General features: G+C 38.4%; 203 protein-coding genes, 2 pseudogenes and 2 riboswitches (1 of these 207 cut by a window edge). Of the genes and pseudogenes, 95 read left to right on the top strand and 110 right to left on the bottom strand.

Annotated elements, in window-relative coordinates:
• Positions 1-425 carry the 3' portion of a DUF4252 domain-containing protein gene (locus H4J70_RS07470; RefSeq protein WP_182214501.1) on the top strand. Its footprint begins 163 nt before the window's first position, so the window shows 425 of its 588 coding nt (coding positions 164-588); the start codon falls outside the window, past its left edge; it ends in the stop codon at positions 423-425.
• Between the two features lie 63 nt (positions 426-488).
• Here H4J70_RS07470 and H4J70_RS07465 read toward each other — a convergent pair whose 3' ends face one another.
• From H4J70_RS07465 to H4J70_RS07445, 5 genes are all read right to left on the bottom strand, one after another.
• Positions 489-2,030 carry a S10 family peptidase gene (locus tag H4J70_RS07465; RefSeq protein ID WP_182221335.1) on the bottom strand — a complete coding sequence of 514 codons (1,542 nt, stop codon included), beginning with the start codon at positions 2,028-2,030 and terminating at the stop codon, positions 489-491.
• Between the two features lie 127 nt (positions 2,031-2,157).
• Positions 2,158-2,730, bottom strand: a complete 573-nt coding sequence (locus H4J70_RS07460; protein ID WP_182214504.1) for a HutD family protein — start codon at positions 2,728-2,730, stop codon at positions 2,158-2,160.
• Positions 2,730-3,575: an S-formylglutathione hydrolase gene (fghA, locus tag H4J70_RS07455; protein ID WP_182221337.1), complete on the bottom strand. Its 846-nt coding sequence runs from the start codon at positions 3,573-3,575 to the stop codon at positions 2,730-2,732. The genes H4J70_RS07460 and fghA overlap by 1 nt, the downstream gene beginning before the upstream one ends.
• Before the next feature lie 21 nt (positions 3,576-3,596).
• On the bottom strand, positions 3,597-4,745 hold the full coding sequence (locus tag H4J70_RS07450) for an S-(hydroxymethyl)glutathione dehydrogenase/class III alcohol dehydrogenase (protein WP_220465219.1): 1,149 nt from the start codon (positions 4,743-4,745) through the stop codon (positions 3,597-3,599).
• A gap of 194 nt (positions 4,746-4,939) precedes the next feature.
• A complete protein-coding gene (locus tag H4J70_RS07445) occupies positions 4,940-5,881 on the bottom strand; it encodes a tetratricopeptide repeat protein (protein WP_182214507.1) in 942 nt (313 codons plus the stop codon).
• Between the two features lie 154 nt (positions 5,882-6,035).
• On the opposite strand from H4J70_RS07445, the gene H4J70_RS07440 reads away from it, so the two are divergent.
• Positions 6,036-6,545 (top strand): outer membrane beta-barrel protein, encoded by a 510-nt coding sequence (locus tag H4J70_RS07440; protein WP_182214509.1) that lies wholly within the window; start codon positions 6,036-6,038, stop codon positions 6,543-6,545.
• Positions 6,546-6,625: 80 nt separating this feature from the next.
• On the opposite strand, the gene H4J70_RS07435 is transcribed toward H4J70_RS07440, so the two are convergent.
• Positions 6,626-8,302, bottom strand: a complete 1,677-nt coding sequence (locus H4J70_RS07435; protein ID WP_220465220.1) for a M1 family metallopeptidase — start codon at positions 8,300-8,302, stop codon at positions 6,626-6,628.
• Positions 8,303-8,476: 174 nt separating this feature from the next.
• Positions 8,477-8,598: riboswitch (TPP riboswitch) on the top strand.
• A gap of 105 nt (positions 8,599-8,703) precedes the next feature.
• On the opposite strand from H4J70_RS07435, the gene thiC reads away from it, so the two are divergent.
• The 5 genes from thiC (at position 8,704) to thiE (ending at position 14,599) form a co-directional block, all read left to right on the top strand.
• A complete protein-coding gene (gene thiC / locus H4J70_RS07430) occupies positions 8,704-10,665 on the top strand; it encodes a phosphomethylpyrimidine synthase ThiC (protein WP_182221338.1) in 1,962 nt (653 codons plus the stop codon).
• A 7-nt stretch (positions 10,666-10,672) separates the two neighbouring features.
• Positions 10,673-11,893, top strand: a complete 1,221-nt coding sequence (locus tag H4J70_RS07425; protein ID WP_220470364.1) for an FAD-dependent oxidoreductase — start codon at positions 10,673-10,675, stop codon at positions 11,891-11,893.
• Positions 11,883-12,116, top strand: a complete 234-nt coding sequence (thiS, locus tag H4J70_RS07420) for a sulfur carrier protein ThiS (protein WP_182214512.1) — start codon at positions 11,883-11,885, stop codon at positions 12,114-12,116. Before H4J70_RS07425 ends, thiS begins: the two co-directional genes overlap by 11 nt.
• A 2-nt stretch (positions 12,117-12,118) precedes the next feature.
• Positions 12,119-12,922 carry a thiazole synthase gene (locus H4J70_RS07415; RefSeq protein ID WP_182214620.1) on the top strand — a complete coding sequence of 268 codons (804 nt, stop codon included), beginning with the start codon at positions 12,119-12,121 and terminating at the stop codon, positions 12,920-12,922.
• 153 nt (positions 12,923-13,075) lie between these two features.
• Positions 13,076-14,599, top strand: a complete 1,524-nt coding sequence (gene thiE, locus H4J70_RS07410) for a thiamine phosphate synthase (protein ID WP_182214514.1) — start codon at positions 13,076-13,078, stop codon at positions 14,597-14,599.
• 16 nt (positions 14,600-14,615) lie between these two features.
• On the opposite strand, the gene H4J70_RS07405 is transcribed toward thiE, so the two are convergent.
• The 7 genes and pseudogenes from H4J70_RS07405 to H4J70_RS21005 form a co-directional block, all read right to left on the bottom strand.
• Positions 14,616-16,163 (bottom strand): DUF418 domain-containing protein, encoded by a 1,548-nt coding sequence (locus H4J70_RS07405; RefSeq protein WP_182214516.1) that lies wholly within the window; start codon positions 16,161-16,163, stop codon positions 14,616-14,618.
• Between the two features lie 226 nt (positions 16,164-16,389).
• Positions 16,390-19,410: a PqiB family protein gene (locus tag H4J70_RS07400; RefSeq protein ID WP_182221340.1), complete on the bottom strand. Its 3,021-nt coding sequence runs from the start codon at positions 19,408-19,410 to the stop codon at positions 16,390-16,392.
• Positions 19,400-20,071 carry a paraquat-inducible protein A gene (locus tag H4J70_RS07395; protein WP_182214519.1) on the bottom strand — a complete coding sequence of 224 codons (672 nt, stop codon included), beginning with the start codon at positions 20,069-20,071 and terminating at the stop codon, positions 19,400-19,402. Before H4J70_RS07395 ends, H4J70_RS07400 begins: the two co-directional genes overlap by 11 nt.
• Positions 20,061-20,687, bottom strand: coding sequence for a paraquat-inducible protein A (locus H4J70_RS07390; RefSeq protein WP_182221341.1), 627 nt, complete (start codon positions 20,685-20,687; stop codon positions 20,061-20,063). Before H4J70_RS07390 ends, H4J70_RS07395 begins: the two co-directional genes overlap by 11 nt.
• A 257-nt stretch (positions 20,688-20,944) precedes the next feature.
• Positions 20,945-21,568, bottom strand: coding sequence for a cytochrome c (locus H4J70_RS07385; protein ID WP_070375442.1), 624 nt, complete (start codon positions 21,566-21,568; stop codon positions 20,945-20,947).
• 197 nt (positions 21,569-21,765) lie between these two features.
• A complete protein-coding gene (locus H4J70_RS21010; RefSeq protein ID WP_220470368.1) occupies positions 21,766-22,377 on the bottom strand; it encodes a c-type cytochrome in 612 nt (203 codons plus the stop codon).
• A pseudogene (locus tag H4J70_RS21005) lies at positions 22,372-22,998 on the bottom strand (c-type cytochrome); the annotation flags it as partial. The pseudogene H4J70_RS21005 and the gene H4J70_RS21010, both read right to left, overlap by 6 nt.
• Before the next feature lie 203 nt (positions 22,999-23,201).
• Between H4J70_RS21005 and yihA the strand changes: the two are divergent.
• Positions 23,202-23,843 (top strand): ribosome biogenesis GTP-binding protein YihA/YsxC, encoded by a 642-nt coding sequence (gene yihA, locus H4J70_RS07375; protein WP_220465222.1) that lies wholly within the window; start codon positions 23,202-23,204, stop codon positions 23,841-23,843.
• Between the two features lie 198 nt (positions 23,844-24,041).
• Positions 24,042-26,390 (top strand): Tex family protein, encoded by a 2,349-nt coding sequence (locus tag H4J70_RS07370; protein WP_182250815.1) that lies wholly within the window; start codon positions 24,042-24,044, stop codon positions 26,388-26,390.
• A 1,008-nt stretch (positions 26,391-27,398) separates the two neighbouring features.
• On the opposite strand, the gene H4J70_RS07365 is transcribed toward H4J70_RS07370, so the two are convergent.
• Entirely contained in the window at positions 27,399-28,445 is a 1,047-nt protein-coding gene (locus H4J70_RS07365; RefSeq protein ID WP_070375439.1) for a DcaP family trimeric outer membrane transporter, read from the bottom strand.
• 300 nt (positions 28,446-28,745) lie between these two features.
• On the opposite strand from H4J70_RS07365, the gene H4J70_RS07360 reads away from it, so the two are divergent.
• The 4 genes from H4J70_RS07360 to H4J70_RS07345 all read left to right on the top strand — a co-directional run bounded on the left by H4J70_RS07360 (position 28,746) and on the right by H4J70_RS07345 (position 32,295).
• Positions 28,746-31,034, top strand: a complete 2,289-nt coding sequence (locus H4J70_RS07360; RefSeq protein WP_182221344.1) for a DPP IV N-terminal domain-containing protein — start codon at positions 28,746-28,748, stop codon at positions 31,032-31,034.
• A gap of 175 nt (positions 31,035-31,209) precedes the next feature.
• On the top strand, positions 31,210-31,524 hold the full coding sequence (locus tag H4J70_RS07355) for a TraR/DksA C4-type zinc finger protein (RefSeq protein ID WP_070375437.1): 315 nt from the start codon (positions 31,210-31,212) through the stop codon (positions 31,522-31,524).
• A gap of 10 nt (positions 31,525-31,534) precedes the next feature.
• Positions 31,535-31,786 carry a YdcH family protein gene (locus tag H4J70_RS07350; RefSeq protein WP_070375436.1) on the top strand — a complete coding sequence of 84 codons (252 nt, stop codon included), beginning with the start codon at positions 31,535-31,537 and terminating at the stop codon, positions 31,784-31,786.
• A gap of 209 nt (positions 31,787-31,995) precedes the next feature.
• Positions 31,996-32,295, top strand: a complete 300-nt coding sequence (locus tag H4J70_RS07345; protein WP_070375435.1) for a hypothetical protein — start codon at positions 31,996-31,998, stop codon at positions 32,293-32,295.
• Between the two features lie 143 nt (positions 32,296-32,438).
• On the opposite strand, the gene H4J70_RS07340 is transcribed toward H4J70_RS07345, so the two are convergent.
• Complete coding sequence (locus H4J70_RS07340; protein WP_182250814.1) at positions 32,439-33,143, bottom strand: exonuclease domain-containing protein; 705 nt, start codon at positions 33,141-33,143, stop codon at positions 32,439-32,441.
• An 8-nt stretch (positions 33,144-33,151) separates the two neighbouring features.
• A complete protein-coding gene (locus tag H4J70_RS07335) occupies positions 33,152-35,029 on the bottom strand; it encodes a putative nucleotidyltransferase substrate binding domain-containing protein (RefSeq protein ID WP_182221345.1) in 1,878 nt (625 codons plus the stop codon).
• A gap of 314 nt (positions 35,030-35,343) precedes the next feature.
• Between H4J70_RS07335 and H4J70_RS07330 the strand changes: the two genes are divergently transcribed.
• The 4 genes from H4J70_RS07330 (at position 35,344) to H4J70_RS07315 (ending at position 38,895) form a co-directional block, all read left to right on the top strand.
• On the top strand, positions 35,344-35,595 hold the full coding sequence (locus H4J70_RS07330; protein ID WP_070375432.1) for a DUF4212 domain-containing protein: 252 nt from the start codon (positions 35,344-35,346) through the stop codon (positions 35,593-35,595).
• Entirely contained in the window at positions 35,595-37,334 is a 1,740-nt protein-coding gene (locus H4J70_RS07325) for a sodium:solute symporter family protein (RefSeq protein ID WP_070375431.1), read from the top strand. Before H4J70_RS07330 ends, H4J70_RS07325 begins: the two co-directional genes overlap by 1 nt.
• A 299-nt stretch (positions 37,335-37,633) precedes the next feature.
• The gene (locus H4J70_RS07320; RefSeq protein ID WP_182221346.1) at positions 37,634-38,074 is read left to right on the top strand and encodes a hypothetical protein; all 441 of its coding nucleotides are present in this window, start codon (positions 37,634-37,636) and stop codon (positions 38,072-38,074) included.
• A 398-nt stretch (positions 38,075-38,472) separates the two neighbouring features.
• Positions 38,473-38,895, top strand: coding sequence for a VOC family protein (locus H4J70_RS07315; protein WP_182221347.1), 423 nt, complete (start codon positions 38,473-38,475; stop codon positions 38,893-38,895).
• Between the two features lie 92 nt (positions 38,896-38,987).
• Here H4J70_RS07315 and H4J70_RS07310 read toward each other — a convergent pair whose 3' ends face one another.
• From H4J70_RS07310 to H4J70_RS07300, 3 genes are read right to left on the bottom strand one after another with little or no spacing between them, the layout of a single operon-like run.
• A complete protein-coding gene (locus H4J70_RS07310) occupies positions 38,988-42,095 on the bottom strand; it encodes an efflux RND transporter permease subunit (RefSeq protein ID WP_259368013.1) in 3,108 nt (1,035 codons plus the stop codon).
• A 6-nt stretch (positions 42,096-42,101) separates the two neighbouring features.
• Positions 42,102-43,199: an efflux RND transporter periplasmic adaptor subunit gene (locus tag H4J70_RS07305; RefSeq protein WP_182214539.1), complete on the bottom strand. Its 1,098-nt coding sequence runs from the start codon at positions 43,197-43,199 to the stop codon at positions 42,102-42,104.
• A gap of 28 nt (positions 43,200-43,227) precedes the next feature.
• A complete protein-coding gene (locus tag H4J70_RS07300; protein WP_182250812.1) occupies positions 43,228-43,950 on the bottom strand; it encodes a TetR/AcrR family transcriptional regulator in 723 nt (240 codons plus the stop codon).
• A gap of 184 nt (positions 43,951-44,134) precedes the next feature.
• Here H4J70_RS07300 and H4J70_RS07295 point away from each other — a divergent pair, with 184 nt between their 5' ends.
• Positions 44,135-47,572 carry a PAS-domain containing protein gene (locus H4J70_RS07295; protein WP_182214542.1) on the top strand — a complete coding sequence of 1,146 codons (3,438 nt, stop codon included), beginning with the start codon at positions 44,135-44,137 and terminating at the stop codon, positions 47,570-47,572.
• A 139-nt stretch (positions 47,573-47,711) separates the two neighbouring features.
• Here H4J70_RS07295 and H4J70_RS07290 read toward each other — a convergent pair whose 3' ends face one another.
• The 4 genes from H4J70_RS07290 to coaBC all read right to left on the bottom strand — a co-directional run bounded on the left by H4J70_RS07290 (position 47,712) and on the right by coaBC (position 51,919).
• Positions 47,712-48,371, bottom strand: coding sequence for a response regulator (locus H4J70_RS07290; RefSeq protein ID WP_404842394.1), 660 nt, complete (start codon positions 48,369-48,371; stop codon positions 47,712-47,714).
• A 163-nt stretch (positions 48,372-48,534) separates the two neighbouring features.
• A complete protein-coding gene (locus H4J70_RS07285) occupies positions 48,535-50,007 on the bottom strand; it encodes an aminoacyl-histidine dipeptidase (protein WP_182214544.1) in 1,473 nt (490 codons plus the stop codon).
• Between the two features lie 95 nt (positions 50,008-50,102).
• Positions 50,103-50,687, bottom strand: a complete 585-nt coding sequence (gene slmA / locus H4J70_RS07280) for a nucleoid occlusion factor SlmA (RefSeq protein ID WP_070375422.1) — start codon at positions 50,685-50,687, stop codon at positions 50,103-50,105.
• Positions 50,688-50,698: 11 nt separating this feature from the next.
• Positions 50,699-51,919, bottom strand: a complete 1,221-nt coding sequence (coaBC, locus tag H4J70_RS07275; RefSeq protein ID WP_182250811.1) for a bifunctional phosphopantothenoylcysteine decarboxylase/phosphopantothenate--cysteine ligase CoaBC — start codon at positions 51,917-51,919, stop codon at positions 50,699-50,701.
• Between the two features lie 81 nt (positions 51,920-52,000).
• Here coaBC and radC point away from each other — a divergent pair, with 81 nt between their 5' ends.
• The 9 genes from radC to mutM all read left to right on the top strand — a co-directional run bounded on the left by radC (position 52,001) and on the right by mutM (position 57,158).
• Positions 52,001-52,675, top strand: coding sequence for a DNA repair protein RadC (gene radC / locus H4J70_RS07270; RefSeq protein ID WP_070375420.1), 675 nt, complete (start codon positions 52,001-52,003; stop codon positions 52,673-52,675).
• A gap of 26 nt (positions 52,676-52,701) precedes the next feature.
• Positions 52,702-53,028, top strand: a complete 327-nt coding sequence (locus H4J70_RS07265; RefSeq protein WP_182214547.1) for a PilZ domain-containing protein — start codon at positions 52,702-52,704, stop codon at positions 53,026-53,028.
• A gap of 80 nt (positions 53,029-53,108) precedes the next feature.
• Entirely contained in the window at positions 53,109-53,777 is a 669-nt protein-coding gene (locus tag H4J70_RS07260) for an AAA family ATPase (RefSeq protein ID WP_070375418.1), read from the top strand.
• Positions 53,764-54,144 (top strand): hypothetical protein, encoded by a 381-nt coding sequence (locus H4J70_RS07255; protein WP_070375417.1) that lies wholly within the window; start codon positions 53,764-53,766, stop codon positions 54,142-54,144. Before H4J70_RS07260 ends, H4J70_RS07255 begins: the two co-directional genes overlap by 14 nt.
• Positions 54,145-54,377: 233 nt before the next feature.
• On the top strand, positions 54,378-54,614 hold the full coding sequence (rpmB, locus tag H4J70_RS07250; RefSeq protein ID WP_070375416.1) for a 50S ribosomal protein L28: 237 nt from the start codon (positions 54,378-54,380) through the stop codon (positions 54,612-54,614).
• A gap of 24 nt (positions 54,615-54,638) precedes the next feature.
• Positions 54,639-54,794, top strand: a complete 156-nt coding sequence (rpmG, locus tag H4J70_RS07245) for a 50S ribosomal protein L33 (protein WP_070375415.1) — start codon at positions 54,639-54,641, stop codon at positions 54,792-54,794.
• Between the two features lie 96 nt (positions 54,795-54,890).
• The gene (locus H4J70_RS07240) at positions 54,891-55,376 is read left to right on the top strand and encodes a hypothetical protein (RefSeq protein ID WP_182214549.1); all 486 of its coding nucleotides are present in this window, start codon (positions 54,891-54,893) and stop codon (positions 55,374-55,376) included.
• A gap of 32 nt (positions 55,377-55,408) precedes the next feature.
• Positions 55,409-56,314, top strand: a complete 906-nt coding sequence (locus tag H4J70_RS07235; RefSeq protein WP_259368012.1) for a RimK family alpha-L-glutamate ligase — start codon at positions 55,409-55,411, stop codon at positions 56,312-56,314.
• Between the two features lie 28 nt (positions 56,315-56,342).
• On the top strand, positions 56,343-57,158 hold the full coding sequence (gene mutM / locus H4J70_RS07230; protein WP_182250810.1) for a bifunctional DNA-formamidopyrimidine glycosylase/DNA-(apurinic or apyrimidinic site) lyase: 816 nt from the start codon (positions 56,343-56,345) through the stop codon (positions 57,156-57,158).
• Here mutM and coaD read toward each other — a convergent pair.
• Complete coding sequence (gene coaD, locus H4J70_RS07225) at positions 57,155-57,628, bottom strand: pantetheine-phosphate adenylyltransferase (protein ID WP_070375412.1); 474 nt, start codon at positions 57,626-57,628, stop codon at positions 57,155-57,157. The genes mutM and coaD overlap by 4 nt on opposite strands.
• Positions 57,629-57,772: 144 nt before the next feature.
• Between coaD and H4J70_RS07220 the strand changes: the two genes are divergently transcribed.
• Positions 57,773-58,453, top strand: a complete 681-nt coding sequence (locus tag H4J70_RS07220) for a TetR/AcrR family transcriptional regulator (protein ID WP_231907340.1) — start codon at positions 57,773-57,775, stop codon at positions 58,451-58,453.
• Between the two features lie 70 nt (positions 58,454-58,523).
• Here the strand turns inward: H4J70_RS07220 and H4J70_RS07215 are convergent, their stop codons facing one another.
• Positions 58,524-59,297: a 3-deoxy-D-manno-octulosonic acid kinase gene (locus H4J70_RS07215; RefSeq protein WP_220470363.1), complete on the bottom strand. Its 774-nt coding sequence runs from the start codon at positions 59,295-59,297 to the stop codon at positions 58,524-58,526.
• A gap of 52 nt (positions 59,298-59,349) precedes the next feature.
• Here H4J70_RS07215 and H4J70_RS07210 point away from each other — a divergent pair, with 52 nt between their 5' ends.
• The 5 genes from H4J70_RS07210 (at position 59,350) to H4J70_RS07190 (ending at position 64,842) form a co-directional block, all read left to right on the top strand.
• Positions 59,350-60,423: a glycosyltransferase family 9 protein gene (locus H4J70_RS07210; RefSeq protein ID WP_182250809.1), complete on the top strand. Its 1,074-nt coding sequence runs from the start codon at positions 59,350-59,352 to the stop codon at positions 60,421-60,423.
• A 232-nt stretch (positions 60,424-60,655) separates the two neighbouring features.
• Positions 60,656-62,749 (top strand): TonB-dependent siderophore receptor, encoded by a 2,094-nt coding sequence (locus H4J70_RS07205; protein WP_182250808.1) that lies wholly within the window; start codon positions 60,656-60,658, stop codon positions 62,747-62,749.
• 72 nt (positions 62,750-62,821) lie between these two features.
• Positions 62,822-63,412, top strand: coding sequence for a PepSY-associated TM helix domain-containing protein (locus tag H4J70_RS07200; RefSeq protein ID WP_182250807.1), 591 nt, complete (start codon positions 62,822-62,824; stop codon positions 63,410-63,412).
• Positions 63,413-63,465: 53 nt separating this feature from the next.
• On the top strand, positions 63,466-63,984 hold the full coding sequence (locus tag H4J70_RS07195; RefSeq protein WP_182250806.1) for a DUF2271 domain-containing protein: 519 nt from the start codon (positions 63,466-63,468) through the stop codon (positions 63,982-63,984).
• A 51-nt stretch (positions 63,985-64,035) separates the two neighbouring features.
• Positions 64,036-64,842, top strand: coding sequence for a DUF4198 domain-containing protein (locus H4J70_RS07190; protein WP_182250805.1), 807 nt, complete (start codon positions 64,036-64,038; stop codon positions 64,840-64,842).
• Between the two features lies 1 nt (position 64,843).
• Here H4J70_RS07190 and waaA read toward each other — a convergent pair whose 3' ends face one another.
• Complete coding sequence (waaA, locus tag H4J70_RS07185; RefSeq protein ID WP_182250804.1) at positions 64,844-66,136, bottom strand: lipid IV(A) 3-deoxy-D-manno-octulosonic acid transferase; 1,293 nt, start codon at positions 66,134-66,136, stop codon at positions 64,844-64,846.
• Between the two features lie 173 nt (positions 66,137-66,309).
• Here waaA and H4J70_RS07180 point away from each other — a divergent pair, with 173 nt between their 5' ends.
• Entirely contained in the window at positions 66,310-67,092 is a 783-nt protein-coding gene (locus H4J70_RS07180) for a serine aminopeptidase domain-containing protein (protein WP_182250803.1), read from the top strand.
• 14 nt (positions 67,093-67,106) lie between these two features.
• Here H4J70_RS07180 and H4J70_RS07175 read toward each other — a convergent pair whose 3' ends face one another.
• Positions 67,107-67,538, bottom strand: a complete 432-nt coding sequence (locus tag H4J70_RS07175) for an Lrp/AsnC family transcriptional regulator (RefSeq protein ID WP_404842490.1) — start codon at positions 67,536-67,538, stop codon at positions 67,107-67,109.
• A 174-nt stretch (positions 67,539-67,712) separates the two neighbouring features.
• Between H4J70_RS07175 and H4J70_RS07170 the strand changes: the two genes are divergently transcribed.
• From H4J70_RS07170 to recG, 8 genes are all read left to right on the top strand, one after another.
• Entirely contained in the window at positions 67,713-68,924 is a 1,212-nt protein-coding gene (locus tag H4J70_RS07170) for a glycine C-acetyltransferase (RefSeq protein WP_070375405.1), read from the top strand.
• Between the two features lie 22 nt (positions 68,925-68,946).
• Positions 68,947-69,975 (top strand): L-threonine 3-dehydrogenase, encoded by a 1,029-nt coding sequence (gene tdh / locus H4J70_RS07165; RefSeq protein ID WP_182250802.1) that lies wholly within the window; start codon positions 68,947-68,949, stop codon positions 69,973-69,975.
• A gap of 176 nt (positions 69,976-70,151) precedes the next feature.
• Positions 70,152-70,778, top strand: coding sequence for a guanylate kinase (gmk, locus tag H4J70_RS07160; RefSeq protein WP_070375403.1), 627 nt, complete (start codon positions 70,152-70,154; stop codon positions 70,776-70,778).
• Positions 70,779-70,883: 105 nt separating this feature from the next.
• Positions 70,884-71,168: a DNA-directed RNA polymerase subunit omega gene (rpoZ, locus tag H4J70_RS07155; protein ID WP_070375402.1), complete on the top strand. Its 285-nt coding sequence runs from the start codon at positions 70,884-70,886 to the stop codon at positions 71,166-71,168.
• Positions 71,169-71,338: 170 nt separating this feature from the next.
• Positions 71,339-73,456 (top strand): bifunctional GTP diphosphokinase/guanosine-3',5'-bis pyrophosphate 3'-pyrophosphohydrolase, encoded by a 2,118-nt coding sequence (spoT, locus tag H4J70_RS07150; RefSeq protein WP_070375401.1) that lies wholly within the window; start codon positions 71,339-71,341, stop codon positions 73,454-73,456.
• Between the two features lie 38 nt (positions 73,457-73,494).
• Positions 73,495-73,884: a RidA family protein gene (locus H4J70_RS07145; protein WP_070375400.1), complete on the top strand. Its 390-nt coding sequence runs from the start codon at positions 73,495-73,497 to the stop codon at positions 73,882-73,884.
• Positions 73,885-74,049: 165 nt separating this feature from the next.
• Positions 74,050-74,757 carry a tRNA (guanosine(18)-2'-O)-methyltransferase TrmH gene (gene trmH / locus H4J70_RS07140; RefSeq protein WP_182221356.1) on the top strand — a complete coding sequence of 236 codons (708 nt, stop codon included), beginning with the start codon at positions 74,050-74,052 and terminating at the stop codon, positions 74,755-74,757.
• Positions 74,758-74,843: 86 nt separating this feature from the next.
• The gene (gene recG, locus H4J70_RS07135; RefSeq protein ID WP_182214574.1) at positions 74,844-76,934 is read left to right on the top strand and encodes an ATP-dependent DNA helicase RecG; all 2,091 of its coding nucleotides are present in this window, start codon (positions 74,844-74,846) and stop codon (positions 76,932-76,934) included.
• Between the two features lie 49 nt (positions 76,935-76,983).
• Here recG and H4J70_RS07130 read toward each other — a convergent pair whose 3' ends face one another.
• Together H4J70_RS07130 and H4J70_RS07125 are read right to left on the bottom strand one after the other, a co-directional pair.
• Positions 76,984-79,605 (bottom strand): immune inhibitor A domain-containing protein, encoded by a 2,622-nt coding sequence (locus H4J70_RS07130; protein WP_182250801.1) that lies wholly within the window; start codon positions 79,603-79,605, stop codon positions 76,984-76,986.
• Between the two features lie 21 nt (positions 79,606-79,626).
• On the bottom strand, positions 79,627-79,902 hold the full coding sequence (locus H4J70_RS07125; RefSeq protein ID WP_182244376.1) for a hypothetical protein: 276 nt from the start codon (positions 79,900-79,902) through the stop codon (positions 79,627-79,629).
• A 173-nt stretch (positions 79,903-80,075) separates the two neighbouring features.
• On the opposite strand from H4J70_RS07125, the gene ubiE reads away from it, so the two are divergent.
• The 4 genes from ubiE (at position 80,076) to H4J70_RS20625 (ending at position 84,767) form a co-directional block, all read left to right on the top strand.
• Positions 80,076-80,867 carry a bifunctional demethylmenaquinone methyltransferase/2-methoxy-6-polyprenyl-1,4-benzoquinol methylase UbiE gene (ubiE, locus tag H4J70_RS07120; RefSeq protein WP_070375394.1) on the top strand — a complete coding sequence of 264 codons (792 nt, stop codon included), beginning with the start codon at positions 80,076-80,078 and terminating at the stop codon, positions 80,865-80,867.
• A 2-nt stretch (positions 80,868-80,869) separates the two neighbouring features.
• The gene (locus tag H4J70_RS07115; RefSeq protein ID WP_182250800.1) at positions 80,870-81,508 is read left to right on the top strand and encodes an SCP2 domain-containing protein; all 639 of its coding nucleotides are present in this window, start codon (positions 80,870-80,872) and stop codon (positions 81,506-81,508) included.
• A 15-nt stretch (positions 81,509-81,523) separates the two neighbouring features.
• Positions 81,524-83,089 carry a ubiquinone biosynthesis regulatory protein kinase UbiB gene (gene ubiB / locus H4J70_RS07110; protein WP_182250799.1) on the top strand — a complete coding sequence of 522 codons (1,566 nt, stop codon included), beginning with the start codon at positions 81,524-81,526 and terminating at the stop codon, positions 83,087-83,089.
• 1,108 nt (positions 83,090-84,197) lie between these two features.
• A complete protein-coding gene (locus H4J70_RS20625) occupies positions 84,198-84,767 on the top strand; it encodes a PEP-CTERM sorting domain-containing protein (RefSeq protein ID WP_259368011.1) in 570 nt (189 codons plus the stop codon).
• Positions 84,768-85,913: 1,146 nt separating this feature from the next.
• Here the strand turns inward: H4J70_RS20625 and rep are convergent.
• Positions 85,914-87,935 (bottom strand): DNA helicase Rep, encoded by a 2,022-nt coding sequence (gene rep, locus H4J70_RS07100; RefSeq protein ID WP_182221364.1) that lies wholly within the window; start codon positions 87,933-87,935, stop codon positions 85,914-85,916.
• A 186-nt stretch (positions 87,936-88,121) separates the two neighbouring features.
• Between rep and H4J70_RS07095 the strand changes: the two genes are divergently transcribed.
• Positions 88,122-88,370, top strand: coding sequence for a ubiquinone biosynthesis accessory factor UbiK (locus H4J70_RS07095; protein ID WP_070375387.1), 249 nt, complete (start codon positions 88,122-88,124; stop codon positions 88,368-88,370).
• Between the two features lie 60 nt (positions 88,371-88,430).
• On the opposite strand, the gene H4J70_RS07090 is transcribed toward H4J70_RS07095, so the two are convergent.
• The 8 genes from H4J70_RS07090 to ilvG all read right to left on the bottom strand — a co-directional run bounded on the left by H4J70_RS07090 (position 88,431) and on the right by ilvG (position 98,599).
• A complete protein-coding gene (locus H4J70_RS07090) occupies positions 88,431-89,153 on the bottom strand; it encodes a helix-turn-helix domain-containing protein (protein ID WP_182250798.1) in 723 nt (240 codons plus the stop codon).
• A 209-nt stretch (positions 89,154-89,362) separates the two neighbouring features.
• On the bottom strand, positions 89,363-90,133 hold the full coding sequence (locus tag H4J70_RS07085; protein ID WP_070375385.1) for a response regulator: 771 nt from the start codon (positions 90,131-90,133) through the stop codon (positions 89,363-89,365).
• 235 nt (positions 90,134-90,368) lie between these two features.
• Positions 90,369-91,802: a DUF418 domain-containing protein gene (locus H4J70_RS20620; RefSeq protein ID WP_259368010.1), complete on the bottom strand. Its 1,434-nt coding sequence runs from the start codon at positions 91,800-91,802 to the stop codon at positions 90,369-90,371.
• 137 nt (positions 91,803-91,939) lie between these two features.
• On the bottom strand, positions 91,940-93,511 hold the full coding sequence (ilvA, locus tag H4J70_RS07075) for a threonine ammonia-lyase, biosynthetic (protein WP_070375384.1): 1,572 nt from the start codon (positions 93,509-93,511) through the stop codon (positions 91,940-91,942).
• A 35-nt stretch (positions 93,512-93,546) separates the two neighbouring features.
• Complete coding sequence (gene ilvD / locus H4J70_RS07070; RefSeq protein ID WP_070375383.1) at positions 93,547-95,409, bottom strand: dihydroxy-acid dehydratase; 1,863 nt, start codon at positions 95,407-95,409, stop codon at positions 93,547-93,549.
• A 236-nt stretch (positions 95,410-95,645) separates the two neighbouring features.
• A complete protein-coding gene (locus H4J70_RS07065; protein ID WP_070375382.1) occupies positions 95,646-96,572 on the bottom strand; it encodes a branched-chain amino acid transaminase in 927 nt (308 codons plus the stop codon).
• Positions 96,573-96,687: 115 nt separating this feature from the next.
• Positions 96,688-96,933: an acetolactate synthase 2 small subunit gene (ilvM, locus tag H4J70_RS07060; RefSeq protein ID WP_070375381.1), complete on the bottom strand. Its 246-nt coding sequence runs from the start codon at positions 96,931-96,933 to the stop codon at positions 96,688-96,690.
• A 1-nt stretch (position 96,934) separates the two neighbouring features.
• A complete protein-coding gene (gene ilvG, locus H4J70_RS07055) occupies positions 96,935-98,599 on the bottom strand; it encodes an acetolactate synthase 2 catalytic subunit (RefSeq protein ID WP_070377107.1) in 1,665 nt (554 codons plus the stop codon).
• Between the two features lie 500 nt (positions 98,600-99,099).
• On the opposite strand from ilvG, the gene H4J70_RS07050 reads away from it, so the two are divergent.
• A complete protein-coding gene (locus H4J70_RS07050; RefSeq protein WP_182250797.1) occupies positions 99,100-100,623 on the top strand; it encodes a YifB family Mg chelatase-like AAA ATPase in 1,524 nt (507 codons plus the stop codon).
• 123 nt (positions 100,624-100,746) lie between these two features.
• Here the strand turns inward: H4J70_RS07050 and ilvY are convergent, their stop codons facing one another.
• A complete protein-coding gene (gene ilvY / locus H4J70_RS07045; protein ID WP_070375379.1) occupies positions 100,747-101,625 on the bottom strand; it encodes an HTH-type transcriptional activator IlvY in 879 nt (292 codons plus the stop codon).
• A 199-nt stretch (positions 101,626-101,824) separates the two neighbouring features.
• On the opposite strand from ilvY, the gene ilvC reads away from it, so the two are divergent.
• The 3 genes from ilvC to H4J70_RS07030 all read left to right on the top strand — a co-directional run bounded on the left by ilvC (position 101,825) and on the right by H4J70_RS07030 (position 104,432).
• Complete coding sequence (ilvC, locus tag H4J70_RS07040; RefSeq protein WP_182214592.1) at positions 101,825-103,309, top strand: ketol-acid reductoisomerase; 1,485 nt, start codon at positions 101,825-101,827, stop codon at positions 103,307-103,309.
• A gap of 124 nt (positions 103,310-103,433) precedes the next feature.
• On the top strand, positions 103,434-103,751 hold the full coding sequence (locus H4J70_RS07035) for a pyrimidine/purine nucleoside phosphorylase (protein WP_070375377.1): 318 nt from the start codon (positions 103,434-103,436) through the stop codon (positions 103,749-103,751).
• Positions 103,752-104,036: 285 nt separating this feature from the next.
• Positions 104,037-104,432: a Fis family transcriptional regulator gene (locus tag H4J70_RS07030; RefSeq protein ID WP_182214593.1), complete on the top strand. Its 396-nt coding sequence runs from the start codon at positions 104,037-104,039 to the stop codon at positions 104,430-104,432.
• A gap of 30 nt (positions 104,433-104,462) precedes the next feature.
• Here H4J70_RS07030 and proB read toward each other — a convergent pair whose 3' ends face one another.
• Positions 104,463-105,560, bottom strand: a complete 1,098-nt coding sequence (gene proB / locus H4J70_RS07025) for a glutamate 5-kinase (protein ID WP_182214595.1) — start codon at positions 105,558-105,560, stop codon at positions 104,463-104,465.
• Positions 105,561-105,980: 420 nt separating this feature from the next.
• Here proB and H4J70_RS07020 point away from each other — a divergent pair, with 420 nt between their 5' ends.
• Positions 105,981-106,883, top strand: a complete 903-nt coding sequence (locus H4J70_RS07020; RefSeq protein WP_182214597.1) for an acyltransferase — start codon at positions 105,981-105,983, stop codon at positions 106,881-106,883.
• 26 nt (positions 106,884-106,909) lie between these two features.
• Positions 106,910-108,163, top strand: a complete 1,254-nt coding sequence (locus H4J70_RS07015) for a mechanosensitive ion channel family protein (RefSeq protein WP_182217116.1) — start codon at positions 106,910-106,912, stop codon at positions 108,161-108,163.
• On the opposite strand, the gene tesB is transcribed toward H4J70_RS07015, so the two are convergent.
• Positions 108,160-109,017: an acyl-CoA thioesterase II gene (gene tesB, locus H4J70_RS07010; RefSeq protein WP_182217117.1), complete on the bottom strand. Its 858-nt coding sequence runs from the start codon at positions 109,015-109,017 to the stop codon at positions 108,160-108,162. The two genes, H4J70_RS07015 and tesB, sit on opposite strands and share 4 nt — an antisense overlap.
• Positions 109,018-109,169: 152 nt before the next feature.
• On the opposite strand from tesB, the gene H4J70_RS07005 reads away from it, so the two are divergent.
• Positions 109,170-109,424: a hypothetical protein gene (locus tag H4J70_RS07005; RefSeq protein ID WP_070375371.1), complete on the top strand. Its 255-nt coding sequence runs from the start codon at positions 109,170-109,172 to the stop codon at positions 109,422-109,424.
• Positions 109,425-109,490: 66 nt separating this feature from the next.
• On the opposite strand, the gene H4J70_RS07000 is transcribed toward H4J70_RS07005, so the two are convergent.
• The gene (locus H4J70_RS07000) at positions 109,491-109,976 is read right to left on the bottom strand and encodes a hypothetical protein (protein ID WP_182230320.1); all 486 of its coding nucleotides are present in this window, start codon (positions 109,974-109,976) and stop codon (positions 109,491-109,493) included.
• A gap of 32 nt (positions 109,977-110,008) precedes the next feature.
• A complete protein-coding gene (locus H4J70_RS06995; protein WP_182244642.1) occupies positions 110,009-111,841 on the bottom strand; it encodes a hypothetical protein in 1,833 nt (610 codons plus the stop codon).
• A 159-nt stretch (positions 111,842-112,000) separates the two neighbouring features.
• Positions 112,001-112,083, top strand: a riboswitch (cyclic di-GMP riboswitch).
• A 230-nt stretch (positions 112,084-112,313) separates the two neighbouring features.
• On the opposite strand from H4J70_RS06995, the gene H4J70_RS06990 reads away from it, so the two are divergent.
• Together H4J70_RS06990 and H4J70_RS06985 are read left to right on the top strand one after the other, a co-directional pair.
• Positions 112,314-113,315, top strand: a complete 1,002-nt coding sequence (locus H4J70_RS06990; RefSeq protein ID WP_182230318.1) for a GGDEF domain-containing protein — start codon at positions 112,314-112,316, stop codon at positions 113,313-113,315.
• 250 nt (positions 113,316-113,565) lie between these two features.
• Complete coding sequence (locus H4J70_RS06985; protein WP_182217124.1) at positions 113,566-113,865, top strand: cytochrome c; 300 nt, start codon at positions 113,566-113,568, stop codon at positions 113,863-113,865.
• A 72-nt stretch (positions 113,866-113,937) separates the two neighbouring features.
• On the opposite strand, the gene recQ is transcribed toward H4J70_RS06985, so the two are convergent.
• A complete protein-coding gene (gene recQ / locus H4J70_RS06980) occupies positions 113,938-115,749 on the bottom strand; it encodes a DNA helicase RecQ (protein WP_182217126.1) in 1,812 nt (603 codons plus the stop codon).
• Between the two features lie 165 nt (positions 115,750-115,914).
• On the opposite strand from recQ, the gene H4J70_RS06975 reads away from it, so the two are divergent.
• Positions 115,915-116,382: a thioesterase family protein gene (locus H4J70_RS06975; RefSeq protein WP_182230316.1), complete on the top strand. Its 468-nt coding sequence runs from the start codon at positions 115,915-115,917 to the stop codon at positions 116,380-116,382.
• 253 nt (positions 116,383-116,635) lie between these two features.
• A complete protein-coding gene (rarD, locus tag H4J70_RS06970; RefSeq protein WP_182217127.1) occupies positions 116,636-117,559 on the top strand; it encodes an EamA family transporter RarD in 924 nt (307 codons plus the stop codon).
• A 233-nt stretch (positions 117,560-117,792) separates the two neighbouring features.
• Here rarD and H4J70_RS06965 read toward each other — a convergent pair whose 3' ends face one another.
• The 8 genes from H4J70_RS06965 to H4J70_RS06930 form a co-directional block, all read right to left on the bottom strand.
• Positions 117,793-119,703: a YfiR/HmsC family protein gene (locus H4J70_RS06965; protein ID WP_182250796.1), complete on the bottom strand. Its 1,911-nt coding sequence runs from the start codon at positions 119,701-119,703 to the stop codon at positions 117,793-117,795.
• Between the two features lie 116 nt (positions 119,704-119,819).
• A complete protein-coding gene (locus H4J70_RS06960) occupies positions 119,820-121,073 on the bottom strand; it encodes a diguanylate cyclase (RefSeq protein WP_182250795.1) in 1,254 nt (417 codons plus the stop codon).
• Between the two features lie 63 nt (positions 121,074-121,136).
• Positions 121,137-123,311 carry a DNA helicase II gene (gene uvrD / locus H4J70_RS06955; RefSeq protein ID WP_182221375.1) on the bottom strand — a complete coding sequence of 725 codons (2,175 nt, stop codon included), beginning with the start codon at positions 123,309-123,311 and terminating at the stop codon, positions 121,137-121,139.
• Between the two features lie 46 nt (positions 123,312-123,357).
• On the bottom strand, positions 123,358-124,119 hold the full coding sequence (locus H4J70_RS06950) for an HAD-IA family hydrolase (RefSeq protein ID WP_182221376.1): 762 nt from the start codon (positions 124,117-124,119) through the stop codon (positions 123,358-123,360).
• 8 nt (positions 124,120-124,127) lie between these two features.
• On the bottom strand, positions 124,128-124,811 hold the full coding sequence (locus H4J70_RS06945; RefSeq protein WP_259364684.1) for a DUF484 family protein: 684 nt from the start codon (positions 124,809-124,811) through the stop codon (positions 124,128-124,130).
• Positions 124,812-124,859: 48 nt separating this feature from the next.
• Complete coding sequence (gene dapF, locus H4J70_RS06940) at positions 124,860-125,690, bottom strand: diaminopimelate epimerase (RefSeq protein WP_182221377.1); 831 nt, start codon at positions 125,688-125,690, stop codon at positions 124,860-124,862.
• A 25-nt stretch (positions 125,691-125,715) separates the two neighbouring features.
• Complete coding sequence (gene lysA, locus H4J70_RS06935) at positions 125,716-126,966, bottom strand: diaminopimelate decarboxylase (RefSeq protein WP_182221378.1); 1,251 nt, start codon at positions 126,964-126,966, stop codon at positions 125,716-125,718.
• A gap of 2 nt (positions 126,967-126,968) precedes the next feature.
• Positions 126,969-127,175 (bottom strand): LPS translocon maturation chaperone LptM, encoded by a 207-nt coding sequence (locus tag H4J70_RS06930; RefSeq protein WP_070375356.1) that lies wholly within the window; start codon positions 127,173-127,175, stop codon positions 126,969-126,971.
• Between the two features lie 81 nt (positions 127,176-127,256).
• On the opposite strand from H4J70_RS06930, the gene cyaY reads away from it, so the two are divergent.
• The 7 genes from cyaY to H4J70_RS06895 are packed head-to-tail and all read left to right on the top strand — an operon-like array spanning position 127,257 to position 133,040.
• The gene (cyaY, locus tag H4J70_RS06925; RefSeq protein WP_070375355.1) at positions 127,257-127,577 is read left to right on the top strand and encodes an iron donor protein CyaY; all 321 of its coding nucleotides are present in this window, start codon (positions 127,257-127,259) and stop codon (positions 127,575-127,577) included.
• Between the two features lie 4 nt (positions 127,578-127,581).
• Positions 127,582-128,517, top strand: a complete 936-nt coding sequence (gene hemC, locus H4J70_RS06920) for a hydroxymethylbilane synthase (RefSeq protein ID WP_182230314.1) — start codon at positions 127,582-127,584, stop codon at positions 128,515-128,517.
• Positions 128,504-129,262 carry a uroporphyrinogen-III synthase gene (locus tag H4J70_RS06915; protein WP_182221380.1) on the top strand — a complete coding sequence of 253 codons (759 nt, stop codon included), beginning with the start codon at positions 128,504-128,506 and terminating at the stop codon, positions 129,260-129,262. The genes hemC and H4J70_RS06915 overlap by 14 nt, the downstream gene beginning before the upstream one ends.
• Positions 129,255-130,679, top strand: coding sequence for a uroporphyrinogen-III C-methyltransferase (locus H4J70_RS06910; protein WP_182230313.1), 1,425 nt, complete (start codon positions 129,255-129,257; stop codon positions 130,677-130,679). The genes H4J70_RS06915 and H4J70_RS06910 overlap by 8 nt, the downstream gene beginning before the upstream one ends.
• A complete protein-coding gene (locus H4J70_RS06905) occupies positions 130,679-131,923 on the top strand; it encodes a heme biosynthesis HemY N-terminal domain-containing protein (RefSeq protein ID WP_182230312.1) in 1,245 nt (414 codons plus the stop codon). Before H4J70_RS06910 ends, H4J70_RS06905 begins: the two co-directional genes overlap by 1 nt.
• Positions 131,920-132,558 carry a hypothetical protein gene (locus tag H4J70_RS06900; protein ID WP_182230311.1) on the top strand — a complete coding sequence of 213 codons (639 nt, stop codon included), beginning with the start codon at positions 131,920-131,922 and terminating at the stop codon, positions 132,556-132,558. The genes H4J70_RS06905 and H4J70_RS06900 overlap by 4 nt, the downstream gene beginning before the upstream one ends.
• Positions 132,559-132,611: 53 nt before the next feature.
• Positions 132,612-133,040, top strand: coding sequence for a hypothetical protein (locus H4J70_RS06895; protein ID WP_182217170.1), 429 nt, complete (start codon positions 132,612-132,614; stop codon positions 133,038-133,040).
• A 100-nt stretch (positions 133,041-133,140) separates the two neighbouring features.
• Here H4J70_RS06895 and arfA read toward each other — a convergent pair whose 3' ends face one another.
• The 5 genes from arfA to trxA form a co-directional block, all read right to left on the bottom strand.
• Positions 133,141-133,344: an alternative ribosome rescue factor ArfA gene (gene arfA, locus H4J70_RS06890; RefSeq protein ID WP_070375348.1), complete on the bottom strand. Its 204-nt coding sequence runs from the start codon at positions 133,342-133,344 to the stop codon at positions 133,141-133,143.
• A 76-nt stretch (positions 133,345-133,420) separates the two neighbouring features.
• Entirely contained in the window at positions 133,421-134,116 is a 696-nt protein-coding gene (fre, locus tag H4J70_RS06885; RefSeq protein WP_070375347.1) for an NAD(P)H-flavin reductase, read from the bottom strand.
• Between the two features lie 53 nt (positions 134,117-134,169).
• Positions 134,170-135,672 (bottom strand): 4-hydroxy-3-polyprenylbenzoate decarboxylase, encoded by a 1,503-nt coding sequence (gene ubiD, locus H4J70_RS06880; protein WP_070375346.1) that lies wholly within the window; start codon positions 135,670-135,672, stop codon positions 134,170-134,172.
• Between the two features lie 138 nt (positions 135,673-135,810).
• Positions 135,811-137,070: a transcription termination factor Rho gene (rho, locus tag H4J70_RS06875; RefSeq protein WP_070375345.1), complete on the bottom strand. Its 1,260-nt coding sequence runs from the start codon at positions 137,068-137,070 to the stop codon at positions 135,811-135,813.
• A gap of 214 nt (positions 137,071-137,284) precedes the next feature.
• A complete protein-coding gene (gene trxA / locus H4J70_RS06870; protein WP_070375344.1) occupies positions 137,285-137,611 on the bottom strand; it encodes a thioredoxin TrxA in 327 nt (108 codons plus the stop codon).
• A gap of 177 nt (positions 137,612-137,788) precedes the next feature.
• Between trxA and rhlB the strand changes: the two genes are divergently transcribed.
• Both rhlB and H4J70_RS06860 read left to right on the top strand, forming a co-directional pair.
• On the top strand, positions 137,789-139,051 hold the full coding sequence (gene rhlB, locus H4J70_RS06865) for an ATP-dependent RNA helicase RhlB (protein WP_070375343.1): 1,263 nt from the start codon (positions 137,789-137,791) through the stop codon (positions 139,049-139,051).
• Between the two features lie 6 nt (positions 139,052-139,057).
• A complete protein-coding gene (locus tag H4J70_RS06860; protein ID WP_182230310.1) occupies positions 139,058-140,596 on the top strand; it encodes a guanosine-5'-triphosphate,3'-diphosphate pyrophosphatase in 1,539 nt (512 codons plus the stop codon).
• Between the two features lie 72 nt (positions 140,597-140,668).
• Here H4J70_RS06860 and H4J70_RS06855 read toward each other — a convergent pair whose 3' ends face one another.
• The 7 genes from H4J70_RS06855 to tatA all read right to left on the bottom strand — a co-directional run bounded on the left by H4J70_RS06855 (position 140,669) and on the right by tatA (position 145,792).
• A complete protein-coding gene (locus H4J70_RS06855) occupies positions 140,669-141,520 on the bottom strand; it encodes a DMT family transporter (protein ID WP_182221386.1) in 852 nt (283 codons plus the stop codon).
• A 154-nt stretch (positions 141,521-141,674) separates the two neighbouring features.
• A complete protein-coding gene (gene hemB / locus H4J70_RS06850; protein WP_070375340.1) occupies positions 141,675-142,694 on the bottom strand; it encodes a porphobilinogen synthase in 1,020 nt (339 codons plus the stop codon).
• Positions 142,695-142,732: 38 nt separating this feature from the next.
• Entirely contained in the window at positions 142,733-143,572 is an 840-nt protein-coding gene (locus H4J70_RS06845) for a GGDEF domain-containing protein (RefSeq protein ID WP_182244645.1), read from the bottom strand.
• A complete protein-coding gene (locus tag H4J70_RS06840) occupies positions 143,572-144,360 on the bottom strand; it encodes a TatD family hydrolase (RefSeq protein WP_182221389.1) in 789 nt (262 codons plus the stop codon). Before H4J70_RS06840 ends, H4J70_RS06845 begins: the two co-directional genes overlap by 1 nt.
• 21 nt (positions 144,361-144,381) lie before the next feature.
• Positions 144,382-145,125 carry a twin-arginine translocase subunit TatC gene (tatC, locus tag H4J70_RS06835; RefSeq protein ID WP_182217156.1) on the bottom strand — a complete coding sequence of 248 codons (744 nt, stop codon included), beginning with the start codon at positions 145,123-145,125 and terminating at the stop codon, positions 144,382-144,384.
• A gap of 4 nt (positions 145,126-145,129) precedes the next feature.
• The gene (tatB, locus tag H4J70_RS06830; RefSeq protein ID WP_182230308.1) at positions 145,130-145,549 is read right to left on the bottom strand and encodes a Sec-independent protein translocase protein TatB; all 420 of its coding nucleotides are present in this window, start codon (positions 145,547-145,549) and stop codon (positions 145,130-145,132) included.
• Between the two features lie 3 nt (positions 145,550-145,552).
• Complete coding sequence (tatA, locus tag H4J70_RS06825; RefSeq protein ID WP_070375334.1) at positions 145,553-145,792, bottom strand: Sec-independent protein translocase subunit TatA; 240 nt, start codon at positions 145,790-145,792, stop codon at positions 145,553-145,555.
• Positions 145,793-145,884: 92 nt separating this feature from the next.
• On the opposite strand from tatA, the gene H4J70_RS06820 reads away from it, so the two are divergent.
• The gene (locus H4J70_RS06820) at positions 145,885-146,907 is read left to right on the top strand and encodes a hypothetical protein (RefSeq protein WP_182244646.1); all 1,023 of its coding nucleotides are present in this window, start codon (positions 145,885-145,887) and stop codon (positions 146,905-146,907) included.
• An 18-nt stretch (positions 146,908-146,925) separates the two neighbouring features.
• Here H4J70_RS06820 and H4J70_RS06815 read toward each other — a convergent pair whose 3' ends face one another.
• Both H4J70_RS06815 and rpoH read right to left on the bottom strand, forming a co-directional pair.
• Positions 146,926-149,559, bottom strand: coding sequence for an EAL domain-containing protein (locus H4J70_RS06815; protein WP_182250794.1), 2,634 nt, complete (start codon positions 149,557-149,559; stop codon positions 146,926-146,928).
• 288 nt (positions 149,560-149,847) lie between these two features.
• Positions 149,848-150,711 carry an RNA polymerase sigma factor RpoH gene (gene rpoH, locus H4J70_RS06810; RefSeq protein ID WP_182175927.1) on the bottom strand — a complete coding sequence of 288 codons (864 nt, stop codon included), beginning with the start codon at positions 150,709-150,711 and terminating at the stop codon, positions 149,848-149,850.
• A gap of 314 nt (positions 150,712-151,025) precedes the next feature.
• Here rpoH and H4J70_RS06805 point away from each other — a divergent pair, with 314 nt between their 5' ends.
• Entirely contained in the window at positions 151,026-152,243 is a 1,218-nt protein-coding gene (locus H4J70_RS06805) for an EAL and HDOD domain-containing protein (protein WP_259367755.1), read from the top strand.
• A 21-nt stretch (positions 152,244-152,264) separates the two neighbouring features.
• On the opposite strand, the gene ftsX is transcribed toward H4J70_RS06805, so the two are convergent.
• The 3 genes and pseudogenes from ftsX to ftsY all read right to left on the bottom strand — a co-directional run.
• Positions 152,265-153,251 carry a permease-like cell division protein FtsX gene (gene ftsX / locus H4J70_RS06800; protein WP_404842489.1) on the bottom strand — a complete coding sequence of 329 codons (987 nt, stop codon included), beginning with the start codon at positions 153,249-153,251 and terminating at the stop codon, positions 152,265-152,267.
• Complete coding sequence (gene ftsE, locus H4J70_RS06795) at positions 153,235-153,933, bottom strand: cell division ATP-binding protein FtsE (protein WP_182217164.1); 699 nt, start codon at positions 153,931-153,933, stop codon at positions 153,235-153,237. The genes ftsX and ftsE overlap by 17 nt, the downstream gene beginning before the upstream one ends.
• Positions 153,934-154,004: 71 nt before the next feature.
• Positions 154,005-154,931: pseudogene (gene ftsY / locus H4J70_RS06790) on the bottom strand (signal recognition particle-docking protein FtsY); the annotation flags it as partial.
• A 341-nt stretch (positions 154,932-155,272) separates the two neighbouring features.
• On the opposite strand from ftsY, the gene rsmD reads away from it, so the two are divergent.
• Complete coding sequence (gene rsmD, locus H4J70_RS06785) at positions 155,273-155,857, top strand: 16S rRNA (guanine(966)-N(2))-methyltransferase RsmD (RefSeq protein ID WP_070375326.1); 585 nt, start codon at positions 155,273-155,275, stop codon at positions 155,855-155,857.
• A 62-nt stretch (positions 155,858-155,919) separates the two neighbouring features.
• Here the strand turns inward: rsmD and H4J70_RS06780 are convergent, their stop codons facing one another.
• The 3 genes from H4J70_RS06780 to H4J70_RS06770 all read right to left on the bottom strand — a co-directional run bounded on the left by H4J70_RS06780 (position 155,920) and on the right by H4J70_RS06770 (position 159,012).
• Entirely contained in the window at positions 155,920-157,488 is a 1,569-nt protein-coding gene (locus H4J70_RS06780) for a serine hydrolase (protein ID WP_182222550.1), read from the bottom strand.
• Between the two features lie 46 nt (positions 157,489-157,534).
• Entirely contained in the window at positions 157,535-158,134 is a 600-nt protein-coding gene (locus H4J70_RS06775; RefSeq protein ID WP_182217821.1) for a YjaG family protein, read from the bottom strand.
• A 113-nt stretch (positions 158,135-158,247) separates the two neighbouring features.
• Positions 158,248-159,012 carry a SapC family protein gene (locus tag H4J70_RS06770; RefSeq protein WP_182217822.1) on the bottom strand — a complete coding sequence of 255 codons (765 nt, stop codon included), beginning with the start codon at positions 159,010-159,012 and terminating at the stop codon, positions 158,248-158,250.
• Between the two features lie 238 nt (positions 159,013-159,250).
• Between H4J70_RS06770 and H4J70_RS06765 the strand changes: the two genes are divergently transcribed.
• Positions 159,251-159,571 carry a hypothetical protein gene (locus H4J70_RS06765; protein WP_182217824.1) on the top strand — a complete coding sequence of 107 codons (321 nt, stop codon included), beginning with the start codon at positions 159,251-159,253 and terminating at the stop codon, positions 159,569-159,571.
• A gap of 107 nt (positions 159,572-159,678) precedes the next feature.
• Here the strand turns inward: H4J70_RS06765 and pgi are convergent, their stop codons facing one another.
• The 9 genes from pgi to H4J70_RS06720 form a co-directional block, all read right to left on the bottom strand.
• Positions 159,679-161,307, bottom strand: coding sequence for a glucose-6-phosphate isomerase (gene pgi, locus H4J70_RS06760; RefSeq protein ID WP_182245072.1), 1,629 nt, complete (start codon positions 161,305-161,307; stop codon positions 159,679-159,681).
• Positions 161,308-161,411: 104 nt separating this feature from the next.
• Positions 161,412-162,389 carry a class 1 fructose-bisphosphatase gene (locus H4J70_RS06755; RefSeq protein WP_182243326.1) on the bottom strand — a complete coding sequence of 326 codons (978 nt, stop codon included), beginning with the start codon at positions 162,387-162,389 and terminating at the stop codon, positions 161,412-161,414.
• Positions 162,386-163,474: a class II fructose-bisphosphate aldolase gene (gene fbaA / locus H4J70_RS06750; RefSeq protein ID WP_182245071.1), complete on the bottom strand. Its 1,089-nt coding sequence runs from the start codon at positions 163,472-163,474 to the stop codon at positions 162,386-162,388. Before fbaA ends, H4J70_RS06755 begins: the two co-directional genes overlap by 4 nt.
• 1 nt (position 163,475) lies before the next feature.
• Positions 163,476-164,099 carry a bifunctional 4-hydroxy-2-oxoglutarate aldolase/2-dehydro-3-deoxy-phosphogluconate aldolase gene (gene eda / locus H4J70_RS06745; protein WP_182217831.1) on the bottom strand — a complete coding sequence of 208 codons (624 nt, stop codon included), beginning with the start codon at positions 164,097-164,099 and terminating at the stop codon, positions 163,476-163,478.
• Positions 164,100-164,119: 20 nt separating this feature from the next.
• Complete coding sequence (locus H4J70_RS06740) at positions 164,120-165,070, bottom strand: sugar kinase (RefSeq protein WP_182222554.1); 951 nt, start codon at positions 165,068-165,070, stop codon at positions 164,120-164,122.
• 63 nt (positions 165,071-165,133) lie between these two features.
• Positions 165,134-166,432, bottom strand: coding sequence for an MFS transporter (locus H4J70_RS06735; protein WP_182217835.1), 1,299 nt, complete (start codon positions 166,430-166,432; stop codon positions 165,134-165,136).
• Positions 166,432-166,809: a cupin domain-containing protein gene (locus H4J70_RS06730; RefSeq protein WP_182217836.1), complete on the bottom strand. Its 378-nt coding sequence runs from the start codon at positions 166,807-166,809 to the stop codon at positions 166,432-166,434. Before H4J70_RS06730 ends, H4J70_RS06735 begins: the two co-directional genes overlap by 1 nt.
• A gap of 9 nt (positions 166,810-166,818) precedes the next feature.
• Positions 166,819-168,984 (bottom strand): heparinase II/III family protein, encoded by a 2,166-nt coding sequence (locus H4J70_RS06725; protein WP_182250819.1) that lies wholly within the window; start codon positions 168,982-168,984, stop codon positions 166,819-166,821.
• 85 nt (positions 168,985-169,069) lie between these two features.
• Positions 169,070-171,340: a polysaccharide lyase 6 family protein gene (locus H4J70_RS06720; protein WP_404842488.1), complete on the bottom strand. Its 2,271-nt coding sequence runs from the start codon at positions 171,338-171,340 to the stop codon at positions 169,070-169,072.
• 429 nt (positions 171,341-171,769) lie between these two features.
• On the opposite strand from H4J70_RS06720, the gene H4J70_RS06715 reads away from it, so the two are divergent.
• On the top strand, positions 171,770-172,510 hold the full coding sequence (locus H4J70_RS06715) for a FadR/GntR family transcriptional regulator (protein ID WP_182217838.1): 741 nt from the start codon (positions 171,770-171,772) through the stop codon (positions 172,508-172,510).
• 171 nt (positions 172,511-172,681) lie between these two features.
• Here the strand turns inward: H4J70_RS06715 and H4J70_RS06710 are convergent, their stop codons facing one another.
• Entirely contained in the window at positions 172,682-173,563 is an 882-nt protein-coding gene (locus tag H4J70_RS06710) for an NAD(P)-dependent oxidoreductase (RefSeq protein ID WP_182222556.1), read from the bottom strand.
• A 1,057-nt stretch (positions 173,564-174,620) separates the two neighbouring features.
• Here H4J70_RS06710 and H4J70_RS06705 point away from each other — a divergent pair.
• A complete protein-coding gene (locus H4J70_RS06705) occupies positions 174,621-177,641 on the top strand; it encodes a TonB-dependent receptor (RefSeq protein ID WP_182250793.1) in 3,021 nt (1,006 codons plus the stop codon).
• Between the two features lie 497 nt (positions 177,642-178,138).
• Here H4J70_RS06705 and glmS read toward each other — a convergent pair whose 3' ends face one another.
• The 22 genes from glmS to rpmH form a co-directional block, all read right to left on the bottom strand.
• A complete protein-coding gene (gene glmS, locus H4J70_RS06700) occupies positions 178,139-179,971 on the bottom strand; it encodes a glutamine--fructose-6-phosphate transaminase (isomerizing) (protein WP_182222558.1) in 1,833 nt (610 codons plus the stop codon).
• Between the two features lie 12 nt (positions 179,972-179,983).
• A complete protein-coding gene (locus tag H4J70_RS06695; RefSeq protein ID WP_182217845.1) occupies positions 179,984-180,745 on the bottom strand; it encodes a DeoR/GlpR family DNA-binding transcription regulator in 762 nt (253 codons plus the stop codon).
• A 191-nt stretch (positions 180,746-180,936) separates the two neighbouring features.
• Positions 180,937-182,310 carry a bifunctional UDP-N-acetylglucosamine diphosphorylase/glucosamine-1-phosphate N-acetyltransferase GlmU gene (gene glmU, locus H4J70_RS06690; protein WP_182250792.1) on the bottom strand — a complete coding sequence of 458 codons (1,374 nt, stop codon included), beginning with the start codon at positions 182,308-182,310 and terminating at the stop codon, positions 180,937-180,939.
• 266 nt (positions 182,311-182,576) lie between these two features.
• Positions 182,577-182,999: a F0F1 ATP synthase subunit epsilon gene (locus tag H4J70_RS06685; RefSeq protein WP_070375313.1), complete on the bottom strand. Its 423-nt coding sequence runs from the start codon at positions 182,997-182,999 to the stop codon at positions 182,577-182,579.
• Positions 183,000-183,073: 74 nt separating this feature from the next.
• Positions 183,074-184,459: a F0F1 ATP synthase subunit beta gene (gene atpD, locus H4J70_RS06680; RefSeq protein WP_070375312.1), complete on the bottom strand. Its 1,386-nt coding sequence runs from the start codon at positions 184,457-184,459 to the stop codon at positions 183,074-183,076.
• A gap of 58 nt (positions 184,460-184,517) precedes the next feature.
• Positions 184,518-185,378, bottom strand: a complete 861-nt coding sequence (atpG, locus tag H4J70_RS06675; protein ID WP_070375311.1) for a F0F1 ATP synthase subunit gamma — start codon at positions 185,376-185,378, stop codon at positions 184,518-184,520.
• Positions 185,379-185,405: 27 nt separating this feature from the next.
• Positions 185,406-186,947 (bottom strand): F0F1 ATP synthase subunit alpha, encoded by a 1,542-nt coding sequence (atpA, locus tag H4J70_RS06670; RefSeq protein WP_070375310.1) that lies wholly within the window; start codon positions 186,945-186,947, stop codon positions 185,406-185,408.
• 16 nt (positions 186,948-186,963) lie between these two features.
• The gene (gene atpH, locus H4J70_RS06665; protein ID WP_070375309.1) at positions 186,964-187,497 is read right to left on the bottom strand and encodes a F0F1 ATP synthase subunit delta; all 534 of its coding nucleotides are present in this window, start codon (positions 187,495-187,497) and stop codon (positions 186,964-186,966) included.
• Positions 187,498-187,511: 14 nt separating this feature from the next.
• Positions 187,512-187,982, bottom strand: coding sequence for a F0F1 ATP synthase subunit B (gene atpF / locus H4J70_RS06660; protein ID WP_070375308.1), 471 nt, complete (start codon positions 187,980-187,982; stop codon positions 187,512-187,514).
• A 40-nt stretch (positions 187,983-188,022) separates the two neighbouring features.
• Positions 188,023-188,250, bottom strand: coding sequence for a F0F1 ATP synthase subunit C (atpE, locus tag H4J70_RS06655; RefSeq protein ID WP_086745850.1), 228 nt, complete (start codon positions 188,248-188,250; stop codon positions 188,023-188,025).
• Between the two features lie 84 nt (positions 188,251-188,334).
• On the bottom strand, positions 188,335-189,189 hold the full coding sequence (gene atpB / locus H4J70_RS06650) for a F0F1 ATP synthase subunit A (RefSeq protein ID WP_182175911.1): 855 nt from the start codon (positions 189,187-189,189) through the stop codon (positions 188,335-188,337).
• A gap of 47 nt (positions 189,190-189,236) precedes the next feature.
• Positions 189,237-189,632, bottom strand: a complete 396-nt coding sequence (locus H4J70_RS06645; RefSeq protein WP_182217504.1) for an ATP synthase subunit I — start codon at positions 189,630-189,632, stop codon at positions 189,237-189,239.
• Positions 189,633-189,943: 311 nt separating this feature from the next.
• The gene (locus H4J70_RS06640) at positions 189,944-190,828 is read right to left on the bottom strand and encodes a ParB/RepB/Spo0J family partition protein (RefSeq protein WP_182217502.1); all 885 of its coding nucleotides are present in this window, start codon (positions 190,826-190,828) and stop codon (positions 189,944-189,946) included.
• A 27-nt stretch (positions 190,829-190,855) separates the two neighbouring features.
• The gene (locus H4J70_RS06635) at positions 190,856-191,653 is read right to left on the bottom strand and encodes a ParA family protein (protein WP_070375304.1); all 798 of its coding nucleotides are present in this window, start codon (positions 191,651-191,653) and stop codon (positions 190,856-190,858) included.
• A 21-nt stretch (positions 191,654-191,674) separates the two neighbouring features.
• Positions 191,675-192,307, bottom strand: a complete 633-nt coding sequence (gene rsmG, locus H4J70_RS06630; RefSeq protein ID WP_182222561.1) for a 16S rRNA (guanine(527)-N(7))-methyltransferase RsmG — start codon at positions 192,305-192,307, stop codon at positions 191,675-191,677.
• A gap of 27 nt (positions 192,308-192,334) precedes the next feature.
• A complete protein-coding gene (mnmG, locus tag H4J70_RS06625) occupies positions 192,335-194,224 on the bottom strand; it encodes a tRNA uridine-5-carboxymethylaminomethyl(34) synthesis enzyme MnmG (protein ID WP_182217500.1) in 1,890 nt (629 codons plus the stop codon).
• Positions 194,225-194,660: 436 nt separating this feature from the next.
• Positions 194,661-195,104 carry a flavodoxin domain-containing protein gene (locus H4J70_RS06620; protein WP_182230302.1) on the bottom strand — a complete coding sequence of 148 codons (444 nt, stop codon included), beginning with the start codon at positions 195,102-195,104 and terminating at the stop codon, positions 194,661-194,663.
• 39 nt (positions 195,105-195,143) lie between these two features.
• Positions 195,144-196,520 carry a tRNA uridine-5-carboxymethylaminomethyl(34) synthesis GTPase MnmE gene (gene mnmE, locus H4J70_RS06615; RefSeq protein WP_182230301.1) on the bottom strand — a complete coding sequence of 459 codons (1,377 nt, stop codon included), beginning with the start codon at positions 196,518-196,520 and terminating at the stop codon, positions 195,144-195,146.
• Between the two features lie 101 nt (positions 196,521-196,621).
• Positions 196,622-198,259 carry a membrane protein insertase YidC gene (gene yidC, locus H4J70_RS06610; RefSeq protein WP_182222564.1) on the bottom strand — a complete coding sequence of 546 codons (1,638 nt, stop codon included), beginning with the start codon at positions 198,257-198,259 and terminating at the stop codon, positions 196,622-196,624.
• Positions 198,260-198,265: 6 nt separating this feature from the next.
• Positions 198,266-198,514, bottom strand: coding sequence for a membrane protein insertion efficiency factor YidD (gene yidD / locus H4J70_RS06605; protein ID WP_070375298.1), 249 nt, complete (start codon positions 198,512-198,514; stop codon positions 198,266-198,268).
• Positions 198,481-198,837 (bottom strand): ribonuclease P protein component, encoded by a 357-nt coding sequence (gene rnpA, locus H4J70_RS06600; RefSeq protein WP_070375297.1) that lies wholly within the window; start codon positions 198,835-198,837, stop codon positions 198,481-198,483. Before rnpA ends, yidD begins: the two co-directional genes overlap by 34 nt.
• Positions 198,838-198,877: 40 nt before the next feature.
• Complete coding sequence (gene rpmH, locus H4J70_RS06595; protein ID WP_070375296.1) at positions 198,878-199,012, bottom strand: 50S ribosomal protein L34; 135 nt, start codon at positions 199,010-199,012, stop codon at positions 198,878-198,880.
• Between the two features lie 475 nt (positions 199,013-199,487).
• Here rpmH and dnaA point away from each other — a divergent pair, with 475 nt between their 5' ends.
• The 6 genes from dnaA to glyS all read left to right on the top strand — a co-directional run bounded on the left by dnaA (position 199,488) and on the right by glyS (position 208,733).
• Positions 199,488-200,843: a chromosomal replication initiator protein DnaA gene (dnaA, locus tag H4J70_RS06590; RefSeq protein ID WP_070375295.1), complete on the top strand. Its 1,356-nt coding sequence runs from the start codon at positions 199,488-199,490 to the stop codon at positions 200,841-200,843.
• A 42-nt stretch (positions 200,844-200,885) separates the two neighbouring features.
• Positions 200,886-201,989, top strand: a complete 1,104-nt coding sequence (gene dnaN / locus H4J70_RS06585; RefSeq protein ID WP_070375294.1) for a DNA polymerase III subunit beta — start codon at positions 200,886-200,888, stop codon at positions 201,987-201,989.
• Positions 201,989-203,077: a DNA replication/repair protein RecF gene (gene recF / locus H4J70_RS06580; RefSeq protein WP_070375293.1), complete on the top strand. Its 1,089-nt coding sequence runs from the start codon at positions 201,989-201,991 to the stop codon at positions 203,075-203,077. The genes dnaN and recF overlap by 1 nt, the downstream gene beginning before the upstream one ends.
• Before the next feature lie 10 nt (positions 203,078-203,087).
• Entirely contained in the window at positions 203,088-205,532 is a 2,445-nt protein-coding gene (gene gyrB, locus H4J70_RS06575; protein ID WP_070375292.1) for a DNA topoisomerase (ATP-hydrolyzing) subunit B, read from the top strand.
• Between the two features lie 211 nt (positions 205,533-205,743).
• Complete coding sequence (gene glyQ / locus H4J70_RS06570) at positions 205,744-206,667, top strand: glycine--tRNA ligase subunit alpha (RefSeq protein ID WP_070375291.1); 924 nt, start codon at positions 205,744-205,746, stop codon at positions 206,665-206,667.
• Positions 206,667-208,733, top strand: a complete 2,067-nt coding sequence (gene glyS, locus H4J70_RS06565) for a glycine--tRNA ligase subunit beta (protein WP_182250791.1) — start codon at positions 206,667-206,669, stop codon at positions 208,731-208,733. The genes glyQ and glyS overlap by 1 nt, the downstream gene beginning before the upstream one ends.
• A 60-nt stretch (positions 208,734-208,793) precedes the next feature.
• Here glyS and tusA read toward each other — a convergent pair whose 3' ends face one another.
• On the bottom strand, positions 208,794-209,054 hold the full coding sequence (gene tusA / locus H4J70_RS06560; RefSeq protein WP_182222566.1) for a sulfurtransferase TusA: 261 nt from the start codon (positions 209,052-209,054) through the stop codon (positions 208,794-208,796).
• A gap of 320 nt (positions 209,055-209,374) precedes the next feature.
• Between tusA and H4J70_RS06555 the strand changes: the two genes are divergently transcribed.
• The 5 genes from H4J70_RS06555 (at position 209,375) to H4J70_RS06535 (ending at position 215,413) form a co-directional block, all read left to right on the top strand.
• Positions 209,375-211,294, top strand: coding sequence for a transglycosylase SLT domain-containing protein (locus H4J70_RS06555; RefSeq protein ID WP_182250790.1), 1,920 nt, complete (start codon positions 209,375-209,377; stop codon positions 211,292-211,294).
• A gap of 56 nt (positions 211,295-211,350) precedes the next feature.
• The gene (gene pepQ / locus H4J70_RS06550) at positions 211,351-212,670 is read left to right on the top strand and encodes a Xaa-Pro dipeptidase (RefSeq protein ID WP_182250789.1); all 1,320 of its coding nucleotides are present in this window, start codon (positions 211,351-211,353) and stop codon (positions 212,668-212,670) included.
• 32 nt (positions 212,671-212,702) lie between these two features.
• Positions 212,703-213,320, top strand: coding sequence for a YigZ family protein (locus H4J70_RS06545; protein WP_182250788.1), 618 nt, complete (start codon positions 212,703-212,705; stop codon positions 213,318-213,320).
• 174 nt (positions 213,321-213,494) lie between these two features.
• Entirely contained in the window at positions 213,495-213,854 is a 360-nt protein-coding gene (locus H4J70_RS06540) for a 5-carboxymethyl-2-hydroxymuconate Delta-isomerase (RefSeq protein WP_182250787.1), read from the top strand.
• A gap of 107 nt (positions 213,855-213,961) precedes the next feature.
• Entirely contained in the window at positions 213,962-215,413 is a 1,452-nt protein-coding gene (locus H4J70_RS06535; RefSeq protein WP_070375276.1) for a TrkH family potassium uptake protein, read from the top strand.
• 82 nt (positions 215,414-215,495) lie between these two features.
• Here H4J70_RS06535 and trkA read toward each other — a convergent pair whose 3' ends face one another.
• Genes trkA through def form a run of 4 tightly spaced genes read right to left on the bottom strand, consistent with a single transcriptional unit; the run spans position 215,496 to position 219,768 of the window.
• Positions 215,496-216,875: a Trk system potassium transporter TrkA gene (trkA, locus tag H4J70_RS06530; protein WP_070375275.1), complete on the bottom strand. Its 1,380-nt coding sequence runs from the start codon at positions 216,873-216,875 to the stop codon at positions 215,496-215,498.
• 54 nt (positions 216,876-216,929) lie between these two features.
• On the bottom strand, positions 216,930-218,231 hold the full coding sequence (rsmB, locus tag H4J70_RS06525) for a 16S rRNA (cytosine(967)-C(5))-methyltransferase RsmB (RefSeq protein ID WP_182250786.1): 1,302 nt from the start codon (positions 218,229-218,231) through the stop codon (positions 216,930-216,932).
• Positions 218,231-219,223, bottom strand: coding sequence for a methionyl-tRNA formyltransferase (fmt, locus tag H4J70_RS06520; RefSeq protein ID WP_182250785.1), 993 nt, complete (start codon positions 219,221-219,223; stop codon positions 218,231-218,233). Before fmt ends, rsmB begins: the two co-directional genes overlap by 1 nt.
• 35 nt (positions 219,224-219,258) lie before the next feature.
• Positions 219,259-219,768, bottom strand: coding sequence for a peptide deformylase (gene def, locus H4J70_RS06515; RefSeq protein WP_070375272.1), 510 nt, complete (start codon positions 219,766-219,768; stop codon positions 219,259-219,261).
• A gap of 124 nt (positions 219,769-219,892) precedes the next feature.
• Here def and H4J70_RS06510 point away from each other — a divergent pair, with 124 nt between their 5' ends.
• From H4J70_RS06510 to H4J70_RS06460, 11 genes are all read left to right on the top strand, one after another.
• Positions 219,893-220,990: a LysM peptidoglycan-binding domain-containing protein gene (locus H4J70_RS06510; RefSeq protein WP_182217480.1), complete on the top strand. Its 1,098-nt coding sequence runs from the start codon at positions 219,893-219,895 to the stop codon at positions 220,988-220,990.
• Positions 220,991-221,047: 57 nt separating this feature from the next.
• Positions 221,048-222,205: a DNA-processing protein DprA gene (gene dprA, locus H4J70_RS06505; RefSeq protein WP_310740317.1), complete on the top strand. Its 1,158-nt coding sequence runs from the start codon at positions 221,048-221,050 to the stop codon at positions 222,203-222,205.
• 9 nt (positions 222,206-222,214) lie between these two features.
• Positions 222,215-222,688, top strand: coding sequence for a DUF494 family protein (locus H4J70_RS06500; protein WP_070375270.1), 474 nt, complete (start codon positions 222,215-222,217; stop codon positions 222,686-222,688).
• Between the two features lie 75 nt (positions 222,689-222,763).
• Positions 222,764-223,339, top strand: coding sequence for a topoisomerase DNA-binding C4 zinc finger domain-containing protein (locus H4J70_RS06495; RefSeq protein WP_070375269.1), 576 nt, complete (start codon positions 222,764-222,766; stop codon positions 223,337-223,339).
• Between the two features lie 38 nt (positions 223,340-223,377).
• A complete protein-coding gene (purE, locus tag H4J70_RS06490) occupies positions 223,378-223,881 on the top strand; it encodes a 5-(carboxyamino)imidazole ribonucleotide mutase (RefSeq protein ID WP_070375268.1) in 504 nt (167 codons plus the stop codon).
• A 244-nt stretch (positions 223,882-224,125) separates the two neighbouring features.
• The gene (locus H4J70_RS06485) at positions 224,126-225,751 is read left to right on the top strand and encodes an acyl-CoA synthetase (RefSeq protein WP_182222573.1); all 1,626 of its coding nucleotides are present in this window, start codon (positions 224,126-224,128) and stop codon (positions 225,749-225,751) included.
• Between the two features lie 119 nt (positions 225,752-225,870).
• Positions 225,871-226,419 (top strand): Sua5/YciO/YrdC/YwlC family protein, encoded by a 549-nt coding sequence (locus tag H4J70_RS06480; RefSeq protein ID WP_182175891.1) that lies wholly within the window; start codon positions 225,871-225,873, stop codon positions 226,417-226,419.
• Positions 226,416-227,327, top strand: a complete 912-nt coding sequence (gene hemF, locus H4J70_RS06475; protein WP_182175890.1) for an oxygen-dependent coproporphyrinogen oxidase — start codon at positions 226,416-226,418, stop codon at positions 227,325-227,327. The genes H4J70_RS06480 and hemF overlap by 4 nt, the downstream gene beginning before the upstream one ends.
• Before the next feature lie 278 nt (positions 227,328-227,605).
• Complete coding sequence (locus tag H4J70_RS06470) at positions 227,606-228,304, top strand: OmpW family protein (protein ID WP_182222574.1); 699 nt, start codon at positions 227,606-227,608, stop codon at positions 228,302-228,304.
• A gap of 135 nt (positions 228,305-228,439) precedes the next feature.
• Entirely contained in the window at positions 228,440-229,246 is an 807-nt protein-coding gene (gene aroE, locus H4J70_RS06465) for a shikimate dehydrogenase (RefSeq protein ID WP_182222575.1), read from the top strand.
• A 1-nt stretch (position 229,247) separates the two neighbouring features.
• Complete coding sequence (locus H4J70_RS06460; protein WP_182204140.1) at positions 229,248-229,475, top strand: hypothetical protein; 228 nt, start codon at positions 229,248-229,250, stop codon at positions 229,473-229,475.
• A 15-nt stretch (positions 229,476-229,490) separates the two neighbouring features.
• Here H4J70_RS06460 and H4J70_RS06455 read toward each other — a convergent pair whose 3' ends face one another.
• Positions 229,491-230,030 carry a gamma carbonic anhydrase family protein gene (locus tag H4J70_RS06455; protein WP_182217472.1) on the bottom strand — a complete coding sequence of 180 codons (540 nt, stop codon included), beginning with the start codon at positions 230,028-230,030 and terminating at the stop codon, positions 229,491-229,493.
• Positions 230,031-230,686 lie beyond the last annotated feature (656 nt).

The raw sequence follows: 230,686 nt of genomic DNA, 5'->3' as shown, positions 1-230,686 counted from the left end.
ATTTGTCTTTAGGTCCATTAGCCATTGGCACAGCACGTTGGGTTATTGATGCCGATGAAGACCCTGAAATTGATGCTTTATTGGATGACGTAGATGGTGTTCGTATAAGTGTTTATAACGTTGAAAAAAACAGTGAGTTGTTTAAAGATAATTTCATTGAAACTCAAGCTAATTTACGTGCCGATGGTTGGCAACATGTAGTAAGAATGAATGATGATGAATCAACTGATTACTCACTGATGTTCATCAAGTCAAACGGTGAAGTAATTGATGGTTTAGTTGTACTGTCACTTTCAGATAATGAGGCGGTATTTGTCAATATTATTGGTAATATCCACCCTAACTCTTTTGAACCTATTATGGAGCAGGTTTATAAGAAAAATGATGTGGCAAAAAGATTTAAAGAAGTAGATGAAGAGGAATAACATATTAGCCGATTAAGTTATAAATGATAACTTAATCGGCTTGCTTTTAAGTGCTAAGATAATTTATCGTGGCGAAGCAGCTTTGTATTTAGCGGCTTGTTTATTATCAGGTAAAGACGCTTTAATAAATTGACGAATATCATCATTCGCCGCTTTTAAATCTTCATAGCGAAGGTACATCATATGACCACTGCGGTAGCCTTTAAAAGACAAGCGGTCTTGCATTTTACCACTTTGATCTAACTGCCACATAGTGTACTTAGCATCAAAATAGTTAGTCGCACCATCGTAGTAACCGGCTTGGAACATGACATTTAAATAAGGGTTTTGTGCCATCGCTAAACGTAAGTTTTTACCGGTATTATTGTTAGTGCGATCCCACGGATGTACATCACCGAACATATTATATTTAATGTCTGTTTTATAGTTTAACTCTTCGCGTAAATAGTAATTAATGGCGGGCGTGAAACTGTGCAGCCATGACGTTAATTCCGCATTGTAGTCAGGACGTGAACCGGTTGTTTTCTCGTCAATACCTAAGTAACGTGAATCTAAACGACCAATTGTTTGCTCACGGTCACGTAATAGTTCTTTCCAAAAATAGGAAGCGCTAATATCTAAATTACTGCGTAATACTTCAGTGACCGAAAGTCCTGAATAATAAGAGACTTTTTCAGCTATCGCCTGTTTTTCTGCTGGGCTAATAAAGCCACCTTTAGCGAGTGCAGGTATGTATTGCTCAATAGTAAACTTTTCAACTTCAGGCAAAATATCCAATAAGTCTTTTTGCTGTAAATCGCTCTTTAGTGCTTGGTGATACCAGGCAGCAGCTGCAAAATAAGGTAGGCGATTTGCGGCCTTTACTGGTCCGTCACGCTTAATACCAATATCGGTTGGCGACACGAGAATCACACCATTTAAATACATCCACTGACGTGATTGTAGTTCTAAAGCTAAACCTGAAACACGGGTAGTACCATAACTTTCACCGATTAAATATTTTGGTGAACGCCAGCGCTCATTCCGGGTCACAAAAGTATTGACCCAATCTGCTAGATATTTGATGTCGGCATTGACACCAAAAAACATCGATTTTTGTTGTTCTTTCGAAGGCATCTTGCCCTCTTTGTCGGGTAAAACTCGTGAATAACCCGTATTAACTGGGTTAACAAAAACAATATCGGCAACATCTAAAATTGAATAGTCATTGGTCTTAACACCGTAAGGCTGCAATGGATATCCTTCGTCATCAACATTTAAAACACGTGGGCCGGTGTAGGCAACATGCATCCAAACAGATGCTGAACCTGGGCCGCCGTTAAAAGAAATTAATAAAGGTCGTGCGCTTTTATTCTTAACATCGCTGCGTTGGTAATAGGTATAAAACAAACTGGCGGTTGGGTTACCCTCACTGTCCCATACGGGTTGAGTACCTGTAGTGGCAGTGTAGTCGAATTTTTTACCATTAACCTTAGTGCTATGTTTTGTGGTTGAGCTTTCGTCGATAGGTAACTTGCGGCTATTGTCAGCAGTATTCTCAGCATTAGCAAACGGTGAGAATATCAGCAACAAGGCGAATACTTTGACTAAATGGTGTGCTTTCATTTTAACGTCCTGTGCATTGAATTTTTATTAATATCTCCATACTCTAAAACAGAAAAAATATTATCGCTGAAATAAAAGTTTAAATGACTATTTTCAGCGATAAACACCTGCTGTCACTAAATTTTGCCTAGGTATTTTGCGTTAAGTAAACCACGATCAGCTTTTGTCCTGTAATCGTCATCTCCCCTGCTTTAAGGGTATTCAATTTCAATAAATGCCCTGCCTTTATTATTTGGTGATTTTGGTATGACGTTAACTGGAATGCACCCGATAAACTGTAAACAAAGCATAAGTCTGCAGCTTTAAGTTCAACTGTTTGTTGAGCTAGCAAGGTTTCCACAACGGCCGAGCACTTTTCTTTATCGGTAATAATATTAAAATCGGTAATTTCGCCTGCAGGTAAATGTCCAACGGTTCGACAACCCCCATCAAAATTGGCGACATCGAGGATATTATTCAACTGATCAGTTTTACGGTTATCGTGTTGTAAATTAATGCCCTTACCGGCAATGAGAATGAGATTACGCTGATAACCTGAAAAATCAGAAAAGACTCCATCTTCAACAACATTCGCCATACTCAAGCGCCAAATAAAGTCAGCTAAAGTACCGCCGTCATTAATCGCCAATTCAATAGTTTCACCTTGGCCATTTTTCCATGGGATAGTCTTAAAATGTTCAGGTGAAATAACTGTAAACATTAAGACTGCCCCAAATGTTTCGCATGGAAACATAAGTGACTTTCAATAAAACTGGCGATGAAAAAGTAACTGTGATCATATCCCTGATGTTGGTTAAGTATTAGTGGATAGTTATTACTCAGCGCCGCTGAAATCAATGATTCTGGCTGAAGTTGCTCTTGCAAAAAGTCATCGGCTAAACCTTGATCAACCAATGCCGGTATATGCTGTGTACTTGCTTTCATCAACACGCTTGCATCATGTTGCTGCCATAAAGCTTTATCATCACCTAAATAAGCGCTAAACGCTTTTTGTCCCCAAGGGCTATTAATTGGATTAGCTATGGGGCTAAAAGCAGATACCGAACAATATTTATCAGGATTTTTTAGCGCTATCGTTAACGCGCCATGCCCACCCATTGAATGACCACTGATTGATTTTTTACTCGATACAGGAAAGTTTTCTGCAATTAACGCTGGCAATTCATTAACAATATAATCATACATTTTATAATGAGTAGACCAAGGTTTCTCGGTGGCATTTATATAGAAACCCGCACCTAACCCTAGATCGTAAGACTGGTTTTCATCATCGGCAACATCATCCCCGCGCGGGCTGGTATCAGGACAAACAATGGCTATACCGAGTGCCGATGCCATGCGCTGTCCTCCTGATTTCTGTACAAAGTTTTCATCGGTACAGGTCAGTCCTGAAAGCCAATATAAAACCGGCACTGGTGAATGCTTGCTGGCACCCTCAGGTAAATAAATAGCGAAACGCATCGGACATTTTAGACTTTCAGCATGATGTTGAAAATGCTCTTGAACGCCACCAAACATTTTATTACTGCTAATTTTTTCTAACATGATCTTCAACCTTTTAGGTACTTACGAATGGTTAAAATGAATAACACTACGAATACTCTTACCTTCGTGCATTAATTCAAAGGCCTCATTAATTTTTTCTAACGACATGGTATGGGTAATAAAGTCGTTTAAAGCAAATTCACCGGCAAGATAGCGTTCAACATACTCAGGTAACTCACTACGACCTTTCACCCCACCAAAGGCAGTACCACGCCATACTCGACCAGTAACCAGTTGAAATGGGCGAGTTGAAATCTCTTGTCCTGCGCCAGCAACACCAATAATAATAGACTCACCCCAGCCTTTATGACAACACTCTAAGGCCGAACGCATCACATTAACATTACCGATACATTCAAAAGAGTAGTCAACACCACCATCGGTTAATTCAACAATAACGTCTTGAATAGGTTTATCGTAATCTTTGGGATTAATACAGTCTGTTGCACCCAGCTTTTTGGCTAACTCAAATTTACTTTCGTTGATATCAATCGCAATAATACGGCTTGCTTTCGCCATAGCAGCGCCAATAATAGCCGACAAACCAATACCACCTAAACCAAAAATAGCCACGGTATCACCTACTTCAACTTTCGCCGTATTCATGACTGCGCCCATGCCGGTAGTTACTCCGCAACCCAATAAACACACTTCTTCAAGCGGTGCTTTAGGGTTAACTTTCGCTAAAGATATTTCAGGTAAAACAGTATATTCAGAGAAAGTAGAACAGCCCATATAGTGAAATATAGCTTTGCCGTTTAATGAAAATCTCGAGGTGCCATCAGGCATTAAGCCTTTACCTTGGGTTTCGCGAATTTTTTGACACAGGTTGGTTTTACCCGATTTACAGAATTTACACTCACCACACTCAGGTGTGTATAAAGGAATGACATGATCGCCAACCGCAACACTGGTGACACCCTCACCTATTTGTTCAACAATTCCGCCACCTTCATGCCCTAAAATGACTGGAAATATTCCTTCAGGGTCTTCGCCTGAAAGCGTGAAAGCATCTGTATGACAAACGCCTGAAGCGATGATTTTAACGAGAACCTCGCCTTTTTTGGGAAGTTCTACATCAATTTCTTCAATTGTTAAGGGTTTATTTGGCCCCCAAGCAATTGCAGCTTTAGATTTGATGGTGTTTAGTTTTTGCGTAACTGCTGACATATGAATTGACCTGATTACATTCTTTAAAGACAATGATAGTGGATAAATATCAGGAATAACAGCCTATTGAAATGGATAAAATTATGTTAACCCGATTAATAAATTGGGCTTTACTATGATGGCGAGATATTCACCATAAGGATTTATCAAACCTTTTTGCAGTATGCTTTGTTATCGACTCCCTCTTAAAGGTTTTATAATTCACCCTTAAGGTCATTAAGCTTTAATAGCAGGTTTGGCGCTAAGAGTTCTTCGTTAATGGCCAGTAATAGCTCCTCGGCTTGTTCTTTATCACCGCCCAGCAACTTTATTTCGGCTAAGTACAATTTTGCATGAGAGGCTTTCACAACATCTAAAGCAATGTCAGCATGCTTAATTGCGGCTAAATAACTTTTTTCAGCCAATGAGAATTGTTCAGCGTGTTGTTGTGCTTGCGCTAAATTAAAATGTACTGTCGCTATTTGTTGTTCATTGCCATATTTATAACTCCAAGGAACGGTTGCATACCAGTGAGCAAGCGCTTCATCATACAATTCAAGTTGCCTAGCGACGTGCCCTAAATGACCAAAAAGATCCATCATAAACTGCGGATTATGACTGTTTTTATATTTTTCTTTTAAAGCATTAAGTGACTCATAGGCTTCAGGTAACTCACCAATAAACATTTGTAAGTTAGCAATTTCAATAAGTTTAATTGGAGATGGATAAACTTCATTCATTATTGCTAATTGTGCTTTTGCTTTATAAATATAACGCTTCCCTTCTACTAAGTCGCCATGACTAAGTAAACACTTAGCATAATACATATAAAGAGTGACTTGAAAAGGGATCGGTAGGTCTTCATCGTTTATCCAACGCTTTGTTTCTTGGTAAAGCTCATCACTGTGTTGCAAAATAAATAGCGAGGATAATTTGAATTGCATTAAGCTAAACCAGATGCGGCTTTTCGGCTGTACTTGGGTTAATTCAATATTAACTTTTTCTAGGCATGATGATGGCGAGCGCTGACATAGCTTTGCTGTGCTCTCACTTTTCATTGCATAACTTTTTGCAACCGGTAAGCAAAAAACCCACAATAATAGTGCTATAAGTCCAAGTAAATAAAGTTTTGAAGAGATAAAAAAATGTTTATTCATCGTTAGATATTGCCACTGATGTTATTAATTGCCAAGTGCCAGACTATAATTTATTAAAGATTATTGAACAAAAAATATCTTGGTGTTAAGCTCTGCGCGAAATCTTCACCTTAATTTAACCTAAAGTTAACCCAAATAAAATAAAGGATTTATTATGTTTAAGAAAACCGCTATTGCACTCACTCTTTTCAGTCTTTCCCTAACAGCCGTAGCTGCTGATTGGCAAGTGGGCGGTGGATTCGGTCAGTTATCTGATAGCTCTGATGGCGACGATATTTCTTTGAACTTTATCTATGGCTCAGTGGCATATAAAATTGAAAATTCAGCGAAAAATTTTTACTTGATGCCTGAACTTCGTCTCGGTTCTGGTGTTGGTGACGACTCACTTTACGGTGCTAAAATTGAAGTAGAAAGCTTACTCGCTTTGTCTTTGCGTGGTCAATACGACTTCAACAATCGCGCATATGTTTATGTGATGCCGTCTTATGCAAACTTAGACCTCAAAGCAAGCTACCGTGGCGAATCGGCGTCTGATGATTCATGGGAGTTTGGTTTCGGCGCTGGTGTTGGTTATAGCCTCAATAAAAAAGTGAGCGTTGAAGCCTCTTATGAAACGTATGACGGTACTAAATTACTTTCTGTTGGTTTTAAATACGCTTTTTAAGCGCAATATTTAACTGACCGTTGACGTATAAGGAGAGCAATAAGCTCTCCTTTTTAATTTTATACCGTTAACTTTTAAAACTAATGACCTAAAACACTGAGTGTCGAAATATAAAAGTTAGCATCAACGGCTATATTTGGATTTTCCTGCTCAAGTTCAACAGTAGTCCAAGTTGCTGTTGGTGCCAGCCACTGTGTTTTACCGGCAATAGTGACGCGTAACGGCATATCAAAACCCTTAACCACGTTACCCCAACGAATTTTCATCACTTTATCTTTGATAAAATATTCGAAAGTGGGAATACGTATATCACGTAAATATTGATCAAATACCTTACTTAAGTCGATACCTGATTGTGTGCTAATGTAGTTTTCAATATCTTGGGTAGTCACTGTTTGATGATAAAAAACTTTACCTAGTCCACGGAGTATTTCTCGCCATTTTCTATCATTATTAATCACTTGGCGAATGGTATGCAGCATATTGCCACCTTTATCGTACATATCACCAGAACCACCGCGATTAGCATTATATTCGCCAATAATAGGGGATTGATTACCAATATTCATCCGTTGACCACGAACGTATTCAAAGGCTTGCTCTTTAGTGAAATGATACTCTAAAAATAGACTTTCTGAGTAGTTAGTAAAGCTCTCATGGATCCACATATCAGCAACATCTTTATTGGTGATGTTATTGGCAAACCACTCGTGACCTGACTCATGAACAATAATAAAATCAAATAATAATCCTGGGCCAGTACTACTTCTATCACGCCCTAAATAACCATTTTGATAACCATTACCATAAGTCACCGAACTTTGATGCTCCATCCCCAAATATGGTGCTTCCACCAGTTTATAACTGTCTTCATAAAACGGATAAGGACCAAACCAATGCTCGAACGCTTCAATGGTTCGTTTTGCTTCTTTAAACTGTTTTCTTGCTTTCGCTAAGTTTTCCCGTAAAACATAGTAGTCCATATCAAGCTGACCTTTTTCACCTTGATACTTTTCACCAAAATGAACATAGTCACCAATGTTAATATTGACCCCATAATTATTAATAGGATTCACAACTTGCCAATGATAAATTTTTGTTTTATCAATTTTATTGTGTTCAACTTTAATTAATCGACCATTAGACACATCCATTAAATGTTCTGGCACTTCAACGCTGATTAACACACCATTGTTGGGCTCGTCGGCAGGATGATCTTTATTTGGCCACCAAATACTAGAGCCAATGCCTTGATTTGAAGTGGCAATAAAGTCGAGGCCATTACTGTCTTTCTTCCAAGTAATACCGCCATCCCATGGGGCGTTTTTTGCGGTAACGGGCTGTCCAGAGAAGTACATAGTTATCTTCTGCTCCGAGCCTATTTCTTGCTTACTGGCTGGGGTAATAAAATAAGAATAGCCATCTTGCTCTACTTCAAGCGCTTTACCATTTTGGTGTACTTTCTCAAGCTTCATTGGCGCCTGTAGTTCTATTTGTAAACGTTCACCTTTAGCTAACACCTTATAAGTCATGGTGTTTTCACCTGAAAAAAGCTTAGTTTCAGGGTCAACTTTTACATTAAGATGATAATGAATTAAATCCCACCACTTTCTTTCTGGTGTAATAGTACCCCGTAATTTTTCTTGGTGCGTTACTTTGCCACTTTCTTGTTGCCAATTACTCGCGCTAACATGCCCAGCAAAAACCATAGCGCAAACTAAGCCAGCAAGTGAAGTCGTTATCCGTTTTTTTATCATTGTTATTGTCCTAACACTCTCTCGTATACAATATACTAGCATTGTGTAATATAAATTGTGAACCCTAAAAAGGGTAAGATCTGTCAACGACTCACATCGTTATCTAAAAATTAATTATAACCAAATACAACATTATGATTGCGTATTTTGAAACTAATACGATAGAATCACCACAATTACTTGTCGGAGTGCTGAGATTATTTCTAAAGAAATATTCAAAGCTGAGATCGCGAAAGCGGGATCCGTAGAACCTGATCAGATTAATATCTGCGTAAGGGAACAAGGTAAAATAAAAGAGTTAAGGGATTAATTCGTCACTTTTTTATTTTTTCCTCACTCTACACTTCGTCTTTTTTATTCGTGCATTTATAACGAAATGCATATTATTAAAAGGCAAAAAAATGACCAAACCAGCTAACAAACTCACTCGCAGAGAACGTCGCGAACAAGCTGAAACATTCTTAAAAAACGTTTCTGATCAATCATTCCCAAATTCTAAAAAAGTTTATGTGCAAGGTAAAATTCACGATATCAAGGTAGGTATGCGCGAAATCACCTTGTCTGATACTTTATTAGCGGGTAATAAAGATAAGCCAACCTACGAAAAAAATGAACCTCTTTGCGTCTACGATACCTCAGGTTTTTATACCGATGAAAGTGTCGAGATAGACGTACACAAAGGTATTCCTCGCCTGCGTGAAAGTTGGATTGATAGTCGTGGTGATGTTGAGCTCTTAACATCAAATAGCTCTACTTATGCTCAACAACGTTTAGCTGACGATGGTGTTGACGCAATACGCTTTGAACACTTACCTAAAATGCGTGTCGCTAAAAAAGGTCAAAACGTTACCCAAATGCACTATGCTCGCCAAGGGATCATTACCCCTGAAATGGAATATATTGCCATTCGTGAAAATTTAAAACGTGAAGAGGTCAAAGATAAAACCTTACTACTACAACATAAAGGTCAGTCATTTGGCGCCAGTATTCCAGCGCAAATTACCGCAGAGTTTGTCCGTGATGAAGTCGCGCGTGGCCGAGCAATTATTCCGGTAAACATTAACCACCCAGAATGTGAGCCGATGATTATTGGTCGTAACTTTTTAATTAAAGTAAATGCCAATATTGGTAATTCGGCGGTGACCTCTTCCATTGAAGAAGAAGTAGAAAAACTGGTTTGGTCGACCAAGTGGGGCGCAGACACGGTAATGGATTTATCAACGGGTCGTAATATTCATGAAACCCGCGAATGGATCATGCGCAACTCGCCAGTGCCCATTGGTACGGTGCCTATCTATCAAGCGCTAGAAAAAGTAAATGGCGTGGCGGAAGATTTAACCTGGGAAATTTTCCGCGATACCCTTATCGAACAAGCCGAGCAAGGTGTTGATTATTTTACCATTCATGCCGGTGTATTATTACGCTATGTTCCAATGACCGCTAAGCGTGTCACCGGTATTGTCTCACGTGGTGGTTCAATTATGGCGAAGTGGTGCTTAGCGCATCATAAAGAAAATTTTTTATACACCCACTTTGAAGATATTTGTGAAATATTAAAGCAATACGATGTCTCGTTTTCACTCGGCGACGGTTTACGCCCGGGCTCGGTTGCTGATGCCAACGATGAAGCACAATTTGCCGAATTACATACCTTAGGCGAATTAACTAAAATTGCTTGGCAGCATGATGTACAAACGATTATTGAAGGCCCCGGGCATGTGCCACTGCATATGATCAAAGCAAATATGGACGAGCAACTTAAACATTGTGGTGAAGCACCTTTTTATACGTTAGGTCCGTTAACGACTGATATTGCACCGGGTTATGACCATATTACTTCGGGTATTGGCGCCGCTAATATTGGTTGGTACGGTTGTGCCATGCTTTGTTATGTTACTCCTAAAGAACATTTAGGCTTACCCAATAAAGAAGATGTTAAAGAAGGTTTAATGACCTATAAAATTGCAGCCCATGCCGGCGATTTAGCAAAAGGTCATCCGGGGGCGCAAATTCGCGATAATGCCATGAGCAAAGCGCGCTTTGAATTTCGTTGGTACGATCAATTTAATATCGGTTTAGACCCTGAAAGAGCCAAGGCTTATCACGATGAAACCTTGCCACAAGAATCGGGTAAAGTTGCCCACTTCTGCTCTATGTGTGGGCCAAAATTCTGTTCGATGAAAATATCTCAGGAAGTACGTGATTATGCCGCGGGTCTTGAAGCCAGCAATAAAATAGAAATACAGTTACTTGACGAAGTCATTGTTTTAGATGCAACGCCAACCGATATTGCACAAGGCATGGCTGAAAAGTCGGCGGAATTTAAAGCGACCGGTAGTGAAATTTACCATCAGGTGAAATAGTCAGCCGATGACTATTTCTCAGCAGTTCCCTAAACCTACTCAAATCTGTGCCAATATCGTTGTTATTGGCGCAGGATTAGTGGGTCGTTTAATGGCATTGTCTTTGGTTAATCAAGGTCATCAAGTGACTTTGGTTGATAAAGATAATAAACAGGGCCACCAAAGTGCCGCTTATGCTGCTGCCGGTTTATTAACGCCGCTAGGTGAAGCTATGCATAGCGATCGTAATATTGTTGAAATGGGCTTTGAGTCATTAGCGCTTTGGCCTGAGATTCTTGCTAAATTGGACAGTTACACTTATTTTCAACAAGCAGGCACCTTAATGGTTAGCCATGAACAAGACCAAGGCGATTATCAGCGTTTCATGGCTTATATCAAAAGTCATTATCCGCAACATCAGCTACAGCAACTGAATCGCCAACAAATACTTGCCCTTGAGCCTGAATTAGCTCATCGCTTTAATCATGGGTTGTTTTTACCTGAAGAAGGGCAAATAGGTAATCGTAAATTACTAAAAGCCCTGCAAAAGCAGCTAGAAAAAAGTAGCGTTACTTGGTTAGAAAGTGCACCTGTCGTTAACATTGAACAGCAAAAATCGAGCTGTTTAGTCACTTACCATGAGGATAGCCCACTAGGCAACAAAGGCAACAAAGGCAATAGGCAAACTAACACGTCAAAGCATATTATTGCTGCTGATTTAGCAATTGACTGTCGCGGTGCAGGCGCACGCAACAGTGCAGGCGAAAACACCGCAGCCCCCTTAAAAGATTTACGAGGAGTACGAGGTGAGATATTTCAGTTATTTGCCCCTGAAGTCAATATTACCCGGCCTATTCGTTTAATGCACCCTCGCTATCAATTATATATAGCCCCTAAAACTAACGGCTTTTATGTCGTGGGAGCAACTGAAATCGAAAGTGAAGACTGCGCGCCAATGACGGTACGTTCTTCAATGGAATTACTCAGCGCGGCTTATAGTGTCCATGCTGGATTTGCTGAAGCCAATATTCATCAACATATTAGCCAGTTAAGACCTGCTTTTAGTGATAACCAAGCTAAAATATCACTGCAAAATCGGCTTATCCAGGTCAATGGACTGTTTCGCCACGGCTACCTTATTGCGCCGGTTGTGTTAAAGCAGTTAGAGTTTACCGTTGCGCATTTTTTCGAGTGTCGCTCATTAACAGAATCTCCTTATCATAAGTGGTTAGCCATCAATGAATACTAAAGCAGCTATAACAACCTATTTTATCAATGGACAAGTAATCACCATTGCCAGTATAACCCCCAATATATCAATGGCATTACTGCATTATTTAACGCCAGAGCAGCAAAAACAAAGTTTTGCCGTAGCCCTTAATGGTGACTTTATTGGTAAAGCTGACTATCAAAAAACCACAATTAATCAAGAGGATAGTATAGATGTACTGTTTCCTATTCAGGGAGGTTAATGATGACATTTTCAACCGAACTAATGATATACGGACAAGCGGTTAATAGTCGTTTATTAATTGGTAGCGCACTTTATCCTTCGCCACAGATCATGAAAAAAGCGATATTAGCCAGTGGCTCAAAAATTGTCACCTTGTCGTTAAAACGCCAAAACCCTGCGCAACAGTCAGGCGCAAAAATTTGGCAGTATATTCAAGAGGTTGTTAAAGAGACTCAGGGATTTTTATTACCCAATACGGCGGGCTGTAAAACAGCTAAAGAAGCGGTAACCCTAGCAAAAATGAGCCGCGAAATTTTTCAAACGGATTGGATAAAATTGGAAGTTATCGGTGATGACTATAATTTACAACCAGACCCTATCGAGCTATTAAAGGCCAGTGAACAGTTGGTAAATGAGGGTTTTAAAGTGCTACCTTATTGCACCGACGATCTAGTGGTGTGTCAGCGTTTATATGACTTAGGTTGTCAGGTGATCATGCCTTGGGCATCGCCAATAGGCACAGGTAAGGGTCTAATGAACCCTTATAATTTAGCAACAATTCGTTCGCGGCTTCCAGATGCAACTCTCATTTTAGATGCGGGTATTGGTAAACCCTCAGATGCTTGTCTAGCTATGGAAATGGGTTACGACGCCGTATTATTAAATTCAGCAATTGCCTTGGCAGATAGTCCGGTACTGATGGCAAAAGCCTTCGCACAAGCCATTGTCGCTGGCGAGCAAGGATACATGGCGGGTGTAATGCAGCAACGACAAACCGCTCACCCATCAACCCCAACCCTAGATACACCTTTTTGGCATCAATAAGGCAGCTTTTTGGCGTCAATAAGGCAATAAGGCAATAAGGCAATAAGGGTTAAACTATGACAGAAAGTGTTAAAGAGAAACCGACTATCTGGACGATCAACGCCAACCCTAGATACACCTTTTTGGCATCAATAAGGCAACAAGGATAAAGCTATGACAGAAAGTGTTAAAGAAAAACCGATTGTATGGACGATTTCTGGCAGCGATTGCTCTGGTGGTGCGGGCATTGCCGCCGATATAAAAACAGGTCATGCCTTGGGTGTTGAAGTTTGTCATTTGATCACCGCGAATACCGTACAAAACGCTAACCGCCTTGTCTCGATAAATCCGGTCGCTAGCGAGACATTACAACAACAAGCTAAGGTATTAATTAGTGATAAACCACCCAGTGTCATTAAGATTGGCTTAATAGCCAATCTTGAACAAGTCACATGGTTAACCGAATTATTAGCGGGCTTTAAAGCTAACTACTCAAAAATAAGTGTCGTTTTTGACCCCGTTGGCCAAGCGAGCGTCGGTGGTCGTTTTTCGACACTACAGCGAGAAGATTTAACCCTATTGTTCAGCTATATTGATGTTATTACCCCCAACCTGATGGAAGCGCAACAATTATCAAACTTATTGATACTTAACCCCGTTGAGCTGGCAATAAAAATTGCCGAATTAGGCGTCGCCAGCGTCATTGTAAAAGGTGGGCACAGTGCCGTGTTAGACAATGATGGTTTACAAGTCAGTGATGACTATTGTTTACATCACGTTGAGCAATCATCGATAAGTTATCAACTCTCTTCACCACGAATAAATACTTCTTACAGTCATGGTGGTGGATGCTCCTTTGCTAGCGCATTAGCGGCTTTTTTAGCACGCGGCTATTTATTACGTGATGCCTTTACCTTAACCAAAGCATTTATTAATCAGGGTTTAGCTAAATCGGTAACTGCTAGCATGAAAAAAACCGATTATTATGGTGCATTTGAACAAACCCATTGGCCTAATAGTGCTGACTTTTTCCCCAGAATATCATCCAACCTAGTCAAGAAATATCAGCAGTTACCGCCTTTTCCATCGTTGGCACTATCAGATAATAAGCTTGGGCTTTACCCTGTGGTTGACTCACTTTATTGGTTAAAACGTTTATTGCCATTAGGCTTAAACATTATTCAACTGCGGTTGAAAAATAAGACGGACATCGAGCTTGAAAAACTAATCATTGCAGCCATAGCCATTAGTCAGCCGTATAAAACGCGCTTGTTTATTAATGATTATTGGCAATTAGCAATAAAGCATCGCGCTTACGGTGTGCATATCGGCCAAGAAGATTTACAAAACGCTAATTTAACTAAGATTCATCAGTCAGGTTTACACTTAGGTATTAGTACTCATGGTTGTTATGAATTTTTATTAGCACAACAATTACAACCCTCTTATTTAGCGATTGGCGCTATATTTCCCACTAAAACTAAAAATATGAGCGGACAAATTCAAGGGGTAGATAACTTACAACAGCTATTGAAATTAGCCAGCAATATTCCGGTTGTAGCCATTGGCGGTATTAATCATCAACGAGCAGAACGTGTTTGGCAGACGGGTGTTGACAGTATAGCGGTTGTTACCGCGATCACTGAAAGTGAAAATGCTGAAATCGCAGTTAAACAATTCCAGCATATTATGCAGTAATTTTTCCCAGTAAAACCTAAGAAGCTATACTTGTATCAAGTTTTTTTTCTAAGCGTAGTGGTTGCCATTTCAGGTACGTAATTGAGCGCCATAACCATTCTAACGGGCCAAATCTAAAGAATTTCAACCATAGTGTACAAAAAACAACTTGGGCAAAAATCACCGCGACGACAATAAGCATTTGTTGTCCGCGGGCTATTTGGCCAAACATACCACCAGCATAGCCATAAAATATTGTCGTTAAGATTATAGAATGACCGATGTAATTAGTAAGCGCCATTTTTCCTAACGGTGCCAACCATGAAAAACCTTTGATAAACCAAGCTTTGCTGGCTAATTTTACAAACAAGCCAATATAACCGGCACAGAGAACAAACTGCCCATAATAAAAAATAGTTTGTCCGCCCGCTCTCACTTCGATAGCACTTTTTGTCACTGGGTGTAGACTAATAAAAGTTCCAGCAATACTTAACAGTAGGCCAATGCTCAATCCGCCCCAGCACATAACACTGAAGAAACTTTGGTGTTGTTGTGGGTTTTTCATTCTGCCACTAGCGACTAACCAATAGCCCACCATGAAAAGAGGTAAACAAACAAAGAAGGCAAAGGTTGGCGTGTTACCTAAAGCTTCAACGGCGCTTTTAGCTCGGTACTTAGTCGCTTCAATATAGCTAGTTTGCGTAAAAGCTGCTGTTTCTTTTGCTTCATCTTGCGCACGGCTTTGTTTTCGTTCAAAACGTTGTTGAGCTTTATAAATAATAAGCTCTTCGTCGGTCATGCTATCTTCATCGACTTCTACAGCTTCTTCTTTTTCTTCTAATGCTTCAACATCACTATCGATGACTGCCGCACTCGCTGCTATTAAGGTACTTTCGTCTTCAATCTCGGTATCTTTACTAACCCATATTTCTTTTGGATTATCTTTTTCTTGTTGCAGTAAAACATTAAGCTGCTGATTAATGCTGACTTCCTGTTGCCAATCGTTGGTTATTACGGTGTTGTCACGGGTAACACCAAAATAAAGAGCGGCAAACATTGAAACCAATAACGGCATCAATAATAGTGAGAAACCCACTTTTGCAAACGTAGCGGGGGTATTAAATCGCGCTAATTTTTTAATGCGTAAAAGTAAAACAAACCCCAGTAAAAGCAAACCTCCTACCGCATAGTCGTGAATAATATCTCCACCCCAAAGAAAAATTAAATGCGCCATACCAAAAACAAATAATGCCAACATACGTCGGGTAAACCATGCGCCAAATTTACGATCTGCCTCTTGCGCCCTAACGAGCATGATGGCAAAACCCATACCAAAAAGTATTGAAAACAACTTATAAAATTTGCCTTCTACAAACACTTTAACTAACCAACTTGATGCCCAATCGAAGCCAGTAAGACTATAATCAAAGCTCAGTAATGCGCTAACAGGGCGATTAAACCATTCGATATTCATCATAATAATGCCAATTAAGGCAAAACCACGAAGTAAGTCCATTACTTGAATACGATTAGAGTTTGTGAGCGGTGTTAGCTCTTTATTAGTGCCGGGGAATTCATTTTCCATAGGTTTTTCCACTGTATTATTATAATGAGTTAATATTGTTTGCATGCTTAATAGCATGAGTCATGCCAATTCGTTACCTATTGGTTTTTAACGAGTTGTATGAACTTTATTATTATAGTTATTAATAAATAGACAACAAATTGTAACTTTAGACCAAATTTACGGCTTTTCCTTAACGCTATCGCCAACAGTGTATTGAACAAAGTTAAGGGGGTATCTCTTGTTCTTATTGCGACAATTCAATTTTAGGTTGCCACTTATGCCAATCGTCATCAACATCTCGTGCTAACTTAAATAGTTGTCCTTGCTCTGCTGGCTGAAAAGTTTCATTAACGTCAACTTCAGGTGTCGCAAAAGCTATACCACCGGCAAGCAGTGTTTCTATAGATTCTGAGTCTATATTGATCCCTGAAAAAAGCCCCGCATCAATACGAATACCGCTGGTATTCCAAAACCGACTGCTTTGACTTACTAAAGGCGCATAACGCGGATAAATATTAATATAGATATTAACGGTGTCGGCAGTAGGTGATAAGTCGACACCAATTACCCGACCAACTTTAACTTGTCGATAGAGCACAGGATTGCCAGTTCTTACTGAACCTAAGTTTTTTGCACTTAATGAAAGATTTAACCCTGAAGGAAGCGTCGTTGTTACAGGCATAATGGCTTTGGCCTCAAAGCGATGACTTATTTCTCCCTTACCTGGCATTAATCCAATAAAGCCCCCCTCTAGAATAGCGCCAACATTTACTGAGCCCACAAGAGCAAGCTCTGGTTTAGCAAACCAAAATTTTGAGTCTGCAACCGCGAACTTTCGGCCACTGTCATTTAGAAAAGCATAAACGGTTGCGCCAAATCCTTGCTGATCAAATTTGATCCGAGAAACTAAGCCAACTTGTTGATCTTGATATTTTATTTTTAAATTATTTTTCAAGCCCTCTACATCACTAAAATGAATTTCTATGGCAACGCCCGCTAATTTTGCATACTCAACATTATCAAATAAGGTAAATTTCTCTCCCTCTTCAACGGTGTCTTGCTCAGGCTTTATTTCTGGGTTTATAAAACTGATCCCCCCCTTTAATATCGCATCAGCAGATTCTGTTTTAACAATAAAATTCCCTAGACCACCGCTTATAGTTACACCACTGGCGTTGTAGAAACGGGTAAAATTAGAAATTAAATGTCGGTATTCTTCATCAACGGTAATATTTATTTCAACGTTATTACCTGTAGTATCGAGAGAAACATTATCCACTTGTCCTACAGCTATGCCTCTAAAGCTAATAGGACTGCCTGGATTAACGACATTCCCTTGCTCTGATTTTAGCGAAAGTTGTAGTCCTTGTGATGATAAGTGTTTTGCCGGTGGTAAGTCAGTGACAATAAAATCATGGGCTTTTTCACCTTCTCCAACGTTAACGCTGATATACGCCCCGCCAAATAAAGCATCGGTATTTGTCATTCCTGACAAGGATAAGTCGGCATTAACGAGCCAAAACTGACTGTTTTCTCGGAGAATATATTCGTAATCAGTTAAGACCCCAACCTGAAGGGTAACTTGGTCTTGCTGGCGAATGACTTTATGAACAGAACCAATTTCTTCACCTCTTAGCATGATACGGGTTTTGTTACTTAAACCATGGGCACTATTCGTATAAAGGTTAAATGTTGAACGTTGTTTAGCCACGTTTTTATCAATAAACAGCTGAAAGCTATCACCATTCTTAGGTGCTGATTTTTCATTATTATCACCTAAGTCAAAAGCAATACCGCCCGCTAACATCGACTGAATAGATTGTGCTTGTATATCAAAATTTTGTAAGCCACCTGAAATATGCAAACCACTGGCGTTCCAAAAGTGACTATCACTAGAAACAAAGCTTTTGTATTTAGGTTCAATGAAAATGTGTACTAAAAATTCATTAGGGCCAATATTTTCAATTGCCTGAATAGTACCTACTTTCTGCTGTTTATAATAAATATTAGAGCTTGTGGTTAAAGAGCCAACATCTTGTGCTTTTAACACTAAATGTAACCCAGGCTCACTATATTGGTAGGCAGGCTCTTGATTATATACGTTAAATTTATTTAACGGTTTACCATCAACTGATGGACGAATACCAATGTGAGCGCCTAGCATTAATGTATGTAAATTTGTAACGCCGCCTAAGTCCAGATTTGGCGCTATAACAAAAAACTGCGAACCACTGGTTAAATAGGGAATGATACGAGGATTGATAATAGCACTGGCTTCGATGATCCTTTCTTCGGGATCAATACGAGTAAAGTCGGTAATCTTTCCTAATGTTAACCCTTGATACATAATCGCTGCATCGCGATCTATACCTGAATTCCAGTTTAACATTAACTGAATTTCATGGCCCATATTGGCGGTTTCATAATCAGAATATAAGGTGAAATTTTGGCCGTTGATAGCTGGTCCCATAACAGCTTCATAATCAGAGTTTCCAAAAGCCACACCTCCAGCAACAACAGATGCCAGTGAATCGGTATGAACAGTAACACCACTAGTTAATGAGCCTGATACTGTTACGCCACTGGTATTCCAAAAACGCGAGTTTTCTTTTACTAAGTTAGCGTACTCAGGTTCAATAAAAAGGTTAATATTGATCAGATCAGAAGTTGCCTCATAGTTAAATCCAGCGACATAACCGACGGTAATTTGTTTAAATAAAACCGGCGATTTCTTGCCTAATGAACCCAAAGTTTTTGTAGTTAATGATACATGTAAACCTGGCGTTGCTTGATCTAATACCGGTTCTTCACTTAAGGCAATAAAGTGACTCCTTGCTTTACCTTCTTCTTCTATATCAGGTATCACATTTATGTAACTCCCTGATAACAAAGTGTCTAATCCGGTAATACCTTGAAATGAAACGTCGGCAGTCACGTACCAAAAACGTGTTTTATCGGTCAACATTTTTTTTGAGCTTGAAATCATTTCAATTTCGACAATAACACTCTGTAAGTCTTCAGATACTTCAACGTCACGAACAATACCTGTGGTAAGTCCTTTATAGCGAACTTGAGTTTTACCAACCACAATACCACTTGCACTTTCAAACTGAACGGTGATAAACGTGCCTCGGTCAGAAACAGCTTTTATAATTAGCCAAGCACCAAATAACAACGCAATAATAGGCACTAACCAGACAGCAGAAATACCTTCTCGACTTTTAATAATAGCTTTTGATTCGGCAAGAATAGTTTTATTTGTCATGATGAGGGACATCCGTTTTGTTATATGTTTTTTCAGAAAGTGACTGATGATTATGCTTCTGATAGTTATCCCATAATAGTCGCGGATCAAAGCTTTCCGCGGCAAAAATGGTAAAAATTACCATTAAAGTAAAGTAGGTAATACCAACTGCTGGTTCAATACTAGATAAAAAGCCTAAATTAACGACCGCAGCCATGACCGTCACCACGAATACATCGAGCATTGACCATGGTCCTAAAAATTCGACAATATGATATAACTTTCCTTGTTGTTTTAACGACAATTGTGTTTTTCTTTTGGTGTTGTACATCAAGGTAAATAGCCCAATAATTTTCCCTAAGGGTATAACAAAGCTAGCAATAAAAATGATGATCGCTACCGGCAACATCCCCATTTGAATAAAAATGGCGATCCCCTCCAAAATGGTTGATGCTTCGGGGTTGCCGAAAGTGTAAAACACCATCATAGGATAAATATTAGCCGGAATAAACATCACTAACGCGGCAATGGTCCAAGCTAACGTGTATTCAATACTTTTAGGTTTTCGAGCAGAAAATAGCGTTAAACAGCGTGAACAGACTTGTCGCTCGCTATGCATAACATTGAGCTTATGACACTTTGGGCAACTGCCTAAACCTGCGGCAAGGGCTTTATTGCTCAAGAGATTTCTCCAGCTCATGCCATATATTGTGCTGATCTATTGTCACCGACACCAATGTTGAACATAACAACAGGAATATTAGGCTAATTAACCCACCATCAATCGTCATATCAGCCAGTGAAGAAAGTTTATACATAGAAACAACAACACCAAGTAAAAAAACGTGGAGCATCGTCCAAGTATCTAAAACATGATAAGAGCGAAAAAACACTAGCAACGAAGGTTTAATTTTTTGAAACTTTATGCACCATGAAATATATAAGGCCGTGATCAGCCTCACTACAGGGATAGCAATGGTAAACATAAAAATAGCAAAGGCGAGTACGTAATTGCGACTATCAATTAAAAGCGTAATACAGTCAACCAGAGAGGCATCATTGTAAAGACCTGCGGCGCCGATGCCAATAATAGGTAATAATGCCGCGGGTAAAAAAAACAATAACCCTGCAATGGCGACAGCAAGGGTTCGATTAATCGCATCCCTCTTCTTTGAAAACAACATCGCGCCACAACAACCACATAAAGCATTTTGTCCTTCTAATAAATACGGCATAGGTAATAACGAATCGCATTGATGACAAGCAATCATATTATTAACAACTGAATGATTTTTCACTAAAGACCCAGTTCCATCAAGATAATTACCCTTACCTTTAAAATCAACAAATTACCAACTAATAATATCTATTTTAGTGTACGACATTAACCTATCTTAGCCAATAAAAAAGCAGCTTATTAAGCTGCTTTATGTTCAGGATGAACGGTATGTCTTGGTGCCATGGATGGCAAATAAAGACGATGTTCAGGATGAACGGTATGTCTTAGTGCCATGGATGGCAGATAAAGACAATGTTCAGAACTCGCTATAAGCGACTATTTTATCGTCGACATGTATTGCACTAAGGCGGCAATATCTGCATCTTCTAGCTTCATAGCAATATTTCGCATCATGCCATTTTTGTCATTGTTGCGAGCTCCCGAACGAAAACTTTCCAACTGAGCAGTTAAGTACATTGCATTTTGTCCGCCCAGAGCTGGGAAACCAGCTTGTGACATGCCTTTTGCATCAGCGCCATGGCAAGCAATACAAGCGGTAATTCCACGCTCTATATCACCACCAAAATATAGCTTTTTACCAACATCACTGGTTGCTCCACCCGCATATTTTGCAGGTTGTGCACTATAATAAGCGCCTAAATCAAGCATATCTTGTTCGCTCAATGCCATGGCCATACCACCCATAATTGCATTAACACGACCTTCTTTTCCGCCCGAAGTTAGCCCCGTTTTAAAGTCAGCTAATTGTTTCGCGATATAGCTACTACCTTGTCCAGCCAGACTAGGATACATAGGTACTAAGCTATTACCATCAACACCGTGACATGCTCCACACATTGCAGATTTTGTTTTACCGGCATCAACATTACCTTGGGCAGCATAGCTGATATTTAGTGCACTTGTTCCTAATAAAACCAAGCTTAGTAGTATTCTTTTCATCAATGAGCTCTCTATATATGTAGATAATTAAATGTGGCTAGCAATGATTGGTAAGGTTATTACCTTAGGCACTGCAGTCTTCAATATCAAACAGTTTACACAAGTTATACCCATCGGACTAATTTATTGATCACTTAGCAGGCATAAAAAAGCAGCTTATTAAGCTGCTTTTTTAAAAATATTCTTTTAACCGTGCTTTATTTCATTGAAGACATGTATTGCGCTAATGCATCCATGTCATTTTTCTTCAAACGTTTAGCTATATTTCCCATCATGCCATTACGATCATTATTGCGTTCACCGGTTTTAAAACTCATTAACTGTGCAGTTAAGTATTCAACACTTTGATTAGCAACAACAGGGAAACCAGCTTTTGCAACACCTTTACCCGTTGCGCCATGACAAGCGATACAAGCGGTAATACCACGAGCTGGGTCTCCACCAAAGTATAATTTGCGCCCTAGTTCAGAGCCATTGCCATTACCTGGCGTCGGTTTTTGACTAGCAAAATATGCGCCTAATTCAGCCATGTCTTGTTCAGACAAGGCTGCAGCCATACCTGCCATTACCGCATTTTCACGCACACCAGATTTAAACTCTTTTAGTTGTTTAGCTGTATATTCCGCATGTTGTCCTGCTAATTTTGGATACATAGGCACTAAACTATTACCGTCCGCACCGTGACAAGCACTACACATTGCTGACTTTGCTTTTCCGGCAATAGCTTCTTCGGTAATAATCGCAACCTTAGTAACACGCTTAGGTTTTACATGAGCAACGGCCTTGGTATCAGCAAAATAGGCGCTCATATCGGCAATATCTTCATCGGTCATCGCACCAGCAAATTGATTCATTGCATAGTTAATGCGCGTTTTATCTTTAAAAGCATATAATTGCTTTTCGATATACTGGGCATGTTGGTTGGCTAAATTAGGGTTGATTAGTACCTGACTATTGCCCTCTTTACCATGGCAGCCGATACAGCTAGCAATATTACGTGAAGCATCACCTAATTCGTAAAGGCTCTTACCTGCACTAGCATTGCCAACATAAGCAACAGTTTCTACTACAGCAGCCGGAGCTGAATGCATGCTAGCAAGTTCAACTGAAACGGTTGCGCCACTTCTATCTAAACTTGAGAAGTAAGCACCGATATCAACCATATCTTGATCGGATAAGCCAGCAGCCATTGGTCCCATCATAGCGTTGACACGTGTACCACTTTTAAAGGCTTGTAGTTGTTTAACAATATAGGCAGCATGCTGACCCGCTAAGTTAGGAAACGCATCACTTGCGCCAATCCCATTAGCACCATGACAAGCACTACACATAGCTGCTTTACTTTTACCTGCATCAACACTTCCGGTTGCTGCGAACGCGACATTAATACTCGTTACGGCAAGAATTAACGAAAAAATAATTTTATTCATTGAATGGCTCTCTGCTCTATTACTATTGATTAAGTATTCACTAAAAAATAAACGGATGAATATAAAAAACTAGTCATATTTTACACTAATATCATCACGGTGTAATAAGCATAGTAAAAATTAAGCTTAAAAAATGACACTTTTTACTGTTTCACGAGAAAAAAAAGATATAATGCTTTTTTTATTTGTTATTGGACACCATTTTGTCATCACCTGTTATTCATTTAAGTAAAGCCACTTTCACTTTAAGTGCGCCGGATATTCGTCGCTTGCCTGAAGACAACGGTATAGAAGTGGCCTTTGCGGGACGTTCAAATGCGGGTAAATCAAGCGCACTAAATACCTTAACTAACCAACGTGGTTTAGCTCGTGTCAGTAAAACACCGGGTCGAACGCAGCTTATTAACATTTTTGAAGTCGCACCTAACAGACGTTTGGTTGACTTACCCGGTTACGGCTTTGCCAAAGTGCCGATTGAAATGAAGAAAAAATGGCAAAAAGCACTTGGCGAATATTTAGAAAAACGTGATTGTTTAAAAGGCCTAGTTATTTTAATGGATATTCGTCATCCGTTAAAAGATCTTGATATGGACTTGATCCAATGGGCCGCGGACAGTGATTTACCGATATTGGCGTTATTAACAAAATGCGACAAGCTTTCACAAGGTAAAAGAAGTGCTGAAGTGCTTCAGGTAAAAAAAGCCTTAGCATCGTTAAATGCAGATATTACCGTACAAGCTTTTTCATCATTAAAATATACGGGGTTAGAAACAGCAAATGACCTAATTTGTAAGTGGTTGTCTGCCGATTTACCAACAGACCTTCCCGAAAGTGAAGAGTTTTAGCATCGCCATTTAATGCCAAGTGACCTTACTAAGGTCTAACTTGGCTAATGTTTTTCATACGAAAAACGCGATAAACAAAACATTCATTTTTCAATCATTAATCTTCACCCACAAACCTAACAAGCAAATTGATGCTGCTATCAAACCATGGCAACATAGTGCTTTAAAACTTATTCTTTCAAAAAGGCTCGTCAATTAATGGCTACCATTGCTGAACTCATCGCAACAGAACTTAACGTTAAAACCGCTCAGATAACTTCAGCAATTAACTTGCTTGATGACGGCGCAACCGTACCTTTTATTGCGCGTTACCGTAAAGAGGTAACTCAAGGGTTAGACGATAATCATCTGCGTCACATTGATCAACGTTTAAGTTATTTACGTGAGCTTGAAGATCGTCGAAAAGTCATTATTACCAGCATCACCCAACAAGATAAATTAACGCCAGCATTAGAAAAAGAATTACAAGCCGCAGACAACAAAACCCGTTTAGAAGATTTATATTTACCGTTTAAACCTAAGCGTCGCACTAAAGGCCAAATAGCCATAGAGTCGGGTTTAGAACCGCTTGCCAATAACCTTTATAATAACTGGGCGTTAACGCCAGAAATTGAAGCAAAAACTTTTATCAATAATGATGCCGGTTTTAGCGATGAAAAATCAGTCCTTGAGGGCGCTATTTATATCCTTATTGAACGTTTTGCTCAAGACGCCAATTTATTACAAAAGCTGCGTAAGCATTTATTAAAGCAAGCACATTTAACCAGTATTGTCGCTAAAGGCAAACAGCAAGAAGGCGCTAAATATCGCGACTATTTCGAGCACTCAGAATTATTAAAAAATGTTCCCTCACATCGTGCTTTAGCGATGTTGCGTGGTCGCAATGAAAAAATATTACAACTCAGTATTAACGTAGACCCAAACCAAGAAGATAGTCAGTACTCAAGTGCCGAACAAATTATTTGTGAGCACTACAATCTGCGTTTAACCGGACAAGCTGGTGCAGAATTTATCACTAAAGTGGTACGCTGGGCATGGAAAATAAAATTAAGCCTAAGCTTAGAAACTGAACTATTGGGTAATTTACGTGAACAAGCAGAAAATGGGGCGATAAAAGTTTTTGCCACCAATTTAAGTGATTTATTAATGGCTGCGCCCGCTGGTGCAAAAACGACACTAGGCTTAGACCCAGGTATGCGAACGGGTTGTAAATTAGCGATTGTTGATGCTACCGGTAAATTATTACAAACCGCGACAATTTTCCCACACGCACCACAGAATCATTGGGAAAAATCAGTACGAACCTTAGTCAATTTATGCCAACAACACAAAGTTGAATTACTCGCGATAGGTAATGGTACTGGCTCACGTGAAAGTGACAAACTCGCGGCAGAGGTTATTCAGGCATTAGAAGCAAATAAACCACAAAAAGTGATGGTCAGTGAGGCAGGTGCTTCTGTTTATTCTGCTTCAGAATTTGCCGCAAAAGAATTTCCAGATTTAGACGTCTCTATTCGTGGCGCGGTTTCTATTGCACGGCGTTTACAAGACCCATTAGCTGAACTAGTGAAAATTGACCCTAAAGCGATTGGCGTTGGTCAATATCAACATGACGTAAGTCAGAGCCAGCTAAGTAAAACCCTCGACAATGTCATAGAAGATTGTGTAAATAATGTCGGTGTTGACTTAAATAGTGCTTCGGCTGCGTTATTAACACGAGTTTCAGGATTAAATAAAACGATGGCTGATAACGTCGTTGCTTATCGCGACGAACATGGTCGTTTTGATGACAGAAAAGAACTCAAGAAAGTAGCGCGTTTGGGTCCTAAAGCCTTTGAACAGGCAGCGGGATTTTTACGTATTTCAGGTGGTAAAAATCCACTAGACAATTCAGGTGTTCATCCAGAAAGCTACCCAGTTATTGAAAAGATCATTGCCCATCTTAATAGCAACATTAGTGATTTAATCGGTAATAGTGAACAATTAAGTAAAATTAATATCACAGATCTCAACGATATTAATATTGGCGAATTAACGCTTAAAGATATTATTAGTGAGCTAGAAAAGCCCGGCCGAGATCCTCGACCTGTTTTTAAAGCTGCACAGTTTAAAGAAGGTGTAAATACCATTAATGACTTAACTGTCGGCATGGTACTTGAAGGTGTTATTTCAAACGTTGCCAATTTTGGTGCCTTTGTCGATTTAGGTGTTCATCAAGATGGCTTAGTACATATTTCATCACTTACTGACAAATTTGTTAGCGACCCACGTGAAATTGTGAAAGCAGGTGATATTGTTAAAGTAAAAGTAATGGAAGTTGATGCGGCTAGAAAACGCATTAGCTTATCTATGCGTTTAGATGAAACAGTGACCACCAAGCCAGAACAAAACCAACAGACGAATAAGCCTCAGCCTCGTTCACAAAATACCACACCCAAAACAGCTAAGCCAAACCCGCAACGTAATACAAAGCCACCCGCTAAAAAGAGTGAAAATGCCGCTATGGGTAACGCTTTTGCTGATGCCTTTGCTAAGTTTAAAAAGTAGTAGAGGGGTGATGTTGGTACTGAAGTTATCAGTATCAACGACTAGATCCTGAAATAAATTCAGGATGACGGTTTTTTATTCTAAAGACTTGGTTATGTTCAATTTATGCTAAAGACCTCGTCATACTGAATTTATTCTAAAGACTGCTTCATGTTGAGTTTATGCTAAAGACTTCGTCATGCTGAACTTATGCTAAAGACCTCGTCATACTGAACTTGTTTCAGTATCTGTGCTTTTTGCTATATTGATAACACTAGATCCTGAAATAAATTCAGGATGACGGTTTTTTATTTTAAAGACTTGGTTATGTTCAATTTATGCTAAAGGCTTCGTCGTGCTGAATTTATGCTAAATACTTCGTCATGCTGAACTTGTTTCAGTATCTGTGCTTCTTTCCATATTCATAACACTAGATCCTGAAATAAATTCAGGATGACGGTCTTTTATTCTAAATAATTGGTTGTGTTGAATTTATGCTAAAGACCTCGTCATACTGAATTTATTCTAAAGACTGCTTCATGTTGAGTTTATGCTAAATACCCCGTCATGCTGAACTTGCTTCAGTATCTGTGCTTCTTGCTATATTCATAACACTAGATCCTGAAATAAATTCAGGATGACGGTTTTTTATTTTAAAGGCTTGGTCATGTTCAATTTATGCTAAAGACTTGGTTATGTTCAATTTATGCTAAAGACCTCGTCATACTGAATTTATTCTAAAGACTGCTTCATGTTGAGTTTATGCTAAAGACTCCGTCATGCTGAACTTGTTTCAGTATCTGTGCTTCTTGCTATATTCATAACACTAGATCCTGAAATAAATTCAGGATGACGGTTTTTGGGACGGTTGTTTTTGTATTAGGATGACATATGCGTTCTTTGGCATCCATGCCACCTCGCTATACTGTACATAAAAAAGGGGAAGCAAAAGCTTCCCCAAAAAACCTCAGAATAGGAGGTCAACTAACGCAAAACGTGTGAATTCTTTGCTTTTATGTAACGGTATACTTATAAAACGTATTTTGCTGAAAATTGTAAGTAGTCAGAATCAACATTTTTATCTGCCATTTCAAAATTACCCACTTCAACACCAAAGGATAATTGCTGAGTAACATTTTTAAATAAATTTACGCCCCAATGTGTACGGTCATAATCTGCAACTTCTGTAGTGGTGTTACCATAAAAGGCCGTGCTTCGTAAATCTTCGGTCCAGAAATGGCGGTATGCAACGCTGATTGAGGTTGTTTCTTCAACTTCTTCGCCAATTAAATCTTTTGATGCGGTTACGCCAATATAGCGACCTACTTCACCACCATGAAATTGAAAACGAAAGTCATCTTTGCCAAAAGTATTAATGCGACCTGAAATACCATAACCTAGTGCTGATTCTTCATTACCACCAACGGTTTGTAATCGTTTGGCTACCGCGGCAATAGCGACATTACCCCAATCGCCTTTAAAATTATAACGAGCAATAACATCAGGCATAGAATCATTGCCACTGACACCACCATATGATTCTGGATTTTCAACAGAGACCTGAAAGTTACCCATAGTGTAACGAACTTGTCCTTGACGAATAAAAGCTGCCGATAACAATGGACCACCAAAATCAGCGGCTTCTGCAAGTGCACTGGTGTTAACAAAAGTTGACCAAGTGTCACCAATTAATAGATCTTTATATTTAATAAATGCATGACGAATACGTGGGTTTGACGAATTTGAGATAATTTCATTACCCCCTCCTCTAACAGCGTCTCCATAGAAATCCATTTCAATAAAACCGGTTAAATCACCATGTTTATATTTAGTATTAATGCGTGATTCATTTACCGCAATACCAAAATTAGAAATACTATTGTCTAGTGCCGTGCCACTACCATACCAATAATCAGTTGCTGCAACAGTACCATCGATGTAACGTGCGTCGGCTTTGATGTAACCACCGAAAGTAATACTATCGTCGTTGTCTAATTTAATTTCGTAAGCCGCATTTGCTGTGCCAGCCAGTGCGAATAATCCTGTTGCTAATAGAAGCTTTTTCTTGTTAAACATTTTGCTATCCCCGTTTGTTGTGTATTAGCCTCAGAAAAACTGCAGATACGATCTTTTGGCTACTTTTTATCGTTTTATTTTTATTTTATGGATATAACTTAAAACGTTAATCGCTATTTAGAAATTAGACATAAGTCTAAAGGGGATGTTTTTTGCCTGTTAAAAACGATTCTTTCATCTTATAAAATTGTATATTTAACGATAATTACACTTGAAGCGGTTAGGAAATGTTAGGCTGATCATAGCTTTGCTTGTATTATCCTCGAGTGAATAACTAATAATGAAAAAAGGTAAATTTAGATGAGAAAATCTCTTATTCTTGCCAGTGGCGTTGCAATTATTTCTGCACTGACACCAACCCTGTTGTCGGCAAAACAACTAAGCGTTGACGACTATAAAAAAGCTGAACAACAATTATCAAGCTATACCAGTAAGTTAGTAACAGGTACTGTTGACTACCCGTTATGGTCAAGCAATGACACTTTGGTATACCGCAGCCATACTGAAGACGGCGATAAATTTTTTAAAGTTGATATTAATAGCCAGAAAAAATCTCTCGCATTCGATCATAAAAAATTAGCAGAATCACTTGCTCGCATTACTGATAGCGAAGTAAATCACGATAAGTTCCCTTTCACTCAAGTAGAGTTTATATCTGCAAACAACATCAAATTTTCAGTAAAGGCAAAGAGTTACCAATGTGATTTAACTCATTATTTATGCCAGCTTGATGAACTAAGCCAAAAAAGTGCGGAAAACTTATCACCTGATGGTAAACGTGCCGTCTTTATTCGCGATCATAATCTATGGTTACGTGATTTAATAACAGATAAAGAAAGCCAACTCACCACTGACGGTATTAAAGACTTTGGCTATGCAACCAATAATGCTGGCTGGGTTCGTCGTGATTCTCCCGTAGTGACTTGGGCGCCTGACTCAAAAAAATTAACCACCTTTAAGCATGATGGCCGCAACGTAGGTGACATGGGCATAGTGTCAACCGCAGTTGGCCATCCAACAATTGACGTTTGGAAGTATCCTTTACCGGGTGATGAACATATATTTGCTATTCATCGTGTCGTTATCGACGTTGAAAGTAAAAAGGTCACGCCACTTGATATGGCACCCGATGCTCACCGTTCAACAATCACCGACCATGTAGCTGGACGTAACGGCGAACTATTAGACATAGATTGGGCTGACGATAGTAAAACATTTGCCTTTGTTTCTTCTACGCGCGATCACAAAACTGCCACGTTGAAAATTGCTGATGCTAAAACCGGTAAAGTTAAGCTTGTTATGTCAGAAACACAAAAAAGCTTTTTTGAATCAGGTGTCGATGGCATTAGTTGGCAGTATTTAGAAAAAAGTAATGAGGCTATTTGGTTTTCTCAGCGCAGTAACTGGGGACATTTATACCTAATAGATTTAGCAACGGGGAAAGTTAAACAACAAATTACCCAAGGTGACTGGACGGTTATCGAATTACTCCATGTTGATCAACAAACGGGTAAGCTTATTTTCACTGGCGCAGGCAAAGAAGGCAGTGACCCTTATTACCATTATCTTTACAGCGTTAACAAAGATGGCTCTGAGTTAACCTTATTAACACCCGAGAAAAAGCACCATCGCATTACGTTAAACAAAGCCGGCACACACTTTTTAGACCGCGCGGCAACACCAACAACCGCTGAAATAAGCCGAGTACGTGCCGTTAGTAATAACAAAGAATTGACCATAGAAACCATGGATATTAGCCAATTAAAAGCGTCTGGCTGGCAAGCACCGGTTGAATTTATTGTTAAAGACAGAAACGGTGAAAATGATATTTATGGTTTAATGTACAAGCCAACAAATTTTGACGCCAGCCAATCTTACCCTGTAGTTAATTATTTATATCCAGGTCCACAAGTAGGTAGTATTCGTGGCCGTCATTTTCGTAGCTCTCGTGGCGATAATCAAGCAATTGCTGAGTTAGGCTTTATTGTTATAGAAATTGATGCTTTGGGTACACCGGGTCGCTCAAAAGCTTTCCATGAATTTTATTATGGCAACATGGGCGACAGTGGTATTCCTGATCAAGTTTCTGCCATTGAACAGTTAGCTAAGCGTCATAATTGGATTGATGTAACACGCGTTGGTATTTGGGGTCATTCTGGCGGTGGTTTCGCATCAACTCGTGCGTTATTAACTTTTCCAAATTTCTACAAAGTAGCCGTATCACAGGCAGGTAATCATGATAACCGTAACTATGCTGATGAATGGGGCGAAAAATACCATGGTCTTGAAGTTATAGATGAAGAAGGCATTAGCAATTACGACAGCCAAGCAAACCAGTTATCGGTTGACAGTTTGCAAGGTAAATTATTGATCGCTCACGGTACAACCGATACCAATGTACCACCTTACAATACTTTAATTGTCGTTGAAGCTTTAATTAAGGCTAACAAAGATTTTGATATGTTGATGTTACCTAATCGCGGCCACGGTTTTGCGCGTGAACCTTACATGATGCGCAAACGTTGGGATTATTTTGTTGAACATTTAATGGGAGCAACGCCACCCAAAGAGTTTCAGTTTTCTAAATAAAACAGCTTTATAACCCAATAAAAAAGACGCTTACTGCGTCTTTTTTATTGGCATTACATTATTTTTATCAGCCCTAGCTTGCCAATTATTCGCTTACACTTGCGCTAGATCAAAACAATTAGCCAACGTTGCCATAAAATAAAGTCATAGCCCTTATCGTTTAAAGGAAAATGACATGACTCATCAAGAAATATTAACCTCCTTAACAGAGAAAAAAGCTCAGCTAGAGCATCGCATAAGTGCTATTGAAGCTGATTTACACCAAGGTCGCTCACAGGACTTTGCTGAACAAGCAACCGAAACCGAAAATGATGAAGTGCTAGATGAAATTCATCACCAAGCAAAAGCTGAACTAAAGTATGTTATTGCCGCATTAAATCGTCTAGAAAATAAAAAATATGGCTTTTGTTCAAGCTGTAACACCTTAATAAACATCGAAAGATTACACGCTTTACCTTACACAACAACTTGTATTAATTGCGCAACATAAGGGATAAAAAATGATAATAGAAAAACATGATTTACACCACGAGTTTCCAGAATTTGCTGATGAAATACGCAGCCTAAAAATGAATGATGCTCATTTTGCTCGCTTATTCAAAAAATATCACGAGCTCGATCAAGAAGTACATCACATTGAACAAGGGGCTGAAAATACTTCGGATGAATATCTCGATCAACAAAAAAAGCAGCGCTTACATTTAAAAGATGAATTATTTACCATCATCAAAAAAGCGAAATTAACCACCTAAAATTTTATCGTCAAGTAAGAGCATGAAACTAAGGTTAGCTATAGGTTCAAGGCAAGATGATAACGTTAACACTACTGCAATCGTTTAATTACTAACGAATAACACTAGACAAAGTTTCAAATCTATTTATTGTAGAAGGGGCCATAGGTGTTTTGATTAATCGTGATAAACACCAATAGGCCCTTAATAACAATAAAATAGGTGGTTACATGGCTAGACTAAAACAAGCAAAAGTAGCATTACAAGAAGCGTACGATACCTTTAATCAAGCAGTTGAAAAACCACTCCCCGCATTAGCACTATCAAATACCGACTCTATTCAGAATTTACTTAACATCGTTATCCGCAGAGAATCACTTTCTGTCGCCAAAAAATGTAGCTTCCCTAACAAGCTCTCTGCTGATTTAAGAAAAAAATTAGCAGACGTTTTATTACTTATTGATAAAGTAGATATTGAAATAATCAAGGCCAATGCTAAGTCTACATCAACCTCCGTTGATAAAGCCTAAACGGTCACCATAAGCCATTTCAAATAAGAGCGGTAGTAAGTTGTCAGGGGTATTGTTCAAAAGTAATATTCACCTTGAAAATATCACGGTTGCCTTCAACAGATTTACTTGCCGTTAGTTTTTATGGGTTCATTGAGCCGAAATTACAATAATAAATCGTGCAATTTAAGTGAGTTGTTATCAGACATTTCACTGACTTGTACCATCAACAGTTCTGCCGTAGCTATAGCGTCATTTAAAGCGTTATGGGCAAAATGATTTGGCAAGCCATGAGCGTGGCGCAAAGTTGACAATCTTAATTCTGAGGGGTCGTAAGCGACATCCTTTTTATCAAGTTGACGCTTTGCTATCATTAGGGTATCTATCATCGGAAAAGGTGGCGCTACTCCATAAAGTTCCAAACAAGCTTGTTGCAAGAATTGTCTTTCAATACGAGCAAAATGTACCAACATTACTTTTCCAGCCAAAGCTTTGAGTAAGGCTTCAACCACCTCTTTTAATGGCGCGCCTTGTTCTTTTTGCTGATCAGTTATTTGATGAATAATAACGTTATCTGCGCTAAGATCATCCTTCGTTTTGATGATTTGATGGTAGCTGTCTTTTAATGATATTTGCTGCTGTTTTATGCCAATAAAGCCAACACTCAGTAACTTATCGTTAATGGCATGAAGGCCAGTGGTTTCAAAATCAACCGACAAAATTTCAATATCATTTAATGGCGTATCAGGTTCAGGAAAACTAACAGCAAGAAAATCTTTTAAGGCTCCTTCTGGCGCTCGCGCCCAAGCACGTTTTCGTTGAGCTTCATAACCGAGTAACCAATAAAGCAAGGGTTGATTGCTGAGCATATTTAACCTTAGTACGTTGACTGTCTGCTATCTTGTAATGCTTTAATGACTTTAAAAGCATCCTTTAAATGTTCACGTTCGAGCTTAGACAATTTTTTCGGTGACAAGTAATTATTTGGCTCTTTACCTGCTTGTAGTAAATTGGCTTGGTGCTCTAAACGCAATATGCCTAAAAATTCATAAGCATCAATTAAGTTAGCCGCCGACTCTTTAGAAATAGAAGGGCTTCCGGCTGCTTTTCTAAGGCGCTCTATAGTGTTCACTGATGCGATCCCTTCGGCTAGCGCATAAATTCTTGCCAGATCAACAATCGGCGCTATACCATTGTGCTTAATATCTAGACTCGATTTATGCTCGCCATCAGAAATTAACACAAAATCCCGAAAAAACCCCAGTGGTGGCCTCAGCATCAAAGCATTTCTAGACAAGTGTGCGAGAAATAAGCTATTACCTTTGGTTTTTGCCAGCAGCTTGCTACGTACTTCGTTAAGTAAAGAATCGTCGCCATGTACTGTAGCAAAATCAAAGAAGACACTACCATTGAGTAACGCCTGTGGGCTTGGAGTATTCACCCATTGCTCAAAATATTGATGCCACATTTTTTGTGGTTGTCGCCATTTAGGGTTTGAAGCCATGATATCGCCAGGACACAAGATAAAACCGCAGGCAGCAAGACCATCACAAACAAACGAGGCGAGGTTTTCAAACCAAGCTTCATGCTCAGGTTGTACCTGATCAGAAATAATTAAAGCATTGTCTTGGTCAGAATGAGCAAGCTGCTCTTGTCTTGCTTGAGAACCACAAGCTACCCATGCATAGGGAACTGGCGCTTTACCATTGATTTTTTCTGACATTTCAATAATTCGAATCGTAAATGCCATCGTTATCGCGCTAATACTTTTACCAATATGATCAGCGCTGGTGCCGAGTTTAGCCATACGAATTTGTAATTTTGGTATTAATTTACTGATACGGATCAAATCGTTAATGGTCGCCGCTTTACGAATAATACTGGTGATATTGACGGCATTGTGGCCTTCATTATTCATTAAGTCCGTGATAGTTACCATCGCCACTAGTTCGCCATACTCTCCAGAATCACTAAAGCCAGTAATAGGAAGGTGGTGAATACGCTTGCTAGTCATCAACATAAGCGCATCATAAGCGCTACTTTGCTCGGGTAACGTTGCCATATCTGTGGTCATAATCTCGCTGACTGGCAGGGTAAAACTTAACCCTTCAGCGACACAACGTCGACGAATATCTTTATCGGTTACTATACCAACGGGTGCACCGACACCACTTTCTTTATCATCGATGACGACTAGGCAAGAAATATCTTTTTCAGTCATTTTTAGCGCCGCTTCTTGTATGCTTTGATGACTTTTAATGGTTAATACTGGTTGATGATAAAATTGACTAATGGGGTTATTAATCAGTGAAGAATTAATAATCGCGTCTTCATTAACCTTGCTCATTTTCCCTTTTAAACGCTCTGCAGCTGTTTGCATGAAAAAAGCGTCTATTTGTGGGTAGTCTGCAACTAAAGACAGCAAAGTTTGATAATCAAGACTGTACAGTAAAGTGTCTTCTTCAGTATTTACCTCCACTTCATTGCGTTGTGCGGGTCGACAAAAAACACTGCAAATTTCACCTTCGGTATATTTTCCCACTAACTGGCCATTATGGTCGGTATAAACCAAAGCACCTTTGCGTAAGATGTAAAGACGCGCCTCCTCGATACCATTAGGTGGCAACGGTTGTTTGGCCCTTACGTAGCAAATATTTATTTCTTTGACTAATTGTAACGTCACCGATTCGGGTAGGGTGTCGAATGGCGGAATCGCTTGAAGGAAAGCACTAATCTCGGCGAGTTCATGATCCATATTCTTTCAGCCTTTAACAAAACATACTTAGTAGATAGCTATTTTTAGTGTATTTAGCCCGCTTACGTCAACCCTAAAGTATAAAATCTAGACTAAAGTGTAATACCTCAATTCGAAAAACCTTGTTAGTGTCAATAATAGTTAAATTTCACTATGAATTTTGATTTTGGTTTTATCGCGATCCGAATTAATAGTAAACGTAACTACTGCCTTAATTGGTAAAACAGGTGATAAATCAAGCGTAAAAAAATAATAAACGCTTCACATAATAACTGGGCTAAAACCCAGATAAGTTAAGTTGCTAGGAGAGGATAATGGAAGAGAAACAGACATATTGGTCAGAAAATCTGCGCCTAATATTTATAAGTCTTGTTATCTGGTTCGTCGTTTCATTTGGGTTCGGTTTGCTATTAGTAGAACCTTTAAATGAAATACGTATCGGTGGCTACAAACTAGGTTTCTGGTTTGCACAGCAAGGTTCAATTTACACTTTTGTCGGTTTAGTTTTTTGGTACACCAAAAAAATGAACGATCTTGATAAAAAATATAACGTCGAGGAATCATAATGGATGAGTTAAAACTCTATACATACATTGCTGTGTTCGGTTCTTTCGCCGTTTACTTTGGTATTGCTTGGTGGGCTCGTGCCGGTTCAACTAGTGACTTTTACGTTGCTGGTGGTGGTGTTACCCCATTACAAAATGGTATGGCAATTGGTGCCGATTGGATGAGTGCCGCGTCATTTATTTCAATGGCAGGGATGATTTCTTTCCTTGGCTATGGTGGCTCAGTTTTCTTAATGGGTTGGACTGGTGGTTATGTACTACTGGCCATGCTACTTGCTCCTTACTTACGTAAGCACGGCAAGTTCACTGTACCTGAATTTATTTTTGACCGTTATTACTCAAAAACAGCACGTGTTGTTGCCGTTGTTTGTTTAATCATAGCGTCATTAACTTACATCATTGGTCAAATGAAAGGTGTGGGTGTTGCTTTCTCTCGCTTCCTAGAAGTTGATTACGATTTAGGTCTTTACATCGGTATGTTCGTTGTTTGGGTTTATGCCGTATTGGGTGGTATGAAAGGTATTACTTACACGCAAATTGCTCAGTACATAGTATTGATTTTTGCTTATACCATTCCTGCAGTCTTTATTTCACTACAGTTAACGGGTAACCCTATTCCACAGTTAGGCTTAGGCTCAACGTTGGCTGACGGTAGCGGTGTTTATTTACTTGATAAATTAGACTTAGTTGTTACTGAATTAGGCTTTAAAGAGTACACCACTGATAACATGGGCGGCTCAGTAAATATGTTCGCATATACTCTATCTCTGATGATAGGTACTGCCGGTTTACCTCACGTTATTATGCGCTTCTTTACCGTTCCTTCAGTTAAAGCTGCACGTCAATCTGCAGGTTACGCATTAGTCTTTATCGCCTTGTTATACACAGTTGCTCCGGCAGTTGGCGCAATGGCTCGTTTAAACCTAATGAACACTATTGAACCCGTAGCCGGTCAGAACCTTGAGTATGCTGAACGTCCACAATGGTTTAAAGATTGGGAAAAAACTGGTCTTTTACAATACGAAGACAAGAATGGCGATGGTAAAATACAATATACTGCTGATAAAGCGACCAATGAAATGGTTAAAGTTGACCGTGACATTATGGTACTTGCTAACCCAGCAATCGCAAACTTACCAAACTGGGTTATTGCTTTAGTTGCCGCCGGTGGTTTAGCTGCTGCGTTATCTACTGCCGCTGGTTTGTTATTAGCGATATCCTCCTCTATCTCCCACGATTTATTGAAAGGTATTTTAACACCTGACATGTCAGAGAAAGATGAGTTACTCGCAGGTCGAATTGTGATGACAATATCAGTGATGGTTGCTGGTTGGCTTGGTTTAAATCCGCCTGGCTTTGCCGCAGGAACGGTGGCGCTAGCCTTTGGTTTAGCCGCATCGTCAATATTCCCTGCACTAATGATGGGTATATTTGCTAAGAAGATGAGTGGTCCAGCAGCAGTTTGGGGCATGTGTTCGGGTATCGGTGTAACTATGTTATACGTGTTCCAACACAAAGGTTTTATGTTTATCCCAGGCACTTCTTTCCTAGGTGACATGGGTCCTAACTGGTTCTTTGGTATTTCTCCTAATGCCTTTGGTGCAGTCGGCGCTGCTGTTAACTTTGCAGTTGCTTTCGCTGTATTAAGAGTAACAGGTCCAGCACCCGCTCATATCCAACAAATGGTTGAAAACTTCCGTACACCGCACGGTGGTGTTTCAGCAGCACATGATCACTAATTAGTCTTACGACAACTTTTTGATTAATAATACTAAAGCCCTATTTAACTTGTATAAATAGGGCTTTATATTTACTTATTACGATATAATGAGTAAATTCTTCTGCTTAAGCAGACATAATACTTAACACCGAACGGGCTAAATGGCCGTTATGATTAAAACTAAACTGACTCAGTGGGCTGCAGAACTAAAACCTAACTAGCTAAGTCGGCGTCATCCTAAATTCATTTCAAGATCTCAAGTTAAACAACTGAAATAAATTCAGCATGACGAAGTAACATATACTCATAGGAAGCTTTATGAACAAACACACTAAAACAGCTATTATCGTTGCCCCTATCCTGACCATTTTAGGCTTTGCCTTAGCTGATTTATGGGAAGAGAATAGTGCTAGTCAAGCGCGCGCTTTTGAATTAGTTCCCTTTGGACATTGTGACGTTAGTCAGCAAAAATGTATTTTAAAATCAGGAGAATTTGAAGTAAATGTTATGGATGATAAGGGTATAACGACCGTTAATTCTACTTTTCCTATCGACACCGCGACTTTATTTCTCGTCGATAAAGAAAACCAAGCAACGTCCTTTCGACTCGGCATGAAAGACTCGCCTTATTACTGGAAGCGCGAAACACCACTTGGTCGTTTGGTTGCAGATAAAGGCCAAAGCTACAAATTACGTTTAATCCTTGAAATTAAGGGCGGTAAATATTTTTCTGAGTTTTATACGCAAACACTTAACTAAGACCACCGATAACCCCACAAGTAGCAGGTCGTTAATTTATCGTTGTCATGGTATTTATGACAACGATTCATTGATAAAAACAACCACTGATAACATGACTAACACCAAGCCAACTCATTATCTGAACAATCATTCGCCACGACATCTTATTACACCCCCAAATTAATCACGCTAAGCCACCATAGGAAGATTATTTTTTGATAAAAAGGTAACCTCGATACTTTTACACTCCAGCGCTTAGCAAGGTTGTCTATGATTAAATTCACTTCTTCAGTGTTCACCCTGTCCATTAGGACTTAATTGGCATAATATAATTTCAAGCTTATTAGAAATAACCTTTTACTTCAGCTTAAGCTGAGTTTTCATCGTTTTTTCACTGTTAGTAAACAAGGATACTTATGCTACACATTGAACACTTAAATTTAGTCGTTAACGACATTCCACAAACACTGACATTTTACCAAGCAGCCTTTCCTCATTGGAAAATAAGAGCTGAGGGCATTTCACAATGGTCTGGCGTAGATCGCAATTGGGTACACTTTGGTGACGACTATCAATACCTTACTTTCAACGATAACGGTATTGGAGAAAATCGAGATTTATTGGGACATCAAGTAGGTTTAGCCCATTTTGCTTTTGTGACTGATAATTTAACAGCAATAAAAAATAGACTAGTAAAGGCGGGCTTTGATGTGCATAAAGAAGGCGTTGAGCATACACACCGAGCTAATTTATATTTTCTTGACCCCAATGGCTTTGAAGTAGAGTTTGTCCAGTACTTTAGTGATATTCCTCAACAACGAAACAGTGGCGACGAGTGATCCCCTTAAAGTATTAACTGCGTTTGTTGCCTAAAAAAAGGGCGTTACTTGATAAAGTAACGCCCTTTTTTACTAAGCAACAACAGCCGTGACTAAGCTTCGCTTTTAGCGATAGCCATCTCGGGTCTATTTTCGACTGAAGCCTGTCGACGCTCGGCGAATAACAAATAGAAACTCGGTAAAACAAACAGCGTGAATAGTGTGCCAATAAACATACCCGCCACTAAAATAATACCGATACTGTTTCGCGCTTCTGCTCCAGCTCCCGTCACCAATACTAAAGGAAAATGTCCTAAAATAGTTGCCGCGGTCGTCATTAATATTGGTCGCAAACGTGTCGTTGCCGCCTCTGTAACCGCCGCTAATTTATCGGCGCCAGCTATTTGAGCATGATTCGCAAATTCGACAATAAGAATACCATTTTTAGCGATTAAACCAATTAAGGTGATCAAACCAATTTGTGAATAAATATTAATGGTGGTTAACTCAATATAAGGTAAAAGTAATGCTCCCGACAACGCTAAGGGTACACAACCTAAAAGCACCACAAGCGGGTCTCTAAAGCTATTAAATTGTACCGCTAAAACTAAAAATACAATCAATAATGAAACACCTAATACCATCACTAGGGTACTGCCTTCTTTGCGAAGCTGACGTGATTCTCCGGCATAGTCAATACTGTAACCTGTAGGTAGCATATTTCTCGCCGCATTTTCTAGTGTTGACAGCGCTTGTTCTTTATTAACGCCTGGCGCAACGCCACCATAAACTTTAAATGAAGCCTGCTGAGCAAAAGTTGATAGTTCACGCGGTACGGTTTTCCATGTTAAATCAGCAACAGCCGAAACGGGGATTAATTCTCCCGAAGGTATCTTAATATTTAACGCTAAGATCTCTTCAGTTTTACCCCGAATATTATTATCAACCATTGGAATAACACGATATGCCTTACCGTTAGCATCGAAACGGTTAACGAAGTTACTCGACAATAGAATGCCCATTTGTTGACTAATATCAGCAACATTAAGCCCCAAATCAGCAATTTTTTCGCGATCTAGTTGTAACTCAACTTGGGGTAAATCTATTTTTAAATCACTGTCTGCAAAAAGAAAATCACCGCTGGCAAACGCTGCTCCCACTAATTGATCAGCATAGTTTTTCATTTCAGCGTAGGATGCCGAAGATTTAACCACCATTTCAATTTCAAATTGTCCCGCGGTTGGCAATGAACCGGGTAATATAGGTAACATATTCAAACCGGGTATTTGCGCCAATTTGCCATACATTTCTGGAATAAGTTCTTGTGTAGAGTAATTACGATCGTCAGCACCGACCAACTCTAAGCCGCCAAAGCCACCAGAAGTAAAGAGTAATTGCCAAACTTTCAAACCACCTTCAATCTCTTGTAAGGTCTCCACCACAGGTCCCATTTGAGCAACGTTGTACGCTAATGAAGAGTCAGGTGGTGACATAACGACAAACATAACACTCGCTTGATCTTCAACAGGCGCTAGCTCTTTCTTTGATTGCAAATAAAAAGGCACTGAAAGCAAAGAAACCACAGCCGCAATTAAAAAAACCTGCCCTTGCCACTTAAAAATACGTTGCAGTAATTTGCCATAAGCCTGTTGAATATTATCAAAGAGTTTATTCACTTTTCGTGTTAACCACCCCTCTTCCCCACCTTTAGGCAAGATATGTGCGCTCATCACCGATGATAAAGTAATCGCGACAATCCCTGAAATAATGACCGCAATAGCCAAGGTAAAAGCAAATTCTTTAAATAAAACCCCGGTTAACCCTGATAAAAATCCAATAGGAGCATAGACCGCAGCTAACGTTAAGGTCATCGAAATAATGGGAACAAGTAGTTGACGTGAACTTTCTAAAGCAGCGTCAAATTTTGAATAACCTTTACGCATTAAACGGGCAACGTTTTCCACCACCACAATCGCATCATCAACCACCAAACCTACCGATAATACAATCGCTAACACGGTTAATAAGTTAAGCGAGAAACCCATAAATGACATCGCTGCTACCGCGCCAAGTATAGATATAGGTATAGTAATAAGTGGTACCATCGCACTTCTAAATGACCCCATTAATAAGACAACGACCAAGCCGACTAAAATAACAGTTTCCATTAAAGTAATGAAAATTTCACTTAACGCATCACGCATATAAAGTGTACCGTCGAAGGCAAAATCTATCGACATACCTAAAGGTAATGTTTTATTCAATTCGGCAATTTTACTATAAAGACTATCGCCAATATCAATTTCATTAGCGCCAGGTAAGGGCCAAATTGAGATATAAACCGTGTCACTATCATTTAGCCTTGCCGTAACGCTGGCATCTTCTGCCGCTATTTCAACACGAGCAATATCAATTAAATGAATGGTAGCACCGTCGATATTTGCCACCACTAATTGCTCAAACTCAGTCACTGACGTTAATTGACTGTTAGCAACAATATCAATGCGCTGTCGGCTATTTTCAGCATAGCCCATAGTTGCAATACTGTTATTGGTTGCTAATGCTTGGTAAACCTCTGTCGAACTTAAGTTAAACACTGCAAGCGCTTCGGTATTCAACCAGATGCGCATTGCTGGCGTTCTTGCCCCTTCAATACCAACACGTTGCACACCTTCTATGGCGTTTAAAACTGGATTAACTTGTCGGGTTAAGTAATCAGTGACTTTTGATAAGTCATTACCATTAGCATTAACATTCAGATAGAAGACAGCAAAAGGACGATCTGCACGACTCACCGAGACTATGGGGTCTTGCGCACCTGTGGGTAATTCATAGCGAATTTGGCTTAAACGTGCGGTTAACTCCGCTAATGCTAAGGTACTATTTTCATTTAAGTTGAGCCACGCGGTAACTTTACTGCTGCCTGAAGTCGTTTTAGACTCAACATACTCAACACCAGGCACCGTTGCGGCAGCTCGCTCTATCGGTTCAGTAACAAAACCTTGCACCACTTCAGCTGAAGCGCCAATGTAATAGGTATCAATAACTAACGAAGCACTCTCTATCTTTGGAAACTGCAACACGGGGATCTTACTGATTGACCAAAGTCCCGCTAAACAAATAATAATAGACAAAACTAACGCGACAACAGGACGGCGAACAAAAATATCCATTACCGATGCTTTACTGTGTGAAATTGGATTTGAAGTTTTTTTCATCATAACTCGCTATTTCTTATCAGCAGTGCTCGCTGACAAAGACTCAGCGAGGTAAACTTTCATTTGTGGGAACAATTTAAATGCACCTTTTGTAGCAATTAATTGTCCTTCATTGAGGCCTGACAACACCATTACCCGGTCATCATTGCGATCACCCAAAGTCACTTTAACTTTTTTAGCCCGATAAGCACCTTCACCCTCAGCTTCAAGTATAAAAACATAACTTCCTAGTGGATCTCGTGTTATGGCGATATCAGGTACTGATATTAGCGAAGCCTCGGCGGCAATGGGTGAATAAACACTGACTAAGGTATTAGGCTTCAATGCTAATAATGAAGACTTTATTTGTGCGCGATACTTCAAGCTACGTGAAGTCCGTTTTAATTGTGGATCAATGGCAATAATCATCGCTTGATATGACTTAAGCTGATTCATCGGTTGAACGTTAACAACAGATCCCACCCCGAGCTCTTGATAAACTTGTGGTAAGTAGAAATCAATCCAGGTAAATTCGTTAATACCAATCAAGGTCAATACTTGACTGTTTTTATCTAAATATTGTCCTATTTCAAGATTGTGAATGGCCACTTTTGCATCAAAAGGTGCGCTCAGTTTTTTCTTGGCGATCATCGTTTCTAATAAGGCTACATCAGACTTAGCCAATGCAACTTCAGCTTCAGCTTGATCAACAAGTTCTGCACTAATTTCATTGTTTTTCTTTAAGACAAGATAGCGACTGTAGGTCTTTTTCGCTAAGGTAAGCTGTGCTTGAGCGGCAATTAACTTCGAGTCTTCATCTCGATGGTCAATTTCAATAAGTACCTGATCTTTTTTCACCAGGCGTCCTGACTGTGCATTTAACAAGGTAATTTGCCCAGCGAATTCATTATTTAATGATAATGATTTAAAGGCTTGTACTTCACCACTGACTTTCAGCATTTCTTGATAATCGACACGAACCGCTTCAGTCGCATTAACCGTTGCTGAAGGCTCAGGCATATTGACTCCCTGCGATGCTTGGGCTTGTAATGATGACTTATAAAAATACAAGCTACTGACCACTGCAACTAAAATTAGAATAATCAGAATCCATTGACGGATTTTCATAGTATTTCCTTTATTATTTCTCATGTTGTTATCTAAGCTCTGACGTAGTTAGCTGTATAGCTACTTTTTCAATATCGTCTTTACTGACTTTTTGTCGCCAATCAAAGGTATTGATAAAGCGTTGTAAATTAAGAATGTGCACATTGTCTGTTGATAAAGAAGTGATACCCTCTTGAGCTTCACTATCTTGTTTGCTGTTTCTATTGTGATGTAATCTTACCGTTTGAAAATAACCGACATTTAAAGACCATGCGCCAATACTTATCTGCTCCATGTCATTAACGCCTGACTGTAGTTCATTAGTATCGACTGCCGTTTGCAACAATACTTTAAATGAATCCTCGCAGACACGACTACAATTAATCATATAATCAAGCCAGCGTTGTGAGCATCGCTTTATAATAGAGCGTGTATTAACAATACTTTCTAGTTGATCATCAAAACTAAACATTTGTACTTTAGAGAAATCGAGTAAGCTTAAAGCAATAATTCGTTCTGGCGTAGTTAGTGGCAGTGCAAGCACTTGACTTACAACCCGATACCTTTCTTGATACATTTTTGTTGCTAAGACAATCAGCAAGTCTTCTTTACATTGCACAAATTTATAGACCGACCCCATAGATAGGCCAGCAGACTTGGCGATTGATGACATTGAAAAATCTAATAAGTTACTTTTTTCTATTGCGGTAACCGCGGCAAACAGAATTAACTTCTCTTGTTCTTCAAGGCTAAATTTTGGTGCGGGTGCCATAGCAACCTCTTTAACTTATTCGTTCGAATGATATTCGAACGCGATTATATCGCAATATTGTTGAAATGCAATGTCCTGAAGTTAATGGCTTAAAAAACTTCGCTTAATTACCCACCAAGTTTTGTATAAATTAGCTTAAAGGCTTGGTATTGTAGAAGTATAAAAATAAAAATTGAGATTTATTATGTTTCCTAATTGGCAATTGTCGGTATTGAGTATTGGTTATATTGGCCTGCTTTTTCTTATTGCCTATTTAGGAAACAAATACCGCCATAAAATTGTTCGTAAGAGTCAGGGGATTATTTATGCGCTAACACTAGGCGTTTACTGTACGTCGTGGAGCTTTTTAGGCACTACGGGCCAGGCCTCAACGAACTTTCTTTCTCATATTCCTATCTATCTAGGACCCATTTTATTATTTGTTTTTGCTTGGCCTTTTATCCAACGTATTGTGCGTGTTAGCTTAAAGTTAAACTTAACTTCTCTCGCTGATTTACTCGCCTCACGTTATGGCAAGTCACACAAGCTAGCGATTATGGTGACCATCGTCGCTTTAATCGGCACCATGCCCTATATCGCTCTACAATTAAAAGCTATTGTCTATTCTTTTCAACAACTTCAAGCTGAACAAACGTTAGTGACTTGGCGCTTTGGACTTATTTCAAGCGTAGTACTTGCTGGCTTCACCGTAATATTTGGTATTCGTCACATCGATGTTACCGAGCGCCACCCAGGTGTAATGCTTGCCATTGCTTTTGAATCGTTAGTCAAACTTTTTGCCTTTCTTGCTGTCGGTATTTTTGTGACTTTTTTTGTCTTCGACTCGCCCATGGACATTTGGTACAAGTCAGGAGCAAGTTTACAGTTAGAGCAGCAACTTAACTTTCCTAATATGATGTCGATGTTAGCGATGTTAGTTATTGTTATGGCGGCATTTTTATCCTTACCTCGACAATTTCAAGTCATGGTCGTTGAACTTAAAGACCCAAAAGATACTAAACTCAGTCGAAAAATATTTCCGCTTTATTTATTAGTTTTTGCGGTTTTCGCTGCGCCACTGGGTATCGCGGGCCAAATGCTCTTGGGTGATAGTGTCCCTTCAGATGCTTATGTTTTATTTTTACCTTGGCATCAACAACAAACCTGGTTAACACTGTTTGCTTTTCTAGGTGCTATTTCTGCTGCCAGCTCTATGGTGATTATTTCTTCGATTGCACTGAGTACGATGTTGAGCAATGAAATAGTTTTCCCTTATATTTTTCGTGCTAGCAAAGCTAAAAACACCGATTTTGATGAATTTAGAATTCGCTTGCTTAACATTCGTAAAGCACTCGTTTTTTTAGTTATTTTACTGGGCTACGGGGTGTTTTTGATGACTTCACCCGATACGCTAAGCTCGTTAGGTGAAATTGCTTTTGGAGCTTTTGCGCAATTGACCCCAGCACTTGTTGCGGCATTTTACTGGCGAAGAGCAAGCTTAACTGGAGTATATGCGGGTATTTTAATTGGTTTTTCAATGTGGTTATTACTTAATTTTATTCCACAATTTGGCTTATACGAGCAGCCTTTTACCGGCGGTTTATTATCGGCTAATACCACCGTTAGCCTACTTAGCTTAACGGTTAATATGTTTGTAATGTGGGCATTATCACAAGTCAGTCGCCAAAGTGTGCAAGAGCGGGTACAGGCATCGCTATTTTTAGAGTGGCAAGCACCTAAACTACTCAATTCACAGAAAAAACGTCATATTGATGAACGTGATTTAGAAGTGCTTGTCTCGCGCTTTGTTGGCGAGGGAAAAGCAAAAATTAGTTTTAAACACTTTAAGCAAGGTGTCGTGAAAAAAGAGGTCAGTCATCAAGATTATAATCAACAGTTATTACTGCATACTGAAAACACACTGGCAAGTGTTATGGGGGCATCTTCAGCACGTTTAGTCTTATCTTCGGCTTTAGATGGACGCGATATTGCCCTAGACGAAATTGCAGTATTAGTTGAAGATGCTTCGAGCCAGCAGCGTAAATTCAGTCAAAATTTATTACAAAGCGCTATAGAAAACGCCAGTGATGGTATTTCTATTGTCGATAATGAGCTAAAACTAGTCGCTTGGAACAATAAATATATTGATTTATTTTCTTACCCTAAAGAGTTAATTTACAAAGGCTGCCCGATAAAGCACCTTATTCGTTACAACGCCACGCGAGGTCTTTGCGGCGAAGGTGAAATTAGTCGGCAAGTTGAAAAACGTTTAGAGTATTTACGAAACGGAAGCCCTCACAGCTCTGAACGTGAAAACCCTGACGGCCAAGTGATCAGAATTCAAGGTAACCCTTTACCCGGTGGTGGCTTTGTCATGTTGTTTTCTGACGTTACCGCCTATAAAAATGCTGAAAGAGTATTAAAAGATACCAATGTTGATTTAGAAGCCATTATTACCGAACGTACTAAAAAATTAGAAAAAACCAATGAAGATTTAGATGCTGCTCGTGAGAAGGCTGAACAAGCACATATTAAAAAAAGCCTCTATCTGAAAGCCTGCAGCCATGATTTAATGCAGCCATTGGAAGCTGCAAGATTATTTACCTCAGCCTTGAGTAGCCAAGGCAGTTTAAGCGAAAGCCAATTAAGACAAGTCAAAAACATCGATCATTCTTTAAAAGTTGCTAACGACTTACTGGCCGACTTAGCTGAAATAGCACGTATTGAAAGCGGTAATATCACCACCCACCTCACCACATTTTCAGTGAATGATTTATTTAAAGATTTGGCGCAAGAATTCTCAGCGACGGCGGCTGAATATCAAGTTGAATTTAAAGTGGTCTCTTGTAAAGCTTGGATTACTTCAGACCGTAATTTATTACGCCGTATTTTACAGAACTTAATTGGCAATGCCTTTCGCTACGCCAGTCCGGGGAAAATTTTATTAGGATCGCGAACTGTTGGTCAGCAAGTTATTCTGCAAGTATTGGACAACGGTCCAGGCATTCCGCTTGAAAAACAAAAAATTGTTTTCGAGCAATTTACTCAACTAGAAAACAATCCAAGTCATGCCAGCAGAGGTTTAGGATTGGGTCTGAATATTACCCAAAGCTTTGCACAATTATTAGGACACCCGCTGTCGTTAACATCAAAAGAGCAGCAAGGGTGTAAGTTCTCACTCGCTATCACCAAAGCACATCGACAATTTAATATTAAAATTGAGCAGCCAGTCACTAAAATAGGTCTAAAAGACGTCACGGTAATGTGTATTGATAACGACCCTGATGTACTTAATGGCATGACAGAACTGCTCAGTGCTTGGCAGTGTAACGTGTTATCGGCTGAGTCTTTTGAGCAGGCAATGGCAATATTTGCACAGCATCAAAATGAAGTTGAAATTTTATTAGTCGACTACCAGCTTAATAACAATCAAGACGGCTTAACCCTTATCAAAGCGCTACGTGCAAGCAGTAATCATTATATTCCGGCAATATTAATTACAGCGACTACCGATAGTGACATTGAAGAAAAAACCCATAAAGCCGATGTTGGCTTTATGAGAAAACTGGTTAAGCCAGCAGCGCTGCGCGCAATGATGAGTGCACTGCTAGCGAAGAAGTTACAAGATAATTATTCTGAGTAATCGTTATCACCAACGGTTGTTGATGATTGATTTTACAAACCGCTGTGAGTGATTAATTAGAGGGTTGGGCGCTAACAAGCAATTGGCAAGCAATAGCCCATTGCTATTACTGGTAATTGTTAATAGTTAATAGTTGCGGTTAGTGATTAATATTTGGCTCAGCAACATTCAGTGGCGCAATAGCAATAACGGCTTGCGTTCTGTTACGAACATTGAGTTTACGAAAGATAGCAGTAGCATGCGCCTTAATAGTCGCTTCTGAGACATTAAGGTCGTAAGCAATTTGTTTGTTTAATAAGCCTTGGGCAAACATCATTAAAATGCGGTATTGCTGCTGAGTTAAACTCGCCACACGTTCGGCAATATTACTTTCTCCATCACCTTTACTCGCTTGAGCAAAGCTTTCTGGCACCCATACTTCTCCCGCTAAGATTTGTTGAATCGCGTAAATAATAGTTTCAACGGGCGTCGATTTAGGTACAAAACCCGCTGCGCCATATTCCATCGCTTTACGAATAGTATCGTTATCTTCATGAGCCGAGATCATCACTACCGGTATTTGCGGAAAATGATTACGCACATGAATTAAAGTGTTAAAACCATGAGCGCCAGGAATATTTAAGTCTAACAAAACTAAATCACTGTCGGTATTATTAGCGAGTTGTTGTTCAAGTTGCTCGATTGTCTGTGCTTCTAACCACTGAGTTTTATTAAACTTAACATCGAGCGCAGCTAATAACGCTTGTCTAAATAAAGGGTGATCGTCAGCAACTATTATTTTTTCTGGCTGGAACATAATTTAATCCTTAAAACTTTCTTCTTCAAGTATACGGTTTTACCAGAAAAAGTTTATTAGACCTTAGCCTAACAACGCTTGTTTTGATTTAAATCACATTATGTTGAAATTATGCACCTTACTTGATTAAAAGTAAGGCAACATCTTCAGCATAACAACAGAAAAACTAAGCTTTTGCTGGAATATTCTTCAATACTTCAACCAGTAACTGCCAATAAAGCCCAACGGCTTCGACATTCACTTTTTCATCAGGTGAATGAGGAAATTTAATGGTGGGGCCAAACGAAACCATATCCCAGTTTGGATAAGCGTTTTTAAATAAACCACATTCTAAACCGGCATGGATAACCATAATCTCAGGCACTTTATTAAAAAGTGACTGGTAAGTATCACGGACAGTTTTCATAATTTTTGAATCTGTATTAGGCTTCCAGCCGGGATAAGCACCAGAAAATTCAACCTTTGCTCCTGCTAATGTAAAGACTGATTTCACCATAGACTCGGCCAGTAATCGGCCATCGTCATGTAAACTACGAATAAGAGACATAGCTACAAAATTACGCCCTTTACAGCGAACAACCCCTAAGTTAAGCGATGTTTCTACAATACCTTCAATATCGTCACTCATGCGAATAACACCATTGGGGCAAGCGTTAAGGGCGTTTAAAATTAACGACTGTGTTTTAAGACTCCAACACTGGTCGAAAACCTCTGGTGAAATAAGTAACATATCAATATCGGTTTCAATACTGCCTAATGTTGCGCGTAACCTGTCCAAATAATCGTCTAGGCTAAGTTTAAAAGCGCTCACATCTTTTGCTGCAATAACAAAACTGGCATCAGCTTCACGAGGAATAGCGTTACGCAAGCTCCCGCCATTTAAATCCACTAAACGCAAATCAAAATTTTGGCTTGCGTCGAGTAAAAATCGCACTAAAAGTTTATTTGCATTGGCACGACCCGTATCAATGTCTACCCCAGAATGTCCACCTTTTAAACCTGAAAGAGATAAGGTAAATGAAGTAAAATCTTGGGTAACATCTTCAAAAATCAATTTAAAGGTAGCTTCGGCGTCAATACCACCGGCGCACCCCATATAGATTTCACCTTCTTGTTCAGAATCGGTATTAATTAGAATATCACCCTCTAACCAGCCTGCCTCCAAGCCAAAAGCGCCGGTCATACCAGCTTCTTCATCTATGGTTACTAAAACTTCTAAAGGACCATGAGCGATATCATCGCTTGCCAAAACGGCTAAAGCTGAGCATAAGCCAATACCATTATCAGCGCCTAAGGTGGTACCTTCTGCTGTAACCCATTGTCCATCAGCTTCTTCAACCGTGTAAGGTTTGATAGCATCGGTTAAAAAATCATGAACGGTATCAGCATTTTTTTGTGGAACCATGTCCATATGCGCTTGTAGAATGACGCCTTGGCAGTTTTCCATACCCGCTGTAGCTGGCTTCTTAATAAAGATATTACCAACGGCGTCTTCTTTTACCGATAAACCTTGCTCTTTTGCCCAAGCTTGGATCCAAGCTGATATTTTTTGCTCATGCTTTGAAGGGTGTGGGATACTGCATATTTTTTCAAATAACTGCCATAAATGCATGGGATGAAGCTGTGATAAATTACTCACATTTTTTCCTTAATTTTATTTTAATACTTATTAGTTTATCAACTTACTGAAATCGGTATTGCTCAGGGTTATGTCGTCGCATTTTTACCCAAAACTTACTTACCCGCCATTAAAAATTGCCATTGATCGTTAAAATCTTCGCTAGGCTTCTTGGTAAAACCTGAACGAACATACTGGCTAATTTTTCCTTCAACATAAGCGCCTAAGATATTTGCTAATGCTTGCTCTGAAATGCTAAAGCTCTTACCTTCACGCAATTTTCGTTCACGTAAGACTTGTTTAAATTGCGTTTCTAATTTTTCAAAATACTGATTGACACGTGTCCGTAATCTTTCGTTTTCGCCCATTAACGCATCACCAGCCAAGATACGACACATGCCAGGATTACGTTCTGAAAAAACCAACAAAACATGCAAAATATGATGACAACGCACCAAGGCTTCTTTGTGATCACTGAGGATTAAATTCACCCGTGAAAACGTTGATTCTTCAATAAAATCAATTAAACCTTCGAACATACGGGCTTTAGAAGGAAAGTGGCGATAAAGCGCAGCTTCTGATACACCCACTTCAGCAGCAAGTTTGGCGGTCGTTATTCTCTGGCCAGGACAAGTTTCTAGCATTTTTGCTAAACACTCTAAAATTTGTTGTTTGCGATTAGGTTTTTGCGCTACGGTCATAAATCGTTCTCTTATTTTTTTTCAACATAATGTTGCGAAATTAGTTGTACTAATTGCTCGGCAAGTATTTTTTTTGATGCTAACGGTAGTTCCGTTTTATTTTTATTGGAGAAAACCGTTAAGGCATTATCATCACTATTAAAGCCTTGCCCTGACAGCGCAACATTGTTGGCAGCAATCATATCAAGATTTTTTCTTTTTAATTTATCAAGCGCATAATGTGCGACATCTTGTGTTTCAGCCGCAAAACCGATGGTAAAAGGTTTTACGGATAAAGCAGCAACATCGGCAACAATATCAGGGTTTTTCACTAAAATAAGTTGCATTTCATCGGCTGATTTTTTAATTTTTTGCGTTGCTACCTCACTGACTCGATAATCAGCAACCGCGGCACAGGCAACAAAAACATCGGCTTTTTTGGCAAGTTCAAGCGCTTGCTGGTGCATTTGCAATGCACTTTCCACCGCTATTTTTTTACAACCATGGGGAACAGCAATACTGACGGGTCCCGATATTATTTGGACTTCTGCGCCCGCTAATTGTGCTGCTTGTGCTATGGCATAACCCATTTTTCCTGAGCTATGATTCGAAATATAGCGCACTGGGTCTATAGCTTCACGCGTTGGTCCTGCTGTGATCACCCAACGTTGGCCCGATAAATCTACCTGAGCAATCTTCGACGCGGGTTGAAAAAATTGACAGACATGGCTGACTAAAGGGTCAACATCTAACATTCGCCCTAAACCAACATCACCACAAGCTTGTGCTCCTGAGCCAGGACCAAATACGGCAACTTTTCGTGAAATAAGTTTAGCAATATTTTCTTGAGTAATTGCCGCATGCCACATTTGTTGATTCATCGCTGGAGCGATAGCAATTGGCGCACTTGTTGCCAAACATAATGTAGTTAATAAATCATTCGCCATACCGCAGGTAATACGGGCAATTGCGTCAGCAGTCGCTGGTGCAACTAGGATAAAGTCTGCCCATTTTGCTAATTCTATATGCCCCATAGCTAATTCTGCTTGGCTATCAAGCAAACTGTCTGAAACGCCATTGGCAGAAACGGCCTGTAATGTTAGTGGAGTGATAAAAGCTTTTGCCGCTGTTGTCATCACTACACGAACATCTGCGCCATTATCTTTTAAACGACGCACTAATTCTGGCGTTTTATAGGCAGCGATACCGCCAGTAATACCCAGAACTATTTTTTTACCCTGTAAAATTTGCATAAACTGCTAGTCTTAATAACGATAAGTGGCGATAAGATACCATTAATTTGCCCATTTACAAATTTGCTTTGCAAGGATGCGGTGATGTTAAAAGATTGGTTAGAAAATGAAAAACCCAGGGAAAAGCTACTACACAAAGGACCTAGCAGTTTAAGTGATGCGGAATTATTGGCTATATTTTTACGCACGGGAGTAAAGGGATGCCATGTAGTTGAGCTAGCTCAGCAGCTTTTAAAAAGTTTTGGCAGCATTGCCGCCATCTATCGCGCAACTGAGCAGGAGTTTTGTCAACATCATGGCTTAGGCGTGGCGAAATATGTACAGTTACAAGCTTGTTTGGAGATGTCAAAGCGTTATCTTAGCGAGCAATTGCAAAAAGGTACTGCGTTAACCTCTTCACAGGTGACACGAGATTACTTGATCAGTGAATTACGTGGTGAAAGCAGAGAAGTCTTTGCAGTAATGTTTCTCGACAGCCAGCATCAAGTATTAACCTTTGAACGATTATTTTTTGGCACCATTAACGCGGCAGCGGTCTACCCGAGAATAGTGGTTGAGCAGGCGCTAAAACAAAAAGCCGTCGCGGTAATTTTAGCGCATAATCATCCTTCGGGTATTGCCGAAGCGAGCATTGCGGATAAACAAATTACCAAAAGACTAGAACAGGCACTAAGCTTAATTGATATACAAGTACTCGATCACATTATTGTTGCCGGTAATCAGTGTTACTCGTTTGCTGAACACGGTGAATTATAAATAATAAATAACAGAAGGAGCTTTAAATGAATGAACCTAAACCCAATCAGAGCAGCGACGACGAGCGACGACAATCTTTTCGTTTAGATATGGAAAAAGAGTTAGTTGATATACGTTGGGTAAATGACCAGCAACAAACCGTGCAACGAAAAATTACTTGTTTGGACTTTTCGCGTGGCGGCTTAAAGCTCGATTGCGACCATGTCATTCCACTACAAACTAAAGTGACCGTCGTTTTTAAGGTAGCCAACCCCAACAGCCAAAATTTATATGGCACAGTGATCCGCTGTCTTAAACAACCGAACGGTTATTTTGAATTGGCATTACGCTTAGAAAATGAAAATGCAAAATAAAATAGTTGCACTATAATTAATTCTCGACGCGAATGTTACAACAGCAAATGTTACAACAAGAGGTAAGGACATTTTATATTATGATGATTTTAGTAGGTGGCGAAAAAGGGGGTAGTGGTAAAAGCTGTTTAGCACAGAATTTAGCCGTTTATTTTGCCCGAGATAAAAAAGCTATCGTGTTGATGGTTGACTGTGATCCACAAAGAACAACCTCTGACTGGATACAAGCAAGAAATTCTGATCCGTCGTTACCCGCGATAAACTGTATTCAATTATACGGTAAAATTCGTAACGATTTACTCAGTTTAGTACAGCATTATGATTATGTAATTGTTGACTGTGGTGGCCAAGATAACTTAGCGCTTCGTGCTGCAATGTCGGTTGCTGACCATGTTATTATTCCGCTGCGCCCTAAACGTCGAGATCTAAAAACCGTGCCGCACATGGAAGATATGCTCAGTACCTGTAAAATGGTTAACCCAAAAATGCTCGCCTCTTTTGTTATCACCCAATGCCCATCGTTGCCCAACCAAGGTAAACGAATATTAGAAGCAAAAGATGTTTGCCGCTCATATGGTATTAACGTATTAAACGCGGTAACCTTTAGTCGTAATGTTTATGATGACAGCGAAGAACAAGGCTCTTCAGTACTCGAAATAGAACCTCAGGGTAAAGCAGCAATAGAAATGACTGCTATAGCTGAAGAATTATTAGCAATGAAACCGGACAACTCACATGAGTTTAACTGACCTAAAGAAAACCACACAAGGAAATAAAAAGAAAAGGGAATTTACTGTTGACGAATTTATTGCTGACGCAGAAAATTACGCGTTAGGGCACCCTGAAATTGTTAATAGCGACAACACCAAAAATGTCTCTATTGAACAAGCCATTCTTGCTGCAAAACAGCAATTGGCGAGTAAGAATATGAAAGGAAATAAGCCCTTTCGTCATGCCACTTTCACTCTCAGTGAACAAGCGATTATCCAATTACAAGATCTCGCCAAAGAAACTAAATTAGCCAAATCACATATTATTCGTATTTTAATTAACGAACTTTGTGACGAAGAACAGCATAATAAACTGAAAAAATTGCTCGACTCAGGCATAAATTAACAACAATTTGATATTTATCTGTGCAATTATCACTCAAACCTTGCATTATACTGCCACAAAAAACAGATAAACCATTGTAAAGTAATACAATATTAAGTTAATATAGTTTTTTCTTATTAAAGGTGGCTTTCATTTTTCAGTTTCACTATAATATGCCACCTTTTTCAGGATCCCGAGGCGACGGTCTTGGGGAATAATAGTTCGACCTGGAATTAATTTTTGGAGTACTCAGAATGTCTAAAGTTTGCCAAGTAACAGGCAAAGTGCCAATGGTTGGAAACAACCGTTCACATGCAAGAAACGCGACTCGTCGTCGTTTTTTACCAAACCTTCAATCTCACCGTTTTTGGGTGGAGAGTGAAAATCGTTTCGTTAAATTACGTTTAACTCCGAAAGGAATGCGTATTATCGATAAGAAAGGTATTGATGTAGTATTAACTGACATCCGTGCCCGTGGCGGAAAAGTTTAACAACTACTTTTAGAGGAAATTATTATGCGCGATAAAATTCGTTTAGTTTCTAGTGCCGGTACTGGTCATTTTTATACTACTGATAAGAATAAAAAGACTATGCCTGAAAAGATGGAGATCAAGAAATTTGATCCACGCATCCGTCAGCACGTAATGTACAAAGAAGCTAAAATTAAGTAATTTAATTCAAGTTTTTAAAAACCCAGCAATTGCTGGGTTTTTTATTGCCTAAAATTTAGTATCATCACTATTATCGTATTTAATAATGAGTCTTTTATGAAGCTCTCTCGTACTGGTTGGAACAACGTTATCATTTTTTCAGTGATGATTTTTATTCTGGTGATTAACGTGACCAATAAAAAATTATATTCATCAACTGACCAACAAGATAATAAACAACAGACCTTATTTGCCAAACATGCTGTTATTCTATCGCTAGCGGTTAACCAGCAAGTGGCGATAGAACGCATCGGACGCACTTGGCGAGCAACACCAGCAAAAATATCAGGACAAGCATTAGAGCAAATGATGCTCACATGGCATGAGATAACAGGTGACATAGTTACTGTTCCACCCGAGCTTGACCACCAAATGGCGTTAGTTGTTACGGTTGAATTAGCCGGTGAAGCGCAAGCTCAATTACTTAATTTGTTTATTACTGATAATGAATTGCTGGTCTTTAATCCTCAGCAAAAAAGATGGTTAGCTTTTCCGTTGGCAATATTTTCACAGCTCATTCCCAATGAAATATTAGCCAGTTAACTTCCCCTTTCACTAAAACTATAAAGAAGATCATGTCGATGACTCATCATAAAATACAAGACTGCGCGATACTGACCATGGACAACCTTGAAAATTTTGAGGCTTACGACCATTTACTTGCAAAGCCACTACTCGCGTTAGGTTGGCAAATGCATATGGTGTCATGGCACGATAAAAGTGTTAATTGGAACGACTATGCTGCCGTTATTATTCGTTCGCCATGGGATTACCAAGACGATGCGGCTGAATTTTTAAAGGTGTTAACTGATATTGAGCAATCTAGTGCTCACCTTGAAAATAGTTTACTAACAGTTGAGTGGAATATTGATAAAAAATATTTACGTGAATTAGTTAGCCTTGATGTAAATATTGTTAAAACATTGTGGCGGAAAAATTTAACGCCGCAACAGCTAGATCAATATTTTACTGAATTAAATGTTGATCAATTAGTCATTAAGCCTCGTATAAGTGCAAATGCTGATAATACTTTTTGGCTAACAAAAGAAAATCATCAAACATTATATCCGCAACTTGCCCAAGCGTTTTCAGCCAGTGAGTTTTTAGTTCAGCCCTTTATGAAAAATGTTATTGATGAAGGTGAGTTTTCACTGTTTTATTTTAATGGCCACTACAGTCACGCCATTTTAAAAACACCAAAAGACGATGACTTTCGCGTTCAAGAAGAACATGGCGGTCGTTTAAGGTCAATAACACCCGAAGCAAGCTTAACAAAGCATGCGGAGCAAGCCCTTAAAGCGATAAAAACGCTAATAGGCATGCCTCTGTATGCTCGCGTTGATTTTGTACGCTGTGAGCAGGGTTTTGCCCTTATGGAAGCTGAGCTAATTGAGCCTTCATTATATTTTAATATGGATGAACAATCAGCAACACGCTTTGCCGATGCTTTTGTTCATCGCATGCAAGCATTAACACTGTAATTTACCATAAACCCGATATAGAGCTACTATGCCCGAATTACCTGAAGTAGAAGTTTGCCGACAAGGCATTAGTCCCCATATTTTAAAGCAAACCGTTTCGCAAGTCGTTGTACGTAATGCAAAATTACGTTGGCCTATTCCTGAAACAGTACAAAGTATGATTGGTCATAGTGTTCATGCTGTTGAACGCCGCTCAAAATATTTATTAATTAAGTTTTCACATGGCACCTTAGTTTTGCATTTAGGCATGTCAGGAACCATTAGAGTTATTGAAGCCGATACACCTATCGCAAAGCATGACCATTTTGATTTAGTCTTCGCACACGGCAAAGCGTTACGTTTGAATGACCCTCGACGTTTTGGCGCGGTATTATGGTTTAAAGACAATATTGACGAGCGAGGTTTATTAAGTAAATTAGGACCCGAGCCATTGAGTGATGACTTCACTTACGGTTATTTATTTACTAAGGCACAGAATCGCAAAGTACCAATAAAAACCTTTTTAATGTCAAACCCTGTTGTGGTCGGTGTCGGTAATATTTACGCAAATGAAGCATTGTTTAAAGCCGGTATTCTACCAACGGCCTTAGCCGGAACAATTTCTGCAGCACGTTTTGATAAGCTTACCGATATTATCAAACAAGTATTAACTGCAGCCATTGCCCAAGGCGGCACAACCTTAAAAGATTTTACTCAAGCAGATGGTCGCCCAGGATATTTTGCACAAGAATTATTAGTTTACGGTCGAGCAGGCAAGCAATGTAATAGCTGCCAAACGATTCTTGAAGAAGTTAGACAATCGAATCGCAGCTCGGTGTTCTGTCCGAACTGCCAAACTGATTAAGTATCGTCGAGTGCGGCTTTTACAATAGGATGAACAAATTGACTCACATCACCATTATGCAAGGATACTTCTTTTACTAAGGTTGACGAGATAAAAGAATTTCCTTCTGATGGTGTCAAAAATACACTTTCGAGCTCAGGGGCTAAACGTCTATTCATATTGGCTAATTGAAATTCATAATCAAAATCAGACACAGCGCGCAAGCCGCGGATCAGTACTTTGGCTTGATTTTTTTTAGCAAAATCGACTAGCAAGCCACTAAAACCAACCACGGTGATATTGGGCAGATGTCGACTCACTTCTTCAATCATAGCAACACGCTGCGCTAAATCAAAACGAGGCTTTTTACTTGGGCTGGCAGCAACACCAACAATAACTTCAGAAAACAAAGCACTCGCACGTTCAATTAAATCTGTGTGGCCGTTAGTGACCGGATCAAAGGTTCCTGGGTAAATCGCTTTTATCGTCATTAGTTGTATCTTCTTTATAAACTTAAAAACATTGTAAAGGCTATTTTTAGTGAATGGAAACTTACAAAGACGAATTTGTTAAAGTATTTACTCGAAAAGCCTTTCCGTCAGTTCAATTTTGATAGTATGATGGAAAATAATACAATGATAAAAACAGAAGTAACTGACATGAAAACCCGTGATAAAATTATTCAAGCCAGCATTGAGCTTTTCAATGAACAAGGCGAGCGCAACGTAACAACCAATCATATTGCAGCGCATTTAAGCATTAGTCCGGGTAACCTCTATTATCATTTTCGCAATAAAGAAGACATTATTCTTTCCATCTACGAAGAATATGCACGTAACCTATTACTAGATACAGTCCCTTTTGTAACGCCCGAAGTAAAGCCCCTCGATACCATCATTTTATATATGGATGCTGTTTTTCAAGCACTTATGAAGTTTAGATTTTTCTACAGTAACCTGCCGGTATTGTTAGCAAAAAATCCTTTATTACATGAAAAGTATGTTGATGTACAATCATCAATAGCTACCCGTGTCAGTGAGATGCTGTTGTCATTACGTAGTACTCATATGATGAAGTTTGCTGATGAAGACTTACCTGATATTGTCAGTATCTTGCGTTTAGTGAACACCTTCTGGTTAAGCTTTTATCAAACCCAAAATAAAAACATTGAAATTACTGATGCTGTTTTTTATGAAGGCGTCTTAAAAATATTAGTGATTATTCAACCTTATATCACTGAATCTGCAATGCCTGAGTTTTTAGAAGCGCGTACCATGTACCGTAAACGTTGTATGGAAGTCGCTGAAATAGCTTAATCACCAACCGCCTGATCAGTTGAAAATCAAAATATTATTCAATTAAATTTTGCATTTTTAATGCCGTTAATCACTCATTTGACTGCAGGTATCCTGCTAATAGAAGTTGCCAGTCTGATTTTTGCCAATTAAAGTTTGGCAATTTTGCTTTTTCTTTTTCAAAAGAACGTAATAATCTTGCCATATTAGCTTGCTGCCATGATTGAGCAACCGCTCGTTGTTCGCCGCGATCAAAATCAATCAACCAAACATTGTTCTCTTCATCGAGCAGAATATTGTGACTATTTAAATCATGATGATAAATGCCAGCATCATGAAAACGACGGATCACCTTGCCCACTTCTCGCCAAATGTGCTCGACTAAGGGTGCTTTTGATAAAACCGCGACTAAATCTTGAGCATGTTCAATTCGAGAAGATAACAAATCAGCTTGATAAAAAAGCCCCTGCTTAATCACTCGAAAAGCAACCGGCTTTGGCGCTGGCAGTGCTAACCCCTGTAGCGTATTCAATAAATGGTATTCTTGGGCGGCTCGAGTACTATTTTGTCCCGTAAAAAAATATTTATCATTAATTATTTTGCCAATTAAACCGCCACGAAAATAATGACGTAACACCCACTGTTGTTTTTCCATGGTGTTTACTTCTGGAGAGTCGTACTGAACAAACCAAGTAGTACCACGCCCTTGGGCACTGCCGGTAATGGCATTATTTTTATGCCAAAAATCACTATTAAGCATTTCAGGAGAAAAGTCATCGATTGCATTGGCGTTATAGCAACAATAAATATTAGCTTGTTGGTAAATTTTTTCTTGGTAAGGTTTTACAATTGCTGACTGTTTCAAGATAATAGACTCAATTCAAATACTTTATATGCTCTATTGTGGTGATTCCTTTATGCTGGGTCAATTAACAGCGCCAAAAAATTTATGTTTATTACGCTTATCTGCTATCGGAGACGTTTGTCACGCCGTAGCTATGGTGCAACAAATTCAACGTTTTTATCCTCAAACAAAAATTACTTGGGTGATAGGCAAAGTAGAGGCGAACTTATTAAAAGGATTGCCACAAGTAAAATTTGTCATATTTGATAAGAAAGCAGGCTTAAAAGGCTATCGGGATTTACGTGCAGAGTTAGCCGATCAAAAATTTGATGTGCTATTACATATGCAAGTAGCCTTGCGTGCCAGTTTAGCGAGTTGCTGTATTAAAGCAAAAGTAAAAATAGGTTTCGACCGTAAACGAGCTAAAGAAGGCCAGTGGCTTTTCACTAATCATCAGATAGCGCCACAACATCAACCACATGTACTTGATGGTTTTATTGGTTTTGCAGAAGCTATCGGTGTTCCCAGCGAAAGTCCTAGCTGGCAAATGCCCATTGGTGACGAAAACGAACTTTGGGCAAGTGAGCGGCTATCGTTAGCATCTGATAAACCTATTGCGGTTATTTCGCCAGCGGCAAGTAAAGCTGAGAGAAATTGGCATGCCGAAGGTTATGCAAAAATGGCCGATTATTTAACAGGGTTAGGTTTTCAAGTGGTTATTTGTGGCGGACCGACCACATTAGAAACATTACTAGCCACTGAGATTATCAGTTTAAGCCAATCCAATCTTGTTAATCTTGTTGGCCAAACCAATTTGAAACAGCTACTTGGTGTGCTTAAAATAGCTCATTTGGTGATAGCTCCTGACACTGGGCCAGCGCACATGGCAGTCACTGTTGGCACACCCGTTATTGGCTTGTACGCGCACAGTAATCCTTGCCGTACCGGGCCATATTTATATCAAAACTATGTAGTAAGTTGCTACCAACATACTGCCCAAGAACAATATAGACAACCTCTTGAACAGCTACCTTGGGGGATTCGCGCCAAAGGTAGTGATTTAATGAATGGTATTACTTTCAGCCAAGTTAAAGAAAAACTGCACCTACTTCTTGATGAACACTACCCTGAGTTTCTCCTTAAATAATAGTGACGGTTAAACTGCCTCACATCAGCTATAAATTCAAAACAAGGTCTTGCATTATTTTAGCGAGACCAGGGATCCTTGCGCCACATTTAACTTAACAAGCAACAACAACCGAATAACAGTTATCGGGAAAAAGACAATAAAGTAAATTTATTTGTTGCAAATGATAATCACTATCATTAGTATTCGCACCAAGTAAATTTATCTCTCAATTTTTCTCTTAGGAATAACAATGAAGTATTCACCTGTCTGCTTAGCAATTTTCGTTGGCTTAACGCCTTTTTCATCAAGTGCCAATGAAAGCGCTACAAATAATAGCTCTGTTGAAGTTATTGAAGTTAAAGGTAGTTATTTTAATAACTATAAAGTTGACCAAGCACATGGCGCAATGCGGACCAATGTTTCTTTATTAGAAACTTCTCAGTCGGTCACCGTTATTCCCAACTCGGTAATAGCAGAACAACTAGCGACAACATTAGGCGAAGTATTAACCAATGACGCAAGTTTAACTGCCGGCTCTAAACAACGTAATCGTGAAGTATTCAATCTACGCGGCTTTGAACTAAGTTCTTCCAATGGCTACCTTAGAGATGGCCACCAGCATTGGTCACACTACCAACAACCTATCGAAATCTTAGAAAATATCGAAGTGATTAAAGGTCCTTCAAGTATTTTATATGGTCAATCAGGGCCTGGTGGATTAGTGAATATGGTGACAAAAAAGCCAACAGCTAAAACATTATTTACGCTAGGTGTTGATGTTGACCAAGAAGGTTCAAGCCGATTATCGTTAGATGCTGGTGGCTCGTTAACTGATGATGAGTCATTACGTTACAGAGGTGTACTGGTTAAACAAGATGCTAAATATCAGCATGAGTACCAAAACAATGAACAACGTCAGCGCGATCGTTTTCTAGGTGCGTTAGTCATTGACTATGATATTTCAGACGATGCCATGGTACGCCTTCATTATGACCGAACGGACGATGAAGCAGGGTTAGATACAGGTTCTTGGTTAGATGAAAAAGGCGATGTTATTGGTCATGATAAAACCATTCGTGATATGTCTTGGGCATTTACTGACATTACCGTTGAAAACATCGGTGTTGATATCAACTATGCATTAAATAATCAGTGGCAAGTTACACTCGGCTACAATGAACAAAGCTTTAAACGCCAACGATTTGAATCGTCTCCTAAAAAACCCACAACTTTTTTAGAGGGTGATAGCTATACCTCTAATCCCTACGACCGTTTTGATGACTGGCAGTTTAAAACTGCTTTTATCGATTTTACTGGAGAATTTACCCTCGCCGGTCTCGATCATCAATTATTAATTGGCGCTAATTCTTTAGACTATTACTACGGACAACGTAAAGTAAATGGCGAGTCAATTGACTACTCCAGCGACCAAGAAGAGCCAGCACGACCTGATATCAGCTACACAACTGACGATTCACTTTACACCAGTGCCTATGATTACTATGGCATTTATTTACAAGACTTAATCACCTTAAATGATCAATGGCAAATATCCGTCGGAGGACGTTACGACAAACAAAGTAAAGAAGGCGCGAACAATGAATCGTTCTTGCCTAAAGCTGGGCTTTTATTTCATCCTGATGCCCAAACCACTTTCTACGCGAGTTATTCAGAAGGGTTTGAACCCCAGAGCAGCGAAACACTCGAAAACGATCGAGATATTAATCATGGCATGAAGCTCGAGGCCATGACATCTAAACAACTTGAAATCGGCTCTAAGTGGCAATTATTTGATGAACGTTTATTAGTAACGACCGCTATTTTTGATATTACCAAAACAGGCAAGTTAATCACTGAAACAATCAACGGCGATCCTAATTTTGATACGCAAACTGAACAGGCAGGTGAGCAGCGTCACAAAGGTTTCGAAGTTGCTGCACAAGGCGCAATAAACGATAAGCTCTTTGTTATGGCATCGTTAATGAACTTAACCGCAAAATACGACAAAGATGAAAATTATCAAGGAAAAACCCCTGTTGATGCTCCCGAGTGGTCAGCATCAATTTGGTCTCGTTATGAATTAACGGACCAACTTGCTCTTAATGCGGGTGCATTTTATCAAGGTGAACGTTTTGCCGATAGCGATAACACTATATCCAAAGATGCTTATACCCGTATCGATGTTGGAGCAACCTATAAGACCACAATAAGTGGCCAAGGTGTTGATTTCCGCTTCAACATACAAAACTTGCTCGATACTGATTACCTTGCTGGTGGTGGTATATCTAGCGTTACCGCAGGCGACGGAATTAGCTACCGATTAGCCGCACAGATATCATTCTAAATTGACTAAAAATAATGGGTAACAAATAGTTATTTGTTACCCATTAATAAATTAAAGACCCTGACACCTGCTATGCAAATAAATAAAAGTACCTTAAGTTTTTCTCGTCTAATTCATGTCTATGTGTCGATGGCATTGTTGAGCTTACTGCTCTTTTTTTCAGTAACCGGCATTACCCTCAATCATCCTGAATGGTTTCGTGACAGCAAAGCTGACGTTGTAGAAAGAGCATTAATGATTGATTTGTCTATGATTAAAAATCCGCCGTTAACACCACTACAAATTGTTAATGTTTCGACAGCTATTGAGCAAAAATTGTCGGTATCGTTAAACAACACGATCCTCGAAAGTAGCCAAGACGAGTTGTTTTTCAGTATAAAACGAGCAGGAAAAAATACCGCTATTACCCTCGATTTAGTCAGTGGAGAGTTGTTTTTTGAAGAAACTGACTACGGTTGGTGGGCGCTAATGAACGATTTACATAAGGGAAGAAATACCAGTGTTTTTTGGGGCTGGATTATTGATATAACCAGTTTACTTTGCATCCTATTTGCCCTAAGTGGCTTTATTTTAGCCATGCCACAAAGACGATTTAATCGTACCTTAACGGTAAGTTTAACCGTGACTGTCGCCATGATTTTCACCGCTATCTGGTGGGTTTAAATCAATTAGCATTATTAACGCTCTCTGCTTGAGTGAGCACAAAAGGAACTTATATGAAGATAAAAAAAATCGGGTTATCACTTATTTTATTAAGCTTGATAAATTTTAATGCCGTTGCCAATCCGAGCAACTCAGCACCAGCACAATTAGAGCTTGAACTGACATTAAAACAGCAACTTGGCGAGTATCATCCGCCCTATGTTGCGAGCTGGATTGAAAACTCACAAGGAAAACCAGTACGTACCTTATTACTTTGGCGAGAAAAAACTAAATGGTTAAAGGACATTCGACGCTGGTGGCGTAAGGTCGGCAAAAAAGATGCTGACTTTGTTGACGGCATAACTTCTGCGACTCGTGCAGCAGGCAAGTATCCTCTGACTTTCTTGGCTGAAGATGATCAGAAAAAGTCACTCATAAAAGGACAATATACGTTATTTATTGAAGTGGTCAGAGAAAATGGTGGACGGGCCATTTTACGCCAACCATTTGTATTAAATAACATAAAATCAACATTTACTTTAGCGGCAAGCCATGAAACTGATGAAATACAATTCACTGTGCTACCAAAATAAACGTATTCAATCCCTTAACTCAAAACGTAAACACTAGACTTGGAATATAAAATGACTTTAAAAAAATTAATCGCGTTCACCTTAACCTGTGCCATTAGTACACAAGCTTTCGCTCATTCTCGCTGGGTTTTACCAAGCCACTTTAATTTGTCTGCTGAACAAGGCGAATGGATCATGGTTGATATAACCGCATCAAATGAAACCTTTAATGTGGATAAAGCTATGGGTGCAGATTTAGTGAGAATTATTACCCCTAATGGCAAGCCATCAAGGGCTTCGTCAAGCTATAAAGGCCATAGAAAAAGTGTCGTTGATTACTTCTTAAAAGATTCTGGGACCTATAAAATCACCAATAACAGTGAGGCTAGCTTTATCACCTCTTATACTATCGACGGCGACCATAAAAGATTATCAGCCAATAAGACAGAACTAGCCGGCAAATTACCGGCCGAAGCTACAGCGATCAAAACCACTTATCGTTATGCAAGAATAGAGAGTTATGTCACTTTAAATGCACCGAGTGATAACTTTAAAACCGAAGGTAAATTATTAGAATTGCTACCGGTTACTCATCCATCAGATATTGCTGAAAATGAAAAGGTGACTTTCAAATTTTTATTTAATGGTAAGGCACAAAAAGATGTTGCCGTAGAAATTACCGCCGACGGCGCACGTTACCGCAATAACCCGCAAACATTAACTTTGCTCTCAAATGAAAAAGGTGAAATCACCTTCACGCCGAACGCTGCAGGTCGATATTTATTAGTTGCTGAGCACAAAGAAGACACACCAAACTCTCCTTTGGCGGACCAGCAAATGGGCAGTGTATTTTTAACATTTGAAGCACAACTTAATTAAACTAAAGTAACGTCAATAATTGTTTTACACTTCGGGCACTAGCTCCTTGGTTTTGTGTTACCACGCGGTAAGCATTTTCTCCCAATGTTTGCTGCGTTTTTTCTGATAACAAAATATCAGCAATGATTTTACTTAGCTCATCAGTCATCTTCGCACTGTCTTGGTCAGTGAGCTGAACAATGCCTTTTTCAGCAACGAGTTGCTGCATAACCTCAACAAAATTACTCATATTAGGGCCAACGACAATCGGTTTTTTAAATAGCGCAGGTTCAAGGGGATTATGCCCACCGATATCCGAAAAACTGCCCCCCATAGTTACAACGCTAGCTAAAGCACACGTCGGTAAGAGCTCCCCTAAACTATCGAGTAACCAAACTTGTTTATCACGAGTTACTTTTTCTTGAGTGCTGCGACGGGCAATATTATAACCTTGCGCTACACATAATGATGCGACATCATTAAAGCGCTCTGGATGGCGCGGTACAATAATGAGTAGTAATTGTGGCAAGCTTTTTAGTAATTCAGCAAACGCATTTAACGCAAGACTTTCATCCCCTTTATGAGTACTAGCAACAACCCAGATTAATCGTTCGGTTACCACAAATTCAGCCAGCTCTTGCTGCTTATCTTTTATTGTTTGATTAACACTGATGTCAAACTTCACATTTCCAGAAACCTTGCAGCGAGCAGCATCGGTACCTAAGGCTAAAAAGTGCTCATAGTTCACTTGGCTTTGACATAACACTTTATCAAAACGGTTAATTGTCGGTGTGATTAACCAAGCTAGCTTGCGATAATTGTTCATCGATTTTTGTGATAAACGGCCATTAATCAATAACAATTTTATTCCTTGATCTGCACTTTGCGCGATTAAGTTTGGCCACAACTCAGTTTCCATAAAAACCATCGCCTGTGGTTTCAATTTATTTAAAAATGCTGCCACACAAAAGGTACTATCTAGGGGTAAATAACAATGTTGAACACGTTCCCCAAACAATTTTTTAACTTGCTCTGAACCCGTGGGAGTAAAAGTAGTGACAGTGACAACACGATGAGGTTTTGTTTCTAGCAGTTGGCTGATAAAACTCTTTAGAGCAATAACTTCACCGACACTCGCCGCATGAACGATAATGCCACCCGCTTTAAATTCTCGAGGTAAAAAACCCAAACGTTCGCTGATTCGTTGTCGATAAGCTTTTTGTTTTACTGAGCGAAACTGAAGTAACAACCAAACGATCGGGAGTAAGCAAAGAAAAACAAGTCGATATAACATTAAAGATAATTGATAACGCACAGAAAAAACTCTTTAGTTGTTGATAAACGCAGTATAGCGACTTAAGCAAACAATAAAAATACCCAAAGCCGATGGAGTTTGTTATCGTCGCGATATTAAAGGAACTAAAATAGTAGTGCAGGAAAATGAGCAAATTTCATTTCATCAAGAACGTATTCAACCATGGGTTCGCCATGGTCAGCTTTATACTACTAGCGCCTTTATTATCCGCACAAGAATATGAAGAACCAACATATAATCAAGTAGATGTTAGCCAAGTAAAGAAAAAAGATACGCCGCAAAAAGTAACGTTTCTCGCTGACGACGATTTTGTCTTATCGGCTAATTATTATCTCGGAGACACGCTTAGTGGCGGCGTATTATTACTCCATGACTGCTCCCACAGTAGCGAAAGCTATAATGTACTGGGTGAATTACTAGCCGAGCAAGGTATTAATGCATTAGCCATTGATTTTAGAGGCTATGGCGCAAGCGAATCTGAAGATTTTTCTCACCAAACGATAAAATACCAAGTAAAAGACATTGTTAGCTACCAAGCTGAAGTTGCCATGCTGACTTCCTATTGGGAAAAAGATGTTCTGGCGGCTTATAATTATTTACGCAATAAAATTGGCGAGCAACAACCTATCTCTCTTGTTGCCAGCGGTTGCTCAGTCAATGAAGCGGTACGCTTAGCAGAAAAGATTCGCATTAATAGCTTTGTTATACTTTCGCCTATTATGGATCATATGGAAAAAGAGCATTATAAAAACTTAATTGATATTTCTACTTACTTCGTCAGTTCAGCAGATCATGCCGATAGCTTTTTAACCGCCCAAGAGCTATTTTCATGGAATGGCGACCGTCACTCAACCAGCCAAGTTTTTCAGGGCGTTGACCAAGGGCATAACTTATTGCGCCGCAATAAGTACCTAGCAATCAACCTGACTTCATGGCTAAACACCACTTTGAACTGATCAGTAAATACGCTTTATTTTTCGAAAACAGTATCGAGAATAATAGAAGAATTTGTCCGTTCGACCCCTTCTAGCGAACAAACTATATTAAGAATTTCATTTAACTTTTTTAATGTTTGTGCCTGAATGGTCGCTAACAAATCATATTGACCGCTAATAGAGTAGATATGACTAATATTGTGTATTTTTCTTAACGCGATACAAATATTTCGCCTAAGATTAGGATTTACTTTTAGTGATACATTTGCCGAAATCAACTGATTACTATATTCACTACCTAAAACAATACTGTAGGCTTTTATCACACCACTATTTTCTAACTTAGTTAGACGATTTTGTATCGCCGTGCGAGATACGCCAGTCGCTCTAGCAATGTCAGAAACACTTGCTCTGGCGTTGCATCGTAAAATAGCGAGTAGCTCTTCATCTTTTTCTGTAATCATCATTATACCCGTCAACCGTTAATAAAACCAATTAGACACTAACAATAGTCATTTTGATAGTGTCACATGTCAATTTAACTAATCAAATAACCATAAAATTAACTAGTGTCACTTTTTTCAATCTTCGTCTAGGATAATAATACTATTATTATCCAAACCTATTAATAAGGAATTGTTGTGAACGACTCTTCAAACAACGCAAGTTTTTATGCACATTTAAATGATCAAATTGAGCAAGTTAAAGAAGACGGTTTATATAAAGCCGAACGTGTTATTACCACAGCACAACAACCAAACATTGCCGTAGCTAGTGGTGAAGCGGTAGTCAACTTTTGTGCTAACAATTACTTAGGTTTGGCCAATCATCCTGAGCTTATCGCTGCAGCAAAAGCAGGCTTAGACGAGCATGGTTTTGGTATGGCATCGGTACGATTTATTTGTGGTACCCAAGATATTCACAAAACACTAGAAGCAAAATTAAGTCAATTTTTAGGCATGGAAGATACTATCCTTTATTCTTCATGTTTTGATGCTAATGCCGGATTATTTGAAACCTTATTGGGCGCCGAAGATGCGATTATCAGTGACTCATTAAACCATGCTTCAATTATTGATGGTGTGCGTTTATGTAAAGCAAAACGTTACCGTTACGCTAACAATGACGCCAGCGATTTAGAGCAACAACTCATTGCAGCTGATGCCGCTGGTGCACGTTTTAAATTAATTGCTACCGATGGCGTATTTTCGATGGACGGCGTTATCGCTAACTTAAAAGCAGTGTGTGATTTAGCTGATAAATATAATGCTTTAGTGATGGTTGATGACTCGCACGCTGTCGGATTTGTCGGTGAAGAAGGCCGAGGTAGCCACGAATATTGTGATGTAATGGGCCGTGTTGATATTATAACAGGCACACTAGGTAAAGCTATGGGTGGCGCTTCAGGTGGTTACACCTCAGGTAAAAAAGAAACGATTGAATGGTTACGTCAACGTTCACGCCCTTACTTATTTTCTAATTCGTTAGCACCCGCTATTGTTAATGCGTCAATTACCGTGATTGATTTATTAGCCGAAGGTGGCAAATTACGTAAAACATTAAAAGATAATGCACGTTACTTTCGCACGAATATGGAAGCTGCTGGATTTACCTGTGCGGGCGCTGATCACGCGATTATCCCAGTGATGTTAGGCGACGCAAAAGTAGCCAGTGAAATGGCGAGCCGCTTATTAGCGGAAGGTATCTACGTGATTGGCTTTTCATTCCCAGTAGTCCCTAAAGGGCAAGCACGTATTCGAACTCAAATCTCAGCCGCTCATACCCAAGAGCAACTTGATAAAGCCATTTCTGCCTTTATTCGTATTGGCAAAGCAATGAACATTATTGGTTAAGGTTAGGATTAAAGGAAATACCATGAAAGCATTAGCAAAGTTAAAAGCCGAACCCGGCATTTGGATGACTGAGAGTGAAAAACCACAACTTGGTCATAATGATTTATTAATTAAAATTAAAAAAACCGCTATTTGTGGCACCGATATCCATATTTACAACTGGGACGAATGGGCACAAAAAACCATTCCCGTTCCTATGGTAGTCGGGCATGAGTACGCAGGCGAAGTGGTCGGTATTGGTCAAGAAGTCAAAGGCTTTACTTTAGGTGACCGGGTGTCTGGCGAAGGTCATATTACCTGTGGTCATTGCCGAAATTGTCGCGGTGGTCGTACACATTTATGCCGAAATACTGTCGGTGTCGGTGTTAACCGAGAAGGCTCATTTGCTGAATATTTAGTGATCCCTGCTTATAATGCGTTTAAATTACCCGATGAAATATCTGACGATTTAGCTGCGATATTCGACCCTTTTGGCAATGCTGTTCATACGGCTTTGTCTTTTGACTTGGTCGGTGAAGATGTACTTATTACTGGCGCAGGTCCTATTGGCATTATGGCAGCAGCCGTCGCTAAACATGTCGGTGCGCGCCATGTTGTTATTACTGACATTAATGAATATCGCTTAGATTTGGCCCGAAAAATGGGCGCCACTCGAGCGGTTAATGTCAGTAAAGAAAGTTTAACTGATGTGATGACCGAACTAGGGATGACTGAAGGCTTTGACGTTGGCATGGAAATGTCGGGCGTACCTATGGCCTTTAAAGCTATGTTAGAAAACATGAATAACGGCGGCAAAATCGCTATGCTCGGTATTCCTGGTCAAGATATGGCCATTGATTGGAGCCAAGTTATTTTTAAAGGCTTAACAATTAAAGGTATTTACGGGCGTGAAATGTTTGAGACTTGGTACAAAATGGCGAGCTTAATTCAGTCAGGTTTAGACTTATCACCGATTATTACTCATCATTTTGATATTGATGATTTTCAAAAAGGCTTTGATACCATGCGTTCAGGCCTTTCGGGTAAAGTTATCTTAAACTGGGAAAGTTAAACCTTTGGGTTTAAGCAACTAACCTGTTAATGACCATATAAAGCCAGCTAAAAAGCTGGCTGTTTTTATTAACCAAGCTGCTCTTGCCATCGGCAAGCAAGTTTAGAGATGAAATACCCCATCAATTCGTTATAATAAACATTATTTATTTTTCACCTCTTTTATAAGGCAATATTGTGACAACTCCCGGTAATTTATTTATTCTTTCCGCACCTAGCGGCGCAGGAAAATCTAGTTTAATTAAAGCCTTATTATCTCAAGAGTCGGCAAGACCGATGCAAGTGTCGGTTTCTCACACCACACGAGCACCTCGTCCGGGTGAAAATAATGCTGAACATTACCATTTTATTAATGTTGAGCAATTTCAAAAGCAGATTAAACAAAATGAGTTTTATGAGTATGCTGAAGTTTTTGGTAACTATTATGGCACTTCAGCATCGGCGATAGATAAACAACTTGCACAAGGTATTGATGTTTTTCTTGATATCGATTGGCAAGGCGCCAAGCAAGTACGGATAAAACAACCCAGTGTCACCACAATTTTTATTAGTCCGCCTTCAAAAGCAGAACTTGAAGACCGTTTAAAAAAACGTGGACAAGATAGCGATGCCACCATTAAATCTCGTATGGCACAAGCAAAAGCAGAATGCTCGCACTACACTGAGTTTGACTATATTATTGTTAATAACGACTTTACTCAAGCGCTGAGCGACTTAACCACCATCGTTAATAACCAACGCCTAAAATGTCAGCAACAAGCGATAACGCATCAGCTGATGTTCGATGAATTATTAAAAGACTAATATTTCTACTGTATTTTCAACTAGTATAGGTATATACCTTGCTTAATCGCCTGTAGCCCAGTAAACTACGGCACTATTTTATAAATTTTAAGTTGGAGTGACCAAATGGCTCGCGTAACTGTTGAAGGTGCTGTAGAAAAAGTAGGCAATCGTTTTGACTTGGTGTTAATCGCATCACGTCGTGCTCGTCAAATTGCCACAGGTGGTAAAGATCCTTTAGTTGACCCTGAAAATGACAAGCCTACCGTTATAGCTTTACGTGAAATTGAAGCCGGTTTAATCACTACTGAAGTAATGAACAATAGCGACCGTCATGAACAAGTTCAGCAAGACTCTGCAGAACTTGCTGCTGTTGCAGCCATTGTTGGTGGCGCTCAGCCACAGCTATAAAATCTTTTGTCGCCTTATAGCGACGAGATATAAACTAAACGCGTAATCATTGTTAATGATACGCGTTTTTTATTGTCAGTATTTAACGAATAACGTATTGTGTTATGCTGACTCAAAGCTTTGACTGGCGGTAATAAGACCGTTCAGCTTAATCATAAAGGATTCAATGCGTGTACCTTTTTGAACCATTAAAAGAACTTGTTTCAAGCTATCTTTCTAAAGTACAAATTGACTTATTAAAGCAAGCTTACCTTGTTGCGCGTGAAGCGCATGAAGGACAAATGCGTTCAAGCGGTGAGCCTTATATTACTCATCCGGTAGCCGTTGCTTTAAACCTAGCAAAAATGCACCTTGACCATGAAACTTTAATGGCGGCATTACTCCATGATGTTATTGAGGATACTCCGGTAACTAAAGACGAACTAGCCGAATTATTTGGTTATACCGTTGCTGAATTAGTTGAAGGTGTCAGTAAGCTTGATAAATTAAAGTTTGATAACAAAGAAGAGATGCAAGCGGAAAACTTCCGTAAAATGATACTTGCCATGGTGCAAGACATACGCGTAATTCTGATTAAGCTTGCCGACCGCACACATAACATGCGCACACTCGAATCTTTACGCCCAGATAAACGTCGACGTATTGCCCGTGAAACATTAGAAATTTACGCACCCATTGCTAACCGTTTGGGTATTCACGATATTAAAAGTGAATTAGAAGTTTTAGGTTTTGAAGCCCTTTACCCGATGCGTGCACGTGCGTTGAAGTCAGCGGTAAAAAAAGCCCGTGGTAATCGCAAAGAAATTATTAATAACATTCAAGAAGAAATTGCGGCTCGTCTTAAAGAAAGTGGGATTGAAGCACAAGTTATTGGCCGAGAAAAGCACCTTTATTCTATCTATCGTAAAATGCTCAATAAAGAATTAATGTTCAATGAAGTCATGGACATTTACGCTTTTCGTGTCATCGTAGAGAATAAGATTGATAATTGTTACCGAACACTTGGCGCTGTGCATAACTTATTCAAACCGATTGAAAGCCGCTTTAAAGATTATATCGCTATTCCCAAAACAAATGGTTATCAATCGCTGCATACTTCACTGATTGGTCCACATGGCATCCCTGTTGAAATTCAAATTCGTACGCAAGATATGGATCAAATGGCAGACAAAGGGGTAGCCGCTCACTGGTTGTACAAACAAGACGGCGATAAGAGTGGCACCACAGCTCAAATGAAAGCTCGTCGTTGGATGCAAAGTTTATTAGAATTACAACAAAGTGCTGGTAGTTCATTTGAGTTTATTGAGAATGTAAAGTCAGACTTATTTCCTGAAGAAATTTATGTCTTCACCCCAGACGGACGCATTATTGAATTACCCATGGGCGCAACTGCTGTCGATTTTGCTTATGCTGTTCACACTGATGTTGGTAATTCATGTGTCGGGGTTAAGGTCGATCGTAAACCTTATCCACTAAGTCGAGCTATTGATTCAGGGCAAACCATTGAGGTTATTACGTCTTCTGCCGCTCGACCGAATGCCACTTGGTTAAACTTTGTTGTTACCGCTAAAGCACGCTTACAAATTCGTACTTATTTACGTTCACAAGAGCAAACAGAATCTTATGGTTTAGGACGACGTTTATTAAGTCATGCCTTAGGCAAAGTCCATATCGAAGACATTGACCAAGCAAAAATTGATCAGGTTGTTAAGGAGACCGGTAATACCAGTCTTGATGGCCTACTCGTCAATATTGGCTTAGGTAATGCGTTAAGCATAGGTATTGCTAGACGATTAACCGATGAATTTACTATAGATAGTGCAGAAAGTGGCTTCGCCGATCCAAACAGTAAAACCAAAATGCCAATAAAAGGCAGCGAAGGTATGTTGGTCAGTTACGGAAAATGTTGCCGTCCTATTCCAGGAGACGCTATATTAGCTTACTTGAGTCCTGGTAAAGGTTTAATGGTGCATCAACAAGGTTGTCGTAACATTAAAAACCATGAACAAGGTAGCTTATTTCCAGTAAAATGGGACAGTGACATTAACCGAGACTTCATTGCAAAATTACGTATTGAAATAATGAATCATCAAGGTGCACTCGCCGCATTGACCAATGTTATTGCTAAATGTGAATCCAATGTTCATGCGTTAAATTCTGGTGAAAAAGACTCGGGACTATATGCGATTGACATGGAAATAACCTGTCGAGACCGCGTTCATTTAGCCGATATTATTCGAAAAATAAAAGTGATGATTGATGTTCAGCGTGTTGTGCGCAATAAGTAGTCAATCGTCTTTAACAAAATTACCATGTAGGAAATACTATGAAAACAATTATCAGTACAGATAACGCACCCAGTGCAATCGGCACATACAGCCAAGCGGTAAAAGTTAATAATACCGTTTACCTTTCAGGCCAGATCCCTCTTATTCCAGAGACAATGACTGTTGTTTCTGAAGACTTTACCGAGCAAACTAATCAGGTATTTAAGAACTTAGTTGCGGTATGTGAAGCCGCAGGCGGTAATATTAACGATATGGTGAAGGTAAATATCTTTATGATGGATCTCGCCAACTTCGCAACAGTAAACGAAGTAATGAGTCAATATTTTCAACAACCCTACCCAGCACGCGCTGCGGTACAAGTTTCTCGTTTACCCAAAGACGTATTAATTGAAATAGATGGCGTGATGGAATTACCTAACGTCGGCTAATTTTCGCTGTTAACTATAAAGTATATTTTCCCTCCTTAAATTTAATGGTTGTACCTAACCGTTAAATTTAAGAGCAAATCGTCAAAAATATGTAAACAATCTCGTATAAAAAATTTGTTTAGCGATTTTTAGACGATGAACCATAAAGTGTAGATGTGAAGTGTAATGACTCCTGAAAGATTAAAAAGAATAAACGCGATGCTCGATAAACGCCAACCAGATTTAACTGTTTGTATGGAAGGTGTTCATAAGTCACATAACCTTGCCGCGGTTGTTCGCACCGCCGATGCTGTTGGCGTTAGTGATGTACATGCCATCTGGAAAAGTGATGAAATGGAAGTACGTGGTGGCAGTGCTGCGGGTAGTCAAAACTGGATTGATGTGCACAACTACACGACAACTAAAGATGCTATTGATGAATTAAAAAAGCAAGGCATGCAAATTTTAGTGACCAACCTTTCTGATAGCGCTGTAGATTTTCGTGAGATCGATTATACCAAACCAACAGCTATTATTTTAGGCCAAGAAAAGTTTGGTGCTTCAGATATTGCACTTGCAATGGCCGATCAAGATATTGTTATTCCTATGGTTGGCATGGTGCAATCGTTAAACGTTTCTGTCGCCTCTTCTGTGGTTTTGTATGAAGCGCAACGTCAGCGTCAATTAGCTGGAATGTATGACACTGCTCGAATTGATGATAATCGCCGTCAGCGTTTCTTATTTGAAGGTGGTCATCCTATTTTTGCTGAAGCATGTAAACGTAAGGGCTTACCTTATCCTGTGATTGATGAAGAGGGACAAATCATTGCCTCTGAATCATGGTGGGAACAGATGCAAATGACTCAAGCGGCTTGGAAAGCATTAGATAATTAATCGACAGCATTGCTGAAATTTTATAGCTAAGCCCTTAAATATGCCGTTTAGGTGATTTGACTATATGATAAAAGGACAATAACTTAGTGTCAAAAGGGCTAGCCAAACTCGCACAAATAGCCATCACCAGCTTAAAAGGTGTTGGTCCAAGCATGGCAGAAAAACTTGAAAAAGTTGGCTTGCGCTCACTACAAGATTTACTTTTTCATTTACCCAATCGTTATGAAGACCGGACTCGTGTTACCGCAATACGAGACTGTTTCCCTGGCGTTTTCACTAATATTATTGGTGAAATCACCGGTAGCCAGATCATTAATGGCAAGGGACGTATGTTACTGGTTACCGTTCAAGATGCTTCAGGAACCGTAAACTTACGTTTTTTTCGCTTTAGCGCTGCACAAAAAAATAGCTTAGCATTAGGGCTGAACATTCGCTGTTATGGTGAAATTAAACGTGGCGCTCGTGGTTTTGAAATAATTCATCCTGAGTATAAATCCCTTGATGAAGACCAAGCTTTAACCGAGGTAGAAGAAACACTAACCCCTGTTTACCCAACGACTGAAGGCTTACGACAAATAACTTTACGTAACTTAACCGAGCAAGCGTTAATTAGATTAGAACGAGGCCAAGTTGAAGAGTTATTACCTGAGGAGTTTAATTTGCAAAATTATTCTCTCGCGCAAGCTTTGGCGCTTATTCATCGTCCGCCCCCTGAAACTTCAGTAATACAGTTGGAAGAGGGTAAGCATCCAGCACAGTTACGATTAATAAAAGAAGAATTATTGGCGCATAATTTAAGTATGCTGAAATTACGCCAGTCTAGTGATGCTCATCGTTCAATATCTTTAATCGATGATAAAGTACTCAGTGATAAGTTTTTAGCCTCATTACCTTTTTCACCCACCAATGCTCAAGTAAGAGTGGTACAAGAAATTCGTCAGGACCTGATGAAAACTCAGCCAATGATGCGCTTAGTACAAGGTGATGTGGGTTCAGGAAAAACCTTAGTTGCGGCACTTGCGGCACTCACTGCTATCAGTAAAGGCTTTCAGGTTGCCTTAATGGCGCCAACAGAAATATTAGCAGAACAACATGCCCTTAATTTTAAAAACTGGTTTGAACCGCTTGATATCAGCGTCGGCTGGCTAGCTGGAAAAACGAAGGCAAAAGCAAGACGTAGCGCACTAGAGCATATCGAAAATGGTAGTATGCAGATGATTGTCGGTACCCATGCTTTATTTCAAGATAAAGTTATCTTTCATAATTTAACACTGATTATTATTGATGAACAACATCGCTTTGGTGTACATCAGCGTTTATCACTGCGCGAGAAAGGCGCTTTTGAGGGTAATTATCCGCATCAATTGATTATGACAGCAACTCCGATCCCTCGCACTTTAGCCATGACTGCCTATGCCGATTTAGACACCTCTATTATTGATGAACTTCCCCCAGGAAGAACCCCGATAAATACCATCGCCTTACCTGACACACGCCGTGAAGATGTAGTTGAACGCATTCGAAAAGGCTGTGTAGAAGACAATCGACAAGCTTATTGGGTATGTACATTAATTGAAGAGTCTGAAGTATTACAATGCCAAGCAGCAGAAGATACGGCGGTGTATTTACAAGAGCAACTAACAGAATTAAAAATTGGTTTAATACACGGAAGAATGAAAGCCGCTGAAAAACAGTCAGTAATGGAAACGTTTAAAAAAGGTGAACTAGACTTATTGGTGGCAACAACCGTTATTGAGGTCGGTGTTGATGTGCCCAATTCGAGCTTAATGGTCATTGAAAATCCTGAACGGTTAGGCTTAGCGCAACTCCATCAGCTACGTGGTCGTGTAGGAAGAGGGACAGTCGCTTCACATTGTGTCTTAATGTATAAAAGCCCACTCTCTAAAACCGCAACCAAACGCTTAGCGGTATTACGTGAAAGTAATGACGGCTTTGTTATCGCACAAAAAGACTTAGAAATACGAGGTCCAGGTGAATTTTTAGGTACCAAGCAAACGGGTCTCGCCGATCTAAAAATAGCAGACTTGCTCAGAGATGCGCATTTAATTCCAGAAGTACAGCAACATGCTTATCTTATTTGGAAAAAACACCCACAAAATGCCCAAGCGATTATTCAGCGTTGGATGGGCGATCGCGAATACTTTACCAATGCTTAAGCTGCTTTATATAGAAATAAAACAACTAAGCAAAAACGAAAAGCCTAAATTACTTTCTTATTATTCTCAATAAACACAAACTCAAAAATAAACCAAAGCTTATTGCTCCTCCACCTGAGGTTTTCACTTTTGCTGGTGCGGTAACAACAACAGCAGGTGCTTTACTAACCGTGATGCTTTTGGTCGTTTTAACGCTAAGGCCTGTGCTATCCATTACCGTTAATTCAACACTATAGTTACCAGCCTGAGAAAAAGTGTGACTAGGGTTTTGTATGTTGCTGGTACTATTATCATCAAAATCCCAAGCATAACTATATTGTGAATCGCCCCCTACTGGCATTGAAGTAAAAGTCACCACTAAATCATTAGCTGAATGAGAAAATGAAACGCTTAAATCGGACGCTTCCGAAGAGCTTGAAAGTGTTACGGTTGCCGAAGTACTATCAGAGCTCTGCAAGTCGACCTTCATGCTAAAGTCGAGTTTGGGTAGTATAACACCAGACTCAGGTTGACTTGGCGAAGAGTAATCATTGGAATCGCTAAAGAAACTCTTTGCAACATTATGCACATCACCGTTAAAAGGTTGTTGGTCGTATAAACTAAATGCCGCGTCGTGTATCTGATATGCCGAATTTCTGTTACTGCCATTAGACGCCATTACTAAGTTTTGATCCGCATCAACCACACCGATAAATAACTGGCCAGCATGCTCGTCTACCTTATTATCAGCAATATTTTCATTACGATACCAAAGCAAAACGCCCGCATCATAGCCGATATTTTTTAAGCGACTATCAACACTGGTATGACTGCGTAATTGAACATAATAGTAATGGGGTAAACCAGCAATTTTATCAGCTAAACGGCTAAAGCCCGCAAGTGTAGCTTGATTTTCTACTTCGCCATCGATAGCAAAGATCTCACTCGCACCATTGAATACTTTGATTTCATCTGCGACAAAGCCATAACCCCCTTCCGCTTGATCGGTAACATAATTAATTTTAATGACAACACTTTGTCCAGCAAAGCTAGCAAGATCAAAGGTTAAATCAGTCCATTTTAAATCACCTTCTGCATTGGCAATATCCGCTGAATTTCCGCTGATATATTCACCTATGCTGGGGTAATATGGATTGCTATTTTGGCTATGATTTCCCTTAATCACGGTGTCGTTTACTAATACCTGCAGGTAATCATAGTCTTGTTCTATTTCCCAGCGCGCTTTCATCGACAATGTCGGGGTACCTGCTGGCAGGTCGACTGAGAACGACATACTGTTTTCCAACATATCACCCTTATTAGAATAAAATTGATATTCTCCCGCGTAAGCTGCTGGAAAATCTAATACAGAGGGCGGTAAGTTCACCTTAATCTGGTTAACCGCAGTATGATCAACGGTACTAACCAAGGAGATACTCTCATTGTTTAATGTCGCAAAATCAACTTGCCGTTGAGTTATCCAGTTGCCTTGATAACGCTCCTGTAGATAATCACGGGCCAAAGGACTAAAAGCAGATGGGCGAGTTCCTGCTGGAGAGCCCAGCCAAGTACCAGAAGCCATAACTGACCATTCTGAAACGGGCGCCCCAATATCACTACTATCGATATCATATTCGTCAAGTAAACCTAAATCATGACCAAATTCATGGACAACAACGCCCGGAGCCGCATCAATCGGATTAATGGTATAACCAAACGCTTTTATCTCAGAGCCAGGAATAGTGGCTGGTTGATCACCCGCATCATTGAGCACAAAACTTCGATGTGACCAAATAGCATCTTCGGCTAAATTACCACCACCGGCTTCCTCACCGATACTCGCATGGAAAAGCATAATATGATCAATAATACCGTCAGGTTCATTAACATTTCCGTCTCCGTCAAAATCAAATAAATCAGTTTTGTCGTAAGGGGATAAATCTAAACCATTAGCAACAAGTTGTGTAACTGCTTCAACAACAAGCGCCTTAACATTTTGATCATTTTCGGTTTCTTCGTCGTTACTACCATAATAACTGGCATTATTCTCTGCAGTCACCCAGCCCTTAACTTGGCCGGTAAAAAAGAATTTCTGACCAGACTCATGTTGATAATATTGATAAGCCGATTCAATATTTTGTCCTGATGGACCATCAAATCCACTCGTAGAAAATAAGAGCTCATTATAATGAGCAGGCGAATAATTCGCATAAAACATATCGGTATCATTCGCTGACAAACCATTATCGTTATGCTTTAAATCATTAAAATCGATCAGTATCGCTAAAATATTAACCGTGGTTTCAACGTCAGTATCCGCTGTTTCTTGTAATAAATAATGGGCTATTTGCGTTTTTTTCAATTGACTATTGAAGCCCATCTTTTCACGGCGTTCTCCACTACTAAAACGTTCAGCGGCTACCACTTTTTTTGATAAGGCCTGAGGCAAAACTTTAGGTTGAAATGACTTTTTTATCAGATAGTTAGACAGTGCTTGTTTTTTTTGTTGGTCAGTGGCGTTTATTGACAATTCGCCTCTTTTTTCTAACCAATAGAGAATACGCTCTTTGTTAATAACACCAGCATCTGCTGGTGCACTTTTTGAAAAACGTTTTATATCATCAATATTTTCTGCTCGTAAAGGCAGCTGACTTATCAAGACCAACAAAGCTAATAGATAGGGTATCTTCATGAGTTTTCCTTGTGTAACTTGTTATTTAGCACAGTTTTTCAAAGCCGCGTTTTTCTTACGAATATAGTTATTAACTGCATGCTCTATTTCTTCATTAGATAATGAGCCATCAATTTTACCATTGGCAATTAACCGCTCTTTTAACTTTTGCGTGTTCTTAAGTGGTGGTATCGTTGACTGACGACAAACAATTTTTTTTATAATAACTTGTTCGCTGCTATTTTTAGCGGTTAGTGGTGCTGATGTTTGCTGACACCCCAGTAATAAAGTCATCACGACCCCTAAATAAAATTTCATAACATCGCCGTATATAACAATAATAATAACCATAATACAGCATATTAATTAGTGGATAAAGTTTAACCAGCACAGTCCATTTAATAAAAAACCCCACCACTTGATTTCAAGTGTTAATAATTGTGAAAAAATACGGTAAACTGTCAGTAATTTTAGTGATAAGTGAATGTTAGATGGCCGCTCAACAAGATAATCATCAAGAAAATGGATCAAATTCTTCAAGTGACAACACCACACATTTTGGCTTTCAAACGGTAGATAAAAACGAGAAAGAGTCAAAGGTTGCCAGTGTATTTCACTCTGTCGCCGCGCAATATGATGTGATGAATGACCTAATGTCTTTTGGTATTCATCGCCTTTGGAAACGCTTCACCATAGATGCTAGTGGCGTACGTCCTGGTAACAAAGTACTAGATTTAGCCGGTGGTACTGGCGATTTAACCGCAAAATTTTCACAGCTAGTTGGTCGTGAAGGTAAGGTTATTCTTGCTGATATTAATAGCTCTATGCTCAATGTTGGTCGAGATAAGTTACGTGACAAAGGTTTAGTACAAAATATTGAATACGTACAAGCCAATGCACAATACTTACCCTTTGAAGACAATACCTTTGATATTGTCACCATAGCTTTTGGTTTACGTAACGTTACGGACAAAGATATGGCGCTAAGGTCTATTTACCGCGTATTAAAACCCGGTGGTCGTTTATTGGTGCTAGAATTTTCAAAACCAGAACATCAGTTAATCAGTAAGGCTTACGACTTTTATTCTTTTAATATTCTTCCTAAAATGGGCGAATTAGTGGCTAAAGATGGTGATAGCTATCAATATTTAGCCGAGTCTATTCGCATGCACCCTGATCAAGAAACATTAAAAGAAATGATGGATTCGGCGGGTTTTGAACAGACAAGTTTCAAAAACCTTACCGGTGGTGTTGTTGCTCTGCACAAAGGGTATAAATTTTAATCGTGACAAACTTCAGTAGTCAGTTAATGTTTCAACAAACGCTTTGTTCAACCGTAGAGTTTGCCTTTAATCAAGCACTCGCAATCAGTGTTAAGGGTGCCGGTGTTTTGCAGACCTTAGAAGAAAAAACATTGACCATTTTATTAACTGAGTTAGGTTTTCCACTAAGTTTCTCTGTTAATAACAACAAAGTGTTAGTGACTGGTCTAACTGAACGTAGCGACTGTACAATAAATACGAGTATAAAAACCTTACGTGAACTAAAGAAAGAGCAACAAATTACGGAGTTAATCAAACAAGAGAAACTCGATGTTCAAGGCGACATTAAAGTTGCTCAACAGTTTGCTAATATTGCCCAATCATTAGATATCGATTGGCAAAGCGAAATTGCTCAGCATATTGGTGATATTCCTACTTATAAGTTGTCTCAGTTAGGTAAGCGCTGGGCGAAGAAAATTAATTTTGCCACACAACAGATACAAGCAGACGCCAGCGAATGGCTAGTGCATGAAAAACGCTTAGTAGTCACAGCCAGTCAACTCGGTAGTTTTAGTGAACAGGTTACTGAAATAACTAAGCAAACAAATACAGTAGCGGAACGTATTCAGCGACTTGCTGAAAAAATAACTCCCTTAACTTAATTCTCAAGGAACATTGTGAGCAGTTTACGACTTTATCGCATCATTAAAACATTTCTTCAATTTGGTCTTGATGAACTGATCCCAAGCCATATGATACCTTGGTATGCAAAATTCATTCGCTTTACATTATTCTGGTTACGTAATAAACACCAAGATAAGCCTTCAGCCTTGCGACTTCGCCTAGCGATTGAATCTTTAGGTCCGGTGTTTGTAAAGTTTGGCCAGATGTTGTCAACCCGTCGTGACTTACTTCCTGAAGATTTTGCCAACGAACTAGCATTGCTGCAAGATCAAGTACCTGCTTTTGATGGTGAATTAGCCAAAGCTATTGTTTTAGAAGCCATAGGTGAAGAAACATTTAATCAGCATTTTAGTGATTTTAATAGTAAACCTCTTGCTTCGGCGTCAATTGCCCAAGTGCATACAGCCACCTTGCTGCAAGACGGACAACCTTTTGAAGTAGTCCTTAAAGTTTTACGCCCCAACATTACTGAGACAATTTTAGCTGACGTAAAAGTCATGTCGCTATTTGCGGGTGTTGTTGCTAAATTTTTACCTGATGGTAAACGACTACGTCCAAAAGAGGTCGTTAATGAATACCGAAAAACGATTGTTGACGAACTAGATCTCAACCGTGAAGCCGCGAATGCAACCTTATTAAAGCACAATTTTTCCCAGGGTAATGCCAGCGATAGCGTATTATATGTCCCCAAGGTTTATAGTGATTTTAGCCATGAAAACGTAATGGTTATGGAACGTATTTATGGTATTGGCGTTGGAGAGATAGCGACACTTCAAGGGCTTGGCGTAGACATGAAATTACTTGCTGAACGTGGTGTTGAAGTGTTTTTTACCCAAGTATTTCGTGACAGTTTTTTTCATGCTGATATGCATCCAGGCAATGTTTTTGTCGATGCAACAAACCCTGCCGATCCAACATGGATAGCGATAGATTGTGGTATCTGTGGTACGTTAAACCGTGAAGATAAACGCTACTTGGCCGAAAATTTTGTCGCGTTTTTTAATAGAGATTATCGGAAAGTTGCCGAGCTTCATGTCGACTCTGGCTGGGTACCAATCGAGACCAGTGTTGATGAGTTTGAATTTGCTATTCGCACTGTTTGCGAACCGATATTCAACAAACCCTTATCAGAAATATCTTTTGGGCAAGTGCTGGTAAGCCTTTTTAACACCGCCAGACGATTCAATATGGAAGTACAACCACAATTGGTTTTATTACAGAAAACCTTACTCTATATTGAAGGCTTAGGCCGACAACTATACCCACAACTAGACTTATGGCAAACCGCTAAACCTTTCTTAGAGAATTGGGTAAAACAGCAAATGGGTGTTAAAGCCGTATTTAAAAAGATAAAAGAGAATCTGCCTTTTTGGAATGAAAAACTGCCTGAAATGCCAGACCTGCTTTATGATTATTTAAAAACGACCCAAGTAACCCGTCAAAAGCAAATGCACTTATTCACTGAATTAAAAACGCAGCAACACAAAAATCATAAAGTTATTATTGGTACTTTGCTTTTTAGTACCTTATGTATTTGTGCAGCCATTATATTTCACTAATACCTGCTTCAACTGTCTGAGTAGATATCAGTAATGAGGTTATCTCACATTAATCTAAGCTGAGATAATTACTTCAGGAGATATCCGTTTGAGGACTAAATCTAAGTTGACGTTATCGGCTTGAGACGACAAAATATTATTATTTTGTGCCTATTTGAGGTCATAACTACTAGTGTTCTAAAGGCCGCTAACCGACAATATAGTCGCTAACGTAACGACCTTTAACGACGGCTAATGCCAAAGCCTACCTATTTTGGCCTTAATTAACCCTAAAAACAGTCCTTTTTACCACCATTGCTGCCAGTCAATTTTGAATTATTAACGATCACTCTGAGCGCAAAGCGGAATAAAAAAATTTAAATTGTTTGTGTAGATCAAAATCGACTGTACACCCGTTAGTTGACCTAAACAGCTCAGATAGCTAACTTTAAAATATTAAACTCAAAGTCTCCAGAGATTTCTGTTACTAGATGCTTAAATGAAACTGAGGTTATCGTTAACGGAATGAAAAATTAAAGGTTGCTTTGCCAATGTCCAACTTTCACGTACAACGGATAAAATTCCGTTAGTACGCAGATATCAAATATTATAATCTTTTTTATTTTAAATTCATAAATACAAATAAATATGGTCGATCATTTAAAAAAATAGCTTAGATCTGTATTGATATCAACGAATAACATCTCAAGCTAACTGATTACAAGTTAGCTGCTTGGTATTAATAATGCATTATTTATATCGACTCTCAGAGTTATTTAAAAGACGAATAACAATAATTAACACTACTAATGTTTAATAAATAGCACTTATGAAGTACATATTTTAGGTGATTAGAAAAACAGTTCTGCTAATTTATATCTAATTGCCAGTAGTATTCAATCACCTAACTGTGTATTTATAGATAACATATCGTTAATTTATGTAATAAATTCATATGATTGATGTCAGGTTATTTTACAGCGCTACATAATTAAAACAGCATAACCCGCCAAAGCATTGAAATTAATAGATATTTTATACTGGCGTGATTTTTGCTATAAGATTGATATCTTATTATTTAATGATTCCCTACCAAAATTAATGGAAAGGGATATAACAGGAAATTCAAATGAAATTCAAATTTTTAAAGATGACTTTTTCGGCTCTAATTATGTCACTCAGTGGTCTTGCTAATGCAGGATTAATAACTCTAGATCCTGATTCGCTTACCACACCTGGAGGAAGTGTTACTTACACTGGACTAATCTCACCAACTACTACTTTTTCAGATGCCATTTTTACGTTAAATATAGCCGGAGATTTTGATAATAATGATAGTTCAGAGAGCGTTTTGATTTCTATCGAAGGTTTTTCTCTTGGTCGAATATTTGATAACATTACTCTTAATGATTTATTTGATTTTTCCAATGACGATTATATTGGAAATCATAGTAATATGGTTAATATGACAGGAGTAGCGGTAATAGCCCAAATCGATTGGGCGACCATCATCGCCGATGGCATGGTTAATATTACCTTTGATTTTTCTTCTGGGGTTAACTGTTGTACACCTCCTTATGCATTTACGAGTGGTAATATAACATTTGATAGTGTGAGCGTTCCAGAGCCATCAACAATTGCTATTTTTGCATTAGGAATGATTGGTTTAGCATCGCGTCGATTTAAGAAACAATCTTAATATAGTCTATTAATATTAGATTCTAGAAAACACCAATTGTCATGATTGGTGTTTTTTTTGTTTCTACTGATAAGTAAATTAGGTTTTTTCATCGTAAAACCATCACCATAGGATACTTAATCCTTTGCTATGCCAAATGTATGAAAGCCTTCAGACACTTTAACTGATTATTCAGCACTACTGGTGTCAGTTTTATAGTTTTTGACAAAAAATCATCCATACATAACCTATCCTTTTTACGAATAATTGTCGAAATTGTCGCAGTTAAATAAGCAAAGGCTTATGTCAGCTGTCGTATCAAAGTGATCGTTATGACGGATGATTTTTATTCGTAAATTTAGACCGCTTTGCCGCAAAATTTAGTGCTCTGAGATGGAAGCCGACTGGCAGCAATGAACTTGAAGCAGACTTTGTAATTTGTGCGTTACTCGCTTTCACAAAGTGCGTAAGTTATTTTTACAAACCCGTAAAATAATGAATAGGAAAACCACCAACAATAAATTATATCTGTTGAGCTGTTTTAATTTTAGATGACCTTATTGTATGTCTAACATTTCAACTTATATTCTGACCAATGCAAAGTATTACCTAACAAAACGACACTGCCAGAAACAATCAAGATTGCTGTACTCAAAATACCCGTCATAATGATACATTCCGCTATACCTCCATCGTCACAATCTCCTAGCTCCCCCATTTGAGTGGATTTTAAGGTTAGTTTTTTTGTCACCATATCGCAGTCATAATAATAAGGCTGGTCAGGTGAAGAAGAGGGAACGAACGCACATGAACTGATGGAAATTCCCATAAAAAAACTCAACAGTACTTTCTTTAAACTCATCAACTGCGATATCCATATAATTAATTTTTCATTAAAAGTTTGACCAATAAAAGACTTATCAGCTTTTATTAAGTTAGAGGTCGAACTTTGTGTAGATTAATTATAATGAAATACAAAACATTAACTGTTCAGTTTTTGTATTTCATTTGTTTAACTTTGTAAGATTATTTTAATTTTCATGGCAAATTTTTAATAAAAAATAACGCCTCATTGAAGCAAAGAGGCGTTATTTTATTATCATTAATGGCGGGCTTAATTGAAGTTTTTCTATTTTAGCTACCTTTAGCCAAAACATAAAAAAGTACTTATTTATTTTTATTCTTGAGCATATCACGCAAATTCGCCACACCCATTTTAGTGGTTTTGTCTTTGTGCTCTTGGCTTTTTTTAGTTTCTGTTAGCTCCCAACTTAAATCGTCTTGCGGTAATTCGTGTAAAAATCGACTCGCTTCGGTGCGAGAAACTTCACCATATTGTCGGCGCTCTTTGGCATAAGTAAAAATCAATTCACGTTGCGCACGGGTAATTCCCACATAAGCCAATCGACGCTCTTCTTCAACATTACCTTCGTCCATACTTGTTTGGTGTGGCAATAAACCTTCTTCCATGCCAATCAAGAAGACATAAGGAAATTCTAGCCCCTTAGAAGCGTGTAGTGTCATTAATTGTACTTGGTCAGCATCGTCTTCATCTTCGCCACGTTCCATCATATCGCGCAAGGTTAAGCGGGTTACAATGGCTGGCAATAACATAGGCTCTTCTTCTTCATCCCCTTCAAGCATATTAGTTACCCAACTAAAAAGTTGCGTAACGTTTTTCATGCGCATTTCTGCCGCTTTTGGGCTAGGCGAAGTGTCGTACAGCCAATCTTCATAATTTATTTCACGGATCATCGCTCTAAGCACGGCAGGTGTATCACCTCGCTCCGCGTGATCGCCAGTTTCAACTAACCAACGAGTAAACCTTTGCACATGCACTAAACCACGACCGGTTAAATGCTGTTCAAGCCCCAACTCAAAACTAGCGGCGAACATACTTATTTGCCGCATATTGGCGTAATTACCCAGTTTTTCTAGTGTCGTGGGTCCAATCTCTCTACGTGGTACATTAACTATTCTTAGAAATGCATTATCATCATCAGGGTTCACCAGAACACGTAAAAATGCCATCATGTCTTTAATTTCGCTGCGTGAGAAGAATGAAGTCCCGCCGCTGATCTTATAAGGAATACGGTTAAGCATTAATGCTTTTTCTAATAAGCGTGATTGATGATTACCACGATACAAGATCGCATAATTTTTAAATTTACTTTTGTTTAAGAACTTATGACCAATTAATTCACCGACCACTCGCTCAATTTCATGCTCTTCATTTTTCGCTTGAATAACGCGCAGTTCAACGCCATAAGCCAACTCACTAAACAACGCTTTGTCATAAACATGAGGGTTGTTCGCGATTAAAGTATTGGCACACTTAAGAATACGACCACTTGAGCGGTAATTTTGTTCTAACTTAATCAACTTAAGTTGCGGAAAATCTTCTCCGAGTAAAACAAGATTTTGCGGTTTCGCACCACGCCATGAATATATAGATTGATCGTCATCGCCAACAACCGTTAACAAGGCCCGTTCACCCGCAATTAATTTTACTAACTCATATTGGCTGGCATTGGTATCTTGATATTCATCAACCAATAAGTACTGAATTTTTTTCTGCCAGCGTGCTTTAACGTCAGGAAAGTTTTTTAATAACAAGGTAGGGATTAAAATTAAGTCATCGAAATCAAGCGCGTTATAGGCCTTCATATGTTTTTGATAGAGCTGGTAAAATTCAGCAAACATCGTGGTATCTGCATCACCAGCCATTTTTATCGCGGAGTCAGGTAACATTAAGTCATTTTTCCAATTGGAAATCATGCTCTGTAATTTACTCAGTAAATCTTTATCACCATCAAGCTCATCATGTGTTAATTCTTTTAATAAAGACAACGTGTCTTGGTCGTCAAATAAGGTAAAACCGGGTTTATAACCTAAGGTTTTAATTTCTTTACGAATAATATCAAGACCCAGCGAGTGAAAAGTCGAAACGGTGAGACCTCGCGTTAAACTTTTGTCCATCATCTTAATCACACGTTCTTTCATTTCTCGTGCGGCTTTATTGGTAAAGGTTACTGCCGCAATATTACGAGCTTTGTAATCACATTTTTCAATAAGATAAGCAATTTTCTTACAGATAACCCCTGTTTTACCACTACCCGCGCCGGCTAAGACTAAGCAGGGGCCAGTAACATATTTTACCGCTTCATTTTGTCCGGGGTTAAGTTTCATAGTGTTCAGTTTTTCAGATAATTAGATTTTCAGGGCGATGATTTTACCTTGTTTGCTCTATATCGTATATACCCGCGCACAGGTCAAACTCTACATTGTTAAATATCTTGTAGTTAATAAATTAGCCATTGGCAAAACCATTAAATACATTACAATGAGCTCATTGATGAACTAAGGATAATGATTATGTTTAACGCTAAAAAGATTGAAGAAATCGCCAAACAAGTTTCTGATGCAATTCCACCTAAATTCAAAGATATAGCTGCAGATATTGAAGAAAAAACCAAAGTGGTGTTACAACGAAAATTAACACAGCTTGACGTAGTTTCTCGTGAAGAGTTTGATGTTCAAACACAAGTATTATTAAAAACACGTCAGAAACTGGCTGAGTTAGAAAATAAGCTCGCTGAAATCGAAACTAAGTTAGCTGAATAAAGTCACAAATAGCGATAAGTTATTATCGGTACAACTAACTTATCGCTTCTAAGAGTATGACTAAGTGACTATTTTATATATACGCCGCTCTAAAATAAAGCCCATAATTCCCATGAAAAACAAGAATACACCCGCTATTCGTAGCCATGCATTTATTGGCTGAGCAATCATTTTTTCACTATCAGCACGATAAAGCCGAAGACCTTTTGGTAATGTTACTACATAGTTTTTCCCTAAGAACTTCTCAGACAATATGAATTTTTCGTCCTTACGTTGTGTCATCTCCATCTTCTTTTTATAGTAAAGCTGGTTTTTTACATCTTCTCGCGGGATCATCTTCTCCCAATCATCAAATATATCTTTTGGCTCTCCAGCTAAAACAACGCCTTGAGAATAGTACCCAAACTGTACCTCTGGAAACAATATTTTACTTTGCCCGACATAGAATAAAGTAAGCGCAAGGACAATCAGTGCACTGCATATATAAAGATAACGCCTTTGATTTAACATTTGTGATTGCTGTTGCTGCTTTAACCAATACTCTATATCAGGTATCTGCTTAAGCTGAGACTCAGCGTAGCGTCTGTCGAATGCAGCTATAAAATCAGCTAAAGATAACTCATAAGCGGCTAATAACCTTCTAAAAACATCATTTGATGGCATTGACTTATCATTTTCTAACTTTGATAAATAAGATTGCTCTATTCCCGTTAAATCAGCTAAATCAGGCTGACTTAATGCTTTTTCATTTCTAAGTTTTTTTAACTGTTCACCAAGCGTCATTTGCTTTTCCTTTTTAGATTAAGTATTAAAATGCCGTCGACAGCAGACTTATTCTTGGTTATTCCTGCAATAATATAAAGGTGAATATTTAAGAATATTGTTGAATATAGAAATGTTGTTAGGGTTATTTGACATAAATGTTTATTGTCATTGCTTACCCATAAAAAAGCAGCCGGTGGCTGCTTTTTTATTTTAAGGATAAACTTAATTTAATTGATATCTTTTAGTTTCTCAATATATTGTAGCTTCTCAATATTTAGCATAACGCGGCAATAGAATTCTTCGGGACAAAAAGGTTTTCGTAGAAAGTCATCGGCACCATTTTTAATGAATCGTGCTGATTGAAAACTCTTTTCTGAACTCGCTACCGCTATAATGATTAACTCATTAATTGGGTGTTTGGCTCTAATTTTATGCACTAATTCTAAGCCACTCACCCCGGTTAAATCTTGCTCAAGGATCACAATTTTTATATCTGGTTGCTCCTCAAGCTTTTTAATTGCTTTGGTACCATCTTCAACATCATAAACTGTAAAGTTTCTTCGTTTAAGTAACTGACAAACATGATTTCTTGAGGCTAAAGAATCATCAACGACTAAAACACCAATTTTTGGGTTATGAAGTTGACCATGAAGGATTCGAAGTAAGTAATGATAAGCCTGAGCATTCGTTTTTGTAATGTAATCAATAATGGGTTGGTTAAGTAATTTCTTATGTGTAGCGTCATCAATTCGGCCCGTCATGATAATACTGGGAATATTGTGTTGAACAATATAGGGAACAACTTCACCATTAGGCGCATCAGGTAAACCATAATCAAGCGTCGCTAAGAAAAAACTATGTTCTTGGGCAAGCAACACTTTAACATGAGCAAAGGTGTGAGCGATGGTCACGGAATACCCTAAGGAAACAGCAATTTTTTCAATAACTAGCGCAATTGACTTACTGTCCTCAACAACGAGCAATCTTTTTTGGGTCATATAAAACTCACTCGCATTAGTAAAACTTAATTATAAATTACTATACCTGAGAGTTTCACTAAGTAAACTTATATTACCCGGTGGCTCTTCTTTGCTTAACTGCTTCTGCTAAACAAAGAGAATTGTCGTCATTAAAGTAAACAATAAAACAAGTTAATCTATCTTCTTTATGTAACAAGCAGCCAATGGCTGCTTGTTAACTTTTAAAGGTAAACTCGCTTAAATCTACCGCAGGTTACAACTTCATTGGCTGCATTTGTTTATAGGTTAGGCTACGCCATAACCATTCCATGGGACCAAAGCGGTAGCGGTTTAACCACCATTTAGATAATATTATTTGAGTCACTATAATGGCTATAACAATAAGCATTTGCGGTGCTCTTGATATCTCACCGTATTGCCCTCCCGCATAACCATAAAAGATACTCGTTAAAATAACTGAGTGCATTAAATAATTGGTTAATGCCATTTGCCCCATGGGTGAAAATGCGACAAAAAACTGCTGCCACTTTTGTTTGTTTAACGCACAAACAACAAGACCTAAATATCCTGCCGAGAGTAAATATTGGCCGATATAAAAAAGTGTTTGCCCAACACCTTGCAGCACGACTGAAATAGCTGCGGCAGGGTGTTGAATAATTAAGATGCTAGCAACATTTAATGGAATACCAACGCATAAACCGACTTTAGCCAAGAGACTAAAAAATTTATGATGCTCTTGGTGTTTGGTTATTTTTTCTGTCACCACCAGCCAAAAACCTAAGATAAATATTGGTATTAAAACGAACAACGACATAATAGGCGTGAACATCAACATAAATCCCAGAAAGCCAAGCCGGTATTCTGTAGCTTGCCAATAACTATTTTGCATAAAGGCACTATCTTCTTCAGCAATATCCGCCTGTAATGCTTTACGTTGCTCAATAGTTTCAGCAATAGTGATTTCTCTCAGTTCTTCATCGGTAAGTATAGCTTCTTCAGCACTAGACTCTTCACTATCAATAGCATCGTTCTTTTCTAATATAACATCAGTATTTGTCAGTAATTGCTGTTCAACTGCTGTATATATATCAAGGTCGTTTTGCCATATTTCTTGGTACTTAGACTCGTTAAAAACCATGCCCAATATAGAACCCAAAAAACTCACCAGAAAAAGAGGGATCATTAGCCACATTAAGGCTAATTTTAAATAAGCTTTTGGGTCTTCTGTTTTTTTATAGGTAACCCAAGCTAATAGGATTAAACCCGCGATAGCGTACTGGTGTAAAATATCACCGCCCCATAAAAAAATCATATGGGCTATACCGATGAGCAGCAATACCAACATACGACGAACAAACCAAGCACCAAAGGGTCGACCTGCATCTTTGGCACGTAACAACATAACAGCAAAGCCCATTCCAAAGATAAGGGCAAATAATTTATAAAATTTACCTTCAACAAAACAACGAATTAACCAACCAATTACATGGTCAATACCAGTTAATGTTGTATCGTGTCCGCCTAAAGAAATAATTGCACGGTTAAACCATTCAATATTCATCAATAAAATACCAACGAGAGCTAGGCCGCGTAAAATATCTAAGGCATCAACACGTTTATGTTTATCCAAGGGTTTTAACTTAGAGGGGTGTATTACCGATTCATCTTCTTGGCTTACTTGCATCATGAATTGTCCATATAGTTTTTATGGATATAGAATAAACTAATTTTTCTGCAATTGAAAAGTATAAAATATAAGAAGCCACTTCAATTAAAGTGGCTTTAGTATATGATCAGTAAAGGTTATTTAAATAATCGCTCGATTTAATTTAAAAATGCTTGATAGGCTTTATTTTCGGTTTCTTCTTGCCACTCATAACCTAAATCTTTTAGATGATTAAAAAAGGCAAGCTGGTCATCATTCTTCACTTCAAAGCCAGCTAATACTTGACCGAAAGCCGCACCATGATTACGGTAATGAAATAAAGTAATATTCCAATGCTCACCTAAGGTATCTAAGAACTTTTCCAATGCACCTGGATATTCAGGAAACTGAAAACGAAAAATACGCTCTGGCGTTGGTGAAGAGTTTTGGCCACCAATCATATAGCGGACATGAAGTTTAGCTAATTCGTTATCAGTAAGATCTGTTGCTCGATAATCTCTTTTAGTTAACTGTGACAGTAAGTGATTTCGATCATCTTCACCACTGGTTCTAACACCTACAAAAATATTAGCACTTTTATGGCTGCCATCGGCTTTTGTTGCATAACGGTAATTAAACTCAGTGATCACTCGTCCATCTAAGGCATGACAGAAGGTTCTAAAACTACCTTTCTTTTCTGGAATTTTTACTGCGAGCACCGCTTCTTTTTGCTCACCTAATTCACATCGCTCTGAAATATATCGTAACGTGTGAAAATTCATATTAGCGCCAGACAGAATAGCAACTAATGCTTCATCTCCAGCGCTGGTTTTACAATACTTCTGTAAGCCCGCCAATGACAATGCACCAGCAGGTTCTGAAATCACGCGTGTCTGTTCAAAGATGTCTTTGATAGAAGTACAAATTTCATCGGTTGTTACCGTGATGACATCATCGCAATAATGTTTAATGACATTGAAGGTGTTTTCACCAATCCTCTTTACGGCAACCCCATCAGCAAACAGTCCCACTTGTTCTAAGTCGACCGGTTTACCGGCTTCCATAGCGGCTTTCAAGCAAGCAGAGTCTTCTGCTTCAACACCGATAACTTTTATATTGGGTCGTAGTTGCTTTAAATAAACCGACATACCTGCTAGTAAACCGCCACCACCGACCGGAACAAAAACAACGTCAATTTTTGGGTGCTGCTGTAAAAGTTCTTTGGCAACCGTGCCTTGTCCAGCGATAATATCGATATCATCAAAAGGAGGAACTATTGTTTTATTTTCATCTCGGGCAAAATCTAATGAAGCAACTTGCGCTTCATTGAAACTTTTACCGACTAAACGCACTTCGGCGCCAAAACGACGTACATTATCAACTTTTATATCAGGTGTTGTTATTGGCATAACAATCGTGGCTTTAATACCGAGCTTATTTGCTGCAAGTGCCAAGCCCTGAGCATGATTACCGGCAGAAGCGGCAATCACCCCATGAATACACTGCTCTTCAGTTAAATTAACAAGCTTATTATAAGCACCACGGATCTTAAAAGAATGAACCGGTTGCTGGTCTTCACGTTTAAGGAAAATTTGATTGCCTAAACGTGATGACAACTTAGTTAATGATGTTAATTCACTTTCTATAGCAACATCATAAACGGGTGCCAATAGAATTCTTCGTAAATAGTCGAGCCCTTGTTCTTGAGTTTCTTTCGCAAGCACTAAAGCTTGCTGTTCAGCTTCAGTCATTATATTTATTCCAAAAGGTCATCAAGAAATTCACCTTACGCCCCAACTAAACCGTCAAGTAAATCACGGTTACGTACAGCACCTTTGTCAGCACTTGTTGCTAACATTGCGTAATTTTTCAAGGCATAGCTAATTGGGCGTACACGGTTAAGTGGTTTCCAAGCATCCTTGCCTTTTGCTTCCATGTTAGTGCGACGTTCAGCTAAAACTGCTTCGCTGACGTTTAATGTAATATCGCGATTAGGAATATCGATATGAATAATGTCACCTTGTTCAACTAAGGCAATCATACCGCCACTGCCAGCTTCAGGAGAAACATGGCCAATAGATAAACCAGAAGTGCCACCAGAGAAACGGCCATCGGTTAATAAGGCACATTCTTTACCTAACCCCATAGATTTTAAGTAAGTGGTTGGGTAAAGCATTTCTTGCATACCAGGACCCCCTTTAGGGCCTTCGTAACGAATAACAACCACTTCGCCAGCAACAACCTTGCCCGCTAAAATACCTGAAACCGCATCATCTTGGCTTTCAAAAACATGAGCTGGACCGGTAAAGACTAAATTATCATCTGATACACCCGCCGTTTTAACAACACAACCATCAGGGGCAATATTACCGGCTAATACCGCTAAGCCACCCTCTAATGAATACGCGTGTTCAAGTGAACGTATACAGCCGTTTTCACGATCGTCATCAACAGTATCCCAACGACAGTCTTGACTAAAAGCTTTCGTGGTACGAATGCCTGCGGGGCCTGCACGGAAAAAGTCGATCACGCTTTGGTCTTTAGTTAACGTTATATCATATTTTTCTAGCATTTCATCAAGTGTTAAACCCAGTACGTTTTTGATGTCCATGGTTAATAAATTAGCGCGAGCTAATTCACCTAAAATTGCAATGACACCACCAGCGCGATGTACGTCTTCCATATGGTATTTAGGTGTAGAAGGAGCAACTTTACATAACTGCGGGACAACTCTTGATAAGCGATCCATATCTTTCATGGTGAAATCAATATCGGCTTCTTGCGCAGCAGCGATTAAATGCAACACGGTATTTGTTGAACCACCCATAGCAATATCTAAACAAGTGGCATTTTCGAACGCCGCTTTGTTAGCAATATTACGTGGTAACGCCGACTCGTCATTTTCTTGATAGTAGCGCTTAGTTAATTTAACAATTTCTTTACCCGCGTTTAAGAACAGTTGTTCACGGTCAGCATGGGTTGCAAGCATTGAACCGTTACCCGGTTGTGCTAAACCTAACGCTTCTGCTAAACAGTTCATTGAATTTGCGGTAAACATACCCGAACAAGAGCCACAAGTAGGACAAGCCGAACGTTCAACTTGGTCACTTTGCGCGTCAGAGACTTTTGGGTCAGCACCTTGGATCATCGCATCAACAAGGTCAAGTTTGATAATTTGGTTAGAAAGCTTAGTTTTACCAGCTTCCATTGGACCACCGGAAACAAAAATCACTGGAATATTTAAGCGCATAGCCGCCATTAACATACCCGGCGTGATTTTGTCACAGTTTGAAATACAGACCATAGCATCAGCACAATGCGCATTAACCATATATTCAACCGAATCGGCAATTAAATCACGCGAAGGTAAACTGTAAAGCATACCGCTGTGACCCATGGCAATACCATCATCAACCGCAATGGTATTAAATTCTTTAGCGACACCACCCGCTTTTTCAATAGCGCCGGCAACAAGCTGTCCCATATCTTTTAAATGAACATGACCGGGTACAAACTGAGTAAAGGAGTTAACAACCGCAATAATTGGTTTGCCAAAATCATTATCCGTCATTCCTGTTGCGCGCCATAAAGCACGAGCCCCAGCCATATTACGGCCTTGAGTAGAAGTTGCAGATCTTAATTTAGGCATGATATTTACATTCCAATTGATAATGTGAATTAATATTGTGAAAAATTTTATTTTGAAAGCTACTGTTCCAAGAAGCTCTTAAAATAAAACCTTATCGGTTTTATTTATAGTTTACGGTGATAGCAACTCTTCAACATTTGCCACTTTAGCAAAGAAGGCGTAACGGGCTTATCGCGAGAAGCGAGTATTGCCGATGCCGATAAAGTGGTAATGACAACGAGTTGCTTTTATTACCGTTATTTAACGGGATCTAACCAATTATCTGGAACAGTAGTCGTTCCGTTGAAAATACCAAAAAATGCTTCTTGAATAGCTTTAGTGATCGGTCCACGGGTACCATTACCGACAAGCATTCCGTCCACTGATTTTACTGGTACAACTTCCGTTGCTGTGCCACACATAAAGAACTCATCAACTAAGTACAATGACTCACGAGAAATTGGCTCTTCACGTACTTCATAACCCAATTGTTCTGCAAGAAAAAATACAGTATCGCGGGTTAAACCTTGTAAAATCGAAGCCGTTCCAGGAGGGGTATAAAGAATACCTTTGCGGATCAAAAATAAGTTTTGACCGGCTCCTTCACTAACCATATTATTGATATCAAGTGCGACACCTTCAGCATAACCATGACGAGCAGCTTCAGCTGAAATCAGTTGTGATGAAAGGTAATTACCACCGGCTTTTGCTGCTGTTGGCATAGTGTTAGGTGCTAATCGATTCCAACTTGACACTCCAACTTCTACACCATTCTCAATAGCATCAGCGCCTAGGTAAGCTTCCCAACTAAATGCAGCAATCATTACATCAGCTTTTGCATCAATAGGTGGACGTAACCCCATACCGATATCACCCAAAAAAGCCAACGGACGTAAGTAAGCAGAAGCTAAACCATTTTCAGCAACGGCATCTTTACAGGCTTGAACAATTTCTTCTTGGGTAAAAGGGATATTCATTCGATAGATTTTTGCTGAATCAAATAAACGTTTAATATGTTCTTCTAAACGAAAAATACACGTACCTTTATGAGTATCATAAGCACGGATACCTTCAAATACCGAGGAACCATAATGCAAAGCGTGACTCATTACATGCACGGTAGCATTTTTCCAAGGCATGAGTTCACCATTAAACCAAATTAGTTCTGCATTTACTTTAGCCATTTTTCTTCCTAATTTATAATATTTTTAACGAGTTAGCTGTAGTTTAATTACCCAACCAACTCTGAATTTTTATGGGTGCTTGTTGCGCAATTATTATAACTGGTTATGAGCGACATTACTTCGTGGTATTTTTGTCTACCTTGACGTCTTTGATATCAATCAGTTTATTAATTTGATCAACTAAAAGTGAAATAGGTCGCTCACTTCGCACCATTAATTCTATAGTGCCGATATTTGTACCGGTATTAACTCGCGCCTTAATGCCTTCGATTAGGAAGCCTCGGTAGCGGGTGACTTGTAAAATACGCTCTAACACCACTTGCTTATCATCAGCCTTTATACGTAATTGATAATGATTCATCTTAAGTACTCTCCATCATTTTATCATTGGCTGTATTGGGTGGAACTAGTGGCCAAACATTATCTGCGGCATCTATTTTAACTTGTAAAAGATAAGGCCCGTTATGCGCTAACATCTCTTCAATCGCCTCAGAAACCTCTGCCTTAGAGCTTATCTGTTTAGCTTTAATGTCAAATGCATTTGCAAGCATGACAAAATCAGGGTTATCAGAAAGATCTGTTTCACTTAAACGTCCATCAAAAAATAAATCTTGCCATTGGCGGACCATACCTAATTTGGCATTATCGATGAGGACAATTTTTACCGGTAACTGAAAACGCTTTATTGTTGAGAGTTCTTGCACATTCATCATGATAGAGCCATCGCCTGAAACAGTAATAATACAATCTGTTGGTCGGCTAACTTGTGCACCGATCGCGGCAGGTAAGCCAAAGCCCATGGTGCCCATTCCAGCACTGGTTAAAAAGTTACTAGGGTGATCAAATGACATATGCTGTGCCGCCCACATTTGATGTTGACCAACATCAGTGGTAACACAACTGTTTAGCGGCATTTTATCGCTCAACTCTTTAAGTACCGCTGGTGCAAAAATAGTGCTGCCAGGATGATTATAATCCCAAGAAAAATCAGCTTTCATTTGCTGACATTTTTGTTGCCAACTTTTGATTTCTAAAGGAATCGATAAGGCAGGTAAATTAGTTTTTAAATCACCTAAGATCGCTGAATCAGCGGCTCGGCGTTTATTAATCTCGGCTGTATCTATATCAAAATGAATAACTTTCGCATGGGGCGCAAACTCAGTTAATTTCCCAGTAACTCGGTCATCAAAACGTGCACCAACAACCACCAATAAATCACTTTCTTGTACCGCTAAGTTTGCCGCTTTAGTGCCGTGCATGCCTAACATGCCAAGATAGTTTTCATTATTAGGCGAAATAGCACCTAAACCTTTTAATGTTGAAACACTCGGTATATGGGTAATATCAATAAAATCGCGTAATTCATCGACCGCGTTTGCCATACCTACACCGCCACCCACATACAAAACAGGCTGTTTTGCATGACAAAGCATAGCGATTGCAGAACCAACATTAGCCGGTGGTAAATTAACTTTATTTTTCAAGGTTGAAACTACACTGCCTTGGCTAACCACATGCGCAATTTGAATGTCTTTTGGGATATCGACAAGAACAGGACCTTGTCTCCCTTCCAATGCTATAGCAAAGGCTTGATGTAAAACTTTTTCAAGATCATTAATATCTGTTACCTGAAAAGAATGCTTAGTACAGGCGAGTGATAAACCAAAAATATCGATTTCCTGAAAAGCATCAGAGCCCATCACCGAAGTAGCAACTTGTCCAGTTATGGCAACAATAGGAATTGAATCGGCAAGGGCGTCAGCAAGGCCAGTAATTAAATTAGTTGCCCCCGGTCCAGAAGTCGCAAAACAAACCCCTACTTTACCGGATGCTCTTGCATAACCTACTGCTGAAAATGCCGCACCTTGCTCATGACGACACAAGAAGTGTTGGATGTCACTGTCGGTAAGTGCATCATAAATTGGCATTATAGCGCCACCAGGATAACCAAAAACATGCTCAACACCGTGCTGCTGAAGTACGTCAAAAAGTAATGAACCGCCTGTTTGTTTCTTTTCACTTGTCATCTTTTTTTTAACCCACCCAACTGAATACATTTTGCATAACCGTTAGTTTGAGCTTTCTCCTTTGCGCTGAGTTGGTATGATTTATTGATATAAAATATTGATATTAAAACTGACCATCATTATTTTCATCTTTATCTATAAAAAAACCCCCGTTCCTTTCGGAGCGAGGGTTTGTTTTTTGCTTTAGTTTTTCTTAGCTCAACAAACAACCTCGCGATGATTTAATAATCACCACGACGAGAATGTTAATAATCACTGAACTAAATTTTTGCATGTTTATTCAATTACCTTGATTCTTTATAAAAACAAAATGAAAAACTTTTAAATTTGTTGGCTATTGCGCTGCCTATTTAAATTAGTACCATAGCTCTAATATTAAGTGCAAGTTTTTTTACTAGCGTTTTTTAATTGAAATAAATAATTTAGTTATATGATGCGTTAGCACTTTAGATAAATCCTGCCTAAACTTAACTTACAGGATGCTAACTAAATGGATTTTTATGAGCTTAGCTTGTATTTATAGCAGAGCCCAGGTTGGGCTTGAGTCTCCCCTTGTCACTGTCGAAGTGCATTTAGCCAATGGACTGCCGGTATTTAATATTGTCGGTTTACCAGAAACCTCGGTACGTGAATCAAAAGATCGGGTGCGCAGCGCTATCATCAATTGTGGTTATCAGTTCCCAGCAAAGCGAATTACCATAAATCTAGCCCCCGCTGATTTACCTAAAGAAGGAGGTCGCTTCGACTTACCGATAGCGCTTGGTATTTTGGTTGCCAGTGAGCAACTGCCTAATACAGATTTAAGCCAATATGAGTTTGCTGGCGAACTTGCGCTTTCCGGTGAATTGCGTGAAATTATTGGTGAAATTCCAATGGCAATTGCTTGCGCTAACGCTAAAAGAACCTTAGTTATTCCTAAACAAAATGCTGAACAAGCGAGTTGGGTTAAGCAGGCCAATATTTTATCAATAGAACATTTAAGTCAATTATACCCACACTTTTTAAAGCAACGCTCGCTACCTTTGGTGTCTGCAAAAGCAGTAGAGCATTATCAAGTGCCTACCAGTAAAGACATTGCTGATGTTATCGGCCAACCACTGGCAAAAAGAGCTCTAGAAATCTCCGCTTGTGGCGCGCACAACCTACTTTTTATTGGGCCACCCGGTACGGGCAAAACCATGCTAGCGAGCCGTTTACCTGGAATATTACCACCAATGAGCGAAAGTGAAGCGTTAGAGGCTGCAGCTATCGCTTCGATTAGTCATCAAAAAATCAATCATAAATCTTGGTTAACTCGCCCCTTTCGTGCCCCCCATCATACGGCTTCTTCTGCGGCACTGGTTGGTGGTGGCAGCCAACCACAAGCGGGAGAGATTTCATTGGCGCATAATGGCGTATTATTTCTGGATGAATTACCAGAATTTGCTCGTAAAGTGCTCGATGTTTTACGTGAACCCATGGAATCAGCCGAAGTTACCATTTCTAGAGCAATGTACAAACAAACCTTTCCAGCAAAATTTCAATTAGTAGCTGCGATGAATCCTAGCCCAACCGGATTTTACAATGATAACCGCAGCACACCCGAACAAGTGCTACGTTATTTAAATCGCCTATCGGGGCCTTTTCTTGACCGAATTGACATTCAAATTGAGGTGACCCGTTTACCCAAGGGTATGTGGGCAAAGGATGATCATAACAATGAAAGTTCTGCGCAAATACAGAAAAGGGTTGCGCTGTGTAGAGAATTACAATTAGAGCGGCAAGGGAAAGCAAATGCTCACTTAGGGAGTGCTGAAACACGGATATTTTGCAAACTGAGTACTGATGAGCATGAGTTTTTAGAGCTTGCCGTTGAAAAACTTGGTTTGTCTACCCGCGCCCACCATAAAATATTAAAGATAGCGCGCACCTTGGCAGACATGAATAGTATTGAAGATATTCAACATGAACATATCATTGAAGCGCTGTCTTATCGCGCAATGGACCGATTACTGAGACACCTAACCGATGCTGTTTCTTTTTAACCGGACATCACAATTAATAAGATTAAAGTTGTCATATTGAATATATCTGGCATTAGCATCTTATCAAAAAGCCTTCTAGCCAATAACAATGGCTATTCTCTAGCGATAAAGCGGTTGCTGAGACTATTTAATTGCCTCAAAGAAGGCTTTGACTAAGGTTTGTTCTCGACTTTGGTTTAAACAACAAATGCCAAGGTCGAACGGCTCAATATCACCAACATTTTGTAAATATTGCACCCGGTCTTTTACCGGGCTATTTTCAACAACAACTTTTGGGGCCATGCCGACACCACAACCTAAAGCAACCATGCTAACAAGCGCTTCATGACCCGAAACTGTTGCATAAATATTGGGTTTACCTTGTTGCTTTTTACGATACCAAAGTTCAAAACGCTTACGCGCCGCACCATGCTCAGCTAAAATAATCGGTACTTCAGACCAAATAATTGTTTCGTCTTGTAATTGTTGCTGAACTCGACAAGCCATCGTTGGTGCAATAACGGCCAACGGCACAGTAGCAATATGCTGAAAATAAAACATTCTTGATAAGCTTTCAGGTTTTACACCAAAAGCAAAATCTACCAACTTTTGCTGTACTTGGTCAAAGGCATCAGCAGCATCACCGGTCGTTAATACAATTTCAACTAGCGGGTGTTGTTGGCGAAAGCGTTCCAATAGCGGTGGTAAATGACTATAAGCGGCAGTAACAGAACAATAAATGTGAAGTTTACCCTGTAGTTCAGCCTGCTTTTGGTCGAGCGACAATTGCAATAATTGCCATTGTTCAAGTTGCTGTTCGGCATATTTATAAAATAACATGCCTGCTTCAGTTAACACGACTGAACGATTATCACGATGTAATAGCAAACAACCTAACTGATCTTCCAGCCTTTGAATAATTCGACTTAAGGTAGAAGTACTGACATGGTGCGCTTCAGCTGTTTTCCCAAAATGAAGACTGTGGGTTAAATGCACAAACATTTTTAACGATTTAAGATCCATTATTTACTCTTACCATTCATTGACAACATTTTACCCACCAATCGTTGCACTTTATGCAACACTACCTTGCGAATATATCATTTTAAGCAACATTAATCTTGCGCTATGATAACTCCATCGTCGGAAAGACCGATAAAGCCATTAAATAATCACATCGCCAGCATTACGTTGAGTCGATTTGAGACAAAAGGATAACCCAATGAGCAATTATTTTAACACCTTAAGTTTACGCGAAAAATTAGGTCAGTTAGGCAAATGTCGTTTTATGCAGCGTGAAGAATTCAGCGATGGCTGTAATTTTATTAAAGACTGGAATATTGTCATTGTCGGTTGTGGCGCGCAAGGGCTAAACCAAGGTTTGAACATGCGTGATTCAGGTTTAAATATCTCTTACGCATTACGCGAAGCTGCCATTTCATCAAAACGTCAATCTTGGCAATGGGCGACAGAGAACGGTTTTACCGTAGGTACATACGCAGAATTAATACCACAAGCTGACTTAGTGCTTAATTTAACACCAGACAAGCAACATACCTCTGCTGTTACTGCTGTTATGCCTCATATGAAACAGGGTTCAACTTTAGCCTACTCACACGGTTTTAATATCGTTGAAGAAGGTATGAAAATTCGTGAAGATATCACTGTAGTCATGGTTGCACCTAAATGTCCGGGTACTGAAGTACGTGAAGAATACAAACGTGGTTTTGGTGTACCTACTTTAATTGCTGTTCACCCTGAGAATGATCCACAAGGTAACGGCTTAGCAATAGCTAAGGCTTACGCATCAGCTACTGGTGGCGATCGTGCCGGCGTACTTGAATCATCATTTATTGCTGAAGTGAAGTCTGACTTAATGGGCGAGCAAACTATTTTATGCGGCATGTTGCAAACCGCTGCAGTACTTGGCCATAAGCAGTTAGTTGCGCAAGGTATGGATGCTGCGTATGCACGTAAGCTATTACAATACGGCATTGAAACAACAACGGAAGGCTTAAAGCATGGCGGTATTACCAATATGATGGACCGTTTATCAAACCCTGCTAAAGTTAAAGCGTTTGATATGTCTGAAGCATTAAAAGTCATCTTACGTCCGTTATTTGAAAAACATATGGACGACATTATCGAAGGTCGCTTCTCTTCCACTATGATGGAAGATTGGGCAAATGATGATGTGAACTTATTAAAATGGCGTGAAGAAACAGCTGAGTCTTCTTTTGAAAAAGCAGCTGATTGCGACATTGAAATTACCGAACAAGAATACTACGACAAAGGCATCTTTGTGGTTGCTATGGTAAAAGCCGGTGTTGAACTAGCCTTTGAAGCTATGGTTGCTGCGGGTATCATTGAGGAGTCAGCGTATTACGAGTCATTACACGAAACACCGTTAATTGCTAACTGTATTGCCCGTAACAAATTGTACGAAATGAACGTAGTCATTTCAGATACCGCTGAATACGGTAACTATTTATTTACCCATGCTGCACAACCTTTACTTAGCGATTTCGCCAGCAAATTGTCACTTGAAGAATTAGGTGAAGGCTTAAAAGAAAGCTCTAATGGTGTTGATAACGTACGCTTAATTGAAGTTAACGAAGCAATTCGCAGCCATGGTGTCGAAAGCGTAGGTAAAAAATTACGTGGTTACATGACAGATATGAAACGCATTGTAGAGTCAAATCAATAAAATAAAACGAGCGTTGTAGGTCACTAAAGGTAAACACTTAGGCCAGAGAGTCTAATGGTATTATTTTCTGGCCAGCAAGTGCTACACTGCAGCGCTTTATTTTATATCAAAGAGGAAAATTATCATGACAGAATTAAAGAATGTAACACTGACCAAGGCCGCTAATGTTTATTTTGACGGTAACGTAACTAGCAGAAAAGTAACGCTAGCAGATGGTTCAGTAGTAACCTTAGGCATTATGATGCCTGGCGAGTATACCTTTGCTACGGCAGAAAAAGAATTGATGGAAATTATCGCTGGTGAGGTTGAAATATTATTACCTAATGAGACGCAATGGCAAAGCATTTCTGCAGGTGGACACTTTTATGTCGACGCCGATGCTAAATTTGATATCAAAGTAAAAACGTTAGCTGATTATTGCTGTTCTTATATAGCAGCATAAAGCCACATCTATTGGCTTTAACAGTACCTCCGAAGATAATGGAGGTGCTTATCATTAGCTTAAGCCACCATTATCGACAAAAACTCACTGATACCTTAAAAGTGATACCTTCTTAAAACGGACTTCGACATTTAACGTTAAGTTATCATTATAATTTAACTCGCTCTTGCCGATAACCGCTAAACCTTATTTAACACCTCGCCACTAAAAACATTGCTGATTTACTATCAATAATACTCATTTAATGAAAAAATCATCTTTAATAGCCATTGCTGAATATAAATAATGAAACTCAATAAAACCACGCAAAAAATCGATAATAATGTTTGTAAAGCACTTAAATTAGCCTGCGAAGACTTCACTAACGAAGTTGATGGTTTCTGTTGGTTAACCCACCGTGCTAATTACACTAATTTTCCCGCAAGTTTAGTGGTGACCTGTATTTTCGATATCGATGCAGAAGTGATTGCAGCGAAAGAACAAAAAGTTGATGATCACTTGCGTGATGTCATTCAAAAGCAGTTACTCAAAGTGGGTATTGTCTTAAAAAACGTTCGCCACAATGTCCATTTAGATAGTGAAGAGTCTTGCTTACGTGACCATAGTGGTCAATGGCCTGAACGTCTAAAATTAAGAGTGACTAAGCAAAAGCCAACACAAAGTAAACAGTTTGGCCGCTAGAGCCTCAGTTAATTACCCCGTTACCTAGCCTTATAAAACAACCATATCATCACGATGAATAATCACTTTACTGGGACAACAGCCTAATAAAGTGATTATCTGTTCACTATTACACCCCATAATACGCAACAAATCTCGTTGACTGTATTGGCAAATACCTTTAGCAATCAGCTTTTTAGAATGTGCGTCAATAATATCAACAGACTCTCCAGCGACAAAGTCACCGTCAACTTGATTGACACCTGAGGGTAATAGCGAAGCACCTTCATTAACCACAGCATGCACTGCACCCGCATCAAGATGTACTTTTCCACTGCTTTTTAAGGTATGTTTTAACCAGTGTTTGCGTGCTTTTGTCGCCGCTTGTTTGGCACTAAAATGTGTACCTGGGTTTTCACCTTTTAATATCTGTTGAAAAACTTCACTACGACTACCATTTAGAATATAAGTCTCTATGCCATTTTCAACCGCTTTTTCGGCGGCCTGAATTTTTGTTTTCATACCACCGGTGGCAATAACGTTATTTGTTGTTCCAGCCATGGCATGAATTTCAGCGGTAATTTCGTGAATTTCAGGGAGTAACCTTGCCTTAGGGTTTTCACGCGGGTCTTGATCATAAACACCGTCGATATCGCTTAAGATGAATAAGCAGTCAGCTTCACTCACTAAAGCGACTAAGGCGGCTAAATTATCGTTATCACCGACTTTCAATTCATCGGTCGCGACCGTGTCATTTTCATTAACAATAGGAATAACACCATTTTCCAATAAAATGCGTAGGGTGTTTTTAATATTGATGTAGCGCTGGCGATCTTTTAAATCTCCATGGGTAATGAGTAACTGGCTACAAGGAACATCAAAAAATCGCTGCCAATTCGCCATCATTTTCATTTGCCCAACAGATGCCATCGCTTGTTTAGTGGGAATAGAGGGTACGGGAGAGCCGTGCTTAATTAATTGTCGTCCTGCAGCAACACTGCCCGATGAAACGATAATAATTTCTTTACCTGCCTGTTGGCATTCGGTAATAAAACGAGCAATAGCAAGAATATACTTACCACTACAGCCCTTATTGTCTGGTGCAACTAAAGCACTGCCTACTTTAATTACCGCACGATTAAAATTCATTGTTGTTCCCCTATGATCCAGCCCATAGCATGCCTCGATATGCAGGTAATTTGCAATCAACTTTTTGCCATAATATAGATGAGTTTATCCTTTTTAGCCTGTTGACTTGTTATATCGAATTAATTCGGTATTTATATCCTTTAAAACTTAAGAAATGGCGAGTTACTTAACTTGAAATAACAAGATGGTGTTTTTTACCTCATTCTAAAATATCAATAATAGACGCCTAAAACGCCTTTCTCTGCTAATGATTAACATTAAGCCTAGTTAACTTTCACTCATTTCAACAACTTGATGAATAATCGTTTTCAAACGGTTGTTAATCGTGATTAATTTATTTCACTGTTTTTGCTGAAAATTACTTCAAATCAGATTATGATCGGACATCTATTTATTTTTGTTATATTGAGCAAGTATTCCATGTTGAATTTTTTACCTCCGCTACTTATTCATATTATTTCGCTAACAATTTATACCGTTAATACGCTTTTCTGGTTAATACCTATTATTATATTTTCATTTTGTAAGGCTATTATTCCCTTAACCTTTGCTAAAAAAATATTCAGCTATTTATTAGATCAAATGGCAAGCAATTGGGTGGGTGTTAACACCTTCATTCAAAAGCTCTTTAATAAAACAGAAATTAAGGTAACCGGCTTAGATCAACTAACCATGAAAGAATGGTATTTGGTAGTCTGTAATCACCAAAGCTGGGTTGATATTGTTATCTTGCAGCGAGTCATGCATCGCAAAATTCCTTTTTTGAAATTCTTCTTAAAAAAAGAACTTATTTTTGTGCCTTTTTTAGGCTTGGCTTGGTGGGCCCTCGACTTTCCATTTATGAAGCGTTATAGCCAATCTTTCATTAAAAAGAACCCTCATTTAAAAGGCAAAGACGTTGAAACCACACGTAAAGCTTGTGCTAAATTCAAGCATAAACCCGTCAGTATAATGAACTTTATAGAAGGAACTCGCTTCACTAACGAAAAGCACGATAAGCAAAATTCCACGTTTAAACATCTACTTAAACCTAAAGCTGGTGGCATAGGTTTTGTGCTAGAAGCCATGGGCGGCAACTTGCATAAAATAGTCAATGTTACCATTCATTACCCAGAGGGGATCCCTACTTTTAGTGATTTTTTAGCGGGAAAAATTAAACAGGTAAATGTCGATGTAGAGGTTTCAAACATTGGGGATGATCTTGTTGGCGACTATGTGCGCGATCGACATTTTAAAATAAAATTTCAAAAGTGGGTTAATCAATTATGGCTTGATAAAGACCAAAAACTTATCGAGTTTAATAATGATAATACCGCTAAATAACATTGAAATTGAAAAAGGAAACTTAAATGAGTGAACTCATTAGCACATGGTTAACTAACCAAGGTATCGCCGAAGCGTATTTAGCGATGGCCACCATTTTTGTTGGTTGCATGCTCATTTTTGTCATTTCAGCATTGGGATACTACCTCGCAAAATATCAGGTATTAGCTTTTGTTAACAAAATGGTCAGCAGAACAAAAAATACTTGGGATGATGTTTTATTAGAGCATAATGTTTTTTCTCGCTTCGCTTTTTTAATTCCGTTATTCGTACTACTGTTTTTAACGCCTATTTTACTGCCCGAACAAGCATTACTTGGCGCCGTTTTAGTGGTTTTTGTAAAAATAGCTCTCAGCTTTCAAATTGCACGTTCTATTAGTGCTATTTTAAACGTCATTAGAAGTCTCTATCAAAATACTGCGCGTGACCGCTACTTACCCTTAAGCTCAACGATACAAGTGATAAAACTGGTTATTTATTTGGTTGCTACGATTCTATCTATTTCATTTATTTTAGATAAGTCACCTATTTATTTACTCAGTGGTTTAGGTGCATTAACTGCTGTTTTATTATTAGTATTTCAGGACACGATTAAAGGTTTAGTCGCTAGTATTCAAATATCAGCAAACAAAATGGTCGCGCCTGGTGACTGGATTGAAATTCCTAATTATGGTGCTGATGGCGATGTTATTGAGATTGGTTTAAATACGGTTAAAGTAAAAAACTTTGATAATACAGTGACAACTGTTCCTACGTACGCCTTAATAAACGGCTCATTTAAGAATTGGCGAGGCATGCTCAATTCAGGTGGTCGACGCATTAAGCGTAGCATTATTATTGATATCAACAGTATTTCATTTTATCAAAGTGCTGAGATTGAAAAACTTAAAGAAATCAGTTTATTAAAAGATTATTTACAGCAAAAATCTGATGAAATCACCACGAGTTTAAAAACGGCTAATTTATCTAACGATAATGTTAATAGCCGGCAGTTAACCAATGTCGGAACTTTTCGCGCTTATATTACCGCTTATTTAGCTAAACATGAAAAAATACATGATGAGATGACTTGTATGGTCAGGCAATTAGCGGCAACCGACTCAGGCTTACCGCTGGAGATATATTGTTTCAGTAATGACCAAAACTGGAAGAATTATGAGGGTATACAAGCCGATATTTTTGACCATTTATTCGCTATGGCGCCGGTATTCAGTTTACGTGTTTTTCAACATCCTACCGGCTATGACTGGCAAAAAAGTCGCTCGAGTCGACAACTTTAACGTTGACGAACTACGCCTTCTTGCATCGTTGAGGCAACAAGCTGTCCTTGACGATTAAAAATTTGCCCTTTAACTAAGCCTCGACCGCCACTTGCTGACGGACTATCCATAACGTAAAGCAGCCAATCATCAAAACGAAATGGGCGATGAAACCACATGGCATGGTCAATAGTGGCAATCTGTAAATTGGGTTGCCAATGACTCAAGCCGTGTGGAAATAAAGCCGTTGGTAAAAACAAGAAGTCAGAAGTATAAGCCAGCATATAGGTATGAATACGTAAATCATCAGATAAGGTGCCGTTTGCTTTTATCCACATCTGAGACTTAGGTGCTGTCTTTTCGGGTTGCAGCCAATTATAAGGTTTAACAGGACGCATTTCGATGGGCTTTTCAGCTAAAAATTTACCTCTAATTTCTTCAGGTATTTTATCTTGGTTGTCGAAAATGAAATCTGTGTAAGACGCTAAATCTTCAGGTGCGGGTACATCGGGCATAAGATCTTGATGCTCAATGCCTTTTTCATATTGTTGAAAAGAGGCCGTCATATAGAATATATCTTTACCGTTTTGAATTGCTTTAACACGCCGGGTGCTAAAACTTTTACCATCACGGATATTTTCGACTTCATAAACAACCGGCTTACTGGCATCACCTGGACGTAGAAAATAAGAATGAAGCGAGTGAACATTACGTGCTGAATCAACTGTTTCTTGAGCGGCAGAAACAGCTTGTCCCATTACTTGACCACCAAACAGCGCACGAAAGCCTAAATCTTGGCTTTGACCACGATAAATTCCTTGTTCGATTACCTCTAATTCTAATAATGAAGATAAATCATCCAACACTTGACTCATAATATTTAGCACTCACTGATATAAAATTTTGACTATAGCATATTTATAATTTATATCTTTAGCGACATTTTAAAATTGTTGAAAATTCATACGCTGCAAGGTAGTATCTAGGGAATAAGAAAATTATTGACTAAAAATACGAAGAGATCTCAATGGAAGCGCTATTAGAAAGAGAAGTATTGTTAGAAAGAAGGCAAGGTAGTAATGAGGAACAGTCGCTATGGGACAGGCTTTCTCTTGCACAAAAATTTGCCGCCAGTAGCATGACTCAGTTTGGTTACGACTTATCTTTTATTAGAAATAGCAATAACGGCAGCTTAGCCATATTACAATGCAATGGTAAAACAGCAACCATTAACGGTGAAGGTGAAGTAGACTCAACACCAAGTATAATTATTCGTCCTTAGTTATTCATCCTTGATTAAAGGCAAATACCTAGCCTACTTTCAGAGATACATGAAAAGATGCCCCTATTAGGCATCTTTTTTAGTTTTAGTCAGTAATAAAGCTTCAATTAAAGAAATATACCCCGTCAAATTATTACTTGACCACATACGTCTTACGCTGGCATCTTGCTTAGCAACATGCGCCGCGAACCTTTTAAAAGCGCCGTCGTCAAAATTTCCATAACACTTTTTAGTGATTGACTGCAGTTTACCTTTTCCTTTTAAACACTCAATAAAAATCGAGGCATAGTTATTAACCAGTGGTGAAATAATTTCAATCGTCTCAGGTTCTAATGCCTGACAATTTTTAATTATTTGTAATCGATTTTTAACAAAATCTTCGTGTCGCTTGGCAATTATTGCCATAGAGTCTATATAAAACTTATTTTCTTTCTGACTACTACTGAGCTCTTTTTTCACACTAAATAATTCGCGTTGCAGACCTTCTGCTCGAAAATAAAAATAAATACTCAAAGCTACAAAAATAGCAGCAATGGACAATACAAAAATCATATTAAGCCTATTAAAATAAAAAGTAATATTGACTACGCTTTAGTGGTTTCACTTAAACGCGATAAAAATATGTAAGGGTCAATATCTTGTGCTGTGGGTGAGCCATAGGCGTAGCCAATTTTAAGTGAATAATCACCTAAATTAGCGAAGAATCTCAGTTTAATTGCATTAGCTAAACTATTTAACTTAATCGCTATTTCAGCTTGAGTTTGGTGAGGACCTATCAGTAAATATTCACCATCGTTAATCGTACCCGCTTCATCAAATTCACCTTTTGACTCATTAAGTAAGGTCGCTAATGTTTTTGAAACTTCGAGCATAATTTTATCATTAAAGTGAAAGGTAAGCTCTTGCCAGTTAACAACTGATAAGTAGCCAATCGCTAAGGGATAGTCGTATTTCCTCGCCATTTTATAATTCAGTTGATAATTTCTTTTCGTTTGGGAGGGCGTTACCAAATAAGATAATGGCTGTTCCTCTTCATCGTATACTTGATTTAAGCGCAACGTTCTTTGTCTTAACCCAAAAAAAACCAACGTAATGACTAATAAAATAACGATCACAATCAATAAATATATAACTTCTTTTTGCGCGATAAATTTTGCACTGAATTGAGTTTGTAGCTTACTCTGTTCAGCGAGATTCAGGATTAAATTTCGACTTTTATCATTTGCACTTAACATTTGACTGGAGTCAATAATTAAAGAGGGTTCAGCCTTTTTCTGAAACTGTTGAAGTAATTCAAGATAATTTTTATGGGCCATTAACGCATTTTTATAATCACCGTTTTGCTGATACATATGACTTAATAAAAGTAATAATTTAGCCTGCTTTTTTGATAGCTTTATGTGTTTAGCAGTTAATTCAGCTAATTGAAGGTAATGTTGGTATACAGCTTTATTGTTTAATAGACTTGAGGTCTCTGCTAATAGAATTAACGAGGTTAAATAAGGCTTATTTAAGCTCTTTTCATTAAATGTAGCACTGGCTGATAATAGCCAATTATGTGAGTCACTAAATTCTCCCTGCTTTAATAACACCTCTGCCAATCCTAATTCAGCATAGGCAGCACTAATTGGAGCATTTTTATTTTTGCCGTGTTTTTGTGCTTCCCAAAAAGCATTGTAAGCATCATCAAATAAATTTAACTGAAAATAAGCACGGCCTAAGTGTAAATAAGTTTGGTCAATATTAGCCAGTTTGTCTAAATCAAATTTTAACGTTAATAGCTTATTTTGCATGGTTAGCGATGTTTGATAATCGCCTAAATAATAATATGCCGTTGCTAAAATTTCTAAAAGACAAAGGTGATCCTCATACTGAGGATTTACCGAAATCAGCACCTTAACTTGATTAAGATCATTCATCGATAAATCGTTTTTATTTTGCAACGCATAGGTAACAGCTCGATAACTCAAAGCAATTAAACGATATTTTAGCACTTGTGGAGAATCTGCCATTAAAATAACATTGGTTGCCATATTTTGAGTTTGTTCATACTTCTCTTGTAAATAATAGCCATCTGCAACTTTCAGCAATAAATTAAACTTTATGGCTGGTTCAAGTCCTTGCAGAGAAATTCCATCTTGCGCAAAATGAAATGCTTCGCTATTTTCACCCTTATTATTGGCAACATCAGCAAGAAGGATGAAGGTTTTTCCACGAATTTGGACGGTATAATTTTCTTGAGATCCCAAAATTTTTTTTGAAAGTGTAATGATCTCTTCGTAGGGAAGGTTTTCAGCGTCTTGTAAAAAATAGCGCTCAACATCTTTAATATTTTGCTCAACGTTTAAAGCATCATTGGCAAAACAAAATAAAGGAGCTATAAAAAAACAAAGGATCAACAACAGTTTACAGGGCATTATTAACTAAAATCCTTTATCTAATGATCAGTAGAGTGATCAGCCATAACCTATAAATTTATCTATTACTTATAGGTTTTCGTTACGGTTCAACAAATTATTCATAATAAAGGTTTACAAGCATAGTTCAACGCTTATAATGAATTTAGAGTTTCTAAAACTCGAAAAGGGCAAATCTAGTGAAAGCTAGAGACGCAAAGTTACCGGTCTAAGGGGAAACCTAGGATAGCGGAACTGCCAAGTATAGATATAGTGGGGGCTTGTCTTTATTTTGAACAGTTTGCTTTCGGTATACTTTGCGGTCCTTCCCTTCTTTTTAATTATTTTCTGTCATATATTACCTTCATTTAAAATACTATATAACTAAACATATGTTTTTTATAGACAAAAAATATATGTGGTACTTTACTTGTTTATACTAGAAAATGGTCTATTGATATTATTAATTGGGTGTGCAAATTGAGATGGAACAATGAAATATCATGATTCCATAAAACAAGCTGAACTAAAAATGAACATGGCCGTAAAACAATTACAGCGGTGGTTTTTACCTGTCAGCCCAATTAATTATTCGGTTAGCTACGAATATATTAATAAAAAAAACATTCTTCTTAATACTGCCATTGAAAATAAACTTGCCACGGGTAAAAAGCTTGATGATTTTTTCATTGAAGAAAACTATCGTCAATTCATTTTAGGCCAAAGTAAATTCAGAGATGAACTCATTGACGACCTAGATGACGTTGTCACCCATGTTGAAAAAAACAGCCAAAAATCATCGCAGAGTATTAATAAACTGATTACCACGCTAGACGGCAATATTTCTGATCTACAATCTGCCGATAAAGAAAAAATAGTCGTTGCGGTAAATAGCATTCGCCAGGCATCTAAAGCCTTTAAACTACACCAACAAAAATTTGCTGAACATATTTCTTTTACCCGTAAAAAGACCCAGGCGTTAAAAGTTGAATTAAAAGAAGTACGTGAAGAAATTTACATGGATCCACTTACCGGTCTTTATAATCGTAAAGCTATGTCTAAGCATTTAGATTTATGGCTAACAGAAGATCCAAGTCGGCAAGTTGCCGCAATTGTCGTCTGTGTTGATCAAATTTCAGAAGTTAATCTGCAATTCGGTCATTTAATTAGTGATGTTCTCTTATCAAAAATAGCCAGTAAAGTGAGTAGTTATGTTGATGGCAGCGGTCTACCAATACGTTCAGGTGGCGATGAATTTTTAATTCTGTTACCTGATATTGACAAAGAAAGTGCTCGAGAAATTGCCAGTAAAATAACACATGGCGTTGAAAAGCTGCGCTTTGTTAGTAGTAAGTCTGGTATTAGATTACCTCAAATGACATTGTCTACTGGTGTAGACACCTTTAATATTGCTGAAAATGCCAGCAGTATCTTAAAAAAATCACGCCTGTTACTACCCGATTTATACAAAAAAAATAATACATTAAGTTCTTAATCACTCAACAAGATACTTTTTGCTTGATGACATTTTTCTCTCGCTGATATTTTCACTTCAATAAATAATATCAGTGATAGTATGCCCAACTTTACTCAATATAATCAGTAATAATCTTAATATACTCGGTGGTAAATCAAAGAAGATTACATTGCGAGTGCTTAGCTAAAAATAGTCGACGACAGCCTCCTTGTTTTCTCATATACTGAATGCAGTGTAAAATTCCTAACGACTAAGAGAGAAATAATTTATGAAAAAAATTACTTTAGCTGTTGCTGCTACTTTAATGATGGCGTCTCCTGTTTTTGCTGGTGATGCTGCTGCTGGTAAAGCAAAAACTGGTATGTGTGCTGCTTGTCATGGTGCTGCTGGTATCTCTGCGGTACCTATGTACCCAAACCTTGCTGGTCAAAAAGAAGCTTATCTTGCTAAACAGTTGAAAGACTTTAAAGCGGGTAAACGTAAAGATCCTGTTATGGGACCTATGGCTATGGGTTTAAGTGATGAAGATATCGCAAATATTTCGGCTTATTACGCTAGTTTAAAATAAACTCAGTAGTTATTGTTGAACCTGGTTCATCAAAAATAATATTAAAAAACGCTCAATTGAGCGTTTTTTGTTTTAAGCATTATGCTGTTGAATAACTTGCAAAAAGTCATGTCCATAACGGGCAAGTTTTGTATCACCAATACCATTAATATTTAGCATTTGCTGTGATGTTTTTGGCTTTATACGCGCAAGCTCTGACAACGTTGCATCATTGAAAACAATGAATGGCGCAATATCCTCTGCATCTGCAATCGTTTTACGCAAACTTCTTAATTTAACAAATAAGACACGGTCATAACGTTTATCGGTTTTATCTTGTTGCCAATAACTCGCTTTTTGTAACCTTGGTGAAGCTAACATTAAGGGTTCATCCCCTTTCAACACCGAGCGCGATGCTTGTGTTAAAAATAACGCAGATTGTTGAGAAATATCTTGCTGTAAAAATCCCAAATGAATCAATTGTCTAATAATAGCAAACCAATATCCCGGAGTTTTACTTTTACCGATAGCGAAAGTTGACACTTTTTCATGCTGCAGTTGCCTAACTTTTTCGGTTAACTCCCCTCTGAGCACTTGCACAACATGTTCAATATCACCTTGTTGCTGGATACGAAACACACAAGATAAGACTTTTTGTGCCGCTTCAGTAGCGTCAAATTGAGTGGGTGGATCTAAACAAATATCACAGTTACCACATTTTTTAGTGGTAAATTCTGCAAAATAATTAAGTACAACTTGTCGACGGCAGGTTTGAGCTTCAATAAAGCCTTTTAACGCTTGAAAACGCTGTTGTTCAACGTTCACCCTTTCTTCATTATCACCATCAGCTATATACTTGGTAATGCGTTCTACATCTTTTTCATCATACAAAAATAACGCTTCTGCCGCTAAACCGTCTCGGCCAGCACGGCCAATCTCTTGATAATATGACTCGAGTGTTCTTGGAGGTTCAAAATGAATCACAAAGCGGATATTTGATTTATTGATGCCCAATCCAAAAGCTACGGTGGCAATAACCACTTGAATATTATCTTTGGCAAAACCATCTTGGACAATATTGCGCATCTCTGTTTCCATGCCAGCATGATAGGCAGAACAATTTATACCCGCACTTGCTAACATTTTAGATAATTTCTCAACTTGCCAGCGGCTACTACAGTAAACAATGCCGCAATCATCACCACGCTTTTTAATGTAGCGTAACACCTGGTGATCGCCCTTATATTTATCCGCTAAGGTAAAACGAATATTAGGCCGGTCAAAGCTATCAAGATGAATATAAGGATCAGTCAATGCGAGTTGAAGAAGAATATCTCTTCGGGTTGTAACATCGGCAGTTGCTGTTAACGCCATAACCGGTACCGATGGAAATCGTTGTTTAATTGTATGAAGTTGTGTGTATGCCGGCCGAAAATCATGTCCCCATTGTGAAATACAATGTGCTTCGTCAATAGCAAATAAACTTATCTGTATGCTTGCCAAGCGTTGCATAAAATAATAATTTTTTAAACGCTCTGGAGCTATGTATAACAACTTAAGCTCACTACGAGATAAGCGCTCAAAAATATCATTGATTGTTTCTTGATCTAAACTCGAATTAACAAAAGCCGCTGAAATACCTTGTCGAGTCAAACCATCAACTTGATCTTTCATTAAAGCTATTAAGGGTGAAACAACGATGGTTATTCCTGGTAATAATACGGCAGGCAGTTGATAACACATCGATTTACCACCACCCGTTGGCATAAGTACTAAACTGTCTCGACCTTGAAATAATTGCTGAATAATTTCTAATTGTCCGCTTCGAAAAGTTTGATAACCAAAATGATGCTTTAACGCATCTTCAAGCTGAGCTTGTGAGACTGTGGGGGGAGCTTTTAGCAACGGAGTAAACTTTATTAAACGACAATTATTGTTATTTTACCCCAGCCACAAAAAAAGTCGAGAGCACTATTTTAGTATTTATTGAATGCTTAGAAAGATAAGTGCTAAGCTACAATGAAGACATTAGACCAGTTAGAAGAATCTGCTGGTTAAATTGGAAGGATTATGACAAATAATTTAGATGAAAAACAAATGATTGAGCAACTTACTCATTTTTGGTCACACAGCCTTCCCTTTAATAAATTACTGGGCCTAACCGTTAGTAAATTTGATTGTAATACCTCTGAAGTACGTTTTTTATGGCAAGATAAGTTAATGGGCAACCCATTACAGAAAACGCTACATGGTGGTGTCACTGCATCAGCCCTTGATTTTGCTGGTGGTGTTGTCGTGGCAGCGAATATGATTGAACAACTTGAGCACAAAACACCAACAACAATTCAACAAAGTTTGAGCTGCCTAGGAACGATAGATCTGCGTACCGATTATTTACGACCAGGTCGTGGTGAGGAGTTTATCGCTACAGCTCATATTATTCGTAGTGGCAATAAAGTCGCGGTTGCTCGCATGGAATTACATAACGAAAAAGGTGACCACATTGCTTTTGGCACCGGTACTTATCTAGTTGGTTAATATTCACCCGTTAATTTTTAAAGTGCTGGCTTTGTGTTCATACGATAGCTAGATTCAGGTCTATTTAAAAACGTACAACAGATATTCATTGTAAATGAGTAGTTATTAGCTAATTAAAGTGAATAACGTTAGCAAAAGTATTATCAATATACAGCCGACAGTTTGCGGTTATCGAACAAGTAAAGCGCTGAAATTAAAATCATTGTGTTATAATTCGGCTCTTTATTTTTGCTGCTAAAGTTTACTGAAAATCATGACTGTAACTGATAACAAAGACCGTAATGGCGTAATTAACGCGATTAGTGCTTATCTGCTTTGGGGTTTAGCGCCCATCTATTTCAAATTAATTTCTTCTATCAGCCCTGATGAAATTATGGTTCATCGTATTATTTGGTCGAGCCTACTGTTATTTCTAATCGTTATCATCAGTAAAAGATTTCGGGTATTAATCGATACACTCAAACAACCTAGGTTATTGGCTAAACTTGCCTTATCCGCTACTTTTCTATTAGTAAATTGGTTTTTATTCATCTGGGCGATAAATAATGATCATCTACTAGACGCGAGTTTAGGTTATTTTATCAATCCTTTATTTAGTGTCGCACTCGGTGTTATTTTTTTAGGTGAGCGTTTGCGAAAAATGCAGAAGTTTGCCGTTGCGCTGGCATTATGTGGCGTGTTAATTCAACTGGTTGCATTAGGTTCATTACCGGTAATTTCATTAGCACTTGCTGGAACGTTTGGTATTTATGGCTTGTTACGTAAAAAAATGCACCTTGATTCTTTTGTTGGTTTATTAATTGAATCAAGCATGATGCTACCGCTCGCGATTGTTTATTGGTTGTTATTTGTTAATACTAATACCGCTAACATGTTTGAAAACAGCTCAAATTTAAACCTGCTATTGATCGCTGCAGGCGTAGTTACTACAGCGCCACTGTTATGTTTTACTGCTGCGGCAAAGAGATTAACATTATCAACGCTAGGTTTTTTTCAATACATTGGACCCAGTATTATGTTTTTTTTAGCAACCTTCTATTATCAAGAAACATTGCAACCTGCTAAATTAGTCACCTTTGCTGCGATTTGGTTAGCTTTAGTTATTTATAGCCTTGACTCACTAAAAGCCAGAAATGAAAAACGTAAATTAGCATTGAATGAAGGATTAAGCCGTTAATTGTATTACCGGGATTATATCTAAGGTTGGTTAAGTACTGGCCTTAAGCTTTTTTGCCAGAGTAAGCTGAACACTAGAAACTTGTGCTAGTTTACTTTCAAGCTTTATTGGCAGGGTGATCTGAAAACTAGACCCTAGTGCTAGTTTACTTTCAATCTTGATCTTATCTTGTAGTTTTTAACTGTTAGCAATGCTGTAGAGACTATTTAAAAAGACGATGTCATTTAGTTAAGTTAAGTATTGGCTTTAAGCTTTATTGGCAGGGTGATCTGCAAACTAGACCCTAGGGCTAGTTTACTTTTAATTTTGATATTGCCTTGTAGTTTTTGACATATAATATTATAAACAATATTCATTCCTAAGCCAGTACCGCCAGAATTTCTTTTGGTGGTGAAGAAAGGTTCAAAAATATTATCTAGCACATGTTGAGTCATGCCATGGCCATCATCTTTAAAGACGATAACAACATGACCATCTTGGGTTTTCGTTAAGTCGATCGCAATATTGCCTTGTGCTTTATTTTCAAAAGCGTGCTTTAACGCATTCGTGACTAAATTTGTTAGTACCTGCGCTAACGCTCCAGGAATGGTGGTTATTTTCAATTCACTTTCACCGCTATATTGATAACTCACCCTAAAGCGCTTCATTTCTGCCGATAACGTTGACATGACCTCTTCAATATAACTGACTAAATCAATTTCTCGCTCTTCACCCACCATTTGATCTGCTGCGACTTGCTTGAAGTTATTCAACAACTCAATAACACGCTCCAAAGCGTTAGTATTCAAGTTAGAAGCCTTCTCCATACCATTAAAGTAATGTTGCATTGCCGTGCGGGTTAAGTTGCCTGTTTCAAAGTTTTTACGAATCTTTAGGGTACTTTCTAACGCTGAACTTGTTGATGTTACCGCAATACCAAGTGGGGTATTAATTTCATGGGCAACTCCTGCAGTTAAGGTGCCTAACGACGCCATTTTTTCAGATTGAATTAATTGCTTTTGCATCTTTTGTAAATTTTCGAGCGTACGAGTTAATGTTCGTGTTGTCTGCCTATTTTTAACAAAAAGTACGACCACCAATCCTGAAATCACTACTAACAGGGTAAGAAAGGACGCCATTACAATCAAATAAAGTCGCTGTTTATCAATGCGTTCTTCGCGATTATCTAACTCTTGATTTTTTTTATTTAATTGCATGCCTTGAAAACTTATTTGTTGCTGTTGCCGTTGCAAAATATCTTTATTAGTCAATATTTTTTCAGCCATAGCCCTATTTTCTTGTTCTTTATTGACAACCGAGCTTTGCTGGTTCTCTAAGTTTGTTTTTGCTACTTTTAACTGGGTTGCTACTTGCTGTAATTGCAGCTCTTTGGTTTTTATCGAGCGTTGCTGTTGTTCAGTATCTATCTTTAGGATATTTAGCTCTTGCTGACGCTTACCCGCCATTTTTTCTTGCTGTGTTAAATTCTTATTTAAGGTATTAAGCTTTTCTTTTGCTGAGGATATTTGATTTTCTTGATCGGTTAACTTTTGGTTCAACCTTGCTTCACGCGCCCTAATGACTTGTAATGCCAACTCTGTTTCTCTATACAAGGTAGCCACCTGAAGTTCAGTCCCCCCTGACAATAATAATTCAGCAGACATCACCAACCCCTCAAAGACAATATTTGATTTATTCACTTCAAAATCTATCGCAGAATTTTCAGCATCGTTAACTAGGTTGATCATCACATTATGCTTATCAATACTGTTATCAGTAATTAAAAGTGTGCTGCTACTGCGGAGAATGGCAGCAATATCGGCTATTTCAGTATTGCTATTGGCCGCAGTAAAAAACAAGTCAGTTTGTTTACCCGCTTCGATATTTTTTATGACAATAACTTTGATTGGCTTGTTTCTAATGACACGCTTAGCTAAGGTGTTATTAAGCAAAGCAGCAAAAGTATCATCACCATAAACACCGATAACAAATTGCTGTTTGTTATTTTCATTTTGCCAGCTAACATGTTTAATAAAATTGTAAATATAAGCGGCTTTAACTTGCTCACTATCAATTTGCTGGGCAAAAATTGAGTTTGAGGTGCTAATAAAAAAACAAAACAACATCAGCAAATGTTTGCTCATGAGCATTATTTTTTTCTTCATTTAGTGCACCCTGTTGTTAAAATAGTTTAACCACTTTACTTTTTTTTATAAAAAAAAGCACCTTTAAGTTAATTCAAGATCGGCATTACTTTAACATCTACATTTTAACTAAAGCGTTAATCATCGACGCCAAAAAGACTCAATTGATTGCGGCCATTTTCTTTAGCATTATAAAGCGCACTTTCCGCTTGATTCAGTTGTTTAGCAAACGTCTCTTTACTATTACAAACTAAGCCTATGCTGATGTTAAAGGCAATATGGTGCTCTTCAAAAGTTAGCTGAGAAACAGAAATGTCTCGACGAAGATCGTCTAATTTAGTGTAAAGTTGATCCTCATCAGTACCGTACATTAAGACGGCAAACTCCTCACCACCTAAGCGGGCTAGCAAACCTGATCCTAGATGTTTACGCATATATAATGCCAGTACTTTTAAGACATGATCGCCAGCATCATTTCCGTAGTTATCATTGATTTTTTTGAAAAAATCAATGTCGAGCATAGCAACACAATAAGGCATGTCTCTTTTAATATATTGCGGTACCAGTTGTTCTGCTTTAGAGAAAAAAGCCCGTCTGTTAGGTAAGTCGGTTAAATAGTCTACGTTTGCTGCTTTTTGTATTTGTTCAATATTGTTTAAATTCTCAATATTTTGGGTAATTCGACAATAAAACTCTTCTGGGCAAAAAGGTTTACGTAAAAAGTCATCCGCACCATTTTTAATAAAGCGTGCCGAATGCATACCGTTGTCTGCTCCAGATATACCAATAATAGCGAGTTGATCACGACTATAAATTTTACGGATTTCATTAGTTAATTCGATACCGTCCATGATAGGCATTTCCAGATCGGTGATCACCAATTTAATGTCTTTGTGCTGCTTTAAGCGTTCTAGCGCTTGCACACCATCATTGGCTAAATAAACATTAAAGTTGCGGCGTTTTAAGAGCTGAGAAACATAATTTCGAGCCGCTAAAGAATCATCAACAACAAGAATACCTGTGCTGCTGTTGGTTATTTGCCAATGTAAAATACGTTTTAAATAAAGGAAAGCTTGGCTATTCTCTTTAGGGATATAGTCAACAACGGGCTGAGCAAGTATTTGCTGTCGAGTCGTCTCATCCATTTTACCTGTCATAACGACACTTGGAATACCATGAGAGAGCACACAAGCTATTGCTTCGCCATTGGGAGCATCTGGTAAGGCATAATCTATAGTGGCTGCAAAAAAATCATTTTTGCCCTGTAAAATTTCTTCTACTTCAGCAAGTGTGGTAGCAATAGTTACCTGATAATTTAATGCCTCGCCAATTTGCTTAATAACACGAGCAATAGGCTTACTGTCTTCTACTACGAGTAACTGCATTGACATATAATTTCATACCTTATTTTTATAATGGCATCACATGAAAGAACCAATTATTTTCATGTGATATTAAACGTTGGCTTGTAAGTTAGCATAGGCGACCACCAGCCATTTACTACCTACACCAGCAAAATTAACTTGAATACGACTTTGAGCTCCAGAACCTTCATAATTTAAGACAACGCCTTCGCCAAATTTAGCATGAACGACTGACTGTCCTAAACTAAAGCCGCTGTTCTCAAACGTTTCCAGTGTAAAAGTCGAAGAAAACTTACCTTTAGTTGATGGACGAGTCACTTGGTTTTGTAGTCTTATTTCTTCGGTACACTCAGGAGGTAATTCACGTAAAAAGCGACTGGCTTTATGGAATTTTTCTTGTCCATAAAGTCGACGGCTTTCTGCATGACACAAGTATAGCTTATTCATAGCACGTGTCATGCCGACGTAACATAAACGCCTTTCCTCTTCTAAACGTCCTATTTCTTCTACTGATTTTTGTGAGGGAAACATTCCCTCCTCTAAGCCGGCAATAAACACTAATGGAAACTCTAAACCTTTCGCAGAGTGCATAGTCATTAACTGCACAGCGGGTTCATAATCATCGGCTTGTGACTCGCCAGCCTCAAGGGCAGCATGGGTTAAAAATGAGGTGAGTTTTGTTTGTTCTTCTATTAACTCGGGGTCCGCTTCGAAGGTCTGACAAGCGGTAACAAGCTCATTTAAGTTTTCTATTCTTGCCTCGGCACGTTCACCTTTTTCAGCTTGATACATGGCTTTTAAACCACTGTGTTGAATAACATAGTTGGCCTGTTGGTCGAGGTCAAGGTGGCTAGAGTCATCTTCGAGGGTGTCGATAATATTAATAAAATTTTGAATGACTTTCGCACTTCGTCCTTTCAATTCATCATTTTTTAGCATGAATTGACACGCTTGCCATAATGTCATTTCTAAACTGCGCGCAGCGTCACGTATTAACGATAGGCTGGTATTACCAACGCCACGTGTTGGGGTATTAATAATACGTTCAAAAGCCGCATCATCATCGCGATTATTTAATAAGCGTAAGTAAGCAAGTGCATCCTTAATTTCTAAACGCTCAAAGAAGCGTTGACCACCATAAATACGATAAGGTAAGCGACTCTGCAAGAGCGCTTCTTCGAGTAAACGAGATTGCGCATTACTGCGATATAAAATAGCGACATCATCTAAGCTGCCTTCTTTACGCCAATCCGTAATTCGACCCGCAATAAAGCGAGCTTCATCTATTTCGTTGAATGCCGTATAAATAGATATTTTTTCGCCCGCTTCATCTTCGGTCCATAACTTTTTACCTAAGCGGTTATTATTATTGGCGATAAGTTTATTAGCCGCATTAAGAATATTGGCTGTGGAGCGATAATTCTGCTCTAAACGGATAGTTTTCGTGTCGTCAAATTCATTGAGAAAACGCTGAATATTTTCAATTTTTGCGCCACGCCAGCCATAAATTGATTGGTCGTCATCACCAACAATCATCACCTTACTCGATGCATTACCCAGAATATTTAACCAGGCGTATTGAATGGCATTAGTATCTTGAAATTCGTCGACTAAAATATGCTTAAAACGTTGCTGATAATGGGCAAGCAAAACGGGGTTATTCAACCAAAGTTCATGAGCACGCAATAATAACTCGGCAAAATCGACTAAACCGGCTCGGTCACAAGCTTCTTGATATCCTTGATAAACTTTAACAAATGTTTGCTCAGTGGGATCATCGTAAACCTCTATGTGCTGTGGACGAATGCCTTCATCTTTTTTTCCATTGATATACCACTGCATCTGCTTGGGTGGCCAACGTTTTTCGTCAATACCTAACGAACGTACGATGCGCTTAACTAAGCGCAGTTGATCATCTGAATCAAGTACTTGAAAATTTTGTGGTAATTTAGCTTCTTGAAAATGCATACGAAGTAAGCGATGGGCTAAACCATGGAAAGTACCGACCCACATACCATGAACGTTACCCTCAACTGTTTTTTCAACACGCACTCGCATTTCTGCTGCTGCTTTATTGGTAAAAGTAACGGCTAAGATACTATGAGAAGAGGCGTTTTCAACTTGCATTAACCAGGCAATACGTTGCACTAACACCCGAGTTTTACCACTTCCTGCGCCAGCTAATACCAACATATTTTGTAGTGGAGCGGCGACAACATCTCGTTGTTTTTCATTGAGTGACTCAAGTAGTTCAGAAACGTCCATAACGAAAAAATAACCTTAGAAAAGTAGAAAGTAAGTATAGATAAAATTATAACAAGTGACACAATTCGCTAATATCTGCTAGCTCAATATTAGGTAAAACAGTTAGTGGTTTGCCAACATCATAGCAGGAAATCCATGCGGTTTGGCAGCCAGCATCGATAGCACCTAAAATATCAGAGCGACCACAATCACCAACATGTAATAGTTGTGACGGTTTTATTATTAATTTTTCGCAAGCTTCAACAAACATATCTGCTGCGGGCTTTTGCCGTAGTCGTTGATTTTTATTTAAAGCTGTTGTTGATAAATCCCCGGCATGAAATCGATAGCTAAAGTAAGCTGAAATACCTATTTTATCAGTATCAACATTGCCGTTACTGATGGCCACCAAGGGATATTTTTTTTGTAAGCTTTGCAATAATTGATGCACAGCTTCTGGCACCACAAAATCACTGCGTTGTTGAACAAAATAATCTAACGCTTTTTGTGCTTGGTCACTCGCAATGTCATCAGCTAAACCCAATGCTTTCATGCCTAGGGTGTAAGTGGCTAAACGTATATCACCCACATGGTGTATTAATTGTGGATTCGCGGCTATGGCTTGCTCGCGAAAAGGTGACCAAAACCGGTAATCAAAAAGAGTATTTTTTGTCGCATGAGTGGCGATGATCTGTAATGAGAAAAGTGCCGAAAAATAAGCAACCATTTTGGCATCTGTTGCCATCATTACCGGATAATTACTATACAGGGTATCATCAAGGTCAAAACTAATGGCTTGAAAGGGGGCTAAGCGACGATAAAATTTCATTGTCTGTGTTATTTATACAGTTGTTGAAAAAGTAATTTTGCCACCAGCTTTCTAAATTGACTAAGCAATAAAGTATCCATGCGTGGATCAAAGTGGTCGGCGTCGGCACTGCTTATTGCCATAAAACCAATGTCATCATTAATATGATTTAGCTTAATTAAGACCACAGAGCCTTCTTGATGTTGCGAAAAAATAAGTTCTTGCTCGCTTTTTTGTAAGCGCCCAAAATAATAATCATCTTTGGATAAACGATTATTCATCACCCCTGCACAATCGTTTTTAACGATGCTAGCATGGTCAACCTCAGTATGCTCTTTTAACCAGACTTTCAAACCCGATAATGACAATAATTCTGTGGTTGCTTGATACAAACAATCAAGCAACTCAGGTGCGGAGCTGCAATCTAACAAGCGTAAATACAAGTCGCTATACAAAGCAAAAAGCTGTTCATTATGGTTAGCTATCGCCATAAGTTGAGTGATTTCTTCTTCTAGACCATGAATTTTTTGACGTTGCTGGCTTTGTTGTCTTTGCACTAACGAGACGGTGCCACGATTAACATCGGATAAACGTAGACTAGTGATCAGCTCAGGATTACGATTAAAAAATTCTGGGTTATCATGTAAGTAATCAACAATGAGATCATCCGTTAAACTTACTTCATCTAATTGCATTGGGGTTGAGTCGTTCAAATTAATTCTCTATATCTTGAATAGTTAAATAAGCTAACTTTATGCTGATTATAAATTTAATTGCCCGTCAAATACATGTACGGCTGGGCCAGTCATTTTGACTGAATTACCCGGTCCTTTCCAATAAACCTTTAAGTTACCGCCCGGTAATTCCACCGTAACATCTCGACCTAATTTATTTTGTATTTGGCCAATAACTACTGCTGCACAAGCACCACTACCACAGGCTAACGTTTCAGCTGAACCACGTTCATAAACACGAAGTTTAATATAGTCAGGGGCAACAATTTCCATAAAGCCAACATTCACTTGCTGGGGAAAGCGTTCGTGATGTGACAAGGCTTTACCTAACGTCTCAACAGGAGCCTCATCAACCGAGTCAACTGTCAGCACACAATGCGGATTACCTAAAGAAACCACGCCACACAATACGGTATCTTCATCACTGCGAAGAATGTAAGTACCTTCTACTTTTTGGGCAGTAAATGGAATCTGGCTTGGTTCAAACTTAGGTGTTGGCATATTCACTGAAACGTTACCATCGCGCTCAACAAATAAGGTCATCTTGCCTGACTGTGTCGACACCTTAATTTTATTTTTATTCGTTAAGCCTTTTAAACGCACAAATTTAGCAAAACAACGAGCACCATTGCCACACTGCCCAACTTCACTACCGTCGGCATTAAAGATGCGATAATGAAAATCTAAATCGGGATCGTACGGTGGCTCAACCACTAACACTTGATCAAAACCGACACCGAAATTACGATCGGATAACTGCTTTATTTGCTCATTAGACAAATAAACATTCTGGGTAACATTGTCTAGTACTAGGAAGTCATTACCTAAACCGTGCATTTTTGAAAAATTAACTAACATTTACTTCCCATATTCAATTTGATACTTATTTTGGTAACAAAGACTCGCCTTGCCATAATTGCTCAAGTGTTTCCCGAGCACGGATCAAATGATTTTCTTCACCATCGACCATAATTTCAGCCGCTTTTGGGCGACTATTATAATTTGAACTCATCGAAAAACCATAGGCACCCGAAGAGCGGATCGCTAAGAGATCACCGGCCACGATACTTAGTTCTCGAGCTTTACCCAGAAAATCACCCGTTTCACAAATAGGACCAACAATGTCGTAAGTTTTTTTACTGGTGAGTTCATTTTTTTCAACTTCGATAATCGCTTGCCATGCTTGATAAAGCGACGGACGAATTAAATCATTCATCGCGGCATCAACAATCGCAAAATGTCTATCTTGATTCGTTTTTAGTAATTCAACTTCGGTCACTAAAATTCCGGCATTAGCCATAATGGCACGACCGGGCTCATAAATCAGCGTAATATCACGATCAGCTAACTTATCCGCAATCGCTTTCGCGTATTCATTAGGATGAGGTGGCGTTTCGTCGTTATAACATACGCCTAAACCACCGCCAACATCGATATGCGATAAGGCAATATTGACCTCTGCGAGGCGGTCAACGAGTGCTAGTACTCGGTCAAGTGCGTCTAAAAAGGGTTGTACTTCAGTTAACTGCGAACCAATATGGCAATCAATGCCCTTTACCGCAATATTCGATAAACTATTGGCGTGTTGGTAAAGCTCAAAGGCATCATCAATGCTAATACCAAATTTATTTTCTTTTAAGCCTGTTGATATATAAGGATGCGTACCAGCATCTACATCAGGGTTTACTCTTAAAGAGACCGGTGCAGTCATTTTCATGCGCTCGGCTACCTGCTGAATACGCGTTAGCTCTGCTGCTGATTCAACATTGAAGCAGTAAATACCCTTTTCTAAGGCAAAAGCAATTTCATCTGACTTTTTGCCAACGCCCGAAAACACCACTTTGCGGGCATCACCGCCGGCTTGTAATACACGAGCAAGTTCGCCTTTTGAAACGATATCAAAACCACTACCTAAACGTGCCATCACATTGAGTACGGCAATGTTACTGTTGGCTTTCACCGCATAACACACTAAATGTGGTTTATCACCGGCCGCTTGGTCAAACGCATGCCAGTGGCGCTCAATAGTCGCTCGTGAATATATATATAACGGCGTACCATGTTGCTTAACAAGTTGAGTAACGGCACAATCTTCAGCATACAGAGAAGTGTTTTTGTAATTGAAAAAATCCACGATTAATTTTCCTGCGATTTTGGTGCTGGTGAGTTTTGTTTTGGCTGTGTATTAGCGTGTTCAGTTTGCTGCTGTACTTTTACTTGCACAGATTTTTGCGTTAGTGGACCTTTAATTCCACATCCACTTAAAAGCACTGATATAATAAAAAACGCTAAAATAATTGAATTTTGTTTACGCATACTTGATTTATTCGATTTTTTTCTCATGATAGACGTTTTATAATCTCATGACCAACAAATAGCTAGCAAAGATGAATAAATTTCATTGCGCTAGAAAAGGAAGCATTAATGAACGACAGCCAATACAATTTACTTGCCGATGAAATTATTCTTCAAATAGAAGAAGCCATTGAAGATTGTGGTACCGACATTGATTATGAGGGTGTGGGTGGCATGTTAACACTGACCTTTAAAAGTGGCAGCAAAGTCATCATTAATAAACAAGCACCCTTGCAGGAAATATGGGTAGCAACTAAATTTAATGGTCATCATTTTCAGTGTGAAGATGGCCAATGGACAGACAAACGTGGTGGTGGCGAACTTTGGCAATTCTTATCAAAAGCGATCAGTATTCAGGCCGACACCGAAATAACTATTAGCGCAGGATAATTTAATGAGCACAACAACCGTACGCATTGCCACACGTAAAAGTGCACTCGCTTTATGGCAAGCCGAATATGTAAAAGCACAATTAGAGCATTTCCACGCTGGCATTATTGTTGAACTTGTTCCCATGACCACCAAAGGCGATATTATTTTAGATACACCTTTAGCTAAAGTCGGTGGTAAAGGTTTATTTGTTAAAGAACTCGAAGTTGCCATGTTAGAAGACCGTGCTGACATCGCGGTTCATTCAATGAAAGATGTCCCCGTAGAATTTCCTGAAGGGCTAGGCTTAGAAGTAATTTGTCCTCGTGAAGACCCTCGTGATGCCTTCGTCTCCAACACCATTAACAGTTTAGCCGAACTGCCACAGGGTGCTGTTGTTGGTACCTCAAGTTTACGTCGTCAATGCCAAATTAAAGCCATGCGCCCAGATTTAGACATTCGTGATTTGCGCGGTAACGTAAATACCCGTTTAAAAAAATTAGATAATGGCGAATATGATGCCATTATACTTGCCGCAGCCGGATTAATACGTTTGGCGATGCCTGAGCGAATTCAAGAGTTTATTGAACCCGAGGTCATGTTGCCAGCAAACGGACAAGGTGCTGTCGGAATTGAATGTAGAACGAACGATGAAACCCTTAAAGCTTTACTTGCGCCATTAGGTTGTGAAACTACCCGTATTCGGGTGTTAGCAGAACGAGCGATGAACCGCGCTTTAGAAGGTGGTTGCCAGGTCCCTATTGGGAGCTACGCTGTTATTCAAAACAATGGCCAAGTTTTTTTACGTGGTTTAGTGGGCGCAACTGACGGTAGTGAAATACTGACCAGTGAAATAACTGGTGATAGTAAAAATGCTGAACAACTAGGTAATACACTGGCTGAGCAACTCCTTGAAAAAGGCGCTGATAGAATATTGCGTCAGGTTTATGCACAACAGTAACACACACGTTTTAATCACACGTCCTGAAAAAGTAGGACGTGCTTTAGCGCAACAGTTAAAAAGTATCGGCATTGACAGTCACTGCCAACCGTTCTTTGACTATCAATCACTTGCTTGTAAAATCACCACTAAAAAGCTCATCAAACAATATCCGCAAGCCATTGTTATTTTTGTTAGTGTCGCTGCGGTTGAGTTTGCTCATTGTGCTGTTGATTTTTCTCAATGGCAACAAAAACGCATTATTGCTATCGGTAGCGCAACACTAAACGCTTTAAAAGCAAAAGGGCTTAGTGCTGTTTCCCCTGAACTTCATACCAGTGAAGGTTTATTAACACTTAATATACTTGATGAAAAAACAATCAGTGGCGAAACCATTATTATTGTTCGTGGTGACGGTGGTCGAGAGCATATTGCCCAGCAACTCACCTTGCGAGGCGCCAAAGTTCACTATTTAGAAAGCTATAAAAAAGTCTGGCTTCCCGTCACGCAAAAACAGGTTCAACAATGGCGAAATCAGCGAATAAATTGTATTGTCATAACCAGTAACGCTTTGCTAGAAAGCATAGTACACTTAATAAAGCATTCAGAGAGTTATTGGCAAACTACTTGTTTATGGATTGTCGCTAGTGAGCGCATTGCCGAACAAGCGAAACAACTAGGATTACTCAATATCATTAATGCTAACGGTGCTAATGATCAAGCCATGCTTAGTGCAATCACTTCATATGGAAAAAATAATGACTGATAAAAAGCTAAACGAGTCAAATACTTCAGAAACAAAAGCGACTGACGAAAAGTCAGAGCAAGGTTTTTCAACTTCTATTTCACTAGCGTCAGCGACAACAGCATCCTCGAGTGAAGAACAGAAGTCCCCCGAAAAAAATAAAGCCTCCGCTGTGGTTAATGAGAAAAAACCAGCCATTAAAACCTCGGAAAAAAAAGCTAAATCACCGGTGGCGAATGATACAAAAATGAATAAACAAAAATTATCTAAGACTGCCGTAGTTTCCTTAATCATAGCTTTAGCAGCAAGTGTTGGTGTCGGCGGTTTATATTACTGGGATATACAACAACAAGCCCAGAGCAAAGCAGAGTTTTTACAACAAACTCAGCAAATTTTAGCCACTAGTGAGCAAAAAACCCAACAAAGTTTGGCCAGTAGTGAGCAAAAAGTTAAGCAGTTATTTGCTCAGCAACAAACCATGTTTTCACAGCGCTTAAACCGTGAGATTGCAACAATAACAACAGACAGCCAAGTTAAAATCGCTCAACTTGAAAAGACTGTTGAACGATTATCACAAAATCAACCCAGTGATTGGTTATTACACGAAGCAGAGTACCTTATTCGTATTGCCACTCGCACGATGTGGCTAGAGCAAGATACAAGAGCTGCAATTGGCTTGTTACAAGATGCGGATATGCGTCTCAAAGAACTTAAAGATCCGCAGTTTTTACCTATTCGTCAATTAATTCGTCAAGACATCGCACAGTTAACATTAATACCTGTTGTAGACAACGAAGAAACCGTTATGACCTTAATGGCGATGAGTCATCAACTGGCAAACTTACCCTTGGCTATGGTTAAAATTCCAGATAATGACAACAAGAGCAGTGATTTCACATTATCTGAAAGCACCAATGATTGGCGAGAAAACCTCGCTAAAACATGGCAAAAAATTCTTGCAGATTTTATTACTGTCCGCAGAAGTAGTGGTAATGTAAAACCATTAATGTCGCCACAACATCAACAAAACCTTATTGAGAACCTTAGCTTAAAGTTACAATTAGCTCAGTGGGCAGTGACAGAGAAAAAACAGAAAATTTATAATCAAACCTTAAATGACATTCAACTATGGTTAACAGAATATTTTGATATGCAAAAAGTTGAAAATCAAAGCTTTTATCAAGCTATTCAAAAACTAAAAGGTAAGATAATCACTTATGATTACCCCAGTACGCTTTTATCGCTAAAAGCGATGAGTAAAGTGCTAGCAGAAACGCCTTTAAAACCAACACTTGAACAATTAACGCCTCAAGTAATGCCTGATAAATTACCCGAGGGCAAAGAAAAAGCCCTAAATGGCTCATCTCAAACACCACCTGAAGAAGTTGCACCACAAGAGTCAAAAGTGCAGCCTAACAGCACGAATGAGGCCTTATAATGAAAAAATTAATACTGTGGATATTAATATTTTTTGCTGCGGTTGCTATTAGCCCACTACTAATAAATGAAAAAGGTTATATCTTAATTGCGATGGGCGATTTAACCATAGAATCAACCGTAGTAATGGCATGTATTATGTTAACGCTATTATTTATCGCCTTAGGGTTATCGATGACACTTGTGCGTGGCAGTCTACGTTTGGGTTTTGGCGGCTGGAACAAAATTGCTTTTGCTAATCGCCGTCGAGGTTTAAGGGACTTTAATCGCGGCATTGCTGCTTTTATTCTTGAAGACAACCAACAAGCAGAGCATTTGTTTGCTAAAGCGGCTGAACCCTCAAGATTTACTCATACGTCTTATCTATTGGCTGCTGCAGCATCGTCGAAACAATCGCTGCGATCAAACACTAATCACTACTTAGCTTTATTAGCACAAGAAGACAATGGCGTTAAAGGCTCTGGTTTAGAATCAGTACTCGTGACGATTAAGTTATTAATCTCTCAGGAAGACTTTGCACAGGCACGGGGTATTATTGATAAACATCACAAACAAATTGGTCATGATGCAAGGTTATTAAGCTTAGAGATCATCTTAAGCTTGCAAGAAAAACGTTTTGATTATGTGATAGAGCAACTTGTTTCAGCCCGTAAACAAAAAACTATTACGAATGAAAAAATAGCATTATGGGAAGCAAGCGCTTTCTATGGTGCTTTTAATGAAACAATACGCAAAGAAAATAACGATTCATTGGCACAGCGGTGGCACAAACTTACTCGAAAATTAAAACATAATGAAGTTATTCTCTGGGCTTATTGTCAAGTATTAGCCGAGCATAAGATCACTGAACCACTCAATAAAATATTATTACCCGTGATTAAAAAAGGCGCAGACGATACTTTTTTAAAGAATATTCGCCAGCTACCTATTTCGGCGACTGATGAATTAATCAGTGCCGTTCAAAAACAGTTACATAATGATCCTCACAGCGGAAAATGGTTAAGTTGTTTAGCTAATTTAGCCGCAAAATCTCAACAACTGCCGATGGCAGAAAAAGCCTTTAATAGCCTAATTAATTTAGCAGGTACACAATATGATGTTATTGATCTGCTGAATTTTTCTCAAGTATTAGAGCAGCAAGGCGAATATAAAAAAGCCAATCAAGTATTAAATAAAGCTTTAGGTCAAATTGGCAGCTTTAACAATAATACCTTAGTTATAAATAACGGAAACGAACAAAAATGAATTTAACAGTCGACTTTAGAAAACCTGAAATTGCCGGTGCTTTTGATTGGCAATTATGCCAAGAAATCAATGTAAAAAACGAGCAAGGCGATATTATTGCTAAAGCTGAAATTGAGCTAATCACCCTCAATAAACACCGTGATGCTGTTGGCTCTTATACTTTATTAGCCAACGAAGATACTGACTGGGAAATTCCACTTAACCTTTATTTTAAAGGCCAAAACCTTGAACAAGGCTTATGTGAACAATTAAGCATTACTGCTGAGACCAAAAAAGCTAAAACACATATTTTACTTGAAGCGATCAGTGTTCTGCCACAATATCGTAAACAAGCGATTGGGCAATACCTGCTTAAAGAAATTGTTAAACATCATCAAAAGGCTCAATCTATTACGGTCTTAAGTATGCCAATGCATCTCTTTGTTGATGCCGATGAATGTGAGGATGAAGGTATTAAAGCTTATTATCAAGCGGCTGATTTGCAAACTGAAAAAGTGGCGATAGATGATCTCACTCACTTTTTTACTAAAAGTGGCTTCGTTGAGTTTACTGTTGACGAAAGTTTACTGGCTGAGCCTTTACCCTATCAAATATTTGTTGCTAGCCCACAAAGTATATTAAAAGACTCAATCTAAAAATATTTTCAGCTTAAGCACATTATATCAAAAGCAAATAAAAGAGGCCTATTATGTTTAGCATTCACGGAGAATGGAAAATTGAAGTTCGTGGCAATGTTGTTGTGCAATGGTTTTCTGGCACTTGGAACGAAGAAGCTATTATTGCTTATGTTAAAGAGTTTCGTGCTAAAGCGAGCCCGCTTAAAGGTAGTCCTTGGGCTATTGTTTCTTCTTTTGAGGATTGGGAGTTAGGTGTTCCTGCAATTGATAAACATATTGAAGAACATTGCCAGTGGTTCAAGGACAATGGTTGCAGCAAAGATTGTCATATTTACACAAAGAGCGCAGCCAAAGAAATGCAATTAGAAAGGCTAATACCCCATACTGATGCGTCTTATGAACGGCAAGTGTTTACCAATGCTAAAGATGCATCAACTTGGTTAGCGAGTCATGGCTTTTTAATTGATGGTTTAAGTATCAATAGAATCGCGAATAAATAGCCACTTAATCTAGTCAGTCATTATAAAAAATAAAATAGTCATCGGCACCTACGCCATGATGACTATCTTCACAAAGCCCTATTTAATAAATACTAACGTACTAAGCATTCATTAAATAAGGTTCTCTACCTTGATGTTTGTTGCTACGTTTGAATGAACCTTTACCTTTTTTAGCCTGCACCACCTGCAGTTTATAAACTTTCGATGTGACAAGAGCCGCGAAAAAATTATCTTTGATTTTCCCTCGTCCTAAGTCTGTTGCTAAAGTATTTTGCAATACTTGACCCTGTTTATTTTTACTCATTAATTTTACTCTTCAATAATAAAAGCCATCGGTATGATGGCTTTATCGGTTATTCATTTAAAAACTTTATCTAATATTAAATATAGGCAAAAGCATCAGCAAACATATGTTCAACTAAGGCTCCTTGCGCTAAAAAGTCGGTGCGAACTGCGCCTACCATATCAAAACGTCCGGCCAAATAAATATCATAATCGGCTAAATTTTTAATATCTTTCATCACAACGTGGTGAACCATGCCAACTTGACCTTGCCAATTGTCATCAGGGTTCTCTACCACCGGGTGAAAAGTACCATTTTCTAGACCTGCAATAATTTTAGCTGTTTTTTCTAGTTCATAACAAGCACTTTGATCACGCAAACCCCAATAAACAGTAATCTTTCGCGATGACCTTTGTGACGCTAACAATTCATACATAGATTTTATATAAGAAAACCCTGTACCACCCGCCAAAAGTAAAAGCGGACGTTCGCTTTCACTGCGCAGCTGCGCATTGCCTAGTGGCATTTCTACAGTAACGGTATTATTGGCTTTAATATGTTCAATAACTTGCATTGGGTAACTGTCAGCACCTGAAGCACCAATTTGTAGTTCAATTAATTCAGCATTGGGTGCACTGGCAATAGAGAAAGGACGTTTATCATCCTCACTCATCACAAAATTTAAGTATTGGCCGGCTTGAAAATCGATTTGCTCACTTGGCTTTAATAGCACTTTATAAACAAACTCTGTCAGAGATGTTAATGATTCTACCTGACACTTAATTTTATTCATTTATTTAAACCTTTCATTATTCAGATCCTAAAACATGTTCAGGATAACAGTTACTAATTCTTTTTATCAGTTGTTGGAAATATATTAAGTTCATCCCAAATATTATCAACATCTGTTTTAACTTCTTCGGTCATCACGATAGGTTCACCCCATTCGCGATTTGTTTCACCTGGCCATTTATTTGTTGCATCCATACCCATTTTTGAACCTAAACCAGACACAGGAGATGCAAAGTCTAAATAATCAATCGGTGTGTTTTCAATTAATACTGTATCTCGACTTGGATCCATCCGCGTGGTCATTGCCCAAATTACATCTTTCCAATCACGAGCATTAATATCATCATCACAAACAATAACGAACTTAGTATACATAAATTGACGTAGGAAAGACCAAACACCCATCATTACGCGTTTTGCATGTCCGGCATATTGCTTTTTAATAGTAACAATCGCCAAACGATATGAACATCCTTCGGGTGGTAAATAGAAATCCTGAATTTCAGGAAATTGTTTCTGTAAAATAGGCACAAACACTTCATTTAATGCCACACCTAAAATGGCGGGTTCATCCGGTGGACGGCCAGTATAAGTACTGTGATAAATGGGGTCTTTACGATGAGTAATATGGGTTACCGTCATCACAGGGAAGTTATCAACTTCATTATAGTAACCGGTATGATCGCCGTATGGTCCTTCTGGAGCAACTTCAGCGGGGTCTAGATAACCTTCTAAAATAATCTCAGCCGTCGCCGGTACTTCTAAATCGTTACTAATACATTTTGCCACTTCTGTTTTAGCACCACGTAGTAATCCAGCAAAAGCGTACTCTGATAAAGTATCAGGAACAGGCGTTACCGCGCCTAAAATAGTGGCAGGATCTGCACCTAAAGCAACAGAAATAGGGTATTTTTCACCTGGATTGGTTTGCTTAAATTCTTGAAAATCTAATGCACCACCACGATGTGATAACCAACGCATAATAATTTTATTTTTACTGATTAATTGCTGTCGATAAATACCTAAATTTTGACGTTCTTTATGGGGACCTCGTGTAACCGTTAACCCCCAAGTAATTAAAGGAGCAACATCACCTGGCCAACATTTTTGAATAGGTAGTTTATTTAAATCTACATCGGCACCCTCAATAATAACTTGCTGACACAACGGCTTTTTAATCATTTTTACCGGCATATTTAAGACTTGCTTATAAACCGGGATTTTACTTATCGCGTCTCGAAAACCTTTAGGAGGTTCAGGCTCTTTTAACATGGCAAGTAATTTACCAACATCACGTAAAGCACGCACATCAGGTTGTCCCATAGCCAAGGCAACACGATCAGGCGTACCAAATAAATTAGTTAGTACTGGCATGCCATGTGGTACACCATTTTTGTCGACGGGGTTTTCAAATAATAACGCTGGCCCCTCAGCACGTAGCGTACGGTCACTGATTTCGGTCATCGTTAAATCTGTAGAAATAGGCTGGGAAATACGCTTGAGCTGGCCTATTTTTTCCAACTGTTTTATAAAGTCTCTTAAGTCACTATATTTCATAAATTTAAATCACTCATCCGCTTAATAGTTTGACAGTGTTTTAAGCAAAAACGCCAGCTGTTATTGCTAACACTGGCGTTTATGTACAGGATGTACGGTATGTCGCAATCACACGGATGTGAATAAGCGACCAATAAACTATTTACGTTTCATAGAATCAAAAAATTCGTTATTCGTTTTAGTCATTGCTAGTTTGTCGATGAGGAATTCAATTGCACCAACTTCGTCCATTTCATGAACAATTTTACGTAAAATCCACATTTTCTGTAATTCTGCAGGTTTAGTGATCAATTCTTCACGACGAGTACCACTACGATTAATATTAATCGCTGGGAAAACACGCTTTTCAGACACTTTACGAGAAAGGTGTAATTCCATGTTACCGGTACCTTTAAACTCTTCGTAAATAACTTCGTCCATTTTAGAGCCGGTTTCTACTAGAGCTGTCGCGATAATCGTTAAACTACCACCGTGCTCAATATTACGCGCGGCACCAAAAAAGCGTTTTGGACGGTGTAAAGCATTGGCGTCAACACCACCGGTAAGAATTTTACCAGATGATGGAATAACCGTGTTATAAGCTCGAGCTAAACGTGTAATTGAGTCAAGTAGAATAACAACATCTTTTTTATGCTCAACTAAACGCTTAGCCTTTTCAATAACCATTTCAGCTACTTGTACATGGCGGTTTGCTGGTTCATCGAACGTTGATGCAATGACTTCGCCTTTTACCAAGCGCTGCATCTCTGTCACTTCTTCCGGACGTTCATCGATAAGCAATACCATTAACTCGGCATCAGGATGGTTATGAGCAATACTTTGCGCAATGTTTTGAAGTAATAATGTTTTACCCGCTTTTGGTGGAGCAACAATTAAACCACGTTGCCCTTTACCAATTGGAGAAGCCAAATCTAAAACACGTGCGGTAATATCTTCAGTTGAACCATTACCACGTTCCATGATTAAACGTTCATCAGGATGGATTGGGGTTAAATTTTCAAAGAGTATTTTGTTGCGAACATTTTCTGGCTTGTCGAAATTAACTTCTGCTACTTTTAATAACGCGAAATAACGTTCACCTTTTTTAGGTGGACGGATTTTTCCGTGAATAGTATCACCCGTTCGCATACTGAAACGGCGAATTTGACTCGGTGAAACATAAATATCATCAGGTCCTGCTAAATATGAGGAATCTGAAGAACGCAAAAAACCAAAGCCGTCTTGTAAAATTTCTAGAACACCGCCACCAAAAATATCATTATCGTTTTCGGCATGAGCATTTAATATAGCAAAAATTATGTCTTGTTTACGATTGCGGCCTAAATTATCAAGCTTCATAGATGCGGCAAGCTCGACAAGTTCGCTTATTGGTTTTTCTTTAAGTTCGATCAGGTTCATAGTGGGGTTCTTTAACTATTTATATTGAAGTGAGTTTGCCTGTTGGCATCATTGAAATTGGAGTTTGGTTTGAAATGTGGTTCATTAGAAAGCTAAATTTAGCACTAAAATTTAATCAGGTAAAGGATCAAAATTTGATCTATGGCTTTCTTCTTTAATTAATAAGCTAATATATACAAAAAAGGCTCGTAAATACGAACCTTTTTATGAAAACTTATAAATTATTATCAATAAACTCTTTTAATTGAGTTTTAGATAAAGCGCCAACCTTAGTATCAGCGACTGCGCCATCTTTAAATAACAATAACGTAGGAATACCACGAATACCGTATTTAGGTGGAGTAATTGAGTTTTGATCGATATTTAATTTACCAACAGTTACTTGACCTGCATATTCTTCTGCAATGTCATTTAATAAAGGTGCGATCATTTTACAAGGACCACACCATTCAGCCCAAAAATCGACTAATATAAGGCCTGAGGCGGTAATTACGTCAGTATCAAAACTGTCGTCTGTTAACTGAACAATTCTATCGCTCATTTCTATCTCCGTTAAATGGTGGCATTTTGCCAATTGGTGGGGATTATAACGCCATCATTATGAATTACCAACTTTGATCTTATAACTGTTGGCTATTTCTAACATTAATTGAGTATTTATGAATACATTTACTCGATACCGTTTTTTATTAACTATATAACCTGTTAAGCTGTGCGCATGAATAAAACACACTTAACTGAAACTAAGTTCTCAGAACTTAACCTCGACACTAAAGTTGTCGCAGGTCTTGACGCTATGGGCTTTGAGTATTGCACTTCAATTCAAGAGCAATCTTTACCCATTTTATTGAAAGGTACTGATATTGCAGGCCAAGCACAAACAGGCGAAGGTAAAACAATCGCCTTTTTAGCTGCAACCTTTCATCACTTATTACAAAAACCAGATCCAAAGCATAATCAACCTCGTGCCTTAATCATGGCACCAACACGTGAATTAGCCGTACAAATTCACCGTGATGCTAAAGAAATGGCAAAAAGCACTGGCTTACGCTTAGGCGTAGTTTATGGTGGTGAAGGCTATGAAAGCCAACGCTTAGAGCTTGAAGCTGGTGTAGATATTCTTATTGGTACCTGTGGTCGTTTGCTCGATTATATGAAACAAGGTATTTATAACCTAAACAATATCGAAGTTGTTGTGCTTGATGAAGCCGATCGTATGTTTGATCTAGGCTTCATTAAAGATATCAGATATATGTTTAATCGTATGCCTGCCGCTACAGCACGTTTAAGCATGTTATTTTCAGCAACCTTATCTTTTCGTGTAAAAGAACTTGCATTTGAACACATGAATGAGCCAGAAAGTGTTGAAATCGCGCCAGAACAAAAAACAAACACTCGAATTTCTGAAGAATTATTTTATCCTTCTAACGAAGATAAAATGGCTTTGTTACAAACATTAATTGAAGAAGAATGGCCTGAAAAAGCGATCATCTTTGCCAATACTAAGCATGTTTGTGAAAAAGTTTATTCACATTTAGAAATTGATAACATCCGCGTTGGTTTATTAACTGGCGATGTACCTCAGAAGAAACGTTTAAAGATTCTTGAGCAATTTAGTGCCGGTGAACTAGATATCTTAGTTGCCACTGATGTAGCCGCACGCGGTTTACATATTCCTAGCGTAAGTCATGTATTTAATTATGATTTACCAGATGATTGTGAAGATTATGTACATCGTATAGGCCGTACTGGCCGTGCTGGTGCAACAGGTCATGCAATTAGTTTCGCATGTGAAGGCTATGTTTTTAACTTACCTCCTATCGAAACCTATATTGAACATGCCTTACCGGTAAGTAAATATAATCAAGATGCATTATTAACTGATTTTCCTACTCCTAAGCCTCGTCCTCGTCGCCATAAGCCTCAAAATGGTGGACAAAATCGTGGCAGAACGGGTGGCAACAACCAGCGTCGCCACTAGACGACTATGACGATCACCCATACTGAGATTTCCACACCTCTTTATGCGGTGATCGATTTAGGTTCAAACAGCTTTCATATGTTGATCACCCGACAGCTAGCTAATAGCGTTCAGGTGGTTGATAAAGTTAAACGTAAAGTTCGTTTAGCCTCCGGTTTAAATTCAGACAACCAACTCAGCCAAGCCGCGATTGCTCGAGGCCTTGAATGCTTAAGCTTTTTCGCTGAACGGCTGCAAGATATTCCTCAAAAAAACGTCCGTATTGTCGCGACAGCAACCCTGCGTCTTGCTAAAAATCGTGAAGAGTTTTTAACACAAGCTAATAAAATTTTGGGACAAAAAATAAAGCTACTCAGTGGCAAACAAGAAGCCAAAAATATTTATTTAGGGGTGGCACATACCAGTTGTGGTGCTAAACAACGCTTTGTTATTGATATTGGCGGCGCAAGTACTGAGCTTATTTTAGGTGATGGTTTTGTAACTAAGCAAGTCGAAAGCTTAGATATTGGCTGTGTCACTTTTAATAGCCGTTATTTCTCGGATAATAAATTAACGGCTGAAAATTTTGCTCTTGCTATAGCTGCAGCAAAAAAAGTAATATTTCCTTTGGTTGAGCGTTTTAAAGAAACGGGTTGGAAGTTAGTGTTAAGTGGCTCTGGCACCATGCAAGCCCTGACCGAAATGCAACAATTTAACCATAAGAGTACTGGTGTTAATCTGCTTTTCTTACAGACTATTCAACAACAGTTAATACAATGTAAAACCATCAGTGAAATTAAGATTGCTGGACTCAGCCAGGAAAGATCGCCCGTTATAGCCAGTGGCGTCGCTATTTTAATTGCCGTCATTGAAAGCTTCAACATTGAGAACATTCAGTTATCAAGTGGTGCTTTACGTGAAGGTTTACTTTACAGCATGCTGCCTAAAAGGGTAGATATGAGTATCCGTCAGAGTACGATTAATTCTCTCACTGAAAAATTTCATATTGATAATCAACATTCCGTACGAATTCAAAGACAAGCGACAAGTTTATTTCACACCTATAAGGAAACTTGGTCATTAGATGAAGAAAACAGCTTAGCATTATTGAATGCTGCCTGTGAATTACATGAAATTGGTTTGTTATTAGAGTTTAAGCAGCATCAGCATCATGGTGCCTACATATTACAACACGCTGATTTACCAGGATTTAATCAAATTGAACGACAATTACTCGTCACCTTAGTCCGGTTACACAAAGGTAATATTGATGTCGATTTACTAGAAAATCAAACGGCAGTAAATTTTCAGCAAGCAAGCTACCTGTTAGTTATTTTACGTTTAGCCATCATTTTATGTCGACGCCGCAAAGATGATGCTTTGCCCGATTATCAAACCGCTATTATTAAAAGTACGGGTGATGATATTATCAATTTATGTTTACCAACGACTTGGCTTGCTGCACACCCACTCATCGCTGACGAACTGCTCCAAGAAAGTGCCCATTTAACAACGCTTCATTTATCACTTAACATCTTTTGTGAGACTCAAGAAGCTCTTAAATAACCCTTCATTTATCGTTTAATATCGGCTATGGAAAACTCAATAACACACTTAAATATCAATATTTAATGATCATTAGCTATTAGTTTTAGATGCCCAAAGATTGGTAAAAATAACAATACTGCCACCAATCACCATCATGAACGTTATTTGTTCACCTAAAAGAAAATACGCGGCTATAGAACCGTAGATAGGCTCTAAACTTACTGCGATACTTGCTGTTTGCGCTTTAACCACCTTTAGAGAATGATTAAATAATGTATGAGCAACTGCCGTGAAAAGAACACCTAAAATAATTAATACCGACAACTGTTGGTAAGATATGGTGATCGGATATAAAAACATTAAGGGTAATAAACATACCGTGGCACAAGCGTTTTGATAGAAGGCCACTTTTTTAGCCGATGTTTTGGCAACAAACTTTCGATTTAACAGTGTTAACAAAGCAAAACTCATCGCCGATGTCATTCCCCATATAACACCATCGATATCCCCTGCACTTAAATGGTCAAGTGGTAGAATAAATAAGATACCAACAACCGTGAGTAAAGCCTGCAATAACGCCTTATAATGGAATTTTTCTTTAAACAACATAGGTTCGAGGAAACTAACAAAAACAGGGAAAGTTGCAAAAGTGATCAAGCCAATTGCGACACTTGATACCTGAATAGCATAAAAGAAACTGCCCCAATGAAAAGCTAAAACCAAACCAGTAAAAGCAAGTGGCAATAGTAGTGACTTTTCAACTTTTAGAGACTGCTTTCTTATCAGTAAAACAAAAAGCGCAATAGTTGCCGCGGCAAAAGCAGCACGACCAAAAACAATATGGCTGGCTGGCATATTTAGCCACTTAGCAAAAAGACCCGATATAGCGAAAAGTAACACCGCACTATGCAGTGAAAATAATGACTGTTTGTGACTGGGCATTCATGCTCGATTTAGTAAAATTAAACAAGCCATTCTACCAGCTAAAATAGCTCAGCTAATAGAATAAGTCGTTTGCCTATATATTTTTACTATCTACTTATAGCATTGCAAATTAAGATTTTTACAATAAGCCCCTTAAGATCGGGCGATCACATTATTGTTCTTTTAACCAGTAAGCCACTTTTTTAGCAAAGTAAGTTAAAATACCATCGGCGCCCGCACGTTTAAAAGCCAGCAAACCTTCCATAACACAGGGTTTTTCAGCTAACCAGCCATTTTGAATGGCTGCCATGTGCATTGCATATTCGCCACTCACCTGATAAGCATATGTTGGCACTTGAAAGGTATCTTTAACTCGGCGCACAATATCTAAATAAGGCATACCCGGTTTTACCATGACCATATCTGCACCTTCGGCGATGTCTTGAGCAACTTCATGTAATGCTTCATCACTGTTTGCTGGGTCCATTTGATATGAGAATTTATTACCGCCTTTAATGTTACTTGCAGAGCCAACAGCATCACGAAAAGGACCATAATAATTAGAAGCATATTTTGCTGAATAAGCTAAAATTCGCGTGTTTACAAAACCATGTTTTTCTAATTCTTGACGAATTGCCCCAACACGACCATCCATCATATCTGAAGGGGCAACCACATCGGCACCCGCTTGAGCATGAGACAACGCCTGCTTAACTAAAATTTCTTTGGTAATGTCATTTAATACGTAACCCTCATCTTTACCCTTTATGCCAAGAATGCCATCTTGTCCATGGGTCGTAAAAGGGTCAAGAGCAACATCGGTTATTACCCCTAATTCAGGAAACTTTGCTTTTAGTGCACGAACAGTACGTTGAGCTAACCCTTCAGGGTTATAGGCTTCTTCAGCCATTAATGACTTTTTATTTGCTGGAGTGACAGGAAATATAGCAATGGCAGGAATACCTAAATCAACCAGTTCTTGCGCTTCTTCTAATAATAAATCAATACTTTTACGTTCGACGCCAGGCATAGACGCTATAGCTTCGCGCTGATTTTCACCATCAAGAACAAAGACCGGGTAAATTAAATCATTAACGGTTAATTGATTTTCTGACATTAAACGACGCGAAAAATCATCACGGCGCATGCGGCGCATTCTGCGGGCAGGAAATTGCCCAAAAGCGTTACTCATAAAATTTTCCTATATAAATAAAGTTGATAAGTTAGCGGTTAACTATCGCTAGCTTTGACAAAGTCTTGTTGTCTCACTTGATTGCGGCCATTATGTTTTGCTTGATATAAGGCTTGATCTGCTGCGGCAAAGAGATGCTCGGCTTGAACATCTTTTTGTTGTAAATAAGTGCTAACACCACAGCTAATGGTTAGACTTATGATAGTGTTATTGTAGCTAACCTGACAGCTAGCAATACTTTCCCTTAATTCTTCAGCCAGTGCTAATGCCCCTTGGCTATCGGTTTCAGGCAAAATTAAACAAAATTCTTCACCGCCATAACGACAACTGATGTCTGCACTTCTTCGCAAGCAACTTTTAATGCAAGCAGCCACTATGATTAAACATTCATCACCGGCTAAGTGACCATAAGTATCATTTACTTTTTTAAAATGATCGATGTCAAGAATCACTAAGCTCAAGGGCGTTAAGTTACGGCGACTACGTCGATATTCAGCGAGTATTTTTTGATCATAAAATCTCCGGTTATACAAACCGGTAAGGTCGTCTAACGTATTCTTTTCTTCTAACTCTTTATTAACTTCTTCGAGTTCTTGCAAAGCAATATTGAGCTCTAAAGTACGCTCTTGTACTTTACTTTCAAGCTCATCGTTATCTTGAACTTCATTTTCAACGTGCTGATCTGTTGCATTGCTAGCAAGAGCGTTTTTAGTGTTTTTTTCTTGTGAAAAGACTAACAACGCCATAAAGAGAGCCATAATTAATAACAATAAGGTCAGCGATGAAAATTGCACAACTAACTGAATTATCGATAAAATCACCACTAATATTGCAACAATAAAAAGGTAAGAAGTTGACCGATTAAAGAGTGAGATCATTAACGCTCACCTAAGTTGAAAACTTTTCGCGCATTTTCACTGGTGGCATTAATAATGTCGTCGCTATGGCATTGGTACAATTGGGCGAGCTTTTCTATGACGTAAGGTAAATAGCTTGGTTCATTGCGACTGCTTTTGGGTTTAGGCTTAATGCTTCTAGGTGTTAAATATGGCGCATCTGTTTCAATCATTAACCTATCTAATGGGATTGATGGAATAAGCGCTTGTAATGGTTCTCCACGACGTTCGTCACACACCCATCCGGTAATACCAATATACATACCAGCTGATAAGCATTGATTTAACTCATTTTCATTACCGGTAAAGCAATGAGAAACCATAGCGGGCACAGCGGTTAAGTAAGGAGATAGTAATTGAAACCAGACAGGGAAAGCATCCCGTTGATGTAAAAAAAGTGGTAATTGAAGTTCTGCAGCTAATGATATTTGTTCAGCAAACACTTTTTCTTGTTGCTTTGGCGTAGAAAAATTACGGTTAAAATCTAAACCACATTCACCAATCGCTTTTACCGCTTTATTTTTAGCTAATAATCGAATGTCATCTAAATAGTTATCACTGACATTATCGGCATCATGGGGATGTATACCCGCTGTGGTATAAAGATAATCAGGATATTGTGCAGATAATTGTAAAGCTTTATGACTTTCAGAGATATTAGTTCCGGTAACCAACATAGCCCTGATACCAGCAGATTTAGCCCGCGCGATTAATTCATCACGGTCTTTATCAAAACGAGTATTTGTTAAATTAACGCCAATATCGATCATTAGCTATCCAGTTTCATCAAACTAAGCTTCTTCAGATTCGTTTTTTTTCTGGTAAATAGACGCTATAAAAACGCCTAATTCAAATAATAACAGCATGGGTACGGCCAATAATGTTTGTGAAATAATATCAGGCGGTGTTAACAACATGCCAACCACAAACGCACCAACAACAACATAGGGTCTTTTTGCACGCAAACTGTCGGGATCGGTAAAACCGGTCCAACACAGTAAAATAATAACAATGGGTATTTCAAAAACAATCCCAAAGGCAAAGAATAATTTTAGAACAAAATCTAAATAACTGGTAATGTCGGTGGCAATATTTACCCCTTCAGGAGCTACAGAAGTAAAAAAAGCAAAAATTATTGGGAAAACCACATAATAGACAAAAGCAATACCACCATAAAATAGCAAGGTGCTGCCGAACATCAGTGGAATAACTAAGCGTTTTTCATTCTTGTATAAGCCAGGCGCAACAAAGGCCCAAATTTGATAAAGAATAAAGGGCATGGCAATAAAAATAGAAAGTACCATGGTTAATTTAAAAGGAGCAAAGAAAGAAGAGGCAACATCGGTTGCGATCATTTGCCCCCCTTCAGGTAAGGTTTCCATTAAGGGTTTGGAAACATATTCATAAATTTCATTAGCGAAATAGAATAAGCCTAAAAAGACAACCAAAACGCCCACCACAACGTTCAACAATCGGCTGCGTAATTCGAGTAAATGATCAAATAAAGTATAACTACTTGCTGGAGATGGATTCATGGTGTTACTTTTTATTTTCTTGTGAAGATGAAAGGTTAGCAGTGACTGCTGCTTCTTCAGTCACCTTATCATTTTTTCCAATATTTTCTGAGACAATACTTTGTGAGTCAACTTTTTCAGGCTCTTTATCGAGTTGATAAGGACGATTGACCATCTCAGCAGCTTCTTGTAATGTTTTTAATGATTCAGCAATCTCAGGTGATAGATTTTTCATATCCGCTTGTTCAGCTTTTTTCAAATTAGCATGTAATTCTTGTATGCGTAATTCTTCGGTAAGCTCGGTTTTTACACTATCACTAAATTTACGAACACCACTTATCCAACCGCGCACCGTTCTAATAGCAACAGGTAAACGTTCTGGACCTAAAACGATCATACCTATTATCGCAATCAGCGACAGCTCCCAAAAGCCAATATCAAACATCGCTTACGCCTGATCTTTTTCTTTTGTTTTTACTTTATCTTCGGTGTCGGTAGTAACAGACTTATCAGCAATATTTTCTGCACTTTCTTCTTCCTTTTTAGCGTTACTATCTGTCATAGCATTTTTAAAACCTTTAACCGCAGAGCCTAAATCGCCACCTAGATTACGTAATTTTTTTGTGCCAAATAACAACACTATAATAACCGCAACAATTAATAATTGCCAAATACCCATATTTCCCATGATAAACCCCTATTATTTAGAATGGATTCATTATAAAGTTTTAAAATGAAAAATCATCCTTTGATAGACAAAATAATGCGATAGGACAAACTTTGCAGAAAAAGCACCTTATTTATCTGAGTTGCTTGTTGATGATCAGCATTACTTTCACTACTTTTCAGAGTAATGCTAAACAAGATCAAAACATGGACAGTGACACTGAAAAGCAAATAGTAAAACCTATCAAACATCCACAAAGGCATGTTGTACCCACACTTGTGTCCGATGACTGGGGGCAAGAGGTACACGACACCATCGCTAATTCCGTTTATCAATCAGCGACTTGGTTCGATAGTTTTTTTACCGATATAGATAGCCAACAAATTGAACCCAAAGCAACAGCCAAAATACGTTTTGGCTGGATACCCAAAGCACGTCATTTGGCGGAGCTTGACTCTCGTTTTCGATTAAAAGTAAAGTTACCTCACTTTAAAGATAAGATGAGCTTGATTCTTTCCGATGAAGATGACGTTGAAGACGGCCAGTTACCCCTCGATGGTATTGGTACTCGCCCAGAAATAAATGAAGAAAGCTTCGCCGCTGCCTTACGTTATGTGGTTAAAAAGAAGAGCGATAGCTTAGTTGATACTCGATTAGGAATTTCAGGCGGCGATATTTTTGTAAAAATACGTAAGCGCAAGTTGTATACCTTCAATGAAAAGCATGGTTTTAAAGTTGAACCTTCAACCTATTACTTTTTAGGCGACGGTCTTGGAGCTAAGTTATTTCTTGAATATAATTATCAATATAATGAAAAATCACAATATAGGATCAATTATACTATTCGCGGCTCTGAATCATTTAGTGGCATTCGATGGAAACACGGCTTTTATCAATTAAATCAATTAGATTCAACAACGGCCTCCGTTGTTGGTTTACAAGTTGAAGGTGAGCGTAATGGTCAATATGGTTTTTTTACCGACAGATATACGCTGAGTTATCGTTATCGATTCAATGCACTAGAAAAATGGTTGTTTTTTGAAGTAGAACCATTTTTAGAGTGGTCAAAAGAGGATAATTACACCACCACACCCGGAATTGCATTACGCATAGAAGGTTTTTTTAGTAAAATATAATTAATTGTTGACGAAAAATTAGGCGCTAACTTTAACTATAACCTCACTTTCGGTTATTATACGTGGCATTTTTATCGGTCGACTAATATGAAAGCCCTGACCAAATTCACAACCGGCGTTCTGTAACTTTTTCAACATTTCCTCTGACTCGATTCCTTCAGCGACTAAATGGTAGCCAAAGTTACTGCCCAAATCATGCAAAGCCTTAACTAACGATAAATTTTTATTATTAGTATTTAGCGTACGAACAAAACTTCTGTCTAATTTGATAAATTCAAACGGGTAGTTGTGTAAGAAATTTAATGACGATGAACCCGCGCCGTAATCATCTAGAGCGAGTTTAACCCCAAATTCTTTTAATCGACGTAAGTTCTTCAGGGCTAATTCACTTTGTTGAGCAAATGCAGATTCATTAAATTCAAGAATTAAACGATGAGGCTCTATACCTGCGTCTTTAATTTGCTTGATCAGCTTATTGAGCTGATTCGCTTGAACTAAGTGACGTCCTGATAAGTTAATACCAATAAAAGCATTAAAATACTCGGTATTTTGTTGCCAGCTTTTTAATTGTTGAGTAACTTCTTTAATAACCCAAGCTTCGATGTCTAATATCATGCCGGTTTCTTCGGCCATATATAAAAATTCACTTGGCGTTAGTAAGCCTTTAGTTGGATGCTGCCAACGTAATAAAGCTTCAAAACCAATGGTATTTGTTAACGTTAAGTTGGATATTTGCTGATAATGCAGTTCAAATTGACTCTTGGTAATGGCAACGCGTAATTCTTGCTCTAAAGTCATACTTGCCATAAGTTGTTCTCGCATGCTTTCATCAAAAAAGACATAACGACCACGACCTAAGTTTTTCGCTTGATACATAGCGGCATCAGCATCACGTAAAATTTCATGAGAATCCTTATAATGACTGCTACATTGCGCAATACCTATACTGGCATTCGAGTAAAGTGTATGACCACCTAAACTGAAAGGTTTGGCAACAGCGGTAATAATGCGTGAGGCCACTTCTTCAATATCATCTTGACATTGTAGTGAATCAAGCAAAATAACAAATTCATCTCCCCCTAAACGCGCTAAAATATCATTATCTCTGACACAGTCTTGTAATCTTAGTGCTATCTCAATAAGAAACTCATCTCCAGCATGGTGTCCCAATGTATCGTTAATCATTTTAAAGCGATCTAAATCGATAAATAACACGGCAAAGCGTTGATCGGGATGACGCTTCAAATGTCGTAATGAGTAGCTCAATCGGTCTGAAAACATCGCTCTATTGGGCAGTTTTGTTAGGCCGTCATGGTGTGCTTCATAGTAAAGTTGCGCTTCTGCTTTTCGTCTCTCATCAATTTGCATACGCAAATTTAAATTACTCGCTTGTAGCTCTTGGGTACGTTGATTAACCGTATTTTCTAATTTTTCATGGTGTTTTTTTATTTCTGCTTGCGAACGCTTACGTAAGATAGCGGTATCAACGTGCTGGCTAATAAAGCGTATTAAGGTTAGGTCACTCTGTTGATAGGCTTGCGAATCTTGGTAATGCTGAATAGCTAATATGCCGAATATCTTGCCATCTTCCATCAATGGTGCAGCAAGCCATGCTTGTGGCATCTTATTTTTAGGATAATCTATCGTCAGCGGTTCACTCGTTATTTCACCTTGCTCAGATAAATAAAAGACTTTACCTTCGGTGATCAATGTCGGTGCAACAGCATTTATCGCTAATTCTGTCAGCCCAAAACCTAACATTCGAGGCAAAGGTGTATGCACATTTTCATCGTCATAATAGGGAAAAGTCACGATAGAGTTATCTTTGTTATCACCCGTATCTAACAGAGCAATATATAAGTTTTTTGCGGGTAATAGAGTATTAATTTCTTGATGGATAGCTCGATAGAAGCAATCAATATCTTGTGAATTAGCCGTAATTTCTGAAATTGATAATAAGGCTTTATGCATTTTTACCGCTTTCTTACGCTCAGCAATTTCAACTTGTAACTGCTTATTCATTTCGGTTAGCGTTTCAGTACGCAGTAAAATACTTTCTTCTAATAATTCACGACTACGTACACGATCAATAGCGGTCACTAAATGCAAGGCAATAAATTCAAGCAACTGACAATCATATTCATCAAAGTAAAGTTTATCATCGTAACTTTGTAATGCCAGAACACCAATAACCTGATTGCCACGTCTAAGCGGAACACCAAGCCAATCAACACAGGATGAACCATAAAGAAAAATATCGCCTGATTTTGCTAATGCGAAACGCTCTTTAGCAGAGCAATGCATCGGCTTTTCATTTTCAAAAACCATACCTGTTAAGCATTTTCGCCAATCAGCAACTTTTAAATGATCATGTAAACGAATTTCTTCGGGGTTGTGACAATGAGCAAGCTCAAGATTATTTTTTGAATTGATCAGGGTGATGTGAAAACTATCGGTAATTAATAATGTTTTAATCACCGTTTTAAGCTCAGCATAAAAGGCTGCCATATCGGTAACTGTGCTTGCCAATTCAGACAACTGCAACAAACCCGACTGCATGGTTTTAACCTGCCGATACTTTTTAAGTAGAGACTTTAATTTGGGAAGCTGACGTAATGCCAGAATGTCTTCCTTTGCCTTTAATTCCGTCAAGGCGATTCCATAGTTAGTTATTAGTATTATTTTTAAGCGGTTAGTCTACCAAATTAATATCACTTGGCTAGTACCTTATTTGAATTGATAAGATCAATACAGTATATGTCTATTTTTTGTACACTATAATTGACGAGTTGCGCACGTTTACCAAAAAGGGACAAAAGACCGTTAATGATTAACATAAGCAAGCTAGTATCAGTGCTCAAAAGAGAAAGTCTACAAAAAGCAGACATAAAAAAACCGACGTAAATCGGTTTTTTTGTTGGTACAGACATGATCCAATAACTAAGCAGCCATTGAGCCTTTAAGTTTATTAAGGGCATTTTTTTCTAACTGTCTGACACGCTCTGCAGAAATATGATACTTGTTAGCTAAATCTTGTAACGTCGTTTTATCTTCAGTTAACCAACGGGTTCTTATAATATCTTGGCTGCGTTCATCAAGAATGACCAAGGCATTAGATAAACGCTTATTAGCATGAGAAGAGTGATCTTCATCTTCAACCTGAACAGCGAGATCTGACTGATGATCTTCAAGATATAAGGCTGGAGAGTAACCTCCACCAGCAGAATTATCAACATCGTCAGACGACAGCTCAAAAGCCTGATCTTGATTACTCATTCTAGATTCCATCTCTAAAACATCTTTAGGCGTAACACCTAGAGTCTCTGCAACATTATTAATTTCGTCATTACTGAACCAACCTAAACGTTTTTTGTTTTTACGAAGGTTAAAAAACAATTTACGTTGTGCCTTGGTTGTTGCCACTTTAACAATACGCCAATTACGTAACACAAACTCATGAATCTCAGCTTTTATCCAATGAACAGCAAACGACACTAAGCGTACACCCACTTCCGGGTTAAAACGCTTAACAGCTTTCATTAAACCAACGTTACCTTCTTGAATTAAATCAGCTTGAGGTAAACCATAACCTGCATAACCTTTTGCTACATGAATAACAAAACGTAAATGCGACATAATAAGCTCTTGTGCCGCTTGTAAATCATTTTCTGAATATAAACGAGTGGCGAGTTCATTCTCACGCTGTGCAGTAAGCATAGGAATGCCATAAGCAGACTGCATGTAAGATTCAATACTACCGCTACGTGGAACTGTTAGCGCCATTGATTGTATCGGTTTACTCATTTTAAAAACCCCTCTTTATTGCTCTTTAATAACTCTTAAATAATTTTTAACTTTCTAGCTCGCTATAATAGCATACATCGACCGTGTAGGCGAGCAACGCATCACACATTACCTTACAACACAAGACGAAACAACTCAGTCTAGTAAATTTATCTGCTTTTTTTGTGTACATTTGTTAACATAAAAGCATCAGAAAACACTTAAAACTTACAAAACAATAACTTAGCTTTTGTGTCAAGATGTAATTTAACAAGGATGTGGCTATTACTTTATGTATTTAAGTAACTTATAAATGAATTTTAGAGGGTCATAATTTGTACTCATATGTTGCTCGTCAACCCATCTTAGATATTAAACAAAATGTTGTTGCCTATGAATTGCTTTTTCGCGATGGTAAAAGTAACAGTTTTCCTGATATTGATCCTAACCAAGCAACATCTAACATACTAACTAATAACCATTTAAGCTTAGGCATAGAGCAAGTCACTGGTGATCTACCCGCATATATTAACTTTCATGCTGATACCTTGATTTTTCACTTCCCAAGCTTCCTTGATCCCAAAAACGTGGTATTAGAAATTTTAGAAGACGTTCCGGTAACCCCTGAGCTATTAGCTGCTTGCCAGTCACTTCATGAGAAGGGTTATAAATTAGCCTTAGACGATTTTGATTTTGATGAAAAGTGGGCACCATTTTACCCCATCATAGACATTATCAAAATTGATGTCCTACAATTTTCTATTCTAGAAATTAGCAAGCTGGTCAGAAAACTTGCCGGACTAAACGTAACACTATTAGCTGAAAAAGTAGAAACTTCACAACAATTTGAACGATTAAAAATGCTGGGATTTACACTTTTTCAAGGTTATTTTTTTGCAAAACCAGAAATGCTAAAACAGCGAAAAATTACCACGGCAAAACAAAACATCCTCGAACTGATCAGCCAAGCAAGCCAAGTAGAGTTAAACATTAACAAAATCAGTGAAATTTTTGCCGTTGACCCCGGCTTAACCTATAAATTACTGCGTTTTATCAATAGTCCTACCTATGGTAGTAGCCAGGAAATAACCTCGTTAAAACATGCTCTTGCTTATATAGGACAAGTTGAACTGAAAAAATTTATTGCGTTGCTTGCGCTGTCAGATTTAAGCTCAGATAAAAATCCAGAAATTATGCGTCTTTCTTTAGCACGAGCTAAGTTTTGTGAAAAAATAGCCCTTTGCCGCTTTGAAAGTGAAAATCCGCCTAAAGCTTTTCTCACCGGTATATTATCGTTAATCGATGGTATTTTAGACCATGAATTAGAATATATATTAGGTGTATTACCTATTCATCAAGGCATAAAATCGGCATTAAGAAGCGAGCAGTGTGACCTTGGAGATTACTTGTCATTAGTAAAAAACATTGAACAAGGCTTATGGGCAGAGGGTGAAGAAATTGCTAAGAGAATTACCTTAGAGAGTGAACTTTGTTTTCAAGCTTATAAAGACTCACTGTCATGGGCAGACGAAATGATCGCCTGTGGAACTTAAATCGACATTTAGTCGGCTTTATTAATCAGCGGTAGGCTCTATGGCACGAATATGCTTACGCACTGAAATATAACTTCCTGATAAACCGAGTATAACGGCAAATAATATCAGTGTCATCGCTTCTGAAAAGCTTAAACCACTAATAATAAAGTTACTCTGATATAAATGGGTTAATTCAGAGAGAGCTCCCGATAAATATTTAGCGAGCAGAGCCACACATAACCAAGAGACCACACCCCCCAAAATACCATACCAAAGGCCCGCATATAAAAAAGGACGCTGAATAAAGCTATCCGTCGCGCCGACAAGTTTCATCACAGCAATCGCATCTTTTTGATTTAAAATAGCCAAGCGTATAGTGTTGCCAATAATGAGCACCACAGACAAACACAGTAATGCACCGATACCTACCACGATATCTTCAATAAGTTTAGCAATAGCTTCTAATCGAGAAAGCCATTCTAGGTCTAATTTTCCTTGCTGAACCTCTCGTTCTTTTTCTAGCTTCAATAATAACTCTCCAGCCGCCTGTGTTTGACTAGCACGCGTTGTTGGGGTCACTAACAGTGTTGCTGGCAAGGGATTTTTATCTAAATATTCTAGCGCCTGTCCAAAACCAGATAAGGTTTTAAACTCTTGTAAAGCCTGCTCTGCCGAGATGTAAGTAACTTTGGCAACCTCAGGATAAAGTTCAATTCGATGAACTAAGTTTTGTGCCGCTTTGTCAGTCACTGACAATTTCAAAAACAAACTGATTTCTGAGGCGGTATCCCACTGTTCACTGATGGCTTTAGCATTTTTGACAAATAGATGTAACGTAGCCGGTAAGGTTAAACTGATACCTAAAACCAAAACCGTCATTATTGAGGTGAAAGGAGTACGCCATAAATCGCCTAAACTACCTACGGCTTGTTGAACATGTCGAATTAATCTATCTGTTATTTTTGCTGCAAAATTTAATTTCTGCGAAGGTTGGCCAAAACGGGTAGGTTTATTCATTGTTTTCATGCCTAACTTGTAAACCTTCAACGATACCATCGGTGATCATTGAACCTTGCTTAAGCGTCAGCGTTCTATATTTCATTCTAGCAATTAGCCCCAGATCATGCGTAGCTATGAGTACGGTAACGCCAAAATCATTAAATTCTTCAAACAAGCGAATAATATCCAAGGAAAGCTTAGGATCTAAGTTTCCGGTTGGCTCATCAGCAAGCAAGATTAATGGTTTATTCACTAATGCTCTAGCAATGCCAACTCGCTGCTGCTCTCCACCTGACAACATATTAGGAAAACAACGTAATTTATCGCTCAAGTGGACTTTATCTAGCGCTGCTTCCACGCGTTTTCGGGTTTCCTTGTGGCTATACCCTTCAATGACTAAAGGTAATGCAACATTATCGAAAATAGTTCTGTCCATTAATAGATTATGGTTTTGAAAAATCATTCCTATTTTTCGGCGAGCATAAGGAATATCTTTATACTTTATATTTGATATTTCATTACCGTTAATTTGGATTTTACCACTGGTCGGCTTTTCCATTAAGCTCATTAGCTTTAATAGTGTACTTTTCCCCGCTCCTGAATGTCCGGTTAAAAATGCCATTTCCCCCGCAGCCAATTCAAAACTAACATTTTTAAGTGCTAGAAAGCCACCGGGATAGGTTTTACTGACATTGTTAAAGTGGATCATAAAATGGCCATACTCTTATTTTTGTTATTATTCACATAGTGTAGTCGGGCATCAAAACTATACCGTAAATCTTAGCTATCTTGGGTGAATAATGCATCAATAAAATCTTCACCGTTAAACGGACGTAAATCATCAATGCCTTCACCGACGCCTAAATAGCGGATAGGAATCGCATTTTTATCGGCAATAGCAAACACAACACCACCTTTAGCCGTACCATCAAGCTTGGTTAATGTTAGTCCCGTCAAACCAACCGCTTCATTAAATAATTTTGTTTGGCTTAACGCATTCTGTCCAGTACCTGCATCTAAAGTTAACATCACTTCATGAGGTGCTTTATCATCAATCTTTTTCATAACACGGACAACTTTTTTCAATTCATCCATTAAGTGACTTTTGTTCTGCAGCCGGCCAGCCGTATCGGCAATGAGTACATCAACACCACGGGCTTTTGCGGCACTAATCGCATCAAAAATAACAGAAGCACTGTCTGCGCCAGTATGCTGGGCAATAACAGGAATATCGTTGCGCTCGCCCCACACTTGTAATTGCTCAACCGCCGCTGCTCTAAACGTGTCACCGGCCGCTAGCATGACCGATTTACCTTCAGCTTGAAATTTTTTCGCTAATTTACCAATAGTGGTGGTTTTTCCAACCCCATTAACACCGACCATTAAGATAACAAAAGGACCTGAATCATTATTAATCTCTAACGGCACACTTGCTGGCTCAATAATTTTCTTTAACTCTTCTTTGAGTAAATCATACAAAGCTTCAGCATTTTTAAGCTGTTTACGTGATGCACTTTCTGTAAGTGATTTAATAATTTTTGTGGTCGTTTCAATACCCACATCAGCTAACAGTAAATGTGTTTCAAGTTCTTCAAATAACTCGTCATCAATTTTTTTGCCACTGAATAAAGTAAATATTCCACCACCAATATTTTGGCGTGTTTTAGTGAGTCCTTGCTTTAATCGAGCAAAGAAACCAGCCTTAGCTGCTGGCTCTGGCTCTGGCTCTGGCTCTGCAAGAATATTGTCGACAACAATGTCATCGATTACAAGGCTTTCACCTTGAATTTCTTCAACATTCTCTGCGATTTTTTCTTCAGAAACATCAGATGTTTCTACTGATGTTTCAACAACATCTGTAACTTCTTCAACAGCTTCTTCTTGCTGACGTCCCAAACCTAACCAGGAAAATAGACCTTTTTTCTTTGACATAACAATAAATTCTTCTCTGCACCATCATTTTGATGGCAATAGTTCACTAAACAAGGATAAAATCCTCGCTATAGTAGCACCTAAAAACAATACAAAAAACAAAAGCTGAGTAAGATATGAACAAACAACGTAAACAATCAGCAAAACCTAACAATAAAGGCAGTATTCGTATTATTGGCGGATCACACCGTGGCCGAAAGCTGCCTGTTTTAATGGCAGAAGGTTTAAGACCCACCACAGATAGGGTAAAAGAAACCGTATTTAATTGGTTAATGCCTTTTATTCAAGACAGTCTATGTTTAGATTGCTTTGCTGGCTCTGGTGGTTTGGGTTTTGAGGCATTATCGCGAGGGGCAAGCCATGTTAGCTTCGTAGAATTAAACAAAGCGGCGGCTCAGCAATTACTTGAAAACCAACGTTTACTGAAATCAGCTAATATCTCGATAGTAAATAGTGATGCGCTGAGTTTCATTGAAAAAAATATCAGCAAATTTGATATTGTCTTTATTGATCCGCCTTTTCGCAAAAATTTAGTTGAGCAAACGGCCAAACGATTAGACCAACATAGTTTGGCTGACAACGCATTGATTTATATAGAAATGGAAAGTGAACAAAATAACCAACAGCTGCCCATGAACTGGACACTATTAAAAGAAAAAATAGCCGGACAAGTCGCTTATCGTTTATATCAAAAAATGTAACCTTCGTTTATCGCTGGGAGTTAACCTTAAACGCCCCCAGCTTAACATTATCAATAAAACGCTTACTGCTTAGGTTTAAGCTTTAAGTCATGAAAATCAAAGCTAAAATCGGTTGCGCGCGACACAGCTTGCATTGTTATCTCGTTAATTGAACCATCCGGATTCAGATTAAAATTAACAAAAGCATCGGCTTCCAAGGTTCTATCATCCCAGCGCACAATAAAAGTATTATGTTGATAATGCTCTAATACACCGCGCAATGCCGGTGTATGACCAAACTGCATGCTTAAAGCATTATTTGCATAGTTAATCGCAATATCACCGTACCAATTATCTTGATAGGTTTGTGCATAAGCTTTTAAAGGTAAAGAATGACGTGAATTTTTATCAACATTACTGGCGGCTTCTGCTAAACGATTTTTTTCTGCACTTTTTCGTTGCTCACTCATCGTCGCATAGAAATCCACCCAGTCTTTTTCAGGCAAGTCTAAATATTCATTTAATATTTGATGATAAATCGCATTAAAAGCATATCCCGATTGCTGATTGGTTAAAATAACCATCGCTAAGTTTTCTTCTGGAACTAAAACAACTTTAGAGACCATACCTAGAATGCCACCACTGTGATGAACTAACTTTACACCGTGATAATCATTTAAAAACCAACCTAGACCATAACCAGAAAAATGGGTTTTATCATTTTTTGTCGCGGTAGCTGATACCGGTAATATTGTTCGCATTTGCCACATGTTGTGGCTTTGACGTTCACTAAAAAGTTTTTTGTTATCACCGTAAACGCCTTGGTTTAACTGCGCTTTGAGCCATAAAGACATATCATTAACACTTGAGGCAACAGATCCCGCTGAAGAAAACTGCTCTAAGAAGTTACCACCAACCACATTTAGCTTGCCATCTAACGGAACATGAGCACGAGCAACATTTTTGTTGTCTGTTGAAATCAGTGAAAACTTTGCTTTAGTATTCTTCATCCCTAACGGCTTAAAAATAGTTTCTTTAATATTTTCTTGCCAAGTTTTACCGGTAACTTTTGCGATGATCTCACCGGCAATAACATACATTAAATTGTCGTAAGCGAACTCACTGCGAAAGCTTGAAACCTCGGGTAAATGCTTTAAGCCTTTAATAATATCTTTATTGGTTAACGTTGTACCTGGCCAAATCATCAGGTCGCCTGCACCTAGACCTAAACCACTGTTGTGTGATAATAAATCGAGTAGGGTAAACTCGCGAGTCACGTAAGCGTTTGGCATTTGAAATTCAGGGAGTATATCAATAACCTTTGTTTGCCATGTTAATTTCCCTTGATCCACCAAATTGGCTAATAACGCTGCGGTCATCGCCTTAGTGTTAGAGGCAATACCAAAAAGAGTATCGCCATTAACCTTATTATTTTTACCATATTCAGTTAAACCGAAACCTTTACTCATCACCACTTTATTATCTTTAATAATAGCAACAGCAACACCAGGCACTTGAAAAGTATTCATTGCCTTATTAATCGATTTTTCGATATTTTGATTTTTTTGTTCAAGCGTATTTGCAGGATTACCAAAAGCTAAAGAGGCAAATAGATAGGCTACCGTCATCAAAATAGTGTGGAATAATTTCATCTTTTATCCTAATTGTTTAGTTATTCTAATAAGTAGATTGTGCATCCTAAGTAATTTCAATGCCTAAATTGGATAATCCTTCTTCAAGAACCATCGCTTTAATTTTAATACAGGTTTCTTTATTTTCAGGAGAATCTTTTAGTGCGTAATAGAGCTCATTTTGCGTATCAAACTCCCACTCCATTAATGGGTGTTGTTCTATTTCTTTAGTCGTAATGTCACTGTCGTCATTAGCGTCTCTTTGATCAGCGATCATCAGTTCAACATAATAAGTTACGCTATTCTCTGATAATCGTGAGACAATTTCAGCGCCTTCTACCTCTTTATCTTGCATCGCCTGTAAAAGTGACATTGTTGCCATAGTTGCATCAATGGCTGGAAATACCCCAAAAAAATCAAAACCTTCTGGATCGGGTATTTGTGGCTCCAGTTTATTTATTTGTGCTTCATAATTTATTTTACAACGATTATTTTTATCAAGCCACTGCCAGATAAGCTCTAATTGATTACGTAATACTGAAAATTCACCAAAATCTGCATGTTCAGAAAAAACTTTATAATTGGGGATCATTCGCTCTAATAATGCAGCAGAAAAAGCGATCTGTTGCCATTGACTTAAATGGGAAAAAGGAAGTTGAATAGCCACTGTACTCTCCATGGAAAAGTTTAAAAAATGAGTATATCCCAAAATATAACATTACGTTTATTTAGATATAAAAAAAGAGCCATAAGGCTCTTCTCTTTAAAACCGTTAAGCGATTACGCTTCAGCAGTTTCTTTAGCAAATTGTATTTGAATAGCCGTTACTTTTTGCTCACTATCAGATAGATTGCGTAATTGAGCTAAACGATTAATTTGACCAATCGATCCTAACATCGCATGAATCGGAATAAATAGACCTCGTTTATGGAAATCTAAAACTTTAGCTTCGCTAAGTTCCTGAAGTTTTTTCTCATTAATGCCAAATAAACCAACCAGTTTTTTATTTTCGCCGGTACTGAAATTAATATGCAATTCTAATTCTCGCAATAAATCATTTTCAGCTAATTCAACCATGAATCGTTCTGTCATCGTTTCATTTTCATATAAACGGCCTAATGATTCTTGAACGTTTTTATAAAAATCGGTAACCAAACCTTCAGCGTCAAACAAGGCATTATCTTTATCATCGCCTACATAAGCACTGTCTAAATCGATATAAGTCGTTAACGTTTTTTCTTTATCTGGGTCTATACCTAAACCAAACGGCATCATAGATGCACCGTGTGGTAAGTAAGTACCAGTCCAACGTTCATCTTTATAGTATAAGTTTTCGCCAGCTTCTAGTCCTAGCATAACGATACTGCGGAAGCTTGAGCCCTCAGGCTGTTTAACTAAGAAGATAGGAAAGCTGTTAGCAGCTTTGGTATATTCTGCTGCGGTAATTGGAGCAATGTGTTGCTTCTCAATATGTTCTAAGCCACGTTTAGTAGTAACTTTTAAATTCTGGTGTTGATCTTTTCTTACTGGAACGACGTTAGCCATAATAATATTCTTCTCTTTAATGCATGCGCTTTTCATTTAAAAATTTTAGCGCTTATATAATGTTATAAATAGTTATGGTGCCAATAGGGAGAGCTTTCAATGGTATATAAAAAAAAATGTTCTTTTTATTTAAATATTAAATCACTTTTCACTCTACACAATAAGTCAGCTATACTTTTGTAAAGAATATCAAATAGCTAATACTTCCTTATTATCTAAAGAAAATAATGTAAATTTAATGAAAAACTTACTCATCACCCTATTTTTTGCTGTATTAATATTGTTATTAACAAATATCGTCCATGCGAAGCCAAAAACAAAAACTATTTATGGCCGTAATTTAGACGGATTTGCACAGGTTAAAATAAAAAACAACACGACTGAAAACCTTGCCTGTTATGTTGCAATCGACGGGTACAAAATTAAATTTCGATTACAGGCACTTCGTGAATCGAAATGGTACACCGCCACAGATAAACGTTTTCAATACCGTAGCTTTAGTTCTTGGTGCGACTACTTAACTTTATATCCCGAATATTTAAAATATCAAACTTTCTAATTTTTGATAGATGCAGATAATAAAATATATAAATCCCACTTAAATATAGCAAAAATTAGCGCTAAAAAACTAGCGCTAATAGTCGACTATTGGCTAAGCTTGAGCATTTAGCGAGCTCTGTAAAGCTTAATAAGGGCATTCGTTGAGCCATCCATATCTAGCGTTTCACTGGGGTCAGTTATTTTTGTTAGTACTTTATTACCCAGCGATTTGCCTAATTCAACCCCCCATTGGTCAAAAGAGTTCACTTTCCAAATAACCCCCTGCACAAACACTTTATGCTCATACATAGCAATTAAACTGCCAAGCACCTTAGGTGTTAACTTTTCAAATAAAAGCGTGTTACTGGGTTTATTACCCTCCATAACTTTATGTGTAGACAGCTTTTGAATCTCTGATACATCACAGTTCGCTTTTTTCATTGCCGCTTTCACTTCTTCGAGACTTTGCCCTGCCATTAAGGCCTGACTTTGACCAAAACAGTTAGACGCCAGCATGTCATGATGATTCCCCATCTCGTGAAAGGGGAATAACGGCATCAAAAAATCAACAGGAATAGGGGTTTTGCTTTGATGAATAAGTTGATGAAACGAGTGCTGACCGTTGGTCCCTTCGCTTCCCCAAATGATCGGCCCAGTATCATAAGACATCGATTTATTATCAAGTGAAATAGATTTTCCGTTACTCTCCATATCCAACTGTTGGATATAAGCCGGTAAACCCCGTAAATAATGGTAATAAGGTAATAAAACCTGTGATTGCGCGCCATGAAAATTTCGGTACCAAATACCTAATAATGCCAAAATAACCGGGAGGTTTTTTTCAAGTGGCGCCTGGGTGAAATGTTCATCCATTTCAAACGCACCTTGTAAAAAGTCACGGTAATGATCAAAACCTATCGCTAAAGCTAAAGGTAAACCAATCGCAGACCAGACCGAATAACGTCCTCCCACCCAATCCCACATCGGAAAAATATTATCTTTATCTATACCTAATTCTTGCGCGGCCTCAACATTAGACGACACACAGGCAAAGTGATGTTTAACGTTTTCGGTGGTGGCAGTAGCAACAAACCAATCACGTGCTGTTACGGTATTACGCAGTGTTTCTTGGGTAGTTAATGTTTTAGATGACGTAATAAAGAGCGTCGTTTCAGGATTGACTTTAGCAAGCACATCATGAATGTGACAACCGTCAACGTTCGCAATAAAATGGACGTTTAACTGGCTTTGTTGATAAGGCTTTAGTGCCTCTGACATTATTTTAGGTCCAAGAAAAGACCCGCCAATGCCAATACTAATCACATCCGTAAATGCTTTGCCGGTATAGCCTACTTTTTTACCTGATGAAATATCATTAACAAAAATTTCGAGCTTAGCCAGCGTTGTCTGTATTTGTGGCATCACATCGACACCATCAACATAGACAGCGCTCCCTGAAAAGTTACGTAACGCGGTATGTAATACCGGACGATTTTCAGTGGTATTAATCGCTGAGCCATTAAACATCTGAGCACGCTTATCGACTAAACCGGATGATTGTGCCAGATTCATGAGTAAGTGCATGGTTTCATCAGTAACGCGGTTTTTCGAATAATCGAGCATTATTCCCGCGCCAGAAAGTGAAAAATTATTAAAACGTTCCGTATCTTGCGTAAATAAATCGCGCATTTGTACCGGTACGTTTTTATTATAATGATTGACGAGTGACTTCCACTCAGGGGTGCTTGGTAACATACCCGTTATATCCTAATTTAAAAGAGGAGACTGACTACAAAGTCACATGATAGCGCAACCTTTAGCTATCGGTCATATTTATACGAAAAAATCATTACAACTGATTAGGGCGTTGGCTTTAAATACCCTAAACATGCATCAACTTCTTCCGTTGAGCCCATAATCACCGCAACACGTTGATGAATATGCGATGGTATGATTGTTAAGATACGCTCGTGTTCAGTAAAAGCTTTACCCTGAGCATTTTCAACAAGCATGGCTAAGGGATTGGCTTCATACAACAAACGTAATTTAGCCGGTTGCTGAGCATTTTTAGTATCGCTGGGGTAGCAAAAAATACCACCACGAGACAAAACACGATGAACATCACCCACCATAGCGCCATTCCAACGCATGTTATATTTTTTAGCGCGCGGGCCTTCATTGCCTAACAGTAATGCATTAATGTAATCGGTAAAGCCCGATGACCACTGAGTAAAGTTTGACATATTGACCGCAAACTCTGCTGTCTGTGTCGGTATTTCCAGTTGTGCGGTGGTCAGTAAGTAGCAGCCTTGTGTTCTATCTAAGGTATATAAACGCGACGGACCGCCCGTGGTCAGCGCCAGCATGGTCGAGGGACCATATAACACATAGCCCGCACATACTTGTTCGGTTCCTTGTTGAGCAAATTGTAATTCGCTGGTTGCCGGAACGTCGTCTTTGGCGCGATAGATGGTAAATATCGTGCCTATTTGACCATTAATATCAATATTAGAAGAGCCATCAAGTGGGTCAAAGGCGACAATATAAGGGGCACCTTCGGTTGCCGCAACCACCGAGTCTTCTTCTTCAGACGCAATGGTTCTAACGCGACCACTCTCTAACAACATATCTTTAAGTAACTGATTACTGATGATGTCTAATTTTTTTTGCGTTTCACCCTGAATATTCTCATCTAAGGTAGAGCCCAGCACATTTGACAATGCGCCTTGTCCCACTCTAAAAGAAATTTCTTTACAGGCTGTTAAAATGGTATCAATTAACAGAATAAGTTCAATATCAACCTTATCGTTTTCTAAACAATGAACTAAGCGTTTCATAAGTCTCCCTTATACCGATTAAGGCAATTAAGTTCTTTAAATGAAAGGATTAAACGCTCAGCCATCGACAGTTCGACTTTACGTAACCAGACACGTGGGTCGTAATATTTTTTGTTAGGACTATCGTCACCCGTAGGGTTACCTATTTGGCTTTGCAGATAAGCTTTATTGTCTTGATAATAGTCAGCAACCCCTTTCCAGCTTGCCCACTGTGTGTCGGTATCTATATTCATTTTGATGACACCATAACCAATAGCTTCAGTGATTTCTGCTGGTGCAGACCCTGAACCACCGTGAAAAACAAAGTTCAGCGCGTTATGTCCCAAAGCATATTTTTCGGCAACAAAGGCTTGAGAGTTTTTCAATATCTTAGGCGTTAATTGCACATTACCAGGCTTATAAACGCCATGCACATTACCAAAAGAAGCCGCAATGGTGAATGAATCACTGACACGACTTAAGTGCTCATAAGCATAAGCAACATCTTCGGGTTGGGTATAAAGTAATGAAGCATCAAGGCCAGTATTATCGACACCGTCTTCTTCGCCGCCTGTACAGCCGAGCTCAATTTCTAAGGTCATACCGATTGCTGTCATGCGTTTAAGATAACGAGCACAAATATCAATATTTTCGACTAATGTTTGCTCAGATAAATCAATCATATGCGAGCTAAATAATGGTTCGCCCGTTGTTTTAAAATGTGCCTCGCTGTGCGCTAATAAGCCATCAATCCAAGGTAAGAGCTTTTTAGAAGCATGGTCGGTATTAATGATGACAGGAATATCATAAAACTTAGCCACGGCTTTAATATATTTTGCCGCGATAACACCGCCTTCAATGGCGGCATCCATAGGTGAAAGTTTATGCCCTTTACCAATAAAAAAAGCCGCACCCGAATATGATAATTGAATAATAATAGGTGAGTTTATTTCACTGGCCGCTTCGAGTGCTGCATTAATAGAGTTAGTACCAATGACATTAACCGCAGGGTAAGCAAACTTATTTTTTTTAGCATAATCAAAAAGCACGCTAACATCTTCACCGAAGACAAAACCACTATTGACTAGATCTGATAAACTCTTCATATTAATTAATTCCTTGGGCAGTTAAACAAGCAGCTGTGATCTTAGACCATTGCCCCGATTCTACCCAGTTAGCATCAGCAATCCAAGTGCCACCGACAGCAAATACATTGGTTAATGCTAAATATTCATCTTGATTACTCTGCTTAATTCCGCCAGTTGGGCAAAAAGATATATCTTTAAAAACTGACCCCATAGCTTTTAAAAACGGAGCACCTCCAGATAATGAAGCAGGAAATAATTTGAGCTCGTTATAGCCAAATTCCTTTGCTAAAAGTATATCTGCCGTATTAGATACTCCAGGGAGTACCGGAACCGTACATTTAGCTAAAACAGTCAGTAATTGACTTGATACTGCTGGCGTAATAATAAAATCACTACCCGCGTCGAGTGCTTGCTTTAAAACATTAGCGTCAAGCACCGTACCAGCACCTACTTTTAATTCGGGTAGTTCTTGCTTAATGGCTTTTATAATATCAAGTGATGCTGGCGTTCTCAGTACCACTTCAACTAAACCGATACCTGCGGCGGCCATAGCTTTAGCAATATTAAGTCCTTGTTCAACATTGTCTGCTTGAATTATAGGTAGCAGAGTCTGCTTTCCCATCAGTGTGGAAAATGATTTCATGAATGATCCTTATTAAATTTTTAGACTAATTCGAGTTGAGTTTTAATAAACCGATTAAACTCATCTGCTGGTGCAATAGCACCTCTATGTTGTATTACAAAGCCAGCGGCTTTTGATGCTAAGGAGATTGAGTCATTTACTGAGTAACCCTCAATACGAGCACCAAGGTAAACGCCATTAAATGAATCGCCAGCAGACGTCGTGTCAACCACATTTTCTACTGGGGTGATGGCAAATTGAGACGTTTCGCCGTCAACAACAACTAAAATGCCTTGCTCGCCATTTTTTATGATTAATTCAGTTAAGCCAAATTGCTGACAGTATTGATTAACTTCTTCAACGGTAGTCATGCCAAATAATTGTTGAAAATCATCAACACCAGGCAAAGATAAATCTGATTTTTGTAAGGCTAATTCAAACTGCTCTTGAGCTTCTTTGGCGCCACTCCACATACGGGGACGGTAATTAGGGTCAAATACAATTTGTACTCCTGCGGCTTTTAATTGATCAATTAAAAGCCAGAATGCTGCTCTAGCACTTGGCTCAATAACAGCCAAAGAAATACCGGAGAAAAAAAACATATCTCCTTTTGCTAATTGACTTATCACTTCATCATCAATGTGTTGCATTACTTGGCGAGCAGCAGAGTTTTCACGCCAATAGGTGAAACTACGTTCACCTTGCTCATCAAGTTGAATAGAGTATAAACCTGGGATTTTTGTTGTCGATTTAAACACAAAATCACAGCCAATATTTTCATTCTCAAAGTATTGGAGCATATCAAGGCTAAATGGGTCTTGACCAACAGCGGTAACTAAATGCACGTTCATGTCAGCAAAAGTGCGTTTTAGGTAAACAGCTGTGTTAAAAACATCTCCGGCAAACGATTGTTTCATTAGAGTAGATGACTGATCTTGTGCAGCAGGCATCAATTCAATCATACATTCGCCGAATAAATAAATGTTCTTCATTTACATAGCCTTATTAATTTAATTAAAATTTATCCGGTAACTAATTACCGGATGATTACATGCTTAAGCTTTAGGTTTTAATGGTTCTATTTTGGGAATAAGAATCCAAACAGCGGCCATTGCAATAATAGCTAAAGACGCACCGATAACAAAAGCAGGGGTGTAGTTACCATCAGCAGTTAAAATAGGCACTAACGCTGTTAAGCCTAATGCGCCAAATTTTGCCGCCATGCCTGAAAATCCAGCGAGTGTACCAACAGATTTTTTACCAAAAAGGTCACTAGGTAATGTTTGAAGATTACTGATAACGGTTTGGAAGCCAAATAAGATAACAGCCATAATCATTACCGCTGTAGTGGGTCCACCAGGGCTTGCCATCGCTAATAGTGCTGGCAACATAATCAAACAACCCAAAGTAATGGTTAACTTACGAGTTCTATCAATATTCCAGCCTGCCTTTATACGATTCTGTGCAAGAAGACCACCAAACCAAGCACCAAACATAGCCCCCACATAAGGTACCCATCCGTAGATACCAATAGCTTTAACATCCATGCCATACACTTCGTTAAGGTAAATAGGGATCCAAAAAACAAATAGCCACCAAATAGGGTCAATAGCCGCTGAAGCAATAATTACGCCCCAACTTTCTTTACGTGACAGTAATTCACCCGTACTTGGGTTATATTCGTCTTCCGTTGAAGAATCATCAACATTAGTATTTCGTTGACCCGTTAAAATATATGCGCGTTCTTCATCGGTGATCCAAGGATGTGATTTAGGTGGCGCCTTTACCAATATAATCCAAGGAATAAGCCACAATAAACCAACCAAACCAATAACAACAAAGACCATTTGCCAACTGAAATAAACGGTCAAATAGGCCACTAACGGAATAGCAATGATACCGCCAATAGCAGCACCAGAGTTGAAGATACCTTGTGCTAAGGCACGTTCTTTTGTCGGGAACCAATCGGCATTACTCTTAGCTGCACCGGGCCAGTTTCCAGCTTCCGCAACACCTAATATAGCGCGAAAAATACTGAAACTCAGTACACCCTGTGCAAATGCGTGAGCGGCAGTGGCAAGAGACCAAACACCAATAGATAACACAAAGCCTAAACGAGTACCGATCCAATCAAATATCTTGCCAAAAATTGCTTGACCAAAAGCATAAGATAAAATGAAAACCATGGAAATATTTGCATAGATTTGTTTTCGTTCAAAAGCTGATTCATCAGGAAATAAATCTTCAACGATGTCTGGCCACAATACAGCAAGTGCAGATCGATCAATGTAGTTAATTACGGTGGCGATTGCGATTAACGTAATAACCCACCAACGGAGATTTTTAAGTTTCATTAGCTGCTTTCCTTATTGTGAATATGATCAAAAGCACCTTCTTCGACAAAATCTTCCCGAGCAGGGCTAAAAGTATCAATTAAAATTCCACCGGTATGGCAAGTCGCACCATGGTCAGCATGGGGTGGTATCATACAGCTATCACCTGGCTTTAATATTTTAGTTACACCATTAATGTTAAAGTGAAATTCTCCTTCAACAACATAGGTTACTTGAGAGTGCCGGTGAGCATGATTGTAACCAATGGCACCTTTTTCAAACCAGATCTTAACTGCCATCAACTCATGGTTGTAACCCAACATTTGACGCTTTAAACCGCCGCCTATATCTTCTATTTCTGTTTCATTACCAAATGAAAAATTTTCACTTTGACTCATGGTTGACCTCTATTTTTTAATTTCGAACAATTTAAAACGGCCATCAAATTTATATTTTGAGCCATTAAATGAAAATGCATTGCGTTGATTTTTTTCAGTTGCATTAAACGCTAATAGATAATGTTTATCGCCACTAAGCATGATTTCTACCACATCAATATCATCAATCTTTTGATGTGATAATGTTTCAACACTGCTTACTGCTGCGATGGTAAATTCTTTTGATGGGTTATATTCGCCATGCGGCTCTAATACGCTAACAAAGGTATGATTCTTAGATTTTGTTTTACGGTTGATAAAGGCATTTTCGTTACGTAAGTTAAAGAGCGGATCGTTGGCACCAATCTGAGTAAAGATTAAGGAAGCATCACCGTCCATAACGATCGAGTTTGTGTAAAACCGACCATTATCATTTAACCAAGTAATTTGAGATAAGCCAGCCTTGGGTTGAGCTTGTGCTTTTAACCATAAGTGTTGATAGCCATTTTCTTTGCCAAGGACTGGCAAGCTAGTTAAATGGGTGTTTAAGTCAAAGCTTGTGCTAATTAAATGACCTTTGTAATGGACAGGTAAATCATACTGATGTGCTTGCTTTGACATAACATCAAAAACATCAACAACCAATGATTGTTCCTGCTCTGGCAGTTTTATTAACGCTATGGTGCGAGTTAATGAAACACCGTCATAAGCACTATTGATACGTGCAGAACTGATGGTCACATTAGTATCTTTTTCAAAAAACACCAGTTTAGGGTAATTGGCATTACCCACGGCAACATTGGCATTAAAATGTGATTTTTCGTCAACAACAACGGTGTTATGCGCAACAGTTTGTTTAGCCCATGTTTGGTTTTCTGGCAAATATCGCCCACCAAATTTAGCTTCAACATTTAAAAATCGAGCAGCGCCGTAATCTGAGACTATCTCTTCACCTTTATCATAAAATTGCCAAGTCAGTTTATCAAAATGTCCATGACCTAAACCTTGCGCGGCGGGTTTAAACAGTACCGCTTGTTCTCCACCAACATTTTGGCGCATGATCACTAAGGCACCTTGCTCGCCATCGTTACCATCACCAAAGGCAACCGACTTAAATTTATAAGGCGTAGCTAGATGATTATCTAAAGCATTTGCCACTTTTAAACCGTCGCCAGTTAATAAAATCTGTTTCTGCAGGTTAGCAATATCAAGTAAACCTGTGTCTTTTGTAAAACCATAGGCTATGGCAACACCATTAACTAACTCAATAGTATCGATACCCTTACTTTTAATCGCATCATTAATTGGAAAGAATAAATTGTTGTAGCTTAATTGTATCGTCGTATCAATCGCTTTTAATACGATTCCATCACGGTATTCAAAAATTTTACGTTCAGGTTGATTGGTTTGAATAGCCTTAGCAAAGGTAATAAACGGCAGTAACGCAAAACGTTGGTAATAAGGACCTTCATTGTAATAACCTGCGGGAGAGAAAAGCTCATCTAACTGTCTTAAAAATCCGCCCTTGCCAGATTTATCTAAACCATAAAGCGCTTGTTCTACCCAGTCCAGCTCACCTAATACATAACCTGTCATACCAACAGCAGCCGTTGTCCAGGTACCATGGTTATGAACTTTATTGAATGTTTCAGGAGAATCGACAGATAAAAATTTTACAATAGGATGAAATAGCCCTTTTTCAATGGTCGATTTTTCAGCAGATGTTAAAGAAGGTATAATTAAATCGTAAGCTTGACTGGTATATACCAACCACATCGCTTCGTTTAAGCTTTGCCAAAAGAGTTTACCTGGATTTTGTTTACCCATTTTTCTTTTTGGATGCAAAGGTAAAGTAGGGTAGAGCTTTGCATACTCAAGCAACATGTCACGTACGTAATTTGCATATTTTTCATCTTGCGTTAATTGATAAATAATCCCTGCATCGTACATCAATTTATAATTTTTCTTATGGCGCTCATGGGTGTAACCGCCGCCGCCATCTTTTGGCATAGGTACATTTATCACTTGTGCTATTTGCTTATTAACTAATAATTTATTAGCAACAAAAGCTTCGGTAAACTGTCCATTTTGTTCAATAGCACCACGCATATCAGCGACATCCGCAGTGGTAATAACAAGATTAGGGCTCGTATATGCCATCACCTTATTACTTGCCAGTACCGCGGTAATCAGCATGGAAAGAAGAAATAGCCCCTTTTTTGCTGAACACCATATTGGTAAATAAAATGACATTGGATTAAAAATTTTCATAGAGAAGCTCTTAGTTAGATTGCTTGTTGTTTAATAGCACAGCGGTATGCGGGCCTGCGGCATGTAGCTCTTTCACATTAGGCGCTGCTGTACCCTTAAAGTTATTATCATTTATAGCTGTTTTGGGTTCGCCTACGGTATGTTCAATAATGATCTCAGCAGTATCAGTAAAAGTATTATTGTCGATATTGGTAACCTGTACACCGTGCAAGTAAAGACTCGATGCAGTTTTATTACGCTTACCATTACCACTATTGTTAATAGCGTTTTTATACATCGCTAAATGAGGACCAAAAGTACTTTCGTCAGTGCCACCTCGATATAAGTTAACTAAAGCACCTTGTACATTATCAAAAGTGTTATTTTTTAAAATGACATATTCCGCGTTATAAATACCTAAGTCTTCAATTTCTTTGTTTAAGCGAAGAAAATCACCGGTGATATCGGTAAATTGATTATTAGTTAACTCAATATAATCAGCAAACGAACCATTACCCGCGTCAAAAAAATGAAACGAATGATTAATATCAAGTCCACTCACCTTGCTATTACGCATAACAAAACGGTAGTTATAAACCATACCCCATTTCTGTGAACGAACTAAGGTATTACCTGAAGCATCGGGACTGTTGCTACCATTTATATTTAAGCCATCAAGAGTTAAGCTACCTCCATCAGAAATTTGAAATAAGGTAGAACGCTGAAAAGTTACCTTAACCATGCCTTTATTTTGCGCTTTAATCGATACCGTTTTATTAATATCAATCATCTTTCTAACATCGTAATTTCCATCAGCCAATATAAGGACATCGCCATTACTTGCTGAAACCACAGCATTAAATAAAGCATCGTCTTCTGCTTTAACATTAATAGTATGACCCGATTCAAAGGCAACTAAACCATCAGTTTTCTTGTACCAACTTGGACCTGTTGCTGATTTTAAAACGGGTGATAAACTCTTTTTAGCTCCCTTAGCCAAAAGTTTTTTGTCGGTAGGGTAAAGCAAGCCATTAGCTGCACGCTTAAGCTCAATATTCTTTTGGCTAATACCTGATGCTAGCTTTTCTAGCGCGACAGTATTTGCAATATTGCCTTTAAATTTAATGCCACTTACATCGTCAAATAGCGTAAAAGGTTGTTGACCATTATCATTAAAAATTAAGTTGTTTTGTACTTTAGAGTTAATTGGTACCGCACTTCTTTCTTGGTCGCTTCCTGCTGCTAGCTGAATATGATCAACATTAATTAAAGAATTATTTTCAATTAAAGCGTTATCAACTTGGTGATATCGATTAATAGATGAATTAGGAACGCCATTCATGACAGTAAAGCCACTGCCAAAACGATAACCGGTTAGTCCTTCAAGATAATTGTTACGAATAATTTGTTCTTTATTTATTACTCGAATTCCACCGGTATGGTCAACGCCATTACCAAAGAAGACATTCTCTTCTATGATATTGCCATTACCGTGGCGTAAGGTCAGCGTACCTCTCGACTCAAAAAAGACATTATTACGAATTTTATTTTGTCCTGATTTAACTGATATTATTTCTACTTCACCATCACAGCGATCAAAATAGTTATTTTCAACTACGGTGTATGAATTTGATAATGAATAATGGCTGGTGCCAATACGAAGAGTTTCGCCACCATTAGAGCCAAGAATAGGGCGAGGGCCAAAATAGTTATGATCTATTTTATGATGATTCTCTTGACTATCTACTGTATCTAAACGAACAGCAAGAGTTACCCCTTTATTACGTTTACCGGTGAGGTAGTTATGATCAAAACGATTATATTGACCATAAATAGCCACCCAATAGTCAGACTCACGCTTATCAGGATTACTGAAGTTATCAATAACAACTTCTGTTACCCGTGAATGATAAGCTAAATTTTCTTTATTACTTCTAAAAGCGACAACAGCACTACTAGGCGTATAACCATTTTTAAAAACTAATCCTGAAACGACTAAATGCTTACCAGACAACCTCAAATTTGATTGCCCAGTCAGGAAAACCTTACCTTTTGTTTGTGCCTTTAGTGTTATTGGCTTTTGTTTTGTACCTTCGCCTTTAAACAAAATTTCAAAGTTATTCCATATGCCGTCAGACAAGATAATATTGTCACCCGGCTTTACTTTTTCCAATGCATTTTTATACGCCGTTTGATCGCCAACTAACCATTCTTTTGCCGCTAATTGGTTTGTTGTTAACATTAAGCAAAATGTTATGGTGAGACAACACAGTAGATAGGGTGATAGTTTAGTTTGCTGCATAAAATAACCTATGAAATTAAAGTGTAAATTTAACGTTTTTACTAATAACTATTAAATAACGTCAACATATTGGTATTAATTGGATTTAGCTAAAATAAAAGTATCACTTCCCTTTACATTTCGGGCTTATCCAACGCCATTACTAATGTAATAAAACAGCTCACATCGTACTTTTAACTAACAATCGATTTAATTTAACTGATATCAACAGCCATTGTCAACCAAATCACATTACCAAATACCGGTCAATTGGTAATAATTGAAGTTGAATTTAGCGCTAGACCTTTATACAGAAGTTATCTTTACACCTAGACCAAAACATTAATAAACAGAAAATTCCTCACCTAATAGTTTTGCCATAAGCGCCAGAAGGCTATATGATTAGTTATATAGGGCATCACTTTATTATATTTAGCTAAGGAAAATAATATGAGCAGCAACCGCAGGCTATTTTGGGGTATTGTAGATAAAATAGAGGCTTTAATTGATTCTGAAATTTACACCGCAGGCAGTCGCTTACCACCAGAAAGAGAATTAGCTGAAACATTTAAAGTGAGCAGACCAACGATTCGAGAGGCAATAATTGCCCTAGAAGTTCGTGAGAAAATTGAAGTTAAAACAGGTTCCGGCGTTTATGTTTTAAAACCGGTTAACCAATTATCGGGCTTACACAAGCAAATTAATGCTTTTGAGGTTACTCAAGCTAGAGCATTAATTGAAGGTGAAGTAGCAGCGATTGCGGCAACAACCATCACCGAAGATGAATTGGTTCGCTTACATCAAACCTTAGTTGATATGGAAAACAGTCAGTTTATTGCTGCCGCTGATAAAGAATTCCATCAAATTATAGCCAATGCCACCCGTAATAGTGCGATGATTTTAACCGTACAAAATCTTTGGAAGCTTCGCTCATCAACACCAGAAATTATTAAAGATTATGACAGTGTTTGCAGTAAAGATAATTCAAAAACACTTGCAGAGCATAAAGCGATCTATCAGGCATTAAAATTAAGAGACGCTCCTCAAGCAAGGCTTGCTATGCACAGTCATTTTAACCGACTAATAAACGCCTTATTTGATGCCGTTGAGTCGAGAGCGTTAGAAGAAATAAAACAAAAAAACAGTGAAAAACGTGGACTATATTCAATTCCTCACTCTAACGATATTTAATTATAACTTTATATCAGGTAAAACATAAAAGGCCTCTTTAATAGAGGCCTTTTATTTAACTATATCGTCAATCAACTCATCACTTAAAATCTAACAACAGTGCGGTCGCCTTACTAATAGCGTCATTATGCTAAAACAATATTCGTCACTTTAGCATGATATACATTGAAATTACTTCGCCAATTTAAGGAAGTAGTCAAATATTTCTGGCACGTTACCATTACCCATGTCGGCAGCAACTGCTGCATTTAGATTGGCAGAAGTACCTTCAGCAATTTGTGACACAGTACCAAGGTCTTTGACCATTTCTAAAAAGTAACCTAAATCTTTATTCGCATTAGCGATAGAGAAACCTAAATCACTTACACCATCTACGGCGTAGTTTTTACAAAAGCCCATAAACGGTGAGTTAGATGGACCTGTCGACATAATATCAAAAAGCTGTTGGCGGTCAACGCCAGCTTTATCAGCAACAGCAAAAGCTTGTGACATCGCTGTAACCGTAGTCATACCGATGAAGTTATTTATGAGCTTAGTCGTGTGACCTGCACCAAGAGCGCCAAGATGGAATACATTTTCACCTTGCTGTTCTAAAATAGGCTTCACTTTATTAAAAGTATCTAAGTCACCAGCAGCCATAATATTAAGTAAGCCATCTTTAGCATGAGCGGGTGTTCGACCTAATGGGGCATCTATCATCCCTGCGCCTTTCTTGGCAAGATCTCCACCAATCTTACGAGTAGATGCTGGTATAGAAGTACCAAAATCAATCAGAACAGCACCTTCTTTAATACCCGCTAAAATACCGTCTTCAGCATAAACTAGCTTTTCAACAACAACAGAAGTTGTTAACGCAAGCATTACTATATCACTACGTTCTGCGAGTTCTTTCGCTGAGGTGACTTCAGTAGCATTACCGCGAGCAATTACCTTAGCAACCGCCTCTTTATTTAAATCCATTACATTTACTTGAAAGCCACGCGTTTGTAGGTTTTCGACCATGTTGCCGCCCATAAGGCCAAGGCCGATGAAACCTATAATAGGTTTTGTCATATCTAACTCCTAAAAATATTATTGTTTGTTTATCTGAGTGCAACATTGCTCACTTTATCGATGGGCATGTTATTTTATTTGAGTATATTTAGCTAAATTATCTAAGCCCTAGGGTAATACTCGGTATATAAACCGAACACCGAACCTTATATTCAAGCGGTTAATAATTTCGGTATAAACACGGTATGCTTGTCTTGTGTCTATACAAACTTATTGCTTAGAAACACTCGAAACAATAAGGAACCATTAAATACTAACCAAAACAACAATAGGTGTCAACCAATCAATAATTATTGGTAATAGAGTTGGTTTAACTTATTAAAAACAATGAAGCTTATAGGTGTTATCCGTATTCATCTAAGCTATTTTATAGTTTAACCATTTCATTTATAACAGTCAGATAAAAACCAAGCGATTGATTTAAATACCCTTTAACTAAAATTTATTGTTAAATACATACTTATCATTATATGATAATTTATTATATTTTTAGCTCATACAAAGCGCTGTAGTTTTACAATAACGTTTATATTGTTACTAATAAACATCACTTTAATGGCTATTATCTAATAGATTATTGTTGAATCAATTGTGCGCCGCCCCCTGGTTAACCAATAAAAAACATATGGTTGATCAAAAAACATTCAACCACAACCTATTTAGACCATTACAATATATAAAATAGACTCCTTTATATTTTATTAGAATATAAAAGATACATATAAAAATAAAAACATTCGTTATTACTAATGCACAATAATCGACCAAAAACTGTTTATTCAATAACTTACAAGATAAAACAACAATTAATAAACAACCTGGTAACCAACAAAACAAATATTGGTATACCAATTAACACATATTTACACTTGTTTTGTATAACCAAAAGATTGACCTTTCCAATTTTTATTGTAACTATCTGTAGTAATTCCTTATCAGTACTAAGTAATTTACTTGTAAGGTGTTGGAGGTTTAGGGGACGATTTTTATAAATTAAAGATGTGGCTTTTGAGATGTTTACAAATCAAATTTCAAAAAAACTACACAGGGGAAATATATGAGACAAAAATTATCAAAATTAACATTAGCGATTCTTTCAGCTACCTCGCTGAATTTTGCAGCATCGGTAAGTGCACAAGAAGCTGAAATAGATCCACAAGTAAACAATGAAACTGAAATTGAAGTAATTCAGGTTACGGGTATGCGAAGCTCTCTAACGACTGCCCTTGCAGAAAAACGTGAAACAGCTAACCTGGTCGAAGTCATTATGGCTACAGATATTGGTAAGCTACCTGACCAAAACCTTGCAGAGGTTCTTGAAAACGTAACAGGCGTTCAAATCACAAGAACAGCTGGTATAGGTACTGGTGTTCAAATTCGTGGTAGTAACGCTAACCGTGTTGAAATTAATGGTGCTTCTACAGTCGGCTCAGGGTCTGGACGAAGTGGAATGAATTTTGAAGATCTTTCTGCGGCCATTATCGCGGGTGTTGAAATAACAAAATCACCAGAAGCTAAAACGACCGAAGGCTCTATTGGTGGCACGGTAAATTTACGTACTATTCGTCCTCTTGAGTTGACTGAGACATTAGGATCACTTCGCTTACAAGGTGAAGACAGTAGTTTAACCACTGATGGTGTTCAGCCAAGATTCTCAGGAGCATACGGAGATAACTGGGAACTTGACTCAGGTAAATTTGGATTTGTTATAAGTGGTAGCTACGCTAAACAAGAAGCTACGTCATTTCGTCCACGCGTTGACCGTGATGGTAGCCTTGTTGAAAATGTTAACGCTGACGTCTATAGAAGTGGCACATTAGAAGATCAAGCAACTAAAAGACCTGCAGCTCAAGATTTCGATTTTCTCGGCATTCAATTCCTTAATCAGGAATTAGAAAATTTTGAATATGAAACAACCAATATTGCCACTACTCTTGAGTTTGCCCCTAACGACAACACAAAATTTTTCTTTGATGCTATTATTACCAGCCAAGAGCGTCGTCAAGAAAGTACACGAGTACAAGGTTCAGGTGTTAATAGTGTACTTAACTACACTTTACCTTCTCAGTTTGAAACAATAAACTTTGGCTCTCTTGATGGTGTAAATCTAGGCAGTATTCAAGCGGCTACCAGAGGCACAATTCAACCAATCAATTCAGTTGATGACGACGATCCAAACTTACGCTTTAACAGTGATACTGGTGCTCGTGTAACAGACACCGAAGTTTTTAGATTTGGTGGTGAATGGCAAGGTAATAACTTATTTGTAAGTGCAGAGTTATCTACAGCAAATTCTGATACCGTTACCCCTTCATTAAACACTCAATTAAACTTTATTAACCCTAACCCACTGACGCCTCTTGATGGTTCGAGTAACGATAACAGTGTGCCATTTATTTATGATTTAACTGGTGACTCATTGGCATTTGGTATTGATTTTGCTTCTCCATTCGCACCAACTGTTGATGATTTACTTAATCCAAATAACGTTGTGCTAGATCAGGTAGACATAAGTAGAAGCTCTACAGATAATTCTGAAAATGCATTCCGCACTGATTTCACTTATTTTATCGATGAAAGTATGATCACTTCTGTTGATTTCGGTTATCGCTACAATGAAACAAAACATAGTGCAGTATCAATATCTGATCGTATTGGTGGCTTCAGCAAAATGGTTGATAGTCCAAACGGCGCTTTGTTTTCAGAACTTCTTGTTGCTGGTCCTAGCCACTTTGGTGATGCTGATGGCAGAGAACTAGCCCTTAGAAATTTTCTTATTATTAATCCAGACTTAGCATTCAATGACCCAGACGGTGTGTTAGCGACCTTAGAAGCGGCTATTGTTGCTCATGGTGGTAACCAAGACTTTTCAAACCTAACACCTTCAGATACCGCAGCTTTTAAAATAAAAGAAGAAACGCATGCGCTATACGCACAAGCAAACTTTGAATATAAAATGTTCCGTGGTAATTTTGGTGTTCGTCATATATCAACAGATATTGCATCAACAGGTAATACAGTAGTCAATGGTGTTGCAACGCCAGCAACAAACAAAGGTGATTATAGTTATACATTACCTCGTTTGAATTTAGTTGCCGATGTAACTGACGATGTGGTTTTACGTTTAGGTTGGGGTAAAGACATTCTTCGTCCTAACTTTGGCGATTTAAATACCTCGGTATCATTTGGTACAAACGAAAATCAATCTGTCGAAATTGGTAATGCTGGTTTGGAACCTGAAGAAGTCACTTCGTTTGATCTTTCTGCTGAATGGTATTTTGCTGAGGCAGCAGTAGTTAGTATCGGCTATTTCAAAAAAGAACGTACTAACTTATTTGTTACTCAATTAGAAAGTGCTGCAATTGACGCAAACGGTTGGCGTGAACCTGGACCTACATGTGCAGGAGGCGGTATCTATAACCCTGCTGTTCAGCCTAATGCAATCGGAGATCCAAATACCACAGGTTTGTGTGTTGATGTTGAAACACTTTTTAATGATACTGCAACAACGACTCAATCAGGTATAGAAATGGCTGTCCAGTATGACCTTTCCAGCTTCGAAGAAGACTTAGGTTGGGCATCAGGTTTCGGCATTGTCGCCAACTACACCATACAAGAGTATAAAGGCGGTTCAGCTTTTTACACTTCAGCGTCACGCGGAACAGATATCCTTAATGCAATACAAGGTGTTTATGACGATGCAAACTTTGTCACGTATTCATCAGAACGAGGTTTACTTGATTTTTCAGAAAACGCTTACAATGTAGCTGTTTACTATGAAAAATTTGGTCTTTCAGCAAGATTACGTTATACGTGGCGTGATGCGTTCCGCACTGAAGATACTGCAGCGGGTGCTAGCCTTAACTCTACATTAGGCTTCCCTGTCGTAACGCATGACAGAGGACAACTTAATGCTAGTGTAAGTTATGACGTCGATGAAAATTTAAACCTTGGTGTTGAAGCTGTCAACTTAACAGAGTCAGACATTACACAGTCATGTGTTAATGAAGGGGCTATGTTATGTGCTCAAGGTATAACAGACCGTCGTATTACCTTTGGTATTAGCTACAAGTTCTAAGAAATAAAAAGCGCTTATTCCGTCCTATAGTCATATTTATTTGTATGTAAGCGCTGTAGGTAAAGCATCAACTAAGTCATTAATGAGAAAAATCTCGTTAATGACTTTTTTTTAAATAAAAATAGTGCTGTGATAACAACCAAGGTTATCGTAGAAAATAAAGAGTGATTTTCTAAAATGATAAAAGTGTAATGGAGGTTAAGCGGACTATTTATTAAGACAAATTAGTGTCTACATTAGCTCGGCTATGTGGCATTAGTGATTAGTAGACTAAAAAATTATAATTCCAGACGAGATTAACCCCTTAAGCACTAAAGCATTTTATTTTAAGTCATTACTCGACTAGATTAGATGAAAGACCCTAACAATGAATCTATGACCAATAAAAAAGCGACCACTCAAAAGAGTAAGTCGCTTTATAATTAAGATCTCATATCTACTGATTAGATCTCAAACCTATTTATCGATAACAACAATTTTCTTTAATATAAGACTTATTACTCAACGGTAACTGATTTTGCTAAGTTACGAGGTTGATCAACATCTGTGCCTTTAATTATTGCGACATAATATGAAAGCAATTGCAGTGGTAACGTATAAACAATGGGTGCGATTAAATCGTCACATACCGGCACATTAATAACTTTCATCGTATCATCACTGGCAAAATTTGCTTCACTGTCAGCGAACACATACATTAAGCCACCGCGCGCACGGACTTCTTCAACATTTGATTTAAGCTTTTCAATTAAATCATTTTTAGGCGCAACAACGATTACAGGCATATCAGCATCGATTAACGCTAATGGTCCATGTTTTAATTCACCAGCGGCGTATGCTTCAGCGTGGATATAAGAGATTTCTTTTAACTTCAAAGCCCCTTCCATAGCGATAGGATATTGGTCGCCACGACCTAAAAACAAAGCGTTGTGTTTGTCAGCAAAGTCTTCTGCTAAATCTTCGATAGAACTTGCTAATGCTAAGACTTCTTCTAGTTTACTGGGTAAAGCCATTAATGAACTGGCGATTTCATTTTGAACCGTTTCACTCATACCGTGATGTTTACCTATAGCCCATGTCATCATTAACAAGCCGACTAACTGTGTGGTAAATGCTTTGGTAGAAGCAACGCCAATTTCTGCACCCGCTTTGGTCATGAAAGCGAGATCAGATTCACGTACTAAAGATGAACCGGCTACGTTACAAATAACTAAGCTGGCTTTATAGCCAAGCTCTTTTGCTAAGCGAAGTGCCGCTAAAGTATCAGCTGTTTCACCCGACTGAGAGATAGTTACAATTAAGGCATTTTTAGGAACATGAGACTTTCGGTATCTAAACTCACTAGCAATCTCTATATTACAAGAAACACCCGCTAGCGACTCTAACCAATACCGTGCCACCATACCTGAATGGTAGCTAGTACCACAGGCAATAATCTGTACGTGTTCGATACCCTTAAATATTTCATCCGCGCCTTCACCAAAAGTATTCATATCGAGCACATTACCAGACAAGCGACCCTCTAAAGTATTTCGGATAGCCGTAGGTTGTTCGTAAGTTTCTTTTAGCATGTAGTGACGGTATTCACCTTTATCACCACTGTCTTGACTGATATCTTGTTCTTTTGCTTCACGCTTTACGGGTACGCCGTTAGTATCAAATACGTTAACTTCAAAACGAGTGACTTCAGCAACGTCACCTTCTTCAAGAAAAGCAAACTTTCGCGTGACCGGTAATAGCGCCATCATATCAGAGGCTATAAAATTTTCACCTACGCCATAACCTATCACTAAAGGGCTGCCAGAGCGTGCAACAACTACACGACTCTTATCGGTCGTATCAAGTACAACTGTGCCATAGGCGCCATCAAGCTGCTTAACTGTTTTTTGTACTGCTTCAAGTAAGGTCGCTGATGTTTTCAATTCAAGATGAACTAAATGAGCAATAACTTCAGTATCTGTTTCTGAAACAAATTCGTAGCCCAAGCCCTGCAAACGTATTCTTAAACTTTGATGATTTTCGATGATACCATTATGAACAACAGCGATATTTTCACTAGATACATGTGGGTGAGCATTCACTTCACTTGGCGCACCATGAGTAGCCCAGCGCGTATGAGCAATACCTGTTCCACCTGATAAAGGGGTTGTTATTAAAGCGTCTGCTAACTCTTGTACTTTGCCTAAGCGGCGTACTCTGTTTAATTGGTTGTTATTATCGATAATAGCAACACCGGCTGAGTCATATCCACGGTATTCTAGGCGTTTTAACCCTTCAACTAATATATCTGCTACATCACGTTGTGCTACAGCACCTACGATCCCACACATAGTTTTTTCCTTTTATTTTGCAATGAGTAATTTAACGTCTTGTTCTAAGAGTTTGGCTTTGAGTTCATCAGACAGATCTGCATCAGTGATCAGTATGTCTATATTTTGCCAAGGAATTTCAACGTTAGGTATTTTACGATTAATTTTTTCAGATTCAACAAGTACAATAACTTCACGAGAGACGTCGGCCATCACGCGGCTAAGCCCTAAAAGCTCATTAAAAGTAGTCGTGCCACGCTCTATATCGATACCATCGGCACCAATAAAAAGTTGGTCAAAATCATAAGATCTCAAGACACTTTCCGCTACTTGACCTTGAAAAGACTCAGAATGTGTATCCCAAGTGCCCCCGGTCATCAATAATGTCGGTTCATTTTCAAGCGCATGCAAGTCAGAAGCTATAGCTAAAGAGTTGGTCATTACGATTAAACCTTGTTTGCTATTAAGCTCTTTCACTAAGGCCGAAGTCGTACTACCGCTGTCGATAATGATGCGGTTATGATCACGAATAAGTGTTGCCGCTTTACTGGCAATTGAAACCTTTCGTTTCGAAACTTTATCAGACTTATGCTCAATAATATCTCTAGGCAAAGGCACAGCTCCACCGTAGCGTCTGAGCAATAATCCGCTATTTTCTAGCGCAGCTAAATCTTTTCTGATGGTTACTTCTGAAGTAACGAATTTTTTTGCAAGACTATCGACACTTACTTCTCCGTGCTCATTAAGCTCAGAGATAATACTGTGGCGACGCTGCTGGGTGTTTCTTTTTGACATGCGATTAGTTTATCTTTTGTTTCGACACTTATCTTACAGAATAAGTTTCGTTTAGTAACTTAAGCTATTAGAACAAAAGTATGCTTTTATGGCAATAAATATTTATTTCACTGATATTAATCCTAATTAATATCAGTGAACATAAAAAAGAGGCACATATTGCGCCCCTTTCATTTTAAATATCAATTAACCTAGCTTTTTTTGGTCGGTCTTTGCCAGCCGGTTATATTTCTTTGTTTACCTCTAGCAACCGCTAATTCACTGGCTGCTACATCTTTAGCAATAACAGAGCCTGCACCTATGGTGGCATTAGCACCGATAGTAACCGGGGCCACTAACGAACTATTTGAACCGACGAAAGCACCGTCATCTATAATGGTTTTAAACTTATTAACGCCATCATAGTTACAAGTGATGGTTCCAGCACCAATATTAACATTTTGACCAATAATCGTATCGCCCAAATAAGTTAAGTGTCCCGCTTTACTCCCAGCTCCTAAGGTTGTTTTTTTCATTTCAACAAAATTACCAACATGAGAGTCTTTATTCATTACAGAGCCGGGGCGCAGTCGAGCAAATGGTCCGACAGAACAGTCTTTACCAACAACGGCGTCTTCGATAATACTATTTGCTTTAACTATGCTATTTTCGCCGATTGTACAATTTTTTAAAATACAATTGGCTCCTATTTGCACACCACTCGCTAAGGAAACATCACCTTCGAAAATACAATTGATATCGATATGCACTTCTTCTCCAATGACTACGTTTCCACGAATATCGATGCGGTTAGGATCACGTAGGCTTGCCCCCGCTATCATTAACGCTTCGGCTTCACGTAGTTGGAAAGCTCGTTCTAATGAAGCAAGTTGCACTCGATTATTGGCACCTTCAACTTCAATCTCGGTATCGGGATGAGCAGTAGCAATAGTTTTACCTTCATGATGACATGCGGCAATAATATCAGTTAAGTAATATTCACCTTGGGCATTGTCACTTGACAAATTTGCTAACCAACGTTTTAAATCTCCACCATTTGCTAATAAAATGCCGGTATTAGCTTCGGTAATTAATAACTGTTCGGCCGAAGCATCTTTTTGCTCTATGATGCCAACCACTGCATTATCTTTACGCATAATACGACCGTAGCCAGTAGGATCAGCTAAATTTACCGTTAGTAATCCCATACCATGGTCTGGTTTAACCGCTAATAATTTTTCTAATGTACTAACTTTGGTCAGTGGTACATCACCATAAAGCACTAAAACATTTTCATTATCTTTAATGAAAGGTGATGCCATATCTACGGCATGTCCGGTACCTAGTTGTTCTTTTTGTTCAATAAATGTTAAATCATCATTTGCACTACTATTCGCTATTGTCGCTTTTAATACTTCACCACCAAAGCCATAGACAATATAGATATTATCGGCGTTTAATTGGCGTGCAGCATTAATGACATGGCTAACCATAGGTTTGTCAGCAATTGCGTGAAGTACTTTAGGGAGTGATGAACGCATGCGAGTACCTTTACCCGCGGCAAGAATGACAACTGAAAGAGACATAGTATATCCGTTATTTATGTTTTTGATGGTAATAACAAATATTGTAACCTTGTTTTAACAGATAAACTATAGCCAAGTAGCGCTATAAGTATCTGATATATTTTTACATCATCAAGATTAATTGTTTAACAAGGTTCAGTAAATTTAACCGAGTGGCTGTGTAGTAAGACTTAATTAGCCAGTATATTAAAGACAAAAAAAAGCGATATATACCTTAAGTAAATATCGCTTCTCTGTCACTAAAACTTAGTGCTTTGTCTGTAAAGTTAGACTTTTTTATTAGACGCTTGTATTACGCGTAATTGCGCAGTTACTCGCGCTAATTCAGCCGCAACTTCAGCAAAACCAACATCTCCGCCATGGGCGTTCATGTGTTTTTCTGCACGTTGCTTAGCTTCTAATACTTCTTTTTCATCCAAATCGTCTGCACGTATCGCTATATCAGCTAATACGGTTACGTTATTTGGTTGAACTTCTAACATGCCGCCAGAAAGATATATAACATCTACTGAGCCACCATATTTAACAATACGAGCCATACCAGGTTTTAGCGAGGTCAATAAAGGTGCGTGACCAGGCATAATACCTAGTTCACCTTCTGAACCTGTGATCTGTAATGATTCAATACGTCCAGAGAATAGATTCTCTTCTGCACTTACTACATTTAGATTTACCGTCATTGCTGACATTTTGACCTCCTAAAGTAGGCGGTTAGATAGTCAATAAGTCGATGACTTACGTTAACCTAACACGCCCAAGCAAATTACATGTTTTTAGCTTTTTCAACTGCTTCTTCGATAGAACCAACCATATAAAAAGCTTGCTCAGGTAAATCATCGTATTCACCTGCAAGTAAGCCTTTAAAACCACTGATAGTGTTTTTAAGTGACACATACTTACCAGGAGAACCGGTGAATACTTCAGCAACAAAGAACGGTTGAGATAAAAAGCGTTGAATCTTACGTGCACGATTCACAGCTAATTTGTCTTCTTCAGATAATTCATCCATACCTAAGATGGCGATAATATCTTTAAGTTCTTTGTAACGTTGTAATGTTGATTGAACACCACGGGCAGTTTCATAATGCTCAGCGCCAACAACTAATGGATCAAGTTGACGAGAAGTAGAATCTAGTGGGTCAATTGCAGGGTAAATACCTTGCGAAGCGATATCACGACTCAATACAACCGTTGCATCTAAGTGAGCAAAAGTAGTAGCTGGAGAGGGATCAGTCAAATCATCTGCTGGTACATATACCGCTTGGATTGAAGTGATTGAACCTTTCTTAGTTGAAGTAATACGCTCTTGAAGTACACCCATTTCTTCAGCAAGTGTTGGTTGATAACCAACCGCTGATGGCATACGACCAAGAAGTGCAGATACTTCAGTACCGGCTAATGTATAACGGTAAATGTTATCAACAAAGAATAATACGTCACGACCTTCGTCACGGAATTTCTCTGCCATTGTTAAACCTGTAAAGGCAACACGTAAACGGTTTCCTGGAGGCTCGTTCATTTGACCGTAAACAAGTGATACTTTATCAAGTACATTTGAATCGTTCATTTCATGATAGAAATCGTTACCTTCACGAGTACGCTCACCTACACCAGCAAATACTGAGTAGCCGCTATGCTCAATCGCGATGTTACGAATAAGTTCCATCATGTTAACGGTTTTACCAACACCAGCACCACCGAACAAACCAACTTTACCACCCTTAGCGAATGGACAAACTAAATCGATTACTTTGATACCAGTTTCAAGTAGCTCATTTGACATCGCTTGGTCAGCATATGCTGGCGCTTGGCGGTGAATTGACCACTTTTCTTCTTCGCCGATTGGGCCAGCTTCATCGATAGGCTCACCCAATACGTTCATGATGCGACCCAAAGTTGCAGTACCTACTGGAACTTGGATGTTCTCACCTGTGTTTTCTACATTCAGACCACGACGTAAACCGTCAGATGAACCCATGGCGATAGTACGAACTACGCCACCACCAAGTTGCTGTTGTACTTCAAGTACTAAGCCACTAAGGTTACCTTCAGTTATTTTTAACGCGTCATATACCTGAGGTACAGCATTTTGTGGAAATTCTACATCCACAACTGCGCCAATGATTTGGACGACTTTACCTGTACTCATGTTTAATCCTCTAATCTTGTGCTCTTATTTACTAATAAAATAAACAAAGAACTTTTGTTTATACCGCTGCTGCACCAGCACAGATTTCACCCAATTCTTGAGTAATACTTGCTTGACGCGCTTTGTTATATACCAATTGTAAATCATCAATTAAGTCACCCGCATTATCTGTTGCAGCTTTCATTGCAACCATACGAGCAGCTTGTTCACAGGCGAGATTTTCAACCACACCTTGATATACTTGCGATTCCGTATAACGAACGAGCAGTTTTTCAAGTAAAACTTGAGCATCAGGTTCGTATAAATAATCCCAGCTATGCTTAAATGCGTCATCATCTGACTTAGGCAAAGGTAAAAGTTGATCGATTGTTGGTTTTTGCGTCATGGTATTAACAAATTTGTTATATACAATGAACAATCTATCTATTTCACCACTATCATAGGCATTCAACATCACCTTAACACTACCAATTAAATCAGTTAGTGAAGGATTGTCACCTAATCCAGACTTCTGCGACACTATTTTAGCACCGATATTGTTAAAAAATGACGTAGCTTTAGAACCCACTATGGCAAATTCAACATCGGCGCCCGCTGTTTGGTGTGTACCCGCATCAACAAGTACCTTTTTAAATAAATTAATATTTAAACCACCACACAAACCACGGTCTGTTGAGACAACGATATAACCTACACGCTTGACTTCACGTTCAACCATATATGGATGACGAAATTCTAAATTACCAAGTGCGACGCGACCGATCACATCTCGCATATTCTCAGCGTATGGACGAGATGCAGCCATGTTATCTTGCGCTTTGCGCATTTTACTAGCTGCAACCATTTCCATTGCGCTGGTGATCTTCTGTGTATTTTTTACACTTCCAATCTTTGATTTAATCTCTTTACCACCAGCCATGACTATTCTCCAAAAAGGTGAACTAAATTACCAAGTTTGAGTAGCTTTAAAAGCTTCAATTGCTTTCGCTAAACCAGACTCGATATCTTTGTTATAGTCGCCTTTTTCATTGATAGTAGCCATCAACTCAGCGTGATCATTGTTTACGTAAGTGCGTAATGCATCTTCAAAATCAACCACTTTAGCGATTTCAACATCGTTTAAGTAACCTTTTTCTGCAGCAAATAACGATACAGCTGTTTCAGCAATTGACAATGGACTGTATTGCTTTTGCTTCATCAGTTCAGTAACACGTTGTCCATGCTCTAATTGAGCACGAGTCGCGTCATCTAAATCTGAAGCAAATTGAGCAAATGCAGCTAATTCAGCATATTGTGCTAAGGCTAAACGTATACCACCACCTAACTTCTTGATGATTTTAGTTTGCGCAGCACCACCAACACGAGAAACAGAAATACCAGCGTTAACAGCAGGACGAATACCTGAGTTAAATAGGTTAGACTCTAAGAAAATCTGACCATCAGTAATTGATATTACGTTAGTTGGTACGAAAGCAGATACATCACCCGCTTGCGTTTCAATGATAGGTAAAGCCGTTAATGAACCCGTTTTACCTTTAACTGCACCGTTGGTAAACTTTTCTACGTATGCTTCGTTTACACGAGCAGCACGTTCAAGTAAACGACTATGAAGATAGAAAACGTCACCTGGGTAAGCTTCACGACCTGGTGGACGACGTAAAAGTAATGAAATTTGACGGTAAGCAACTGCTTGCTTAGACAAATCATCATATACGATTAATGCATCTTCACCACGATCTCGGAAGTATTCACCCATAGTACAGCCAGAATATGCTGACAAGTACTGTAGTGCGGCAGCTTCAGAAGCACCAGCAACAACAACTATAGTATTATCTAACGCGCCGTGTTCTTCTAAAGAACGTACTAAGTTAGCAACTGTAGAAGCCTTTTGGCCTATTGCTACATATACACACTTAATACCAGTATCTTTTTGGTTAATAATGGCATCTAAAGCGATGGCAGACTTACCAATTTGACGGTCACCAATGATAAGTTCACGTTGGCCACGGCCAATTGGAATCATTGAATCAATTGATTTAATACCTGTTTGTACAGGTTGATCAACAGATTTACGTTCGATAACACCTGGTGCTAAAACTTCAACAGGAGAAAAACCATCATTTTCAATAGGTCCTTTACCGTCAATAGGTTCACCCAAAGTGTTAACCACTCGACCTAATAAACCACGACCTACTGGTACTTCTAAAATACGACCAGTACTTTTAACTTTTACGCCTTCAGCTAAGTCAGCGTATGGACCCATAACTACCGCACCGACCGAATCACGGTCAAGGTTTAACGCGATAGCAAAACGGCTACCAGGAAGTTCGATCATTTCACCTTGCATTACATCAGCAAGGCCATGTATACGAATAATACCATCAGTTACAGAAACGATAGTACCTTCGTTGCGAGCTTCGCTGACAACGTCAAACTGTTCAATACGATTTTTGATCAGTTCGGCGATTTCAGTGGAATTCAGTTGCATGCTCTTTTCCCTTATTCTAGGATTGTAAAATTGTTGCTAAACGGCTCAATTTACCTTGTATAGAGCCATCAATTACCATGTCATCAGCTTTAATAATTAAACCTGAAATAATAGTCGCATCGACAATACAATTAAGCTTTACTTTTCGAGCCAGACGCTTTACAAGCGCGGCGCTAAGTGTTGTTTTTTGCTCTGCTGTAATTTCTACAGCTGAGGTTACATCCACAGTAACTTCTTGCTCAAATTCAGCTTTAAGTGCTAAAAATTGCGTCAAAACATGTGGTAGCACCAACAAGCGTTCGTTTTCTGCCATTATTTTCAAGAAATTTTGGCCTTGACTGTCTATTTGCTCGCCACAAACACTTAAAAAAAGTGCTTGTGCCTGCTCGACTGAAGCACCACCAGAAAGAACCCCTTTAATGGTTTCATCTTTGGCAACTTCAGCAGCAAAGGTCAGCTGTGATAACCAGCTATCAATAGCCTTTGCTTCAACAGCAAAATCGAACGCTGCTTTAGCGTAAGGACGAGCGACAGTTGTCAATTCAGACATAGCTCTATTCCCTCTTAAAGTTCAGCGACGAATTTATCTAAGATGTCACTATGTGTGGCGGCATCAATAGAACGTTCAAGAATCTTCTCGGCACCGGCGACAGCAAGAATAGCAAATTGTTTGCGCAATTCTTCTTTAACACGGTTACGTTCAGTTTCGATTTCTGTGTGACCTGTAGCTAAGATTTTTTCTTTCTCAGCTTGAGCTTTTACTGCAGCTTCTTCAACTATTTGCGTTTCACGTTTTTTCGCTGCTTCGATAATTTCGGCAGCTTGTGACTTAGCTTCTCTAAGTTGAGCAGTAGCTTTTTCTTGAGCAAGCTCAAGATCATTTGCAGCACGGTCTGAAGCAGCAAGTCCATCAGCGATCTTTTTCTGGCGAGCTTCAATAGCATCGTTCAATGGTGGCCATACATATTTCATGCAGAACCAAACAAAAACAACGAATGCTATTAATTCACCAATTAGAGTGGCGTTTAAATTCACAACCGCTCCTCCTTAATAGTAAGCTGTTCAAATAATGAAATTAAAGTACAAACAATAATACCATCGCGATACCAACACCGATCATAGCAACGGCATCGATTAAACCAGCTAAAATAAACATTTTCACTTGTAGTGAAGGAGCTAGTTCTGGTTGACGTGCACACGCTTCCAAGAATTTACCACCCATGTTACCAAAGCCAATTGCAGTACCAATAGCACCAAAACCGATTAGTAAAGCAACTGCGATAAACTTAATCGCTTCAGGCATTGTTAATATTTGTTCCATTTTTTTCTCCAAAGTTTTAATTGTAAAGTTAAAGTTAAAGTTAAAGTTAAGGTTAAAGGTTAAAAATTAATGATTATCAGAACTCGCCATACTTAAGTAAACGATTGTTAGCATCATAAAGACGAATGCTTGCAATACGATAACTAATATATGGAATACAGCCCAGACAAAGTGCAATGGAAGCTGCATCAAACCAACAGCGCCAATTAAGATGAATATTAATTCACCTGCATATAAGTTACCAAACAAACGTAGTGCTAACGAAAATGGCTTAGCAACAAGAGCAATGGTTTCAAGTAATAAATTACAAGGGATCAAAAATACCATCGCTAACTTGTTTTTGGTGTTGAACGGGTGCAAGGTTAATTCTTTAACAAAACCGCCAAGACCTTTTATTTTTATTGAATAAAAAATCATCAATAAAAACACGCCAAGTGCTAGAGCAGCCGTTAAATTAATATCTGTTGTTGGTACAACTTTCATGTAGACATCGTGACTGTCCATGCCGAAAGCAGTTTCACCGACAAAACCAGCAAATGCAGGTAAGAAATCAACTGGAATTAAGTCCATTAAGTTCATTAAAAAGACCCAAACAAATATCGTTAAGGCTAATGGTGCAATTAATGTACTTTTTCCTTGGAACGTTTTATTAACGTTGTCACCGACAAACTCGACAACCATTTCAATAAAACATTGAAATTTATCAGGAACACCTACAGTAGCTCCTTTAGCAGCTTTGCGAAAAGTCCACAAAAACAGCATACCTAGGCCAATTGACCATGCTAGTGTATCTATATGCCATGTCCAAAACCCACTGTCACTACATGCTTTATTAAATGCTAAACCAGTATCGGTTGTACACATTTTTGCATTAGTTAAATGGTGTTGGATATGGCTTGATAAGGTGACTTCTTCTGCCATTTTATTATCCCAAAAGTTAAAGTTTATAAATCTTTATCGCCAGTGAATTAACGTTCAGTTAAAAAAACTGGCAGTAGTAATGTTAAAAACACCACCACACAATATGTGCTTAAAAATATTAAGGGTGAAATCACTAAAAATTTAAATACTAGCGCGAATAATAACGCTGTATAGAGCATTTTTAATTTTACGCCGGTATAAAAAGATTCCATAACCTTTCTTGAGGCATTTGCACCTGCATACTTAAATGCTTTATAAGCGAAAATAATATTAGGAACTATCACCACTACTCCACCTACAAGTAAAGAGTAAGCGTATAAGAGTCCCCAATTGAAATATGTTATTACCGCGCATATAACGACCAACATTGTCATTATACCGATTTGTCTCGACGCTAATTTTCGACCAGGCGTAGTTAATAAATTTTGATAACCTTTCGCCACTGCGGTCTCCAACGTAATGCTTCGTAGTCATAGTATTTTTTAAAGTTAATACTTTAACTTTAAAAAAGTCGTCGCAAGTATACTTAATTACAGCACTAATGCAACAAAATAGGGCGTTGATTGCCCCAATATGTACAAAATTTAACACTAAATTTAGAAAGCTTTAATCGAAAATGAAAACGTTACCTTTGAATGACATAACTAAAGATAAAATAGTTAAATAAAACTTATTTTTTATCGTGGTTAATGGGTAATAAACAATATTTTTTATTATTACCCGTTAACTACCTTAAATATAATATGCGCGCAATCTAATAAGAGTTGAAGCGAGAAATAATACTATCAAGCTCAGATAGGTCGCTGTAGGAGATAACCAATTTTCCTTTACCTTTTTTGTTATGAGCAATTGTCACCTGTGAACCAAATCTTTCTGATAAATTTTGCTCTAAACTTTTAGTATCTGGGTCTTTTTCTTTTTCTTCAATCACCTTCTCTGGTGCTTGTATCTTTTTAATTAACGCTTCTGTTTCACGAACGGTTAAATCTTTAGCAACAACAGTTCTAGCCGCATTACTTTGTATGTCTTTTTCTAATGCTAGTAACGCACGTGCATGTCCCATTTCGATATCACCGTGTTCTAGCAATGTCTTAACGTCTTCGTTGAGATTATTTAAACGCAGTAGATTAGAAACAGTCGTTCTAGATTTACCCACCGCATTGGCTACTTCTTGGTGCGTTAACTCAAATTCTGTTAATAAACGCTCTAATGCAATAGCTTCTTCCATTGCATTAAGATCTTCACGCTGAATGTTTTCAATTAAGGCAATAGCGATTGCAGCTTCATCGGGTACATTTTTAATTAAACAAGGAACCTTGTCCATTTTAGCTAATTGCGCGGCTCGCCATCGACGCTCGCCAGCAATTATTTCATAATTGTTTTCACTAATATTTCGAACAACAATTGGCTGTATAATTCCTTGAGAAAGAATAGAATTTGATAAATCTTCTAAAGCCTCAGCCGACATATCTTTGCGGGGTTGGTATTTACCCTGTTGTAATTGCTCTATGGGTAAATATTGTAATTCACTGTCTTGATTAGAAGATAAATTACGTTGAGTCGCATCATCAGTTTCTTTATTTGATGTTAATAATGCATCAAGGCCACGACCTAGGCCTCTACGTTTTGCTGGACTCATAATTTTCCTTCGGGTTTATCTAAATAGTTAATCAATTGTTTTTTCAGGTTTTTGTTTTTTTTGTTCTGCTTTACGTAATATTTCACCGGCAAGTGCTAAATACGCTTTTGCACCAGTTGATGACTTATCGTAATACATTACTGGTGAGCCAAAACTGGGTGCTTCAGCTAAACGGACATTACGTGGAATTACGGTTCGGTAAACTTTATCACCAAAATGACGTTTCAATTGTTCTGAGACATCATTAGCTAATCGGTTACGGGGGTCGTACATCGTTCGCAAAATGCCTTCTATGTGTAAGTCAGCATTCACTACCGATGTTAACTGCGAAACTGTGTCCATAAGTGCTGTTAAGCCTTCTAATGCATAGTATTCACATTGCATGGGCACCAACACCGAATCAGCAGCAGTCATGGCGTTCACTGTCAGCATATTCAATGAAGGAGGGCAGTCAATTATAATATAATCATATTGATCGCGAATAGGGGCTAAGGCATTTTTTAGACGATGTTCTCGAGAATACACTTGCATTAATTTGATTTCAGCAGCAGTAACATCAGTGTTGGCGGCAATTAAATCATATAAACCTGACGTTTCTCGACATACCACTTCTTCGAAAGACTTTTGTTCGACAAGTAATTCATAGCATGTTGCGTGTACTTCATACTTATCGATTCCACTGCCCATAGTGGCATTGCCTTGAGGGTCTAAATCAATTAATAATATTTTTCGTTTGGTTGCTGCTAGTGAGGCAGCTAAATTAACAGATGTTGTTGTTTTACCAACCCCACCTTTTTGGTTAGCAACCGCAATGATTTTTCCCACAATGACCTCGAAAGTATTTTATTATATTATTATTTTTTTTAGTTTAATAACATGGCGTTCGCCTTGTAAATTAGGCACGATTATTTCGCTACTGTCTACAAACTTTATATGTTCTGGTAATTGTTCTATTTCTTCGCGGGGAAATTGACCTTTTAGTGCATAAAATCGCCCCGTTTCATCCGCAATCAGATGTTGACACCAATTGACCATATCTTCAAGTGATGCAAATGCTCGACTTAACACACCATCAAAGAGTTCATCAGGTTGATATTTTTCAACCCTGGATAAAACTGGTGTGACATTCTTGAGCTTTAGTTGAAAAACCACTTGTCGTAAGAAAGTGATTCTTTTACCTAAACTGTCCAATAAAACAAAATTTCTTTCAGGGTATAAAATAGCTAGCGGTATACCTGGTAAACCTGGTCCTGTACCTACATCAATAAATGATTGACCTTTTAACTCTTTGCCTACCATTAGGCTATCCATTATATGTTTAACCAGCATATCACTGGTATTACGGACAGATGTTAGGTTATAAGCCTTATTCCATTTATCTAACAATTCAACATATTGAATTAATAAATCTATTTGTGCTTCATCGAGTGTTAATTCGCTTTTATCAATGAGTAATGTTAGTTCAGTTTTAAGTGTCATTTTTTTTTCGCGTTTTAATAATTTTAATTAGGCAATCTTACGTAACAAACCATGCTTTTTAAGATAAACCAATAATAACGATATCGCTGCTGGTGTAATACCGGATATACGTGATGCTTTGCCAATTGTTTCAGGTCGTGAATCACTTAATTTTGCCACAACTTCATTTGATAAACCCGATATTTGGGTAAAATCAAAATCTAGTGGGATCAGCGTATTTTCGTGTCGTTTCTTTTTTGATATTTCATCAAGTTGTCTATCAATATAACCTGCATATTTAATTTGAATTTCAACTTGCTCTGCAGCTTGTTTATTTGTAATTGCCGGTCCTAAACCTTCTATTTTCATTAAATCATCGTAACGAACTTCAGGGCGTCTGATCAGATCTTCTAAACTATTTTCTCGACTGATATCGGCTTTAAGTAGCTCATTGATTTGATCTACGCCAGAGTGATCTTTTTGGATCCAGGTTGTTTTTAAGCGTTGACGCTCTAGTTCAACCATCTCTATTTTTTCGTTAAAGGCTTTCCAGCGAGCTTCATCAACTAAGCCCAGTTTATAACCTTTTTCTGTTAATCTGATATCAGCGTTATCTTCGCGTAACAATAATCGGTATTCAGCACGTGAAGTAAACATACGGTAAGGTTCTTTAGTGCCTAGCGTCGCTAAGTCGTCAACCAATACGCCCATGTAAGCTTCATCGCGGCCTAAAATAAGTTCTTCTTTTCCTTGTACTCGAGCTGCAGCATTCGTCGCCGCTAATAGCCCTTGAGCTCCAGCTTCTTCATAACCAGTCGTACCGTTAATTTGTCCAGCAAAATATAAATTTTCAACAAATTTACTTTCAAGGGTTTGTTTCAAATCGCGAGGATCAAAGTAATCATATTCAATAGCGTAGCCCGGTCGAGTGATATGAGCGTCTTCAAAACCTTTGATTGAACGTACTAATGCCATTTGAACATCGAAAGGCAAACTTGTTGATATACCGTTAGGATATATTTCATGGGTTGTTAACCCTTCAGGTTCAACAAATATTTGATGAGAATCTTTATCTGCAAAGCGAGTTATTTTATCTTCTATTGAAGGACAATATCTTGGTCCAACGCCTTCAATAACGCCAGTGTACATTGGCGATCTATCGAGACCATTTCTAATAATATCATGGGTATTACTGTTGGTATGGGTAATGTAACAAGGTACTTGAGCTGGATGATCATCTCTTGATCCCATAAATGAAAATACCGGTCGAGGATCATCGCCTGGTTGTTGCTCCATTTTAGTAAAATCTAAGCTGCGTGCATCTAAACGAGGTGGGGTACCTGTTTTTAAACGATCCATTCGAAATGGCATATCACGTAGATTTTTTGCTAAATTTACACTTGCAGGATCTCCTGCTCGGCCACCTTGGTAATTATTCAAACCGATATGAATTTGTCCTGCTAAAAATGTGCCAACGGTTAAAACAACGGACTTCGCTTTAAATTTCAATCCCATTTGTGTAGATACACCGACAATTCTATTATTTTCTAGAATAAGATCGTCACAAGGTTGTTGAAAAATAGTAAGATTTTCTTGATTTTCTAAATGACTTCTAACATACGAGCGATATAAAATTCGATCAGCCTGTGCTCGTGTAGCACGAACAGCAGGACCTTTACTGGCATTTAATGTTCTAAATTGAATTGCAGCATGGTCTGTAGCCGTTGCCATTAATCCGCCTAAGGCATCAATTTCTTTAACAAGATGTCCTTTGCCAATTCCGCCAATGGCTGGATTACATGACATTTGACCTAAGGTGTCGATGTTATGCGTTAACAATAATGTTTTACAACCCATACGTGCTGCTGCAAGACATGCTTCAGTTCCGGCATGACCACCACCCACTACGATTACGTCATAAGATTCTTGGTACCACATAAATTTCAGGCCTTGATTAAACGTTAAAAATATTTTTATGAATAATTTGTTATTCAAAAATTAGGGAACGTATTTTAGCGCTTTTTTGCGATGAGGGGAATGATCAAATGACTAAAAAGATCTGAGTGTGATCCTTCTTATAATATATAAGATCTTTAAAGAGATCTTATTACTATTACTTATTAGTAAAGCCATTTTCTGTTGATAAGTCCTTTTTTCTTATAAATAACAGTTCATTAGTACGATCATAACACTGTGATCAAACTTTGATCAAAGGGTTTTAAACCTATGATCAAAATGGCTAGTTATCCACAAGCTAAATAAATTAGAATTCTATACACTGAATAATAATAAGAAATTAATAGCTTTTACCCAGACTTATCCACAGATGGTTGTTGTAGGGGACAGTTTTGTTGATAACTTATGAGTAAGATCTTTATAAAAGATCTTTATTAGTTTCTAACCAACGTTGAGCAAGATCCTCTGGATCTATTTCATCACTCATATCTAAGGTTTTGATCACGACTATTTCATTGCAACCCCTTGATAGTAATAACTTTTGAAAATCTTTAGCGGCTTTACAAAAGGTATCATAATTTGAATCACCCAAACCTATGATCATAAATTTAACTGGGGATAGATCTATAGTGCTATTTTTAAGATCTTCAACAAATTTTTGAATGTTGTCAGGAAAGTCTCCAGCACCATGAGTCGATGTACAAATTAGCCAAGTTTGATTATCGGCTATTATTTGTTCAAATTCGGGCTGCAAGTGAAGAGTTGTTTGGTGATTTAGTGCCAATAATGTCTCTTCACAGGCTTCAGCAACATACTCAGATCCACCTAACATACTGCCAACAATGATTTGAAATGAGCTCATTTTGTCCCTTTTTTCTTAAATTTAAAGTGGTATTTAGCGTTATTTTCCGATACAAAAAGACGAAAATATCTCTGTTAATAAGTCGTCATTGGTAAATTCACCAGTTATTTTATTGAGTTCTATCTGACATAAACGTAACTCTTCAGCAAGAATTTCTCCTGCGACATAAGATTCAAGCTGTTCTAAACCAATAATTAAATGATGGTGAGCTTGTTCTAATGCGGCTAAATGTCGTCTCCTTGCCATAAATCCTCCTTCGGTACTGCCCTGATAGCCCATAATACTTTTTAAATGGTCTTTGAGCTCTGCTATGCCATCACCATTTTTTGCCGATAAGGTTACCGTAGGAATATCATTAGTCGCCGATAAACCGGTCGCTATGCCCTTAATATCTGCTTTGTTTTTAATAATGCTTAAACCAATATTTTTGGGAAGTTTGGCAAAAAATTCTGGCCATAATTTCTGTGGATCATCATTATTATCATCACAAGCATCGATCATAAGAAGCACTCTATCTGCTTGATTTATTTCCTGCCAAGCGCGTTCAATACCAATTTGCTCTACTTGATCGTTACTTTCACGTAGGCCGGCCGTATCAATAATATGCAGTGGCATACCATCGATGTGTATCTGCTCTGTAAGGACATCTCGTGTTGTTCCTGCTATATCTGTGACAATAGCTGCTTCACGTCCGCTTAATGCATTTAACAAGCTTGATTTACCGGCATTAGGTCGTCCAGCGATAACTACGCGCATTCCTTCACGAATAATACTGCCCTGATGGGCTTGGCTTTGAACCTTTTCTACCTGACTTATGATTTTTTTCAGATCGCCAACAACTTTTTCATCAGCAAGAAAGTCTATTTCTTCTTCAGGAAAATCAATTGCGGCTTCAACATACATTCTTAAATGAATAGTACTTTCGACAAGTTGATTAACAAGCTTAGAAAAATCACCCTGTAGTGAATGTAATGCACAACGAGCCGCTTGCTCTGAACTCGAGTTGATTAAATCAGCGATGGCCTCAGCTTGTGTTAAATCTAATTTGTCATTAATAAATGCCTGCTCACTAAATTCACCGGGTTTTGCCATACGTACTTTAGGTAGTGCTAAAATTTCTTTTAACAGCATATCTAAAATCACGGGTCCACCATGTCCTTGCAATTCAAGGACATCTTCACCAGTAAATGAGTGGGGCGCTTTAAAATATAAGGCAATGCCTTGATCGAGCGTTTGCTGGTTAGCATCATTAAAGGGTAAATACTCAGCTTTTCTAATTTCAGGTATCTTGCCCAAAATAGCCTGAGCAACACTCTTAACTTCAGGTCCAGATATTCTGATAATACCAACGCCACCTCTACCAGGTGCAGTAGCTTGTGCGGCAATGGTTTCTTTTTGATATAAAATTTCGGTCATAATCATTTCCTAGATAATAGCTTAGCTATTATAAACATTTTTCACTGGAAATAAAAAAGGCGACCTAATAGGCCGCCTTTAATAATTTTACGCTGTAGAAATTAATCTTTAGCTTTGGCTAGTTTAGCTTTTTCAATACCACTGAAAATAATTTTCATTTGAGCAATTGAAATCATGTTACTGACAAACCAGTAAAGTACTAAACCTGATGGGAACCAAGCCATAAATACAGAGAATGCCACTGGCATGTATTGCATTATTTTCTGTTGCATCGGATCTTGTATCGTCATCGGTTGCATTTTTTGCATAACGAACATACTTACACCCATAAATACCGGTAATATAAAGTAAGGGTCCATAGTAGAAAGATCTTCTATCCAGAAAAAGAACGGTGCATGTCGTAGTTCAACACTTTCTAAAAATACCCAATACAATGCTAAGAATATTGGCATTTGAATGATCATTGGTAAACAACCACCGGCTGGGTTCACTTTTTCTTTTTTGTACATTTCCATGGTAGCTTGTGACATTTTCTGACGGTCATCACCAAAGCGTTCTTTTAACTGTGCCATTTTAGGCGCAAGTTCACGCATCTTAGCCATTGAGGTGTATTGTGCTTTTGTTAATGGATACATAGCACCCTTAACGACTAAGGTAATTACAATAATCGCAATACCCCAGTTAGTAACTAAAGACTGAATTTGAAGTAATAACCAAAATAGTGGCTTACTGATCATGAATAAAAAGCCGTAATCTATAGTTAACCCTAAGTTTGGCGCTATCTCATCAAGCTTATATTGATCCTTAGGACCAACATAAAAAATAGCTGAGGTTGTCGCTTGGCTATTTGGTTGAATAGTCACAGATGGTGACTTAAACCCAATAACTGCTTCATTGTTAGCAGAATAACTTGAATAAATATTGTTATCGGCAGTTAGACTCGGTACCCATGCGGAAACAAAATAATGTTCAAGCATTGCAACCCATCCACCAGCAGTAGCTACATTTAATCTTTTTTCTTCAATGTCACCAAAATCGTATTTTTCATAGCGATCTTCAGTTGTCGAATAGGCTGCACCACGATACGTAGGCATTAATGAACTGCCACTTTCTACTAAAGTAGACTGTTTTAGTTGTCCGTACATTTGAACGGTAGCAGCGGTAGTTGCAGTGTTGTTTATAATATATTCAACATTTACGCTGTAGTCTGATTTTGTAAATGTAAAACGCTTTGTTACGTTTAAGCCATTTTCAGCAGTATATTGTAAATCAACGATTAATGGATCATCGCCTTCTAACTGGTAGTTTTTGCTACTCGTTTGGTAAATAGGACGTCCGGACACTTTATCTATGCCTTGCGCGCCTATTAAACCACTTTGTGCGATGTATTTACGGCTACCGTTTTGCAAAACGGTAAAAGGAATATCGTTTCCTTGTTCGGTATTAAATTTGACTAATTTCGCATCAATGATATCACCACCGCTAGTCGCAATTTTTACTATTAACACGTCAGTATTAATTGTAATGACTTGTTCTTTTGCTTTAGTAGGCGCTGACATTGGCATTGCTGAGCTTGATGATTCAGGAACAAAATCTCCATTGCCGGTAGCAATTTGATCAGATGTTTGAGTCATTGTTGTTTGAGCTACTACGGGTGCATTATCTTTTTGGTATTCAGTGAATAGCAAATAAGTAACAACCATAAGCGCAATAAAAAGAAAACTGCGTTGAGATTCCATAATTTATTATTTCTCTTCTTTTGATGGTGGCACGGGATCTAATCCACCCGCGTTTAATGGGTGGCATTTTAGTATACGTTTGGCTGCTAACCAACAACCTTTTATCACACCGAAGCGATTTATCGCTTCAACAGCATAAAAAGAGCAAGTTGGATGGAATCGGCAGTTATTACCCAGTAGTGGACTAAGCCAGCGCTGGTAAGCTTTTACAAGAGCTATGGCTAGCTGTTGTGCCGCTGAATTATCTTTCGCCATATTTTTTCTAATTGTTTTCTTATTTCGGCATTTTCTAACTGATCAGTACCAGACTTTACCATTACAACCATATCGATGTTAGGTAAGTCGTGCTGATTGAGTCGAAAGCTTTCTCTGATTTGACGTTTAATACGATTTCGCTGAACAGCTAATTTAACGCGTTTTTTAGCAATAGCTAAGCCTAAACGATTACGTTCATCAATATTTGGACTAACAAGAATGGTTATGTGGCTAGAGCCGAAACGAAGAGGTTTAGAAAATACAGATTGAAAGTGACCGGGAGTCAACAAGCGTGACTCCCGATTAAATTCATAATTAACCATGATGGTTAAAATATCTCTTAATTAAAGATTAAAGAAGAGATTATGCGCTAAGGCTTTTACGGCCTTTCGCACGACGACGTGAAATTACTGCACGACCGTTTTTTGTAGCCATACGTGCACGGAAACCGTGGTTGCGTTTACGCTTTAATACACTAGGTTGAAATGTTCTTTTCATTACGCTCATCCGTCTGTTGTTGTTGCCCTGGCAAACAGCCGTATTGAGCACACTGGTTCTAAAAAAAGAGGCCGAATTTTATAGTTTGTAGCAGGTGTTGTCAATGCTTATAGTAATCTATTTTAAAAAGATCCTAATAGATCTTTAGGTTAATTATTTATATCCACAGTTTTATAACATTTGATCAAATAATTTCCATAATAATATAAGCAATTGCCACTAATAGCTAAATAATATGTAAACGATATTTTAGCAGTAAATTAGTCTAAGAAGACCGTTTTAATTGCTTATGTGTGGTTTTTTTTATTTATTTTCTCTAAAAGGGCAACTATTTAAAAGTCAATATTGATGTTGTGGATAACTATGGTGATAATAGACACATTACAAAATACCATATTTACCGACTTTTGTTTTATTTGTCATATTAGCTAAAAGATGATTTAACAAAAGATAGCGTAATTTCAGGAGCATTTGGTTGGATCATTCACTTTGGCAGCGATGCCTTTCAGTTCTACAAGAAGAATTGCCTGCACAGCAATTTAGTATGTGGATACGTCCATTACAGTGTGTTGTTGCCGATAATATCATGACTTTATATGCGCCTAATCGTTTTGTGCTTGATTGGGTTCGAGATAAGTATGTAAGTCGTATAAATGAATTGGTCACTTTGCAAGAAAGTACAAATCCTCCTTTACTCAGGTTTGATGTTGGCAGTATTCCAAACCAAAGTAGCTCTCAGAATATTATTAATACTATTCCTCAACTTGTTACCTCGAATAAAAAACGAGAAGAGCCACAAAGTAATTTACCTAAAACGACCAATGTTAGAGTTAAATATACCTTTGACAATTTCGTTGAAGGTAAGTCTAACCAATTAGCACGTGCTGCCGCTTCTCAAGTTGCTGATAATCCTGGTTCTGCTTATAACCCTTTATTTATTTATGGCGGTACAGGGTTAGGTAAAACCCATTTATTACACGCTGTTGGTAATGGTATTTTACTGAATAAACCTAATGCAAAGATCGCCTATATGCACTCTGAACGTTTTGTTCAAGATATGGTGCGTGCGTTACAAAATAATGCGATGGAAAAATTTAAGCATTACTACCGTAGTGTCGATGCATTACTGATAGATGATATTCAATTCTTTGCCGGTAAAGATCGTACCCAAGAAGAATTTTTTCACACTTTTAATGCCTTGCTTGAAGGCAATCAACAAATTATTTTAACCAGCGACCGTTATCCTAAAGAAGTCGATGTTGAAGACAGACTTAAATCTCGCTTCGGTTGGGGATTAACGATAGCAATAGAACCACCCGAACTAGAAACGCGTGTCGCCATTCTTAAGCGTAAAGCACAAGAAAGTCATATTAATTTGGCTGATGAAGTTGCGTTTTTTATAGCTAAACGTTTACGTTCTAATGTTCGTGAGTTAGAAGGCGCATTGAATCGCGTTATTGCTAATGCTAATTTTACCGGCCGGCCAATTACTATTGATTTTGTCCGAGAAGCATTACGAGATTTGCTTGCCTTACAAGACAAGTTAGTTACTATCGATAATATCCAACGAACTGTTGCAGAATATTATAAAATTAAAGTGGCCGATCTACTTTCAAAACGTAGAAATAGATCTGTTGCTAGACCTAGACAAATTGCAATGGCATTATCTAAAGAGTTAACTAATCATAGTTTACCTGAGATAGGAGATGCCTACGGTGGGCGAGATCATACGACTGTTCTCCATGCATGTCGAAAAGTTAAAGCGTTACGCGAAGAGTCGCATGACATTAAGGAAGATTATTCTAATTTAACTAGAACACTTTCGTCATAGCTTTCGTTATAATAATAAGTACATAAAAAGATAGGTAGATAAATGAAGTTTTCATTAAATAGGGAATTATTACTGAAACCACTTTTATTGGTTTCTGGTGCCGTAGAACGTAAAAGTACATTACCTATCCTTGGTAATATTCTTTTAGATATAAGTGGGCAGTCACTTACGTTAACAGCCACTGATTTAGAGCTTGAAATGGTATCTAGTACGCAAATAGATAACCAAGGTGAGGATGGAAAAATTACTATTCCCGCCCGCAAGCTTCTCGATATCTGTAAAAGTTTACCCGAAGATTCAATGTTATCTTTTGAATCTAATAATGAAGCAATCATTATCAGTACCGGTAGAAGTAAATATTCTTTAGCAACGCTACCTGCTGCTGACTTTCCTAATATAGAAGAGTGGAAAGGTGATGTTGAATTTCAAATATTTAAATCTGACTTGCTTCGATTAATAGAAAGTACTCATTTTTCTATGGCAAATCAAGATGTTAGATACTACCTTAATGGTATGTCTATAGAGACAGAAGGTAACGAAATTCGCTCTGTAGCTACTGACGGTCACCGTTTAGCGATATGTAAAATTTCGTCTAATGAATTAACACTGCCGTCTAGACAAGTTATTGTGCCTCGTAAAGGTATCTTAGAAATTATTCGTTTACTTGACCCAGTCGAAGAAAACGTTCAAGTCTTTTTAGGCTCAAATCATATTCGTATTATTGATAGTGGCTTTTCATTTACCAGTAAATTAGTTGATGGTCGTTTTCCTGACTATCGTCGTGTTTTACCACGCAATGGTGATAAAGTACTCAACACCAGTAAAGAAAATTTACGACAATTATTATCCCGCGCTTCGATATTATCTAATGATAAGTTTAAAGGTGTCCGTCTTAATTTTTCTAAACACGAATTAAAAATTACGGCTAATAACCCTGAACAAGAACAAGCCGAAGAAATATTAGAAATTGATTTTCCTTACGAGGAAGTTGAAATAGGTTTCAACGTAAATTATGTTCTAGATGTTCTAAACGCAATAAAAGAGCCTGAGGTTAAATTTACTTTAGCCGATGCAAATAGTAGTGTAGTTATCGAAGGTGCTGAAAGTAACGAAGCTATTTATGTTGTTATGCCAATGCGACTTTAATGAGTATAGAAAAACTTACCGCTTATGATTTTAGAAATTTAGCAGCAGATACTATTGAATTAAACGATAATATTAATTTTATTATCGGTGATAACGGCAGTGGTAAAAGCAGTTTACTTGAAGCTATTTTTTACTTGGGTCATGGTAAGTCTTTTAGAACGTCGCAAGTTGAAAATTTAGTTACTCACAATAAAAGTAAATTCATTGTTAGTGCTAAAGACGATAAAGGATTACAGTTAGGTGTTGCCAAAGATTTTGCTACCGGCTTAACAGAAATTAAAATTGCTGGAGAAAAGCATAGACAGCTTTCTCAATTAGCAATAAATATTGCGGTACAAGTTATTACACCAGAAAGTTTTAAATTATTTTTTGGTGGACCGAAACAAAGAAGACGTTTCATTGATTTAGGATTGTTTCACGTGAAACATTCATTTTCAGATTGTTGGAAAGAATTTTCAAGAATACTAAAACAAAGAAATGCTTGTTTACGTAATAGGTCTGATGTTGATACCTTAGATTATTGGAGCCAAGTATTCTGCGAGGCATCCGTAAGGGTTGCAAAATTACGTGACGAATATATTAAGGAGCTTTCTTTAGAGCTTCAACCTTGGTTAGAGTTGATGTTGCCTAGTTTAGCTGAAGGTATATCGATATCTTATAGCCAAGGTTGGAATAGTAAAAAAACATTGAGTGATGTGTTATTACAAAATAGAGAGAGAGAAAAAAAAGCAGGCTTTAGTTTATACGGCGCACAAAAGTTTGATGTGAAATTTTTAACGGGTAATGTGGTGATCGACAATCAGTTATCACGTGGCCAACAAAAGTTGTTTTTACTGGCGTTAACTTTTGCGCAAGCTAAGTTAATAGAAAAAGTTAAGCGAGTAAAACCAATTTTATTAATTGACGATGTTGGTGCGGAACTAGATTTAAATTCTAGAACCTTATTAAACAACGCGATAAATAAATTAGACTGCCAAGTTATCATCACGGCAATTGATAAAATCGCAGTAGAACCCTTGGTTCCTACTGATAATAATTATAAGATGTTTCACGTGAAACATGGACAAATCTCAGCAATAGGTAAATAGGCTATACGCTATGACAGTAGAAAATGAATACGGCTCAGACAGTATCAAAGTTCTAAAAGGACTTGATGCTGTACGTAAAAGACCAGGAATGTACATTGGTGACACGGATGATGGCAGTGGCTTGCATCATATGGTATTTGAAGTTTTAGATAATTCTATCGATGAAGCCTTAGCAGGTCATTGTACTGAAATTGTTGTTAAAATACACATAGACGGCTCTGTATCGGTTAGAGATGATGGTCGTGGTATTCCAACTGACATTCACCCTGAAGAAGGTATTTCTGCTGCTGAAGTTATCATGACAGTACTTCATGCTGGTGGTAAATTCGGTGGTGAAGACTCTGGCTATAAAGTTTCAGGTGGTCTTCATGGTGTTGGTATTTCTGTAGTAAATGCTTTAAGTAGTAAGCTAAAACTGAATATTCGCCGAGCAGGTAAATTATTTGAGCAGATATATCACGAAGGTGTTGCTGAAGCTCCTTTAGCTGAAGTTGGTGTTAGTGATAAAACAGGTACTGAAGTACGTTTTTGGCCAAGTGAAAATACCTTCACAGATATTTTATTTCACTATGACTTATTAGTTAAACGTATCCGTGAGTTATCTTTCTTAAACTCTGGTATTTCAATTCGTTTAATTGATGAACGTGAAAAAGGCAAAGAAGACCATTTTAAATTTGATGGTGGTATTCAAGCTTTCGTCGATTACCTTAATACCAATAAAACACCCGTCAATGAAGAAATATTCTATTTTGATTTAGCGCGTGAAGACGGCATTATTGTTGAAGTTGCTATGCAATGGAATGATGGTTTCCAAGAAAGTATTCATTGTTTTACTAACAATATTCCTCAACGTGATGGTGGTACTCACTTAAGCGGTTTCCGTACTGCTTTAACACGTACACTAAATAGTTACATGGTTAAAGAAGGCCTTAATAAAACGAAGAAAGGTGGTAGCACAGAAACAAGTGCTTCGGGTGATGACGCTCGTGAAGGATTAACCGCGGTAATATCGGTTAAAGTTCCTGATCCTAAGTTCTCATCGCAGACCAAAGATAAATTGGTATCTTCAGAAGTAAAAACAGCTGTTGAACAAGCGATGGGCGAAAAACTTGGTGAATACCTTTTAGAAAAACCTTCTGTTGCTCGTACTATTATCATGAAGATTGTTGATGCAGCTAGAGCGCGAGAAGCTGCTCGTAAAGCCCGTGAAATGACGCGCCGTAAAGGTGCATTAGATATTGCTGGCTTACCGGGTAAATTAGCTGATTGTCAGGAAAAAGATCCTGCTCTTTCTGAACTATATATTGTCGAAGGAGACTCTGCTGGCGGCTCTGCCAAGCAGGGGCGAAATCGTAGAAACCAAGCAATATTACCGTTGAAAGGTAAAATTCTTAACGTTGAGAAAGCACGTTTTGATAAAATGATTTCATCACAAGAAGTTGGAACATTAATCACCGCCTTAGGTTGTGGTATTGGTCGCGATGAATATAATCCAGAAAAACTTCGTTATCACAGTATCATCATTATGACCGATGCCGATGTCGATGGTTCTCACATACGTACATTATTACTGACGTTTTTCTATCGTCAAATGCCAGAAATAATGGAACGTGGTCATATCTTTATTGCTCAACCACCACTTTATAAAGTGAAAAAAGGTAAGCAAGAGCGTTACATTAAAGATGATGACGGCTTAACAGAGTACTTAACAACGTTAGCTCTAGATAGTGCCGAGATTTATGTTAATGAATCAGCACCAGCTATTTCAGGCTTAGCTTTAGAACAGTTAGTGAAACAGTATCGTAAAACGCATGACATTATTAAGCGTGTTTCACGTCAAATACCTGCTGATATATTAGAAAAAATGATCTACAGCAGAGAAATTGTTAAAACTGATTTTCATGATAAAGCGTTAGTAGAAGCATGGGTTGGTGACTTAGTCGCACAATTAGACGAACAAGATGGTAATGGTTCTATCTATTCTGCAGATATTAAGCATGACCAAGAAAGAAATATCTACTATCCAAGTTTTAACGTTCGCCAACATGGTATTGATCATATTTATGATTGTGGTTATGAATTCATTCATTCAAAAGAATTTGAAACTATTTTTGGTTTAAATACTGCTATCAATGGTCTCATTGAAGAAGGTGGTTATGTTAAACGTGGTGAAAAAATTAAAACGGTTACTACTTTTGAAGACGCACTAACATGGTTAATGGCTGAATCTAAACGTGGTCAGTATATACAACGTTATAAAGGATTGGGTGAAATGAACCCAAGCCAGTTATGGGAAACCACCATGGATCCTGAAACTCGTCGTATGTTACAAGTTACCATTGAAGATGCTATTGCCGCGGATTTATTGTTCACTACATTAATGGGTGATCATGTTGAACCACGTAGAAACTTCATTGAAGCGAATGCGTTAAATGTAGCTAACTTAGATATATAGTTAAGCGCGTTATTTTAAAATTATAAATGCCCGGACATCAAATCTGGGCATTTTAACATTCTGCAATACGGTAATAGCTAAAGTAAATTGATTACCGAGTAAAAACTCAAAGTTTGTTAACTTGTTACTAGGTTAATAATAATGCAATCGGTATACTTAATATCATTAGCCGTTATCGGTAAAACTCACACGAATAATGAATCGGAAAATTATGAGTACGTTCAATATAAAAACATTTCAAGGATTAATCTTTCAGTTGCAAGACTACTGGTCACGCCAAGGTTGTGTCATCGTACAACCGCTTGATCTTGAAGTCGGCGCTGGTACTTTTCACCCAATGACATTTTTACGTTCTATTGGTCCTGAGCCAATGAGCAGTGCTTATGTTCAACCTTGTCGCCGTCCAACTGATGGCCGTTATGGTGAAAACCCTAATCGTTTACAACATTACTATCAATTCCAAGTCATGTTAAAACCTTCGCCGAAAAATATTCAAGAATTATACTTAAATTCTTTAAAAGAACTGGGCATTGATCCTCTAGTTCATGATATCCGCTTTGTTGAAGACAACTGGGAATCACCAACGCTAGGCGCTTGGGGATTAGGATGGGAGATTTGGTTAAACGGTATGGAAGTATCACAATTTACTTACTTCCAACAAGTAGGTGGCTTAGAGTGTACGCCAGTCACAGGTGAGATAACCTATGGCTTAGAACGCTTAGCTATGTATATTCAAAATGTTGATAGTATCTATGACCTAGTATGGGCTGATGGTCCTATGGGTACTGTACTTTATGGTGATGTTTTTCATCAAAATGAGGTTGAGCAGTCAACGTATAATTTTGAACATGCAGATGTCGATGCTTTGTTTAATACTTTTGATCAATGTGAAAAAGATAGCCAGAAGTTAATTGCAGCAGGTTTAGCATTACCCGCTTACGAGCAAGTTATGAAAGCCTCACACGCCTTTAACCTATTAGACGCTCGTCACGCTATTTCAGTGACCGAACGCCAACGTTATATACTAAGAGTCAGAACATTATCAAAAGCTTGTGCACAGGCTTATTACGATAAGCGTGAAGAATTAGGTTTTCCTCTTTGTAAAAATAATAATACTGCTGGTGGGAAATCATAATGAACACAGAAACACTACTAATAGAGCTAGGTACTGAAGAATTACCACCGAAGTCATTAAAAAATCTTGCCGTTACATTTTATCAGCAAATAAAAGATCAACTAGATAGCGCAGGTTTAACTTACGAAGATATTCAATGGTTTGCTACACCACGTCGTTTAGCAGTAAAGGTCAGTCAGTTAGTTGAAAAACAGGCCGATAAAGAAATTGAAAAACGGGGTCCAGCCATTGATGTAGCATTTGATGCTGAAGGCAATCCTAGCAAAGCCGCGCAAGGTTGGGCACGTTCCAATGGTATTAGTGTTGAAGAAGCTCAGCGCTTAAAGACTGACAAAGGTGAATGGTTATTACATCGTGCGACACAAACAGGAAAAACCATAGCAGAGTTAATTCCTGCTATGGTCAACATTGCGGTAAGTAAACTACCTGTTCCTAAACCTATGCGTTGGGGCAGTACTCGTACTCAATTTATTCGCCCAGTCCATACCTTGACCATAATGTTTGGCGCAGAAATCATTGCCGGTGAAACTTTAGAAGTAAGTTCAAGTAATGTTGTCACGGGACATCGTTTTCATCATGAAGGTTTCGTTACTTTAGCGCATGCAAATGAATACGAAGACAAACTAACGTCGGCATTCGTTCAAGTTAATTATCAAGAACGCCAAGCATTAATTTTGTCAGAAATTAATAAAGCCGCTCAGCAATTAGATGGCATTGCATTAATTGACGATGAGTTATTGGAAGAAGTTACTGGTTTAGTTGAATGGCCGGTAATATTAATTGGTAGTTTTGACAAAGCCTTTTTAGATGTTCCCGCTGAACCACTTATTTATTCAATGAAAGACCACCAAAAATACTTTCCGGTAAATGATAAAAATGGTCAGTTATTAAATAAGTTTATTTTTGTAACCAACATTGAAAGTAAAGACCCTATTCAAGTGATTAAGGGCAATGAAAAAGTCATTCGTCCACGCTTGGCAGATGCGGAGTTTTTCTTTAAAACGGATAAGAGCAAAACGTTAGCGTCACGTTTAGAAAGTTTATCATCGGTATTATTTCAGAAACAGTTAGGAACATTAAAAGAGAAATCTGAACGTATTGCTTCATTAAGCGCGGTTATTGCCGGACAAATAGGCGAGAACACGGAACAAGCAAAACGAGCAGGTTTACTCAGTAAAACTGATTTGATGTCTGATATGGTTTTAGAGTTTCCTCAAGTACAAGGTACTATGGGTAAATATTACGCTGAGAATGATGGCGAAGCACCTGAAGTTGCTCAAGCCTTAGAAGATCAATATAGACCTCGCTATGCTGGTGATGCCTTACCTGAAGGTAATATTGGTTGTGCAGTCGCTATTGCAGATAAAATTGACAGCTTAGTGGGTATTTTTGGTATTAACCAAGCTCCTAAAGGTGATAAAGACCCTTTTGCGTTACGTCGTGCGGCAATTGGTTTGATTCGAATTATCATCGAGAAAAAATTACCATTAGATATCAATACCTTAATTGAAGAGAGTGTTAGTTTATACGGTGAAAAACTTTCAAATGAAAACGTTAATGTCCAAGTTGTTGATTTTGTTTTGGGTAGATTTAGAGCCTATTACCAAGAGCAAGGTATATCAGTTGACGTTATTCAAGCAGTATTAGCCAATGCGCCAACTGAACCTTTAGACTTTGAAAAACGTATTAAAGCGGTAAGTCACTTTAAATCATTGGAACAAGCCGCAACACTAGCTGCCGCTAATAAACGTGTTGGTAATATTTTAGCTAAATTTAGCGGTGAACTTTACCCAACGTTTAAAGCTGATTTAGCCACTGAAACACAAGAAAAAGCGTTAGCTGAAGCATTTAATGAAGTGAAAGCTACGATTGCACCGATGATGTTGGCAAAAGATTACCAGGCGGCATTAACAGAGCTTGCTTGTTTAAAAGCACCGATAGACAACTTTTTTGATAATGTTATGGTGATGGCTGACGATGAAGCGATAAAAACTAATCGTTTAACGCTATTAAATGAAATTAGGAATAGTTTCTTTGCGATTGCTGATGTTGCACTTTTACAATAGGTAAGCGTTAGTCGTATCGACACTTACTTATTAGTGCTGAATATTTAAAAAGGGAAAGTGTTAAGCTTTCCCTTTTTTGATCAAATAAAGGAAAGGTTTTTCATGAGTTTGTTGGGCGATAAGTTCATGATCCATAAAACGACAAAAACTGGGTATATCTCTAGTTGTGGAAGGGTCGTCTGCCGTTATTAATAAAGTTTCTTGAGCGGAAATTTTTCGAATCGATTTCCTTACCATCATGACGGGTTCTGGGCAACGTAACCCAACAGCATCTAATAAATGGTCGGGATTTTTGAAAACATCTTCAGGGTTATTATTCATGGTGATATACAAAGGAGATAATTAATAAGGCAATGTTAGCAAAAAAAATGAAAGCAGGGTATCAAGACTAAATTTTATTTATAAAAACTAAATTATCATTACCTTGTAACGACTTTAAAAGCTAATTTATTGGTGATAAGTATCAAGCATTACAGAATGCTAATTTCACTTGCTTTGTTGGGCTATGCATGAAAAATTAAGGGTAACTGCTAACTAGTCTGTTAAGGGTAGAGTTACAGATGTAAACAGAAATATTTTTAGGTAGAACGGGTCAATTAACGGCCAAGGGAAGTAAATTTTCTTATAATTAAGGTAACGCTATGTTTCGTTTAACATCGTCAGTGTTAATAATATTCTCACTTTTCCTCTCAAGTACAATTAGTGCAACAACATCAATAAGTCAAACCAGTATTCGTGATGCATTTCAAGAAGCAGAAAAGTACGTCTGGCAACCCAATTCATTGCATTATCAAACCTTGTATCAGCAGTTACACTATTACCCATTGCAGCCTTACTTAGATCAGCAACGATTAATGCATGGTATGAATATGTCATATACAGGTGAAATTAGTCAGTTCCTTGAAACATATCGCGGATCACCACTCGACTGGCCACTGCGTAAAAAATGGCTGAACTATTTAGCTAAACGAGACAACGCATTATTATTTCAGGACTTCTTTAAGCCGACCTCTGATGTGGAATTAACCTGTCAGTATTATCGTTATCAATTACAATCAGGCGTGGCGGAGTCAAAAATTTTACCTGAAGTCACTAAACTATGGGTGGTAGGAAAGTCTCAGCCGAAAGTGTGTGATCCACTTTTTACGCTTTGGCAAAAAGCAGGTTATAGAACCGATGAACGTATATGGCAACGTATAGCTCTGGCTGCAGATGGAGGTAAACACACATTAATCCCTTATTTGACTCAACTACTACCAAAAAAAGATCAGTATTTAGGCAGCTTATGGCATAAAGTGCGACGTGATCCTGCCTACATTAGCAATATGAAACGCTTTCCACAGAAATCTGTTAAAGAAGCCTCTATTGCCGCTTATGGTTTAAAACGTTTAATTTGGCGTGACTCTGAAAAAGCGTTAAAGATTTATAGTAAGGCTATCGAAGTATTACCTTTTTCAGAAGCACAACAACAGCAAATTGTTTTAAAATTCGCTATTGCGTTAGCCAGTAAAAACCATAAAAGCTCAGCGACATGGCTAGCTAAAGTGGATGAGAAACTGCAGTCGACAAACATTGTGCAATGGAGAATGGCTGATCTACTTAGAGCTCAAGATTGGCCAGCGATTAAAGCTGATTTAAGGGCACTACCTGAAACATTACACCAGAAAAATCAATGGCGCTACTGGTATGGACGTAGCCTACTTGAAACTGGAGAAACAGCACTAGGGCATGAAGTATTAAGTGAACTAGCGAATAAACGTCATTACTATGGGTTCCTTGCCGCAAGTGCTATAAAGCAAAGTGTTAACCTACAAAATTATCCATTAGCGATTACTAATGCTGAAAAAGTCGACTTATTGAAAAACCCAGCAGCAAAGCGGGCTTTTGAATTTTTCCATATTGGACGTTTTCATCAAGCTCGGCTTGAATGGAATTATTGGTTATCGCAGTTAAGTGATCGAGAAAAATTGGCCGCATCAAGAATAGCTTATGAAGCACAGTGGTTTGATCGTGCCATTTTTACCTTATCTAAAGTGGGTTATTTGAATGATGTTGATTTACGTTTTCCATTAGCATTTGCTGATGAAATAACGCATTCATCCGGAATTTACAAAATAAACCCTGCCTGGGCATTTGCAATAGCGCGCAGAGAGAGCTCATTTATGGCCGATGCTAACTCACCCGCAGGCGCAAAGGGGTTAATGCAAGTTATGCCCGCAACAGCTAAACATTTACAGAAGCGTAAAGTGACTAACAAGCGTTTAATGAATGCGAAAGACAATATAAAGCTAGGTACAAAGTATTTAAAGCGTTTACTTGACCGACATGATGGTAATCAAGTGCTTGCTACAGCAGCTTATAATGCCGGTCCGTATCGTGTTCGGAGTTGGTTAAAAGGCTTGGAGCCTATGCCAGCGGATATTTGGATAGAGACGATTCCTTATAAAGAAACACGTGAGTATGTGAAAAGTGTTATGGCGTATCAAGAAATATATCAAATAAAAGTAGGGCAGGATGTATCACTCTTTGATCAGATATTTACGATGAGTATTGCTCAGTAAATTCAAACGTTAGAAGAGTATGATATGATATTGGAAAATTTTCAGAGGCGCGATCAATGATCAAATTAGCAACACTTTACCCAGCCCATATTAGCGAACTTCAGCAACGGTCGAAGTCTGTTTTAAAACGTGAGAATCTACAAGGTTTAGTGATTCATTCTGGTCAAGAAATTAAAGTATTTCTCGATGATTATGGTTACCCCTTTAAAGTAAATCCTCATTTTAAAGCTTGGTTACCATTAGTGAATATTCCCAATTGCTGGTTGATTATTAATGGTGAAGATAAACCAACACTTATCTATTACCAACCTGTTGATTTTTGGCATAAAATTACACCTTTAGCTAATCACTATTGGAATGATTTTTTTGATGTTAAAGTGCTGACCAAAGCGACTGATGTTGAGAAATTGCTACCCTATGATAAAACCGATTTTGCCTACATAGGCGAACATATCGAAGTAGCAAAAGCGCTAGGATTTAAAAATATAAACCCTGAGCCTTTACTCAATTACATACATTATCATCGCGCTTATAAAACGCAATATGAACAAGAGTGTTTACGTAAGTCGAACGCGATTGCTGTTACTGGTCATAAAGCGGCAAAAAGCGCTTTCTTGCAAGGCTCGTCAGAGTTTGATATTCAGCAAGCCTATTTAAAAGCAACCAATCATACCGGTGACGAAACACCTTATGGCAATATTGTTGCACTGAACACGAATACCTCAATTTTACATTACACCGCTTTAGACCGTGGTGTACCGCAAGCACATCGTTCATTTTTAATTGATGCAGGCGCAAGCTTTAATGGTTATGCCTCTGATATAACACGTACTTATTCATTTAAACGAGATAAGTTTGCTGAATTGATTGCCCGCATGAACAAATTGATGCTCAATGCTGTTGATGGCTTAAAACCCGGGAAAAGCTATGTCGATTTACATATTGAAACCTATCGTGATATTGGTAATGTCTTACATGAATTCGGCTTTATTAATGTTGATGTTGATACAGCAGTTGAAACGGGTATTATTTCAACCTTCTTTCCGCATGGTTTAGGTCATCATTTAGGCTTACAAACTCATGATGTTGGCGGCTTTATGGCCGATGAACGCGGTACTCATGCTAATACACCAGAACAACATCCTTTTTTACGTACTTCACGTATTATTGAAAGTAATCAAGTGTTTACCATTGAACCAGGCTTATATTTTATTGAATCATTATTGGCCGATCTTAAAGCTTCAAAAAATGGCAAAATGATAAATTGGGAAAAAATAGAGGCTATGCGTCCATTTGGTGGCATTCGTATTGAAGATAATATTATTGTTCATCAATTGCATAACGAAAATATGACCCGTGAATTAGAGTTGAAATAACCCTTAAGACTATATTTACGACTTTATATTTTATGAACAAACCTTACAAAGTAGCGGCTAACAGTATTGTTGATGAAACAATCGTTAGCCGTAGTCGTTTTATTTGTTTTATTTCCCCATGTACAAGCCACGAAGATGCTAAAGAACTATTAATTAACTGTCGAAAATTACATCCTCAAGCAAGCCATCATTGCTATGCATTTCTCACAGGAAAACCAGATGATAGCCAAGGTTATGGCTCTTCTGATGATGGTGAACCTTCGGGTACAGCAGGACGACCGATGTTAGCTGTTTTACAAGGAGGTGATGTTGGTGAGTTATGTGCAATAGTTGTTCGTTATTTTGGCGGTACTAAGCTCGGTACGGGTGGGTTACAACGGGCTTATGGTGGCAGTGTTCGTCAAGCATTATTGTTAGTAGAAACAAGTACAAAAGTTCCTATGGTAGAAAAGCAATTAACGTGCGATTACGGACAGATAAACGATGTCTTGTATTTTGTTGAACAAGCTAAGGGTGAAATTATTCAACAAGACTTTGCCGCTCAAGTAGAATTGATTATAGCGTTACCTGAAGAACAACTAACAAAAGTTAAGCAACAATTACAAACGCTTTCTGCCGGGTTATTAACCCTTAGGTCTACTGACCCGTAATATAAGATAATATCAGATAAAAAAGGATACCTTCATGCCACATTGTATTATCGAATATTTATAAGAACTGGCTCAAGAACTAAATAGTAAATAAATTATGTACAAACGCTTTCTGCAGGGTTATTGAACCTTAGGTCTAATGATCTGTAATATCAGATAAAAAAGGATACCTTCATGCCACATTGTATTATCGAATATTCACAAGAACTGGCTCAAGAACTAGATATTAAAGAAATTATGTCTGCCGTTTTTGCAGGAGCAGTTAAGTCTTTATTATTTTCTCCGACTGATATTAAAGTAAGAGCAACACCCTTTACATATTTTACTGTGGGAAATGGAAGTCAAACTAGCAATAATCAACAAAGGTTTATTCATGTTTGTTGCAAAATCCTGTCAGGTCGCAATTTAGAACAAAGGCAAGAGCTATCTAAACTCGTGTTAAGTCATCTAAATTCCTTTGCTATTAAATCAATTTCAATTAGCGTCGAAATAGTCGATATGGAACGTGAATCTTATAATAAACGTGTCAGCTGAATAAATTAAAGACGAAATAGGTGATTTAAAGTCGCAGTGTTTATCTTTATGCTTTATCATCAAAAAACATGTGGTCGATGACTTTACTGAATAATAAAAATTAACTCGTGCAAATAAAAAATATCATTCGAATTCTTGGCTTACTGGTTGCTCTGTTGAGTGTAACCATGTTACCGCCTGCTTTAATTGCACTATTATACCGTGATGGTGGTGGTGTCTCCTTTCTGACTGCATTTCTGTTTTGCTTATTTGCAGGTTTACTTGCTTGGTATCCGTTTAAAAATGAAAAAAGTGACTTGCGCGCACGTGAAGGCTTTTTAATTGTCGTTTTATTCTGGGTAGTACTGGCGAGTTTCTCTGCGGTGCCGCTTTTGCTCTTAGACAAGCCTAATTTATCTGTTGCAGATGCTTTTTTTGAATCATTTTCTGGCTTAACAACAACTGGGGCGACCATCTTAAAAGAGATTGATGGTTTACCGCATGCAGTACTTTGGTATCGCCAGCAATTACAGTGGCTTGGCGGTATGGGTATTATAGTTTTAGCGGTTGCCGTTTTACCTATGCTAGGTATTGGTGGTATGCAGCTTTACCGTGCTGAAACACCGGGACCGGTTAAAGATTCAAAAATGACGCCGCGCATTGCCGATACAGCAAAACATTTATGGTATATATATTTATTTTTAACTATTGCCTGTGCGATTAGTTATTGGGGAGCAGGCATGTCTATCTTTGATGCCATTTGTCATGCTTTCTCAACAATTGCTATCGGGGGTTACTCTACACATACCGACAGTATCGGCTATTTTAATAGCCCCGCGATAAATTTTGTTTGTGTGTTTTTCTTGCTGATCGCTGGGGTAAATTTTGCGCTGCATTTTGCTGTCTTGCACAGTCGCTCCTTAAAAAATTACTTCTTCGATCCAGAATTTAAAGTCTTTATTGCTATCCAATTTGTCTTAACGCTCATTTGTTTAATTGTGCTGTTAGCAACGGGCACTTACGAAGATGGTTTTGAAGCATTCGACCAAGCCTTATTCCAGTCAGTCTCTATTAGTACCACCGCCGGCTTTGCAACAACCAGCTTTGCCGATTGGCCGACATTACTGCCAATACTCTTAATCTTTGCTAGTTTTATTGGTGGCTGTGCTGGGAGTACAGGTGGCGGAATGAAAGTTGTACGAGTGGTACTTTTATATCTACAAGGCTTACGAGAATTAAACCGTTTAGTACATCCTAAAGCCGTTTTTACGATAAAATTAGGTCGTAAAGCTTTACCTGATCGTGTTGTTGAAGCGATATGGGGCTTTTTCTCAGCTTATGCTGCGGTATTTATTATTTGTATGTTGTTACTGCTTGCCACAGGTATGGACGACATTACGGCTTTTACAGCAGTGGCTGCTTGTCTGAATAACTTAGGTCCAGGCTTAGGTGCTGTAGCCGCAAATTTTGCTGAGATCACCGATTTCAGTAAATGGGTATTAATTGTTGCTATGCTCTTTGGGCGATTAGAAATATTTACTTTATTAGTACTCTTTACTCCAGGTTTCTGGCGCTCTTAGATGTAGAGTATAGTGTAATAATAGAAACGAAAAACCCCAGATAAATCTGGGGTTTTTTATGTCTCGAGATTCACTTTTTATCTTAATAAAATGTTAGCGCGTCAACATGGAAAAGTTTCTCTACATCATAAATATAACGTTTATTGACTAAGAAAAGAATAACATGATCTTCTGACATTATCTTAGTGTCAGAGTGAGCAATTAACACTTCATCCTGTCTAACAATGGCGCCAATGGTGGTCCCCGGCGGCAACTTTATTGCTTGAATGGTTTTACCTACTACTTTTGAAGATTTTTCATCACCTTTAGCAATAATTTCAATCGCTTCTGCAGCACCACCACGTAAGCTATATACGTTATCAATACTACCACGGCGTACATGTGTCAATAATGCCGAGATAGTAGCGTGTTGCGGTGATACGGCAATATCGATATCGCTGCCATGTACTAAATCTATATAAGCACTTCGCTGAATTAGCACCATCGCTTTACGTACACCTAAGCGTTTTGCTAACAAAGATGACATAATATTTGCTTCATCGTCGTTGGTGACCGCAATAAACACATCGAATTGATCAATATGTTCTTCGAGTAACAGTTCTTGGTCGGAAGAGTCACCAATAAAAACTAAGGTATCATTGAGCTCAGAGGCTAAGTATTCCGCACGCTTTGGTGAACGTTCAATAAGTTTAACTTGATGATTTTTTTCTAAGATTTTAGCTAAGCCGGCGCCTATATTACCACCGCCAGCGATCATAATTCTTTTATATGAGGCTTCAAGTTTTTGCAGTTCATTCATTACCGCACGAATATGGATAGTGGCAGCAATAAAAAACACTTCATCATCTGCTTCAATAACGGTAGTACCCAGCGGACGGATAGGTTTTCCGTTACGATAAATAGCCGCTACTCGTGTGTCAACATTAGGAATATGTTCGCGCAAAGTTGACAGGGCATGACCAACCAATAACCCCCCGTAATAAGCTTTTACGGCAACTAAACTGACTTTTCCTTGGGCAAACTCTAAGACTTGTAGTGCACCAGGGTAATCAATTAAACGCGCAATATCACGAGTAACTAATTGTTCTGGAGCAATAACATGGTCTACGGGTATGTTTTTTGATTGAAAGAGTTCTTTTTGGTAGCGCAATATTTGTGATGAACGAATTCGGGCTATTTTATTTGCGGTGTTAAATAAAGTATAACAAATTTGGCAGGCGAGCATATTCGTTGCATCATCACTACTTACCGCGATAACCAACTCGGCATCCTCTGCACCCGCTTGCTTTAATACATCAGGGTGACAGCCATTACCAATAACAACTTGCAAGTCCATTTTATCTTGTAATTCATGCAAGGTCTCTGCATTGGTATCAATGAGCGTAATATCGTTACGCTCACCAACAAGATTTTCAGCTAATGTTCCGCCCACTTGCCCTGCGCCAATTATTATTATTTTCATAAGTTAACTTTCATTTTTAGTCTTTAAGCGGCAAGGTTGAAAGATCATCAGAGCCTATATTGTTTTTTCTAATTTAGCGTAATAAAAACCGTCCATTGATTGCTCATTTGGCAAGATTTGCCAGCCTATGTCGGTTTTTTCATTTGTTATTGGTACTAATTTAGCATTGTTATTCTCAGATAAGAACTCTTCTATCTGTTGAATATTTTCTTCGGGTAAAATACTACAGGTTGCATAAAGCAAAATACCGCCAGGTTTAAGTAGAGACCAAATGTTTTTTAATATTTGTTGCTGCAATATTGCCAGTTTTTCAATGTCTTCTGCTTTTCTCAACCATTTTATATCGGGGTGGCGACGAATTACACCGGTAGCCGAGCAGGGGGCGTCGAGTAAAATACGGTCGAAAAGTTGTCCATCCCACCATTCTTGTGAAGCAGCATCAGCAGTAATTACCTCGGCTGATAAGTTAAGGCGCGATAAGTTTTCTTCTACTCTTAATAAACGACTTTCTTCAATATCAATGGCCGTCATTTTTGCTAAGTCAGGGGTTAATTCTAGAATGTGGCAAGTTTTACCACCTGGGGCAGCACAACAATCAAGTACAAAGTCACCCGCTTGAGTATCGAGTAATATCGCGGCTTGTTGAGCCGCACCATCTTGAACTGAGATCCAGCCATCAATAAAGCCAGGAAGCTTATTAACATCTACAGCAGCAACGAGTTTAATCGCTGATGATTTATCGTCAACGAGTGCTACAGGGATTTCTGCTTGCTCGAGTAAAGCTAAATATTCAGTCACATTATGGTGACGTTGATTGACTCTTAACCACATCGGCGGTCGCTCTAAATTAGCATTAAGAATTTCTTGCCATTGATCAGGGTAAGCGTTTTGTACCTTTTTGATAAACCAGCTTGGGTGTGAATATTTTATTGGATCAGGTAACTTCGCTGCGATTTCTGCTGCATCGTCTTTGGCTAGGTTACGTTGAACATTACGTAAGACACCATTAATTAAACCTCTTAAAAAGTCGCACTTTAAAGGTTTTGTTGCTGCTACTGTTTCACTTACCGCCGCGTGGTCAGGAATGCGCGTATGCTTTACTTGATATATGCCCACTAGAATAAGAAAGTGGCCAACCCGTTGTTTACCTTTTAATGGCTTATCCATTAGCTGGCGTAAGTCATGTTCAAGTGCCGGTAAATACCGTAAAACGCCGTAACAAAGTTCTTGTAAAAGTCCTTTATCTTTACCTTCTACTTTTGCTTGAGCTTTGGGTAACTCATCGCTAAGGCTTCTGCCTTTATCAACAACAGCAAAACAACACCTTGCCGCTAGGGCTCTAATATTAGTCGCCATTATTGTTCACTCATGTTGTTTGCAGTTAAATTATTAATATGGCTGTTTTCAGCAAACCATAGTGCTTTTCCGTTTAAAATATCACGCGCTGGCATTGGCTTTTTACCAGGTAATTGCAATGACTCTAAGCACAGTGAACCTGAAGTTGTAGCAACAGTAACGCCGTTTTTATTTGCCGAAATTATTGTGCCAGGCAGGCAACCATGAGCCTCATCAGTATAGCTGGCTTGCCAAACCCGAATACGATGTTCGATATTTTTTTCATCAGTAAAGGTAAATTGTGCAACTGGCCACGGCATATAAGCACGAACTTTACGATGAAGTTCTACAGCGGGTAATTGCCAATCTAATTCTGCTTCATCTTTATCAAGTTTGGCCGCATAGTTAGCTAAATTATTATCTTGAGGCTCGGCGCTATGCTTGTTCTCAGCCATTAAATCAAGCGTGCTTAGTAAAGCAATAGGGCCGATATCGGCTAATTTTTCATAGAGTGTGGCGCTAGTATCTTGTTGAGTAATTTCACAGGTTGCTTTAGCTATCATGTCTCCGGTATCTAAACCTTTGTCCATCTGCATAATCGTCACACCTGTTTCTTTATCACCGGCCTCTAATGAACGTTGAATAGGTGCGGCGCCACGCCATTTTGGCAATATCGAGCCATGTACATTTACACAGCCTAAACGTGGCGCTTCTAAAATAACCATTGGCAATAATAAGCCGTAAGCGACAACAACCATAATATCAGCATTATAACTGGCTAGCTTTTCTTGATCGCCAGCGTCTTTAAAATTAACTGGTTGCTCAACAACAATACCATGCGATAAAGCGAGTTCTTTGGTAGCACAAGCGGTTAGCTTTTTACCACGTCCAGCACGTTTATCGGGTGGACAGTAAACCGCGACCACTTCATGATGAGAGTTAATTAGCGCCGCCAGATGTTGTGCAGCAAAGTCTGGCGTGCCAGCAAAAATAATTTTAAGAGCTTTTGACAAAGTTTTATTCCGAATTATATTAATAAAAACAATAATTAATTGTTGGCTAAACGAGCTTCTTTTTCTAGTTTTGCTTTTATCCGCTGGCGTTTTAATGGTGATAGATAATCAACAAATAACTTACCATCTAAATGATCTAATTCATGCTGTATACAAACTGCGAGTAACTCAGTTGCATTTAAGGTAAAGGCTTGTCCTTCACGATCGAGCGCTTTCACGGTAACTTCTGTGTAGCGGTCAACTTTTGCGTAACAACCGGGCACAGATAAACAACCTTCTTCATTGATTTCGGTCGTATCACTATGGCTAATTATTTCTGGGTTAATCAAGACATAAGACTGGTCTTCGTCTTCTGAAACATTAATGACGACAATACGTTGATGGATATTGACCTGGGTGGCAGCTAAACCAACACCGTTCTCTTCTCGCATGGTCTCAAACATGTCATCAATTATTTGTTGTACATCACTGTTAATATCTTCTACAGGTAACGCTTTAGTGCGCAAGCGTTCGTCAGGAAATCTAAGTACGTTTAAAATAGTCATAAATATTCAAATAATTCGCGAAATATCGCATTGAGTGTTATGTTTCAATTTTAGCTATTAAATATAATTAATAATAGTGGTTTAGGCTAAAAGCTTAATATATCTGTTTAATAGGCGAACTATCATGCTAATACGTAGTTTTTTGTTAATACTCTGCTTGTCTTTTTCAGTATTGGTTACTGCTGATGAGTTAACATTAAATAAAAATGCCCCAAAATCTTACTTTGTTAAAAAGGGGGATACTTTGTGGGATATTTCAGCAATATTTCTCAAGCAGCCTTGGCTCTGGCCAAAGTTGTGGCGATTGAATCCTGATATTGATAATCCTCATTTAATTTATCCTGGTGACGAGCTTCGTTTAGTTTTTGACGAAAAAGGGCAACCTATGTTAGTGCGAGGAAAGCCTGAACTTAAATGGTCGCCCCGAGCACGAGTTAAATTAAAAGATCAATCTGCTATTTCAAGTTTATCCTTGGACGTGATTGCGCCTTATATTAATTACAGTAGCATTTTATCTGAAGATGACATTGCAAAGCTCCCTTATATACTAGGGAGTGATGAAGGTTATAACTCTAGTATTGACGGCTTTAATCTCTATGTAAACGGCGAATTAGAGTTAGGCAAAGGTTATGGTATATATCAGAAAGAAAAGCCTATTTATGACCCTGAAACACAAGAACTTTTAGGCTACAACATTAGTGTTGTAGGTACCGGAAAAGTCTTACGCACCGGTGATATTGACAACAAAGTGCCTGCTACCTTGTATGTCGATGGCGTTAAAGAAGAAATTCGTTCCGGTGATTTCATTCTGCCCGTCAATGAAAACCAACAATACCCGTCATTTTTTAGTCTAAAGCCAGCGACTAAGTCGTTACGTGGACTAATTATCAACAGTATGAGTGGGTTAAGTGAATTTGGAAAACTCGACGTCGTAATGATTAATCGTGGCGCCGAACATGCCGTTGAGCAAGGAGATATTGTTTCGGTAAAACGAATCAGCCCAGGTGTTGTTGAAACAAGTAACGGCCCAACGTATAGCAAAGATGCTTCACGGTGGAATCGTATGGCAAATGTTGAGAGCTCTGATTATAAAATGCCAGAAGAGGTTGTTGGCGAAATGATGATTTTTAAAGTGTATCAGCAAGTGAGTTTAGCGCTCGTTATGCGTTCAAGTAAACCGCTTCGATTACAAGATATTATTACTTCACCCGTGGAAAACTAACCAACAGGCAATTCATCTTAATTTACAAGTAAAACCGCTGTACTTAGGGAGAAGACAGTGACAATAAAGTATAATTTAGCTGTTATCCCTCAACAGGGTGATGAGTATAAAAAGAAAAGCGCGAGTCACTTTTGGCTGGCGCTTAAGCTTATACCACGCCTAGCTATCCATAAAAAATTAAGACTTGTTGAACTCTTTGGAGTAGAACAACTTTTTCATTCCTCACAAGAACTGTCATCATTAAACCTTACTCAAAAACAGATAGCGGCGATTAGATCTCCTGATTGGCAAAGAATTTCTGAAATTATTGCCGCCACTGAACGATGTATTAGTGCCATTATTCCTTTTGTTGACTCTCGTTACCCTTCACAGTTAAAGCAAATTTATGATCCGCCATTGGTTTTATTTGCCCAAGGAAATATTAGCCTATTAAACCAAATGCAAATTGCGATGGTCGGTAGCCGAGATGCCAGTATTAATGGTCGAGAGAATGCGTTTAAATTTGCACAACAGTTAGCAAATGCTGGATTAGTGGTCACGAGTGGTTTAGCGCTAGGTATAGATGGCGCCGCTCACCAGGGGACGTTATCGGCAGGAGGTAAAACCATTGCGGTTGTCGCGACCGGTTTAGATCAGGTCTATCCAGCAAGACATAGATTATTAGCAAAAAACATTCTAGACAATGACGGTGCTATTATCAGTGAGTTTCCTCCAAACACCCCACCTAAGCCAGGTTATTTCCCCAAACGAAATAGATTGATTAGTGGTTTAAGTGTGGGGGTGCTGGTGGTTGAAGCCACTATTAAAAGTGGCTCTTTGGTAACCGCTCGTTGCGCCATAGAACAAAATCGTGACGTGTTTGCTATCCCAAGTACCATTAATAACCCACAAGCTAAAGGGTGTCACTGGCTGATTAAACAAGGTGCTAAACTTGTCGATAATATTGCCGATATAGTTGATGAATTAGATCTACTGCCACAAAGAGGTCTACACTTAACGATAAACAAAGAGAAAGAACAACGCTTAGAAAAAAGTCAAAAACAACACTTGTTTAACGATTCATTGTTAGCTAGTGTGGGTTATGAGATCACCCCCGTAGATATGGTGGTTTCACGAAGCAAATTACCGATAGATGTCGTACTAACTCGGTTAACAATGTTAGAGCTTAAAGGTCTGGTTGCTACGGTTCCAGGGGGTTACCTAAGAGTAAAATAGGGGCTAATTATGTTTGATATACTGATGTATCTTTTTGAAAACTATATACATAGTGAAGCCGAAATCATGGTGGATCATGAGTCATTAACGGATGAACTTACCCGAGCAGGTTTTCATCAAGACGAAATATATAAAGCGCTAAGTTGGTTAGAAAAGCTAGCAGCACTTCAAGACACCGATGCTTATCCGTATTTAACGCGAGTAGGGCGTCGCTCAGTACGTGTCTATGTTGATGATGAAATGCAATTACTTGATGTCGAGTGTCGAGGGTTTCTTTTATTTTTAGAGCAAGTGAATGTCCTAGATTTTACCACACGAGAAATGGTTATTGACCGCGTGATGGAGTTAGATACTAAGTTCTTCTCGATTGATGATTTAAAGTGGGTGGTACTTATGGTGTTATTTAACGTGCCAGGTAAAGAAAATGCTTACTCGCAAATGGAAGATCTTATTTTTGATGAGCAAGAAGGCCCATTACATTAAGTGTCAATCGTATAACTCGCTTAAGTTTGGCTAATCGTGGCATAATAACGTTAACAATATTCTAGTGATTGCATTATGCCTAATTCTGATAAACCCTTATTTTCACAGCACGAACATGCTTTAGAAAAAGCGTATGAAGTGTGCCCAGAATGTGGCAGTGAAATTGTTATAAAGAATAGTAAGTCGGGAAAGTTTTTTGGTTGTGCTTCCTATCCTGCCTGCGATTTCACTCGTCCAGTTGTCGAACACGAACGTGTCGAAGATAAAATTTTAGCTGGAACTGAATGCCCAGAGTGCCAACATGAACTTGCGGTTAAACAAGGGCGATATGGAATGTTTATCGGTTGTTCCAATTATCCCCAATGCCATCATATTGAAGATACTAGTGGTCAAGAAGACGTTGGCGTAGCTTGCCCACAGTGCCAGAAAAAGGGTAAGCAAGCCGAATTAATTGAGCGTACCAATCGCTATGGCAAAACATTTTATTCTTGTGAACAATATCCTAAATGCAAGTATGTCCTTAATTACCCACCCGTTGCTGAAAATTGCCCTCAATGCCATTGGCCGATATTAGTGAAGCGTAAAATGGCGAGTGGTAACGTCATAATCTGTCCAGAAAAGAAATGCACCTATAAGCGTAAAGAGATATAATACGCGCAATTATTTAACTAAACTTCTGGAGAGACAAAATGTCATCAACTTTTGTTGCAATTTTAATGGGTTCAGATTCTGACCTACCTGTTATGCAAGCAACCATCAGCGTTTTAAAAACATTTGGTATTGAACATGAAGTACGTGTTCGTTCAGCACATAGAACCCCTGATGCTGCTAAAGCTTACGTAAAAGATGCCGAAGAACGTGGCTGTAAAGTCTTTATATGTGCTGCAGGTTTAGCGGCTCATTTAGCCGGTGCTGTTGCAGGAATGACCACACGTCCAGTTATTGGTGTTCCAATTGATAACGGACCATTACAAGGTCATGATGCCTTACTTTCAACGGTTATGATGCCTGGTGGAATACCGGTTGCAACAGTTGCTATTGGTAAAGCTGGTGCAAAAAATGCGGGTTATTTAGCCGCACAAATATTAGGTGTTGCTGATCCGTCTATTGCAGAAAAAGTAAAAGCAGAACGCGCTGCTAATGTTATTGCTTTACTTGCAAAAGATGAAGCGATGCAAGAAAAATTAACATAAGTTTTATGTGTTATTCGAGAAACCAGCTACTTGCTGGTTTTTTTATGTCCAAAATTTACCCTGATATTTTTGTTTAGCTAAAATATAAATATCCCGCTAGATATTTACTGCGAATACCCCAATTCCCCCATTAGACCAAAGGATAATTTTTATACGCAATAATAGGCGTAAACTATCCTTAGTAAGTGCAGAAGTTAAGTAGCACTAAATAGCTACCAGCACCGTAATATAATGAGGAAAGTCGATGAACAATATTTATGACCAAGGCTTAGACAAAGTTGCAGCCAATAGCCAGCCTTTAACACCGATTAACTTTTTAAATCGAACCGCAGATGTACATCCTGAACGCGTTGCCATCATTCATGGTAAACAAAAAATTACTTATCGTGAATATCGTAATAATGTTAGACGGCTAGCCTCAGCATTAATGCAACGCGGTGTTAAGCCCGGTAATACAGTAGCCATCATGGCGGCTAATATTCCTGCCTTTCTAGACGCCCATTATGGTGTGCCGTTAACGGGTGCAGTATTACATTCTATAAACATTCGTTTAGATGCTGAAAGTATTGCTTTTCTTTTCGACCATGGCGAATGTGATGTACTCTTAACCGATACGGCATTTTCTTGTGTGGTAAAAAAAGCACTAACCTTATGTTCACGTCAACCGCTGATTATTGATATCGACGATGTAATGAGTGAAGGCGGTGAACGTTTAGGTTCTGTTGAGTATCAAGACTTACTTGCCGAAGGTAATGAAAATTTCACCGGAAATTTAATTCATGATGAGTGGCAAGCGCTGGCGTTAAATTACACATCAGGGACAACGGGTAACCCAAAAGGTGTGGTCTATTCACATCGCGGCGCTTATTTAAATTCGCTGGGTAACAACATGATCTGGCCATTAGGCAATAACTCAGTGTACCTATGGACACTGCCAATGTTCCATTGTAATGGTTGGTGTTTTCCATGGACTGTTGTTGCTGTGGGTGGAACACAAGTTTGCTTAAGGCAGGTAGAAGTTGGCGCAATCATTGAAAGTTTAATTGAACATAAGGTCAGCCATTTTTGTGGCGCGCCAATCGTCTTAAATATGATTTTAAATGCAGACCAAAAGTTACTGGCAAAAGTACCACGTGGCATAAATATCATGACCGCGGGGGCTCCGCCACCACCATCCGTTATTAAAGGGATGGAAGCAATGGGGTTTGATATTACCCAAGGCTATGGTTTAACTGAAGTTTATGGGCCTTGTGTGGTAAGTGAGTGGAAAGATGAATGGAATGATAAAAGCGACGATGAACGAGCAGCGCTAAAAGCGCGTCAAGGTGTACGCTATCCTACACAAGAAGAAGTCGATGTATTAGACCCTGAAACTATGCAGCCCGTCCCTTGTAATGCTGAAACGGTTGGTGAAATTATGTTTCGTGGTAATAGTATGATGAAAGGTTATCTAAAAAATGAGAAAGCGACCAATGAAGCATTTAAACATGGCTGGTTCCATTCTGGTGATTTAGCCGTTAAGCATCCTGATGGTTATATTGAAATAAGAGATCGTTCTAAAGATATTATTATTTCAGGTGGAGAAAATATATCTTCAGTAGAAGTCGAAAGTATTTTATATCAACACCCTGATATATTAGAGGCAGCCGTTGTCGCTAAAAGCGATGAGAAATGGGGGGAAACTCCATGTGCCTTTGTTTCATTAAAGCGAGGCCGAAGCGCTACAGAGCAAGATATCATCAGTTTTTGTCGAGAACATATGGCTACATTTAAAGCCCCTAAGACAATTGTGTTTAGTGATTTACCAAAAACGTCGACAGGTAAAGTGCAGAAGTTTATTTTACGTGAAAAAGTAAAAAGCCTCTCATAACTATCAAGTGTTTAATTTTGGCGATAAAATTATTTTTATCTGAAATTAAACACTTATTTTATCTGTTAGATAAACGCCGTATAATCATAAAATAATCCTTTAATTTTCCATTATTATTTATGATGACTTCTGCCGAAGAGGCTTACAGCCAAGGTGGTATTATTGCTTATCCAACCGAAGCTGTTTTTGGCCTAGGTTGCGATCCAGATAATTTACTCGCAATTGAAAAATTACTTAGCATTAAAAACCGCTCTCCAGAAAAGGGCCTCATTTTACTAGCGGCTAACTACTCTCAATTACTCCCTTATATTGATGACAGTAAAATACCGCAAGATAAACGCTTGAGTATACTTTCTCGCTGGCCTAACGGTATTACTCAATTATTGCCAAAAAATAGCAATACCCATCGGCTACTTACTGGAAAATTTTCCACCATAGCCGTTCGATTGACTAGCCAACCTGATGTAGTAGCGCTATGCAACAAGGTAAATAAACCGATTGTTTCTACCAGTGCTAACCTATCAGGGGAGGAGCCGGCAAGAACTTGGCAAGACGTTGAAGAAACTTTGTCAGCTGAAATCGATTTCATCATAAAAGGTAGTACTTTAGGGTATACTCAACCTTCAAGAATAATTGATGCACTGACCGGAGAGACAATTCGAGCATGAGCCAAGTAAGCATAGAAACAGTCATTGAATTTTTAAAATCACTGCAAGACAATATTTGTTCAGCATTAGAAGCCGCCGACGGAAGTGGGCAGTTCGTTGAAGATAACTGGATACGCGCTGAAGGCGGTGGTGGCCGTACTCGAGTATTAACCGACGGGACTGTTATTGAACAAGGTGGTGTAAACTTTTCAGAAGTCTCTGGTGATAAGTTACCTCCATCAGCGAGTGCTCATCGACCTGAACTAGCCGGTAGAACCTGGCGAGCCTGTGGTGTTTCATTAGTTATTCACCCTAAAAATCCTTATATTCCAACGTCACACGCTAATGTACGATTTTTTATCGCTGAGAAAGAAGGTGAGGAACCTGTGTGGTGGTTTGGTGGTGGTTTTGATTTAACCCCTTTTTATCCTATAAAAGAAGATGTTGTTCATTGGCACCAAACGGCAAAATCACTTTGTCAGCCTTTTGGTGAAAATGTTTATAATGAGCATAAAAAATGGTGCGATGAATATTTTTATTTAAAACATCGAGATGAAACGCGTGGTGTTGGTGGTTTATTTTTTGATGATTTGAATCAATGGGATTTTGATACTTGCTTAAATTATATTAAAGCTGTTGGGCAAGGCTTTGTTGACGCTTATGTTCCGATTATCGAAAAAAGAAAGCACATTGAATTCTCTGAGCAACAACGTCAATTTCAATTATATCGCCGTGGCCGTTATGTTGAGTTTAACTTAGTCTTTGACCGAGGAACCTTATTTGGTTTGCAGTCAGGTGGGCGTACAGAATCGATATTAATGTCGATGCCGCCACTTGCTCGTTGGGAATATAATTATCAGCCCGATCCAACAAGTCAAGAAGCTGAACTGGCTCAGTACTTAGTACCGCAAGACTGGTTAGCTCAATAATTATTATCATTTATAATACTTCAGCTAGATTTTTTTGAACGCCGATTGAACGAGAAGCGTAAAGCTTCTCGTGTTTCTGTCAATGACATTAGCTGTTTTATATTTTCGTCACCAAGCTTACTTGCCACTGTTATTTACCTCTACTCCCCTCTATTTGTAAAATGTTTAAATAAAAGTTAAAACAACGCAATTTTATTGCGCTAGGTCATGTTTTTATTTTTAAGTCTCTATAGAATCCGTTTCATTAAATACCCACAAAATAAACAGGGACTTTGCACATGAAAAAACGTTTACTTACTTTAGCTGTTTTAGCTTCTCTTTCTGTAACTGCCTTTGCTGAAGATTATAAAGCCGGAGATTTTGTTTTCCGTGGTGGTGCGACTATGGTTAACCCAGATAGCGGTAAGTCAGGGGTTTTTGTTGAAGCATTAGGAGGTAACACGCCATTATCTCTTTCTGTTGATGACAATACTCAACTTGGCTTAAATTTTATTTATTTCTATGATAACAATTGGGCAATAGAAGTTTTAGCTGCAACACCATTCGCCCATGATGTCATTATTCACGATCAACAACGTATCTCTGCCGGACTGTTTGGTGCGAACGTGGATGGTGCGACATTAGCGGAAGTCACACAGTTACCACCCACAATTAGTGCACTTTATTACTTTAACAGTGCATCGAACATTAAACCTTATGCGGGTGTTGGCATAAATTACACCATATTTTTTGATGAAAGTTTTAAAAGTACACCTGAATCCTTAGGTTTTAATGATTTAGAGCTTGATGGCTCATTAGGCTTATCGTTTCAAGTGGGCGCCGATTACTTAATAAATGATAAGTGGCACGTAAATGCTTCCGCTCGTTATATTGATATTAATGCCGATGCCACCTTCAAAATTGGTGATATTAAAGGGTCTGCGTCAGTAGAAATTGACCCTATGGTTTATTCAATCATGTTGGGTTATAAGTTTTAGTATTATTAATAACACAAACTCTTAACAACACCCTTTTAAGGCAGTCATCTTTTATATAAAGGTAACTGCTTTTTTTATATTCATCATGCCTTTATTACGATAACCTTAAGTATAATTTATTACCCAGTGCTTTCTATGGATCAATATCGCGTCTTTGGTAACCCTATCAAACAATCACGTTCGCCCATCATTCACCAATCTTTTGCGCAGCAAACTCAGCAGCAGCTTAACTACCAAAGTGAATATGTAGCACTAGAGCTATTTGAACAAACAATCATTACTTTTATGCATAGTGGCGCTAAAGGTGCCAACATTACCGCTCCTTTTAAAGAACAAGCGATGGCATTATGCGATAAATTAACCGAGCGGGCTCAACTTGCCGGCGCGGTAAATACCTTAACGTTTGCGGGTGGTAAAATATTTGGCGATAACACCGATGGTGAAGGGCTTGTACAAGACCTCCTTAATCATAAAATATTATTAAAAAATAGTCGTATATTATTACTTGGTGCTGGTGGTGCCGCTAAAGGCGTGATTTTACCTTTATTAGCACAAGGACCACAGAAAATTGTTATCGCCAATAGAACAGTTAGTAAAGCCGAAGAGCTGATTAAAAAGTTTAACAACAATAAATTAACGGCTACAGGGTTCGATGCTCTGGGAGCAGAAAAGTTTGACCTTATTATCAATGCAACATCGGCAAGCTTAACGGGGAAAATTCCACCGTTATCAAAAGAGCTTATTGCTAATACCGACTGTTACGATATGGTTTATGGTAAAGAACTTAGTCCATTTTTAGCTTGGGCGAAAGCCAATGGCGCAAGTAATGTTATTGATGGTTTAGGTATGTTGGTAGAACAAGCCGCCGAAAGTTTTAGAACTTGGCGAAATGTTTCACCTGAAACCGCATCGGTGCTAAATAGGCTAAGAAAAGAGGATTAAGATGAATCAACAAATAATCTTCAACGATGATATAACTTATGATAACAACCAACAGGGCTGGATCTTTAGTGGATTACTCTCTGGTGAGCGTATTAATATTCTTATTAAGTGTACAAAGCATAATGTAATGAGTGATGCATTGAAATTTGATTTAGAAGAAATCGTTGAAGAGTGGCTCGACGATAATGAGCCACTCCCTGAAAGTCGAATAGAGCTGTACTATAAGTAACGGGCTAATAAATTATTATTGAGCAAGGTACTCATTCTTAAGCTCAACATAATTAATCGCAGACTGACTAAGAAATGCTTGCTCACTTTCTTTTAGTAATCTCACTTGTTTTACCGGGTTACCTACATATAGGTAACCACTCTCTAACGTTTTATGAGGAGGCACCAAAGAACCTGCACCAATAAAAACGTCACTTTCAATAATCGCGCCATCCATAATGATTGCCCCCATACCAACAAGTATACGATCTCCTAACGTGCAACCATGTAGCATGCACTTGTGACCAACGGTAACATCTTCACCTATAATGAGAGGATTGCCTGTTGGATTACCTGCGCTTTTACGGGTTACATGCAATACCGTACCATCTTGGATATTGGTTCTATTGCCAATGCTAATAGTATTAACGTCACCCCTAGCGGCGACCAAAGGCCAAATACTGACATCGTCACCCATAGATATATCTCCAACGAGTACAGCAGACTCATCAATATAGACCTTTTGGCCCAATTTTGGTGTGATTTTATTGTAGCTACGTAATATAGTTTTATTCATAATGAGAATTAGGTTGTGAACTTGTGCATTAATATTAGCAAATATCGACTAAAGGTTGAAAAAATATCAGTTATAAACTGTATTAATATAAATGTTTAGTTTAACGAAAGAGTATCAGCTAATAGAAGTGTGGTTAATAAATGTGGTATTCGGTCGAATAAACCTCAATAAAAACGTGGCCTGTACGTTAATTAAGCGAACAAACGTTTATTTCAAACTTATTGCAAAAAAGGGTTGACGCCCAGCGAGAAATCTCTAGAATGCGCTCCAGTTCCAAGGGGTTCAGTCAAAACGAACCACGAAAGAGCTGTTTTGATAAGTTATCTACATCACTTTAGGGTAAAGTAGTTAACTTAACGTTTTATAGATAAGGTTTGAATCTTCGAAAAGAAACTTCAAATTAAATCAAATAAAACGTTGACATCAAAACTGAGAAGCGTATCATGCGCATCTCGCTTCAGGCAAGGCCTGCAGCAACGGAGCAACGCTCCAAAGGTATAAACGAATGGGTTTTATATCTAACTCTTTACTTTAAGTAAATGAGTTTTTCTTTAACAATTAGTTATCATGCAATTTGTGTGGACACTCACATTACATTGATTTTACATAGTCGGTTCTTAATTCTCTAACGAGAGGCAAGGAAAGACGTAAAACAG

The sequence above is a fragment of the Colwellia sp. BRX8-9 genome (assembly GCF_014077245.1).
Taxonomy (GTDB): domain Bacteria; phylum Pseudomonadota; class Gammaproteobacteria; order Enterobacterales; family Alteromonadaceae; genus Colwellia_A.
Note: the sequence above shows the minus strand (reverse complement) of the source record. Positions and strands in the feature narration are given on the sequence as shown.

Excerpts from the sequence above, each read along its gene's own strand:
- H4J70_RS07465 (WP_182221335.1), bottom strand. The coding sequence starts at position 2,030 with ATGAAAGCACACCATTTAGTCAAAGTATTCGCCTTGTTGCTGATATTC.
- H4J70_RS07460 (WP_182214504.1), bottom strand. The coding sequence starts at position 2,730 with ATGTTTACAGTTATTTCACCTGAACATTTTAAGACTATCCCATGGAAA.
- fghA (WP_182221337.1), bottom strand. The coding sequence starts at position 3,575 with ATGTTAGAAAAAATTAGCAGTAATAAAATGTTTGGTGGCGTTCAAGAG.
- H4J70_RS07450 (WP_220465219.1), bottom strand. The coding sequence starts at position 4,745 with ATGTCAGCAGTTACGCAAAAACTAAACACCATCAAATCTAAAGCTGCA.
- H4J70_RS07445 (WP_182214507.1), bottom strand. The coding sequence starts at position 5,881 with ATGAATAAACATTTTTTTATCTCTTCAAAACTTTATTTACTTGGACTT.
- H4J70_RS07440 (WP_182214509.1), top strand. The coding sequence starts at position 6,036 with ATGTTTAAGAAAACCGCTATTGCACTCACTCTTTTCAGTCTTTCCCTA.
- H4J70_RS07435 (WP_220465220.1), bottom strand. The coding sequence starts at position 8,302 with ATGATAAAAAAACGGATAACGACTTCACTTGCTGGCTTAGTTTGCGCT.
- thiC (WP_182221338.1), top strand. The coding sequence starts at position 8,704 with ATGACCAAACCAGCTAACAAACTCACTCGCAGAGAACGTCGCGAACAA.
- H4J70_RS07425 (WP_220470364.1), top strand. The coding sequence starts at position 10,673 with ATGACTATTTCTCAGCAGTTCCCTAAACCTACTCAAATCTGTGCCAAT.
- thiS (WP_182214512.1), top strand. The coding sequence starts at position 11,883 with ATGAATACTAAAGCAGCTATAACAACCTATTTTATCAATGGACAAGTA.
- H4J70_RS07415 (WP_182214620.1), top strand. The coding sequence starts at position 12,119 with ATGACATTTTCAACCGAACTAATGATATACGGACAAGCGGTTAATAGT.
- thiE (WP_182214514.1), top strand. The coding sequence starts at position 13,076 with ATGACAGAAAGTGTTAAAGAAAAACCGATTGTATGGACGATTTCTGGC.
- H4J70_RS07405 (WP_182214516.1), bottom strand. The coding sequence starts at position 16,163 with ATGGAAAATGAATTCCCCGGCACTAATAAAGAGCTAACACCGCTCACA.
- H4J70_RS07400 (WP_182221340.1), bottom strand. The coding sequence starts at position 19,410 with ATGACAAATAAAACTATTCTTGCCGAATCAAAAGCTATTATTAAAAGT.
- H4J70_RS07385 (WP_070375442.1), bottom strand. The coding sequence starts at position 21,568 with ATGAAAAGAATACTACTAAGCTTGGTTTTATTAGGAACAAGTGCACTA.
- H4J70_RS21010 (WP_220470368.1), bottom strand. The coding sequence starts at position 22,377 with ATGAGCGCCTATTTTGCTGATACCAAGGCCGTTGCTCATGTAAAACCT.
- H4J70_RS07370 (WP_182250815.1), top strand. The coding sequence starts at position 24,042 with ATGGCTACCATTGCTGAACTCATCGCAACAGAACTTAACGTTAAAACC.
- H4J70_RS07365 (WP_070375439.1), bottom strand. The coding sequence starts at position 28,445 with ATGTTTAACAAGAAAAAGCTTCTATTAGCAACAGGATTATTCGCACTG.
- H4J70_RS07360 (WP_182221344.1), top strand. The coding sequence starts at position 28,746 with ATGAGAAAATCTCTTATTCTTGCCAGTGGCGTTGCAATTATTTCTGCA.
- H4J70_RS07355 (WP_070375437.1), top strand. The coding sequence starts at position 31,210 with ATGACTCATCAAGAAATATTAACCTCCTTAACAGAGAAAAAAGCTCAG.
- H4J70_RS07350 (WP_070375436.1), top strand. The coding sequence starts at position 31,535 with ATGATAATAGAAAAACATGATTTACACCACGAGTTTCCAGAATTTGCT.
- H4J70_RS07345 (WP_070375435.1), top strand. The coding sequence starts at position 31,996 with ATGGCTAGACTAAAACAAGCAAAAGTAGCATTACAAGAAGCGTACGAT.
- H4J70_RS07340 (WP_182250814.1), bottom strand. The coding sequence starts at position 33,143 with ATGCTCAGCAATCAACCCTTGCTTTATTGGTTACTCGGTTATGAAGCT.
- H4J70_RS07335 (WP_182221345.1), bottom strand. The coding sequence starts at position 35,029 with ATGGATCATGAACTCGCCGAGATTAGTGCTTTCCTTCAAGCGATTCCG.
- H4J70_RS07330 (WP_070375432.1), top strand. The coding sequence starts at position 35,344 with ATGGAAGAGAAACAGACATATTGGTCAGAAAATCTGCGCCTAATATTT.
- H4J70_RS07325 (WP_070375431.1), top strand. The coding sequence starts at position 35,595 with ATGGATGAGTTAAAACTCTATACATACATTGCTGTGTTCGGTTCTTTC.
- H4J70_RS07320 (WP_182221346.1), top strand. The coding sequence starts at position 37,634 with ATGAACAAACACACTAAAACAGCTATTATCGTTGCCCCTATCCTGACC.
- H4J70_RS07315 (WP_182221347.1), top strand. The coding sequence starts at position 38,473 with ATGCTACACATTGAACACTTAAATTTAGTCGTTAACGACATTCCACAA.
- H4J70_RS07310 (WP_259368013.1), bottom strand. The coding sequence starts at position 42,095 with ATGATGAAAAAAACTTCAAATCCAATTTCACACAGTAAAGCATCGGTA.
- H4J70_RS07305 (WP_182214539.1), bottom strand. The coding sequence starts at position 43,199 with ATGAAAATCCGTCAATGGATTCTGATTATTCTAATTTTAGTTGCAGTG.
- H4J70_RS07300 (WP_182250812.1), bottom strand. The coding sequence starts at position 43,950 with ATGGCACCCGCACCAAAATTTAGCCTTGAAGAACAAGAGAAGTTAATT.
- H4J70_RS07295 (WP_182214542.1), top strand. The coding sequence starts at position 44,135 with ATGTTTCCTAATTGGCAATTGTCGGTATTGAGTATTGGTTATATTGGC.
- slmA (WP_070375422.1), bottom strand. The coding sequence starts at position 50,687 with ATGACCGTAGCGCAAAAACCTAATCGCAAACAACAAATTTTAGAGTGT.
- coaBC (WP_182250811.1), bottom strand. The coding sequence starts at position 51,919 with ATGCAAATTTTACAGGGTAAAAAAATAGTTCTGGGTATTACTGGCGGT.
- H4J70_RS07265 (WP_182214547.1), top strand. The coding sequence starts at position 52,702 with ATGAATGAACCTAAACCCAATCAGAGCAGCGACGACGAGCGACGACAA.
- H4J70_RS07260 (WP_070375418.1), top strand. The coding sequence starts at position 53,109 with ATGATGATTTTAGTAGGTGGCGAAAAAGGGGGTAGTGGTAAAAGCTGT.
- H4J70_RS07255 (WP_070375417.1), top strand. The coding sequence starts at position 53,764 with ATGAGTTTAACTGACCTAAAGAAAACCACACAAGGAAATAAAAAGAAA.
- rpmB (WP_070375416.1), top strand. The coding sequence starts at position 54,378 with ATGTCTAAAGTTTGCCAAGTAACAGGCAAAGTGCCAATGGTTGGAAAC.
- rpmG (WP_070375415.1), top strand. The coding sequence starts at position 54,639 with ATGCGCGATAAAATTCGTTTAGTTTCTAGTGCCGGTACTGGTCATTTT.
- H4J70_RS07240 (WP_182214549.1), top strand. The coding sequence starts at position 54,891 with ATGAAGCTCTCTCGTACTGGTTGGAACAACGTTATCATTTTTTCAGTG.
- H4J70_RS07235 (WP_259368012.1), top strand. The coding sequence starts at position 55,409 with ATGTCGATGACTCATCATAAAATACAAGACTGCGCGATACTGACCATG.
- mutM (WP_182250810.1), top strand. The coding sequence starts at position 56,343 with ATGCCCGAATTACCTGAAGTAGAAGTTTGCCGACAAGGCATTAGTCCC.
- coaD (WP_070375412.1), bottom strand. The coding sequence starts at position 57,628 with ATGACGATAAAAGCGATTTACCCAGGAACCTTTGATCCGGTCACTAAC.
- H4J70_RS07220 (WP_231907340.1), top strand. The coding sequence starts at position 57,773 with ATGATAAAAACAGAAGTAACTGACATGAAAACCCGTGATAAAATTATT.
- H4J70_RS07210 (WP_182250809.1), top strand. The coding sequence starts at position 59,350 with ATGCTGGGTCAATTAACAGCGCCAAAAAATTTATGTTTATTACGCTTA.
- H4J70_RS07205 (WP_182250808.1), top strand. The coding sequence starts at position 60,656 with ATGAAGTATTCACCTGTCTGCTTAGCAATTTTCGTTGGCTTAACGCCT.
- H4J70_RS07200 (WP_182250807.1), top strand. The coding sequence starts at position 62,822 with ATGCAAATAAATAAAAGTACCTTAAGTTTTTCTCGTCTAATTCATGTC.
- H4J70_RS07195 (WP_182250806.1), top strand. The coding sequence starts at position 63,466 with ATGAAGATAAAAAAAATCGGGTTATCACTTATTTTATTAAGCTTGATA.
- H4J70_RS07190 (WP_182250805.1), top strand. The coding sequence starts at position 64,036 with ATGACTTTAAAAAAATTAATCGCGTTCACCTTAACCTGTGCCATTAGT.
- H4J70_RS07180 (WP_182250803.1), top strand. The coding sequence starts at position 66,310 with ATGGTCAGCTTTATACTACTAGCGCCTTTATTATCCGCACAAGAATAT.
- H4J70_RS07175 (WP_404842490.1), bottom strand. The coding sequence starts at position 67,538 with ATGATGATTACAGAAAAAGATGAAGAGCTACTCGCTATTTTACGATGC.
- tdh (WP_182250802.1), top strand. The coding sequence starts at position 68,947 with ATGAAAGCATTAGCAAAGTTAAAAGCCGAACCCGGCATTTGGATGACT.
- rpoZ (WP_070375402.1), top strand. The coding sequence starts at position 70,884 with ATGGCTCGCGTAACTGTTGAAGGTGCTGTAGAAAAAGTAGGCAATCGT.
- H4J70_RS07145 (WP_070375400.1), top strand. The coding sequence starts at position 73,495 with ATGAAAACAATTATCAGTACAGATAACGCACCCAGTGCAATCGGCACA.
- trmH (WP_182221356.1), top strand. The coding sequence starts at position 74,050 with ATGACTCCTGAAAGATTAAAAAGAATAAACGCGATGCTCGATAAACGC.
- H4J70_RS07130 (WP_182250801.1), bottom strand. The coding sequence starts at position 79,605 with ATGAAGATACCCTATCTATTAGCTTTGTTGGTCTTGATAAGTCAGCTG.
- H4J70_RS07125 (WP_182244376.1), bottom strand. The coding sequence starts at position 79,902 with ATGAAATTTTATTTAGGGGTCGTGATGACTTTATTACTGGGGTGTCAG.
- ubiE (WP_070375394.1), top strand. The coding sequence starts at position 80,076 with ATGGCCGCTCAACAAGATAATCATCAAGAAAATGGATCAAATTCTTCA.
- H4J70_RS20625 (WP_259368011.1), top strand. The coding sequence starts at position 84,198 with ATGAAATTCAAATTTTTAAAGATGACTTTTTCGGCTCTAATTATGTCA.
- rep (WP_182221364.1), bottom strand. The coding sequence starts at position 87,935 with ATGAAACTTAACCCCGGACAAAATGAAGCGGTAAAATATGTTACTGGC.
- H4J70_RS07095 (WP_070375387.1), top strand. The coding sequence starts at position 88,122 with ATGTTTAACGCTAAAAAGATTGAAGAAATCGCCAAACAAGTTTCTGAT.
- H4J70_RS07090 (WP_182250798.1), bottom strand. The coding sequence starts at position 89,153 with ATGACGCTTGGTGAACAGTTAAAAAAACTTAGAAATGAAAAAGCATTA.
- H4J70_RS07085 (WP_070375385.1), bottom strand. The coding sequence starts at position 90,133 with ATGACCCAAAAAAGATTGCTCGTTGTTGAGGACAGTAAGTCAATTGCG.
- H4J70_RS20620 (WP_259368010.1), bottom strand. The coding sequence starts at position 91,802 with ATGATGCAAGTAAGCCAAGAAGATGAATCGGTAATACACCCCTCTAAG.
- ilvA (WP_070375384.1), bottom strand. The coding sequence starts at position 93,511 with ATGACTGAAGCTGAACAGCAAGCTTTAGTGCTTGCGAAAGAAACTCAA.
- ilvD (WP_070375383.1), bottom strand. The coding sequence starts at position 95,409 with ATGCCTAAATTAAGATCTGCAACTTCTACTCAAGGCCGTAATATGGCT.
- H4J70_RS07065 (WP_070375382.1), bottom strand. The coding sequence starts at position 96,572 with ATGGCTAAAGTAAATGCAGAACTAATTTGGTTTAATGGTGAACTCATG.
- ilvM (WP_070375381.1), bottom strand. The coding sequence starts at position 96,933 with ATGAATCATTATCAATTACGTATAAAGGCTGATGATAAGCAAGTGGTG.
- ilvG (WP_070377107.1), bottom strand. The coding sequence starts at position 98,599 with ATGACAAGTGAAAAGAAACAAACAGGCGGTTCATTACTTTTTGACGTA.
- H4J70_RS07050 (WP_182250797.1), top strand. The coding sequence starts at position 99,100 with ATGAGCTTAGCTTGTATTTATAGCAGAGCCCAGGTTGGGCTTGAGTCT.
- ilvY (WP_070375379.1), bottom strand. The coding sequence starts at position 101,625 with ATGGATCTTAAATCGTTAAAAATGTTTGTGCATTTAACCCACAGTCTT.
- ilvC (WP_182214592.1), top strand. The coding sequence starts at position 101,825 with ATGAGCAATTATTTTAACACCTTAAGTTTACGCGAAAAATTAGGTCAG.
- H4J70_RS07035 (WP_070375377.1), top strand. The coding sequence starts at position 103,434 with ATGACAGAATTAAAGAATGTAACACTGACCAAGGCCGCTAATGTTTAT.
- H4J70_RS07030 (WP_182214593.1), top strand. The coding sequence starts at position 104,037 with ATGAAACTCAATAAAACCACGCAAAAAATCGATAATAATGTTTGTAAA.
- proB (WP_182214595.1), bottom strand. The coding sequence starts at position 105,560 with ATGAATTTTAATCGTGCGGTAATTAAAGTAGGCAGTGCTTTAGTTGCA.
- H4J70_RS07020 (WP_182214597.1), top strand. The coding sequence starts at position 105,981 with ATGTTGAATTTTTTACCTCCGCTACTTATTCATATTATTTCGCTAACA.
- H4J70_RS07015 (WP_182217116.1), top strand. The coding sequence starts at position 106,910 with ATGAGTGAACTCATTAGCACATGGTTAACTAACCAAGGTATCGCCGAA.
- tesB (WP_182217117.1), bottom strand. The coding sequence starts at position 109,017 with ATGAGTCAAGTGTTGGATGATTTATCTTCATTATTAGAATTAGAGGTA.
- H4J70_RS07005 (WP_070375371.1), top strand. The coding sequence starts at position 109,170 with ATGGAAGCGCTATTAGAAAGAGAAGTATTGTTAGAAAGAAGGCAAGGT.
- H4J70_RS07000 (WP_182230320.1), bottom strand. The coding sequence starts at position 109,976 with ATGATTTTTGTATTGTCCATTGCTGCTATTTTTGTAGCTTTGAGTATT.
- H4J70_RS06995 (WP_182244642.1), bottom strand. The coding sequence starts at position 111,841 with ATGCCCTGTAAACTGTTGTTGATCCTTTGTTTTTTTATAGCTCCTTTA.
- H4J70_RS06990 (WP_182230318.1), top strand. The coding sequence starts at position 112,314 with ATGAAATATCATGATTCCATAAAACAAGCTGAACTAAAAATGAACATG.
- H4J70_RS06985 (WP_182217124.1), top strand. The coding sequence starts at position 113,566 with ATGAAAAAAATTACTTTAGCTGTTGCTGCTACTTTAATGATGGCGTCT.
- H4J70_RS06975 (WP_182230316.1), top strand. The coding sequence starts at position 115,915 with ATGACAAATAATTTAGATGAAAAACAAATGATTGAGCAACTTACTCAT.
- rarD (WP_182217127.1), top strand. The coding sequence starts at position 116,636 with ATGACTGTAACTGATAACAAAGACCGTAATGGCGTAATTAACGCGATT.
- H4J70_RS06965 (WP_182250796.1), bottom strand. The coding sequence starts at position 119,703 with ATGAAGAAAAAAATAATGCTCATGAGCAAACATTTGCTGATGTTGTTT.
- H4J70_RS06960 (WP_182250795.1), bottom strand. The coding sequence starts at position 121,073 with ATGTCAATGCAGTTACTCGTAGTAGAAGACAGTAAGCCTATTGCTCGT.
- uvrD (WP_182221375.1), bottom strand. The coding sequence starts at position 123,311 with ATGGACGTTTCTGAACTACTTGAGTCACTCAATGAAAAACAACGAGAT.
- H4J70_RS06950 (WP_182221376.1), bottom strand. The coding sequence starts at position 124,119 with ATGAAATTTTATCGTCGCTTAGCCCCCTTTCAAGCCATTAGTTTTGAC.
- dapF (WP_182221377.1), bottom strand. The coding sequence starts at position 125,690 with ATGTTAGTTAATTTTTCAAAAATGCACGGTTTAGGTAATGACTTCCTA.
- H4J70_RS06930 (WP_070375356.1), bottom strand. The coding sequence starts at position 127,175 with ATGAGAAAAAAATCGAATAAATCAAGTATGCGTAAACAAAATTCAATT.
- cyaY (WP_070375355.1), top strand. The coding sequence starts at position 127,257 with ATGAACGACAGCCAATACAATTTACTTGCCGATGAAATTATTCTTCAA.
- hemC (WP_182230314.1), top strand. The coding sequence starts at position 127,582 with ATGAGCACAACAACCGTACGCATTGCCACACGTAAAAGTGCACTCGCT.
- H4J70_RS06915 (WP_182221380.1), top strand. The coding sequence starts at position 128,504 with ATGCACAACAGTAACACACACGTTTTAATCACACGTCCTGAAAAAGTA.
- H4J70_RS06910 (WP_182230313.1), top strand. The coding sequence starts at position 129,255 with ATGACTGATAAAAAGCTAAACGAGTCAAATACTTCAGAAACAAAAGCG.
- H4J70_RS06905 (WP_182230312.1), top strand. The coding sequence starts at position 130,679 with ATGAAAAAATTAATACTGTGGATATTAATATTTTTTGCTGCGGTTGCT.
- H4J70_RS06900 (WP_182230311.1), top strand. The coding sequence starts at position 131,920 with ATGAATTTAACAGTCGACTTTAGAAAACCTGAAATTGCCGGTGCTTTT.
- H4J70_RS06895 (WP_182217170.1), top strand. The coding sequence starts at position 132,612 with ATGTTTAGCATTCACGGAGAATGGAAAATTGAAGTTCGTGGCAATGTT.
- arfA (WP_070375348.1), bottom strand. The coding sequence starts at position 133,344 with ATGAGTAAAAATAAACAGGGTCAAGTATTGCAAAATACTTTAGCAACA.
- fre (WP_070375347.1), bottom strand. The coding sequence starts at position 134,116 with ATGAATAAAATTAAGTGTCAGGTAGAATCATTAACATCTCTGACAGAG.
- ubiD (WP_070375346.1), bottom strand. The coding sequence starts at position 135,672 with ATGAAATATAGTGACTTAAGAGACTTTATAAAACAGTTGGAAAAAATA.
- rho (WP_070375345.1), bottom strand. The coding sequence starts at position 137,070 with ATGAACCTGATCGAACTTAAAGAAAAACCAATAAGCGAACTTGTCGAG.
- trxA (WP_070375344.1), bottom strand. The coding sequence starts at position 137,611 with ATGAGCGATAGAATTGTTCAGTTAACAGACGACAGTTTTGATACTGAC.
- rhlB (WP_070375343.1), top strand. The coding sequence starts at position 137,789 with ATGAATAAAACACACTTAACTGAAACTAAGTTCTCAGAACTTAACCTC.
- H4J70_RS06860 (WP_182230310.1), top strand. The coding sequence starts at position 139,058 with ATGACGATCACCCATACTGAGATTTCCACACCTCTTTATGCGGTGATC.
- H4J70_RS06855 (WP_182221386.1), bottom strand. The coding sequence starts at position 141,520 with ATGCCCAGTCACAAACAGTCATTATTTTCACTGCATAGTGCGGTGTTA.
- hemB (WP_070375340.1), bottom strand. The coding sequence starts at position 142,694 with ATGAGTAACGCTTTTGGGCAATTTCCTGCCCGCAGAATGCGCCGCATG.
- H4J70_RS06845 (WP_182244645.1), bottom strand. The coding sequence starts at position 143,572 with ATGATCTCACTCTTTAATCGGTCAACTTCTTACCTTTTTATTGTTGCA.
- H4J70_RS06840 (WP_182221389.1), bottom strand. The coding sequence starts at position 144,360 with ATGATCGATATTGGCGTTAATTTAACAAATACTCGTTTTGATAAAGAC.
- tatC (WP_182217156.1), bottom strand. The coding sequence starts at position 145,125 with ATGAATCCATCTCCAGCAAGTAGTTATACTTTATTTGATCATTTACTC.
- tatB (WP_182230308.1), bottom strand. The coding sequence starts at position 145,549 with ATGTTTGATATTGGCTTTTGGGAGCTGTCGCTGATTGCGATAATAGGT.
- tatA (WP_070375334.1), bottom strand. The coding sequence starts at position 145,792 with ATGGGAAATATGGGTATTTGGCAATTATTAATTGTTGCGGTTATTATA.
- rpoH (WP_182175927.1), bottom strand. The coding sequence starts at position 150,711 with ATGAGTAAACCGATACAATCAATGGCGCTAACAGTTCCACGTAGCGGT.
- ftsX (WP_404842489.1), bottom strand. The coding sequence starts at position 153,251 with ATGAAAACAATGAATAAACCTACCCGTTTTGGCCAACCTTCGCAGAAA.
- ftsE (WP_182217164.1), bottom strand. The coding sequence starts at position 153,933 with ATGATCCACTTTAACAATGTCAGTAAAACCTATCCCGGTGGCTTTCTA.
- rsmD (WP_070375326.1), top strand. The coding sequence starts at position 155,273 with ATGAACAAACAACGTAAACAATCAGCAAAACCTAACAATAAAGGCAGT.
- H4J70_RS06780 (WP_182222550.1), bottom strand. The coding sequence starts at position 157,488 with ATGAAATTATTCCACACTATTTTGATGACGGTAGCCTATCTATTTGCC.
- H4J70_RS06770 (WP_182217822.1), bottom strand. The coding sequence starts at position 159,012 with ATGGCTAACGTCGTTCCAGTAAGAAAAGATCAACACCAGAATTTAAAA.
- H4J70_RS06765 (WP_182217824.1), top strand. The coding sequence starts at position 159,251 with ATGAAAAACTTACTCATCACCCTATTTTTTGCTGTATTAATATTGTTA.
- pgi (WP_182245072.1), bottom strand. The coding sequence starts at position 161,307 with ATGTTACCAAGCACCCCTGAGTGGAAGTCACTCGTCAATCATTATAAT.
- H4J70_RS06755 (WP_182243326.1), bottom strand. The coding sequence starts at position 162,389 with ATGAAACGCTTAGTTCATTGTTTAGAAAACGATAAGGTTGATATTGAA.
- fbaA (WP_182245071.1), bottom strand. The coding sequence starts at position 163,474 with ATGAAGAGTTTATCAGATCTAGTCAATAGTGGTTTTGTCTTCGGTGAA.
- eda (WP_182217831.1), bottom strand. The coding sequence starts at position 164,099 with ATGAAATCATTTTCCACACTGATGGGAAAGCAGACTCTGCTACCTATA.
- H4J70_RS06740 (WP_182222554.1), bottom strand. The coding sequence starts at position 165,070 with ATGAAGAACATTTATTTATTCGGCGAATGTATGATTGAATTGATGCCT.
- H4J70_RS06735 (WP_182217835.1), bottom strand. The coding sequence starts at position 166,432 with ATGAAACTTAAAAATCTCCGTTGGTGGGTTATTACGTTAATCGCAATC.
- H4J70_RS06730 (WP_182217836.1), bottom strand. The coding sequence starts at position 166,809 with ATGAGTCAAAGTGAAAATTTTTCATTTGGTAATGAAACAGAAATAGAA.
- H4J70_RS06725 (WP_182250819.1), bottom strand. The coding sequence starts at position 168,984 with ATGCTGATTACCGCGGTACTGGCAAGTAATAAGGTGATGGCATATACG.
- H4J70_RS06720 (WP_404842488.1), bottom strand. The coding sequence starts at position 171,340 with ATGCAGCAAACTAAACTATCACCCTATCTACTGTGTTGTCTCACCATA.
- H4J70_RS06715 (WP_182217838.1), top strand. The coding sequence starts at position 171,770 with ATGAGCAGCAACCGCAGGCTATTTTGGGGTATTGTAGATAAAATAGAG.
- H4J70_RS06710 (WP_182222556.1), bottom strand. The coding sequence starts at position 173,563 with ATGACAAAACCTATTATAGGTTTCATCGGCCTTGGCCTTATGGGCGGC.
- H4J70_RS06705 (WP_182250793.1), top strand. The coding sequence starts at position 174,621 with ATGAGACAAAAATTATCAAAATTAACATTAGCGATTCTTTCAGCTACC.
- glmS (WP_182222558.1), bottom strand. The coding sequence starts at position 179,971 with ATGTGTGGGATCGTAGGTGCTGTAGCACAACGTGATGTAGCAGATATA.
- H4J70_RS06695 (WP_182217845.1), bottom strand. The coding sequence starts at position 180,745 with ATGTCAAAAAGAAACACCCAGCAGCGTCGCCACAGTATTATCTCTGAG.
- glmU (WP_182250792.1), bottom strand. The coding sequence starts at position 182,310 with ATGTCTCTTTCAGTTGTCATTCTTGCCGCGGGTAAAGGTACTCGCATG.
- H4J70_RS06685 (WP_070375313.1), bottom strand. The coding sequence starts at position 182,999 with ATGTCAGCAATGACGGTAAATCTAAATGTAGTAAGTGCAGAAGAGAAT.
- atpD (WP_070375312.1), bottom strand. The coding sequence starts at position 184,459 with ATGAGTACAGGTAAAGTCGTCCAAATCATTGGCGCAGTTGTGGATGTA.
- atpG (WP_070375311.1), bottom strand. The coding sequence starts at position 185,378 with ATGGCTGGTGGTAAAGAGATTAAATCAAAGATTGGAAGTGTAAAAAAT.
- atpA (WP_070375310.1), bottom strand. The coding sequence starts at position 186,947 with ATGCAACTGAATTCCACTGAAATCGCCGAACTGATCAAAAATCGTATT.
- atpH (WP_070375309.1), bottom strand. The coding sequence starts at position 187,497 with ATGTCTGAATTGACAACTGTCGCTCGTCCTTACGCTAAAGCAGCGTTC.
- atpE (WP_086745850.1), bottom strand. The coding sequence starts at position 188,250 with ATGCCTGAAGCGATTAAGTTTATCGCAGTTGCTTTACTAATCGGTTTT.
- atpB (WP_182175911.1), bottom strand. The coding sequence starts at position 189,189 with ATGGCAGAAGAAGTCACCTTATCAAGCCATATCCAACACCATTTAACT.
- H4J70_RS06640 (WP_182217502.1), bottom strand. The coding sequence starts at position 190,828 with ATGAGTCCAGCAAAACGTAGAGGCCTAGGTCGTGGCCTTGATGCATTA.
- rsmG (WP_182222561.1), bottom strand. The coding sequence starts at position 192,307 with ATGACACTTAAAACTGAACTAACATTACTCATTGATAAAAGCGAATTA.
- mnmG (WP_182217500.1), bottom strand. The coding sequence starts at position 194,224 with ATGTGGTACCAAGAATCTTATGACGTAATCGTAGTGGGTGGTGGTCAT.
- H4J70_RS06620 (WP_182230302.1), bottom strand. The coding sequence starts at position 195,104 with ATGAGCTCATTTCAAATCATTGTTGGCAGTATGTTAGGTGGATCTGAG.
- mnmE (WP_182230301.1), bottom strand. The coding sequence starts at position 196,520 with ATGACCGAAATTTTATATCAAAAAGAAACCATTGCCGCACAAGCTACT.
- yidC (WP_182222564.1), bottom strand. The coding sequence starts at position 198,259 with ATGGAATCTCAACGCAGTTTTCTTTTTATTGCGCTTATGGTTGTTACT.
- yidD (WP_070375298.1), bottom strand. The coding sequence starts at position 198,514 with ATGGCGAAAGATAATTCAGCGGCACAACAGCTAGCCATAGCTCTTGTA.
- rnpA (WP_070375297.1), bottom strand. The coding sequence starts at position 198,837 with ATGGTTAATTATGAATTTAATCGGGAGTCACGCTTGTTGACTCCCGGT.
- rpmH (WP_070375296.1), bottom strand. The coding sequence starts at position 199,012 with ATGAAAAGAACATTTCAACCTAGTGTATTAAAGCGTAAACGCAACCAC.
- dnaN (WP_070375294.1), top strand. The coding sequence starts at position 200,886 with ATGAAGTTTTCATTAAATAGGGAATTATTACTGAAACCACTTTTATTG.
- recF (WP_070375293.1), top strand. The coding sequence starts at position 201,989 with ATGAGTATAGAAAAACTTACCGCTTATGATTTTAGAAATTTAGCAGCA.
- gyrB (WP_070375292.1), top strand. The coding sequence starts at position 203,088 with ATGACAGTAGAAAATGAATACGGCTCAGACAGTATCAAAGTTCTAAAA.
- glyQ (WP_070375291.1), top strand. The coding sequence starts at position 205,744 with ATGAGTACGTTCAATATAAAAACATTTCAAGGATTAATCTTTCAGTTG.
- glyS (WP_182250791.1), top strand. The coding sequence starts at position 206,667 with ATGAACACAGAAACACTACTAATAGAGCTAGGTACTGAAGAATTACCA.
- tusA (WP_182222566.1), bottom strand. The coding sequence starts at position 209,054 with ATGAATAATAACCCTGAAGATGTTTTCAAAAATCCCGACCATTTATTA.
- H4J70_RS06555 (WP_182250790.1), top strand. The coding sequence starts at position 209,375 with ATGTTTCGTTTAACATCGTCAGTGTTAATAATATTCTCACTTTTCCTC.
- pepQ (WP_182250789.1), top strand. The coding sequence starts at position 211,351 with ATGATCAAATTAGCAACACTTTACCCAGCCCATATTAGCGAACTTCAG.
- H4J70_RS06545 (WP_182250788.1), top strand. The coding sequence starts at position 212,703 with ATGAACAAACCTTACAAAGTAGCGGCTAACAGTATTGTTGATGAAACA.
- H4J70_RS06540 (WP_182250787.1), top strand. The coding sequence starts at position 213,495 with ATGCCACATTGTATTATCGAATATTCACAAGAACTGGCTCAAGAACTA.
- trkA (WP_070375275.1), bottom strand. The coding sequence starts at position 216,875 with ATGAAAATAATAATAATTGGCGCAGGGCAAGTGGGCGGAACATTAGCT.
- rsmB (WP_182250786.1), bottom strand. The coding sequence starts at position 218,231 with ATGGCGACTAATATTAGAGCCCTAGCGGCAAGGTGTTGTTTTGCTGTT.
- def (WP_070375272.1), bottom strand. The coding sequence starts at position 219,768 with ATGACTATTTTAAACGTACTTAGATTTCCTGACGAACGCTTGCGCACT.
- H4J70_RS06510 (WP_182217480.1), top strand. The coding sequence starts at position 219,893 with ATGCTAATACGTAGTTTTTTGTTAATACTCTGCTTGTCTTTTTCAGTA.
- H4J70_RS06500 (WP_070375270.1), top strand. The coding sequence starts at position 222,215 with ATGTTTGATATACTGATGTATCTTTTTGAAAACTATATACATAGTGAA.
- H4J70_RS06495 (WP_070375269.1), top strand. The coding sequence starts at position 222,764 with ATGCCTAATTCTGATAAACCCTTATTTTCACAGCACGAACATGCTTTA.
- purE (WP_070375268.1), top strand. The coding sequence starts at position 223,378 with ATGTCATCAACTTTTGTTGCAATTTTAATGGGTTCAGATTCTGACCTA.
- H4J70_RS06485 (WP_182222573.1), top strand. The coding sequence starts at position 224,126 with ATGAACAATATTTATGACCAAGGCTTAGACAAAGTTGCAGCCAATAGC.
- H4J70_RS06480 (WP_182175891.1), top strand. The coding sequence starts at position 225,871 with ATGATGACTTCTGCCGAAGAGGCTTACAGCCAAGGTGGTATTATTGCT.
- hemF (WP_182175890.1), top strand. The coding sequence starts at position 226,416 with ATGAGCCAAGTAAGCATAGAAACAGTCATTGAATTTTTAAAATCACTG.
- H4J70_RS06470 (WP_182222574.1), top strand. The coding sequence starts at position 227,606 with ATGAAAAAACGTTTACTTACTTTAGCTGTTTTAGCTTCTCTTTCTGTA.
- aroE (WP_182222575.1), top strand. The coding sequence starts at position 228,440 with ATGGATCAATATCGCGTCTTTGGTAACCCTATCAAACAATCACGTTCG.
- H4J70_RS06460 (WP_182204140.1), top strand. The coding sequence starts at position 229,248 with ATGAATCAACAAATAATCTTCAACGATGATATAACTTATGATAACAAC.
- H4J70_RS06455 (WP_182217472.1), bottom strand. The coding sequence starts at position 230,030 with ATGAATAAAACTATATTACGTAGCTACAATAAAATCACACCAAAATTG.